The organism is Erythrobacter sp. JB2-19 (assembly GCF_057365005.1).
Genome location: NZ_CP200290.1, coordinates 3,012,420 through 3,212,388 on the forward strand (window position 1 = coordinate 3,012,420; position 199,969 = coordinate 3,212,388).

The 199,969-nt window shown below is 59.0% G+C and carries 196 protein-coding genes, 2 tRNA genes and 4 pseudogenes (1 of these 202 running past the window's edge); 102 read left to right on the forward strand and 100 right to left on the reverse strand.

Annotated elements, in window-relative coordinates:
* Both ribA and AC0V6O_RS14410 read left to right on the forward strand, forming a co-directional pair.
* A protein-coding gene (ribA, locus tag AC0V6O_RS14405; protein ID WP_486145083.1) for a GTP cyclohydrolase II crosses the window boundary here: on the forward strand, window positions 1-381 show its final stretch. 618 nt of this gene lie to the left of the window's left edge; 381 of the gene's 999 nt are visible here — the last part of the coding sequence; its start codon lies beyond the left edge, outside the window; the stop codon is at window positions 379-381.
* Window positions 378-878, forward strand: a complete 501-nt coding sequence (locus AC0V6O_RS14410; protein ID WP_486145085.1) for a GNAT family N-acetyltransferase — start codon at window positions 378-380, stop codon at window positions 876-878. The genes ribA and AC0V6O_RS14410 overlap by 4 nt, the downstream gene beginning before the upstream one ends.
* Before the next feature lie 3 nt (window positions 879-881).
* On the opposite strand, the gene AC0V6O_RS14415 is transcribed toward AC0V6O_RS14410, so the two are convergent.
* Window positions 882-1,823, reverse strand: coding sequence for a right-handed parallel beta-helix repeat-containing protein (locus AC0V6O_RS14415; RefSeq protein WP_472639980.1), 942 nt, complete (start codon window positions 1,821-1,823; stop codon window positions 882-884).
* 191 nt (window positions 1,824-2,014) lie between these two features.
* Between AC0V6O_RS14415 and AC0V6O_RS14420 the strand changes: the two genes are divergently transcribed.
* The 6 genes from AC0V6O_RS14420 to AC0V6O_RS14445 all read left to right on the forward strand — a co-directional run bounded on the left by AC0V6O_RS14420 (window position 2,015) and on the right by AC0V6O_RS14445 (window position 7,434).
* On the forward strand, window positions 2,015-2,368 hold the full coding sequence (locus tag AC0V6O_RS14420) for a hypothetical protein (protein ID WP_486145088.1): 354 nt from the start codon (window positions 2,015-2,017) through the stop codon (window positions 2,366-2,368).
* Between the two features lie 28 nt (window positions 2,369-2,396).
* Window positions 2,397-2,687: a hypothetical protein gene (locus AC0V6O_RS14425; protein ID WP_486145090.1), complete on the forward strand. Its 291-nt coding sequence runs from the start codon at window positions 2,397-2,399 to the stop codon at window positions 2,685-2,687.
* Between the two features lie 35 nt (window positions 2,688-2,722).
* Window positions 2,723-3,913 (forward strand): acyl-CoA dehydrogenase family protein, encoded by a 1,191-nt coding sequence (locus AC0V6O_RS14430; protein WP_486145092.1) that lies wholly within the window; start codon window positions 2,723-2,725, stop codon window positions 3,911-3,913.
* 126 nt (window positions 3,914-4,039) lie between these two features.
* Window positions 4,040-5,284 (forward strand): CoA transferase, encoded by a 1,245-nt coding sequence (locus AC0V6O_RS14435; RefSeq protein ID WP_486145094.1) that lies wholly within the window; start codon window positions 4,040-4,042, stop codon window positions 5,282-5,284.
* Window positions 5,285-6,511, forward strand: coding sequence for an acetyl-CoA C-acetyltransferase (locus AC0V6O_RS14440; RefSeq protein WP_486145096.1), 1,227 nt, complete (start codon window positions 5,285-5,287; stop codon window positions 6,509-6,511).
* The gene (locus AC0V6O_RS14445; protein ID WP_486145098.1) at window positions 6,511-7,434 is read left to right on the forward strand and encodes an HTD2 family dehydratase; all 924 of its coding nucleotides are present in this window, start codon (window positions 6,511-6,513) and stop codon (window positions 7,432-7,434) included. The genes AC0V6O_RS14440 and AC0V6O_RS14445 overlap by 1 nt, the downstream gene beginning before the upstream one ends.
* A gap of 7 nt (window positions 7,435-7,441) precedes the next feature.
* On the opposite strand, the gene AC0V6O_RS14450 is transcribed toward AC0V6O_RS14445, so the two are convergent.
* The 3 genes from AC0V6O_RS14450 to ppk2 all read right to left on the reverse strand — a co-directional run bounded on the left by AC0V6O_RS14450 (window position 7,442) and on the right by ppk2 (window position 9,412).
* Window positions 7,442-7,642 (reverse strand): type II toxin-antitoxin system antitoxin, encoded by a 201-nt coding sequence (locus tag AC0V6O_RS14450; protein WP_472639985.1) that lies wholly within the window; start codon window positions 7,640-7,642, stop codon window positions 7,442-7,444.
* A gap of 22 nt (window positions 7,643-7,664) precedes the next feature.
* Window positions 7,665-8,582: an SPFH domain-containing protein gene (locus AC0V6O_RS14455; protein WP_486145100.1), complete on the reverse strand. Its 918-nt coding sequence runs from the start codon at window positions 8,580-8,582 to the stop codon at window positions 7,665-7,667.
* Window positions 8,583-8,644: 62 nt separating this feature from the next.
* Window positions 8,645-9,412, reverse strand: a complete 768-nt coding sequence (gene ppk2 / locus AC0V6O_RS14460) for a polyphosphate kinase 2 (RefSeq protein WP_486145102.1) — start codon at window positions 9,410-9,412, stop codon at window positions 8,645-8,647.
* 64 nt (window positions 9,413-9,476) lie between these two features.
* Between ppk2 and phhA the strand changes: the two genes are divergently transcribed.
* A complete protein-coding gene (gene phhA, locus AC0V6O_RS14465; protein ID WP_486145104.1) occupies window positions 9,477-10,415 on the forward strand; it encodes a phenylalanine 4-monooxygenase in 939 nt (312 codons plus the stop codon).
* Window positions 10,416-10,546: 131 nt separating this feature from the next.
* Here phhA and AC0V6O_RS14470 read toward each other — a convergent pair whose 3' ends face one another.
* The 4 genes and pseudogenes from AC0V6O_RS14470 to AC0V6O_RS14485 all read right to left on the reverse strand — a co-directional run bounded on the left by AC0V6O_RS14470 (window position 10,547) and on the right by AC0V6O_RS14485 (window position 15,960).
* Window positions 10,547-10,798: a hypothetical protein gene (locus tag AC0V6O_RS14470; RefSeq protein ID WP_486145106.1), complete on the reverse strand. Its 252-nt coding sequence runs from the start codon at window positions 10,796-10,798 to the stop codon at window positions 10,547-10,549.
* A gap of 19 nt (window positions 10,799-10,817) precedes the next feature.
* Window positions 10,818-11,663 (reverse strand): undecaprenyl-diphosphate phosphatase, encoded by an 846-nt coding sequence (locus AC0V6O_RS14475; RefSeq protein WP_472639990.1) that lies wholly within the window; start codon window positions 11,661-11,663, stop codon window positions 10,818-10,820.
* A 136-nt stretch (window positions 11,664-11,799) separates the two neighbouring features.
* The gene (locus AC0V6O_RS14480; RefSeq protein WP_486145108.1) at window positions 11,800-13,998 is read right to left on the reverse strand and encodes a M13 family metallopeptidase; all 2,199 of its coding nucleotides are present in this window, start codon (window positions 13,996-13,998) and stop codon (window positions 11,800-11,802) included.
* A 232-nt stretch (window positions 13,999-14,230) separates the two neighbouring features.
* Window positions 14,231-15,960 (reverse strand): annotated as a pseudogene (locus tag AC0V6O_RS14485) (ABC transporter transmembrane domain-containing protein).
* 395 nt (window positions 15,961-16,355) lie between these two features.
* Here AC0V6O_RS14485 and AC0V6O_RS14490 point away from each other — a divergent pair.
* Both AC0V6O_RS14490 and AC0V6O_RS14495 read left to right on the forward strand, forming a co-directional pair.
* The gene (locus AC0V6O_RS14490) at window positions 16,356-17,615 is read left to right on the forward strand and encodes a polyhydroxyalkanoate depolymerase (RefSeq protein ID WP_486145110.1); all 1,260 of its coding nucleotides are present in this window, start codon (window positions 16,356-16,358) and stop codon (window positions 17,613-17,615) included.
* Between the two features lie 285 nt (window positions 17,616-17,900).
* A complete protein-coding gene (locus AC0V6O_RS14495; RefSeq protein ID WP_486145112.1) occupies window positions 17,901-18,407 on the forward strand; it encodes a hypothetical protein in 507 nt (168 codons plus the stop codon).
* A 17-nt stretch (window positions 18,408-18,424) separates the two neighbouring features.
* On the opposite strand, the gene AC0V6O_RS14500 is transcribed toward AC0V6O_RS14495, so the two are convergent.
* The 5 genes from AC0V6O_RS14500 to AC0V6O_RS14520 all read right to left on the reverse strand — a co-directional run bounded on the left by AC0V6O_RS14500 (window position 18,425) and on the right by AC0V6O_RS14520 (window position 22,714).
* Window positions 18,425-19,024: a DUF4126 domain-containing protein gene (locus tag AC0V6O_RS14500; RefSeq protein ID WP_486145114.1), complete on the reverse strand. Its 600-nt coding sequence runs from the start codon at window positions 19,022-19,024 to the stop codon at window positions 18,425-18,427.
* 208 nt (window positions 19,025-19,232) lie between these two features.
* Window positions 19,233-20,411: an acetyl-CoA C-acyltransferase gene (locus tag AC0V6O_RS14505; RefSeq protein WP_486145116.1), complete on the reverse strand. Its 1,179-nt coding sequence runs from the start codon at window positions 20,409-20,411 to the stop codon at window positions 19,233-19,235.
* A gap of 104 nt (window positions 20,412-20,515) precedes the next feature.
* Window positions 20,516-20,965: a MaoC family dehydratase gene (locus AC0V6O_RS14510; RefSeq protein WP_472639996.1), complete on the reverse strand. Its 450-nt coding sequence runs from the start codon at window positions 20,963-20,965 to the stop codon at window positions 20,516-20,518.
* Between the two features lie 109 nt (window positions 20,966-21,074).
* Window positions 21,075-22,496, reverse strand: a complete 1,422-nt coding sequence (locus AC0V6O_RS14515) for a putative O-glycosylation ligase, exosortase A system-associated (protein ID WP_486145118.1) — start codon at window positions 22,494-22,496, stop codon at window positions 21,075-21,077.
* Entirely contained in the window at window positions 22,496-22,714 is a 219-nt protein-coding gene (locus tag AC0V6O_RS14520) for a hypothetical protein (protein WP_486145120.1), read from the reverse strand. The genes AC0V6O_RS14515 and AC0V6O_RS14520 overlap by 1 nt, the downstream gene beginning before the upstream one ends.
* Before the next feature lie 113 nt (window positions 22,715-22,827).
* Here AC0V6O_RS14520 and AC0V6O_RS14525 point away from each other — a divergent pair, with 113 nt between their 5' ends.
* From AC0V6O_RS14525 to AC0V6O_RS14555, 7 genes are all read left to right on the forward strand, one after another.
* Complete coding sequence (locus AC0V6O_RS14525; RefSeq protein WP_486145122.1) at window positions 22,828-24,093, forward strand: TIGR04063 family PEP-CTERM/XrtA system glycosyltransferase; 1,266 nt, start codon at window positions 22,828-22,830, stop codon at window positions 24,091-24,093.
* Window positions 24,086-25,276 (forward strand): hypothetical protein, encoded by a 1,191-nt coding sequence (locus tag AC0V6O_RS14530; RefSeq protein ID WP_486145124.1) that lies wholly within the window; start codon window positions 24,086-24,088, stop codon window positions 25,274-25,276. The genes AC0V6O_RS14525 and AC0V6O_RS14530 overlap by 8 nt, the downstream gene beginning before the upstream one ends.
* 525 nt (window positions 25,277-25,801) lie before the next feature.
* The gene (gltB, locus tag AC0V6O_RS14535; protein WP_486145126.1) at window positions 25,802-30,454 is read left to right on the forward strand and encodes a glutamate synthase large subunit; all 4,653 of its coding nucleotides are present in this window, start codon (window positions 25,802-25,804) and stop codon (window positions 30,452-30,454) included.
* Window positions 30,455-30,470: 16 nt separating this feature from the next.
* Window positions 30,471-31,907 carry a glutamate synthase subunit beta gene (locus AC0V6O_RS14540; RefSeq protein ID WP_486145128.1) on the forward strand — a complete coding sequence of 479 codons (1,437 nt, stop codon included), beginning with the start codon at window positions 30,471-30,473 and terminating at the stop codon, window positions 31,905-31,907.
* 17 nt (window positions 31,908-31,924) lie between these two features.
* The gene (locus AC0V6O_RS14545) at window positions 31,925-32,491 is read left to right on the forward strand and encodes an AAA family ATPase (RefSeq protein ID WP_486145130.1); all 567 of its coding nucleotides are present in this window, start codon (window positions 31,925-31,927) and stop codon (window positions 32,489-32,491) included.
* Between the two features lie 322 nt (window positions 32,492-32,813).
* A complete protein-coding gene (locus AC0V6O_RS14550) occupies window positions 32,814-34,115 on the forward strand; it encodes a carbohydrate porin (protein WP_486145132.1) in 1,302 nt (433 codons plus the stop codon).
* 144 nt (window positions 34,116-34,259) lie between these two features.
* Window positions 34,260-34,913 carry a hypothetical protein gene (locus AC0V6O_RS14555; protein ID WP_486145134.1) on the forward strand — a complete coding sequence of 218 codons (654 nt, stop codon included), beginning with the start codon at window positions 34,260-34,262 and terminating at the stop codon, window positions 34,911-34,913.
* Here the strand turns inward: AC0V6O_RS14555 and AC0V6O_RS14560 are convergent.
* Entirely contained in the window at window positions 34,910-35,245 is a 336-nt protein-coding gene (locus tag AC0V6O_RS14560) for a TraR/DksA family transcriptional regulator (RefSeq protein WP_486145136.1), read from the reverse strand. The two genes, AC0V6O_RS14555 and AC0V6O_RS14560, sit on opposite strands and share 4 nt — an antisense overlap.
* A gap of 188 nt (window positions 35,246-35,433) precedes the next feature.
* A complete protein-coding gene (ung, locus tag AC0V6O_RS14565) occupies window positions 35,434-36,120 on the reverse strand; it encodes a uracil-DNA glycosylase (protein WP_486145138.1) in 687 nt (228 codons plus the stop codon).
* An 82-nt stretch (window positions 36,121-36,202) separates the two neighbouring features.
* Here ung and AC0V6O_RS14570 point away from each other — a divergent pair, with 82 nt between their 5' ends.
* The 3 genes from AC0V6O_RS14570 to AC0V6O_RS14580 are packed head-to-tail and all read left to right on the forward strand — an operon-like array spanning window position 36,203 to window position 38,073.
* Window positions 36,203-36,820: a ribonuclease D gene (locus AC0V6O_RS14570; protein ID WP_486145140.1), complete on the forward strand. Its 618-nt coding sequence runs from the start codon at window positions 36,203-36,205 to the stop codon at window positions 36,818-36,820.
* A 24-nt stretch (window positions 36,821-36,844) separates the two neighbouring features.
* Window positions 36,845-37,510, forward strand: coding sequence for an LPS export ABC transporter periplasmic protein LptC (gene lptC, locus AC0V6O_RS14575; protein ID WP_472640008.1), 666 nt, complete (start codon window positions 36,845-36,847; stop codon window positions 37,508-37,510).
* On the forward strand, window positions 37,507-38,073 hold the full coding sequence (locus AC0V6O_RS14580) for an LptA/OstA family protein (protein ID WP_486145142.1): 567 nt from the start codon (window positions 37,507-37,509) through the stop codon (window positions 38,071-38,073). The genes lptC and AC0V6O_RS14580 overlap by 4 nt, the downstream gene beginning before the upstream one ends.
* Window positions 38,074-38,098: 25 nt before the next feature.
* Here AC0V6O_RS14580 and AC0V6O_RS14585 read toward each other — a convergent pair whose 3' ends face one another.
* The 5 genes from AC0V6O_RS14585 to AC0V6O_RS14605 form a co-directional block, all read right to left on the reverse strand.
* A complete protein-coding gene (locus tag AC0V6O_RS14585) occupies window positions 38,099-39,502 on the reverse strand; it encodes a sugar transferase (protein WP_486145144.1) in 1,404 nt (467 codons plus the stop codon).
* 108 nt (window positions 39,503-39,610) lie between these two features.
* Entirely contained in the window at window positions 39,611-40,651 is a 1,041-nt protein-coding gene (holA, locus tag AC0V6O_RS14590) for a DNA polymerase III subunit delta (protein WP_486145146.1), read from the reverse strand.
* Window positions 40,648-41,181 carry an LPS assembly lipoprotein LptE gene (lptE, locus tag AC0V6O_RS14595; protein ID WP_486145652.1) on the reverse strand — a complete coding sequence of 178 codons (534 nt, stop codon included), beginning with the start codon at window positions 41,179-41,181 and terminating at the stop codon, window positions 40,648-40,650. The genes holA and lptE overlap by 4 nt, the downstream gene beginning before the upstream one ends.
* On the reverse strand, window positions 41,181-43,691 hold the full coding sequence (gene leuS / locus AC0V6O_RS14600; protein WP_486145148.1) for a leucine--tRNA ligase: 2,511 nt from the start codon (window positions 43,689-43,691) through the stop codon (window positions 41,181-41,183). The genes lptE and leuS overlap by 1 nt, the downstream gene beginning before the upstream one ends.
* A gap of 24 nt (window positions 43,692-43,715) precedes the next feature.
* Window positions 43,716-44,189, reverse strand: coding sequence for a DUF3576 domain-containing protein (locus AC0V6O_RS14605; RefSeq protein ID WP_472640013.1), 474 nt, complete (start codon window positions 44,187-44,189; stop codon window positions 43,716-43,718).
* A 365-nt stretch (window positions 44,190-44,554) separates the two neighbouring features.
* On the opposite strand from AC0V6O_RS14605, the gene AC0V6O_RS14610 reads away from it, so the two are divergent.
* Window positions 44,555-45,313 carry a hypothetical protein gene (locus tag AC0V6O_RS14610; RefSeq protein WP_486145654.1) on the forward strand — a complete coding sequence of 253 codons (759 nt, stop codon included), beginning with the start codon at window positions 44,555-44,557 and terminating at the stop codon, window positions 45,311-45,313.
* Between the two features lie 130 nt (window positions 45,314-45,443).
* Window positions 45,444-46,166 (forward strand): acetoacetyl-CoA reductase, encoded by a 723-nt coding sequence (gene phbB / locus AC0V6O_RS14615; RefSeq protein WP_486145151.1) that lies wholly within the window; start codon window positions 45,444-45,446, stop codon window positions 46,164-46,166.
* 7 nt (window positions 46,167-46,173) lie between these two features.
* Here phbB and AC0V6O_RS14620 read toward each other — a convergent pair whose 3' ends face one another.
* From AC0V6O_RS14620 to AC0V6O_RS14630, 3 genes are all read right to left on the reverse strand, one after another.
* Window positions 46,174-46,926, reverse strand: a complete 753-nt coding sequence (locus AC0V6O_RS14620) for a helix-turn-helix domain-containing protein (protein WP_486145153.1) — start codon at window positions 46,924-46,926, stop codon at window positions 46,174-46,176.
* A 93-nt stretch (window positions 46,927-47,019) separates the two neighbouring features.
* Entirely contained in the window at window positions 47,020-47,457 is a 438-nt protein-coding gene (locus AC0V6O_RS14625; RefSeq protein WP_486145155.1) for a hypothetical protein, read from the reverse strand.
* 97 nt (window positions 47,458-47,554) lie between these two features.
* The gene (locus AC0V6O_RS14630) at window positions 47,555-48,190 is read right to left on the reverse strand and encodes a DNA-3-methyladenine glycosylase I (RefSeq protein WP_486145157.1); all 636 of its coding nucleotides are present in this window, start codon (window positions 48,188-48,190) and stop codon (window positions 47,555-47,557) included.
* A gap of 68 nt (window positions 48,191-48,258) precedes the next feature.
* Between AC0V6O_RS14630 and AC0V6O_RS14635 the strand changes: the two genes are divergently transcribed.
* A complete protein-coding gene (locus tag AC0V6O_RS14635; RefSeq protein ID WP_486145159.1) occupies window positions 48,259-48,516 on the forward strand; it encodes a ribbon-helix-helix domain-containing protein in 258 nt (85 codons plus the stop codon).
* Here AC0V6O_RS14635 and AC0V6O_RS14640 read toward each other — a convergent pair.
* Window positions 48,461-49,663: a hypothetical protein gene (locus AC0V6O_RS14640; protein WP_486145161.1), complete on the reverse strand. Its 1,203-nt coding sequence runs from the start codon at window positions 49,661-49,663 to the stop codon at window positions 48,461-48,463. The genes AC0V6O_RS14635 and AC0V6O_RS14640 overlap by 56 nt on opposite strands.
* Window positions 49,664-49,694: 31 nt before the next feature.
* Complete coding sequence (gene murA / locus AC0V6O_RS14645; protein ID WP_486145163.1) at window positions 49,695-50,978, reverse strand: UDP-N-acetylglucosamine 1-carboxyvinyltransferase; 1,284 nt, start codon at window positions 50,976-50,978, stop codon at window positions 49,695-49,697.
* A gap of 101 nt (window positions 50,979-51,079) precedes the next feature.
* On the opposite strand from murA, the gene galU reads away from it, so the two are divergent.
* Window positions 51,080-51,976, forward strand: coding sequence for a UTP--glucose-1-phosphate uridylyltransferase GalU (gene galU / locus AC0V6O_RS14650; protein WP_486145165.1), 897 nt, complete (start codon window positions 51,080-51,082; stop codon window positions 51,974-51,976).
* A 133-nt stretch (window positions 51,977-52,109) separates the two neighbouring features.
* Here galU and AC0V6O_RS14655 read toward each other — a convergent pair whose 3' ends face one another.
* The 8 genes and pseudogenes from AC0V6O_RS14655 to glnE all read right to left on the reverse strand — a co-directional run bounded on the left by AC0V6O_RS14655 (window position 52,110) and on the right by glnE (window position 62,594).
* Window positions 52,110-53,888 (reverse strand): flotillin family protein, encoded by a 1,779-nt coding sequence (locus AC0V6O_RS14655; RefSeq protein WP_486145167.1) that lies wholly within the window; start codon window positions 53,886-53,888, stop codon window positions 52,110-52,112.
* A gap of 36 nt (window positions 53,889-53,924) precedes the next feature.
* Window positions 53,925-54,623: an OB-fold-containig protein gene (locus tag AC0V6O_RS14660; RefSeq protein ID WP_486145169.1), complete on the reverse strand. Its 699-nt coding sequence runs from the start codon at window positions 54,621-54,623 to the stop codon at window positions 53,925-53,927.
* A gap of 141 nt (window positions 54,624-54,764) precedes the next feature.
* Window positions 54,765-56,057 (reverse strand): cytochrome P450, encoded by a 1,293-nt coding sequence (locus AC0V6O_RS14665; protein ID WP_486145171.1) that lies wholly within the window; start codon window positions 56,055-56,057, stop codon window positions 54,765-54,767.
* Window positions 56,057-57,604, reverse strand: a complete 1,548-nt coding sequence (locus AC0V6O_RS14670) for an acyl-CoA synthetase (RefSeq protein WP_486145173.1) — start codon at window positions 57,602-57,604, stop codon at window positions 56,057-56,059. Before AC0V6O_RS14670 ends, AC0V6O_RS14665 begins: the two co-directional genes overlap by 1 nt.
* A 233-nt stretch (window positions 57,605-57,837) precedes the next feature.
* The gene (locus AC0V6O_RS14675; RefSeq protein WP_486145175.1) at window positions 57,838-58,536 is read right to left on the reverse strand and encodes a M23 family metallopeptidase; all 699 of its coding nucleotides are present in this window, start codon (window positions 58,534-58,536) and stop codon (window positions 57,838-57,840) included.
* Window positions 58,537-58,619: 83 nt separating this feature from the next.
* Window positions 58,620-59,400, reverse strand: a pseudogene (locus tag AC0V6O_RS14680) (ferritin-like domain-containing protein).
* A 6-nt stretch (window positions 59,401-59,406) separates the two neighbouring features.
* Window positions 59,407-59,880, reverse strand: coding sequence for a peroxiredoxin (locus AC0V6O_RS14685; protein ID WP_486145177.1), 474 nt, complete (start codon window positions 59,878-59,880; stop codon window positions 59,407-59,409).
* Window positions 59,877-62,594, reverse strand: a complete 2,718-nt coding sequence (gene glnE, locus AC0V6O_RS14690) for a bifunctional [glutamate--ammonia ligase]-adenylyl-L-tyrosine phosphorylase/[glutamate--ammonia-ligase] adenylyltransferase (protein WP_486145179.1) — start codon at window positions 62,592-62,594, stop codon at window positions 59,877-59,879. The genes AC0V6O_RS14685 and glnE overlap by 4 nt, the downstream gene beginning before the upstream one ends.
* 136 nt (window positions 62,595-62,730) lie before the next feature.
* Here glnE and AC0V6O_RS14695 point away from each other — a divergent pair, with 136 nt between their 5' ends.
* From AC0V6O_RS14695 to AC0V6O_RS14710, 4 genes are all read left to right on the forward strand, one after another.
* The gene (locus tag AC0V6O_RS14695; RefSeq protein WP_486145181.1) at window positions 62,731-64,440 is read left to right on the forward strand and encodes a M28 family metallopeptidase; all 1,710 of its coding nucleotides are present in this window, start codon (window positions 62,731-62,733) and stop codon (window positions 64,438-64,440) included.
* 38 nt (window positions 64,441-64,478) lie between these two features.
* Window positions 64,479-65,462, forward strand: a complete 984-nt coding sequence (locus tag AC0V6O_RS14700; protein ID WP_486145183.1) for an agmatine deiminase family protein — start codon at window positions 64,479-64,481, stop codon at window positions 65,460-65,462.
* Between the two features lie 55 nt (window positions 65,463-65,517).
* Window positions 65,518-65,652: a hypothetical protein gene (locus tag AC0V6O_RS14705; RefSeq protein ID WP_486145185.1), complete on the forward strand. Its 135-nt coding sequence runs from the start codon at window positions 65,518-65,520 to the stop codon at window positions 65,650-65,652.
* Window positions 65,653-65,728: 76 nt separating this feature from the next.
* Window positions 65,729-66,487 (forward strand): DUF1223 domain-containing protein, encoded by a 759-nt coding sequence (locus AC0V6O_RS14710; protein ID WP_486145187.1) that lies wholly within the window; start codon window positions 65,729-65,731, stop codon window positions 66,485-66,487.
* Here AC0V6O_RS14710 and AC0V6O_RS14715 read toward each other — a convergent pair.
* The gene (locus tag AC0V6O_RS14715; protein WP_486145189.1) at window positions 66,484-67,227 is read right to left on the reverse strand and encodes a sulfite exporter TauE/SafE family protein; all 744 of its coding nucleotides are present in this window, start codon (window positions 67,225-67,227) and stop codon (window positions 66,484-66,486) included. The two genes, AC0V6O_RS14710 and AC0V6O_RS14715, sit on opposite strands and share 4 nt — an antisense overlap.
* A gap of 21 nt (window positions 67,228-67,248) precedes the next feature.
* Entirely contained in the window at window positions 67,249-69,279 is a 2,031-nt protein-coding gene (gene thrS, locus AC0V6O_RS14720; RefSeq protein ID WP_486145191.1) for a threonine--tRNA ligase, read from the reverse strand.
* 366 nt (window positions 69,280-69,645) lie between these two features.
* Between thrS and AC0V6O_RS14725 the strand changes: the two genes are divergently transcribed.
* The 10 genes and pseudogenes from AC0V6O_RS14725 (at window position 69,646) to AC0V6O_RS14770 (ending at window position 81,184) form a co-directional block, all read left to right on the forward strand.
* On the forward strand, window positions 69,646-69,822 hold the full coding sequence (locus AC0V6O_RS14725; RefSeq protein WP_472643925.1) for a hypothetical protein: 177 nt from the start codon (window positions 69,646-69,648) through the stop codon (window positions 69,820-69,822).
* Window positions 69,819-70,445 carry a hypothetical protein gene (locus AC0V6O_RS14730; RefSeq protein WP_486145194.1) on the forward strand — a complete coding sequence of 209 codons (627 nt, stop codon included), beginning with the start codon at window positions 69,819-69,821 and terminating at the stop codon, window positions 70,443-70,445. Before AC0V6O_RS14725 ends, AC0V6O_RS14730 begins: the two co-directional genes overlap by 4 nt.
* A gap of 34 nt (window positions 70,446-70,479) precedes the next feature.
* Window positions 70,480-70,878, forward strand: coding sequence for a hypothetical protein (locus AC0V6O_RS14735; protein ID WP_486145196.1), 399 nt, complete (start codon window positions 70,480-70,482; stop codon window positions 70,876-70,878).
* Window positions 70,875-71,066: a helix-turn-helix transcriptional regulator gene (locus AC0V6O_RS14740; protein ID WP_486145198.1), complete on the forward strand. Its 192-nt coding sequence runs from the start codon at window positions 70,875-70,877 to the stop codon at window positions 71,064-71,066. Before AC0V6O_RS14735 ends, AC0V6O_RS14740 begins: the two co-directional genes overlap by 4 nt.
* A gap of 141 nt (window positions 71,067-71,207) precedes the next feature.
* Window positions 71,208-71,939 carry an alpha/beta fold hydrolase gene (locus tag AC0V6O_RS14745; protein ID WP_486145200.1) on the forward strand — a complete coding sequence of 244 codons (732 nt, stop codon included), beginning with the start codon at window positions 71,208-71,210 and terminating at the stop codon, window positions 71,937-71,939.
* Between the two features lie 12 nt (window positions 71,940-71,951).
* Complete coding sequence (locus AC0V6O_RS14750) at window positions 71,952-72,698, forward strand: tetratricopeptide repeat protein (RefSeq protein ID WP_486145202.1); 747 nt, start codon at window positions 71,952-71,954, stop codon at window positions 72,696-72,698.
* A 125-nt stretch (window positions 72,699-72,823) separates the two neighbouring features.
* Entirely contained in the window at window positions 72,824-73,834 is a 1,011-nt protein-coding gene (locus AC0V6O_RS14755) for an LLM class flavin-dependent oxidoreductase (protein ID WP_486145204.1), read from the forward strand.
* 118 nt (window positions 73,835-73,952) lie between these two features.
* A pseudogene (locus AC0V6O_RS14760) lies at window positions 73,953-78,684 on the forward strand (NAD-glutamate dehydrogenase).
* A 70-nt stretch (window positions 78,685-78,754) separates the two neighbouring features.
* Window positions 78,755-79,984, forward strand: a complete 1,230-nt coding sequence (locus AC0V6O_RS14765) for an NAD(P)/FAD-dependent oxidoreductase (RefSeq protein ID WP_486145206.1) — start codon at window positions 78,755-78,757, stop codon at window positions 79,982-79,984.
* Between the two features lie 45 nt (window positions 79,985-80,029).
* Window positions 80,030-81,184 carry a CaiB/BaiF CoA transferase family protein gene (locus AC0V6O_RS14770; RefSeq protein ID WP_486145208.1) on the forward strand — a complete coding sequence of 385 codons (1,155 nt, stop codon included), beginning with the start codon at window positions 80,030-80,032 and terminating at the stop codon, window positions 81,182-81,184.
* 10 nt (window positions 81,185-81,194) lie between these two features.
* Here AC0V6O_RS14770 and queG read toward each other — a convergent pair whose 3' ends face one another.
* A complete protein-coding gene (queG, locus tag AC0V6O_RS14775; protein ID WP_486145210.1) occupies window positions 81,195-82,253 on the reverse strand; it encodes a tRNA epoxyqueuosine(34) reductase QueG in 1,059 nt (352 codons plus the stop codon).
* 46 nt (window positions 82,254-82,299) lie between these two features.
* On the opposite strand from queG, the gene AC0V6O_RS14780 reads away from it, so the two are divergent.
* The 4 genes from AC0V6O_RS14780 to msrB all read left to right on the forward strand — a co-directional run bounded on the left by AC0V6O_RS14780 (window position 82,300) and on the right by msrB (window position 86,619).
* Complete coding sequence (locus AC0V6O_RS14780) at window positions 82,300-83,283, forward strand: ABC transporter ATP-binding protein (RefSeq protein WP_486145212.1); 984 nt, start codon at window positions 82,300-82,302, stop codon at window positions 83,281-83,283.
* Window positions 83,283-84,572 (forward strand): ABC transporter permease, encoded by a 1,290-nt coding sequence (locus tag AC0V6O_RS14785; RefSeq protein ID WP_486145214.1) that lies wholly within the window; start codon window positions 83,283-83,285, stop codon window positions 84,570-84,572. Before AC0V6O_RS14780 ends, AC0V6O_RS14785 begins: the two co-directional genes overlap by 1 nt.
* 92 nt (window positions 84,573-84,664) lie before the next feature.
* The gene (locus AC0V6O_RS14790) at window positions 84,665-86,014 is read left to right on the forward strand and encodes a cytochrome P450 (protein ID WP_486145216.1); all 1,350 of its coding nucleotides are present in this window, start codon (window positions 84,665-84,667) and stop codon (window positions 86,012-86,014) included.
* Between the two features lie 98 nt (window positions 86,015-86,112).
* Complete coding sequence (msrB, locus tag AC0V6O_RS14795; RefSeq protein WP_486145218.1) at window positions 86,113-86,619, forward strand: peptide-methionine (R)-S-oxide reductase MsrB; 507 nt, start codon at window positions 86,113-86,115, stop codon at window positions 86,617-86,619.
* 24 nt (window positions 86,620-86,643) lie between these two features.
* On the opposite strand, the gene AC0V6O_RS14800 is transcribed toward msrB, so the two are convergent.
* The 5 genes from AC0V6O_RS14800 to AC0V6O_RS14820 form a co-directional block, all read right to left on the reverse strand.
* Window positions 86,644-88,434: a hypothetical protein gene (locus tag AC0V6O_RS14800; protein ID WP_486145220.1), complete on the reverse strand. Its 1,791-nt coding sequence runs from the start codon at window positions 88,432-88,434 to the stop codon at window positions 86,644-86,646.
* 4 nt (window positions 88,435-88,438) lie between these two features.
* Complete coding sequence (locus AC0V6O_RS14805) at window positions 88,439-88,855, reverse strand: GtrA family protein (RefSeq protein ID WP_486145222.1); 417 nt, start codon at window positions 88,853-88,855, stop codon at window positions 88,439-88,441.
* Window positions 88,856-88,965: 110 nt separating this feature from the next.
* Window positions 88,966-90,579, reverse strand: a complete 1,614-nt coding sequence (locus AC0V6O_RS14810; protein WP_486145224.1) for an NAD(P)/FAD-dependent oxidoreductase — start codon at window positions 90,577-90,579, stop codon at window positions 88,966-88,968.
* 104 nt (window positions 90,580-90,683) lie between these two features.
* Window positions 90,684-91,316 carry a PilZ domain-containing protein gene (locus AC0V6O_RS14815; protein WP_486145226.1) on the reverse strand — a complete coding sequence of 211 codons (633 nt, stop codon included), beginning with the start codon at window positions 91,314-91,316 and terminating at the stop codon, window positions 90,684-90,686.
* A gap of 174 nt (window positions 91,317-91,490) precedes the next feature.
* Window positions 91,491-91,576: transfer RNA gene (locus AC0V6O_RS14820), tRNA-Leu, on the reverse strand.
* A 121-nt stretch (window positions 91,577-91,697) separates the two neighbouring features.
* Between AC0V6O_RS14820 and AC0V6O_RS14825 the strand changes: the two genes are divergently transcribed.
* Window positions 91,698-93,371: a cation:proton antiporter domain-containing protein gene (locus tag AC0V6O_RS14825; protein ID WP_486145228.1), complete on the forward strand. Its 1,674-nt coding sequence runs from the start codon at window positions 91,698-91,700 to the stop codon at window positions 93,369-93,371.
* Window positions 93,372-93,419: 48 nt separating this feature from the next.
* On the opposite strand, the gene AC0V6O_RS14830 is transcribed toward AC0V6O_RS14825, so the two are convergent.
* Window positions 93,420-93,701: an integration host factor subunit beta gene (locus AC0V6O_RS14830; protein ID WP_472640050.1), complete on the reverse strand. Its 282-nt coding sequence runs from the start codon at window positions 93,699-93,701 to the stop codon at window positions 93,420-93,422.
* A gap of 235 nt (window positions 93,702-93,936) precedes the next feature.
* Window positions 93,937-94,284 (reverse strand): GntR family transcriptional regulator, encoded by a 348-nt coding sequence (locus AC0V6O_RS14835; RefSeq protein WP_472640051.1) that lies wholly within the window; start codon window positions 94,282-94,284, stop codon window positions 93,937-93,939.
* 201 nt (window positions 94,285-94,485) lie between these two features.
* Here AC0V6O_RS14835 and AC0V6O_RS14840 point away from each other — a divergent pair, with 201 nt between their 5' ends.
* Genes AC0V6O_RS14840 through AC0V6O_RS14855 form a run of 4 tightly spaced genes read left to right on the forward strand, consistent with a single transcriptional unit; the run spans window position 94,486 to window position 99,288 of the window.
* Window positions 94,486-96,060, forward strand: coding sequence for a peptide MFS transporter (locus tag AC0V6O_RS14840; protein WP_486145231.1), 1,575 nt, complete (start codon window positions 94,486-94,488; stop codon window positions 96,058-96,060).
* Window positions 96,061-96,101: 41 nt separating this feature from the next.
* Window positions 96,102-97,496 carry an amidohydrolase gene (locus AC0V6O_RS14845; protein ID WP_486145233.1) on the forward strand — a complete coding sequence of 465 codons (1,395 nt, stop codon included), beginning with the start codon at window positions 96,102-96,104 and terminating at the stop codon, window positions 97,494-97,496.
* Entirely contained in the window at window positions 97,496-98,791 is a 1,296-nt protein-coding gene (locus AC0V6O_RS14850) for an amidohydrolase family protein (protein WP_486145656.1), read from the forward strand. The genes AC0V6O_RS14845 and AC0V6O_RS14850 overlap by 1 nt, the downstream gene beginning before the upstream one ends.
* Window positions 98,788-99,288, forward strand: a complete 501-nt coding sequence (locus AC0V6O_RS14855) for an FKBP-type peptidyl-prolyl cis-trans isomerase (RefSeq protein ID WP_486145235.1) — start codon at window positions 98,788-98,790, stop codon at window positions 99,286-99,288. Before AC0V6O_RS14850 ends, AC0V6O_RS14855 begins: the two co-directional genes overlap by 4 nt.
* 19 nt (window positions 99,289-99,307) lie before the next feature.
* On the opposite strand, the gene AC0V6O_RS14860 is transcribed toward AC0V6O_RS14855, so the two are convergent.
* Window positions 99,308-99,661 carry a winged helix-turn-helix transcriptional regulator gene (locus AC0V6O_RS14860; protein ID WP_486145237.1) on the reverse strand — a complete coding sequence of 118 codons (354 nt, stop codon included), beginning with the start codon at window positions 99,659-99,661 and terminating at the stop codon, window positions 99,308-99,310.
* A 112-nt stretch (window positions 99,662-99,773) separates the two neighbouring features.
* On the opposite strand from AC0V6O_RS14860, the gene AC0V6O_RS14865 reads away from it, so the two are divergent.
* Both AC0V6O_RS14865 and AC0V6O_RS14870 read left to right on the forward strand, forming a co-directional pair.
* Window positions 99,774-100,226, forward strand: a complete 453-nt coding sequence (locus tag AC0V6O_RS14865) for a PaaI family thioesterase (RefSeq protein WP_486145239.1) — start codon at window positions 99,774-99,776, stop codon at window positions 100,224-100,226.
* Window positions 100,227-100,287: 61 nt separating this feature from the next.
* Complete coding sequence (locus AC0V6O_RS14870) at window positions 100,288-100,962, forward strand: NnrU family protein (RefSeq protein ID WP_486145241.1); 675 nt, start codon at window positions 100,288-100,290, stop codon at window positions 100,960-100,962.
* On the opposite strand, the gene AC0V6O_RS14875 is transcribed toward AC0V6O_RS14870, so the two are convergent.
* Both AC0V6O_RS14875 and AC0V6O_RS14880 read right to left on the reverse strand, forming a co-directional pair.
* Window positions 100,959-101,789: an alpha/beta hydrolase gene (locus AC0V6O_RS14875; protein WP_486145243.1), complete on the reverse strand. Its 831-nt coding sequence runs from the start codon at window positions 101,787-101,789 to the stop codon at window positions 100,959-100,961. The genes AC0V6O_RS14870 and AC0V6O_RS14875 overlap by 4 nt on opposite strands.
* 6 nt (window positions 101,790-101,795) lie before the next feature.
* Window positions 101,796-102,593: a crotonase/enoyl-CoA hydratase family protein gene (locus AC0V6O_RS14880; protein WP_486145245.1), complete on the reverse strand. Its 798-nt coding sequence runs from the start codon at window positions 102,591-102,593 to the stop codon at window positions 101,796-101,798.
* Between the two features lie 14 nt (window positions 102,594-102,607).
* Between AC0V6O_RS14880 and AC0V6O_RS14885 the strand changes: the two genes are divergently transcribed.
* On the forward strand, window positions 102,608-103,252 hold the full coding sequence (locus AC0V6O_RS14885) for an MOSC domain-containing protein (RefSeq protein ID WP_486145247.1): 645 nt from the start codon (window positions 102,608-102,610) through the stop codon (window positions 103,250-103,252).
* An 85-nt stretch (window positions 103,253-103,337) separates the two neighbouring features.
* Here AC0V6O_RS14885 and dxs read toward each other — a convergent pair whose 3' ends face one another.
* From dxs to rpe, 6 genes are all read right to left on the reverse strand, one after another.
* Entirely contained in the window at window positions 103,338-105,272 is a 1,935-nt protein-coding gene (gene dxs, locus AC0V6O_RS14890; protein WP_486145249.1) for a 1-deoxy-D-xylulose-5-phosphate synthase, read from the reverse strand.
* A gap of 115 nt (window positions 105,273-105,387) precedes the next feature.
* Window positions 105,388-105,858, reverse strand: a complete 471-nt coding sequence (locus tag AC0V6O_RS14895) for a Fur family transcriptional regulator (protein ID WP_486145251.1) — start codon at window positions 105,856-105,858, stop codon at window positions 105,388-105,390.
* A gap of 71 nt (window positions 105,859-105,929) precedes the next feature.
* A complete protein-coding gene (locus AC0V6O_RS14900) occupies window positions 105,930-106,115 on the reverse strand; it encodes a hypothetical protein (RefSeq protein WP_486145253.1) in 186 nt (61 codons plus the stop codon).
* Between the two features lie 642 nt (window positions 106,116-106,757).
* Window positions 106,758-108,167, reverse strand: a complete 1,410-nt coding sequence (gene purH, locus AC0V6O_RS14905; RefSeq protein ID WP_486145255.1) for a bifunctional phosphoribosylaminoimidazolecarboxamide formyltransferase/IMP cyclohydrolase — start codon at window positions 108,165-108,167, stop codon at window positions 106,758-106,760.
* 19 nt (window positions 108,168-108,186) lie between these two features.
* The gene (locus AC0V6O_RS14910; protein ID WP_486145257.1) at window positions 108,187-110,133 is read right to left on the reverse strand and encodes a heparinase II/III family protein; all 1,947 of its coding nucleotides are present in this window, start codon (window positions 110,131-110,133) and stop codon (window positions 108,187-108,189) included.
* Complete coding sequence (gene rpe / locus AC0V6O_RS14915; RefSeq protein ID WP_486145259.1) at window positions 110,133-110,795, reverse strand: ribulose-phosphate 3-epimerase; 663 nt, start codon at window positions 110,793-110,795, stop codon at window positions 110,133-110,135. The genes AC0V6O_RS14910 and rpe overlap by 1 nt, the downstream gene beginning before the upstream one ends.
* A gap of 286 nt (window positions 110,796-111,081) precedes the next feature.
* Between rpe and AC0V6O_RS14920 the strand changes: the two genes are divergently transcribed.
* Complete coding sequence (locus AC0V6O_RS14920) at window positions 111,082-111,588, forward strand: DUF2141 domain-containing protein (protein ID WP_486145261.1); 507 nt, start codon at window positions 111,082-111,084, stop codon at window positions 111,586-111,588.
* A 3-nt stretch (window positions 111,589-111,591) separates the two neighbouring features.
* Here AC0V6O_RS14920 and AC0V6O_RS14925 read toward each other — a convergent pair whose 3' ends face one another.
* Both AC0V6O_RS14925 and AC0V6O_RS14930 read right to left on the reverse strand, forming a co-directional pair.
* Window positions 111,592-112,506 (reverse strand): hypothetical protein, encoded by a 915-nt coding sequence (locus AC0V6O_RS14925; protein ID WP_486145263.1) that lies wholly within the window; start codon window positions 112,504-112,506, stop codon window positions 111,592-111,594.
* Window positions 112,503-113,552, reverse strand: a complete 1,050-nt coding sequence (locus tag AC0V6O_RS14930) for a diacylglycerol/lipid kinase family protein (RefSeq protein WP_486145265.1) — start codon at window positions 113,550-113,552, stop codon at window positions 112,503-112,505. The genes AC0V6O_RS14925 and AC0V6O_RS14930 overlap by 4 nt, the downstream gene beginning before the upstream one ends.
* Before the next feature lie 214 nt (window positions 113,553-113,766).
* Here AC0V6O_RS14930 and AC0V6O_RS14935 point away from each other — a divergent pair, with 214 nt between their 5' ends.
* Window positions 113,767-115,017 carry a M20 metallopeptidase family protein gene (locus AC0V6O_RS14935; protein ID WP_486145267.1) on the forward strand — a complete coding sequence of 417 codons (1,251 nt, stop codon included), beginning with the start codon at window positions 113,767-113,769 and terminating at the stop codon, window positions 115,015-115,017.
* A gap of 123 nt (window positions 115,018-115,140) precedes the next feature.
* Here the strand turns inward: AC0V6O_RS14935 and AC0V6O_RS14940 are convergent, their stop codons facing one another.
* The 7 genes from AC0V6O_RS14940 to AC0V6O_RS14970 all read right to left on the reverse strand — a co-directional run bounded on the left by AC0V6O_RS14940 (window position 115,141) and on the right by AC0V6O_RS14970 (window position 120,941).
* Window positions 115,141-116,277, reverse strand: coding sequence for a transporter (locus AC0V6O_RS14940; RefSeq protein WP_486145269.1), 1,137 nt, complete (start codon window positions 116,275-116,277; stop codon window positions 115,141-115,143).
* Window positions 116,278-116,642: 365 nt separating this feature from the next.
* Window positions 116,643-117,152 carry a hypothetical protein gene (locus AC0V6O_RS14945; RefSeq protein ID WP_486145271.1) on the reverse strand — a complete coding sequence of 170 codons (510 nt, stop codon included), beginning with the start codon at window positions 117,150-117,152 and terminating at the stop codon, window positions 116,643-116,645.
* A 2-nt stretch (window positions 117,153-117,154) separates the two neighbouring features.
* A complete protein-coding gene (locus AC0V6O_RS14950; RefSeq protein ID WP_486145273.1) occupies window positions 117,155-117,874 on the reverse strand; it encodes a C39 family peptidase in 720 nt (239 codons plus the stop codon).
* A gap of 14 nt (window positions 117,875-117,888) precedes the next feature.
* Window positions 117,889-118,266 (reverse strand): hypothetical protein, encoded by a 378-nt coding sequence (locus tag AC0V6O_RS14955; RefSeq protein ID WP_486145275.1) that lies wholly within the window; start codon window positions 118,264-118,266, stop codon window positions 117,889-117,891.
* A gap of 79 nt (window positions 118,267-118,345) precedes the next feature.
* The gene (locus AC0V6O_RS14960) at window positions 118,346-118,969 is read right to left on the reverse strand and encodes a hypothetical protein (protein WP_486145277.1); all 624 of its coding nucleotides are present in this window, start codon (window positions 118,967-118,969) and stop codon (window positions 118,346-118,348) included.
* 230 nt (window positions 118,970-119,199) lie between these two features.
* Entirely contained in the window at window positions 119,200-120,177 is a 978-nt protein-coding gene (locus AC0V6O_RS14965; RefSeq protein ID WP_486145279.1) for a hypothetical protein, read from the reverse strand.
* On the reverse strand, window positions 120,174-120,941 hold the full coding sequence (locus tag AC0V6O_RS14970; RefSeq protein ID WP_486145281.1) for a response regulator: 768 nt from the start codon (window positions 120,939-120,941) through the stop codon (window positions 120,174-120,176). Before AC0V6O_RS14970 ends, AC0V6O_RS14965 begins: the two co-directional genes overlap by 4 nt.
* A 433-nt stretch (window positions 120,942-121,374) precedes the next feature.
* On the opposite strand from AC0V6O_RS14970, the gene AC0V6O_RS14975 reads away from it, so the two are divergent.
* The 8 genes from AC0V6O_RS14975 to AC0V6O_RS15010 are packed head-to-tail and all read left to right on the forward strand — an operon-like array spanning window position 121,375 to window position 132,818.
* Window positions 121,375-124,014, forward strand: coding sequence for a hypothetical protein (locus AC0V6O_RS14975; RefSeq protein WP_486145283.1), 2,640 nt, complete (start codon window positions 121,375-121,377; stop codon window positions 124,012-124,014).
* Window positions 124,014-124,421, forward strand: a complete 408-nt coding sequence (locus tag AC0V6O_RS14980; protein WP_486145285.1) for a response regulator transcription factor — start codon at window positions 124,014-124,016, stop codon at window positions 124,419-124,421. The genes AC0V6O_RS14975 and AC0V6O_RS14980 overlap by 1 nt, the downstream gene beginning before the upstream one ends.
* 12 nt (window positions 124,422-124,433) lie before the next feature.
* Complete coding sequence (locus AC0V6O_RS14985) at window positions 124,434-126,995, forward strand: poly-gamma-glutamate biosynthesis protein PgsC/CapC (RefSeq protein ID WP_486145287.1); 2,562 nt, start codon at window positions 124,434-124,436, stop codon at window positions 126,993-126,995.
* Window positions 126,992-127,777, forward strand: coding sequence for a hypothetical protein (locus AC0V6O_RS14990; RefSeq protein WP_486145289.1), 786 nt, complete (start codon window positions 126,992-126,994; stop codon window positions 127,775-127,777). Before AC0V6O_RS14985 ends, AC0V6O_RS14990 begins: the two co-directional genes overlap by 4 nt.
* Window positions 127,774-128,280: a hypothetical protein gene (locus AC0V6O_RS14995; protein WP_486145291.1), complete on the forward strand. Its 507-nt coding sequence runs from the start codon at window positions 127,774-127,776 to the stop codon at window positions 128,278-128,280. The genes AC0V6O_RS14990 and AC0V6O_RS14995 overlap by 4 nt, the downstream gene beginning before the upstream one ends.
* The gene (locus tag AC0V6O_RS15000) at window positions 128,249-128,638 is read left to right on the forward strand and encodes a hypothetical protein (RefSeq protein ID WP_486145293.1); all 390 of its coding nucleotides are present in this window, start codon (window positions 128,249-128,251) and stop codon (window positions 128,636-128,638) included. Before AC0V6O_RS14995 ends, AC0V6O_RS15000 begins: the two co-directional genes overlap by 32 nt.
* A complete protein-coding gene (locus tag AC0V6O_RS15005) occupies window positions 128,635-130,653 on the forward strand; it encodes a hypothetical protein (RefSeq protein WP_486145295.1) in 2,019 nt (672 codons plus the stop codon). The genes AC0V6O_RS15000 and AC0V6O_RS15005 overlap by 4 nt, the downstream gene beginning before the upstream one ends.
* A complete protein-coding gene (locus AC0V6O_RS15010; protein ID WP_486145297.1) occupies window positions 130,650-132,818 on the forward strand; it encodes a hypothetical protein in 2,169 nt (722 codons plus the stop codon). Before AC0V6O_RS15005 ends, AC0V6O_RS15010 begins: the two co-directional genes overlap by 4 nt.
* Window positions 132,819-132,921: 103 nt before the next feature.
* Here the strand turns inward: AC0V6O_RS15010 and AC0V6O_RS15015 are convergent.
* Window positions 132,922-132,998 (reverse strand) — tRNA-Arg (locus AC0V6O_RS15015).
* A 138-nt stretch (window positions 132,999-133,136) separates the two neighbouring features.
* Here AC0V6O_RS15015 and AC0V6O_RS15020 point away from each other — a divergent pair.
* From AC0V6O_RS15020 to AC0V6O_RS15100, 17 genes are all read left to right on the forward strand, one after another.
* Window positions 133,137-133,544: a hypothetical protein gene (locus AC0V6O_RS15020; protein ID WP_472640145.1), complete on the forward strand. Its 408-nt coding sequence runs from the start codon at window positions 133,137-133,139 to the stop codon at window positions 133,542-133,544.
* 62 nt (window positions 133,545-133,606) lie between these two features.
* Entirely contained in the window at window positions 133,607-134,128 is a 522-nt protein-coding gene (locus AC0V6O_RS15025) for an MmcB family DNA repair protein (RefSeq protein WP_486145299.1), read from the forward strand.
* 100 nt (window positions 134,129-134,228) lie between these two features.
* Window positions 134,229-134,990 (forward strand): sterol desaturase family protein, encoded by a 762-nt coding sequence (locus tag AC0V6O_RS15030; RefSeq protein ID WP_486145301.1) that lies wholly within the window; start codon window positions 134,229-134,231, stop codon window positions 134,988-134,990.
* Window positions 134,987-135,430, forward strand: a complete 444-nt coding sequence (locus tag AC0V6O_RS15035; protein WP_486145303.1) for a DUF2141 domain-containing protein — start codon at window positions 134,987-134,989, stop codon at window positions 135,428-135,430. The genes AC0V6O_RS15030 and AC0V6O_RS15035 overlap by 4 nt, the downstream gene beginning before the upstream one ends.
* 244 nt (window positions 135,431-135,674) lie before the next feature.
* Window positions 135,675-136,391: a PAS domain-containing protein gene (locus AC0V6O_RS15040; RefSeq protein ID WP_486145305.1), complete on the forward strand. Its 717-nt coding sequence runs from the start codon at window positions 135,675-135,677 to the stop codon at window positions 136,389-136,391.
* On the forward strand, window positions 136,360-137,673 hold the full coding sequence (locus AC0V6O_RS15045) for a hypothetical protein (RefSeq protein WP_486145307.1): 1,314 nt from the start codon (window positions 136,360-136,362) through the stop codon (window positions 137,671-137,673). Before AC0V6O_RS15040 ends, AC0V6O_RS15045 begins: the two co-directional genes overlap by 32 nt.
* A gap of 168 nt (window positions 137,674-137,841) precedes the next feature.
* On the forward strand, window positions 137,842-138,855 hold the full coding sequence (locus AC0V6O_RS15050) for an alpha/beta hydrolase (RefSeq protein WP_486145309.1): 1,014 nt from the start codon (window positions 137,842-137,844) through the stop codon (window positions 138,853-138,855).
* Window positions 138,810-140,201 carry a M48 family metalloprotease gene (locus tag AC0V6O_RS15055; RefSeq protein ID WP_486145311.1) on the forward strand — a complete coding sequence of 464 codons (1,392 nt, stop codon included), beginning with the start codon at window positions 138,810-138,812 and terminating at the stop codon, window positions 140,199-140,201. The genes AC0V6O_RS15050 and AC0V6O_RS15055 overlap by 46 nt, the downstream gene beginning before the upstream one ends.
* Window positions 140,202-140,258: 57 nt before the next feature.
* The gene (locus AC0V6O_RS15060) at window positions 140,259-140,972 is read left to right on the forward strand and encodes a DsbA family protein (RefSeq protein ID WP_472640152.1); all 714 of its coding nucleotides are present in this window, start codon (window positions 140,259-140,261) and stop codon (window positions 140,970-140,972) included.
* Window positions 140,972-142,003 (forward strand): M48 family metalloprotease, encoded by a 1,032-nt coding sequence (locus AC0V6O_RS15065; RefSeq protein ID WP_486145313.1) that lies wholly within the window; start codon window positions 140,972-140,974, stop codon window positions 142,001-142,003. The genes AC0V6O_RS15060 and AC0V6O_RS15065 overlap by 1 nt, the downstream gene beginning before the upstream one ends.
* 176 nt (window positions 142,004-142,179) lie before the next feature.
* The gene (locus tag AC0V6O_RS15070; protein ID WP_486145315.1) at window positions 142,180-143,439 is read left to right on the forward strand and encodes a sensor histidine kinase; all 1,260 of its coding nucleotides are present in this window, start codon (window positions 142,180-142,182) and stop codon (window positions 143,437-143,439) included.
* The gene (locus AC0V6O_RS15075; RefSeq protein WP_472640155.1) at window positions 143,436-144,233 is read left to right on the forward strand and encodes a LytR/AlgR family response regulator transcription factor; all 798 of its coding nucleotides are present in this window, start codon (window positions 143,436-143,438) and stop codon (window positions 144,231-144,233) included. Before AC0V6O_RS15070 ends, AC0V6O_RS15075 begins: the two co-directional genes overlap by 4 nt.
* 32 nt (window positions 144,234-144,265) lie before the next feature.
* Complete coding sequence (locus tag AC0V6O_RS15080; RefSeq protein WP_486145318.1) at window positions 144,266-144,532, forward strand: hypothetical protein; 267 nt, start codon at window positions 144,266-144,268, stop codon at window positions 144,530-144,532.
* Between the two features lie 4 nt (window positions 144,533-144,536).
* Window positions 144,537-145,400 carry a carboxylating nicotinate-nucleotide diphosphorylase gene (gene nadC, locus AC0V6O_RS15085; protein ID WP_486145320.1) on the forward strand — a complete coding sequence of 288 codons (864 nt, stop codon included), beginning with the start codon at window positions 144,537-144,539 and terminating at the stop codon, window positions 145,398-145,400.
* Entirely contained in the window at window positions 145,397-145,873 is a 477-nt protein-coding gene (locus AC0V6O_RS15090) for a hypothetical protein (RefSeq protein ID WP_486145322.1), read from the forward strand. The genes nadC and AC0V6O_RS15090 overlap by 4 nt, the downstream gene beginning before the upstream one ends.
* A 64-nt stretch (window positions 145,874-145,937) precedes the next feature.
* A complete protein-coding gene (locus AC0V6O_RS15095; protein ID WP_486145324.1) occupies window positions 145,938-146,561 on the forward strand; it encodes a ribonuclease T2 family protein in 624 nt (207 codons plus the stop codon).
* Between the two features lie 144 nt (window positions 146,562-146,705).
* Entirely contained in the window at window positions 146,706-148,499 is a 1,794-nt protein-coding gene (locus AC0V6O_RS15100; RefSeq protein ID WP_486145326.1) for a methyl-accepting chemotaxis protein, read from the forward strand.
* Window positions 148,500-148,609: 110 nt separating this feature from the next.
* On the opposite strand, the gene AC0V6O_RS15105 is transcribed toward AC0V6O_RS15100, so the two are convergent.
* Both AC0V6O_RS15105 and AC0V6O_RS15110 read right to left on the reverse strand, forming a co-directional pair.
* Window positions 148,610-149,080 carry a VIT1/CCC1 transporter family protein gene (locus AC0V6O_RS15105; protein WP_486145328.1) on the reverse strand — a complete coding sequence of 157 codons (471 nt, stop codon included), beginning with the start codon at window positions 149,078-149,080 and terminating at the stop codon, window positions 148,610-148,612.
* Between the two features lie 174 nt (window positions 149,081-149,254).
* Entirely contained in the window at window positions 149,255-149,710 is a 456-nt protein-coding gene (locus AC0V6O_RS15110) for a nucleoside deaminase (protein WP_486145330.1), read from the reverse strand.
* 151 nt (window positions 149,711-149,861) lie between these two features.
* On the opposite strand from AC0V6O_RS15110, the gene rpmB reads away from it, so the two are divergent.
* Window positions 149,862-150,152, forward strand: coding sequence for a 50S ribosomal protein L28 (gene rpmB / locus AC0V6O_RS15115; RefSeq protein ID WP_472640163.1), 291 nt, complete (start codon window positions 149,862-149,864; stop codon window positions 150,150-150,152).
* 85 nt (window positions 150,153-150,237) lie between these two features.
* Here the strand turns inward: rpmB and AC0V6O_RS15120 are convergent, their stop codons facing one another.
* From AC0V6O_RS15120 to xseA, 4 genes are read right to left on the reverse strand one after another with little or no spacing between them, the layout of a single operon-like run.
* Window positions 150,238-151,311, reverse strand: coding sequence for an esterase-like activity of phytase family protein (locus AC0V6O_RS15120; protein ID WP_486145332.1), 1,074 nt, complete (start codon window positions 151,309-151,311; stop codon window positions 150,238-150,240).
* Between the two features lie 32 nt (window positions 151,312-151,343).
* A complete protein-coding gene (locus tag AC0V6O_RS15125) occupies window positions 151,344-152,318 on the reverse strand; it encodes a M23 family metallopeptidase (RefSeq protein ID WP_486145334.1) in 975 nt (324 codons plus the stop codon).
* The gene (locus AC0V6O_RS15130; RefSeq protein ID WP_472640166.1) at window positions 152,315-152,518 is read right to left on the reverse strand and encodes a DUF2093 domain-containing protein; all 204 of its coding nucleotides are present in this window, start codon (window positions 152,516-152,518) and stop codon (window positions 152,315-152,317) included. The genes AC0V6O_RS15125 and AC0V6O_RS15130 overlap by 4 nt, the downstream gene beginning before the upstream one ends.
* A 23-nt stretch (window positions 152,519-152,541) precedes the next feature.
* Window positions 152,542-154,068 carry an exodeoxyribonuclease VII large subunit gene (gene xseA, locus AC0V6O_RS15135; protein WP_486145337.1) on the reverse strand — a complete coding sequence of 509 codons (1,527 nt, stop codon included), beginning with the start codon at window positions 154,066-154,068 and terminating at the stop codon, window positions 152,542-152,544.
* Between xseA and purD the strand changes: the two genes are divergently transcribed.
* The gene (gene purD, locus AC0V6O_RS15140; protein WP_486145339.1) at window positions 154,067-155,362 is read left to right on the forward strand and encodes a phosphoribosylamine--glycine ligase; all 1,296 of its coding nucleotides are present in this window, start codon (window positions 154,067-154,069) and stop codon (window positions 155,360-155,362) included. The genes xseA and purD overlap by 2 nt on opposite strands.
* Window positions 155,363-155,678: 316 nt before the next feature.
* On the opposite strand, the gene AC0V6O_RS15145 is transcribed toward purD, so the two are convergent.
* Window positions 155,679-156,683, reverse strand: a complete 1,005-nt coding sequence (locus AC0V6O_RS15145) for an adenosine kinase (protein ID WP_486145341.1) — start codon at window positions 156,681-156,683, stop codon at window positions 155,679-155,681.
* Window positions 156,684-156,822: 139 nt separating this feature from the next.
* Between AC0V6O_RS15145 and AC0V6O_RS15150 the strand changes: the two genes are divergently transcribed.
* The 3 genes from AC0V6O_RS15150 to AC0V6O_RS15160 all read left to right on the forward strand — a co-directional run bounded on the left by AC0V6O_RS15150 (window position 156,823) and on the right by AC0V6O_RS15160 (window position 159,046).
* Window positions 156,823-157,551 carry an EI24 domain-containing protein gene (locus tag AC0V6O_RS15150; RefSeq protein WP_486145343.1) on the forward strand — a complete coding sequence of 243 codons (729 nt, stop codon included), beginning with the start codon at window positions 156,823-156,825 and terminating at the stop codon, window positions 157,549-157,551.
* A complete protein-coding gene (locus AC0V6O_RS15155) occupies window positions 157,544-157,972 on the forward strand; it encodes a hypothetical protein (protein ID WP_486145345.1) in 429 nt (142 codons plus the stop codon). Before AC0V6O_RS15150 ends, AC0V6O_RS15155 begins: the two co-directional genes overlap by 8 nt.
* A 96-nt stretch (window positions 157,973-158,068) precedes the next feature.
* Window positions 158,069-159,046 carry a hypothetical protein gene (locus tag AC0V6O_RS15160; RefSeq protein WP_486145347.1) on the forward strand — a complete coding sequence of 326 codons (978 nt, stop codon included), beginning with the start codon at window positions 158,069-158,071 and terminating at the stop codon, window positions 159,044-159,046.
* A gap of 58 nt (window positions 159,047-159,104) precedes the next feature.
* On the opposite strand, the gene AC0V6O_RS15165 is transcribed toward AC0V6O_RS15160, so the two are convergent.
* From AC0V6O_RS15165 to AC0V6O_RS15220, 12 genes are all read right to left on the reverse strand, one after another.
* On the reverse strand, window positions 159,105-159,467 hold the full coding sequence (locus AC0V6O_RS15165; protein ID WP_486145349.1) for a HesB/IscA family protein: 363 nt from the start codon (window positions 159,465-159,467) through the stop codon (window positions 159,105-159,107).
* Window positions 159,464-159,808, reverse strand: a complete 345-nt coding sequence (locus AC0V6O_RS15170; RefSeq protein WP_486145658.1) for a GNAT family N-acetyltransferase — start codon at window positions 159,806-159,808, stop codon at window positions 159,464-159,466. Before AC0V6O_RS15170 ends, AC0V6O_RS15165 begins: the two co-directional genes overlap by 4 nt.
* A 145-nt stretch (window positions 159,809-159,953) precedes the next feature.
* A complete protein-coding gene (locus AC0V6O_RS15175; protein WP_472640174.1) occupies window positions 159,954-160,466 on the reverse strand; it encodes an SUF system Fe-S cluster assembly protein in 513 nt (170 codons plus the stop codon).
* On the reverse strand, window positions 160,463-161,707 hold the full coding sequence (locus AC0V6O_RS15180) for an aminotransferase class V-fold PLP-dependent enzyme (protein ID WP_486145351.1): 1,245 nt from the start codon (window positions 161,705-161,707) through the stop codon (window positions 160,463-160,465). The genes AC0V6O_RS15175 and AC0V6O_RS15180 overlap by 4 nt, the downstream gene beginning before the upstream one ends.
* A complete protein-coding gene (locus AC0V6O_RS15185) occupies window positions 161,704-162,462 on the reverse strand; it encodes a SufD family Fe-S cluster assembly protein (protein ID WP_486145353.1) in 759 nt (252 codons plus the stop codon). The genes AC0V6O_RS15180 and AC0V6O_RS15185 overlap by 4 nt, the downstream gene beginning before the upstream one ends.
* The gene (gene sufC / locus AC0V6O_RS15190; RefSeq protein WP_486145355.1) at window positions 162,459-163,280 is read right to left on the reverse strand and encodes a Fe-S cluster assembly ATPase SufC; all 822 of its coding nucleotides are present in this window, start codon (window positions 163,278-163,280) and stop codon (window positions 162,459-162,461) included. Before sufC ends, AC0V6O_RS15185 begins: the two co-directional genes overlap by 4 nt.
* Entirely contained in the window at window positions 163,277-163,786 is a 510-nt protein-coding gene (locus AC0V6O_RS15195) for a DUF559 domain-containing protein (RefSeq protein WP_472643811.1), read from the reverse strand. Before AC0V6O_RS15195 ends, sufC begins: the two co-directional genes overlap by 4 nt.
* The gene (locus tag AC0V6O_RS15200; RefSeq protein WP_486145357.1) at window positions 163,783-164,364 is read right to left on the reverse strand and encodes a hypothetical protein; all 582 of its coding nucleotides are present in this window, start codon (window positions 164,362-164,364) and stop codon (window positions 163,783-163,785) included. The genes AC0V6O_RS15195 and AC0V6O_RS15200 overlap by 4 nt, the downstream gene beginning before the upstream one ends.
* Entirely contained in the window at window positions 164,364-165,875 is a 1,512-nt protein-coding gene (gene sufB, locus AC0V6O_RS15205; RefSeq protein ID WP_486145359.1) for a Fe-S cluster assembly protein SufB, read from the reverse strand. The genes AC0V6O_RS15200 and sufB overlap by 1 nt, the downstream gene beginning before the upstream one ends.
* Entirely contained in the window at window positions 165,872-166,282 is a 411-nt protein-coding gene (locus AC0V6O_RS15210) for an SUF system Fe-S cluster assembly regulator (RefSeq protein WP_486145361.1), read from the reverse strand. The genes sufB and AC0V6O_RS15210 overlap by 4 nt, the downstream gene beginning before the upstream one ends.
* A gap of 156 nt (window positions 166,283-166,438) precedes the next feature.
* Window positions 166,439-168,265, reverse strand: a complete 1,827-nt coding sequence (locus AC0V6O_RS15215) for a DUF885 domain-containing protein (protein WP_486145363.1) — start codon at window positions 168,263-168,265, stop codon at window positions 166,439-166,441.
* 54 nt (window positions 168,266-168,319) lie between these two features.
* Complete coding sequence (locus AC0V6O_RS15220; protein ID WP_486145365.1) at window positions 168,320-169,243, reverse strand: helix-turn-helix domain-containing protein; 924 nt, start codon at window positions 169,241-169,243, stop codon at window positions 168,320-168,322.
* Window positions 169,244-169,512: 269 nt separating this feature from the next.
* Here AC0V6O_RS15220 and AC0V6O_RS15225 point away from each other — a divergent pair, with 269 nt between their 5' ends.
* From AC0V6O_RS15225 to AC0V6O_RS15240, 4 genes are all read left to right on the forward strand, one after another.
* A complete protein-coding gene (locus AC0V6O_RS15225) occupies window positions 169,513-170,559 on the forward strand; it encodes a quinone-dependent dihydroorotate dehydrogenase (RefSeq protein WP_486145367.1) in 1,047 nt (348 codons plus the stop codon).
* An 11-nt stretch (window positions 170,560-170,570) separates the two neighbouring features.
* Complete coding sequence (gene ggt, locus AC0V6O_RS15230; protein WP_486145369.1) at window positions 170,571-172,304, forward strand: gamma-glutamyltransferase; 1,734 nt, start codon at window positions 170,571-170,573, stop codon at window positions 172,302-172,304.
* Window positions 172,305-172,444: 140 nt separating this feature from the next.
* Window positions 172,445-174,286, forward strand: coding sequence for an AMP-dependent synthetase/ligase (locus AC0V6O_RS15235; protein ID WP_486145371.1), 1,842 nt, complete (start codon window positions 172,445-172,447; stop codon window positions 174,284-174,286).
* A 23-nt stretch (window positions 174,287-174,309) separates the two neighbouring features.
* Window positions 174,310-174,813, forward strand: coding sequence for a chloramphenicol phosphotransferase CPT family protein (locus tag AC0V6O_RS15240; protein WP_486145660.1), 504 nt, complete (start codon window positions 174,310-174,312; stop codon window positions 174,811-174,813).
* 33 nt (window positions 174,814-174,846) lie between these two features.
* Here AC0V6O_RS15240 and AC0V6O_RS15245 read toward each other — a convergent pair whose 3' ends face one another.
* The 3 genes from AC0V6O_RS15245 to AC0V6O_RS15255 all read right to left on the reverse strand — a co-directional run bounded on the left by AC0V6O_RS15245 (window position 174,847) and on the right by AC0V6O_RS15255 (window position 177,079).
* Window positions 174,847-175,377 (reverse strand): hypothetical protein, encoded by a 531-nt coding sequence (locus tag AC0V6O_RS15245; RefSeq protein WP_472645780.1) that lies wholly within the window; start codon window positions 175,375-175,377, stop codon window positions 174,847-174,849.
* 216 nt (window positions 175,378-175,593) lie between these two features.
* Window positions 175,594-176,586: a sulfur carrier protein ThiS gene (thiS, locus tag AC0V6O_RS15250; RefSeq protein ID WP_486145373.1), complete on the reverse strand. Its 993-nt coding sequence runs from the start codon at window positions 176,584-176,586 to the stop codon at window positions 175,594-175,596.
* Between the two features lie 121 nt (window positions 176,587-176,707).
* Entirely contained in the window at window positions 176,708-177,079 is a 372-nt protein-coding gene (locus AC0V6O_RS15255; protein WP_472640186.1) for a MerC domain-containing protein, read from the reverse strand.
* A gap of 156 nt (window positions 177,080-177,235) precedes the next feature.
* Here AC0V6O_RS15255 and AC0V6O_RS15260 point away from each other — a divergent pair, with 156 nt between their 5' ends.
* The 5 genes from AC0V6O_RS15260 to rpsI all read left to right on the forward strand — a co-directional run bounded on the left by AC0V6O_RS15260 (window position 177,236) and on the right by rpsI (window position 180,736).
* The gene (locus AC0V6O_RS15260; RefSeq protein WP_486145375.1) at window positions 177,236-178,315 is read left to right on the forward strand and encodes a COX15/CtaA family protein; all 1,080 of its coding nucleotides are present in this window, start codon (window positions 177,236-177,238) and stop codon (window positions 178,313-178,315) included.
* Window positions 178,316-178,342: 27 nt separating this feature from the next.
* A complete protein-coding gene (cutA, locus tag AC0V6O_RS15265; protein WP_486145377.1) occupies window positions 178,343-178,693 on the forward strand; it encodes a divalent-cation tolerance protein CutA in 351 nt (116 codons plus the stop codon).
* A gap of 21 nt (window positions 178,694-178,714) precedes the next feature.
* Window positions 178,715-179,437: a hypothetical protein gene (locus AC0V6O_RS15270; RefSeq protein WP_486145379.1), complete on the forward strand. Its 723-nt coding sequence runs from the start codon at window positions 178,715-178,717 to the stop codon at window positions 179,435-179,437.
* A gap of 238 nt (window positions 179,438-179,675) precedes the next feature.
* Complete coding sequence (gene rplM / locus AC0V6O_RS15275) at window positions 179,676-180,155, forward strand: 50S ribosomal protein L13 (protein ID WP_472640191.1); 480 nt, start codon at window positions 179,676-179,678, stop codon at window positions 180,153-180,155.
* Entirely contained in the window at window positions 180,155-180,736 is a 582-nt protein-coding gene (gene rpsI / locus AC0V6O_RS15280) for a 30S ribosomal protein S9 (protein ID WP_472640192.1), read from the forward strand. The genes rplM and rpsI overlap by 1 nt, the downstream gene beginning before the upstream one ends.
* Window positions 180,737-180,862: 126 nt before the next feature.
* Here rpsI and AC0V6O_RS15285 read toward each other — a convergent pair whose 3' ends face one another.
* The 3 genes from AC0V6O_RS15285 to AC0V6O_RS15295 form a co-directional block, all read right to left on the reverse strand.
* The gene (locus tag AC0V6O_RS15285; protein WP_472640193.1) at window positions 180,863-181,063 is read right to left on the reverse strand and encodes a hypothetical protein; all 201 of its coding nucleotides are present in this window, start codon (window positions 181,061-181,063) and stop codon (window positions 180,863-180,865) included.
* Between the two features lie 131 nt (window positions 181,064-181,194).
* Window positions 181,195-181,950, reverse strand: a complete 756-nt coding sequence (locus AC0V6O_RS15290) for a metallophosphoesterase family protein (RefSeq protein WP_486145382.1) — start codon at window positions 181,948-181,950, stop codon at window positions 181,195-181,197.
* A gap of 64 nt (window positions 181,951-182,014) precedes the next feature.
* On the reverse strand, window positions 182,015-182,272 hold the full coding sequence (locus AC0V6O_RS15295; RefSeq protein ID WP_472640195.1) for a hypothetical protein: 258 nt from the start codon (window positions 182,270-182,272) through the stop codon (window positions 182,015-182,017).
* A gap of 237 nt (window positions 182,273-182,509) precedes the next feature.
* Between AC0V6O_RS15295 and AC0V6O_RS15300 the strand changes: the two genes are divergently transcribed.
* Window positions 182,510-182,818 carry a UrcA family protein gene (locus tag AC0V6O_RS15300; RefSeq protein WP_486145384.1) on the forward strand — a complete coding sequence of 103 codons (309 nt, stop codon included), beginning with the start codon at window positions 182,510-182,512 and terminating at the stop codon, window positions 182,816-182,818.
* A 150-nt stretch (window positions 182,819-182,968) separates the two neighbouring features.
* On the opposite strand, the gene AC0V6O_RS15305 is transcribed toward AC0V6O_RS15300, so the two are convergent.
* The 3 genes from AC0V6O_RS15305 to fumC form a co-directional block, all read right to left on the reverse strand.
* Entirely contained in the window at window positions 182,969-183,724 is a 756-nt protein-coding gene (locus tag AC0V6O_RS15305) for a LytR/AlgR family response regulator transcription factor (RefSeq protein ID WP_486145386.1), read from the reverse strand.
* The gene (locus AC0V6O_RS15310; RefSeq protein WP_486145388.1) at window positions 183,717-184,946 is read right to left on the reverse strand and encodes a sensor histidine kinase; all 1,230 of its coding nucleotides are present in this window, start codon (window positions 184,944-184,946) and stop codon (window positions 183,717-183,719) included. The genes AC0V6O_RS15305 and AC0V6O_RS15310 overlap by 8 nt, the downstream gene beginning before the upstream one ends.
* Before the next feature lie 150 nt (window positions 184,947-185,096).
* Entirely contained in the window at window positions 185,097-186,524 is a 1,428-nt protein-coding gene (fumC, locus tag AC0V6O_RS15315; RefSeq protein ID WP_486145390.1) for a class II fumarate hydratase, read from the reverse strand.
* 145 nt (window positions 186,525-186,669) lie between these two features.
* Between fumC and AC0V6O_RS15320 the strand changes: the two genes are divergently transcribed.
* The 6 genes and pseudogenes from AC0V6O_RS15320 (at window position 186,670) to AC0V6O_RS15345 (ending at window position 191,996) form a co-directional block, all read left to right on the forward strand.
* Complete coding sequence (locus AC0V6O_RS15320) at window positions 186,670-187,254, forward strand: protein-L-isoaspartate O-methyltransferase family protein (protein WP_486145392.1); 585 nt, start codon at window positions 186,670-186,672, stop codon at window positions 187,252-187,254.
* 36 nt (window positions 187,255-187,290) lie between these two features.
* Window positions 187,291-188,755: pseudogene (locus AC0V6O_RS15325) on the forward strand (TolC family outer membrane protein).
* A gap of 68 nt (window positions 188,756-188,823) precedes the next feature.
* Window positions 188,824-189,330 (forward strand): DUF2497 domain-containing protein, encoded by a 507-nt coding sequence (locus AC0V6O_RS15330; RefSeq protein ID WP_486145394.1) that lies wholly within the window; start codon window positions 188,824-188,826, stop codon window positions 189,328-189,330.
* A gap of 74 nt (window positions 189,331-189,404) precedes the next feature.
* Window positions 189,405-190,823: a TolB family protein gene (locus tag AC0V6O_RS15335; RefSeq protein WP_486145396.1), complete on the forward strand. Its 1,419-nt coding sequence runs from the start codon at window positions 189,405-189,407 to the stop codon at window positions 190,821-190,823.
* Window positions 190,786-191,580, forward strand: a complete 795-nt coding sequence (locus tag AC0V6O_RS15340; protein ID WP_486145398.1) for a S9 family peptidase — start codon at window positions 190,786-190,788, stop codon at window positions 191,578-191,580. Before AC0V6O_RS15335 ends, AC0V6O_RS15340 begins: the two co-directional genes overlap by 38 nt.
* Complete coding sequence (locus AC0V6O_RS15345; protein ID WP_486145400.1) at window positions 191,577-191,996, forward strand: (2Fe-2S) ferredoxin domain-containing protein; 420 nt, start codon at window positions 191,577-191,579, stop codon at window positions 191,994-191,996. Before AC0V6O_RS15340 ends, AC0V6O_RS15345 begins: the two co-directional genes overlap by 4 nt.
* Before the next feature lie 16 nt (window positions 191,997-192,012).
* On the opposite strand, the gene AC0V6O_RS15350 is transcribed toward AC0V6O_RS15345, so the two are convergent.
* Complete coding sequence (locus AC0V6O_RS15350; protein ID WP_486145402.1) at window positions 192,013-192,327, reverse strand: hypothetical protein; 315 nt, start codon at window positions 192,325-192,327, stop codon at window positions 192,013-192,015.
* A gap of 165 nt (window positions 192,328-192,492) precedes the next feature.
* Here AC0V6O_RS15350 and AC0V6O_RS15355 point away from each other — a divergent pair, with 165 nt between their 5' ends.
* The 3 genes from AC0V6O_RS15355 (at window position 192,493) to xth (ending at window position 194,165) form a co-directional block, all read left to right on the forward strand.
* Entirely contained in the window at window positions 192,493-192,924 is a 432-nt protein-coding gene (locus tag AC0V6O_RS15355; protein WP_486145404.1) for a CBS domain-containing protein, read from the forward strand.
* A gap of 63 nt (window positions 192,925-192,987) precedes the next feature.
* Entirely contained in the window at window positions 192,988-193,317 is a 330-nt protein-coding gene (erpA, locus tag AC0V6O_RS15360) for an iron-sulfur cluster insertion protein ErpA (RefSeq protein WP_472640207.1), read from the forward strand.
* Between the two features lie 38 nt (window positions 193,318-193,355).
* Window positions 193,356-194,165: an exodeoxyribonuclease III gene (gene xth, locus AC0V6O_RS15365; RefSeq protein WP_486145406.1), complete on the forward strand. Its 810-nt coding sequence runs from the start codon at window positions 193,356-193,358 to the stop codon at window positions 194,163-194,165.
* A 155-nt stretch (window positions 194,166-194,320) separates the two neighbouring features.
* Here xth and AC0V6O_RS15370 read toward each other — a convergent pair whose 3' ends face one another.
* From AC0V6O_RS15370 to AC0V6O_RS15410, 9 genes are all read right to left on the reverse strand, one after another.
* On the reverse strand, window positions 194,321-194,983 hold the full coding sequence (locus tag AC0V6O_RS15370; RefSeq protein ID WP_486145408.1) for a cell wall hydrolase: 663 nt from the start codon (window positions 194,981-194,983) through the stop codon (window positions 194,321-194,323).
* A gap of 205 nt (window positions 194,984-195,188) precedes the next feature.
* Window positions 195,189-195,524 (reverse strand): DUF1491 family protein, encoded by a 336-nt coding sequence (locus tag AC0V6O_RS15375; RefSeq protein ID WP_486145410.1) that lies wholly within the window; start codon window positions 195,522-195,524, stop codon window positions 195,189-195,191.
* Between the two features lies 1 nt (window position 195,525).
* Window positions 195,526-196,029 (reverse strand): PaaI family thioesterase, encoded by a 504-nt coding sequence (locus tag AC0V6O_RS15380; protein ID WP_486145412.1) that lies wholly within the window; start codon window positions 196,027-196,029, stop codon window positions 195,526-195,528.
* A gap of 7 nt (window positions 196,030-196,036) precedes the next feature.
* Window positions 196,037-196,498: a PTS sugar transporter subunit IIA gene (locus AC0V6O_RS15385; RefSeq protein ID WP_472640212.1), complete on the reverse strand. Its 462-nt coding sequence runs from the start codon at window positions 196,496-196,498 to the stop codon at window positions 196,037-196,039.
* Window positions 196,499-196,629: 131 nt separating this feature from the next.
* Window positions 196,630-197,196 (reverse strand): ribosome hibernation-promoting factor, HPF/YfiA family, encoded by a 567-nt coding sequence (gene hpf / locus AC0V6O_RS15390; RefSeq protein WP_472640213.1) that lies wholly within the window; start codon window positions 197,194-197,196, stop codon window positions 196,630-196,632.
* Between the two features lie 72 nt (window positions 197,197-197,268).
* The gene (dnaQ, locus tag AC0V6O_RS15395; RefSeq protein WP_486145415.1) at window positions 197,269-197,982 is read right to left on the reverse strand and encodes a DNA polymerase III subunit epsilon; all 714 of its coding nucleotides are present in this window, start codon (window positions 197,980-197,982) and stop codon (window positions 197,269-197,271) included.
* A 106-nt stretch (window positions 197,983-198,088) separates the two neighbouring features.
* Window positions 198,089-198,688, reverse strand: a complete 600-nt coding sequence (coaE, locus tag AC0V6O_RS15400) for a dephospho-CoA kinase (RefSeq protein WP_486145417.1) — start codon at window positions 198,686-198,688, stop codon at window positions 198,089-198,091.
* Window positions 198,685-199,548, reverse strand: coding sequence for a shikimate dehydrogenase (gene aroE / locus AC0V6O_RS15405; RefSeq protein ID WP_486145419.1), 864 nt, complete (start codon window positions 199,546-199,548; stop codon window positions 198,685-198,687). Before aroE ends, coaE begins: the two co-directional genes overlap by 4 nt.
* On the reverse strand, window positions 199,545-199,969 hold a 425-nt coding region (locus tag AC0V6O_RS15410; RefSeq protein ID WP_486145421.1), incomplete at its 5' end, for a Maf family protein. The genes AC0V6O_RS15410 and aroE, both read right to left, overlap by 4 nt.

The following is a 199,969-nucleotide window of genomic DNA, read 5'->3' on the forward strand; positions in this document are numbered from 1 at the left end:
GCCCTGGCCGCCATGGCCGAAGAAGCCGCATCCGGCGGCTGGGGCGTGCTGCTGTATCTGAGGCAAGAGGGCCGCGGGATTGGCCTCATCAACAAGCTGCGCGCCTACAGCCTGCAAGACGCCGGATTTGACACGGTTGAGGCCAATGAGCGCCTGGGACTGCCCGACGAAGCGCGCGATTTCCCGATCGCTGCGCGAATGCTGGAATTGCTTGGCGCGCGCACCATTCGGCTGATGACCAACAATCCGCGCAAGGTTGAGGCGCTGACAGCAGCAGGTGTCACAATCAGCGAGCGTGTGCAGCACCAACTGCCCGATAACCCGTTCAACGCCCGCTATCTGGCGACCAAGCGCGACAAATCAGGGCATTTGCTGAAATGACCGCAATCACAATCCGCCCCGAGGCACCCGGCGATCAAGGCGCGATCCATGAGGTCACAGAGCAAGCCTTTCGCCCGATGCCTTTCAGCGATGGCAGCGAGCCACGCATTATCGATCAATTGCGCGATGACGGCGATCTGACACTGTCACTGGTCGCCGAGGATACCATGCAGATCGTCGGCCATATTGCCTTTTCACCGGTGACCATCACCGACGCGGCCACCGGTTGGTATGGCCTAGGCCCGGTCGCCGTGCGGCCTGAACTGCAGCGGCAGGATATTGGTGGGCGGCTGATCCGGCGCGGTATTGCCGACATGCGAGAGCGCGGCGCGAGCGGTATCATTCTGATCGGCAGTACGGACTATTATCCGCGTTTTGGCTTCAAGCATGAGCCACAGCTGACCTATGCTGGCGGACCAGCCGAATTTTTCCAGTGTCTGCTGCTGGCAGGTGACCTACCCAAAGGCGAGGTCAAATACGCGCCCGCATTTGGGTAAGCCCTAGCGCTGTTGATATTGCGTCACGCCGTCCATCAAGCGGTTGCCAGACATAACCACCTTTGATCCGGTCCAATCGGCCAAAAACGTGCTGGATCGGCTGAGGCCGGGCACAAAGCGCGCCTCATTGTTCTGGACCCGCAAGCCATCGGACGGATGCAGGACTGTCTCCGCACCGAGCGCGATGAAGGCTGAATAATTCTCTTTATCGCGGCCCTGCACAAACCAATTGCCGGTGATCGTGCCGCGCGCGCCGGCTGGCAGGTCGATCATATAATTGGTGCCGCGCCCACTCGCATCGTCAAACGAATTGCCTCGAATCGTTACCTTCCCAGAGCGTGCTTTCACATAATGCCCGCCAGTTCCGCGTTCGAATCGGCTGTCGACCACCGACAGCTCGCCATAATTGCCGACATAGATCGAATGCGCACAGCCTGCCGAATGTTCGCATGTGCCCAGCCCGCTAAAGGTCGAGCGGGCGATATAGATGAAGCCCCGAGCGTCATCAGCGGTGAGAATTCCTTGCTGGCTGTCTTCGAAACTCGAATAGGCGATGTTGAGGCTGCCACGTTCCAGCCGGATCCCTGCACCATTGCCATCGGCGACTGAAATGCCCCGAAAGGTCAGCCCGCGAATCTCTGCACCATTGCCGCGCAGCACCAGCGCCGCTTTACCTTCGCAAGCCCTGCGCTCAAAGACGGCACTGCCTGCCTTTTCCGCTGTGTAAGTGATCACGCCTGCTTCCTGAACTGCGCATTGGCGGTAGTTGCCGGGAGCAACTGAAATGGTCGCCTTGCCCGATCCGACGGCACTCACGGCGCTTTGCAGCGAATTGTAGGAGCGCCCGGTCTCGACAATGGTGAAGTCCCCGCCAGCCTGCTGAGCGACGGCGGAAGGAGCGCATAATGCGAGGGCGAGGGCGGATGCAGCAAGTTTGTAGTTCATGGACACGGGGATAGCAGCGCCTTCGCCAAGCGCCGCCGGGCAATCACTTGGCGTCCCTAGGCGGTACAACTATCGGTCAGAATGTTGAATTCGCGCTTGGCGAGCAGGGGCACAGGCGGCTACACCAGCGCCGGGCAAAGGTGGGGACGCGCCCTACCAAAACAAATCAGGGTCACTCAGGAGGAAAACCCATGAAGAAATTGACAAGCATGATCGCGGTGGCTGGTGCCACTCTCGCACTCGCCGCCTGCGGCAGCGCGGACGACGCATCGGTGGATGCAACCGCCGATACGGTCGAAATGCCAGCGGATGAAGCGCTTGAGCCAATCGTAGAAGAGCCGGTTGAAGATGCCGCAGCGGTCGCAGAAGAAGTCGATCCAGCCGATACCGCCGTTGACGAGGCAACCGCCACCGAAGCAGCAGACGCAGCCGCAGTGGTAGCCGACGAAGCAGCAGCCGCTGCTGAAGCCGCCGAAGCAGCCGGTGCGAGCCTGGATCAAGTGGTGGATGCGGCCGAGAATGCCGCTGAAGCTGTTACTGAGTAATCCGCTCAAAATGATTGGGAAGTGGGCCTTGGCCAGAAGCAGCGAAAGCAGCCGCGCCGCCGCCCGCTTCCCATTTTCTCGCGCCGCGATATGCGCACCGTTCACGCTGGCTCTGGCCGCTTGTGGCGGTGAGAGCGGTGATACGGGGCCCGGCGCGGTAAGCGAAGGCGAGGCCCAGGCGCTCGATGAAGCCGCAGAAATGCTGGATGAGCGCCGCCTGCCGCCAGAGGTGCTGCCAACCGCCGCGCCCGACATTCCAGACCCATCCCAAGCAAATGGCGAAAGCGCGGACGAAAGCACAGGCGATAACCCGCAATAGCCCCATCGCATAAACGCCAAAGGACGATTTCGATAATGAGTGCAGGCCAAGCCAATGCTGGAATGGATCACGATACGTTTGAGCAATTTGCCGAGCAGCTCGACCGCTATGTCAAGGAGCGCCTGATCCCGGCCGAGAACGATGTGATCGAAAACGACGCAATCCCGCCAGAGATCGTAGATGAGATGCGTGAGATGGGCCTGTTCGGGATTTCCGTGCCTGAAGAATATGGCGGTGCTGGCCTGAACACCCGGCAATATGCCCGCGTTGTAAACGCCATGAGTTATGCGGCGCCCGCCTATCGCTCAATCTTCTCAATCAATGTCGGCATGTTTGCGAGCGCGCTTAAGAACGGCGCGACCGAGGCGCAGCGGGCCGAATGGTATCCGCAGCTGGTCGAAGGCAAGATCGCTTGCTTTGGCCTGACCGAACCTGGTTCGGGCAGCGACAGCGCCGGTCTGCAAACCACCGCAACCCCTGACCCCGATGGCAATGGCTGGGTGCTCAATGGCACCAAGCGCTACATCACCAACGCACCGCATGCCGATGTCGCATTGATCATGGCGCGGACCGAAAAAGACAACCTGCCCAAAAACGCCCATGTCAGTGCATTTCTGGTGCCGATGAACAGCCCAGGTATTTCAACCGGTTCGCCGGATAAAAAAATGGGCCAGTCCGGATCACACATTTCCGACATCATGCTAGATGATGTGAAAGTGCCCGGCGACGCTTTGCTGGGCGGGGAAACCGGCAAGGGCTTTCGCTTTGCGATGCAGAGCCTCGACAATGGCCGCATTTCCGTTGGCGCGGCGGCAACCGGCTATGCCCGGCGCGCGCTCAATTCTGCGCTACGTTATGCCAATGAACGCCAGGCCTTTGGCGAGCCAATCGCGCGCTTTCAATTGATCCAGGCGATGCTCGCCGACAGCGAGACCGACATCTACGCCGCTGAATGCATGATGCGCGATGTGACCGAGCGCGCGGATCGCGGCGAGAATATCATCATCAAGGCGGCCGCGTTCAAAGTCTTCGCATCGGAGATGTGTGGCCGTGTAGTGGACAGAGTCGTGCAGATTTATGGCGGCGCGGGTTACCTCGCTGAATATGACGCAGAGCGATTTTACCGCGATGCCCGGATTTACCGGATTTACGAAGGCACCACGCAAATTCTCCAGCTCCAGATCGCCAAGCATATGCTGCGCGAATGGGAAAGTTTGAATGGTTGAGGCTCGCTAACGCTCACGGCCAAGCCACCCGCTCCCTCCGCCCTTCCACCCGGATTATCACACCGGGTTACGATCCGGGTGGAAGGGCGGAGGGAGCGGGTGGCTTGGCATTCCGATAGGACAAAAATGTACCAACTCCTCAATAACCTCTCGATCATCGAAGTCTCCAGCTTCGTCGCATCGCCAACCGCGGGCCTGTATTGCGCGCAAATGGGCGCCGAGGTCATCCGTATAGACCACAAGGCAGGCGGGCTCGATTACGACCGCTATATGTTGACCGAAGAAGGCCGCAGCCTCTCTTGGGAAAACCTTAACCGCGCTAAAAAGTCGGTCGCCCTTGATCTGCGCTCTGGCGAAGGGCGCGAGCTGTGCGTCGAGCTGGCCGCGAAGACCGGGCAATGCATCACCAACCTACCGGAAAAGAGCTTCCTCAGCCACGCGGCCATGCAGGCCAAACGCGATGACATGGTCAGCGTACGCATCATGGGTTGGCACGATGGCAGGCAGGCAATGGACTTTACGGTCAACGCCGCTGCTGGATATCCGCTGATGACGGGCCCGGAGGAATGGGATGCGAAGACCGCGCCGCCGGTCAGCCAACCTCTTCCAGCGTGGGATTTTATCACTGGGGCCTATTCGGCATTTGCGCTGATGACAGCGCTTCATAATCGCACCGCAACAGGGCAAGGGGCGGAGATGCGCGTGCCATTGGGCGATGTCGCAATCGGGACGATGGCAAATTCGGGGACCATGGCGGAAATGCTCTATCGCGGATCGGATCGCGAACGGTTGGGCAATGCGATCTGGGGTGCGTTTGGACGCGATTTTCAAACCAAATGCGGCACCCGCTTCATGGTTGCCGCGCTCACTCCCAAGCAGTGGGCCGGCCTGGTCAAGGCATTCGATGTGGCGACGCCAATCGCCGCGCTCGAGCAGGAATTGGGCGCCGATTTCAATGCTGGCGACCAGCCCCGATTTGAAAATCGCCACCGCCTGTTTGACCTGTTCCAGAGCGCCGCAGAAACCCAGGATTATGCGGCGCTTTCCGCCCGCATGGCTGCCGAAGGCTGCACCTTTGAGAAATACCGCTCGCATCATGAGGCCTCAACCGACCCAGTGCTCGTGGACAACAATCCACTGTTCGGCCCCTCGCCTGCGAACCCGTCTGGCTTCGAGTATCCGGCGACCCGTAGCTTTGCAAATATGCCGGCGCATCAAGCCGGAGACCCCGCGCCCGCGCCATTCCTTGGCCAGCACTCCGAAGAAGTGCTCGCCGAGCGGCTCGGCCTGTCATCAGGCACTATAGCCAAGCTGGTGGATGCGGGGACCGTCGCTCTGTCTGACAAAAACGCAAATTACGAGGACCGCTAAATGACCAGAAGAGCCGCCATCGTATCGCCACTGCGCACCCCGGTGGGCAAATTCCTTGGAGGGTTATCCAGCCTGAATGCGGGCGAGCTGGGCGCGATCATTCTGAAAGCTCTGGTCGAACGCAGCGGAGTTGATCCCGAGCGCGTCGATGATGTGGTGTTCTCGCAAGGATACGGAAACGCTGAAGCGCCTGCCATCGGGCACTGGTCCTGGCTCGCCGCCGGATTGCCATTGGAAGTGCCAGGATATCAGCTGGACCGGCGCTGCGGCTCTGGTCTGCAAGCGGTCGCCAATGCGGCGATGATGGTCGAAACCGGCATGGCAGATGTGGTGGTCGCGGGCGGATGCGAGAGCATGTCCAATGTCGAGCATTACACGCTCCAAGGGCGCGGCGGCGCACGCATGGGCGATATCACTTTGTATGATCGCCTTTCGCGAGGTCGATTGATGAGTCAGCCGATCGAACGCTTTGGCGTGATCACCGGCATGATCGAAACGGCGGAGAACCTTGCCAAAAACTATAACATCAGCCGTAAGGACGCCGATTCCTATGCCGTCCGCTCTCACCAGAACGCGGCAGCAGCATGGGAAGCGGGCAAATTCGATGCGCAGCTCGTGCCGGTTGAAGTACCGCAGCGCCGCAAAGACCCGATCACGTTCGATCACGACGAAGGCTACCGCGCCGATGCCACCGAAGAGAGTTTGGCCAAATTGCGCGCGCTCGATCTGAAACGCGATCCAGACGCCATCGTCACCGCCGGCAATGCGAGCCAGCAAAACGACGCAGCGGCGGCCTGTCTGGTCGTGGCCGAGGATAAGCTTGAAGAATTGGGCCTAGAGCCAAGCTTGTGGTTTGGCGGTTGGGCCGCGGCGGGCTGTGACCCGAGCCGCATGGGCATTGGCCCCGTGCCAGCGACGCAGCGCCTGTTCGAACGGGGCGGCTATAGCTGGGACGACATCGACCTCGTGGAACTCAACGAAGCCTTCGCGCCGCAAGTGCTCGCGGTGCTCAAAGGCTGGGGCTGGTCAGAGGATGATAGCCGCCGCGAGATCCTCAACGTCAATGGTTCAGGCATTTCGCTCGGCCATCCGATTGGCGCGACCGGCGGGCGAATTCTTGCCGATATGGCCGCTGAAATGCACCGGCGCGGCGCACGATATGGCCTCGAGACGATGTGCATCGGCGGCGGGCAAGGCATCGCTGCTGTCTTTGAGCGCGCCGCCTAATGAGCGGATATGAGGCATGGGTCGGGCGCGAGCAGCGCAGCTCTGATCGGCTGGATGAGGGATTGGCTGCACGCTGGTTGGCGACTTTTATGTTGGACGACCCGAGCCGCCCGTGCCCTCCACCCTTCCACCCGGTAGGTTCCGGGTGGAAGGGTGGAGGGCACGGGCGGCTCGGGATTCCAAAACTTCTTCCTCAAGGCATCCATCTCGCGCTTTGCACTCCGGACGCGCCAACCGCGACTCTGGGAGAGGACGGCCATCCGGCCCGCGATGACAGCATGGACAGCTTCCTGCCGCCGGTTCCAATGCCGCGCCGAATGTGGGCCTCCAGCGCGATCAAATTCATCTCGCCAATTCCCCTTGGTGCCAGCATTGCGCGCACCAGCCGCATTCTATCCGTGGATGTAAAATCAGGCGGGTCGGGAGAGCTGGTGTTCGTCAATGTCGGGCATGAGACGAGCGCGAATGGTACGCTCGCCGTCAGCGAAACTCAGACCTTGGTTTACCGTGGGGCTGCACCGGCAGACGCACCGCTATCGCCGCCGCCGCTCGGCAAGGGCACGTTCGATCCCGCCGAGTGGGACGCCCACCGGGAGCTTACTCCCGATCCGCGCCTGCTGTTTCGCTACTCAGCGCTGACCTTCAACTCACACCGCATTCACTATGATGCGCCCTACGCTGAAGCTCAGGAGCGCTATCGCGGCTTGGTCGTGCATGGGCCGCTAACCGCCTCCTTGCTGCTGCAATTGGCGGCGCGCGAGCTGGGCGAAAACATTCTGCGCAGTTTCAGTTTTCGCGGCACTTCGCCAGCTATTGCAGATGAACCGCTGCACTTGGTGATGCGGCGATCCGATGATGGCTATGAGATGGGTGCCTTTGCTGCGGATGGTCGCCAAGTCACCAAGGTCAAGGCGGGCACATAATCGCGCCTTAGCTTTGCTTTGGCGGCCGCCCCCGGCGGGGCGGCTCGCTGCGCTCCAGCTTGATCCCGCGCGCCGACAAAGCTTCACGCAGGAGCATTTCAATCTCAGCATTGGCTGAGCGTAATTCGGCGGCAGCGAGGCGTTCTATCGCAGCATGCACCGCCGGATCGAGTCTCAGCGCAAAAGCCTTTTTCTTCGGTGCAGCCATGGCTGCCTCCCGTTGTCACGGTTTATTGGTAAAGCGTGCCTGCGTTGACCACTGGCTGTGCTTCGCGGTCGCCGCACAGAACGATCATCAGGTTGGAAACCATGGCCGCGCGCCGCTCATCATCAAGCTCGACGATGCCGTCGCTAGACAATTTGCCGAGCGCATCCTCGACCATACCAACCGCGCCAATCACCACCTTCTTGCGCGCGGCGATCACCGCATCGGCTTGCTGACGGCGCAGCATGGCGCCCGCGATTTCTGGGGCATAAGCGAGGTGAGTAAGGCCCGCTTCATCGACGATAATCCCGGCAACGATCAGCCGCTCATTCAGCTCTTCGCGCAGCTCAGCGTTCACGACATCGGCGCTGCCGCGCAGAGTTGTTTCATCCTCGTCCGACATATCGTCATAGGGGTGGCGCGCGCCCACAGTGCGCAGCCCCGCCTCGATCTGGATGTTCACAAACTCCTTATAATCGTCGACATCAAACACTGCCTGCGCACTGTCCGACACGCGCCACACGACATTACAGGCGACCTCTATCGGATTGCCGCGCAGATCGTTGATCTTAACCTTTTCAGAGTGAATGTTGTGGGCGCGCACACTGACTTTCTTCTTGATCATCCATGGCCAGACCCATTGCAGGCCCTCATCGCGCACCGTGCCGCGATATTCGCCGAACAAGGTGATGACCGCCGCCTGATTGGGCTGAATCATGAAAAAACCGATCGAACCGATCAAAACAACGATGATGCCCAGCACGATTGTGCCGACAAATGCCAGCTTTTCTGGTTTGGTTGCGCCGCTTTCTGGCACCACGCTAAAGATAACGAAGAGCACTGCGGCTGTGACCACCGCCAGCACCGCGAGCATGACGTAGCCATTATAGGCAGATCCCGCTCGCTCGCTGCTGCGGGTCATAATGTTGGTTGTGTCGGACATATCATGCCTCCTCTGATATAATTATGATATCATATTTATATCATGAGGCAGTTTTGTCAATCCTAATCAGGAAAGTCGGCAATCGGCTCGATCACGGCGTAGCTCTCCGCCTTGGGCGCGCTGCTTAGTTTCGGAAAATCGATCTCTGGCGGCTCAACATGGGTGTCCGGCAAGCGGTCGAGCAGATCGCGAATCAGTGTGAGCCGCCCGCGTTTCTGATCGTTGAAATCAACCAAGGTCCACGGTGCGTTGTCGGTATGGGTCGCGCGCAGCATGGCTTCGCGAGCGCGGGTGTAATCGTCGTATTTCTCACGCGCGGCCAGATCGACCGGAGACAATTTCCAGCGTTTGAGCGGATCTTCCAGCCGCTCGGCCAGGCGTTCCTCCTGCCGTTCCTGATCGGTTGTCAGCCAGTATTTGAACAGAAGAATGCCATCATCGATCAGCATTTTTTCAAACACTGGCGTCTGCTCCAGGAAGGCGGCGACCTGCGCCATGTTCGCATAGCCCATCACATCTTCAACGCCCGCCCGGTTGTACCAACTGCGATCGAACAGTACGATTTCACCGGCGCAGGGCAGATGCGCAATATAGCGCTGGAAATACCACTGTGTCTGCTCATCCTCGGTCGGCTTGCTCAGCGCGACTGTGCGGCATTGGCGCGGGTTGAGCTTGTCCCGCACCGCGCGGATCGCGCCGCCTTTACCAGCGGTATCGCGCCCCTCAAACAACACAACGATCCGCGCGCCTGTCGTGCGCGCCCAGCGCGCCATTCCAACCAGCTCTTCCGTCAGCGGCTCCAGCGCCTCGCGAAATTCCTTACCCTTCATGCGCCTGCCTCTCTTTAGCGATTTACCCTTGCACTATCGCGGTGGTAGTCCAAATCTGAAGGCTATGGCTACACTAAGCGAACCTGAAACCGATTTTGCGCGCCTCCCCGATCTGCCGGAGGACGTTTTTACCGCGCCGCTCCAGAAACCTGACCATTTGGGTGAGGATTGGATCGAGCCGGTGCAGGCGCATTACCGATCAGAAGATCACGCGATCTGGAACGATCTGTTTGCGCGGCAGATGAAGGTTCTGCCCGGGCGCGCGGCAAGTGCCTTTATGGCGGGCCTTGAGAAGCTCGATCTGGGGCGCGGCGGCGTGCCGGAATTTGGTAAATTGTCTGAGGAACTCAACGCGCTGACGGGCTGGACAGTCGTGCCCGTACCAATGCTGATCCCTGATCACGTGTTCTTCTGGCATCTCGCCAATCGCCGCTTCCCAGCGGGCAATTTCATCCGCACGCGAGAGACATTTGACTACATTCAGGAACCCGACGTGTTCCACGATGTATTCGGCCATGTGCCGATGCTGACCGATCCGGTGTTCGCCGATTACATGCAGGAATATGGCCGTGCCGGGTGGAAGGCGATGCGTTACAACCGTCTAAAGGCGCTGGGCGCGCTCTATTGGTACACGGTCGAGTTCGGCCTGCTCGAAGAGACAGACGGCATTAAGGCTTACGGTGCCGGCATTTTGTCCGGCCCCACAGAGGTGGTGTTTGCGACCGAAGCGAAGAGCCCCAACCGCATCATGCTCAATGTCGATCGGGCAATGCGCACCGACTATGTGATCAGCGATCTGCAACCTACCTATTTCGTGATTGAGAGCTTTGAGGATCTTTACCGTCAAACGGTGGAGCGCGATTTTGACCGGCTTTATCGGAGCCTCGCGGCAAGCTTCACTTATGCCAACAGCGCGGTGATCGATGTCGACAATGTGGTGAACCGCGGATCACAGGAATATCATCTGCGCGGTGGGCGCGGGAGTAATGCGGATCCTATCTGATTCTTAGTGTTCCGCAAACGCATCCGCGTTCGCGATATCCTCGGGGCTAGTCGGTCCTGCGAGCAGCCAGTCGGCCTTGCGGTCCGCTGATCACGAACCGTGCTCCGCGACCAAGCCACAACTACTATTCTCTAAAACTTCACCACAAAGACAAGATTATAGGCAGCCAGCACGACCAGCGCCGCGAGCGCAGCCACGCCCAGCGCCATCCAGCCAAGCGCCCCAAACAGCGCGCCGCCGTTCATAAACAGCCCGCCAATTGCGCTCGCCAGCAGGCCCAACCCGATATTGCGAAAGATGCCGCCCGCCTCCTCTGTGCGAACCAGGATTGACGCGAACCAGCCCAGCAGCGCGCCCATCACAATCAGTATCAAAATCGCCATTGATCGCTCCTCACGCGGTTTAGAAAATAATCAGCAAGGCGGCGCCCATCGCCACGCGGTAAAGCACGAAAACCAGCATCGATGCTTTCTTGAGGAAGTTCATCAGGAACGCCATCGTCAGGAACGCCGCGACAAACGTCAGCACTCCCGCGATCAGCGCTTCAAATGCAAGTTCGCCGCCTGCCTCAAAAATCTCTGGCACGATCAGCACACCTGCACCGGCCACCGCCGGGATCGACAAGAGAAACGAAAAACGCGCCGACTCAACCCGGCTATATCCCAGCGCGCGGGCCGCCGTCATCGTGACGCCAGAACGGCTTGTACCGGGAATAATCGCCAGCGCCTGAGCCAGGCCGACGATCAAGCCGTCACGCCAGGTCATATCCTCAAAGCTCTTATGATCGCGCCCGAAATAATCCGCGATGCCCAGCAGGATGCCATAGAAAATCAGATTGACCGCGATCAAATCGGTGAAGCGGATCGACGACATCAGATCATCATCAATGATGGTGATGCCAAACACGCTTTCCGCAAAGCCATTGAACAGGCCCATCTTGATCGACAGGCCAAACACCACCGCCGGAATCGTGCCGAGCACAATCCACCAGAACAATTTGCGCTCTGACGGTGCTTGCCCAATGCCAACCGATGCAAATCCGCCGCGGGCAAGCACGACCACATCCTTGAAGAAATAGACGATAATCGCGAGCAGAGACCCAACGTGCACCGCCACGTCGATCAGCGGGCCCTGGTCAGAAAAATCGGTCAAATAGGGGATCAGGATCAAATGGCCTGACGAGGAAATCGGCAGGAATTCCGTGATCCCTTGGACGACCGCGATAAGAAGCAATTGCAGGAATGTCATGACGTCACTGCCTTGGCATGCGGCGGTGCCAAGTCAATTTTTTTGTTGAATTTCGGGTCTAGAACTAAGCCAGCCTTGCGGGCTGCCCGAAGGCAGCCCGTTTCAGCTCAAACTACACGTTTTAGCGTGCGCTCAATTACCAGATTTTCACGCGTTCTTCTGGCGGGATGTACATCGCGTCGTCTTCGGTCACGCCAAAGGCTTCGTACCAGGCATCCAGATTGCGCACGACGCCGTTCACCCGATATTCCTCTGGGCTGTGCGCGCCGGTGCGCAGACGCAGGCGATAATTTTCCTCACGCTGAGCCGAGCGCCAGACCTGCGCCCAAGCCAGGAAGAACCGCTGATCGCCGGTGAAGCCATCGATCACAGGCACGTCTTTGCCTGCGGTGGCAATCTTATAGGCGCGGTAAGCAAGCGAAAGCCCGCCAACATCGCCGATGTTCTCACCCAGGGTCAGGCGGCCGTTCACACAGGTTTCGCCTTCGTCAAACGGGCAGAACGAACTGTATTGCGCGACGAGCGCATCACCGCGCTCATCAAAGGCCGCGCGGTCTTCATCGGTCCACCAATTGCGCAGTTTGCCGGTACCGTCGGACTTGGATCCCTGATCGTCGAAACCATGGCCAATCTCATGTCCGATCACCCCGCCGATCGCGCCGTAATTGACCGCAATATCAGCGCTCACGCCAAAGAATGGCTGTTGCAGGATGGCGGCGGGAAAAACGATCTCATTCTTGGTCGGATTGTAATAGGCATTGACCGTTTGCGGGGTCATAAACCACTCGGTCCGGTCAATCGGCCCGCCCAGTTTGGAGATATTGTCGGCCAGATTCCAAGCCCCGGCGGCAATCGCATTTTCCAGCGGATTGTCGGCGGTAATCTCAAGACCGGGATAGGTCTCCAGATTGTCACGGTAGCCGATCTTGGGATCGAAACTGTCGAGTTTCGCCTTGGCCTCGACCTTGGTTTCCGCACCCATCCAATCGATCTCTTCGATTGATTGTGCCATGGCGAGGCGCAGATTGGCGACCAGTTCGTCCATCGCGGCTTTGTTTTCAGCCGGGAAATAACGCTCAACATAGCTCTTGCCGACGAGCTCTCCCAAGGCGCCCTCGGTGGCGTCAATCGCGCGCTTCCACCGCGGGCGCTGCTCTGGCGTGCCGCGTAGTTTCTTGCCGAAGAATTCAAAGCTCGCCGTGTCGAAACGGGTCGGCAGGACGGCGGAATTGTTTGAGAGAAACTCCTTGATCGTCCACGCCTGCAGCGTCGCCAAATCGGTTTCGGACAGCACTTCAAACATGCCGGGCAGGCCTTTGCCGATCTTGGCAACGGTTGCCTCATCCAGGCCCAATTCCTTGATCCGCTCTTCGCTGGGTGGGATAGTGCCCACGACATAAATCGGCGATTTCGACAGGCCGATTGTATCCATGATCGCGCCCACTGGAATGTCACCCGCCATCGCGGCCATTTCTTCCTTGGTCACGGCGTTATAGGTGAGGTCGCGGTTACGGCTGACGGTGCGGTCCCACAGCACTTCTTTCGCGAGCCGTTCTTCAAACGCATAGACGGCAGCGGTAGCGCCCGCAGGATCAGCATAGCCCGCCTCGCCAAACAGGAAGGTGAGATAATCCTTGTAGAGCTTGATCGTCTCAAGCCCTTTCTCACTGGTGTCGGTGTAATAATCACGGTCTGGCAGGCCAATTCCGCCCATGCCGATATAGGCGACATAGCGGTCTGGCTGTTTCGCATCGACGTTTACAAACCCGCCGATGGGCGATGAATACCCTGGCGTCGCCCACAGCATCACGAGATCATCCAGCGTGCTCGCAGCGATGATCTTGTTGAAATAGGGCTGCGCTGGGGCAAGGCCAGCCGCATCAATCGCTGCGGTGTTCAGGAACGCGTTGTGCGCATTTACAATCCGCTGCTCGTCATTGCTGAGCGTGGCCGGGTCTTTCGCGACCAGCTCGTCGATCAAAGCCTTCACATCACTGGTGCTTTTCTCGCGCAGCAGGTTGAACGCACCAAAGCGGCTGAATTCAGCTGGCAGAGGGTTGGCATCAAGCCATTTCTGATTGACGTATTTGAAGAAGTCATCGCCAGGATCAACGTCGGCGGAGATCAGCTGCGGATCAACGCCCCATGAGCCAAAGCTCATGGTTGGGGTGCCGGGTTCTTTGACCGCATCGGCCGCGCCTTCTGCGGCTGTGTCATCCAGAAGAGTTTCAATACCTGCATCCGCATTCGCATCATGCGTGGCGCCAGCGAGTGCCGGATTGGCGCATATCAGGGCGGCGAGCCCTGCGCTGAGAAGAGCTGTCTGTTTGATCATATTACCAGTCCCATGGTTATCGTTATTCTAAATTCCACCCCAGCCTCTTTAACCCGCGCAGCTCAGTAGAGTCGACGTTTGTCCGATTGCAGTCGCAATTGGTCGATTATTTGGTGGTGAGAGAGGTTGTTTTTGAACCACGCCACTCGCCTCCCCAACCGGCCACCAATGGTAACCACCAGAATTGGTGGCCGGTTGGGGAGGCGGGTGGCTACGGTCGGGGCCCCAAAAGCTACGCGGCCTGATCGCTGGCAAATTGCAGCTTCGCGAGCCGGGCATAGAGCCCGCCTGCCTTTACCAGGGCGTCATGCGTGCCTTGTTCGGCAATCTTGCCTTCGTTGAGCACAATAATCCGGTCCGCCTTGCGCACAGTCGCCAGCCGGTGAGCAATGACCAATGTCGTGCGGTCCGTCATTAGCTGATCAAGCGCCTGCTGCACCAATTGTTCGCTTTCCGCATCAAGCGCGCTGGTCGCCTCGTCAAGGAGCAGGATCGGCGCATCTCTCAGAAGAGCACGCGCAATCGCCAAACGCTGTTGCTGACCGCCGGATAGCTGCGTTCCGCCTTCACCCAGGTCCGTGTCGAGCCCTTTCGGTAGGTCGCGCAGGAACCCCACAGCATTGGCAGCGCTCGCCGCCTCCCAGATCGCCTCGTCATCGGCATCCCAGCGTCCATAGCGCAGATTGTCACGGGCATTGCCGCTGAACAGCACGCCGTCCTGCGGCACGAGTGCGAGGCGTTCGCGCAGGTCCGCCGGGTCCGCTTTCGTCAGAGGAATGCCGTCCAGGCGGATTGTGCCGGATTGCGGATCGTAAAACCGCTCAACGAGTTGGAAAATGGTCGACTTGCCCGCGCCTGATGGACCAACAATCGCGACTGTCTCGCCCGGCTCAACCTCCAACGTGAAGTCGTGCAGCGCGGCGACTTCCGGGCGGCTGGGATAGCGGAATGTCACATTGCGAAACGACAGATTGCCGCGCGGCGGGGTGGGCAGCGCCTGCGCGCGTTCTGGGCTGGAAATGGTGGGTTTTGCATCAAGCAATTCAGCGAGCCGGCTTGCCGCCCCGCTCCGCGCAATAGATCGCCATACACCTCTGTCAGGGCGCCAAATGCGCCCGCTACCAGGCCGCCAGTGATCACAAAAGCAAAGATCGTGCCGCCCGATATGGTGCCATCGCCAACCGCAATCGCCCCGCGCCACATCAACAAAGTGATCGCGCCGAAAATCAACATGATGATGACTGATGTCATCGCTGCGCGGATCATAATCCGGCGCTTGGCGGTGTTGAACGTCGCCTCCACCGCCTCGCCAAAACGGTCTGCCTCTCGCGCTTCCTGATTGAAGCTTTGCACGATTTTCATGCCCGCCAGCACTTCAGTCACCATCGCGCCAACATCTGCCACGCGGTCCTGGCTGGTGCGTGACACATTGCGTAGCCGCCGACCGAACACCGTGATCGGGATGATCACCGCCGGAATGACCAGCATCAGGCCCAATGTCATTTGCGGCTGCAGGTAAAACAACAGCGCCGTACCGCCAATCGCCATCAGCGTGTTGCGCAAAGCGATCGACACAGTCGTGCCGACCACCTGCTCAATCACCGCTGTATCCGACGTCATTCGGCTGGAGATTTCCTTGGGGCTGTTCGCTTCGTAAAAACTGGGCGCCTGACGCAGCAGATTGCGCTGCACCGCGCGGCGAATATCGGCCACCACGCGCTCACCGATCCAGCTAACGAAGTAGAACCTGAGCGCCGTGCCAATGCCCAGCACGACGACAATCATCAGCAGATATTGAAACGCAGAATTGATCTGCGCGCTGGTGGCCCCGCCGCTAAATGCCTCATCAATGATTACTTTGAAGCGCCATGGAATCGCCAACGTCGCCGCCGCTGTGATCAGTAATGCGATCAGCGCCAGCGCAACCTGAGTGGGGTATTGCGCAGCCGCGGAATAGATCATCCGCAGCGGGCGCAGCGATTTTGCGGGTTTTTCGGCAGTCTCACCGGCACCCTCCACCTCGGCCCCGCGCGCCTTGCGCCCGCGACCAAACAGTCCGCGCCTTTGCGGCGGCGTATCGTCTGCTTGTGTGAGATGCCCGTCCATCGAACCGCCCATCTAGGGACAAACCAGCGGGTTTTCACGTGTAAAATCGCATATTCCCACCGAAACAGCCCAAAACTGGTGGAATCGTAAAATATTGTGCATTGCACAATTGTTCATAAAGGCCCACCTATACCCGCCAAGCGCCCGGCGAAGAGGCGCCTTCTTGATACGGGCTTTGGCTCGATACGGGTTCCGGACGGCCCGGCGATCTCAGCAACGGAACTCGCGCAGAGCCACAACAGGGGAACGACTTGCTTTACCACGCCTATGAATTGCAGCGCAGCTGGATGAATTCGGTCAGCTCGCTGGCATCGATCAGCGCATCTATCCTGAACAATCCAGCCAACCCGCTGGGCAAGTTTGGCATGAGTTCAATGGCGGCCAATGCGTTGGATGTGTTCGCCCACGCCACTGCGCCTTACGGAAAGCCTGCCTTTGGCATCACCGAGATCGACATCGATGGCAAAATCTATCCGGTGATCGAGGCAACGGTTGTCAACCGCCCGTTTGGTGATCTCAAGCGCTTCCGTTTGGACGGCGTTGATGATGCCAAGACGAAAAAGCGCCCCAAAATGCTGATCGTTGCCCCGATGAGCGGGCATTATGCAACTCTGCTGCGCGGCACATTGGAGCGGATGCTGCAAAAATTTGAGGTCTACATCACCGATTGGGCCGATGCCGCGACAGTGCCCATGCACGAGGGGAATTTCGACCTCGACGATTATATCGACTATTTGATGGAATTCCTCGAATATATCGAGGGCCAGCAGCCAGGCCAGCGCCCTCATATGCTGGCGGTGTGTCAGCCATCGGTACCAGCCTTTGCCGCCACTGCGCTGCTTAACCAGCACAAATCGCCCGCCGCGCCCGCAACGCTCACCATGATGGGCGGACCGATCGATACCCGCGAAAGCCCGACTACGGTCAACGATCACGCGATGAACCGCCCAATTGAGTGGTTCCGCCAATCCGTCATCACCACCGTACCGATGAATTATCGCGGCGCCGGACGTAAGGTCTATCCCGGCTTTATGCAGCTGTCCGCCTTCATGAGCATGAACCTGCAAAGCCACATGATGAGCCATTACGAGATGTTCAAACATCTGACCGCCGGCGACGATGCGAGCGCGCAGGCGACCAAGGATTTCTACGACGAATATCGCGCCGTGTGCGATATGACGGCGGAGTTTTACCTCCAGACGGTCGAGGAAGTGTTCCAGAAGCACTCGATCCCCAACGGCACGTTTGAGCATAAGGGCGAGGTGGTCGACCTAACCCAGATTACGGGCACCGCCCTGCTAGCCATCGAAGGCGAACGCGATGACATTTCAGGGATCGGCCAGACCAAGGCCGCGCTGAAACTCGCGACCGGCCTATCCGAGAAGAAGAAGCGCTACTACATGGCCGAGGGCGCCGGACATTACGGCATCTTCAACGGCAGCCGCTGGCGGACCAAGGTGGCGCCGGTGGTGGAAGAGTTTGTGGCTGCGCATAGTTTACAATCATCGTAGTCCAAAAGCTGACATTAAGTCGCTTGGTCATTATTGAAGGTCCATGGAAAGGACTGACTGCTTTTACGATTCTGGACGAAGGCCAGAGACATACACTCCTGACGACCTAGGCATCAATGACCTTCCAGCGCTTGGTGGAGGTAATGGCCCACTAGGACTATCAGTGCTTCAACGCTATCGTTATTGCACTAGACTCTTTGGTGATTTGATCGCGGCAGATACTGACTTTCGCAACCCGGCATTCCAGTCTTGGGGGCTGAATCGCTCTGCAGACCTGAACTGTCTATGTCAAAGCCGAACAAGTTCTATGAATATAGCTTCCTAACAGAGAGCTTCGTTTTTCAGCTACGCCGTACCATTGATACCCTAGTTCAATTAGCCAACTGGATGGAGCTATCAAGCAAGTCCGTCGGGCCTTTGAACCCCCTTGTCCTTGAAACTTCTAGCATTGCAGATTTACTCAAGCCGGGCGGACAAGCGAAACCTATCTTTCCTGTCATTATGGGTGATAATGAAAAACTTGAGAGCGACCCTACGAAATTCGCAGAAACGGTGAACGATCTCTTTAATGCCATGAAGCATCATGCGGCGCATGAAGAGGCGCACACGCTACAGACTTTGGAGCCAACGCCCATCATCACCTCATTCTATGTGAAGAACAACGACCTCAATAACGGAATGGTCTTCCACAACCACTACGCCATCCAACTAATGATGGGGTATCAGGATTGGGTAAAGCGCGTTCTAAGAAATTTGCGGGTGTGGCACCCCCAAACGCTAAAATCAGTCTAGCTGGTCGCTGACGCGGGTCACCCCTCAACCTTCGGCGTTCGGAAAAACAGTCGTTTGATAACTCGCCGCGCCCACAGCAGCAGCAGGACGACCAGCACCAGCAGGACCAGCGCAATTCCGCCCGCCACCAGTGGATATTCGTAGGCGACATAGAGCAGGCCTACGGTCGCGACGTCCTCTGCGCTGGAGGCCATCACATTGCTGACCGGTTCTGGCGAAGTGTTGACCACGGCGCGCGCGCTCGCTTTGCCACCATGCGCCAGAAAACTCGCTCCGCCGCCAAGCAAAAACGCAACCACCTGCATCGCCGGGTCCGAGGGATCAACGATCGCCAGCGCCAGCAAGGCCCCGCCAACCGGGCGCACCAAAGTGTGGACCGTATCCCATATGCTATCGAGCCACATCACCTTGTCGGCGAAGAACTCCGCCAGCGCGCCGAGCGCGGCAATGCCCATCACCCATGGGTTTTCGAGTACGCCCAGGCTGGCGAGATGCTCTGGGATTGGAATCGCATCGAGCCGCATCGCAAGACCCGTTGCAAACACACACAAATACAACCGCCAGCCGCTGAGCAGACTGACACTTCCCGCAATCCCGATGATTTCCATTATGCCCATGGGACGAGTGTAGCCCTAAATGCCCAGAAAGAAAAAGGCGGTGCAGGATCGCTCCCACACCGCCTCACAATCTTGCCTTTGGGCCTAGCCACCCGCGCCCTCCACCCTTCCACCCGGATTATCACACCGGGTTAGTATCCGGGTGGGAGGGTGGAGGGCGAGGATGGCTAGGAAACGGGGAAGCCGGATGGCCTCCCCGCTTCACAAATCAAAACACCTCGAACATACCAGCTGCGCCCATGCCGCCGCCGACGCACATGGTCACGACGACATACTTTGCGCCACGGCGCTTGCCTTCGATCAGGGCGTGTCCGGTGCAGCGTGCGCCGGTCATGCCGTATGGGTGACCGATCGAGATTGAGCCGCCGTTGACGTTCAAGATGTCGTTATCAATGCCGAGCTTGTCGCGGCAGTAGAGAACCTGGACGGCGAAGGCTTCGTTAAGCTCCCACAGACCAACGTCTTCCATCTTTATGCCGGTTTGCTTGAGCAGCTTCGGAATGGCGTAGACCGGGCCAATGCCCATTTCGTCTGGTTCTGTGCCCGCAACCGCCATACCGACATAGCGACCAAGCGGCTGGAGACCCTTTTGCTCCGCGAGCTTGGCTTCCATCAGGACGCTGGCCGACGATCCATCGGACAGCTGTGAAGCGTTACCAGCGGTGATAACCTTGTCCGGACCCATCACCGGGTTGAGGCCCGCCAGGCCCTCCAGCGTCGTCGAAGGGCGGTTGCCTTCATCCTTGGTGATCGTCACTTCCTGCTGCGAAACTTCACCGGTTTCCTTGTTCTTGACCATCATAGTGGTGGTCACCGGGACAATCTCGTCGTCGAACTTGCCCGCTTCCTGACCGGCGGCAGTGCGCATCTGCGATTGCAGCGCATATTCATCCTGCACTTCACGGCTGATGCCATAGCGTGCAGCAACCGTTTCCGCCGTTTGCAGCATCGGCATGTAGACATCTTTATGCATGGCAAGCAGCGATGGATCCATCTGCACGCGCATTTCCGGGGTCTGGACCATTGAGATCGATTCCTGACCGCCGCCGACAACGATATCCATATTATCGACCACGATCTGCTTCGCTGCGGTGCTGATCGCCATCAGGCCCGAAGAGCACTGGCGATCGATGGTCTGCGCCGCAACGGAAACCGGAGCGCCGCCGCGAAGTGCAACCTGGCGGCCGATATTACCCGCCTGCGTGCCCTGGGTGAGGACTGCACCCCAGACAACATCGTCGATTTCAGCGGCATCGATGCCGGCACGCTCTACTGCCGGGGCGAATGAAGCGGCACCAAGGGTGGCACCAGGGGTGGCGTTAAAACCGCCCTTATAAGCCCGGCCAATTGGGGTGCGGGCGGTGGAGACGATGACTGCGTCACGCATGGGAGATTCCTTTTTTATGTATGAGTCCCCGCGACGGCAGGAACCTCTTTGAGTTAGTGCTTCACGGAGGGAGAACCCTGCCTTCGCGGGGACTCACGGCTTCCTTAGACGAAGAACTGGGTGATCCACTCGCAGATCAGGGCAGGCTTTTCTTCGCCTTCGATCTCGATCGTAATCTCGCAGGTCTGTTGCCATTGGCCCGGGCGCTTTTCGATCATTTCGGTCAGTTTCCAATGGCCGCGAATGCGCTTGCCAGAGCGGACCGGAGCGATGAAGCGGGTTTTGTTGCCGCCATAGTTCACGCCCATCTTCACGCCTTCAATCTTGGGCATGTCAGAATTGGCGGACAGGTACGGGATCATCGACAAGGTTAGAAAGCCATGCGCGATGGTGCCGCCAAACGGCGTCATCTTGGCGGCTTCTTCGTTAATGTGAATGAATTGGTGGTCGCCGGTCGCGTCAGCAAACTGGTTGATGCGTTCCTGGCTCATTTCGGCCCATTCGCTGGTGCCGAGAGTTTCGCCGACCTTTGCGGCCAGATCTTGGGGGGTCATGATCGTGTCTCCTGCCAAAATTACGCGCTTCTGGCCCGAATCTGGGCGCGGCGCTTAGGCGGAGTAATGGCGCATCATAGGCTCAAGCGCAATGAGGTTTCCGTAAACGTCAACTTGCCGTTACGGCATTGGCGCTAGCCGCCGCGGCTTGCCCACTTCCGCGCGCTTTGCGACGCGCGTTGGCACCGACATGACCCGACTTTTCCGGGCCATTCTTGAAACGTTTCGAATCAAGCCTGCGGCAATAGGAATAGAGGGCAATCTGCAGGCCAATCAGCTTATAGAACATCGGCTGGTAAGCGATCCCCTGGAACAGCGCGCCAGTTAGGTAGATCAGGCTGGCCAGTTGCAGAGCGACGGCCAGGGGCGCAATCCATCCCTCTCGCTCGCTCGTCTGGTCTTTCCAGCGGCTGCGAATGCGCTCCATCTGCCAGACGCCCAACCCTTGCAGCCACAGCCAGATCGCAAGGCCTGGCCAACCTTGTTCACCCAGCAGCTCAAAGATTGAGGAGTGGAACGCGCGCGCCTCGTCTGTCACATCGCGGTATTCGACCGAAGTCGTATTGCCGACCTCTTCGCGCACGGGCAGTTCGTAAGTGAAGGAATTGCCGAGGTAGGAATCAAACCCCCCACCAAACGGCTTTTTCGAGGCGTATTCATAAGTCCAGGTCCACACCGCCACACGGGTAGAGGCGCTTTCATCCCCGCCCGGTTGAGCGATAGTGGCCATGCGCTCGTAATAGCTTTGCGGCAGAAACGGCAGTGCGATAATGCCCAGCACCCCGCCAGCAGCCATAAACAGCACGCGCCGTTTGACATAGCGCAGCAGCAGCAAGCCCAGCACAGCGATACAGACCAGGCCGGTGCGCGCTTCTGTACCGATCGGCACCAGCAATGAGGCAAAGGTGAGCGCCACGGCAAATACATTGGCCGACCAATGTTTGGGCAGGATCGTGCCAAACCGCACAAGCCACCAGATCAGCGGGATCAGGCCGATCGCAACCGTCGCCAAGGTCGAGCTTTCGTAGAGGCCGCTGTTGTCATCGACGAAGAAATTGAGGTTCTCATAACCCCCGCCGCCCAGCACAGTTTTCATCCCCGTGCCGATCACAATGGTCGCAACCGACAGGACGATCACCAGAGCTAGCGCCTCCAACCGCAATCGCGTGGTGATGGTCAGCGGCATAAAGATCGCAAACAGTAACGCCTTCCACACCCATTCCCATTTGGTCTGCGCAGCCTCAGGGAAATCGGCGTTTTGCGTCGTCCACCAGCAATAGATAAGCAGCGCCAGCATCAACGCCTGACGCAGGGAAAAGCGCGCGCCCTCCTTACGATCGAGCAGCAACCAGCCGCCAAATGCCGCGCCAAAGGCGATGAAGGACACCGGAATTGAGGTGATGATCGAATAGCCGATCCGCTGCGGCGCAAGAATGTCGATATAGACATAGAGCAGCACCCACAAATAGGGGCGCCTGAGGCCAAGCAGCAGGACAAAGCCGATAAAGGCGATGAAGATGAGATCGAGCATTAGGTCGCCGTCTCATCTGGTGCAGACGGGATAGAATTGAGCGTTTCACCGCGCGCGGCCTGTTTGCGGGCCGCCAGCGCGTCTTTGCGCCGCTGTTCCTCAGCCGCCTGATTGTCCGCAATCGCCGGATCCACGTCCAGATCATCGCGCCACACCAAGCGCAGCAGCACAATGGCTAGCAAGCCATGGCCGAGTGCAAGGGCGAAATAATCGATCATTCTACGCGTGGTTCCCGCATGATTTATGGCAGGCACAATCACCCGCATATCAGGCGCTCTAACCAAACGCAGTTGACGTCCCGTTAAGGACAATCAGGCATAGCATCCTTATTATGCGCGTCCTTCACGTTCTCGACCATTCACTGCCGCTGCATTCCGGCTACACCTTTCGCACCCGCGCCATCCTAAAGGCGCAGGTCGCGATGGGAATCGAAGTGCGCGGGATCACGGGCCTGCGCCACAGTGATGAGGGCGCTCTCAGCGATCCAGAAGTGGTCGATGGCCTGGCCTTTCACCGCAGCACTGGGATGGCTGGCGGCCCTCCGGTGATCAATGAAATCCGCGAGATGACGCATTTGTCGCTCTCGATTCAGGAACTCGCCAAGGACTGGCGACCCGACATCATCCATGCCCATTCCCCGGCGCTTTGCGGGGGTGCGGCGTGGCGTGCGTCTCGCGCGCTTGACGTCCCGTTCGTCTATGAAATCCGCGCCTTTTGGGAAGACGCAGCGGTTGGCAATGGCACGGGACGCGAGGGATCGACCAAATACCGCATGACCCGCGCGCTAGAAACACAAATCGTCCGCCGCGCCGATGCGGTCTTCACCATTTGTGATGGTCTGCGCAGCGATCTGGTGCGGCGCGGGATCAATCCGGGCAAGCTTGGGATTATGCGCAATGGCGTGGATATGGCCATGTTTGGCGATCCGCCGCCGCGCGATGAGCGACTTGCGAGCAAGCTCAATATCGAGGCTGATACGCCGGTAATCGGCTTTATCGGCAGCTTCTATGCCTATGAGGGGCTGGACGATCTGATCGCCGCCATGCCCCGCCTGCGAGAGCAGCACCAGGGCACCAGGCTGCTGCTGGTGGGCGGAGGCGAAATGGAGGCTGAGTGGCGCGAGCAGGCCGCAAACCTGCCCGATCCCGATGCCGTAATCTTCACCGGGCGGGTGCCGCATTCTGAGGTTGAGCGTTACTATTCGTTGATCGATGTGCTGGCCTATCCGCGCAAGCACAGCCGCCTCACTGATCTTGTCACCCCGCTGAAACCGCTGGAGGCCATGGCGCAGCAGCGCATTGTCGCCGGGTCCGATGTTGGCGGCCACCGCGAGCTGATCACACACAATGAAACGGGTTTTCTCTTCCCGCCAGACGATCCCGCCGCCTGCGCCGATGCGCTCGCCAATATGCTGAGCGCGCGCGAACGCTGGGACGGGGTGCGTATGCGCGGATTGGAGCATGTTCGCCGCAGCCACGACTGGGCGCAAAACGCCAAACGTTATCGGGACGTTTACCAAAGCTTGCTAGCCACCTGGGAAGCAATGCCAAACGCCATAGACGGCGTGGGCGCGAATAAACTTGGGGCGAATGGGTAAAATGGGCTTTCGCGAAGAATTGCACAGCAAGAGAGAAGCCGCGCGTGAGCGCGCCGAGCTAGCGGCTGAGGATGCTCACCGCGAGGGGCAATCCCTGTTTGAGCGGTTGAAATCCAAAGGTCGCACAAAGGTTGGACCTGCGAAAAAGCGGCGGGCCTCGAAGGTTTCGATCGCTGCGCATAAGGCGTTTGTACCGCTGCTCGCGGGATGGGGCGCAGCCTTGGCAGGTTTGACAGTCGCCATTCTACCCGCACCGACCATCACCGCCATCATGCACACCGCTCAACTGACCGTTTTGGGCGGCGCGGGCCGGATCGTGCTCGCACTGCTTGCGGCTCTCTTTGGCGGATTGATCGCCTTTGCGATTGCCCGTGTCTGGAGCAATTCGGCATCGTCACACCGCTTTAGCAACACAGCCGGGCTAGACAGCGAATACAACCAGCTACGCCCGATTGATCCGAGCGCAGAGCTGGGCAGTGAAAGCCTCGATTCGCCGATTGATCCAGAACTCACAGCTGATTTTGCCGCCGAACTCGCTGACGAGAATGCAGAATTGGTCGAGGCAGAAGAGTTTGAGCACGAGCTTACCGAGCCAGAATTTGAGAAAGAGTCATTCGAAGCAGAAGTTGAAGCCCTAGCTGAAGAATTCGCAGACGAACCAACCGACGCCGCCCTCGACGAGCCGCTTGATTTAGGTATGATCGCCGAGGTTCTGCCAGAGGATGAATTGGTGCTCGACACCGAGGCTCCCGAGCCAGAAGTGCACGTCGAAGAACCCGAGCAAGCGTTGGAATCTGCGCCGCCCCTGCCCGAGGACGCACCAGATTTCCTACGCGGTGCCGCGCTCGATAGCCTGCGCCAGATCCCCAAGGACGAACTCAGCCTGATGCAGATGGTTGAGCGCTTTGCCGCTGCGCTGCATGCGCACCAGGCGATCCACGGCGAAGGCGCTCAGCCGCGCCGCGATGCTGCTCTTGCCGAGGCCTTGCGCGCATTGTCTCTCTTCACCGAAGGCGAGGCCAAGATGGCGCAAATCCCAGCAGCCGCTGCGGTGGCCGATGGATCAAGCCTCGAAGGCACGGCCGCACTTGGCGCGAGTGGCTTTTCTGAGCGTGCTCAGCAGACCGAGCGCGAATTGCGCGATGCTCTGGCGAAATTGCAGAAGCTCAGCGGAGCTGCTTAATTTTCTGGCGCCTCAAGCGCCGGCGTTCACTTCCGTTCACTTGGCTATCCTCGCTCACGCGACCTAACGGTCGCATCGCTGCGGGCGGGCATGCGCCCCCTTCGGCTGGCTGGACACGCCAGCCGCTCAGGACAAGCTTGCGACGCCTGCGGCGTCGAACCAGCACAATCTAGATGGCTTGGCGGCGGAGCTCGGTCGGCGATTAGCTGACCGCAAGGCCCTTGCGGCCGCCCGCAGGACCGGTAGGTCCGAGGATATCGCGAGCGCGGATGCGCTTGCGGAACATGAGAATGCCGCAACAAACCCCCCACTTACTTGAGCGGTGCGCAATCGCGCTAAAGCTCAGGCATAGCTATGCGAAAGAATGCTACGTTCTTCGCGGTTGCAAAATCTCGATTCTGTCGGCAAAAGGCTCCCAAGCGATGCGGATCGCGCCCCTTGAGGGTCATTCCGCGTGCATTTCTGCCGGCCACAAGCCCACCGGGCCTGTCGCCAGTGCCGGCATCTGACAGAATGGATATTTCGATGGGACAGCCCGCGGCCCAAGGCCTTTATGACGCTCGAAACGAACACGATGCCTGCGGTGTCGGCATGGTCGCGCATATTAAAGGCGAAAAGAGCCACTCCATCATTGAGCAATCGCTCGAAATTCTGAACCGCATCGACCACCGCGGCGCCGTGGGCGCAGACCCTCTGCTGGGCGATGGCGCTGGTATTTTGCTTCAGATTCCAGACCCTTTGTTCCGCAATTGGGCAGCAGAAGCCGGCCATGATCTGCCCGCAGCGGGCGATTATGCGGTGGCGATGTGCTTCATGCCTCAGGACGCCGCGGCCCGCGCATTCGTAACCGAGCAATTTGAGAAATTCACTGCCAAGGAAAGCCAGCGTTTTGTTGGCTGGCGCGATGTCCCAACCACGCTCGATGGCCTGGGCAAAGCGGTGATCGATTCGATGCCTGTGATCCAGCAGGCGGTGATCGCGCGCGGCGAAAACTGCGCCGATCAAGACGCGTTTGAGCGTAAGCTGCTGGTGATTCGCAAGCAGGTGCAAAATCCACTCGCCAAACTGGCCGAAAAGCATGACCTGCCCGGCCTGACCCAGCTTTATCTGCCCAGCTTTTCCAGCCGCACCATCGTCTATAAGGGCCTGCTGCTGTGCGATCAGGTTGGCAGCTTCTTCAACGATCTGCGCGATCCGGCCTGTGTTTCCGCGCTCGGCCTGGTGCACCAGCGCTTCTCGACCAACACGTTCCCCAGCTGGCGTCTGGCCCACCCGTTCCGTCTGATCGCGCATAATGGTGAGATCAACACGGTGCGCGGCAATGTGAACTGGATGAACGCCCGCCGTCGCACGATGGAAAGTGATCTGCTGGGCGTTGACCTCGATAAGATGTGGCCGATCATCCCGCACGGTCAATCTGACACGGCCTGCCTCGACAATGCGCTCGAGCTGCTGCTCGCCGGCGGATACAGCCTCGCCCACGCGATGATGATGCTGATCCCAGAGGCATGGTCCAAGAATGAGCTGATGGATCCAGACCAGCGCGCGTTCTACGAATATCACGCCGCACTGATGGAGCCATGGGATGGCCCCGCAGCGGTGGCCTTCACCGATGGCCGCCAAATCGGCGCGACGCTGGATCGCAACGGCCTGCGCCCAGCGCGTTTCTGCGTCACCAAAGACGACATCGTCTGCCTCGCCTCAGAAAGCGGCGTTTTGCCCTTCGCAGAGGAAGACATCACTCGCAAATGGCGCCTGCAACCGGGCAAGATGTTGCTGATCGACCTGGAGCAGGGCCGCATCATCGAAGATGACGAGCTGAAGGCTGATCTGGCGGGCGCAGAGCCCTATGCCGATTGGCTCAAAAAGGCTCAGTTCAAGCTGGAAGATATCGCCGATATCGAACCGGAACTGTCCGAAGTGGTTGAGCGCGATGAAGCCGATGGCAATTCGCTGCTGATACGCCAGCAGGCATTCGGCTACACTCAGGAGGACATCTCCCGCTTCCTCGAGCCTATGGCGGTGAACGGCGATGATCCGCTGGGATCGATGGGCACCGACACCCCGATTGCCGTGCTGTCGAACAAGTCGCGCCTGCTCTACGACTATTTCAAACAGAACTTTGCGCAGGTCACCAACCCGCCGATTGACCCAATCCGTGAAGAGCTGGTGATGAGCCTGCTGTCGATGATCGGCCCGCGCCCGAACCTGCTTGGCCGGGAGGCTGGCACGCATAAGCGGCTGGAGGTGGAACAGCCGATCCTCACCAATGATGATCTGGCCAAGATCCGCACGGTTGAAAATGCGCTGGACGGCGCGTTCCGCTGCGCCACGATCGATATGACCTGGGATGCTGAGGCAGGTGTCGAAGGCATTGAGCTGGCGATTAAGGAAATGTGCTGGGCAGCGACCGAGGCGGTGCTGCAAGACCACAACATCCTTGTACTGTCAGACCGTGCGCAAAATGCGGACCGCATTCCCATGCCTGCCCTGCTCGCGACCGCTGCGGTGCATCACCATCTGGTTCGCCAGGGCCTGCGGATGCAGACCGGCCTGGTCGTGGAAACCGGCGAAGCGCGCGAAGTGCACCATTTCTGCGTGCTCGCAGGATACGGCGCAGAGGCGATTAACCCCTACATGGCGTTTGAAACGCTGGAGGATATTCGCCGCAAGAAGCACCTGGAGCTGGACCCGCGCGAGGTTGAGCAAAACTACATCAAGGCAATCGGCAAAGGCATCCGCAAGGTCATGTCCAAAATGGGCATCTCGACCTATCAATCCTATTGCGGAGCCCAAATCTTTGACGCCGTTGGCCTGTCGACCAGCTTTGTCGAGAAATACTTCACCGGCACAGCGACCACCATCGAAGGCGTCGATCTGGCGCAGGTTGCCGAGGAAAGCGTGCGCCGCCACGCGCAGGCTTACGGTGACAATCCGATCTATGAGAGCATGCTCGATGTTGGCGGCATTTATCAATACCGCCTGCGCGGGGAAGAGCACGCCTGGACGCCAGAGAACGTTGCTGATCTTCAGCACGCCGTGCGCGGCAACAATCCTTCAAACTACGAAGAATTTGCCAAGAGCGTGAACAAGCAATCCGAACGCCTGCTGACCATTCGCGGGTTGATGGAATTCAAGAAAGCCGATGAGGCGATCCCGCTGGATGAGGTTGAGCCAGCATCGGAAATCGTCAAACGCTTCAGCACCGGCGCGATGAGCTTTGGCTCGATCAGCCACGAAGCGCATTCAACCCTGGCGGTCGCGATGAACCGCATTGGCGGGCGCTCCAACACCGGCGAAGGCGGCGAAGAACCGTTCCGTTTCAAGCCGCTGGATAATGGCGATTCCATGCGCAGCCGGATCAAGCAGGTGGCCTCGGGACGGTTTGGCGTCACGACGGAATATCTCGCCAACTCCGACGATATCCAGATCAAGATGGCGCAAGGCGCAAAGCCCGGCGAAGGCGGTCAGCTGCCCGGGCACAAGGTCGACAAGCGGATCGGCGCGGTGCGCCACTCGACACCGGGCGTTGGCCTGATCTCACCGCCGCCGCACCACGATATTTACTCGATCGAAGACCTCGCGCAGCTGATCCACGATTTGAAGAACGTGCAGCCATCGGCGCGCATCTCGGTAAAGCTCGTGTCCGAAGTGGGCGTGGGCACGGTCGCCGCTGGCGTGTCAAAAGCGCGCGCAGACCATGTCACCATCTCCGGCTATGACGGTGGGACTGGCGCATCTCCGCTGACCAGCTTGACCCACGCCGGCAGCCCATGGGAGATCGGCCTCGCCGAGACTCAGCAGACCCTGCTGCTCAACGATCTGCGCAGCCGCATTGCCGTGCAAGTCGACGGCGGCCTGCGCACCGGACGCGACGTCGCGATTGGGGCCTTGCTCGGCGCAGACGAGTTTGGCTTTGCCACCGCCCCGTTGATCGCGGCAGGCTGTATCATGATGCGCAAGTGCCACCTCAACACCTGCCCGGTTGGCGTCGCCACGCAGGATCCAGAGCTGCGCAAGCGCTTCACCGGCCAGCCAGAGCATGTCGTCAATTACATGTTCTTCGTCGCTGAAGAGCTGCGCCAAATCATGGCCGAAATGGGCTTCCGCACGGTCGATGAAATGGTTGGCCGCGCCGACCGTCTCGATATGAGCCGGATGCACCGCCATTGGAAGGCAAGCGGGATTGATCTGTCGCGCCTGCTGCACATGCCGGAGTTGCCGGAAGGCGCGCCGTTGCAGCACACCGAGGGCCAGGATCATGGCCTGAGCGGCGCGCTCGACAATGCGCTGATCGCGGATTGTACTGAGGCGATTCAGGCGAAGAAGCCGGTCCAACTGACGTACGAGATCGCCAATAAGAACCGCACCGCTGGCGCGATGCTAGCCGGCAAAATCGCGGCAACACATGGCCATGAAGGCCTGCCGCCAGAGACGATCCGCATCAATTTGAGCGGCGTCGCAGGCCAAAGCTTTGGCGCATGGCTGGCCCATGGCGTCACGCTTGATCTGTCGGGCGATGCCAATGATTATGTCGGCAAGGGTCTGTCTGGCGGGCGCATCATCGTACGTCAGCCTGATGCGGCAAGCCGCGACCCAAGCGAGAACATCATCGTCGGTAACACCGTGCTGTACGGCGCGATTGCGGGCGAGGCCTACTTTGGCGGTGTCGGTGGCGAGCGCTTTGCCGTACGCAATTCCGGCGCGATTGCCGTGGTCGAAGGCGCAGGGGACCACGCCTGCGAATATATGACCGGCGGCGTTGTTGTGGTGCTGGGCAAGACTGGCCGTAACTTTGCCGCTGGGATGAGCGGCGGCGTGGCCTACGTCTATGACCCGGATGGCACGTTCGAAAGCCTGGTGAACAAGGCGCAGGTCGACCTGCTGCCAATCTCTGCAGAGCCTGACGCCGAAGACGGCACCGGACGCCCGGCGCAGCGCGCCAGCTCTGTGCATGATTTCGGTATGGGCGACATGCTGCGCCACGATGCAGAGCGGCTCAAGATCCTGATCGAGCGCCATCAATTGCACACGGGCAGCACCAAGGCTGGCGAACTGCTTGGCAATTGGGAGCAATCACTGAGCCAGTTCGTCAAGGTAATGCCGAGGGATTATGCACGCGCACTAAAGGCTCTCGAAGCTGAGCGCGAAGAAGCCGCCTCGGTCGCAGCAGAATAGAAACAGAGTAGACACCATGGGCAAAGACACCGGATTCCTCGAAATCGAGCGGCGCGAGCGCGACTATCTCGACCCCAAGGAACGACTGAGCAATTACCGCGAATTCGTGGTTCAGCCCGATGATGCGACGCTGTCTAATCAGGCGGCGCGATGCATGGATTGCGGCATTCCCTATTGTCACAATGGCTGCCCAGTAAACAACATGATCCCGGACTGGAATCATCTCGTTTATGAGAACGACTGGAAGAACGCGCTTTCCGTTCTGCACTCGACCAACAATTTCCCGGAATTCACCGGCCGCATCTGCCCCGCCCCGTGCGAGGCGAGCTGCACGCTCAACATCGTCGACCAACCTGTGACGATCAAATCGATCGAATGCGCGATTGTCGATCGTGGGTGGAAAGAAGGCTGGATCGAGCCGCAAATGCCCACCCAAAAGACCGGCAAGACCGTCGCTGTAGTGGGATCCGGCCCTGCTGGCATGGCCTGCGCCCAGCAATTGGCGCGCGCTGGCCACACTGTCACCGTGTTTGAGAAAAGCGACCGGGTCGGCGGGCTGCTGCGCTATGGCATTCCTGACTTCAAAATGGAAAAACAGCTGATCAACCGCCGCTGCGTCCAGATGGAGGCCGAAGGGGTTGAGTTTAAAACCTCAAAAGAGGTCGGCGTTGACGTGTCGTTCCAGAGCCTCAATGAAAATTACGATGCGATTGTCCTGTCCGGCGGCAGCGAAGACGCCCGCGCGCTCTCCATTCCCGGTGCGGAAATGGACGGGGTGCGCCTGGCGATGGAATTCCTGACCCAGCAGAACAAGCGCAATGCCGGCGACGAAGAATTGCGCGCCGCCCCGCGCGGCAGCCTGCTCGCAACCGGCAAAGATGTGGTCGTAATCGGCGGCGGGGACACCGGCTCCGACTGCGTTGGCACCTCCAACCGGCAAGGCGCGAAAAGCGTGACCCAACTGGAAATCATGCCCAAGCCGCCTGAGAAGGAAGACAAGGCGCTGACCTGGCCCGATTGGCCGCTCAAGCTGCGCACCTCCTCCAGCCATGAAGAAGGCGCGAACCGCGATTGGGCAGTCCTGACCAAGCGTGTGGTTGGCGACGGCGAGAAAGTTACCGGCATTGAATGCGCGCGGGTCGAATGGGTTGACGGTCAGATGCGCGAAATCGTCGGCAGCGAGTTTACAATCCCGGCTGATTTGATCCTGCTCGCCATGGGCTTTGTCGGGCCGAAGAAAACCGGCCTGCTCGACCAGGCGGCGGTTGAATTGACGACGCGCGGCAATGTTGCAGCGAACGAAGATGACTACGCCACCAGCGTGGAGAAGGTCTATGCCTGCGGCGATATGCGGCGCGGACAGAGCCTGGTCGTCTGGGCCATCCGCGAAGGGCGGCAATGCGCGCGCAGCGTCGATGAAGCTCTGATGGGCGCAAGCTCTCTGCCACGCTAAGAGAAACGACAGTTTCTGTGACGCGCAAATTTCTCATCACCGGTTGCTCCGGTGGTGGGAAATCCACACTGCTCGCCATCTTGTCTGACCTCGGTTTTCCGGTCGTCGAGGAGGCCGGGAGGCGCGTTGTCGCTGAGCAAGAAGCTGCGGGCGGCTCCGCCTTTCCCTGGAGCGATATGGCCGCGTTTCTGCGCGAGGTCGAAACTATGGCAGCCGCTGATATCGCCAAAGCGGTGGACGCCCCCGGTCCGGTTTTCTTTGATCGCGGCCTACTCGACACCGTTGCCGCATACGAATTTCATCTGGGCGATCATGACGCCGCTCGGCGCACTCCATTTCGTGACCTGACGACCTACTATGCCAAGCAGGTTTTCATCGCCCCGCCATGGCCAGAGATTTACGTTAACGATGCTGTTCGTCAGCATGATTTTGAGCTGGCCGTGCGCGAATATGAATACACGCTCTCAATTCTGCCGCGCCTCGGATTCGAACCGGTGTTCCTGCCACTTTCAGAGCCACAGGAACGCGCACGATTTGTCCTAAGCCATATTGGCGAAGAATGGCCCCACCCTAACCTTGGTTGAAGTGCTGATCGATAGAACACTTTTTTCCGCAGTTCTGAGTGTCTAATCACGCTCGCAGTACCGGGCATTATTGCTAGTGTGTTCTATCAATTTCTTGACCGCCCAATCAATTGCGCCAATCAGCGGTTCTATTATTACACGACACCAAGTTTGAGCTAAGTGCTTGACCAGCCAGTTCTTGTAAGGCACCAAAGCATAATACGGTGGGAGAGAAGCGATTGCCTGCGCAATGGCGCGGTGCATTGCACAAGACACTATGCGGGTCGTACCGATAAGTTCGCACAAATTTCGATGCACGCGCCTCACCTTCATTGCTGCAGCAATGAGCGCAGGACTGTTTGCTGCCGCCCAGCCTGCGGTTGCTAAAACCACGCTTGAGGATGAATTTGACGCGGTGTTTGCTACGGCTGCAGCTCATTCGGAGCAGGCCGATCCAGTTCCCGAAACCATAGCCGCATCGCAGGATGCCGCAGCACCCAGGCCTCTGCCGGTGCTTGCCCCCGTCGCCGCGCCGCAGGCTCCACCGCCGTCCAAGCCGATCGAAACCAAGCTCGCCATCTCTCAATTCGTTGATGTCCCCGTCGCTGGCGATGCGCCCGGCACGGTGCGCTACAGTGGCCGGGCCGATGCCTATATCGACATCCAAGGCAGCGCCCTGGGCCTTGATGACAGCTGGACATTCACGCTGCGGCCCGAGTTCACTTGGGGTAAGGATTCCAACGGTGTGATCGGTCTGATCCCGAACAACACCGCCCTGTTTCGCGGCGAGGGTGCAGGCGATTTCGACATCTCGGCCAGCGTTTCCAAACGCTGGAAATCCGGCACCAAGCTGACCGTTGGCAAGGTCAATGTGCTGGACCTCGGCGGGAAGCTACCCGTGGTTGGCAGCAATGGGCACTATGGATTCCAGAACCTCAGTGTTGCCCTGCCGCCATCCGCAATCATCGCGAACACACTCACCGGCGCACTGCTGGAGGTGCCGACCGACAATGCGCTTTACCGTTTGTGGGTGTATGATCCGGATTCGCAGTTTGAACGGACCGGGTTTGAAACCGCCTTTGGCAGCGGAGTCGGATTTCTCGGCTCTGTCACAGTGCCGGTAAAGATTGGCGGCAAGCCGGGCTATTATGCGCTCAAACTGTCGGGCTCGACCCGTAATGATATAAATGCAGGGTCACTGCCAGCGGCATTGATCCCCGCGCCAGGATCCAGCTTTGGCAATACGCGCGGCGAGTTTGCCGCCGTGTTTGCCGGTTATCAATTCCTCGATGTCTATCCAGAGGCACCAGGCAAAGGCTGGGGCATTTTTGGCCAGGTGTATGGCTCGCTCGGCGATCCGACCTTCCTTGATTACAGCGGTTTTGTCGGCGTTTCCGGAAATCCGCGCGGCCGCCTGCAAGACCGATTTGGCGCGGCAGTGTTCCAATATTCCCTGACAGACGAGCTGGTGAGCGTGCTCGCCACGCGGCTCGGTCTGGAAGACGAGCGAGGCGTCGAACTGTTCTACACAGTGGGCGTCGCCAACAAATTCGAGGTTACCGCCAACGCCCAGCTTATAGACAGCGCAGTCGCAGCGCGCGATACAGGCGTGCTGTTGGGGATGAGGCTGAATGCGACCTTCTAAATTTGGTGGAATGGCAGTGCTGTCGATGTTGGCGCTGTCAGGCTGTGTGCAGGGAAGCCACGTCAAATCGGCAGACCGCAGCGCCAAGCCAGAACAGCTGATACCAGCGGTTGCTCCCCCAGCACGGCTCCCAAGATTGATTTCGTGGGACGTTATGACGGTGGATCTTTTGAGACTGCGATGGGCATGCTGATCAATGACGATGGCACATTCCATTGGGGCCTATCCGTCGGATCGCTAGACATGCGCGCGCGCGGGACGTGGGATCAGGAAGGCGAGGTGATCATCCTCACCTCCGCTCCCAAACCTGTTCCACCCGAGTTCAACTGGCTTGGTTCCGAAACATATCCCGGCGCGCCGATGGTGAAAGTGGTCTGGGCGAGCAATGCAGAACCCTTCCAATACGCCACCGTCCTGGTCGATTGCGCGGATGGCGCGCGCTTGATCGATCAGGTTCCCTCAGAAGGATGGTCGCCACCCGAAGGCGAATGCCCAAAACCCGTCTCGCTGAGGCTGGAAGAGGGCATCTATGATGTCCAATCACAGATCTATGATCTGAGTGAATTCGGCTGGACGCCGGGCAGCACCATCACCTTTACATTCAAGCGCAATGACCTGGGCGTAGCGGATTTCACAGGGATGATCGGCATCTTGGACGACAATGTCCTGAAATTCGCACCAAGCGCCGGATCGGATCCGCGGCTGGGACAGTTGGAATTGCTTAAGATACCGCCGCACCTTTACGACCCTGTGGTTCCTGCGGAACCTAAAGCGTCGCAAGAGGCTGAAACGCCCTAACCCTCACCACCCGCGCATTTCACGCAGGTTGGGACGCTCGGATCGTGGCGCAGGCGCGCCTCTGCAACATCCTCACCGCAGGTCGCGCAATACCCCCACTCATCCTCATCCAAGCGCTCTAGTGCCGAGGCAATGCGCATGCGTTCGCCCGCGCGGCGGCGCTCCTGTGCCTGAGCCATGGCCTGCTGCTGCATCGCATCCATCCGGCTTAGGCGTCCGACGCTGTCCTGTTGCAACGTCACGGGCGCGCGACCTTCAGCGCTGATCCGATCTTCTTCGGTAAGCTGTTCCTGCCGCGCGAGCAGAGCTTTACGCGCTTCATCGTGGGTCATGATCGGACTTTCCTACAGCGCGCGGTTTGAGGCAAGTTCGCGCGATGATTTACCCCGCTGTACCCTGCCGCAATTCCAACATTTCAAAAGTCACACTTTGTCACGCACAGATCGTAGCAAGCTGCTATAATTACTATTCTTTTCACCAAAAGTCACAGATTCGAAATTCGCATCTGTGTTCCAAGCCGCTACAGCGCCCAATCAATCGGTGTGAGGTCGTGGCTTTCAAGGAAGGTGTTGATTTGGCTGAAAGGTTTGGAGCCGAAGAACCCGCGATAGGCCGACAAGGGGCTGGGGTGCGGGCTGGTGAGCACCAGGTGATGCGCGCCGCCGCCAAGGGCCTTCACCCGGCCCGCCTTCTTCGCCGCATGGCTGCCCCACAGCACAAACACGCATGGGCTTCCGCGCTCCGCCACCGCCGCAACGCAGGCATCCGTAATCGCGTCCCACCCGCGCCCGGCATGGCTGCCCGCCTGCGCGGCCTCAACCGTCAGCGTGTTGTTGAGCAGCAGCACGCCTTGCCTGGCCCAGGGTGTGAGATTGCCGGTGGTGGGCGGCGGAATGCCCAGGTCGCTCTCCAGCTCCTTGAAGATGTTGGCGAGCGAGGGCGGAGCCTTCACTCCGTCTTGAACCGAGAACGACAGGCCATGCGCCTGGCCCGGCCCGTGATAGGGATCCTGACCCAGCACCACCACGCGCACATCCTCCAGCGGGGTTATCGCAAGCGCGGCGAGGCGCTGCCCACGCGGGGGATAGATGACCTTGCCCGCATCCTCCTGCGCACGCAGCCAACCACCAAGCCGCCGCGCCTCAGCGCTGGCCAGCACTGGCTCCAACGCGGCGCGCCAGCTTTCAGGGATCGGATCTCTGCTCATACATCAAAAGCTACACTGCCCGTGCACCCTCGCGCTATGTCCTCTTCCCCTCTTTCCCCAATGCTTCTAGGAGAATGAGCTTATGACAGTCCATTTCCATGAAGAAGACCTGCCCGCAGGCGTACTCGCCGATGGCCCAGTGGCCGTTGATACTGAAACCATGGGCCTGATCACCCACCGTGATCGGTTGTGCGTGGTGCAGATCAGCGATGGCCAAGGGGACGAGCATCTGGTGCGCTTTGGCCCGGATAGCGACTATGCCGCGCCCAATCTGAAGGCAGTGCTGGCGGACCCTGCGCGGATAAAGCTCTACCATTATGCCCGCTTCGATCTGGCCGCGATCCATTACTATCTGGGCGTGATGGCCGCACCGGTGTTCTGCACCAAGATCGCCAGCAAGCTGGTGCGGACCTACACCGACCGCCATGGTCTGAAGAACCTGGCCAATGAGCTGCTGGGTGCAGAGATATCCAAACAGCAACAATCGAGCGATTGGGGCGGACCGGAGCTGAGCGAGGCGCAGCGGGAATATGCGGCCTCTGATGTGCGTTACCTGCACGCCATGCGAGAGGAGCTGATCAAGCGGTTAGAACGCGAAGGGCGCACAGAGATAGCGCAGGCCTGTTTCGACTTCCTGCCAACGCGCGCATTGCTCGACATGGCGGGTTGGCCAGAGCACGACATCTTCAACCACATGTAAGGCAAGGCTGGGCAAAGCACTCTCATGGTCATCAAACGGCGCATAGAAACAAGCAAGGCAAAGGCGCTTCGCGGCAAGCGCCAGCACTTTGCCGCGCCTGGCGGCTCGCATGACAAGCTCGTCGGCTTCTTGGCCCGCGCTTTGCCGATGGGCGTTGGGGTCATGGCGGCGTTGATGATCATCACCCCGCTGTCACCGCGCGGCGAAATCTCATTCCTGCTCGACCGCAACAAAGTGGCGATGATCAGCGAACGGCTCAGCGTGGATAACGCCATGTACCGCGGGCGCGATGAACGCGGACGACCGTTCTCGATCCAGGCTGGCGAAGCGGTGCAGCGATCCAGCGCCGAAGGCATCGTGCGCATGGACGATCTGATCGCGCAATTGCTCTTGCCAGAAGGACCTGCGCGGATCAGCGCTCCTGGCGGGGCCTATGACATTGATGAAGAGGTCGTTGATGTTGACGGCGCCGTTAGGTTACGGGCCGCCGATGGCTACACCATGACCGCGCGCGGCGTGTCCGTTGACCTTGAAGAGCGCGCGATGCGCGGCGACGACGGGGTCGAGGGTGCTGTGCCTGCTGGCACTTTCAGCGCCAACGCACTGAGAGCGGACCTGTCTGCACGCACGATTACGCTGGAAGGCAATGCAAAACTGTCCATGATACCGGGCGAATTGAGGATACCATGACGCACACCGCACCCCCTTCACTGACCCGCACTGCCGCCCGCTGGGCGCTAGGCGGATTGGTCGGCACCGCTGCCTTTATGGGCGCGATCCAGGTCGGCGCCCAGGGTATTGCCGCGCACAACAGCCGCGCCCCGGTGGACTTTGACGCGGGCCGGATTGAGCTGCAAGATCGGGAAAACCGCGTGGCTTTGTCGGGCAATGTGATCGTGCGTCAGGCTGGCCTCACCGTGCAATCGAACCGGATGCTGGTGAATTACAGCGACAGCGGATCACTCGATATTCAGCGTATTACCGCAACCGGCGGCGTCACCGTGTCGCGCGGTGATGAGCGGGCGAGCGGCGATGTCGCGATCTATGACTTTGGCAGGCGGATCATCACAATGTCGGGCAATGTTCGCCTCGCGCGCGGCGGCGATAGGCTGAACGGCGGGCGCTTGGTGATCGACCTTAGAACCGGGCTGTCCAGCGTTGATGGCCGCGCATCGGGCGGTCCAGCTGGGGCTACACAGGGTTCAGATGGCCGGGTGACGGGCAGCTTCTCCGTCCCGCAAGACGGCGAATAGACGGTGGAGGCACGCTACGCAGTGCTCAAAAAGCACGGTCGTGGCGCAGCACCGACAAGGTGCGCAAAGTGATCTCCACATCGCGGCGCAGGGTCCAGCCAGCGATATACTCAAGGTCGGATTGAAGGCGATCGGTTAGATCGGATTCCCGCTCTGTCGCGCCCCGATGCCCGCGCACCTGAGCCAGCCCGGTTAGACCAGGTTTGAGCGAATGGCGCCGCCAATATTGGCCATCGACCTCCCAAAACAGCTTGTCGCCCGCCTGGCTGCCGAGCGCGTGAGGACGCGGCCCAACAATCGACATCTCACCGCGCAACACGTTCCAGAGCTGCGGCAGCTCATCAATGCTGCTAGAGCGGATGAACCGGCCAATGCGGGTTATACGATCATCGCCGCGCACGGTTGATCGCTCGCCGCTCTCATCCCCGCTTTCCGCCCGCATGCTGCGAAATTTGAGCATGTTGAAAAACTCATTGCCACGCCCAACGCGCCGCTGAGCGAAGAGCACAGGCCCGCCGTCCTCCAGCTTAATCAGCAGCGCAAACACAGCCAGCACAGGTGACAAAACGATCAGGCCGATCGACGCAAGAACGATGTCGTAACACCGCTTCGTCGCGCGGGCCCGCATGCGGAGCGGCCCGGTCGACACGACCAGTGAGGTTACATCCTGCACATCGTATCGCTGCACGCCCATCGCTCCCAAGCGCTGCGCAGGCTCACTCAGGATCTCGCCAAACACCCCAACAGATTTGAGCAGGATCGCCCATTGCTGACGCCGCAGGGAGGAGCTGGAAATGACCACATTGTCTTGATTGCGCAGCAATTGCCCAATCTTGTCGCGCATATGCGGATCTTGGCTGCCCGGATCGAGGCCCAGATCACGCGCGTCAATCACGGTCGCGTCGCGCAGTGCAAAAGCGGGGCCGCCATCATCAATGACGAGATAATTGCGGATCTTCCCGCCCCAAAACCGAGCGATAAACGCAACCAATCCACGCCGCGCCAGCGCCATCAAGGTAAAGGACAAAATGAGCCCCAGCGACATTGAGACCCGCGAGAACTCCGCATTGGCTTTGGCGAAAAACGCGAGAAAGTTGAGCAGGCCAACCGAGATCACCAAGGCAACTGCCAGTTTTCTGACCGCATAGCCCCAGTCGGTGAGCGACCGGGCGCAATAGCTCGTGTTGTAAAGCGCTATCGTAAAATAGATCGGCAATAATATCGCCGTCGCCAGCACGGCGCGCGGTTCCCACCAAATATTCTCATAGGCGAAAGCCGCAAATACAAATCCGAAATGCAATAAAATCAGATCGATGAGCAGCATCGCGATATAGGCGCGAAGTCGCCGACGCTCCAACGAGGGCGCCGATTGTAGCTCTGTCTTTTGCGACCGCGCACTAGCAACAATCGGTCCCGACAGCTTATTCATGATCCTATCAGCATCATTTCTACGACCCCGGTATTTTTACCTAAGGGAGAGTCTAATGCAATTGGATCAGCAACGCGAATTTTATGCGGAACGCCATGCCGCAAGAATTCACCGCCTGGCAGCAAACCTAGCGATTTCCGCAAGACCTTGGGCAAGCAGCATCTCCGCCGCCTGACTGTTCGACAGCAAAGTCCTGTGCATTTCGACCAGGCGCGGGATCAGCCGATCCAGCTTGCGTGCATGCCATTTCGTCAATTGCTGACGGATGTCGCGCTCCTCACGCCAAAATATGCCAAGCTGCGCCTTTTCGCCCTTACCCAGATTGTCGAGTGAACCGCGCGGGCCAAGCTTCGCGGTGATCTGAGCCAATTGCGCCGCACGCCGCTCTATCGCGAGCAGTAAGCCCACAGGGTTCAGGCCCAGCTCCCGCATGCGGCGGATTTCGCGATCAATCCGGGGCAGTTCTCCGCCCATCACCGCATTGACGAGCGGTTGAAACCCTTCTTCCTCGGTAGCGGCACCAATCTCTCCATAATCTTCGATGGAGGCGGTCTTCGGCTCAAGCGGATCAGCGCCGCAATAAAGCGCGAGCTTGGTCACTTCTGATTGGGCCAACCGCACGTCAAGGCCGGCCGCGCGCGCAATACGCTCCGCCAAATCACCGCCCAGTCGCAGACCGGCAGCATCCGCCATTGCCCGCACTGACACCGCGACAGAGGAAAGGTCCGGCGGCCAGAACATAGCAACCATACCGTCTTTGCGTTTCTCAATCAGCTTGGCCGTGCGTGCTTTATCGGTGGCGGAGGTGGCAACGATCAGGACCGGAGCCGCCTCGCCCGCACCTGCTTCGCCCGTCTCGATCAAGGCTTTGACCGCATCATGCGCTTCATCGCCATTGGCGCGGACAAACAAATGACGCTTATCGCCAAACAAGGAGCCAGAGCGGGCCTCATCCCCCAACATCGCCGGGTCTCGTTTGAGGTCACCGCCAGAGATCTCGATCCGCTCGCCCGCGTCGGGCAGGCCTTCGATAATCTTGGCGGCTGCAGCAGATGCCCCTGCCTCATCGGGTCCGCAGAAAAAGAAGATGGAGCAATTGGCAGCGCCGCTGGGTAGGCCGCGTGCAAAATCGCGCTGGGTCGCCTTCATTGGCCCGCTGGCGCGCTACCGGCCGTCTTGGCTTGTGCGCGCAAGGTCAGGGCGATCTGGGTCACCATTCGGCCTGCCACCTCCTTGGAGAGGTTTTCAAGCGCAGTCTGCTCCGCCGCAATTGTCGCAAATTCTGAGGAAACCACATCAATGCCCGCATCGGCACCAGCAGTCGCATCGAGCAGAATTTCGCCGCTGGCAATATCGATCAATTGATAGCGCGCGCGCAGAATGCGGCGCTCTCGGCTGATCGTGTCATCATTGAGCACACCCAGCGCCTCAAGCGCATCATCGAGCCGCACCTCTAACCGGTAGCGGGGAGCGACAGCGCCCGACACTTGCAAACGGTCCTCCAACGCCCCGCGCAGCAGCCACCCGCCGCGCCCGGGAATGGTCGGGATCTGTACCGCGGCCAGTCCATTGGTCACCCCCGCATTGGTGCCGTCGCTCGAGTAGAGCGGTTGCAGGACGCAGGACGCCAGAACCGGCGACAGCGCAACACACGCGAGCAAGGCAAGCGCGCGGCGCATCATGTAACGATGTTCACCAGTCTATCAGGCACCACGATCACTTTGCGTATCTCCGCTCCATCGAGTGAACGCTGGACCTTCTCACTCGCCAGCGCAAGCGCTTCGAGGTCTTCTTTCGCAGCCCCTTTGGGCGCGGTCAGTGTGTCGCGCAGCTTGCCCTTGTGCTGGACTGCGATGGTGACTTCATCCTCAACCAGCATGGCTGGATCATGCACGGGCCAGGCGGCGTCCGCGATCAGGCCGCTTTCATTCTGCCTCGACCAGATCTCTTCGGTCAGGTGCGGCATCATCGGGCTGACGAGATGCAGGATGGTGCGGATCGCGAAATTGCGGCTTTCGCTTGGCGCTGCCTTTTCCGCCGCTCCGGTAAGCTCGTAAATGCGCGCGACCGCTTTGTTAAAGCTCAGCGCTTCGATGTCTTCAGCGACCGCAACCATGGCCTGATGAGCCTTGCGAGCGAGCGCTTTGTCTTCGCCTGAGGCGGCAGGATCAAGGCTTTCGAACAGACGCCAGAGCCGCTGTACAAACCGTCCGCAGCCTTCAATCCCGGCCTCTGACCATGGCAGATCGCGCTCTGGCGGGCTATCGGACAGCATGAACCAGCGCACCGCGTCCGCGCCATATTCGTCGATAATTCCGTCCGGATCGACGACGTTCTTTTTCGACTTGGACATTTTAACGACGCGGCCTGCGGTGACCGGCGCGCCATCCTCAATCCGGATCCAATCGGCCCCATCCTTGCGCACTTCGGCGGGTGAAAGCCAGCTACCATCGCCCAGGCTATACGTCTCATGGGTCACCATGCCCTGAGTGAAGAGCGCGGCGAACGGCTCGGCCACATCGATCTTGCCGATATGCTTGAGCGCGCGGGTCCAGAACCTGGCATAGAGCAAGTGCAGGATCGCATGCTCGATGCCGCCAATATAATGCTCCACCGGCATCCATTTGGCGACTTCTTCCGCGTCGAATGGCGCATCCACAGGCTGGCTGGTGAAGCGCAGGAAATACCATGAGGAATTGGTAAAGGTGTCGAGTGTATCGGTCTCGCGTCGCGCATCGCCTCCGCATTTGGGGCAGGTCGTCTTGCTCCAAGTCGGATGGCGTTCGAGAGGATTACCGGGCGTCTCAAAATCAACATCGTCGGGCAGCGTGACTGGCAGCTGATCTTTCGGCACGGGCACAACGCCGCAAGTATCGCAGTGGATGAAGGGGATCGGTGTGCCCCAATATCTCTGGCGCGAGACGCCCCAATCGCGCAGCCGCCAAACGGTGGTGCCATTGCCCCATCCGCCCGCTTCTGCGCGTGCATTCACCTCGGCCTTAGCAGCCTCAACACTCATGCCATTGAGGAAGTCAGAGTTGACGATCACCCCGTCTCCGGTGGCCGCTTCGCCCTCAAATGGGGCGTCCGCTTCGCTCACGTCGCTGGCGACAACGCGCGCAATCGGCAGGTCATATTTGGTTGCGAATTCAAAGTCGCGCTGGTCATGGCCTGGCACGCCCATCACCGCGCCTGTGCCGTAATCCATCAGCACAAAATTGGCGATAAACACCGGCAGAGGCTCACCAGTGAAGGGATGCTTCGCCGTGACGCCCGTATCAAAGCCGAGCTTTTCAGCGGTCTCCAGCTCAGCTGCGGTCGTCCCGCCGCGCTTGCATTCTTCGATAAAGCTCGCTGCCGCCGGATCGCTCGCGCCGACTTGCTGCGCCAATGGATGATCGGCCGCTACCGCACAGAAACTTGCGCCGAAAATCGTATCCGGACGCGTCGAATAAACCGGCAGCTTGTCGCCATTTGAAATCTCAAATGAAAACTCAAGACCGGTGGATTTCCCGATCCAGTTTTCCTGCATCAGCCGGACTTTCTCAGGCCAATCTTTCAGCTCATCCAGGCCATCGAGCAGTTCGCCTGCAAAATCAGTGATCTTTAAGAACCACTGATCCAGCTTGCGCTTTTCAACCTCAGCGCCGCTGCGCCAGCCCTTGCCATCGATCACCTGCTCATTGGCGAGAACGGTCATGTCGACCGGGTCCCAGTTCACCTCGCTGCTGCGGCGATAGACCAGCCCGGCTTCATACATGTCGATGAACAGCGATTGTTCATGGCCATAATATTCTGGATCGCAGGTCGCGAACTCGCGCGTCCAATCAAGCGCAAAGCCGATGCGCTGCAATTGCGCTTTCATCGCCTCGATATTGGCCCGGGTCCAGCTGCCGGGATGGACCTTCTTTTCCATCGCCGCGTTTTCAGCCGGCATGCCGAACGCGTCCCACCCCATCGGATGGAGCACTTCGTGTCCGCGCATCTTCTTATACCGCGCCAGCACGTCGCCCATGGTGTAATTGCGCACGTGCCCCATATGGATGCGGCCCGAGGGATAGGGGAACATCTCAAGGATGAAGCTCTTGGGCTTGGACGAAGAGCTGTCAGCGGTAAAAGTGCCCGCCTCGCTCCACGCACGTTGCCAGCGCCCGTCGGCTCTGGACGGATCAAAACGCGTATCAGTCATGAAACCCCGCTAGGGAAATTTGGCTTAGCTGGCTACAGCTTTGCGGCGCAGATCGCGCGCTTTCGTCAGGATAATGTCTTCCAGCTTCTGAACGGTCGCGGCCTGTACCGGCGCATCGACCCATCCACCACCCTGAGCAACCTGACGACTGGCGGCAACGCGCAAGGCATCGGCGCGCAAATCCTGATCAAGGATGGTCACGGTCACTTTCACGCGCTCGTTCGGATTGCTGGGGTTGGCATACCAATCGGTAACGATCACGCCGCCCGCACTGTCGGCTTGAAGCAGCGGAGCAAAGCTGACGGTTTCGAGAGATGCGCGCCACAGAAAGGAATTGACGCCAATCGTATTGACCTGAGAGGCAACCATATCCGCCTGCGGACGTTCGCCGCCGCCACATGCAGCCAGGGAAGCTGCTCCCAATCCGGCAAGAAAGACGCGGAACGAATAAGAAAGCGTATTTTGAGCGCGGGTCACAGCGGTAAATTCCTTTTGCATCACGAACAGCCTCTATAACCTCGCGGGCCAGCGCGGCAAGCGGTCACGAGACCAATCGGGGCCAATTATCCGCGTATTCTAGCGCGGCATGCGCCTTTATAGCGGCTGAACTGCGGCATTGGACGGCAAAACATTCTGCAAATCCAATTGTGTGCACAATGCAACAGATTCGTTTGAGTCCTGCCAAAAACGCTAGGTCAAGGCGGGATCTCGACCTCCGGAGGATTGCCTAGAGGCCGCTCATAGTTCTATTATTCCTATTACTGCATAAAAGTAGCGAGTCGTTTCGGGGCAAACTCAGCCAATGTTCAGGCAGGGAATGCTTTGATCAGGACGATAATGATCGAAGGATTTGAGTGAACGCCATGGCAGGCAAGGGTAACCAGATTGGAAGTAAGGCGCAGCGCAAGCTGCCGCTGATGCTTGCCGCTGGTGCGCTGGCGCTGGGTGTGCCCTCAACCGGCCTTGCCCTGGTTAGCCTCACGGAGAGCGTGCCCGGGCTGGAAACATCCGCACTCGACATTTTCACACCCGCATCGGTCGATCCAGAGCTTGCCGCGATATTCGCAAGCAAGGATGGCGGCGACGGCATGCGCTTTACCCCTGCTGGCGCCGCGAGCGCGGGCAATGGTGATCGCACGGTGACCGTCGCTGTTCGAGTGGACAGTGATATCGCTGAGGCAATCTCCGTGCGCTCTGCAATTGACGCGGCGCCCGGCGTAGGCAGCGGTATCGCAGCCGTGCAACCCACACGTTATAACCTTGGCATTGCGCGCGGTTATGACAGTTTTGCCCGGCCAGTCGCGCTGCCCGACACGGTTCGAAACCTGTCTATGCCTGACCTTGCAACGTTTGAGCCTGCTGGCCCAACCGCCAAGGACAAGCCAAGTCGTCTTCAGCCGCGGATCGAGCTGGAAAGTGGCAATGTTGCAGGTACCTCGCCCAATACGCTGGGATCGCTTGAGCGGCAAACCCTTGATGTGGGCGGCGCTTACCGGATTTCGCGCAACCTCAATGTGACCGCCGGTGTGCGCCTGTCGCAAGAGCGCGATCGTTTGGACCCGCTGACCAATGCCGAACAAGACAATCAGGCTGTTTACGTCGGAACTCAGTTCAAGTTCTGATCGGCCTCTCGCTCGTTCGGGCTACAGAAATTCGTATGCAAGACCTCGCTTTCGCGGGGTTTTTTGTTGCCTGACGTTACGGCAAGGGTATCCCTGAGATGGATAAACGATTCACAGGGATCACAGGCATATGAGCAAAGTAGCAATCGTCACCGGAGGCACACGCGGCATCGGAGAGGCCATATGCCAGCGCCTTAAGCGGCAAGGTCACACTGTCATCGCCAATTACGGCGGCAATGATGAAAGCGCGCGGGCCTTTACCGAGGCAACCGGCATCCCCTCAATGAAATGGGACGTGGGTGATCACGAAGCCTGCCTCGAAGGCTGCGCCAAAGTAGCCGAAGAGCATGGTCCGGTCGATATCGTCGTCAACAATGCCGGCATCACGCGCGATGGCACTTTGCACAAGATGAGCTTTGACGACTGGAATGATGTTATGCGCGTCAATCTGGGTGGGTGCTTCAACATGGCGAAGGCAACATTTCCCGGTATGCGCGAGAGAAACTGGGGCAGGATAGTCAATATTGGCTCAATCAACGGACAAGCTGGCCAATATGGCCAGGTCAACTACGCCGCCGCCAAATCCGGCATCCATGGGTTCACCAAAGCTCTCGCACAGGAAGGCGCCAAGTTCGGCGTGACCGTTAACGCCATTGCTCCCGGCTATATCGACACCGATATGGTCGCGGCTGTTCCAGAACCCGTGCTGGAGAAAATCGTCGCCAAGATACCCGTAGGACGTTTGGGCCAGGCGGAAGAAATTGCGCGCGGCGTTGCCTTTTTCACCTCTGACAATGGTGCATTCATGACCGGCTCCACCATGAGCATCAACGGCGGCCAGCATATGTATTAAGGTCGGCCTATTCGATAACGTAGCCCACCACTTTGAATACCCCATTTTCGCGCTCAATAGTGACGTCCTCGATCGCCGCTTCACGGTTTTCGAACGCTGTGAGAAAGCGTACCCGTATATAGCCTCGCGGAGGCGCGTTCAGGTGATCGATTGCGATGGCTTCCCTTTTGATCACAGCGCCGAGTGGAACCCTCGCCTGCTCGGATGCCCTTTGCCATCCCTCCACCGTATTGAACTCTTTAAAACTCATCCCTGCAGCCTCAAAGCTGCCTTCCCACTCGCCCTTATCAACCAATGCGAGCCAATCACTCGCTATCTGCACCCGGGATGCGTCCCGGCTCGCGAGTTCGGCCGTTAGGCCTCTGTCAGCAGCACCTTCCTGGAAGGCGTCACCAGAAACTGACACCGAAAGAATGGCGACAAGTGCAATAGAAAACATCAGAATTCCTCCAATCCAAATGGCCCGCCCCAAGGTCGGTTGCGGGATAGGAGGATCCTTGTGAGGAACGTGCGGATGGGCATCCCCAATTGCCTTGTATGCAAGATTTTCGTGGGGTCCCTCCTCGCACTCGTAGAGCAATCGCGCCGCCTCACGGCTACTCGTCACCCCAAGTTTACGCCGCGCGGCGCGAAGGCGCTCGTTGATCGTATGCACCGAAAGGTCGAGCGCGCGAGCAGCGGATTTCGCATCATGACCGCGAAAGATCAGTCGTAAGGTGTCCTTTTCCTTGCCGGTCAGGGTGTGAAGTGCGGTCTTCATGACGGTAATTTAGCCGCACCACCAAAGGCGGCCACCCCGAATTTCTTGTATGGTGTCTAGGGCGGCCAGCATATGTATTAGGATCAGGCTGGGTCAGGCATCTGATCCCGGCGCAGGTTCAGGATCGGGGTCTCGCGGGGCAAACTCCCCCAGCAGCGCGGCCGCTGACCAAACTCCAAGAGTGATCACGAGTTTCTCGTCGACACCCTCAATCGCTTTTTCGACTAGCCCCAGCCACGCATACGCGGCCATAAAGACCGTCAGTTGCACGGCCAGCCAGATCCGCCGTGTGGTCTTGGAGACCATCAGGATGAAGCCGATCAAGGTGGCGGTGATAAACAATAGGATCGCATAGTCGGACGAACTCAGATCGGTCAGTCCAGCAAAGTTGACGCCAACAATCGCACCGAAAAACAGATTGAGCGCATCGACCGAGGCTCGATATTCGGATTCACGCAGACGGCCGGTGTCGCCCAGGCTTTTTGCGATCTCTTTCACACTCTGCGTAATCATCCCCTTGCGATCAGCCATCAGCAATCCCCTTATCCGACTTCTGCACTGCAAGACTTAGCGTTCTGGCGCGAGATGGGAAGCCCACCGGGGACCACGAGCGGATTTGAAGGGCAGACTACTTCAGGCGAAACTTTCCGCGTGCGTCCTCCACTTTATCGCGCGCCGCGCAGCCCGGAGCATGGTCATTCACCAGACCCATCGCCTGCATAAAGGCGTAGGCCGTCGTCGGGCCGACAAACTTCCAGCCGCGCTTTTTCAGATCTTTGGAAAGAGCCGTGGATGCATCGGTTGAGCCTGGCATGTGCTTGCCATCCCAAAGGCGCTCACGCGGCTCAAACTGCCAGAAATATGTCGCCAGAGAGCCCTCATCTTCAACCATTTCGATCGCACGCCGGGCATTGTTGATCGTCGCCTCGATCTTGCCGCGGTGGCGAATGATCCCCGCGTCTTGAAGCAAGCGTTCAACGTCCGTTTCGTCGAACTCCGCCACTTTGTGAAAGTCGAAATCATGAAAGACGGCGCGAAAGTTCTCACGCTTTTCCAGGATCGTTCGCCAGCTCAAACCCGATTGAAAGCCTTCCAGGCAAATCTTCTCAAACAGGCGGCGATCATCGCCAACCGGATAGCCCCATTCGCTGTCGTGGTACTGCTCATATTGCGGTGTCGCGCTCGACCATCCGCAGCGCGCAACTCCATCCTCGCTCGTCACTATCTCGACCATTTCACCCTCCGCATTTCTAGTAGAGAGCACCAGATCGCCGGGCGCACGTCAATCGCCAATGGGCAAGGCACAACCGGTGCGCTATCGCTGACGGCGCTATGGCGGACACACCCTATCACCCTCCGGTCAAACGCTCGGTTGAGATCGCCGGGCATAAGACCTCGATTAGCCTAGAGCCGGTGTTCTGGGACATGCTGCGCCGCGCAGCAGAGGCAGAAGACGTCCCGATCAATGCTCTGGTCGGGCGGATCGACGAAGAGCGGATCAAGGCTGAGACCCCGCCCGGATTGGCAAGCGCTATCAGGGTGTGGTTGGTATCTCGTATGTCGGAGCCGGCGCCGGGCGCACCGCCCTGACAGTGTATCGTCCGGGTTTAAGAGCGAGCTTTATATCCTCGCCCGGTTCCACCCAGACCCTGTCAACAGGCACCGCTTCAAACGGTTCTCCTTCGGCAAAGGCTTCGATAATCAGCGTTTCTTCGGCGCTGGAGTAGGCTTCGGGTATATCCACCGGATGTGCTCCATCGTCGAAGCGCCAGGCAGCCCGGCCGTGGCGAAATCCATGCACGGGGTGGTCGACGTGTAGATCAAACCAGCCATCCACACGCTCAGGCGCTTTGGATAACTGCACTGTATCGGAGCTGCCACGGCAATAGGTTTGCGCAATCGTAAGCGGGTCCACACCAGTGTAACGTTTCAGGCGACCGGCCATCCAGGTAAGATCGAAACCGTCCACTCGGGTCTGCTCAACCTCGCGTGCATGCGAATAGCCGACGTGGATGATGAGTTTCTCATCCGGTGCAAGACCTTCGAAAAGCGCGGCGAGATTGCGCGCCTGCGCCTCTTCGCGCTGAGCGATACTCTCATCCATAGTGCTTGGGGGTACGCGTTTGGGATCGTACGGCTGTTCATAAGCTGCCAAGCGGAAACCCAGACGTTTGGCTGTGCGCACCAATTCACCAAAGATCGGCTCGCGCAGATAATATCCGTCGCTGGATCTTGGATAGGGCAGGTCAGCGCTTTCCTCGATCGGATCCGCCTCATCCTGTCTGTTCAGAAACGTTTCGGCGGCGAACACAGTGTAGCCCAACGGACGCAAACGCTCGATTGCCCGCCGCGAGAAGTCGCGATGCAGTGTGACTTCATGGCTTTCGTTGACGATGACAATCCGGGTTTTGGTTGCACGCTCGGCTATGGTATCGAGAATGGCAGATCGGCCTTGCTCTGACCCCCTTAGAATTGGGCAAGGAGATGAGCGGTATTCGCTCGATCCTGCGGCTGCGCCCCGATCTTCGCGTCCGAGCCGACTCCAATCCTGCGCGACTATGCCCGATACATCAAAATTGCCGGGAAGCCCTTTGGGCACGTAGGGTGCGGCATAGACATCCTCTTGCCCGGTTTCCCCAGCGTTAATAGGAGGGTGGATAGCAACCAGTTCAACCTCAGCGTTGTCAGCCTTGATGTCTCGAATATCCTCAGCCAGCGCCCATCCCGAAGCACTCAAAGCCAGGGCAGCAAAACAACACGAGCGCGCATCAATCATCGTCAACCCGCTCAATATCCGCGCCGACCACCTGAAGCTTCTCCTCCAGCCGCTCATAGCCGCGATCAAGATGATAGATCCGGCGCACCGTCGTCTCACCTTCTGCCGCGAGCGCCGCGATGATCAGGCTCATTGAGGCGCGCAGATCGGTTGCCATCACCTCTGCGCCAGTCAACTCAGAGGGGCCTTTCACAATCGCCGTACGGCCCTCGGTCGCAATATCCGCGCTCATCCGCGACAGCTCCGGCACGTGCATAAAGCGGTTTTCAAAGATCGTCTCTTTCAGCACGCTGGTGCCATGCGCCTTGCAAAGCAGGCTCATCAATTGCGCCTGCATATCTGTGGCGAGGCCGGGGTAGGGCGCGGTGGTGAGGTCAGTGGCCTTTAGCGGTCCGTCGGCGCGCACCGTCATGCCGCGCGCGTCCACTTCAATCTCCACCCCGATATTGCGCAGCGCATTATTGGTCGCAGTCATCTCGCTGGCATTGGCGCCTTCGAGCCGCACTTCGCCGCCTGTGATCGCCGCCGCGCAGGCATAGGAGCCCGCTTCGATCCGATCGGCCATCACCTTATAAGTCGCGCCATTGAGGCGTTTGACCCCGTGAATGGTCAGATCAGATGTGCCGATCCCTTCGATCTCTGCACCCATCGCGGTTAGCAGATTGCACAGATCGACAATCTCTGGCTCGCGCGCGGCATTGAACAGCCGGCTTGTGCCATTGGCGAGCACAGCCGCCATCAATGCGTTTTCGGTCGCTCCGACAGACACCACTGGAAAATCAAAGTCCCCGCCCGGCAGCCCGCCATCGGGTGCAATCGCTTTTACATATCCTTGCGCCAACTCAATCTCTGCGCCGAACGCTTCAAGGGCCTTGAGGTGGAGGTCAATCGGGCGATTGCCGATTGCACAGCCGCCCGGCATCGAAACCGTCGCTTCGCCTGCACGCGCCAGCATCGGTCCAAGCACCAGGATTGAGGCGCGCATTTTGCGGACCAAATCATAAGGCGCGACATTCGAAGTCAGGCGCTGAGCCTCAAAGGTGACGACCCGGCCAAAGTCCTCTGGACGCTTGCCCTGAATGCTCACCGAGACACCAAATTGACCCATCAAATGCTGGAACCCGTCAATATCCGCTAGCCGCGGCAAATTGCGCAAGGTCATGGGTTCTTCGGTCAGCAAAGCACACGGTATCAACGTAAGCGCCGCGTTCTTCGCACCAGAGATCGGCAGAGTTCCTGAAAGGCGATTGCCGCCCCGAATAAGCAATTTGTCCATCGTCATGCCTTAGCCAAAAACGCGTGCCGCGCAAACGGCATCTCCGCCCGCCATGCACGCGCCAGTTGACGCGCCTCTGCTTGCGTCCGTATCCCCGGGCCATGACCAATCACAACGCCACCACACCAAAGCCGATCAAGAAGGCGGTTTTCCCCGTTGCCGGCCTTGGCACACGCTTCCTGCCCGCGACCAAAGCGATCCCGAAGGAACTGCTGCCCATCGTTGATCGTCCGCTGATCCAATATGCGGTGGACGAAGCGCGCGAGGCCGGAATCGAGCAGATGATCTTCGTCACCGGCCGCGGCAAAACCGCAATCGTTGAGCATTTCGATGTCGCTTATGAGCTGGAAAGCACGATGAGCGAGCGCGGCAAAAAAATGGCTGTGCTCGAGCCGACCCGTGCCACCCCCGGCGATATCATCACCGTTCGCCAGCAAGTGCCGATGGGTCTTGGCCACGCGATCTGGTGCGCACGGGCGATTGTCGGTGATGAGCCATTTTCGATCTTCCTTCCCGATGAGCTGATGATTGGAAAGAAAGGTGGAACCGGGTGTATGAAACAAATGGTCGATGCCTATCAGCAGACCGGCGGCAATCTGATCAGCGTGCTGGAGGTGCCGCGCGACGAGGTCTCAAGTTACGGCGTGATTGATCCGGGCGCAGAGAATGGAGCGCTGACTGAGGTGCGCGGGCTGGTTGAGAAACCCACCGTGGATGAAGCGCCATCCAACAAAATTATCTCAGGACGCTACATCCTACAGCCAGAGGTGATGCGCACGCTAGAAACACAGGGCAAAGGTGCAGGCGGCGAAATTCAACTGACCGATGCAATGGCGCGGATGATTGGCTCGCAGCCATTTCACGCAGTGACTTTCGATGGCAATCGCTATGATTGCGGAAGTAAAGTCGGCTTTGTCGAGGCGACTCTGGCTCTCGCATTGGAGCGCGAAGATATGGGTGCGGAAGTGCGCGCCATGGCGACGAGATTGTTGGGTTAGCTTCCCTCGAACCCAAAAGTCGTCATGCTGAACTTGTTTCAGCATAACCATAAGCAAAAGGGCGCTGCCCCAGATAGCACAGCGCCTTGATTTGCGATGGACCCTGAAACGAGTTCAGGGTGACGATGTATGTTTACTCAGCCGCTTCGTGACCTCCGCCGCTGCCGTCCGCCAAAGAGGCGCCTGGCTTTGACGCGTGGTCCGCTTCCGCTTCGATAACCTGCTTCTCAACATCGCTGAGAACTTCGGTCAGCGTTGGCGTTTCGCCATCATTGCTCTCTTGCGCCGCCGCTTCCACGAGTGATCCGAGCGAAGAGCCATTGAGGCCCAGCTCTTTCATCAATCCATCAAGCACCGGGGCCTGAGCGCGGTAAGCAAGAGCTGCTGAAACCGCATCGGTGGCAAGGTTGCCGGAACCGCCGCCTGCGCCGCCGCCATCATTGGCCGCGCCATTGCCAGAGCCGCCATTGGTGAGCCCGTCGACCTGAACGATCTTGATCGAGTCGATCGCTTCCATCGGTTTCGCGCTTTCACGGATAACCTCTGGCAGCACTTTGAGCAGAGCCAGCTTGGTCTGCAGGCTGATTTGATCCATCGAGAGGATGTTGGCCGCCTCGTTTATCGCCTCCTGACCAGCTGCTTCGACTTCGAAGCGAACTCGGTCGGCTTCGGCGCGCAAGATCTCAGCATCCGCGTCGCCCTTTGCCTCAAGTCGGGCTGCCTCAGCACGGTTGGTTGCCGCGTCTTTCTCAGCTTCAGCCTCGACCTTGATGCCAATCGCTTCGCGCTCCGCAACTTTCGCCGCTTCGATCAGTTCAATCTTCTTCTGACGTTCGGCAATCTCGCTCTCACGAGAGGTCGCAACCTGCTCTTCAGCAGCAACCGCTTTGGCACGAGCCGCATCGGCCTCTGCCTTGGCCTGGCTTTCCTCGCGTGACTTGTTCTGAACCGCGATCTGCTGCTCTTGGCGGGCAATCTCGAGCGCTCGAGTCTGATCGATCCGGGCTTCCTCAACCAAACGATCCGCTTCGATCTGCTGAGCATCGACCTGCTTTTTCGCCTCGATCTTCGCCGCATCTGCTTCGCGCTGGCGCTCTGCTTGCTCCCGGGCAATTTCCGCCATCTGAGCCGCACGGCGCACTTCAACCTCACGTTCCTGAGCAAGCCGTGCGTATTCCTGATCACGGCCGATTTCGAACGATTTGGCATCCGCCTCTAGGTTCTTTGTTTCCATCTGAACCCGCGTGTCTTGCTCAATATCGTTGCGCAGTTTCTTGCGCGCTTCAATTTGCTCGGTCAGCTTGGTCAGACCCTCGGCGTCAAACGCATTGTTGGCGTTGAAGTGCTCAATGCTCGTCTGGTCGAGACCAGTCAGCGAGACCGATTCCAATTCCAAACCATTCATGGCCAGATCGTTGGAGGAGACTTGCTGCACTTTCTGGACGAAATCCGCGCGCTGTTCGTGCAGTTCATTCATGCTCATGCCTGCTGCGACCGAGCGCAGCGCATCGACGAATTTACCTTCGACGAGGTCTTTGAGCATTTCTGGCTGCATCGTGCGCTGACCCAGGGTCTGCGCGGCCATCGCGATCGCTTCGGAGTCCGGGCGGACACGGACATAGAATTCCGCCTTCACATCGATCCGCAAGCGGTCGAGCGTGATCAGTGCCTCTCCATCGCGGCGAACCACCGCCAGCACCAAAGTGTTCATATTTACCGGCATGGTTTCGTGAAAAATGGGTAGCACCAGCGCGCCGCCATTCATCACGACCTTCTCGCCGCCAACACCGGTCCGCACAAAGGCGATTTCCTTCGATGCCCTGCGGTAAAGCCGCATCAGGAAACCGATAACGATGATGAAGAACAACAGGCCTGCGCCTATGAGTATAGCTAAGTCAAAAAATTCTGGCATTTTCTCTCCTATGAGGTTTCGATTTTTGGGCTGAACCTAGTTTAATTCAAGCAAGCGATTTTCGTAGCGAATGGCGAAGAACGTTCCTTCTTCGCGGCGCACCAGCAGAACTGTTTCGCCTGCGCGCAATTCCGCGCTCGGATCATGGGGTTCAACCATGACAAAATGAGGTTGTTTGAAACGATCGAGCACTTTGGCCCGCGCTGGTGACCCGGCGCGCGCGGTACCCGTCTGGATGATCGCATCGCGCCTGATTAAGCTGCTCAACCCAACCGCGCTCGTCTCATCCTTGGGCAGCAGCGCACCAACCGGCCTGACGAAAGCAGCATTGGCGGGCACGGCGGCAAATCCAGCAAGCGGCGCGGCCAGCCATGCGGGCAGCGGTGCGCCGAGCAAGCCTGCGATCACGGACTGACCGATCACACCAATTGACGCAAAGACCAGCAGCAGACCGGCGAGCCAGATCAGGAAGGGCACTCGGCCAAACCCAAGCAGGCTGAGCAATCCATCCATAAACCCGCCGGATGTGATGGCTTCGATACCATCAGTATCGACATCAACATCGAGATCTAAATCAACGTCGACATCTGTCCCATCAAACATATCCGCCACGCCCACCACTTGCGCGATGGCTATGATCGCGAGCAGCATTAATGCGATCGCAAATGGCAGATTGTGTATCTCAAACAGGCTCAACGGCCCGTCGCTGCACCAATAGCAACGCCTCTGTTCCAAGTTTTTCCCATGAACGCAGTGTTAACACATGTTGCAAGCAAATAACAGGAAAATCGTGATGGCAGATTGAATAATGCGCAAACGCCATCAATATTGTTATCCAGACCTTGTTTTATTGCAACCACTCCCCATATTGGGGGATTAGGAGGCTGCAATTCGCAGCGGTAAAGCCTTTAAACCACCAACAAATGTCGACTTGGCGCGTTTGGCTTCTCCGGCCAGTTCAACACTTTCAATCCGGTCGAGCAATTCTTCAAACAGAATACGCATTTCAAGGCGCGCGAGATGCAATCCCAGGCACTGATGCGCGCCCGCGCCAAAAGCGAGATGCCGATTGGGTGAGCGCCCAGCGTCAAAGCGTCGTGGGTCAGGAAATTGCGCCGGATCATGATTGGCCGCGACGTAATTGATCATCAGCCAATCGCCCTTGCGAATTTTCTGCCCGCAAAGCTCCACATCCTCAGCCGCAGTGCGCATGAAGTGTTGTACCGGAGAGGTCCAGCGAATCGCCTCTTCAACGATACCGGGCAACAGGCTGCGATCGGCCCTTACCCGCGCAAATTGCTCTGGATCTTGGGCTAGTGCCATCATCGCACCTGCGGTCGAAGCGCTGGTCGTATCATGCCCAGCCGCCGCAAGAATAATGTAATAGCCCATCATATCGCGGTCGTTGAGCGGCGCGCCATCGACGGTCGCATTGGCAATCACGCTCGCCACATCGCCCGTAGGCTTGGCGCGCTTCTGCGCTGTAATCCTGGCAAAATAGGCCTCAAAATCTTTCACGGCCCCGGCAACTAACTGCGTGATCTGCTCCGGCGTCATATTCGCCATGCCCGACTGATTTAGCTCGTCGTCCTGTCCGCCAAACATCTGCTGGGTCAGCATCAGCATGCGCGGCTCATCCTCCTCGGGCACGCCAAGAATCTGCATCACCACATGCAAGGGATAGGGCGCAGATACGAGCTTCACGAAGTCAGCATCCGGTCCTGCCGCTAGCAAGCGGTCGACCGTCCGCTTTGCCAGGCTGCGGATCTCCGCCTCAACCGTGCGCAGGTTCTTGGGCATGAACCATTCCTGCGTCAGCTTGCGATATTTCATGTGGATCGGCGCATCAAAGGTGACGAGGCTGGCTACCATATGCTCGCTGCCGCCGGTCATGGCCTTGGCGAATTCAATTCCCTCATCGAGCGAGAACACCACCGTTTGCGGATTGTTGAGAAAGGTCTGATTGTCTTTCGACACCTGCATCACCGCGTCATAGCCCGTGACCAGCCAGAACGACCGGTGGAGCCCTTCTTCTCCCTCAATCCTGACAACCGGCGTTTCAGCTCGGATCGCATCGAACCGGTCGAGCAGGCTGTCCCACTCCGCATAGCTCGCCGGGTCAATCACCGCGCGGGCCAGCTCCGCATCCAGCACTGGACCGTTTGTCATCAGGCCCCTCCCGCTCTTGTTTTGGCTTCATATTCATCTCTCAGCTCGCGCTTATAGAGTTTACCATTGGCCTCACGCGGCAGATCGGGGCGGAAATCAAACAGTTTAGGCATTTTGATGCGCGCGAGATTGGGGGCGAGAAATTCGCGCAGCTCCGCCTCCAACCCCTCTCCAGCATCGCCCATATCCACCGGCTGCACCACGGCGACAACCTTCTCGCCAAGATCGGGGCAGGGTGCACCAATCACGGCCGCATCCATAACCTTGGCGTGGGTTTGCAGCAGGTTTTCGACCTCCTGCGGATAGATATTGACCCCGCCAGAAATGATCATGTGGCTCTTTCGATCGGTCAGATAGAGAAAACCGTCCTCATCGACATGGCCGATATCGCCCAATGTCATCCACCCTTTGGGATGCATCGCCTCGGCGGTCTTGACCGGATCGTTGTGATAGGTCGGCAGGATATCGTTTTCGAAATAGATCAGACCATCCTCGCCGGCGCCAACCTCCTCACCATCGGGGCCGCAGATATGCAGCTTGCCATGGATTGCGCGGCCAACACTGCCCGGATGAGTCAGCCAGTCCGGCGCCTTCACTAGGGTCATGCCAATGCCCTCGCTACCGGCGTAATATTCATTCACGATCGGACCCCACCACTCGATCATCTCTCGCTTGATTGGCACGGGGCAAGGGGCGGCGGCATGGAGCGCGCGCTGATGGCTGGAAAGATCATATTTGGAGCGCGTCTGCTCATCCAATTTCAGGAAACGCACGAAATGGGTCGGCACCCATTGGCTGTCGGTGACCTTGTACGTCTCGATCGCGGCCAGCGCATTTTCCGGATCGAACTTCTCCATCAAGACAACCGTTCCGCCGAGCCGGTGGACTGTCGAGCACCAGCCGATGGGCGCGGCATGATAGAGCGGCGCTGGCGAGAGATAGATCATCGAGCCATCCGCTGGCATGCCAGCGCCCATCATACCCAGCGCCATGAGAGGATTGGGAGCCTGCGGATCGGGATCTTCTGGCGGAGCGGGGCGCACGCCCTTGGGCCGCCCGGTAGTGCCGCTGGAATACAGCATCACAAGACCAGCGGTTTGATCGGCCAATGGCTCGGGACTCTCCGCGCTCAATGCCGCGGCGAAATCCTGCGCATCTCCGCTGTCCATTATGAGCATATCGAGATCCGGACATTCCGCACGCACCGTCCCCAGCACATCGGCGAACGCCCCCGATGTGATCAGCAGCTTGGTCTCGCTGTCTCGAAGGATATAGGCGATTTCTGGCCCGGTCAGCCGGGTGGAAATCGGCACCAGCATCGTTCCTGCTCGCTGAGAGCCCCAGATGATAGTGAAATACTCCATCCGGTTTTCCAGCAGAACCGCGAAGGCTTGATCCGGCTTCACACCGCGCGCGCGCAGCAGGTGCGCGAACTGATTGGCCTGGTTTTCCAGCTCACCAAAAGTCAGCGCCTCCCCGCTGCTCGCCATGATTACAGCGGCTTGGTCTGGGCGGTTTTGCGCATGCGCAATTGGATGCAGGCTCATCGATATCTCTCCCATGCGGCGCATTGAGGCCGTCAGTTGCGAGACGAAACCTAGCTTGCGCAGCGCAGCTCGCAAGTCAATTCGCAGAAATATTGGGTGCCGTTGAACGAGCGGGAACGCGCCCAGAAAAAAGGCGGCGGGATAACCCGCCGCCTATGTTCGAACACCCTCTCCAATGTTCGATCCCGCGTTCAGCGGGTAAACTCTTAAAAGCGCGCTGAGCCCCTAAGGGCTTATTCGCCGCCGCGTCCTTCAAGGACGGCCTGACGGTCAAATTGCTGCTGCGCTTGTGTCTCTACCATATAGGGAATAGGATTGACCGCAACCCCATCAATCCGCACTTCATAATGCAGGTGCGGGCCAGTGGAGCGGCCGGTTGAACCGACATAGCCGATGATGTCGCCCTTTTTCACACGCTCACCAGCAGCAACCGCCAGTTTCGACATGTGGGCATAGCGCGTTTCAAGGTCAGCGCCGTGATCGATGCGAATGTAAAGGCCGTAGCTAGAGAACCATTGCGCCTTGCCAACAATACCGTCAGCGGTTGCAAAAATTGGAGTGCCCGTTGGCGCGGCAAGATCAACACCTTTGTGAGCCCGGCGTTGGCGCAGAACGGGGTGATTGCGCATGCCGTATCCGCTGGTTAGTTTGAAACCGTCCAATGGCATGCGTGATGGGATAGCAATGCTGGGTTGTTCAGTTGGAGCGTTTGGCCCCGCGTTATCGAGCGCCTGCCAGTTGGCGAACAGCTGCCTGAACTGCACGTCGCCGCTCGTCAGATTATCATCCTGGGCCGCGCGGATCGGCTCGCTAATATCAACAGCAGCGTTAGCTGAACTGTTAGCTGAAGCTGGCGCTGCGGCGGCGATTGCCGCCATGCCAAATGCGCTCAAAGCAGCTCTAGCAATGTGACGCTTCGTAAGCGTTGTCATCAAATGATGCCCTAAATTTCGGCGCAATTGCGCCCGATTCCGTTTCGAAAGGACTTATTCGGGTTCAAATCTTAAAGAGCAACTTAACTGTAGAACTCCCGCGATAAACCGGCTGCAAGACGCGCTGAGTCGTTAAATGGCGGTTTAACGGCGCCCCGAAAGTAAGTTTTTACTAACCTTTTCCACGTGGATTCGGGCGATTCCTGCGCCTTATCGGCCAATGCGATAAAGTGTTTGGTGCCAAACGCGACATGGCGAATTTCGTCGTCAAGGATCTCGCGCCAAAATTTTTGCGCCGCTCTCATCACCTGCTGCCCGGACCCGCTCTAGGGTTGCTGGCGTGACGTCCAATCCCCGCGCCTCCAACACCATCGGGACAATAGCGAGACGCGCTAGGACATCGTGCTTGGTCTCGTCTGCCGCCTGCCACAATCCGCCATGAGCTGGCAGCGCGCCGTAATAGCTGCCAAGCGTCTTGAGCTTACGGTCGAGCAGAGCGAAATGCATCGCCTCATCAGCAGCAACACTCAGGAAATCAGAGACAAATTCCTCACCCATCTGCTCGCCGAAACGGCCCGCCATATCGAGCGCGAGATCAATCGCGACAAATTCAATGTGCGCGAGACTGTGCCACAAGGCGATCCGGCCGCGCTCTGATCCGCCTTTGCCGCGCTTGGGCATGTGACTGGGCGGCAAGAGCTCCGGCTCGCTGGGCCGCGCGGGCTCATCTGGCATCGTGACGTCAAACTGCCATTCTAGCGCACCCTTGTTCCAACGGCGCACGACATCACGCGTTGCAAAGCATTTTGCGCGCGGATCAGCGGTGAGCAGTGCGCCGCGAATGGCAGAGGCCAAGGATTGCATTGGAGCTTAGAGCGCCTTTGCGGCGGCGAGCACTTCTTCGGCGTGGCCTTTGACCTTCACCTTGTTCCAGACCTGCGCAATCTTGCCGTCTGCGCCGACCAGATAGGTAGTACGCACCATGCCCATATAGGTCTTGCCATACATCTGTTTCTCGGCCCAAACGCCGAGCGTATCAGACAATCCGCCTTCTTCCGCATCGGTCGCCAGAGGGGTTGTGAGATCGTGCTTGGCGATAAAGTTCTGGTGCTTCTTCGCGCTGTCCTTGCTGACGCCAAGCAGCTCCGTTCCCGCCGCATCGAATTCGCCTTTAAGCGCAGTGAAGTCCTTAGCCTCGGTCGTGCAGCCCGGCGTGTTGTCCTTGGGATAGAAGAACAGCACCAGCTTCTTGCCGTGGAAATCCGACGGCTTCACCGTACCGCCATCGGGCGTGCCCATTTCAATATCGGGCAGGGCGTCACCAACGCTCGCAAAATCGCTCATTCGTCAATCTCCAATTGGTACTCGAGAATCGCCTCCCAAGCTTTGGCGACCTCATGCCGCGCCTCGGTTAGGCTGTGCAAGAGGCCTTTGTAATTCTGCGCCTTGCAGGCCCGCGCCAGCGCATCGGCAGCAGCGGGCGGAGGCTCCTTGCCATCGGGCGCAAGCAAGCGCCCCGCTACCAGAATACGGGTCATCAAATCATAGGCAGCAATCATTGGCTGCGGTAAAGCGCCATCCCGCACCAGCATGGGAATGGCCGCACCAAGATCAGGATCGAGCCCCTCACCATCGCGCAGTTGCAGGAAGTGGATGAGGAACTCAAAATCAACCAACCCGCCGCGTAGCAACTTCACATCCAGCGGCCCGCGAGCAGGCTTATGCTGCGCCATTTCACTCCGCATGGTCAGCACATTTATGCGCAGTTCCGCCGGATCGCGCGGCTTACAAAGCACCCCGGTGATGATTTCGTTGAGCTGGCCGCGCGCCGCAGCTGGCCCGATCAAAACCCTCGCTCTCGCCAGTGCCATATGTTCCCAGGTCCAGGCCGCCTCGCGCTGATATTTGGCGAAGGCTTCGAGCGATACCGCCAGCGGGCCTTGGTTCCCCTGCGGGCGCAGTCGTGTGTCCACTTCATAGAGCGCACCTTGCGCCGTAGGGACAGATAGAGCTGCGCTAATGCGGCTGGCCAAGCGGTTGTAATAAAGCGTTGCGCCAAGCGACCGTTCACCGTCGGACTGCGCATCGAAATCGCCTGAGAACAGATAGATAATGTCCAAGTCAGATGCGTGAGTCAGCGCCCCACCACCAAATCTGCCCAGCCCTAAGACGCAGACCTCGCTGCCGTTGATCTGTCCGTGCACACGCTCGAATTCGCGCGCGGCTGCATCCGCTGCCACTTTCAGCCCCGCCTCGGCCACGCGCGACAGACCGCTCGCAATGTCAATCGGATCGCTCAGCGCCTCGATCAGCTGCACGCCGAGCGCAAAGCGTTGCTCGCCTGTAACCACGCGAATAGCGTCCAATTGCGCCTCGTAATCATCGCGGGCCGCGATCCGCCGCATATCTTCGGCGATTTCAGCAACAGCACCTGGCAGCTCCAACGCGCTCTCATCAATCAGAATATCGAGCAGTTCCGGGCGGCGGCCGAGCTCATCGGCCAGCATGGGCGACAAAGTGAGCGCGCCGACCAATTGCGCTAGCAGCGCCGGGCGCGCGGAGAGCAGGTGAAACAGGTTGATCGCAGAAGGCGCATTGGCGAGCACACTCTCCCACCGGGTCAGCGCGCGGTCCGGGTCATCCGCCCCCGCAAAAGCAGCCACCAGTTCAGGTAAAAGAGCATCGAACGCCGCAAGTGCTTGCGGGGTACGCAAACACTGATAGCGCCCCTCACGCCATCCCCTGATCCGCGCCGCCAGCCTGTCCGGCTCAGCAAAGCCCAGATTGTTCAATTGCTCCGTCAAGGCTTCGGCTTGTGGCGGCTCTGGCACGGGCGGAGAGGCGCTGACATCATCGCCGATGAGCTTGTCATAGACCGCGCCTGCCGCCTGCGTCAGCGCGTCCAGCTCTGCAATCAGCACCGCGCCATCTGCCAAACCGTCAAGCCGAGCGACCGCATCCAGGGCCGCGCCTTCGGGTAAGATATGCGTCTGGCGATCGTTCATCATTTGCAATCGATGCTCAATCACGCGCAGACGGTCATAAGTCGACCCCAGCAAAGCCGCTTCATCGCCATCAACTCGGCCAGCCACCACCAGAGCATCGAGCGCCGCGCACGTGCCCTTCACCCGCAGACTGGGATCGCGCCCACCATGAATAAGCTGATGGGTTTGCGCGAAGAACTCTATCTCACGAATGCCGCCGCGCCCGCGCTTCACATCAAAGCCAGGACCGGGGCGGAGCGGGCCGTCATGGTTTGCACGGATCTGTGCGGTAAGCTGACGGATTTCGTCGATCGCGCCGAAATCCAGACTGGATCGCCAAACGAAGGGCTGAATTCGCTGTAAAAACGCTTCACCTGCGGCGATGTCGCCGGCGCAAGCGCGCGACCGGATAAAGGCCGCACGCTCCCACGCCAAAGCAGCGCTCTCATAATGGGAAAGCGCCGCGCCTTCTGAAACGGCCAGTGGGCTTACCTCACTGGCTGGGCGCAGCCGCAGATCGACCCGAAAAGCAAAACCATCAGCAGTGTTTTCGGACAGCAATTGCACGATCTGGCGGGCATAACGCGCGGCTGCCTCGCCCGGCTCATCCTTGGTGCGGCGCGGCAGTGTCTCTGGATCGTAAAGCAGGATCGGATCAATGTCAGAAGAGTAATTGAGCTCTCGCGCACCCTGTTTGCCCAGCGCCAAGGCATAAAGCCCCTGCGCGGCCTCCCCATCGGTACGCTCTGCAATGACATGGGCAATCGCCCGGTCGAGCGCGCGGTCGGCGCAATCGGACAGCTCCTGCATCACGCGCGTGAGCGAGAAGGCCCCGGCCAGATCGCCTATGCCCAGCGCGACTGACAGAGCAATCCGCTCTCGCCGCAAGGCAACGCCGAGATCATCCGCGCCGTCACCAGCGCACTTCGCCCATGACAAAGCGCCCTCGGCATCTCCGCCACCCAGCAATTCGGCAAGCTGCGGCATCCGCTCTAGCCCGCGCGCCAGAAACGGCGCCTCGGCACGCGCCCGCGCCAATGCCCCATCCCAATCGTGCAAATTTGCCTGCGCCATCTCCGTCTCAATGACGCGCGAACGCTGGTCTCGCAAGCGCTCCGGTGATCGATCAGGCGCGCATCGCGCCTTGCGGGCCGCGCTCCGCTCTGCAAAAGGTGCGCGCAATGATTTTGGATGAGAGGAATCACCGACAATGATCAAACAAGCATTAAAGCTTGGCGGATTGGCCGCTTGCGCGTTCGCGCTGACGGCATGCGATGCGACGAGCTCGCTCGGCGGCGACACTGGCATGGACGGGATGGACATTCCTGAAGTGGCGGCAGGCGAGCTGTCTGAAGAGACAATGGTCGACATCACGCGGACGCTTTCCAGCGACGAGTTTGAGGGTCGTATGCCCGGCACCAAAGGCGAAGAACTGACCGTTGCCCTGCTGACCGAACGTTTCGAAGCCGCTGGCCTTCAGCCCGGCAATGGCGAGAGCTGGGTACAGGAAGTGCCGCTGGTAGAAATCACCGGCAAAAACTTTGCGCCGCTCACCATCACCAATGGCGATACCGATCTGGTCTATGATTTCGGTAGCGAATGGGTCGGCGTGACCTACCGCGAAGATGCGCAAACGCAGCTTACGAACAGCGAAATGGTATTCGTGGGGTACGGCATCAACGCACCAGAGCGCGATTGGAACGATTACGAAGGCGTCGATGTCAAAGGCAAAACCGTGGTCGTGCTGGTCAATGATCCTGACTATGAAACCACCGGCCTTGAAGGCAAATTCAACGGCCGCGCGATGACATTTTATGGCCGTTGGACCTACAAATATGAAGAGGCCGCCCGCCAGGGCGCAGCAGGCGTTCTGATTGTCCATGACACCGAACCTGCAAGCTATGGTTGGAACGTGGTTGAAAGCAGCTGGTCCGGCCCCCAAGCTTATCCCGCTCGCGGTGACAATCCTCCGCCGCTCACCACGATGAATGGCTGGATCCAGAAAGAGGCTGCGCGCGAATTGCTGGCCGCAGCAGGGCAAGATCTCGACGCGCTGACAGCGGCGGCGAAGACTGAAGGATTTGAAGCGGTTGAGCTGGGCATGTCAGCCTCCACCAGTTTTGAAAACGACATTCGCACGTTCAAATCGCAAAATGTCATCGGCGTTCTGCCGGGCAGCGAAGCGCCTGACGAATACATCATCCACACCGCGCACTGGGATCACCTTGGCCGCTGTAAACCAGCTCCCGATGGCGATGACATTTGCAACGGCGCAGTCGACAATGCGACCGGTACTGCGGCCTTGGTCGCTTTGGCCGAGGCGCATGCGAAAGCTGGCGCGCCTAAACGTAGTCTCGTGTTCCTGGCCGTGACGGCTGAGGAATCCGGCCTGCTCGGCGCATATTACTATGCCTCAAACCCAGTGTTCCCGCTGGATCAGACGGTTGGCGGGATCAACATGGATGCCTTCCAGGTTGCTGGCCCAGCCAAGGATGTGACCGTGGTTGGCCCGGGCAAGTCTCAACTCGACGCCTTTATGATGGCGGCGCTGGAGGCCGATGGCCGCACCATGACACCCAATCCGAAGCCAGAGGCGGGCTATTACTACCGCTCTGACCACTTCGCCTTTGCCAAGCAGGGCGTGCCAATGCTCTATATTGATGGCGGTGAAGACCTGGTCGAAGGCGGCATTGATGCGGGCGCCGCGGTGGCCAAAGATTACACCGAAAACCGCTATCACGGGCCAAAGGACGAGTTCAACGAAGAGTGGGACTGGTCCGGCGTGATGGGCGATTTGCAATTGTTCTACCGGATCGGGCGGATGATGGCGGAAAGCAGCAGCTGGCCGAATTGGAACGAAGGTGATGAGTTCAAAGCCACTCGCGATGAAAGCTGCGCCAGCGCCAAGACGGGCTGCTGATTCAGCACCCGTTTAGCTGACGAATCGAAAGCCGGTTCATGACCGTCCTGATGCCTCCTGAATGGGCACCGCAGGAATGGTTGTGGATCGGCTTTCCACATCTGGCCGAAGAATGGCCGGGTTTTCTTGCGGCTGCGCAGGAACAGATCGCGGCCTTTGCCAACGCTGTGGCTGACAGCGGTCAGGCAGTGCGTCTGCTCGTGCGCGATGAAGCGCACAAAGCCCGCGCCCGCGCTCTGGTGAGCAAGGCGGTGACGCTGGAACAGCGGATTTACGGCGATATTTGGCTGCGCGACACGGGGCCGCTGATCGTGTCTGATAATGGCGAGCGCGCCGCGCGCCGTTTCGGCTTTAATGGCTGGGGCGGCAAATATGAGATGGCGGGCGATGAGAGCATTGGCGCAGAATTGGCGCGTGATGCCGATCTGCCCCTCAAAACCTCGCCGATGATATTGGAAGGCGGCGCGGTGGAAGGCGACGGCACCGGGCTGTGCGCGGTGACTGAGCAATGCCTTTTGAACCCAAACCGCAATCCCGGCATGTCGCGCGCTGCAATCGAAGCGGAGCTTGAGCGCACGCTCGGGTTCGAACGGGTGCTGTGGCTCGGCGATGGCCTGATCAATGATCACACTGATGGCCATGTCGACAATCTGGCGCGCTTTGTTGGTCCCGACCTACTCGTTATTCCTCATGCCAAGGGCGATGATGATCCCAACGCAGCAATCTATGCGGATGCAAAGCGCCGCGCCGAAGCGTTTGGAGTGGAGGTGGTGACCATCCCATCGCCTGGACTGATCCTGCGCGATGGCGAGATTGAACCGGCAAGCTATGTAAATTTTGCCATCACCACGAACCTCGTCGTGGTGCCGACCTTTGGCTCAGTGCATGATACGGAGGGCGTCGCGGCGATCGCCGCGCTCTTCCCAGATCGGCAGACCATCGGCCTGCCAGCGGATGCCGTGCTCGCCGGCGGCGGCGGATTTCACTGCGCCAGCCAGCAAATGCCCTCTGCATTCATTTAGCCAATTGTGGTTAATCTTAACGACCTGTTAGCATTTGCCCGCGAACGTGGGCCTCATGGTCAAAGCAATCGCCATTACTCGCAAGCCTTTGCAGCTTGCAACGGCCCATCCGGTCGATATCGCCCGCTCGGTCATTGTGCTGGCATGCGGCGCGGCGCTGATCTTTGCCGGGCAACCGCTCCCACTGTAAGCTGCACTCGCTGTAACCAAACAGCAGATCCCAACGAATATCCCCGCATTGCTCAGCGGATATTTGAGGGACGCGCATGACAAAAACTCTACTCGGTCTGGCCATCGGCTCCGCCGCGTTGGCAATCGCTTCTGTCGCTGCTCCAGGTTTCAGCCAAGAGCAAAACCCGCCTGAGCAGACCGGAACTTTAGGCGAGCCTGTCCTGTTGGAATTGTTCACTAGTCAGGGCTGTTCATCCTGCCCTCCAGCGGACCGGCTGTCGGCCAAGCTAGCGAGAGAAAAGGACCTCGTCGTGATCGCTCGTCCGGTCACCTATTGGGACCGTTTAGGCTGGAAAGACACCCTTGCGCGCGAAGATAACACCAACCTGCAGCGCGACTATGCGCGACGCGGGCTCGCTGGGTATAACGGCGTCTACACCCCGCAATTGGTGATCGATGGAGAGCTCGGCCAGGTCGGCTCCAACGAGCGCATCAATCGCCGCCATATTGCGCTGGCGCGAGGATCACAAAGCGCCGCCATTCGCATCAAGCCAGCAGGCGGATTGGGCTATGGCATTGGCCTCAGCGGAACAGCCGAGAGACCCGCCGAGCTGGTGCTGATGGCGGTATCGAGCGAGGAAAGCGTCGCGATTGGCCGCGGAGAGAACGGCGGACGCCGCATCTCCTACACCAATGTTTTGCTGGATGAAAAAGTGCTGGCCCGCTGGGATGGTGGCACGGCAAGTGTTGAGCTGCGCCAAGACAGGCTAACCACACCGGGAGCAGATGCGCATGCTTTGGTCCTGCGCGAACCGAACGGCGGGCGAGTGCTCGCCGCGCGCTGGGTCCGCTAAAACAGACGGGTGAGAGCCGCAAAGGCAGCGGCGAACAGCACCAAGCCGACAAAACTCCGCCAGACCGTATCGCTGATCCGGCCATAGGCGAGGCCGCCTAGCCAATTGCCAAATATCACAGCGGGAAACAGCCCGGCCGACAAAAGCACCACTCGCTGATCAATCACGCCAGTCAAGGACCCTGAAATAATCGCTGCGATCGAAGCAATCGTGAAGATCAGCAGCATCGAAGCCTTGGCCGTGTCGCGCGGGATCGCCCGGCCGACGTAATAAGGCACAACCGGCGGCCCCGGCATACCAGCAAAGCCAGTGAGGATGCCGCTGGTCAGTCCGGTTACCCCTGTCTGGAGCGATCCGGGAACGCTGGCTGAACGCTGAGGCAAGAGCACCAGCGCAAAGGCTGACAAGGCCACCATTGCGATGAGCAGCCGCGCGAGATCAGGCGGCGTCACAGACAACAGCAGCAATCCCGGCGCGGTCGTGAGCGCGACAAGACCGCTGATCATCCATGCGGATTTTTCAGCGCCCAGCACCAAGCGCCTGATCTCCAAAAGACCGATAAACAGCATCAGGAAATTGGCGATCATCACCGCCTCAACCGGGGTCAAGGCTAGCGCCAAAACCGGCACCAGCAAGATCGCCATGCCGAACCCGGCCAGCCCGCGCACAAAGGACGCACCGATGGTCGCTGCGAACGCCGCCGCAATCTGCGCTGCATCAAGCCCGGCCAGCCATTCCATGATCTATGCGATCAAATGCGCTCAGGCGCAAAGATCAGGCGGGGTGGCCGCCTTTGTGATCAGCGCCAGGGCGTCATCCAAAGACAGCACTTGCTGGTCTTTCTCACCCAAGGTCCGCAGGGCAATCGTGCCCTCTTCTTCCTCGCGCTTGCCGACCACAAACAGATACGGAACCTTCGCCAGCGAGTGTTCGCGCACCTTATAGTTGATCTTCTCATTGCGAAGATCGCCTTCCACCCGGATTCCCGCCGCCTCCAGCTTCGCCATAACCTTTGTGGCATAGCCATCAACGTCCGACACAATCGGCGCAACCACGGCCTGAACCGGGGCAAGCCATGCTGGCAAACGGCCAGCATAATGCTCGATCAGAATGCCGATGAAGCGCTCATAAGAACCGAAAATCGCGCGGTGCAGCATAACCGGGCGGTGCTTGCCGCCATCCTCACCAACATAAGTCGCATCGAGACGGTCGGGCAGGACGCGGTCACCCTGGATCGTGCCAACTTGCCATGTCCGGCCAATCGCATCAGTCAGGTGCCATTCCAGCTTTGGCGCATAGAACGCGCCTTCGCCGGGCAGCTCTTTCCAGCCATATTCTTCATTGTCCATGCCCGCCTCGGCCACAGCATCGCGCAATTCCTGCTCCGCCTTGTCCCAATCGGCATCGGAGCCAAAGCGCTTTTCCGGACGCGTGGCGAGCTTAACATGATAGGTGAAGCCGAAATCCTTGTAGACACCGTTTGCAAGCTCACAGAATTTGCGCACCTCCTCGACCACTTGGTCTTCGGTGCAGAAAATATGCGCATCATCCTGAGTGAATTGACGCACCCGCATCAGGCCATGCAGCGCCCCGTGCGGCTCATTACGGTGACAGCAGCCCATTTCACCCAGCCGTATCGGAAGGTCGCGATAGGACGTGATGCCTTGCTTAAACACCAGCACGTGGGCGGGGCAATTCATCGGTTTGATCGCCATCCAATCGGCGTCTTTTTCAACCGCAGGTTTAGCCGGGCCATCGCCGTCTTCGTCCACTTCCGGGACCATATCAGGCACAGCAAACATATTTTCAGCATATTTGCCCCAGTGGCCGGATTGCTCCCACTGGCGGATATCCATCAGCTGCGGCGTCTTGATCTCGCGGTAGCCCCCGCCGTCCATCTTGCGGCGCATATAGGCCTCTAGCTCGCGCCAGATCCGGTAGCCTTTAGGGTGCCAGAACACGCTGCCATGGGCTTCTTCCTGAAGGTGGAACAGATCCATCTCGCGGCCCAATTTGCGGTGGTCGCGTTTGGCGGCTTCTTCCAACCGGTGAAGATGCTGTTTGAGCTGTTTCTTGTTGAGCCAACCAGTGCCGTAAATCCGCGTGAGCTGCGCATTGCGCTGATCACCGCGCCAATACGCGCCCGCCACCCGCATCAGCTTAAACGCCGCCGGATCCAGTTTGCCCGTGGAGGCCAAATGCGGCCCGCGGCACATATCGAGCCACGCCCCTTCGCTGCGTGGTTCGCCTGACCAATAAACGGTCAGCTCTTCGTTTTCAGGTAGTTCCTTGGCCCATTCAGCCTTAAACGCCTCACCGTCCGCTTCCCATTTCGCGATCAGATCAGCGCGCGCCCAAACCTCGCGCACCAATGGCTTATCGGCGGCGATGATCTCGCGCATTTTCTCTTCAATAGCGGGCAGATCATCCATGCTAAACGGCTCGCGGTCGGCCGGAGCCATCACGTCATAGTAAAAGCCATCATCGGTCGCGGGGCCAAAGGTGATCTGTGTGCCGGGATAGAGCGCCTGCACCGCCTCGGCCAGCACGTGCGCAAAGTCATGCCGCGCCAGTTCCAGCGCATCGGCTTCATCACGGCTAGTGATCAGCTCAAGCTCAGCGTCACCCTCGAACGGGCGACCAATATCGCGCACCTCTCCGTTGACGCGCGCGGCTAGCGCCGCCTTGGCAAGGCCTGGGCCAATCGCGGCGGCCACATCGGCCGGCGTGCTGCCTTCCGGCATTTCGCGCGTTGTGCCATCGGGCAGGCTGATTTTGAGCAATTCGGTCATCGTTCTTCCGTCTTGTTTGCGTTCACGCCCATGACACACTCACGCGCGCGCTTGAAGAGCGGTGTCTTGGTAATTTCAGCTTTTTCAGGAGGCTGACACCGCGCCGCCCGAAACCGAAAGTTCGGGGCGCGGGTGTGGCTGGATCAGACCAACAGCAACCGGCCCCGGAAATCCGGGGTGGTGGTAGTGGTGGTGGTAGTCACACGGTTAGCCATGAGCGCAGATATAGGCGCGGCGAATGGCGATGTCATTACCCGTGTTTTGGACTTCAACCGGAAAGCAACCGCTCCATTATGGAAAGTGTGCTTGACAAACATACGAATCAATGACAAGTATGCTTTCCACAGTTGAAAGGGAGCTTTACCAATGACAATTCGAAACAAAGCTATACTATGGGCCGTGATCATCATCACTGCCGCAATATTCCTGGCCGCAAGTGAGCTAAGCAATGGCGCGTCCTTTGGGATCATAGGCGGCCTGAGCGGCGCAGCGATGGGCATGCTCAACGGTGGGTGCAAGAGCAATTCAAAGTGCCTGCTATGAGCGGGGCAACAACAGAAAGCCGGGGCGTTTTGGGCCGCGGACCAGTGTTCTGGGGTGTGTTGATGCTCATCGCCTTTGGCATCAGCGCTGCGCTGAGCATTTCGGGCGCAGTCGAGGGAGCGGCTGAGATCATCCTGATGATCGTTCCAGCAGCACTGATTGTTCCACTGTTCACCTCCGCCAGCAGACGGATCGATTCAGGCGGTGCGGGGTGCCTCAAGGGCGAGGCGAAAAGGCGCTATCTCAAACGCATCGCAATTTCGACCAGCTGCTACATGGTGGCGATGGGCCTGCTCGTCTATGTCGACAAGGCAGAGAATGTGGATGTCGCGATCAGGATACTGGTCGCATTGCTACCCGGGTTTGGCGTGATTGGCGTGTTTTGGGCCATCGGACGCTTGATCGTCGAGGAGCAAGACGAATTCATCCGTATGCTCGTCGTGCGCCAATCGCTTATCGCCACTGGATTCACCCTCAGCCTCGCCGCGGTCTGGGGCTTTCTGGAAACCGCCGATCTGGTTCCGCATGCCGACGCCTTTTGGTGGCCGGTGATGTGGTTCCTCGGCCTTGCCATCGGAGCGGTTTCCAACCGTATCCAATACGGTACATGGGGCGCTGTGTGAGCGCTATGACCATCATAAACTTAGGAATTCTGCCATGAAAATGGGAATAAGCAGGCTCGATTGGTTTCTCGTTCTACCTCTGTTTGCCTCAGCCGTAATGATCGCGGAGATCGACCCACCGCGTGTGAGCGCAATAAATCTCACCCAGTGGGAGCAAGCGGGCATTCTTGTCCCGATAACGCTGATAGTCAGCCTTCTGGTTGCGATCGGCGCAGCAATTGATCGGCGGTGCAGCGAAGAATATCTTTTTCAGATCATGGCCAATGCCGCATTGGTAGGCGTCGCCGCTTCTATGTTCGTGCACATGTTCTGGATCATCGGGACCAAAGTCTTTGACCTGCCTGATATGTCTGCAGAGAACGTGGTCGGGGTTACCATGCTGGCCCTGATACTTAGCTATTACTGGTTCCGCTTCAAAGGCATCAGCCAGTGAACAATCGCCTCAAAGTGCTGCGCGCAGAGCGCGATTGGAGCCAGCAAGACCTCGGAGACAAACTCGGCGTCTCGCGCCAATCCGTCAATGCGATTGAGAAGGGGCGCTATGACCCGTCCCTGCCGCTCGCGTTCAAAATCGCCGATGTGTTCGGCCTTGCGATCGAGGATATTTTCAGCCGCGACTAAACCCTGCTCGCCGCCAAAGCACTCCGATCGCATGCATCCCGCTTCACCCGGTTGCGTATCACCCCAGTGCGCCGAGTGGAGCGGGTTTTGCCGCGTCAGCGCCCTTGCGCGCGCACGCTGCCTGCGGGCATGAGGGCGCACATGAGCGATATTCGATTTCACGAGTTTGACGATGGGCAGAAAATTGCCTTTCGCCACATTGCAGGCACCGGCCCGACTGTGGTCTTTCTGCCCGGCTATATGTCGGACATGGACGGAGGCAAGGCGAGCGCAATATTCGCCCGCGCGGCGGAATTGGGGCGGGCCTGCCTGCTGCTCGATTATTCCGGATGCGGGCGGAGCAATGGCGACTTCGCCGATGGTACGCTGTCCCGCTGGCGCGATGAAGTGCTTGCTTTGATCGAGGCCTATGTCGATGGCGGCGTGCTGCTGATCGGCTCATCCATGGGCGGCTGGCTGATGCTGATGGTGGGCGAGGCTTTGGGTGCGCGGCTGACTGGAATGATTGGCATCGCGGCTGCTCCCGACTTTACGACATGGGGCTTCACCGACGAGCAGCGCGGACAGATGGCGGCGGGCGAAGTGCTCTACGAAGATAACCCTTACGGGCCAGAACCAACGCCCACCCATCCGGGCTTTTTCGCGGATGGCGAGGCCAATCTAAAACTGGACAGCGAGGTCGCGATTGATTGCCCGGTTCGCCTGCTGCACGGCCAAAAGGACGAGGATGTGCCCTGGGAAATCAGCCTGCGGCTCTCCAAGGCGATGCGTTCGGACAATGTACAGGTGACCTTTGTCAAAGACGGCGATCACCGCTTGTCGCGCAAGAATGATATCGCGCTGCTGCAAGCGACGGTCGATCAATTTTACTAGGCGAATATCACAGTGTCTTTTTCCAGCGCGCTCATCCTCATGCTGCTTCAGGTTGGCCCCAACCCCAGCGCTGGCGCGATCCAGGGTGCACCCGATGAGCTGCTCAATCGCCCGCCACGCACCACCAATGAAATTGCCCCGCCGCAACCCGCCGATCCGCTGAGCATTTGGCTGACCGATTGCCTTGATCTGGTCGAAAGCGACCCGGCCCGCGCCCACACCAAAGCGCAGATCGAGCGCAACCAAACATCCGGCGCGGCCAGGGTCATTGCCAATCACTGCCTGGGGCTCGCAGCGACAAAGCTGAACCTGTGGGACGATGCGACTGCCGCTTTCATCGCGGCCCGCGATGAAACGCCTGCGGAAGAGCCGAGAGCGCGGGCACGTTTTGGCGTCATGGCCGGCAATGCCGCCCTGGCAAACACGCTTTGGGCAGACGCCTACAATATTTTGAGAGAGGCACGCATTGACGCCAAAACTGCTGCGTCTGGTGCACTCCAAGCAGCAGCAGCACTTGATATGGCTCGCGCCCTGGTTGAGATTGATCAGCCGGAAGAAGCACTCATCGAATTGGACAATGCAACACGCCTCATGCCTGGCGACGCGGAGGCATGGCTGCTCAAAGCAACGCTGCTACGGCGCGAAAACAAACTGCCCGAGGCGCAAACGGCGATTGAGAAGGCGGCTGGCCTTGCCCCGCTTGATCCGCAAATCGGGCTGGAGGCGGGTGTAATCGCGGTGCTGGATCTCGCGCGATGACGCCGCCCGCGCCAGCTGGCAATCGGTGATCGACACTGCGCCCAGCAGTCCGCAGGCAAAGACCGCTAGCGGCTATCTGAAACAGCTGGGCCCTGTTACACCAGCCCCATAGCAAGAGGGCTGATATGACCGAATTTTCTGTGCTTGATCTGATCCCGGTTCGCGAAGGCGGGAATGTGGCAGAGGCTTTGGCCGATGCGACTGATCTGGCGCGCGCGGCAGAGCGCATGGGCTGCAAACGCTTTTGGGTGGCGGAACATCACGCGATGGATGGGATCGCGGGCGGCGCCACCTCTGTGGTGCTCGCTCATATCGGCAATGCGACCCGCCGGATCCGGATCGGCTCTGGCGGGATTATGCTGCCCAATCACACACCGTTCCAGATTGCTGAGCAATTCGGCACATTGGACGCCTTGTTCCCCGGCCGAATTGATCTGGGGTTGGGAAGGGCACCTGGGGCCGGGCCAGAATTGCAGCGTGCCTTGCGCAAAAACCTGCATCAGGCGGCTGAATATTTCCCGCAGGATGTGGCGGAACTGCGCGCGCTTCTGACCGGCGATCCCGACCTGCCAATCACGGCCACTCCGGGCCTGGGCGCTCGGCCGGAGATGTGGATGCTGGGCTCCAGCCTGTTTGGCGCTCAACTCGCGGCAAAGCTCGGTCTACCCTATGCGTTTGCCGCGCATTTCGCACCTGATCATTTGGATGCTGCGCTGGAGCTGTACCGGAGGGACTTCGAACCGTCAGACGCGCTGAATCGCCCGCATGTCATGGTGGCGATGAACGTCTTTGCCGCGCCAAGCGAAGCGGAAGCCCGTCTGCTTGCCTCAAGTCAGCAGCAAAGTTTTGTCCGGCTGCGCAGCGGCAATCCCGGCAAACTGCCACCACCGATTGCACAATACACCTCGACCCTGCCCGCGCCAGCGCGCGCCATGCTCAACCATATCGGCCAAGCCGCAGCCATCGGCACCGCCGATATGGTGGCGAGCCAAGTGAACGATTTCATCAAACGTACCGGCGCGGATGAGATTATGCTGTGCGGCGCGACCTATGATCCAGCGGCCCGAATTCGCTCGCTGGAAATCACAATGCAAGCGCTTCGAACTAGAGAGAAGGCCGCTTCAACCGCGACGTAAGTCTAAACAAAAAATTTTGCGCGGGCAGGTGTTCGACACGGTTGCGCGACCAAGCCAATCTCGACTATCGTTGATGGAATAATGCGCTCACGCATAATATAATATCAAAGGGGCGAAGATGGTTTCGAAACCCGCTAAAAAGCTCGCAGGAAAAGCTTCAGCCAAATTAAAATCGGTGCGTAATCCGCGCCGCAGCAAGCATCATTCCGCGCTGTCAGACCGGCTGAGCAATGCGATTCTGCCCGGTGATACGCCCTTTGCCAAGCAAGCTCTGGAAGAGGCGACTGCGTTTCTGCTGGCCGCAGCCGAGCAGCGCGAGATAGATCACGCATCGCTCGTCATGGAAACCGAAACTGATGAGCGGCGCATTATGCGCATCGCTCTGGTCAATGACGATATGCCGTTTCTCGTCGATTCGGTCGCCTCTGCGCTCGCTGCCCAAGGAGTGACGATTGACCGGCTGGTGCATCCGATCATTTCAGTGAAACGCGACAAGTCGGGCAAACTTACCGAACTCGGCTCTGGCGATGCGCGCGAATCGATGATCTATATCGAAACGCCTCGGATCGACGCGCGCCAACGCCGCGAATTGCTCAAAGAACTGCGGCTGACCCTGGGTGATGTCCGGGCCGCCGTAAATGATTGGCCCAAAGTGCAATCCGCCATGGAGGCGGATATCGGGCGCATGAAAGAGCCGGAATTCAAAGATCTGCTGACATGGCTCAACAGCGGAATGTTGACTCAATTGGGCCATGTAACCCGCCGCCGCGATGGCAGCCAATCCGGCCTGCTGGGGATTTGCCGCAAGAGCGCACGCGCTTTGCTGGCCGATGCGTCATACGATAAAGCATTCAAGTGGTTTGGGCAGAAACGACCCAATGGCCGCACGCGAGAGCTGCTGATCATCAAATCGAACCACGCGGCCAAAGTTCACCGGCGTGTGCCACTCGATCTGTTTATCGTCCCAATCCGCAAGCAAGGCAAAGTCGTTGCCTTGTCGATTCATACCGGCGTGTGGACCAGCGCCGCGCTTGCCTCCGCGCCTGCCGCCGTGCCGCATCTGCGCGAAAATCTTGATGCGCTGACTAAAGAGCTTGGCTTCAACCCTTCCGGGCATACCGGTAAAGCGCTGGTCCATGCCTTTACTGCTCTGCCGCATGATTTGCTGATTGCGTTCAACCGCGCGGACATTGGCCGCCTGGCAACTACTATGATGAGCCTGGTTGATCGGCCAAGGCCGCGCTTGTCGCTCGCAAGTTCGCAGTTGGGCCGCCATGTGTTTGCCTTTGTGTGGCTGCCGCGAGACTTGCTCTCCACTCAAGTGCGCTTGCAAATTCAGGAGCTGCTGACCGCCGAGGCGAATGCGAAAGTCCTGGATTGGAGCCTGGAGGTCGAAGGTGGCAATCTGGCGATGTTGCAATTCGTGCTCGATATTCGCGAAGCCAAAGCAATGCCAGAAGAGGATGAGCTGGAAGGCCGCCTGGAAGACATGCTGCGCGGATGGGGTGAGGGCGTTGAGCGCCATCTTGCCAAGAGCGAAGACCCTGCTCGCGCAATGGCGATTGCGGCGCGTTATGCCGGTGCGTTTCCGGCCAATTACCGCTTGCTTTATGGCACCGCCGAGGCAGCAACTGATATTCGCCGGATCCGCGCCCTCAGTGCCCGCACCAGCGGTGATGATGCCATCCAGCGCGATGTGCGATTGTACCATCTGGACGGTGATGCAGCCGACAATCTGCGCCTCAAAGTCTATCAAAGCAGCGGCGCCTTACCCTTGTCTGATGCGGTGCCGGCGTTGGAGAACTTCGGCTTTCGCGTGATCACAGAAATCCCAACCGCGCTTGACGATGGCACGCTCGGCTCGATCCATGATTTCACTCTCGCTTTGCCAGAAGGAGATGAGGCTGCTCCGCTACTGGAGCGTGCGGATATTATCGAGCAAGCAATCGCCGCCGTGCTGAATGGCAATGCGGAGGATGACCCGTTCAACCGGCTGGTGATCGGAGCGGGCCTAAGCGCGCAGGAGGCCAATTGGCTACGTGCCTTCTACCGCTATCTGCGGCAGACCGGCATGGGATTTACAATCTACACCGTGGTCGACGCGCTGGCCGCCGCTGTGCCGGTAACCAAGGCGATGATCGCGCTATTTGCCGCGCGTCATGACCCCAAATTTAAGGGCAACCGCGAAGAGGCAGAAAAGAAAGCGCAGTCCGACTTTTCACGCGGGCTGGCCAAGGTGTCCGCGATCAATGATGACCGGCTGCTGCGGCTCTACAATGCAGTTATTAGTGCGATCCTGCGCACCAATGCGTTTGCCGATGCCGCGGCGGAAGCGCTGGCATTTAAGTTCGATTCTGCGCAGGTGCCCGGTCTGCCAAAACCCGTGCCATGGCGCGAGATTTTCGTCTATTCCCGGCGGGTGGAGGGCATCCACCTGCGGGCTGGCGTGATCGCACGCGGCGGCCTCAGATGGTCGGACAGGCGCGATGACTTCCGCACCGAGATCTTGGGCCTCATGAAAGCGCAGCGGGTTAAAAATGCAGTGATCGTTCCGACCGGAGCGAAGGGCGGCTTTTATCCAAAGCAATTGCCATCACCAGCGAAGGATCGCGATGCCTGGGCCGCAGAGGGCCAGACAAGCTATGAGATTTTCATCCGCACCCTGTTGTCGATTACGGACAACATTGTGAAGGACAAGGTCGTCCACCCAGAAGGCGTGGTGGTGCATGACGGCGAAGACCCTTATTTCGTGGTCGCCGCGGACAAAGGCACCGCGCGTTTCTCCGACGTTGCCAATGGCATCGCAGAAAGCCGCGATTTCTGGCTTGATGACGCCTTCGCCAGCGGCGGCTCAAACGGTTATGATCACAAGGCCATGGGCATCACCGCGCGCGGCGCGTGGGTCTCTGTTCAGCGGCACTTCCTCGAAATGGGGATCGATGTGCAAAGCGACAGCGTGCGCGTGGCGGGCTGCGGCGATATGTCGGGCGATGTGTTCGGCAATGGCATGCTGCTGTCGAAGGCGATTAAGTTGGTTGCGGCCTTTGACCACCGGCACATCTTTATCGATCCCGATCCCGACCCGGCGCAAAGCTGGAAAGAACGCAATCGTCTGTTCAATCTGCCGCGCTCCAGCTGGGAGGATTACAATTCGAAATTGATCTCCAGCGGCGGCGGTGTGTTCTCGCGCGATCAAAAGAGCATCAAGCTGCCCAAGAAAGCACGCGAAATGCTTGGGCTTGAAGAGGTTGAGATTGCGCCCGATGATCTGGTGACGGCGATCCTCAAGGCGGAGCTTGATCTGATCTGGTTCGGCGGAATTGGGACGTACATCAAAGCCGAAAGTGAAGGCGATGCAGCGGTTGGCGATCCCGCCAATGATGCGTTGCGCGTAACCGCCGCCGAAGTGCGCGCGAAAGTCATCGGTGAGGGCGCAAACCTTGGCGTGACGCAGGCAGGCCGGATCGCATTCTCACTAAATGGCGGGCGGGTGAACACCGATTTCATCGACAATTCTGCCGGTGTTGATTGCTCCGATAACGAGGTGAATATCAAGATCGCGCTCGCTGCTGCCAAACGCGATGGCAAGCTGACCGAGAAGAAGCGCGTCTCCGTGCTGGAATCAATGACAGACGAAGTCGCGGCAATTGTACTGGAGGATAACCGCCTGCAAGCGCTCGCGCTGTCGATTGCGGAGGCTGGCGGCTGCGAAGCGACCGCGTCTTACACGCGTCTTATCGAAACACTCGAAGACATAGCCGATCTTGATCGCCGGACAGAGGGACTCGCATCTAGCGAGGCGCTGATCCGGCGCGCGGGCGAGGGCCACGGAATGACCCGGCCAGAGCTTGCGGTGCTGCTGTCCTCGGCCAAACTCGCATTGCAGGATGCGATCGAAGAAAGCCCGCTATCCGCCGATAAGGCGATGGAGGATGCGCTGATCGCGCTGTTCCCAGAGCCGATGCAAAAGGGTTATGCGAAGCAAATCAGGCAGCACCGCTTGCGGCGCGAGCTGGTAGCAACAGAACTCGCCAACCGCATCATCAACCGCATGGGCATATTGCCCGCATTCGAACTGGCCGAAGAGGAGGGCGCCTCGCTAGCCGCGGTGACCAATGCTTTTGTCGCTGCCGACCAATTGTTTGGGACGCGGGCGATCTGGGAAGAGCTCGACAAGGCCAAGATGAGCGAAACCACGCGAGATCATGCTGTTCGAGCGGGTCGGCATCGCCTTAAGGGGCCATATGGCGGACTTGTTGCGCGCTGGCGCGGCCAAGCGACCGCCCGCTGAATTGGTCGAGGAATTGCGCGGCGGGATCGAAGAATTGCACGATGCCACGGACGCTATGCTGGCCGGCGAATCGCGCCAACAAGCGAACAAAATGCGCAGCGAGCTGATCGACGCGGGAACGTCTGAGGCACTCGCCAAGAAGGTCGTGCATCTGTTCGAAATGGACGGCGCAATTGGTCTGGCGAAGCTGGCGCGCGACGCCGATGTCGCGGCGCTGCAGCTCGCCGATGCCTTCACCGACATGGGCGTGCGTCTGGGCCTGGACTGGGCCCAGGCAACCGCTGCGCTGATGGAACCATCGGATGTTTGGGAACGCTTGTTGGTCGCTGGGCTAGCGCGCGACTATCAGCAGATGCGGTTCGATTTCCTGCGCCAACTGGTTCGGCGCAAGAAAGGCAAGGCTGATCCGGCCCATGCGGTGGAGCAATGGGCGAGCGATAATGCGCCCGCAATCCGCCAGTTCAAGGCAATGGTTGGCCGGGCAAAAGCGCACACGCCGGTGGCCCCTGCTGTGCTTGCACAAATCGCCAGCCAGGCGCGCAATCTGCTAGACCCTTAGGTCATCATCGCCCGGTCCAATGCGCGCAATACGCTTGACCTAAGCCAATTTTGGGGCAAGCGTTCGCGCCATGGATAGCGCCGATATCGTAATCGTGGGCACCGGGCATGGCGGCGCGCAAGCGGCCATTGCCTTGCGCCAACAGGGGCATGAAGGTTCGATTGTGCTGGTTGGGCGTGACGCCGCGCCGCCATACGAACGCCCGCCTTTGTCGAAGGAATACCTCGCCGGGGACAAGCCGTTTGAGCGGATTCTGATCCGGCCCGAGAAGTTCTGGGCAGACAAGGATATCACCCTGCGTCTGGGCCAAGGGGTCATCGAAATTGACTGGATGGCGCATGAAATCGCACTGATGGATGGCAACCGGATTGGCTATCGCAAGCTGATCTGGGCAGGCGGCGGCGATCCGCGCAGGCTCCCTTGCCCGGGCGCCAATTTGAACGGCGTCTTCTACGTCCGTGACAAGCGCGATGCCGATGCGATGATGGCTGCGATCAGTGGCGGCGCGAAGCGCGCAGTTGTGATCGGCGGCGGCTATATCGGGCTGGAGGCAGCCGCTGTGCTGCGCAAGCTGGGCGTCGAGGTTACCTTGGTAGAAGCTCAGGCGCGCCTGCTGGCCCGCGTTGCTGGTGAGGAATTGTCAGACTTCTACGCGGCGGAGCACCGCAATCATGGCGTCGACATTCGGCTTGGCACAAACGTTCAGGAAATATCCGAAACAGACGGCCAGGCCAGCGGCGTATTGCTGGAAAGCGGCGAAATGCTCGAATGCGACATGGTTGTCGCAGGGATTGGCATTATCCCCTCCGTAGCGCCTCTGATCGCGGCGGGTGCTGCTGGATCGAGCGGCGTTGACGTCGATATCTATTGCCGCACAACTCTGGACGACATTTATGCGATCGGCGATTGCGCTGCTCATGCCAATGATTTTGCCGACAGCGCAGTGATCCGTCTGGAATCGGTGCAAAACGCGCATGATATGGCGAACACAGCAGCGCGCGCGATTATGGGCGATAAGCAACCCTATCACGCCCTGCCATGGTTCTGGTCGAACCAATATGACCTTAAGCTGCAAACCGCAGGCCTCAGCCTGGGTTACGACGAGACGATCCTGCGCGGCGATCCAGCTACACGCAAATTCTCGATCGTCTACTTGAAAGAGGGGCGGCCGATAGCCTTCGACTGCGTCAACGCAATGAAAGACTATGTTCAAGGGCGAAAATTGCTCGAAAGCGAGGTCAAGGAAGTCGATAAGGCCCTGCTCGCTGATCCCGAAGTGCAGCTAAAAGAGCTCCGCTAAACCGTTAGTGACGGTTCTACACGACAATCCGAAAGAGACATTTTCATGCAAAAAGAGGATGGCGGCTCCATGCTTCAGGGGCTGAAGGTACTGGACCTGACCACGGTTGTGTTTGGCCCCTATTGTACGCAGATCCTTGCTGACCTTGGTGCTGATGTCATCAAGGTCGAGGCACCGGGCGGCGATGCGTTGAGACATTCCGCTAGGCCCGCAAAGACGGCCGGGATGGCGCCTAGCTTTCTCGCTCTCAATCGCGGCAAGAAATCGCTGCCGCTCGACCTGAAGGACGACGAGGCGAAAGCGCAATTGCGCGAGCTGGTGGCAGAAGCAGATATGCTGATCCACAATATCCGCGCAGAGGCGATCGAACGGCTGGGGTTCGGATATGAGGCGGTCAAGACGCTGAACCCCGATATCATCTACGTTCATTGTGTCGGCTTTGGCTCCGATGGCCCATATGGCGGATTGCATGCCTATGACGATGTGATTCAGGCGGCGAGCGGCGCGGCCACCCTGCTGCCCCGCGTCGATGGCAATGAAAAGCCGCGCTATCTGCCTTCGCTGATTGCAGACAAAGTCGCCGGATTACACGCCGCCTATGCTTCAATGGCGGCGATGATCCACAAGCTGCGCACGGGGAAGGGACAATTCCTCGAGGTGCCGATGTTTGAGGCGTTTTCGAACTTTATGTTGAAAGAGCATTTGGGCGGACTGACATTCGATCCGCCAGTCGGCCCAGCCTGCTACAGCCGCCAGATCGATCCGGACCGCCAGCCTTTCCCGACCAGAGACGGCTATATCTCCATCGTCCCCTATCAAATCGACCATTTTCTGAAGGTCGTGGCACTGCTAGGCGATGAGGAATTTGCGAAGGAGGCGCGGTTCCAAAGCATCAAAGGGATCGTCGAAGGCAGCAGTGATCTTTATCGCCGCATTGGCGAGCTGAGCGCGCAAAAAACCACCAACGAAGTGCTAGCGATAATGCGCGCGGCGCAAATGCCCGCCATGCCGGTGCGCGATATGCAGGATATGACTGCAGACCCACATTTGGACGCTGTTGGCTTTTTCGAACGCAGCGAGCATCCGACCGAGGGCACGGTGCTGAACCTGCGCGAACCGACCCGATTCTCCGAATGGAGCCCCACAGAGCCGCGACCAGCGCCCAATCTGGGCGACATTTCGGACGGCTTCGATAGTTAGGGTCTTGGCCCTAGCCAGTGGGAAGCTGCTTCAAAGCCCAGCGCGCGGCGTCCGCAACTACGGGATCGGCATCGCCTAGTAAGGCCTCCACGGGTGCGATCAGTTCGGCGTCACCGCTATTTCCTGCGGCATAAAGGCAATTGCGCACAAACCGATTGCGGCCAATCCGCTTAATCGGGGAACCGGAAAATACGCTGCGAAAGCCAGCGTCATCTAGCGCTAGCAATTCAGCCAGACGCGGTGCGGCGAGTTCAGCGCGCGGCAGAAATTCACGTGCAGCGTGAGCGGACTGCGCAAATTTGTTCCACGGACACACCGCCAGGCAATCGTCGCAGCCATAGATCCTGTTGCCCAGCGCGCCGCGAAACTCCTCCGCAATGGGGCCCTTGTGCTCAATCGTTAGGTAGGAAATGCAGCGCCGCGCATCGAGCCGATAGGGACTGGGAAAGGCGTCGGTTGGGCAGGCATTGAGGCACGCTCGGCACGATCCACATTGGTCCCGCTGAGGCTCGGTTAAGGGCAAGCCCAGCGTGGTGTAGATCGCCCCAAGGAACAGCCAGCTACCATGCTGCGGACTGACCAGATTGCTGTGCTTGCCTTGCCACCCGATCCCGGCCGCTTCGCCCAGCGGCTTTTCCATTACCGGCGCTGTGTCGACGAAGACTTTGACTTCGGCCTCCGGCGCCTCCGCCACCAGCCAGCGCGCCAACGCTTTGAGGCGTTTTTTGACCAGATCGTGATAATCCTTGCCCTGCGCATAGACAGAGATACGCGCCCGCTCTCCATGCGCCTCCAGCGCTAAGGGATCATGGGCCGGCGCATAGCTCATGCCAAGCGCAATCACCCGCTGCGCCTCTGGCCATAGCCCCTGCGGCGAGCGGCGGTGATGCTGGCGAGTATCCATCCACTCCATAGAGCCGTGATGCCCCTCGCCCAGCCATTGCTCCAGCCGCTCTGCGCGCACCGGATCTTCTGCCGCACTCGTCACTCCAAAGGCGGCAAAGCCAAGCTCGCGCGCTTTGTTTTCAAGGCGTTTGCCAAGATCAAGTGTTGCGCCTGCGTTAACCACGCTTAGGGTTACTCCCGTTTAGGCCCGCCCACTAACGGTGCTGGCCATGGATATGGCGGTAAGCGATCAATCAATCTTGAGCAATGAGCAGAAACCTCTCGCGATCGAAGCGCGCGGGCTCGTCAAACGCTTTGACGGCACATTGGCCGTGGGCGGGGTCGACCTCGAAGTGCCTGAAGGCGCGATCTATGGTGTGCTCGGCCCCAATGGCGCGGGCAAGACCACGACGCTGCGCATGTTGCTAGGCATTATTGATCCAGACGAAGGCGTCCGCCGCGTATTCGGATATGACCAACCGCACGATATTGGCCGCCTGATCGGCTATTTGCCGGAAGAGCGCGGCCTGTACCCGGCGATGAAATCCATCGAAGCGATTGCATTCATGGGCGCCTTGCGCGGCCTGCCACTGGCCGAAGGGCGCGTGCGCGGGCTGGAACTGCTCGAACGCCACGGGCTGGGCCACGCCGCCGAACGCCAAATTCGCCAGCTGTCGAAAGGGATGGCGCAGACGGTGCAATTGCTCGGCACGCTGGTGCATCAGCCGCGCCTGGTCGTGCTGGACGAGCCATTTTCGGGACTTGATGCGATCAATCAGGGCAAGCTGGAGGGGATGATCCGCGCACTGGCCGATGACGGCGTGACGGTGATCTTCTCGACCCATGTGATCCACCATGCGGAGCGCCTGTGCGAAGGCGTGGCGATCATTGCTGGGGGCGAAGTTCCCTATGCCGGCAGTGTTGAGGCCGCCCGTGACCGGATCCCGGCGCAGGTCCGGCTGGAAACGCGCGCCCGCGAGGGCGGCTGGACCGCTGCCTTGCCAGAAGACACCCGGCGCACGGGCGATTTCTTCACCTTCTCTCTGCCTGACAGCGGGATTGAGCCTTTGTTGAGGACCTTGATCGAAGGCGATGCAGGCATTCTTTCACTCTCGATTGAGCGGGCCGGTTTGCACGATGCCTTCGTCCATATCGCGGGCGAGGCGGCTGCGCGGCAGCTCGAAGTGGATGCCGCCGGCGGGGAGCAAAGCTGATGAGCAATCTTGATCAAGCAGCAATCGCGGCCAAACCTCGGTTGAGCTATTTTCAGGCGGCATGGGTTGTGGCTCGGCGTGACTTCGTCGCTGTGCTGTTCAGCCGCGCATTCCTGTTCTTTCTGATCGGGCCACTGTTCCCGGTTCTGATCGGCGGGCTGGCAGGCAGCATCGGCAAGACCACATCACAGCAAGCCGTCAGCGTCGAAATCGGCTTGGCAATGAGCGCGGCAGATAACGCCGCGATGGAGGCTGCCGCCGAAACGCTCCGCCCGCAATTGGGCAGCGCCTCACCGGTGCTCAAACGCGTACCTGAAGCTGAAAGCACCGCTGATTTTGACGCCCGCGCATTCCTCGACACCGGCGGGCGCAGCTATGTCGCGATCCTGACCGGCACCTTAGCAGAACCCAAGCTGGTCGGCACGCAAAGCCAGGTCGACCGCTGGAAAGGCCGGATTGAACTGCTCGCGGCCACCGCCAGCGCCTCGGCGCCCAGCCGCTATCCCGATGCGGCCAGCGAGATTGTCATCTCCAGCGGGGCATCCGACCGGTATAGCCGCGTGCGCACGGCGCAGGCGGCGCAAATGGTGCTATTTCTGCTGACGATTTTGCTGGGTGGTATGGTGCTATCCAACCTTGCCGAAGAAAAAGGCAATAAGATCATCGAAATCCTAGCCGCCGCCCTGCCGATGGATGCGGTCTTCATGGGCAAATTGTTTGCCATGCTGGGCGTTTCCTTCGTCGGAATTGCGGTATGGGGCACAACCGGATGGGCATTCTGGGCGGTCGCCGAAGACGCCATTGTCACCGTCACACAGACCAATTTCCGCGATCTACCCGGCCCAGCGATAGGCTGGCCGATGTTCATCACGCTCGGCATCATTTATTTCTCGATGGCCTATCTGCTGCTCGGCTCGCTGTTCCTCACCATTGGCGCCATGGCCAGCAGCGTGCGCGAGGTCCAGACCATGTCGATGCCAGTCACCATGCTTCAAATCATGGTGTTCTTCCTATCGGCCGCGAATATCGGGCAGACCGGCACACCGTTGGAACTGACATCCGTGGTTTTCCCGCTGTCATCGCCCTTCGCGATGATGGCCAGAGCCGCGTTGGAAGAAACGCTATGGACGCATGCGGTCGCGCTGGTTTGGCAGGCATTTGCCGTGTTCATCCTGATCAAGGGCGGCTCCACCCTGTTCCGCAAGCGAGTGATGAAATCGGGGTCAGGCGGCGCGAAAAGGCGCCGGTTTTGGCAGCGCGAACCGCAAGCGGCTGAACCTGCTGAATAGGTTCCTTATCGCAACTGACTATTGACACTGCTGTCAGTTAAGGCACCATGCGACTCACCAGAGCGGCCAAAGCCGCCGGATAGGAGAGAGACATGGCAACGATTGCGCCGCCTGCGAGCGATCAGAATTCCGCACCTGAATGGCGCACGTCGCCCACGGCGCATGAAGCGTTGATGGAACATTTTGCCAAGCATCCCGAAGAACGTCCGCAGCATTCGCACAAATGGGACGTCAGCCGATCAGACATCTATTACGAGGATCGCTGGCAGCCGATCTTCAAGGAAATGCAGGATGCAGGCCCGCTGCATTACATCCCGGAAAGCCCTTACGGCCCCTATTGGGCGGTCGTCGGACACAAGGCAATTCAGCACATTGAGGCTCTGCCAGAGGCGTTTTCCTCCAGCTGGGAATATGGCGGCATCACCATTCTGGAACGGCCAGAAGATGAAGAATTGAAGCCAGAAGAAGAGCGCTTCGAATTGCCGATGTTCATCGCTATGGACCGGCCCAAACACACCGGACAGCGCCGCACAGTTGCGCCCAAATTCACGCCCAGCGCGATGACCGTGATGGAAACCGACATCCGCGCGCGGACCGGCGAATTGCTGGATTCGCTGCCGCGGGGCGAAGTGTTTGATTGGGTCGACAAGGTTTCAATCGAGCTGACCACTGGCATGCTCGCCCTATTGTTCGATTTCCCATGGGAAGACCGTCGGTTGCTGACATTCTGGTCGGACTGGTCAGGCGATACAGAATTGGGTTCAATCCGCGAGTTGGACGAATATAGACGCGGCATCCTGCACGAAATGGCGGCCTATTTTCAGCAGCTCTGGGTCAGAAAAACGAAGGAAGAACCCGGCAATGATCTGATCTCAATGATGATCCATTCCGATGCGATGAACCAAATGAGCCCGCAGGAATTTATGGGCAATCTGGTGCTGCTGATCGTGGGCGGAAATGACACCACTCGCAACACGATGAGCGGGATTGTCCATTCCCTCGACAAATTTCCTGATCAGCGCAAATTGTTCGAAGAGCAGCCGGAACTGATCCCCAATGCGGTGCAAGAATGCATCCGTTTCCAAACGCCGCTGGCACATATGCGCCGCACCTGCACCGAGGACACCGAGGTATTTGGCCAGACCATCAAACAGGGCGACAAGGTCGTCTTGTGGTATCTTGGCGCGAACCGTGAAGAGACCGTGTTTGAGAACCCGCACAAGCTCGACATTACGCGCGATAATGCAAGGCGGCACATCGCCTTTGGCTACGGTATTCACCGCTGCGTCGGGGCGCGGCTGGCCGAATTGCAATTGAAGGTCTTGCTCGAAGAGATGCACAAACGGCGCATGCGCGTGCATGTCGCCGGCGATGTTGAGCGGGTGCGCGCAAACTTTGTCCATGGCTTCCGCACATTGGAAGTCGAAATCACCGAATTCTAGGTATATTTAGGGTGGGATTTTTCGCAAAAATTGTAACCTTTTAACCTGCGTGTGCGTATTTACGGATGATAGAATTCCTGAATCTAAAGAGTTACGCCATGACAGACACCAGACAAGACTTTGTCTCACACCGCCGCACGTTCCTAGGCCTACTCGGCCTAGGCGCGGCTATGCCAACGCTCGCCGCTTGTGGCTTCTCGCCGGCGCAGGCCAAGAGTTTTCCCATCGCGCGCAGCGACACAGAGTGGCGCAAAAGGTTGACCCGCGAAGAATACCGCATTCTTCGCGAGGCAGGAACGGAGCGCGCGTTCACCTCTCCGCTCGACAATGAAAAGCGCAAGGGCACGTTCGTCTGTGCTGGCTGCGGCAACAAACTCTATTCGTCTGCCACTAAATACGACAGCAAGAGCGGTTGGCCGAGCTTTTGGAAGGCTTTGCCTGGCGCGGTCGGGACGGCCACCGATTATAAGATTGGTTATCCCCGAACCGAAGTGCACTGCGCCGATTGCGGCGGGCATTTGGGCCATATCTTTGGTGACGGGCCAGAGCCGACCGGCAAGCGTCATTGCATCAATGGTCTAGCGATGGATTTTGTCCCGGCCTGATGGAGCGTCCAGATGGGCGCGAGCTTAGTCGCGCTTAATCCGCCAGACTTGCAGGCTGCCTTTTGTCTCTAGCTTAACCGGCTCCAGCCATTGCGGCGCGGCGCCATCACGCACGCGGGCGATAAGTCCATCTGGCGCATTGTCGGCGTAGAACATCGGCTCTCTGCGATCGGCACAGACGGCCACATAGGCGCTGCCGCGACTGATCAATTTTTCGCGCGCCTCATCGGGACTGGCCATCCAGGTCTCAATCACAAAGCGAATGCCGGCATCGCCGCGATGATGGCCCGAGCCAACAATCGTGTGCTCTGTTTCCAGAAGCAGGCGCGGGGCAATGTCGAGCGAGGAGAATACTTCACCGGCGGGTAAGGCGCGCAATTGCTCTGCCGCTGCGGCGATTTCGCATTTGGAGGCGGGCGGCGGTGAAGGCGGCAATGAACCGCCCAGTAAAGTGGCGCGCGCCGGGATCGCGAGGCCGAGCAGCATGATGGGGATCGTTGGCAACAGAGCCATCATCACACCAACCAAAGCCATCACCCGCTTGGGCACTTGCTGCATCACTCGGATGGCGCGCAGCCATTGGCCCGCCTGCCATGCCAAAGGCACAGCGGCGAGCGTAATCGCGGCGGCCCCAGCGCGGGAAACCAGCAAAGCAGTCGCCGTGGCCGCAATCAGCACCAACGTATATTCGGCCCAGAACCGGCGCAGCCATTCATGCGAACGCGACACCAGATTCAGGGCCGCAAAAAAGCCAATGATTGGTGTGACAATCAGATGCAGGGCCGGACTGAAGGACAGGCTCCAAAGCGGCTGCCCTTCGCGAATACGGTCATGCCACAGCTTATCCACGACAGGATCGAGAGTGGCAAACCCGCCGCCTGCGCATTGCGGCGCAGTGCCAAACAAAATCGCAATTGCCCCGCCGCCAACAACGCCAAATCCAAGTAGCAGAGCAGGCAGAGGCATGGGTTCAGCGCGCGCCAAAACCGTGAGAGCAAGCGCGCCCCAACCGAACATGCCAAGATGCACCAAGCCAATCGCATCGCAATAGACCGCTAGATCACCGACCCCTCGTGTGGAGAGAAACAAAGCGAAGCTCAACAGCGCCAGGGATTGCATGGTCGCGAGCAGCCAGATGCGATCATTGCGATTGCGCAGCCAGCGCAGTGCCATGACGCCGCAAATCACCGCCGCCAACGGCAAACCTTCAATCGAGATGGAGAGCCAGATCGCAAGCGCCCCGCCCGTGGCCCAGCCGCCCATGCAGGCATTGCGCGCCATCATGCCGTTTATCGCCGCCAAAGCGCATACAATTTGCCAACCGTGATGATCGATCCGCATTGGTGAAAGCTGAAACAGTAGCGGCATCGAAACCGCCAAGACCAGACAGGTGGTAAATGTCTCGCCTTCGCCCAAAAGTCGCCAGGCGATGCGTGCTGCGAACAACATCACAAACGCCAGGGTCACAAGCGGCACTATGATCAAGGCCGCAGTTTCCGCATGGGCGCCGCCGATCAAAGGGGTGAGAGCAAAGATGATCGCCGCCAAGGGCAGATCGACCAAGCGCGACCAATGCATGGGCACACCGCCATTTATCGCATCAGCGCGGTATTGCGTCAGATCAAACCAGCTTTGCCCGGCCAGCAAATCGCGCACTTGAACAAGGCGCAGGGCATCGTCAGGTCCCGAAAACTGCATTCCTGTAATGGCGCCCCATTTCACCGCGATCAGGAACGCGGACAGCGCAAGCCACACAATCCCAACCCGCAGCAGCAGGCCAGGTGCAAACAAAGATCGGCGGCGCTCGGTAAGCATCGCTTTACCCTTGCGCCTCGGAACGGAAAACAACTTTGCTGCGCAGCAGCCACGTCGCAGTGAAAGCGACGACAATCGCAATGCCCTTGGCGATACGCGGATCCAATCCGGCCCAATCACCCAAGCCCACAATCGTGATCGTCAGGCCAAGGCCAACCAGAGCCGAGGCGACAAACAGCGCCTTTTGCCGGGTGCGAGCGCTGCCGCGCTCAGCCACATTGTCCTGAAAGACTGCGCGGCTCGACATCAACCAATGCGCGAGGATCCCCAGGCTATAGCCAATCGCCGAAGCGATAGCGGCGATCATGCCCAAAGATAGCAGCGCAAGAAAGCTGCCAACATCGACGGCCAAAGCGCCAACGCTGGCAAAAATGTAACGCAGAAAACGCAGGTCACGCAGTTTGACAAAAATCTCGGTCATCCGGCCCTCCATCTTCTGTCTTTTGCTTCAAGTTCACCGATTGCAAAGTCTTAGAAACTAAGGGCGGGGAGGCAATTCGGGCAGACCGCCTTGCCTCGCCCGCTTCCTCTTCACGCCGATTTCTTGATCCGCTCTGGCACGTCGCGCATCGAATTGAGCGCGGCAGCCTGATCTTCGGTCACTGGCTTCTTGGCGGCAATATCAGGCGCCATTTCCGGCGCGGCTTCGCGCGCTGGCAGAGCCACTTCTTCGCCTTCATCGCCCGCCTCGTGATACTCCGCGTCTTCGTTGACACACCAGGTGTCGTAAACGCGCTCACCAGCCAGAATGTTCTCAACCGTCAGCATCGCGGTCATCATCGCGTGATCCTGATTGTTGTAGCGGTGCATACCGTTGCGGCCAACGAGGTGGAGTGACGGATGCTTCTCTTCCAGCTCCATTCGCATGGCATCAACATTGGTCTCGTATTCGTCGTCGTAAACCGGATAGGCTTTTTCTTGGCGGACAACCGCGCCGCTGACGACCATCTTTGGATCGCACAGGCCGAGGATTTCCATTTCCTTGGTCGCTTGCGCGATCAGATCTTCATCAGAGGATGACCATAGGCCGTCCCCTTCAAAGCAGAAATATTCGAGGCCAACGCAGGCCATTTCATCGTCAGGGATCATTTCCGGTGACCAGCTGCGGAAGTTCTGCACGCGGCCAACCTGCACGCGGTCATCATGGATATAGATCCAATTGTCCGGAAACAGATCCTCTGACTTCACCATCAGAGCCACGGTCAGGAAGTCGCGATATTTGAGCTCGTTCGCCTGCAGGCTTGATTGCGGCAGCGGATGAAGCCGCTTGGACAGTTCACGCATTGGCGCAGAGCTGACCGCGTCCCTGGCACGGATTTGAACTTTGCCGTTCGACCCCTGAGCCGTCATTGACCAGCCGCCATTGCCGTCGCTGGCGAGTTGATCGAGCGCATGGCCCATTAGCACCTGGCCATTGCCGGTCGCCAGAATCTTATCGCGCGCCGCATCCCACATCATGCCCGGGCCAAGCCGCGGATAACGGAAGGTTTCGAGTAGCGTCTTGGTTTCCATGCCATCGTTCGGCTTCTTGTTAAGACCGAGCGAACGCTTGAGGCCATCAGTAACAGCGCTCCATAGTGAAAGGCCCTTGATCCGCTGAGCCGCCCAATCGGCACTCATTTCATCACACGGCATGCCCCACACCTTCTCAGTGTAGGTTTTGAAGAAGATCGAATAGAGCTTCTTGCCAAACTGGTTGGTGGTCCAGTCTTCAAAGCTCTTCACATCTTTGATCGGGAACAGCTTGTAACGCAGATAGCTCAGCATGCACGCGGTCGAGCGCAGGATGCCAAGATTGCCGAGCGCTTCGAACGCACGCAGCGGGTAGCTGTAGAACTTGCCCTCGTAATAGATGCGGCTCATGCGCGGGCGCTGGATGAAATCATCCGGCAGGATCTCATTCCACAGATCAACGACCTGCTGGCTTTTTGAAAAGAAGCGGTGCCCGCCAATGTCAAAGCGATAGCCCTGATGCTCCACCGTCCGGCTGATGCCACCAACATAGGTTTCGTCTTTTTCGATAATTGCGACTGTTTTTCCCTGCTTTGTCAGCAGATAAGCAGCCGTCAGTCCAGCCGGACCTGCACCGATGATCGCTACATCGACGTCAAGAATTCCGTTCTGTGTCGTAACACCCTGTTGCATTCGGGCCCCCATTTAGATTTGCATCCCGGGGAGTGAAGGAAAATGGTTAGCAGGCCGTAAACGTACCGTCGGCGCAGCACAGAATTTACGAATATGCTGTGGGCTTAGTCATGGCTGAGCAAAACGGGCGCTTGCAATTCCGCGGCCAGCCGCGCGAACTCACCTAAAGTGTAGGTGTCATCAAACACCACGCCATAATGGTTGTCACGGCGCCAACGCACTTTTGCGCGTACCTCTTTGAGGCCTTCACCTGAGATTGTGACGGTCTGATCGATCGCAAACAAGCCATCACATTCAAGCCGTGCGCCTTGCTGGGATAAGTTCTCAACAAACGCCTCATACTTTCCGGCAATGGTCGCCACATCGACCGGGAAGTACATGCCCAGCCGCATCCCGCGCTTGGGATATTCACCGGCCTCCTCGACCAGCTTTGCGACATCCACTGGCTGAGCGAACTCAAACCCGGCTTCATTGCCGCGCTCCCACACGCTGCGGATCTCATAGATCGCGCCGCTGGGCATATGCAGCTCCATCGTCTCGCACGAAGGCAGGTTGTGAAACATGCGAACGCTGATGCCGGTTTCAGAGACGTCGCGAATGACGCAGACAAATTCGCCTTGGCCGGAGATTAACTTCGCCGCACGAATAAGAATAGTCACCCGCTGCGCCCGGCGTGCGTCATCGACCGCATTTGGTGCGGTGTCGTCAAACTCAGGCGTTTTTGCCGCGTGATCCATGCTGCATTACCGACCTTAAATGCCAGATGATCTGGCGCGCCTGCCCATTCCACGGGCCGACTCTAGGGATAGGATTAAAGCAAATCGGGTTAAGAGCAGGATAACGTCGTCATAGGGGCCTGATAGATCGCGATATTCTGTGAGTTTAGAGCGCAGCAATGCCCGGATGAGAGATGGTGCGGGTGGCGGGACTCGAACCCGCACGATCAAAAGATCAGGGGATTTTAAGTCCCCGGCGTCTACCATTCCGCCACACCCGCTTTGCCGCTGCCCTAGCGAGAGATTTGACGCGCTGCAATGCGCGAGCAGCCATGGACAACCGCGCCGTCATGCGCCAGCAGAGCCTCAAGCAAACCGGCAGCGAAAAGGCGAGGGCGCACAGTGGCAGATGCCAGCGAAATCATTGAAACGATCCAGCCTGCGGTCACCCTGCTAGGGTTGGGAATTGGTGCGGCGCTGGTATCGCGCGCCTGCCGCCTTAACCCCATCGTTGGCTACCTTGGGCTTGGCCTCGCCATTGCCGCATTGGGATACAAGGACGCGTTCAGCGGGCCAGTTGTGGTAACCTTGGCAGAGGCCGGGGTGATGTTTCTGCTTTTTAACCTAGGCCTGCACTTCTCGCTTGGCCGGATCCGGGCAGAGGCACGCAATATCTTCGGGTTTGGCAGTCTTCAGATGCTGGTGGCCGGTGGGGGCTTTGCGCTGATCTTCCTCGCTATTGGTCTGCCGGCAGCCTTCGCGATCATCGGCGGGTTCGCCATGGGCCTGTCCTCCACCGCTGTGGTTATTGGACTCGTGCGGGAGCGCGATCAGGAAGATTGCCCGGTGGGGCGCGCTTCACAATCGATCCTGATCTTCCAGGATATCGCCGCGATCCTGTTACTCGTTGCCGCTGGCGCATTGGGCACGGGCGGCGCGCTGGCCCCGCAATTGGGCTTAGCTGGCGCAAAAGCACTCGCTGCCTTTGCCATCGCCGTGCTCTTCGCCCGTTACCTGACGGGGCCATTGTTCCGCCTGATCGCGCGGGCAGGCAGCTCTGAGGTTTACACCGCAACCGCACTATTCATTGCACTCGCCGCTGGATATGCGACCGGGATCGCTGGACTATCGCTCACACTCGGGGCGTTTCTAGGCGGAATGGCGGTCGCAGATTCGCGCTATCGGATCATGGTCCAGACAGAGATCGACGCCTTTCGCGGATTGTTCCTGAGCTTTTTCTTCATCTCGGTGGGCTTGAGCATTGATCCGGTGCTGCTCGTGGAAAACTGGATGCTGGTCCTTACAGCAGCAGCGGGCCTAATCACGCTCAAATGCCTGTTCAACGTGCTGGCAGGCCTTGCCAATCGCTGGTCTGTTCCAGGCTCAATCCAGCTCGGTTTTTTGTTGGGGCAAGGTAGCGAGTTTGCGCTGGTACTGTTTGCCCTACCGGCCATCGCCGGACTAATTGAGCCACGCATGCTGGCGATATTGGTAACAGCCATTGCGATCAGTCTAGCAGTCACACCGTTCATTTCAAACCTCGGGCGAACCTTTGCTGGTAAGCTGCGCACCGGGCCAGCGGACAAGAAACTCGCCGGTGACAACGCTCCAGTGGTTATTGTGGGTCTAGGCCCTTCGGGACGGGCGGTGGCCGATGCGCTGACGCTGAATGGAATTGGCTATCTCGCAGTGGAATCGGAAACTGCGCGCTTCGAAATCGCGCTCGCCGATGGCTATCACGTGCATCATGCGATTGCCGCGGACCCTCGCAGTTGGGATGCGCTGGGCATGGCCAAACGCGAGGTTGTACTCGTGTCGACGGGCAATGTTCAGATCACTCGCGAACTGACACCGCTGGTCGAAGAACGGCTGCCGGATGTGCGCCGAGTCGTCTCAGCGCGCGGACCAGCCGAAGTTTCCGCGCTTGGCGACAGCCGTGCGAGCATCATCGACGTAACAGCGCAGGGCGGAATTGAGCAGGTCGTTGAGGCTGTATTTTCAGCACTGGGGATTGAGCGCAAACGCCAAGCCGGACCTGGCGAACTCCAAGCAGAAATGATGCAGGACGCAGCATAAAGGCCGCGCAAAAGCGCAGACAATCACAACAACGATTTTGGTGGGCGCTTACTCGCCGTTGAGGCGGCGGCGCATTTCCTTGCCCGCCTTAAAGTAAGGCACGCGTTTCGCGGGAACACTCACTGCTTCGCCAGTACGCGGGTTGCGGCCCTGGCGTGCTTCACGTTCACGGGTCGAAAACGCCCCGAAGCCACGCAGCTCGACGCGGCCGCCTTCGGCCAATCGCTGCGAAATCTCGTCAAAGAAAATGTCGACGACTTGCTCAATCTCTTCAGCGCGCAGCTCAGGATTGTCCTTGTGCAGCGCTTGGAGCAATTCGGATCTGATCATGTCAAACTCCTGGCATACGTCAATTCTACGACGCCGCCCGCGGGGTCACCCCCAATTATTGCCTAACCCCGACCCGCTGGGTTGCGAACTATGCAACGCACACTGGCAGAGCCGAGCCATTCCTGCAAGTCAGCACCGAAATATTACCGCGCCAAATAGTTCATTCTTAGCAATCAGGCGAGTCCAAAGCGCTCAATATATTGTATTTGCTTACAAACACTCGCGCCGCATTTGCTTAATTTGCCTCTAAAGTATCGACCAATTCCGCCAGATCAATGCCCAACCGTTCCATCCGGCTGCGGATTTCTGGCCATTCTTCGCGCAAAAACTGCTCACGCTCGCTCGAACACAGCCTGCCCGCCGCACCAGAAACGACATACATGCCAACCCCGCGCTGAACCTCGACAAGGCCGTCATTTTGAAATTGCTGGTATGCTTTGGCGACTGTCAGCGGATTGGCCCCCTGCTCCGCCGCGAGCGCTCTTACCGATGGCAACATCTCCCCTTCCGGGTATTTGCCTTCGATGATGGCGGCGGCGATTTGATCGCGCAGCTTAAGATAAACGGGTCGACTCTGGCTCATATGTCCTCGCTAGGTGCATCAGTGACATAATACACTCATGCGCGTCAAGTTCCCGGACAATTCGCTATTGCCGCGATTTTGCGGCCAGCCGCAACGCATTTGCGTGCAACTAAGGCTTCACAGGCGAGAAACAGCCGCTAGGGTGCGCTCCATTCTGGTCCCCTGGGGAGGGCGACCACACGAGAGGGATTACACACTCAAATGGCAACTCAACAACTTGCTCATGGGGACAGCGCGGGGACTATCCTCGGCCACCCTAGGGGCCTCTTCGTCCTATTCTTTGCCGAAATGTGGGAGCGTTTCTCCTATTACGGCATGCGCGCCCTGCTCATTTTCTATCTGACCAAGCATTGGCTGTTTTCAGATAGCGATGCAGGCATCATCTACGGCGCCTACACCGCGCTGGTCTACATCACGCCGGTTGTTGGCGGGTATATGGCCGACAAGGTGCTGGGACAGCGAAAAGCGGTGGCCTTTGGCGCTGTTCTGCTGACGCTGGGCCACTTCTTTATGGCCTTTGAAGGCGAAGCCGCCGCAGGCAATACCGACAATCCGGTGATCTATGTCTTCTGGTTGGCTCTAGCGCTGATTATTGTCGGCTCAGGCTTCCTGAAAGCGAACATCTCTGTGATCGTTGGACAGCTTTATCCGCGCACGGACGTGCGGCGTGATGGCGCTTACACGATTTTCTACATGGGCATTAATTTGGGTGCTGCGCTTGGCTCTTTGCTGTGCGGCTACATCGGTGAGACCTATGGCTGGGCTTATGGCTTTGGTTTGGCGGGGATCGGCATGCTGTTTGGCCTGTTGGTGTTTACCTGGGGCAAACCAATGCTGCTGGGCCGAGGCGAACCGCCTAAACCTCTCAGCAAAGCGACCGAGTGGAAGATGTACGGCATTGGCGCGGCGCTCGTCGCGATTTGCTGGGCACTCATCCAATATCAACAAGTCGTCGGCTGGCTGCTCGGTATATTTGGGCTTCTGCTGGTTTCCTATGTGATCTTCACTTCGGTTACCAAGCTTGACCCAGAAGACCGCGACCGGATTTTCGCAGCGATGTTCTTGATCATCACATCGATCATTTTTTGGGCTTTGTTTGAACAAGCGGGCTCGTCGCTCAACCTGTTCACCGATCGTCACGTTGATCGCGGCGGTGTGCCGGCTTCGACATTCCAATCGATCAATGCGATCTATATCATCCTGCTCGCGCCATTGTTTGCGACAGCTTGGACATGGATGGGACGCAAAGGTGTGGAACCGTCCTCGCCATTTAAGTTTGGCCTCGGCGTCATTCAGGTCGGATTGGGTTTCTTGGTGCTGGTTTGGGGCGCAAGCTCGGTCGGCATCAATGTGCCAACGCCGGTGATCTTTATCTTCCTGATCTACCTGCTGCACACCACGGGTGAGCTTTGTCTTTCACCTGTTGGCCTGTCAGCGATGAACCGCCTGGCGCCTGCGCACATGGCTTCACTCATCATGGGCATGTGGTTCTTTGCTTCGGCAACGGGCAACTTCGCCGCTGGCCTAATCGCAGCAGCCACAGGCGCGGAAGGCGTTGGCGAAGAAGCGGGCAAGCAAGTCGTTCTCGATGTCTACTCGACCGTGGGTTGGGTGGCCGTTGCAGTTGGCATCGGTGTGCTGGTCATCAGCCCGCTGATCAAAAAGCTGATGCATCTCGACACGCTCACAGACGACGAAGGTCTGGCTGGCGCAGCAGAAGCCGGTTTGGAAGCGCAAGAGGCAGGCATTCGTCCGGCCACGCGTCCGGCAGAATAATAGGAAAACGGGGTAATATGATGCGAGCAAAAGCGCTTCTCATGTGTGTGGGGGGCGCTTTTGCGCTCAGCGCCTGCACTGCGGCCGGATCGTCCGGCGAGAGTTCGGTCCAATCGGCCTCCGCCGCCGATACTGGCGATACGCGTACGGAGTTTCTGGGTGAAGACGGCAACGTGCCCTTCCCTTCAACCTATCGCGCCTATCCCGGTGCCGACACCTTGATCATCCCGACCACCGTCTTTGACGGTACAGGCGGGAAGATTGACAATGGCTGGGTGCATTTTCGCGATGGCAAGATCGTTGCTGTTGGCGGGCCAACCACGGCGCCGCCAGAGGTCGCCAATGTCGTGGATGGCTCGGATAAGTTCGTAACGCCTGGCATCATCGATATTCACTCGCACCTGGGCGATTATCCCACCCCGTCGGTCCCCGCGCATGGCGATGGCAATGAAGCCACCTCGCCCACCACGCCGGACGTTTGGACCGAGCATTCGGTCTGGCCGCAAGATCCCGGCTTCAGCCGTGCGATGGCCAATGGCGGGATCACGTCACTGCAGATCCTGCCCGGCTCTGCCAATTTGATGGGGGGGCGTTCTGTAACGCTCAAAAATGTGCCCAGCCGCACGGTACAAGGCATGAAGTTCCCTGGCGCACCATACGGCTTTAAAATGGCCTGCGGCGAGAATCCAAAGCGCGTCTATGGCGGGCGCGGGCGCAAGCCTTCGACGCGGATGGGCAATTTCGCAGTCAATCGCCAGACCTGGCTTGATGCGATCGCCTACGCTGAGAACGATGATCCCAAGCGTGATCTTGGCAAGGAAACATTGGTCGGCGTGCTAGACGGTGATATCCTGGTTCACAACCATTGCTACCGCGCGGATGAGATGGCGCTGGTGATGGATATGGCCAAGGAAATGGGCTATAAAGTCAGCGCGTTTCACCATGCGGTTGAAGCCTATAAGATCGGCGATCTGCTGCGCGAAAACGGCGTGTGCAGCGCGATCTGGGCCGATTGGTACGGCTTTAAGATGGAAAGCTATGACGGCATTCCGCAAAACGCCGCCTATCTTCAACGCGAAGGCGCCTGTGTGGTCATCCACTCAGATGATGAAAACTCAATCCAGCGTTTGAACCAAGAAGCTGCGAAAGCGCAGGCCGCTGGCGCTCGCATGGGGGTCAACATCAGCGATGCCGATGTGATCAGCTGGATCACTTTGAACGCAGCCAAGGCGATGGGCATTGACGATATGACCGGCAGCCTTGAGTCCGGCAAAATGGCCGACGTCGTACTGTGGAATGGCGATCCGCTGAGTGTGTATTCACGCCCAGAGAAAGTCTGGGTCGATGGCGCGCTGCTCTACGACGCGAATGATCCAAAACGCAGGCCGGTGAGCGATTTTGAGCTTGGCCAACCCGGTGCAGGAGATGTGAAATGATGAAGCGTCTTTTGACCAGCGCGGCCTGTGCCGCCATCGCACTTGCCGCTCCTGCCGCTGCGCAAGATGTCGCCATCGTCAATGCCACGGTCGCCAACGGTGATGGCAGCGAGCCTGTCGCCGGTAGCCGGGTCATCGTCCGCAATGGAACGGTATCGGTCGTTGGCCCCAACGCTCCAGTGCCCGCCAATATTCCAACAATCGATGCAGGCGGTGCGTTCGTCACGCCTGGTATTGTAGCGGCGGTGACTGACCTCGGCCTGTATGATGTGGGCGCAGTTGGCGCGAGCAATGACAAGTCAGCAGGCGATGCTCGTTTCAACGCGGCGCTTGATGTGGCACCGGCGATCAATCCCAGCTCTCAGCATGTGAAGGTCAGCCGCGCTGGCGGCGTCACCCGAGCGCTGGTTACTCCGTCGCACGGCAATTCGCTGTTCGCGGGACAGGGCGCAGTGATTGACCTTGGGGCTGATGCCAATGCCGTGATGCAAGCCAGGGCTTTCCAACTGGTCGATCTTGGCGAGACGGGTGCGCGCCTATCCGGAGGCAGCCGCACGGCCGCCTACGTTGAGCTGGAAAACGCGTTGCGCGAAGCCCGTGCCTTTGCCTCTGGATCGTGGGAGGGCGAGGAAGCGCTGCTTACCCGCGCAGACGCCGCCGCTCTGGTGCCGGTGATCAATGGCTCGCAGCAGCTCTATGTCGAGATTGAGCGCGCCGCCGATATTCGCAATGTGCTGGGCCTGAAGCGGACCTATCCAAAGCTTGATCTGGTGCTGGTTGGCGCAAGCGAGGGCTGGCTGGTTGCGAGCGAAATTGCCGCTGCCCGCGTGCCGGTGATCGCCGATGCGCTCGATGATCTGCCTGCCAGCTTTGAGCAGTTGGGCGCGACCCAGTCCAATGTTGGCCGCATGGCGGCGGCGGGCGTGAAGGTTGCGATTGGGCGAATGTCCGGGGGCACAGATGGCCATCCACGTAGCGCCGCACAATTTGCTGGCAACCTTGTGGCCTTGGGCAAGGTTCCCGGCGCGAGCGGACTTTCCTGGGGTCAGGCCTTCGCCACGATCAGCTCCATTCCGGCGGAGATTGCTGGACATGGCGGCAAGTTCGGCGTTCTGAAAGCGGGCGCAATCGGCGACGTCGTGATCTGGGACGGCGACCCCTTGGAGGTCGATTCTGTGCCAAGCCGAGTGTTCATTGCCGGTATCGAACAACCGCTGGACAATCATCAGAGCGAGCTGGCCAAACGCTATCTCGATCTGGATGAGAGCCAGTTGCCAAAGGCGTATGACTGGTGAGCCGGGTTCTCGCTAGCGCCGCTTTGTGCGCCTCACTCCTCGCCACCACGCCCGTCTTCGCGCAAGGCGAAGCGCCGGAAAGCACCGCTGACAATGCGCAGAGCCTGTCATGGCACACCGCTCAGCAAACCTATCTGCTGGGCCTGAAACCCGCCGATGGTTGGCGCTATATCGATGGCGGCATTCGTTGGCGCTGGCTGGAGTACAATGGCGGCGAAAACCGCCCCAGCGTCTCGGACACTGTCACAGTTCATTACGAAGGCGCGCTGATCGATGGGACTGTATTTGACAGCTCCTATCGGCGCGGACAGCCAGCCACATTCCCACTGGCGCGGCTGATCCCGGCGTGGCAGCTTACCATCCCGCAAATGGCAGTGGGTGAGACCATTGAAATCGCTGTTCCGGCAGATCTTGCCTATGGAGCACAAGGCAGCAGGTCTATTCCGGGCAATGCAACGCTGATCTTCAAAGTGGAGCTGATCGGGATCGCTGAATAGGAGCGGCTGCGCAGGCAAGTCAGGCCGACGCGGCGGACCAGTGCCCCGGCGCTTCGCCGTCATCGAATAGGTGCTCTGCACCCCATTTGGCCATCTCGGCATAGAGCGGGACCAAGGCGCAAGCGCTTTCGGTAAGTAGATAGCGTGCGCGCTTTCCTGTCGCGGGTTCGCGTATGATCAGCCCCGCTTCTTGCAGGATCGCAAGGCGCGATGTGAGAGCAGCCCGGTTGACGTCGAGCCGAGCAATGAATTCTTCAAATCGCTCAGCGCCCAAGAACGCCTCTCGCAAGATCAGCAAGATCCAGCGGTCTCCCAGAAGCCGCGCTGCACGGCCAATTGGGCATGGGGCGCGGGAGGCACGATACGTCTTCATACAGGCATTCCTGAAAGCCAGTGTCTTTGATGTGTCTGTATATCAGACTTGCGTGAAATCATAGCAAGTGACACATAACATCTGTTTTACAGACTTTATGTGGAGAAACCTTATGAGCCGGAGCCGATTTGACAGCCCAGATGCCGCCATCGCTTATATGAAAGCGGTCGCGGTCAAGAAATCAGGCTTCAGCAACTGGCTGGACGTGGAGCCGATCAAAGTGTGGCAGGGCGAAAGCGAGCTAACCCTAGAACTGCGGCCTGAAATGCAGCAGCATCACGGCTTTGCGCATGGGGCAATCGTCGGTTTGATGGCCGACAATGCCTGCGCCTGGGCCGGCGCTTCTGTTGTGGGCGACGTTGTCACCGGAAGTTATACGATCAATTTCCTGCGCCCTGCCAAGGGCGCAAGGCTGCGCGCGAAAGGTATAGTGATCAAACCGGGCAAACGCCAAGTCGTTGTCCGAGCCGACGTTTGGAGCGAAGGCGGAGATGAGGCCCAGCACGTGGCCACAGCGCAGGCGACCATCATTCCAACCGGCATACCCTCACAAACAGTGCCGTGACACTCGCCGCATAGCCGAGGCGATTTGCCGCACGAGCCTCTTCAATGTTAGACTGTCCTTCATGAATAGCGCTTTGGTTGAACTCGCCGTCGCCAACGCCGCCTTTGTCGGCACGCATTTTGCCATGTCGCACCCGCTGCGCGCGGGCCTCGTCCGCATAACAGGCAAAATCGGTTTCCAGATCCTCTACTCGCTCGTAGGCGCGGCGACGCTCGCTTGGGTCTATTTCGCCTTTGTGGAGGCGCCGGGCGGCGACTTGCCCGGATCAGGTGAGATCGGATGGATCATCGCGACTTTGCTGATCTTGCCAGCGCTGGTCTTGTTCGCCGGGTCCTACATCAGCAATCCGGCCTTGCCCACTCCCATGGCAGAGGAGCAAGCCCGTGCCGAGCCCAAGGGTATTTTCGCCGTCACCCGGCACCCGATGATGTGGAGCTTTGCTCTGTGGGCGGCATCGCACATCATCCTTCTGTGGTCCTGGCGCACCATAATCGTTGCGCTGTCGATGGGGTTTCTGGCGCTCGTGGGCGCGAAAATGCAGGATCGCAAGAAGCAAGTCCTAATGGGTGATGCTTGGGTGCAATGGGAAAGCAAGACAAGCTATTGGCCGCGTTGGAGCAAGCTGTTCGGTGCGGGCGCTTTGCCATGGACCGCCGGGCTGATCCTGTTCGTGTTCCTGAGCTGGCTGCACACGCCGCTCGGTGGAATTTCCGCAGGCATCTGGCGTTGGTTTTAGGGCAACACTCGCTCCGCCACATCGTTTGCGGCCGTCAGTTCCAGAGCGAAAATCCAATCGGCCCGCGCCTCGCCAGAGCTACGCACAAACGACAGCTCGTGGCCCAGCCCATCGAAGGATTGAAACTGAGCATTGGACGCCGCTTCAGCCAAAGCGCGGCCCTGTCTTTGCGGGATTAGGCCATCTCTTGTTCCGTGCTGCACCAGCACCGGAATGCTGAGCTGCGTAATCTTATCCAGATTGCGATATTGATCACGGACCAGTGGCTTTGCCGGGAGCCACCAAAGATTCGCCGCTGCTGCCTCTGGCAGAGACGTGAACGGCGACACCAGGATCAGCGCCGCTGGATCATGGCGCAGAGCCATTTCCGTCGCCACCCCGCCGCCAATGGAATTGCCAACAATCACGGTTTGCGCAGCCGGTATGCCGAGCGCGCTCATCCAAGCAATGGCCGCATCGCCATCTTTATAGAGACCTTCCTCGGACGGTTCACCCGGATTGCCGCCATAGCCGCGGTACTCGACCATCAGCACGCCAAATCCGTGTTCTGCCAGCGCAGCATTGGCCACGCCCGCTCCGGTCAGTGATCCCCCATTGCCGTGGAAGTACACCAGCGTTGGTAAGCCGTCGCTCGCCGCACGATAGAACGCTCGCAATGCCAAGCCATCCTCGGTTGTCAGCGATACCTCTTCATAACCGGGGATCAGCGGTGCGGCCTCCTGCGGGGCAGGATAGATCATCTTCGCTTGCATCGTCCAAAGCAGAATAATCAACGCCAGATACAGCGCCGCGCCCACCACCAGCAAGCGGATCAGGATCGCAGTCATGCTGAACTATTCGCCTTTGAACTCAGGCACGCGCTTCTCAATCAAGGCCGCGACACCTTCGGCATGATCGTCGGTCGTGTGCATCAGCGCTTGGGTGTTGGCCGCCATTTCGAGAGCACTGTCGTAGCTGACTTGTTGACCCTGGCGCAGCAGCATCTTGGCATGGCGTAGGGCATGCGGCGGCATGGCCGCGACTTTGGTCGCCAAGGCGCGGGCCTCATCCATCAAAATGTCGTGTTCGACCACGCGGCTGACCAAGCCCCATTCTTCCGCCTTAGCTGCGCCGATCACATCGCCGGTGTAAAACAGCTCGGACGCACGGCTTTGCCCGATGACGCGCGGCAGGATCCAAGTGCCGCCATCGCCGGGAATAATGCCGAGCTTTAGGAAGGTGACACCGAATTTCGCTTTGTCGGAGGCGATGCGAATATCGGCAAGGCAGGCGACATCACAGCCAAGCCCGATTGCCGGGCCATTGACCGCCGCGATCACGGGCACACGCAGGCCGTAAAGTGCCCGCAACATCAGATGGATATTGTCGCGATAACCGTCCGATATGGAGGGCGCCGACCCACCGAACGTACCGGTCTTGCTCTGCATCGCTTTAACATCGCCACCCGCCGAAAAGGCACGACCAGCCCCAGTCAGTATGACGCAGCGCACGTCCATATCGCGGTTGATCGCATCACAAGCGGCGCGAAATTCATCGCCATCGCCGGGCGCACCCAGCGGATTCATGGTGTCCGCGCGGTCGATGGTCAGTGTGGTGACGGGACCGTCACGGGTTATCTTTAGGAGGGTCATTTGGCGTCTCTGCCATGTCTTATCCGCTTCGTCACCCCGGCAGAGTTGGCAGCCCATCGCCTTTCTTGCTGCGGTTAGGTAAAGCTAGATGCCAAGAAGTTGCGAGGTCCAAAGAAGTGCTCGGGAAAATAGTCGCAGTTGCCAAAGATGCAGGCCACAATTTTTCCAAGCAAATTGTGCCGGAAATCGCGATCATTGCTGGCCTGGGCGTTGAAGATGACGCGCATAACGGGAAGACGGTGAAGCACCGATCGCGAGTCAAAGTTGATCCAACTCAAGCAAATCTCCGCCAAGTGCATTTGATCCACTCAGAGCTTTTCGATGAAGTTGCCGAAAAGGGATTCACAATTATGCCAGCCGACTTGGGTGAGAACATTACCACTAGAGGAATTGACCTGCTCGGGCTGCCGCGCGGCACTATCCTGAAGATCGGGAAAGAGGTTCAATTGGAAGTGACTGGGCTGCGCAACCCCTGCGCTCAAATTGACAGATTTCAGAAAGGTCTTCTCGCAGCCGTGCTCGATAAAGGAGCAAACGGTGAGTTGATACGCAAGTCTGGAATTATGGCCATTGTGCTGCAAGGCGGAACGGTCCGTCCCGGGAACAACATTGAAGTCGAGTTGCCAAACCCGCCTTTCTTGCCGCTTGAGCGTGTCTAAACACAGCGACCGAGCTCAAGAGCTTCTAAAGCGGCTATGCTATTCTGCAATTGGACGGTCGGCCGCCAGCGCTACCCAACCAATTCTAAGCCCGCGCACCTTCCACCGCTGCTGAATTGTGCTTCAGCGCTTTTAGCACGCAATCGACGATTTGCGGCGCGTTGAGGCCTGCTTCGTCATATTGCTTATCCGGCGAATCCTGATCGATGAACGTATCGGGCAGGCGCAAAGTGCGGACCTTCAAAGCGGTGCCGCTATCGCCATCGGTTAGGCCTTCATCGCTGGCATAGGTCAGCACATGCGCGCCCAGCCCGCCAATCGCGCCCTCTTCGACCGTCACCACAACCTCATGCGTGCGCATCAGTCTGGCGATCAAATCCTCATCCAACGGCTTGGCAAAGCGCATGTCGGCGATGGTCGTCGACAGGCCCTTCGCCTCTAGCTGATCGGCGGCCTTCTTGGCCTCTTCCAAGCGTGCGCCGAGCGAGAGGATTGCAACCTTGCTGCCCTCACGCACGATCCGGCCTTTGCCGATTTCCAGCTTCTGCAGTGTCTCTGGCATAGGTACACCAACGCCACTACCACGCGGATAGCGGAAGGCGATTGGCCCCTCGTCATATTCCGCCGCAGTGTAGGTCATATGCGCCAGCTCTGCTTCGTCAGCCGCCGCCATCACCACCATATTCGGCAGAGTGGCGAGATAGGTGATGTCGAAACTGCCCGCATGGGTCGCGCCATCGGCTCCGACCAGGCCTGCGCGGTCAATCGCGAAGCGCACTGGCAGGTTCTGGATCGCGACATCATGCACCACCTGGTCATAGGCGCGCTGAAGGAAGGTTGAGTAAATCGCTGCGAAGGGCCGCATGCCCTGCGCCGCCAACCCAGCGGCAAAGGTGACGCCGTGCTGTTCAGCAATGCCGACGTCAAAGCTGCGCTCCGGATGCGCGGTGGCAAAGCGGTCCACCCCGGTACCGGATGGCATGGCAGCGGTAATCGCACAGATCCGATCATCCGTCTCGGCCAGCTTCGCCAGAGTGTCCCCAAACACGTTTTGGTACGCGGGCGGTCCAGCAGCACCCTTCTTCTTCTCACCTGTGACCACGTCAAACTTCGGTACGCCGTGATATTTGTCGGCGCTTTCCTCAGCGAATTTGTATCCCTTACCCTTGGTGGTAACGACATGGATCAAAACCGGGCCTTCGGATGTGTCGCGCACATTTTCCAGCACTGGGATGAGATGATCGAGATTGTGGCCATCGATCGGGCCGACATAATAAAAGCCTAGCTCTTCAAACAAAGTGCCGCCGGTCACCATGCCGCGCGTGTATTCCTCTGCCTTGCCGATCGCTTCATGCATCCGGCGGCTCATTTTCTTGACCGCCCGGCTCGCAAGACTGCGCAGGCCGAGATACTCGCTAGAGGAGACCATCCGCGCAAGATAGGCCGACAGTCCGCCAACTGGCGGCGCAATCGACATGTCATTGTCATTGAGGATCACGACCAAGCGGTTGCCGGCCTGAGCCGCATTGTTCATCGCCTCATAGGCCATGCCGGCGCTCATCGCGCCATCGCCGATTACCGCGATCCCGCGCCCCGGCTCACCCTTCAACTTGTTCGCCACCGCAAAGCCGAGCGCAGCCGAGATCGAGGTGGAGCTGTGCGCGGCGCCAAACGGATCATATTCGCTTTCCGTCCGCTTCGTGAAACCAGACAGGCCGCCGCCGCTACGCAAGGTGCGAATGCGGTCACGACGCTCGGTCAGGATTTTGTGCGGGTAGCATTGGTGGCCCACGTCCCACACCAGCTTATCGTCGGGCGTATTGAACACATAATGGATCGCCACGGTCAGTTCGACCACGCCAAGACCAGAGCCGAGATGCCCGCCAGAGACGCTGACCGCATCAATCATCTCTTCGCGCAATTCATCGGAAAGTTGGCGGAGTTGCTCGGCCTTAAGCTCCCGAAGTTGCGCAGGATTATCGACGGTATCGAGCAGCGGAGTGTCAGGCTTGGATGTCATTTGAAGAGCCTTACACCTTCAAAACAAAACTGTCGATGAACGCTTTGTCGCTAGTGAGGCACGGTTTATCGCTATCGCATGCGGCAAATGCAACGCTGTGTCGCCCACCTGTCGTTTAGGTGCATGCGCGGCACAGACCGCGAATCTCCAACACCGGGCGGCGCGTTTGAAAATCCCGCGCGCTGGCAAGGCTGCGCACTGTGCGGCTGACTTCATCATCGTCAATATGCGCGGTATCGCCGCATTCGTCGCAGACGAGGAAGATGCAATCATGGGCGCAGCCAGGATGCGTGTTCGCAAGATAGGCATTTGCGCTTTCTACCCTTAGCGCGAGATTGTTGCTCACGAACAGATCAAGGATACGATAGACGCTGTTGGGCGCAACACGCTTTCCACGCGATGCAGAAAGGTTGTCGGCTATATCGTAAGCGGAGGCAGGCCGTTCATGCTTGGCGAGCTCGGTGAACACCGCCTCGCGCATGCCGGTCCATTGCTCGCCCGCCGCGATTAATGCGGTTCGGGCGGCCTCAATCAGGTTCTCGCCAGAATGCTCTTCGTGTGAATGGTGGTCGTGCGCTGTTGCCATGGCTCATGGATATAGCCATGCTTGGCAGATTACGCCAGATGTATGGGGAACAGATCTAAGTCGTCACGGACTTACTCAGCCGCGATGATAAACTCGCTTGAAGCTGGAACCGGATCAAATTTCTGCATTTCGGCCGCCTGAGCCGGGCTAGCGAATTCGCCGCTCAACCCATCGGTTGCACTCAAACCCACCAGAACAGCGCCAACGGCAAAGCCGACGGCGAAGCTACGATAAAGGTCAGATTTGAACAGTCCCATGGGGCGTCTCTTGCGGTTTGGTTGTTGTCAGCGGAGGGCTTTAGCACCCAGCGCTTTCCAACTCGTGAACGATGGCTTCAGACTGTGTTTCGCTAAATCACTCGCAAAGGTTACGGGTGAACGCGCAAAAAGTTGCCTTCTCGTTTTCCGCAGCACCTGCGTGCTGCGATTTCCTCGGGTTTTTTGTTTCGCCTCAAGCGCCGGCGTTCGCATCCGCTCACTTGGCTATCCTCCGCGCAAAGCGCTCCGGGCGGGCAGTCGCCCTTGCGACGCCTACGGCGTCGATTCAGTCCAATTCTACTGCTTTGGTCGCGAAACTCGGTCGGCGACTAGCCGACCGCAAGTCCGACCGGGCGCCCGCAGGCGATCCCTAGCGAAGCGGAGGAATATCGCCGAGGACGAGGGCGCGGATGCGCCCTCGCAACAAACTAATGCCTAAAGTGCCGCATCCCGGTTAATACCATCGCCAGGCCTGCCTCATCTGCTGCTGCGATCACTTCCTCATCGCGGATCGATCCGCCCGGTTGAATGACGGCGGTCGCCCCCGCTTCAGCGGCTGAGATCAGCCCATCAGCAAACGGGAAGAAAGCGTCTGAAGCAACTGCACTGCCCTGAGTGCGCGGCGCATCCCATTCATAGGTCTCAGCCGCTTCTGCCGCTTTGATCGCGGCGATTCGGGCCGAGATCGCGCCGGTTCATTTGGCCAGCGCCAATACCAGCGGTCGCCCCGTCCTTAGCATAGACAATTGCGTTGGACTTCACATGCCGAGCAACTGTCCAGGCGAACAGGCAATCCTTCAACTCTTGCTCCGTCGGCGCGCGCTTGGTCACCACTTTCAGATCGTCCGGCCGGACAGCACCATTGTCACGCATCTGCAACAGCATACCGCCCGCAATGGTCTTCATCATAAAGCCGCCGCGGCGCGGATCCGGCAAAGTGCCACATTCGAGCACGCGCAAATTCTTCTTCCTGGAGAAAATTTCACGCGCCTCAGCGCTCACCTTTGGCGCGATGATGACTTCAGTGAAGATACTGGCGATCTGCTCTGCGGTCGCGCCGTCCAGCTCTGTATTGACCGCCACAATCCCGCCAAAGGCAGAGACACTGTCGCATTTGAGCGCCGCATCCCATGCCTCGACAAGGCTGGAACCTTGGGCGACGCCGCAAGGGTTGGCGTGCTTGACGATCACAACCGCTGGGTCGCTGCCCGCAAATTCTGCGGCCAATTCCAGTGCCGCATCGGCATCGTTCAAATTGTTATAGCTGAGCGCCTTACCCTGCAATTGCTCCGCCTGCGGAACGCCCGCTGCACCGGCGGATTGCGGAACATAGACCGCCGCCTGCTGATGCGGGTTCTCGCCGTAACGCAAAGTGTCTGAACGTTTGAACGCCAGTGGCATGGTGTCGACAAAGGGCGTCGCTTTCAGCGCCTCTGCGCCCAGCGGATTGGTAAAGGCGTCGCCAAAGGCAAACCAATTGGCGATCGCTGCGTCATAGGCGGCCGTGCGGGCATAGGCTTTGCCCGCCATACGGATGCGAAACGCATCTGACGTCGCGCCGTCATTGGTGTCTAGCTCTTCCAGCAGCTCTGCGTAATCAGCGGCATCGGTCATGATCGTCACAAAGCCGTGGTTCTTCGCCGCAGAGCGAACCATGCTAGGCCCGCCAATGTCTATATTCTCGATGATCTCGGCCCGATCCGCTCCCTTCGCAACGGTAGCTTCAAACGGGTAGAGATTGACGACAACCAGATCGATCGCGCCAATGCTGTGCTGATTCATCGCGGCAACGTGTTCGTCATTGTCGCGTAGCGCGAGCAATCCGCCATGCACCGTCGGATGCAGGGTCTTCACCCGGCCATCCATCATCTCTGGAAAGCCAGTGAGTTCAGAAACATCCCGCACTTCCAGCCCTGCCTCACGCAGCGCCTTTGCCGTGCCGCCAGTGCTGACCAGCTCAACGCCTCGCTCTGCCAGGGCCTTGCCCAGCTCTGCCAATCCGCTTTTGTCGGACACCGAAAGCAGTGCCCGTTTGATCGTTTTATCAGCCATAGATGTCGGCCCTTGGGCCTTACCCCATTTTCTTAAGCAGCCAGGAGAATTCCCCTCCACTGCGCGATGTCATACCTTCGATAACCAATTGCTCGGTCGCATGCGGCGCGCCCGCGCCGTCGACCCAGAGACTGTCTTCGCAATTCAAAGTCGCCATCTCATCATCGCCGCGCATGCGGAATTGCCACAGGCCGCCATCTGGCAGCAGCAGGCTCGCCCCGCGCTTATCATCGGACAGATGCACCTCAACCCCGCGCCCCAGGTGGAAACGGATGGCAAAGCTGATCTTGCCCCGCTTGGTCTTGCGCGAAGCAGGCAGCAATACGTCCTGACCGGACAGCTCCGTGCCGTCGCTGCGCAGCGCCAATGTGCGACGATGCGTCAAGCCAAAGCGGGCGGCATAGCCATCGTGACTGGCTTCGATCAAAACCGCCGCATGGCTGCCTTTGCCAGAGCTGCCCTCGCCAATCAGGCGCCGCTCAACCTCGACCAGTTCGGCACCTTTGCCCAGCTTACCATGCAGTTTGACCGCAGTGGAATTGGCATCGTTTAGCACCAGAGTGGAATGCGCCGCCGTCGCGCGCAGGCCCTGGCGAATGCGTGCAGGAATTTGGCCGCCAGCCAGCGCCGAACCACCGCAATTGACGACCAGACGCTGAGGCCCGTCGGACATTTCAAACGCCAATGTGGATGCGCAGCCGCAGCGGGTATGGCGCGCACGGGGCGGCGGGGCTGCGTCAAATTGCACCACCGTTTGGCCGCCGCGCAGCCGCTGATACCCCCAATGTTCGACATCTTTTAGCGGACGAGCACGAATGCCGCTGGCCGCAATCAAGGCCGAAACCCGGTCCGCGCTGATCGCACCATTGCCCTGCCAATTGCCCAGAGCTCCATCGCCGTGGCGCAAGGTTAAAAGCGGCGGCACGAGCAATTCGCGCATCACACCAAAGGCTTGCGGAGGCTCAATATTCGCCGCTTCATAGCAAGCGTCGAGATCGATCAGCAGCGCGAGGCTGAGCATTTGGGCATCGGGACAGCGCGACAACACGCCGCCATCTTCCGCCACCAGATCGCCCAGTGCACGGATCAGGCCAGCCTCGCCAAAAAGCCGGCGAGGGCGCCCCTCTGGCAGCAGCAATCCCGCAGCAGTGATCGCGGACCAGCCCGCAAGCTGACCCAGGCCGCTGACCCCGCTGTTCGAGACATTACGATCAAGCCAGCGCGCAGTATCCTCGATCACGCTGAGCAGCCGCGCCTTGAGCTTTGGATCGCCGCCCGCCAGCACCAGCGGCGCATGAACCAGCCAGGCGAGCAGTCTTTGCCCGGTCAGCTCCACATCCCATGCCCGGCCTTTGCCGGTCGATGGGCAGGCATTGAGCCAGGCACGTGTGATCCGCTCAGCCACAGGCACGCAGTCTTCGCGCGGTGCGCTGCACGCGAGATCGCGCAGCCAGCCAAATCCGTGAACCAGCTGATCAAACACGGGGCCAAGGCGATTGGAGGAATCAAATTCAACCCGGGCGATGGGCAATTTCGCACCATTGATCAGGAAATGCCCCGCCCTCAGCGCAATACCAGAAGACCGGTCCCCTTTGAGCGGGCTGTCGACCGTTGCCAAAACGCGCGTCTTGCGCGGGCGACGAAACGGAGCCGACAGAGCATGACCCGGCACTCCAAGACGGTAAGCAAAGCGGAGCATAGCCTCACCCGGGCTGGCCCGCGGGGCAATGACATCGGTTAGCGCGAGCGCGCGGTCGGCGGCCAATGGAGCAGGGGTCTCGCCATATTTGTGTGCGCCGTCAGGACCATCACCAGTCGGTGCAATCAACCGCTCATCACCATCGGGCAGCGGGATCGCAAGACTGGGCTGGCGCTCATCCGTTTCTGTTTCGCTGGACTGAACGGGTGCATTTACGCCTGCTTCGTCGCGGGCCTCCCCCTCAGTGTCGCGAAACAGCGAATCCATCACCCCTCGCCCTTAAGTGCTGAAATGTTGGAGGCGTAATAATCTGGCCCACCTTTAAACGTGGCAGACCCAGCGACCAGCACATCAGCCCCAGCGTCAACGCACAGCCGCGCGGTTTCCGGGTTTACCCCGCCGTCCACTTCTAGGTGGATGTCGCGGCCCGTGGCATCAATCATCGCGCGAATGCGCTCAACCTTGGCCAATTGCGAATGAATGAAGCTCTGCCCACCAAAGCCGGGATTGACGCTCATGACCAGGATCAGGTCGGCAAGGTCAATGAGATTATCGAGCACATCCACCGGCGTACCGGGGTTCAAAACCACGCCCGCCTTTTTGCCCAGCGCCCGGATCGCCTGCAGCGTCCGGTGGCAATGCGGCCCAGCCTCTGGGTGAACGGTGATGATATCCGCACCCGCCTCAGCGAATGCCTCTAGATAGGGATCAACCGGCGAAATCATCAAATGTACATCGAATGTCTTGGCCGTGTGCGGGCGCAGCGCCTTCACCACATCAGGACCGATAGTGATATTGGGCACGTAATGGCCGTCCATCACATCAATGTGGATCCAATCGGCACCAGCCTCATCGATCGCGCGCACTTCCGTGCCAAGCTGCGAAAAATCAGCCGATAGAATAGAGGGAGAAATCAGCGGTGCTGCCATGACGGGTCCATTGCCGTGTGTCCTAGCGACACGAAATTTGCACTATGCCAGGTTAATGCCGAAGTAAGGGTGCGCAGAATCGGCTAACAACAGCCGTTTTGCCCTTTTCCACGGGAGTTAAGCCGAGCTGCGCCTCTACCAAGCCTGAACGCATCAAATCAGACAAATTCAGCCGCAATTCAGCGCGGCACGGCCATAAGCATTGTCATACGGGCCCGGCAATGGGCCAGAAACGCTGCGTCTCAAAACGGCGCAGCGGGGGCAAAAGACAGAATTGAAGGTTAGTATGAAGACTATTTTCGCAGGATTGAGCGCGCTTGGACTGGCGCTGGCAGGCGCTGCTGCGCTGTCCACTCCGGCGGCCGCGCAGGGAGAATATCGCCAGAAGATCTCCAACGACATGCGCCAATGCGCGCCCGGCAAAGGGCCCGCGGTGCGCGTGACCGTGTCCGGCATCAAAAGCGCAACCGGCAAAGTCCGGGTGCAGCTCTATCGCGGCACCAAGGCCGAATGGCTCGCGAAAGGACGCTGGCTCAACCGGATTGAGGTGCCTGCGCGCAAAGGCAATATGACGTTCTGCGTCCCCGTGCCCGCTAGCGGCAGCTATGCAATTGCCGCGCGCCACGATGCCAATGGTAATGGCGAGACCGATATTCGCCAGGATGGCGGCGCGATGTCGCGCAACCCGTCGATCAATATCTTCAATCTGGGTAAGCCGAGTGTCAGCAAGACACGCTTTAACGCAGGCACAGGCGTCAGTTCGATTGCCATTCAGATGAAGTATTTCGGCTAGATCTCAACCCTGACGGCGGTGCCGCCACAGCGCAAACAGCACGCTGGGCGCCGCCAATAGCGGGTATTTCTCACGGAACGGCGTCACTTCAACCGGCATACCGGTGTGGCGCTCCACCTTCCACGCGGCATAGCGCGCCGCGCCGTCGAAGGTCGTGCTGGCCTTGATCAGGCGCAGGAAATTGAGCGGTTTGCCAAGCCGCCTGCGCTTGCTCCACCAGGCCAATGTTCGCGCGCGCTCTGCTTCCGGGAGGTGAGGCGTCAAACGTTCACCATCCCGCTCAAATGCGATGCCTTGCGCGGCAAGGGCAAGCGGCAGCAGGCCAGAAAAATGCTCCGCATTAACCGAGAGAATATCGTTCTCACGCCCCGCTTTTTCGACCCGGAATTCCGCTTCGTACGTCGCCTGGAACAGTGCGCGCCAGTAATCCTCCGCATTGCCAGTTTCGGGTCCTAGTGCCGCCGCCAATCGTGCCGCAGTCATTGCCGCCTGCGCAGCAGCAGCCATGACGTCAGCCCGCGCGGCGTCATCGCTGGTCCAGATCAGCGCGCTGGGCTGAACGAAGCGCGCCCAAATCGTGGTGTCGGTCAGCTCACCTGCCGCCGCTTTCGCAAAGGCCGCCAAGGACATGGTCGCGACTTTGGCCCTTAGAGTGATCGCGCCGGCAATCTCTCGCTCATGATAGCTGACGCGCGGCCAAATCCGCTCGATCTGATCACCGGGAAGCAGCACGTAAAAATCGAGCACACCGTCAAGCGATCCTGTGCGCAAATTGGATCCATAGAACAGCACCGCCCGCGCACCCGCTGCCTCGCCCAGAGTGGCCGCAAAGGCGTGCACTTCATCGCCAATTGGCGCGGCCAATTGTTTGGCGATGCGCGCCTCAAGCGCCGCTGGCGCCTGCTCCTGCGCGTTCACGGGGTTACGAATTCCAGCTCTTGGCTTTGCTCGATCCGATATTTCCCGGCCGGGAATGCCTCGCCGTCCAAAATCACCTGGCCATCAATATCGAGTGTAAAGCTGGGCGCGCTGACCTGGTGAATGCCGCGTTCCCGCAGGTTTTTCGGCGTCCAACCGCGCGTTAAAATCGGCAGCAAAGCCGCGGTCCGGCGAGAGATCTGATCAAGCGCGACGAGCCGCAATCCCTTGGTCAGCTTGCCAAATGGCTTAAGCCCCGCTGGCAAACGCTCCAAAGTGGAGGCAAACAGCAGCTGCCGCCGTTTGGGATCACCGTGGCCGCTATGCTCCATCAAGGCGCTGTTCGGCCCAAGCCTAAGTTCCATTTCAGCGCCGCGGCGCCAGACATTGCCTCGCGAGCCGAGCAGCGATTGCAGGATCACCCAAGCGGTCGCCACGGCAACGACAACGGAATCGAAAGCGCCCAGTCGGTGCGCGCTTTGGCCAGTTTGCGTGGTTGCCCGCGCAAAAGCGCCCGCACCCATGATAAAACCCAAGACGCGCGCCTTTGGTCCAGTCAGCGCGGTGAGCGCCATCGGGCGACGCATAATCCGCCCGCCATTGTCCAACGCGTCAATCGCGCCTTGCAGCGTCCAATCGAGCGGCACGTCGAGATCAACGGTCAGCGCATTGGTCTTACCCTTAGGCAACACAGCAATTGGCGGCCAATCGTCGCCAAAAATGCTCTGTCCGCAGGTCAGCACATCACGCACTGTGCCGTCCCCACCATTGATGACGAGCAGATCAATCCCGCGTTTCGCCAGGCTAGACAGGGCCTGGGGCAGTTGATTGCGATCACCAGGTTGAACGATGAAGACATCCGGGCTGATCCCGCAGTCAAAATCCTGGCCCTTATTGCGGTGGCTGCGCGGATTGTAGATCACGCCAACGGTTGGCACTTCACCCGGCGCGCGCGCGCGGCGCGGCTTTGATCCCGGTGCAGACACGGCTCCGCGCGCAGCATCTGGCTGCGAACTCTGCGGAAATTCGTATATCGACGTGCCCATAATTGCGGCTCCTAGCGGCAAACAGGGTTAGTCTGCCAGAAATTTCTCACCCGGCTGACGTTACGGTTGGCGGGCGCGGCTGGTTACATCGGGGCTAAATTGCCGATGACAAGCCCGTATTTGCGATCGGCGGAGGCACATGTGCACCAGATACGGCGCGGCGCGCGCAATTCGGGCTGGCCCGCAGGGGGTGAGCGGGGTTAGACTGCGGCCCATGCTTACATCCGCGCTCATTTCGCCCGACCTTGCCACCTCTGCCGAGGAGCTTGCGCCTGACCTTGTTGCGCTGCGCCGCGCGATCCATGCCGAACCGGAATTGGGACTCGAAACGCCCAAAACACTGGCCAAAGTGCGCGAGGCACTGGCTGATATTGACCTTGAATGGCGAATTGGCACCTCTTGCACCGGTGCGGTCGCAACCTTGAGGGGCGCCAAGCCGGGTGCACCGGGGCGCGAGCGGGTTGTCCTACGCGGGGATATGGACGCCTTGCCGATGGCAGAGAAAACCGATCTCGAGTTTGCCTCCACTATCCCTGGGCGAATGCATGCCTGCGGGCATGATACTCACACCGCCATGTTGGTGACAGCAGCCAAGCTGCTTGATGCGCGCCGCGCCGATATCGCGGGCGAGGTCGATTTCATGTTTCAACCGGGCGAGGAGGGGTATCACGGCGCGCGCTTCATGCTCGAAGACGGATTGCTTGGCGGGGACGACGAGAGTGAACGCCCATTGCCGGACGCAGCCTTTGCGCTGCACATCATGCCAAACGCGGCATACGGCGTGCTCGCGGGCAGGCCGGGTCCGCTGATGGCGGCGGCCGATCAATTCACAATCACGGTGACGGGCAAGGGCGGCCACGCCTCTATGCCGCATGATTGCGAAGATCCCGTACCAGCCGCCGCGGCGATCGTTGGCGCGCTGCAAGCCATGGTGACGCGGCGCTTCAATGCCGCCAGCGCAGTCGTGGTAACTGTGACGCAAATCCACACTGGCACGGCGCATAATGTCATCCCCGATGACGCCGCTGTGTCAGGGACGATCCGCACTCTAACCGCAGAAAACCGCACAAAAGTGCACCAATTGATAGCTGACGTCGCTTCGAGTACAGCAGCGGCCTATGGCGTCACGGCAACCTGTGAGATCGAACCTGGCTTTCCAGTGACGTTATGCGATGGGCGCGCGGTGGAGCTGGGCCGGAAGGTGGCTGGCGCTTTGAGTGACAGCGGAGCAGATGCCTGGCGCGACCTCGCCGACCCGATTATGGGCGCAGAGGATTTCTCTTATGTGCTTGAGAAAGTGCCGGGCGCGATGTTCTTCCTCGGCGTGGCCCCAGATGGCGAGGATTGGAGCAGCTGCTGCGCCATTCACTCGCCCCGCATGCATGTCGATGAAAGCGCACTGCCCAAGGGCGCAGCGATGCTGGCTGGCTGCGCGCTGGAGTTTCTCGAAAACGGATGGGCGTGAGCCGGGTCCACAGAACCTAGCCACCCACACCCTCCGCCCTTCCACCAGGATTGTATCTCGGTGGGTTCCGGGTGGAAGGGCGGAGGGTGCGGGTGTGGCTATGGCCAAAAAAAGCAATACGCTTTAGAATACGAATGGGAAGCGAACGACCGCGCGCATATCGGTCGCGTCATCGGTAAGGCCCGCTTCGATCCCGAAATTCACACTCGTCTTTGGATTGATCTTATAGGTCGTCCCAAACAGAAAGCGTCCAATCTGGAGATCACGCGACCTCTGAGTAACCGATTCCGCACCCTCGGTCAGCGCCCGTGTTGTGGTCTCGGTTCCAAAGCCCCAGCTGTGCGCATAGCCAAAGTTAAGTGACAGTCGCGGATTGAGCGCAAGGCCGACGCCGGCGCTGAAGGAAAGGACGTCACCGGGATCCACTCGTTCGATCTGCACTGGCGGCAATACCGCATTGACGTCACGTGCGAAGTTCTTGGTATAGCTCAAGCTACCGAACAAAACGCCCGGATCGCTTGGGATAATGGCGGTGATACCCGGGGTCACGCCCCAGAAACCTGAGCCGGTCGCCGCTTCACTCGCTTCGCCAAATTGGTTACGGTTGAGTTCGAATGGGCCTCTTCCGGTTGGAATGTCGACCTGTAGATTGCCAATCAAATAGGCGCCAAAGCCCTTGGGGGCGTGCAATTGCTTGCGTAGCAGCACTTCGACATCGCCGATGCCATAGCCGTTGGCGCTGTTATCAATCTCGCGCGTGTCGCCATTCGCATCAGGCCCAGCCACAGGCGTCAGGACTGAGGTGTCCCAGCGGGCGATAAACGGCACATCGACGCCAATTTCCAGATCATCGGTCAGGCCATATTGCAGGCCGACCTTTTGGGTAAACACGTCCTGGCGGCTTTCGTTGATATCAAACACGCCGACGAGGACGGATTCGACCACTTCGACACCGCGGAAGAGTGCACGGTTACGGTCAGCGCGGGCATAGCTCCACTCGACCTCACCGCTTAACTTACCCTTTTTGGTGATAGCGCTGCCCTGACGGCCCAGCGCGGCAATTTCTGGTTGGCGATCGGCATCTTCCGGCGCAACGCCCACGGCGCCTTGCGGACGGCCCTGGGAATCGCCTGTTTGCGCGTTCTGAGCACCTTGTGGGGCCGCAGTGGCAACACGGCGCGGCGCGGCACCAGACTGAGCCTGAGAAGGTGTAGCGGCCGCACGGCGAACCACGGGTTCTTCACCCAGAGCAAGCGCCAAGCGTCGCTCCATTGCGTCCAATTGGTTTTGCTGCGCTTGAAGCGCGCTGATCTGCTGCGCAATCGAGATCCCGTTGAGCTGACACTTCAGCGCGCAATTGCGCCAGTTCAGCAGTGTTTGTCGGGGTTTTAGACTGTATGTCCGGATTTGACGCTACTTGAGCCGCAGGCGTGGCCGAGCGCGTGCCAACAGGCTGCACGACGGGCCGCGAAACCATCTCGATTTCGCGCGTCGGCGTACCAGCGCCTTGCCCTGTGTTCTGGGCAGCGGCTGGCCCTGCGAGCAAAGCGGCGCCCATAAGAGCGAGGCTCAGAAATGCGTTGCGCATTGTGTATTACCATCCGTCCGGACAGTCGCGACTAAGGTCAGTCGAAACTGAAGTTTGCTGCATCCTCAGCAAGTGCGCCCAGAGACGGTATGAGCGAACCAATTTGACCAACCGCCGTTCTCGACAAATCGAGATCAATGGACGTGACGGTCGAAATGGTGCGGTCATCGGCGGAATTGGTGATAATACTGCCGGTCGTCCGGCCTGCCAGGTGAACAACCTGGGTTTGAGGAACCGAAATGGTTATACGGCTACCTGTATCGTCGCCCTCGGCTTCCACCGAAACGTTCTGAGACACTTGCTCAATCGATACAACGGGTCCGCCCTGAGCCAGCACATAGGACGAGCGCAATACGAGCTCTCCATCAATGCTGGTTTCCTGGGTGATGGCCAAGTCCAGATCGATGCCACCGGGAAGAATAAAGCCGCCGCGTTCACCAGCCAAAGCAGCGTCATCCATCGCCGCAACCGCGCCAAATGGCGATTGCGCAGCGACAGGTGCAGCCACAAAGGCAAGTATCACAGCAAGAAAGCGAATAAATCGCATCGTTAAAATTCCCCGTAGCCCGGCGCGGTAAGGTTCAGAACTTGCTGACTCACCGGCTGGAACATGCCCTGGTCCGCCCCAAATGCTGCGACGCGGCCCCATTGCGCGTCTGCATTAAAGGCAAGATGGTTAATATTTGCTCCACCTGTCACGACAAAATAGACGCCGTTCCAGGTTTCTTCGAATTCTTCGCGGTCCATCCGGCGCAGCCCCAGCGACGGATCTCCAACCAAGACGAAACCGTCTTCAATGCCCTTGACCACCACGAAATGGCGGTATCCACCCGGCGCGATCAACGCGATCCCAGGGGTTTCAGCCTGGCGAACTTGGTCAAGCGAAACCTTATAGCCATTTGCGTCAATTCCCTGAGCGCCAAGGTAACGTTTCATGTCGAGCAGCGAGAAACCCTGTTTCTGGATTGCTTCCTGATCGCCATCGCGCCACATGCCGCGAAACACCAGACCTTCACCTTGATCGCGGCCATAATGGTACGTCAGCAGCGTCGCGAGCGCGGCAGAACCGCAACTGAAATCAAATTGCTGGCGGATAACCGTGTCATAGCGGGTTTCGACCATGCTGCGCGGCGCAGTTTCCAGCGCCAGCGAGCCGGCATGCGTTGTGAGCTGAAACCCGCCGTCATCGACAGGCACAGCTGCACAAGCAGGCAGGAGCATTGCCCCTGCCATTGCCGTGATCATTCGTGAAACGCCGCCAAATGCCATATTACAATCCCAGCTTACTGAGCCGGAAGCGCGATGTTCACTTGAACAGCGGCGTTGATTGCCACGTTATTGCCGGTGTTGGCATTGAGAATGGTTATTCCATTCAGATTGCTAAAGGCACTATCGCTGATTGAGATCGTACCCGTGTTCGAATTGTCGCCGACGCTATTGCCGCCAACGCTGTTCGTCTGATCCGAATTGGTCAGCTGGGTCAGGTCTTCACGGCCAGCGATTTTCGCCAGCTTGCCCTCATCCACCGGAGTGGCGTCAGCAAACACTGACTTTGCCACGGGCGCAGTCTGCTCTGCAGGTGCTGGTTTGGCGTCTTCGGCAAGTGCCGGAGAGGCTACAGCAGCGCAAGCCATTGCAAATGCCATGCTAATCTTAGTCATAGCTTTAACTCCTTGTTTTCAGGTGCCTACGCCAGCCTACCTCTGTGGGCAGGCGGCGCAAAGCAAACCTGAAAGCGACTTAGTTTACGTCGAAGTTTTCGCTCGACACGGCAATCGTAACGCTTGCATTTTGTGAAGCGCCAACGCCGGTGTTTTGGTTGAGAGCGTTCAGGCCTGAATAGTTGCGGAAGGCATTGCCTGAGTTGCTAAGACGGTTCACGAAACGAGCCGAATCTTCGACGTCGCCAAAGTCCACATCAACGCCGGTTACAACGTTAGACAGGGTCGCTTCTGCAACGATCGCATTGTCATTGAAGACATTGTTGCTGTTGAAGTTGGTGTTCGCAGTGAAGGTGTCCGAGTTGTCATCGAAGCTGTCATTGAACGTGCGCTCTGAGTTGTCGCTGCTGTTGACCGAATTGTCATTGTTGCTGTCAACGAAATCGCGGTTGTCATCAAAGCTATCGTTGAACTCACGGTTTGAGTTATCGTTGAAGCTGTTGTTGTCCGAATTGTCATCGAAGCTGTCGTTGAAGTTGTCGGTGTTGTTGTCGAAGCTGTCTTCAACAACCGTCACATCTGTGTCCACGACTACAACATCGTTGTCGACGTCGACGTCAGTGGTCGAGCCGGCAGCGTCCTGAGCGAAAGCTGAGGTGCTGGTCGCCAGTACAGCAACAGCGGCAAAGATTGCAGTTTTCATTACTTGGTCTCCTAAACGAATCGTGGACACCGATGTGCCCGTCGCTCAGCAACAATACGGAGGAACCCTGTTACAAAAGGGAAACCTATGTACCTAAAAGGAAGTTAATTTTGGGGTCCTCACGCCCGGTAGAGCGGGTTTTAGGCCCCTTAATTTTGGTCTGTTGGATCGCGCCAAACCGAAACGCAACCACTCCCCGTTTGAGCGGTGATCACGTGCTCTTTGCCCCCTTAGAAGCGATAGCCAATCCGCACGCCGACACGGATTGCATCATCATCAAAGCGTTCATCATTGGAGGATTTGATGCGGTATTCCGCACTGGCATTGGCATAGAGCCCGCGCGATGCGCGGCCCCAGGCAAGCTCCACCGCGGGCGCAACATAGCTGTCTTCGCGCAATGCGCCGCTTGGGTCACCTTGAGCGATACGAGCGTCATAATCCCACTGGCGATATTCGAGTGACGGGCGCAGCCGCAGGCGCTTGGCAATCGGTAGGCTGTATTTCACCCGCGCGCTTTGACGTTCAAAGCTGCGGCGCGGCTCGTTATCGCTTTGCATGTCTTCTTGGCGAACATCCAAACGGATCCAATGATAGCGGCCAAGGCGGCGGTTGTATTGCGCAGTCACCTGATAGCCATCACCATCACCGCCCACGCTCGTATCATACTCACGCTCACGGTATTCGGCGGTTACGCGCACCCGATCGTTGCCACTTTGCCATTGAACGCGCGCGCCTATGCTCGTTTGATCTGCGCTAAATGCCTCCAAAACAGCGATATTTTCAAAGCGGCGCAGATGGCCGCGCAGCTGAACTTCCTCAGAGATTTGATGTGTCACGTGCAAACGGCCAACCGCGGTTTCCAATCCATCGCGGGCCTCGTCGCGAAACTCAAAGATACGTCCTTCGGCCTCCGCCCGAACACTTGTCGTCTCGCTGAGGTCAAATGTCACGCCAAGCCTGGCGCGCACGCCCACGCCAGAGCTGTCGATTGCATCACCCTGATCAAAATCCACGTCGGATTCGACCCCGCGAATTTCGACCAACCCATCAAATTGGACGCGATCCACTGAAGCAGCTTCTTCAACGGCCACTTCTTCTTGTGGTTCGGCGACCTGTGCGCCCGCAGGCGAACCCAGTACAGCCAGGGCAAACGCTGGCGCCAGCCATGTCATGCGCTGCGGCATCGACATCCAGAACGGAAACTTCACGGTTTGATCCTTTCTTTGAGGCTTTTTGCAGCCTTCCGGAGATGCTCTTGGAGCTCCTCCTCATTCATTCCAGCTTCGATCAGCGAATGCTCATGCGTGCGCGCCATCTCGCTCAGTTTGGGATCGCCAAAAGTGCTCGCGGTCCCCGCTATCTGATGAAGCAAGTGCCTAATTTCATTGACGGTTGCGTCGCTAAAGTCAGAGTTCTTAAGCGCAGCTTCGACCAGTTTGAGCGTGCGCGTATTACGATCTCGAAATTGCTGCTCCAGCGCCTCGAGTAATGCTGGCTCAATGGTGGTGGTTGATTTTGCCGACTGCTTGTCAGCCTTGTGGCCCCAAGCCTCCAGCGTCGCACCCAGATCCTTGAGCGCGACCGGCTTGGCCAGGAAAGCCTGCATTCCGCAGGCGCGGTAAGAGCGGATTTCGTCAAAACTGGTGGCGGCGGTGACTGCGATAATAGGCAATGCCTCAGCATCGAACCCGCGGGCGCGCAGGCGCCTGGTCGTCTCAACACCGTCCAAAATCGGCATCATTACATCGACCAGCATGAGCGAATACGGCCGTCCGTCGGCTTTTGCGGTCTCGACCATGTCAATCGCCTCCAGCCCATTGGCGGCAATATCCATATCGACTGAGAAATGCTCAGCCATCGCCCGCATCGCCTCGGCGCTGATCGGCGTATCTTCGGCCAGCAGCACGCGCAGCGCTTTTGCGCTGGCACCGGCTTTTGCGGTCGTCCACTGGGTGTTTGATGCTTCTTTCACCCGGCGCTTATGTAAGAATATGATTAAGACCGAGCTAACGATGTTTGCCTAAGCCAGAACCCTAAAAGCGTTCACTCCTTCGTGACGTCATTTTAGGTGCCGCGCGCCATACAGCCACCGGTGGTACATGGGCCGTGTAGCCCCCTTAATAAACAAGCCCGTGATGATTAACGTATAATTAGTGATAATTCCTTAGCGCCAGACCCTGAATAGTAACCATGAAAGGCAGCTTTGCTGGCTGCTTGGCCGGATTGTTTCGGCCGCGCCCACCAAGACATGGCCGATTGAACGGCCAGTTTGACTGGGAAAACTAAGGGGGTCTGGGGCATATTGGCAGTTGGGTAAGCATCGCCATCATTCTCGCATCCGTCCGCATAGCGGCAAGAGCGAATGAGGCTGCGTCATCCCATTATCTGCTGATCCCACACATATCGTGACCGCGCTTTCGCCCACACCTGCTCTGGAAGACAGCAAGCCGTCAGGCAGTGCGCATGCGCGCACGAATTCGCGCAGCTCGCGGCGCATGCGCGCTGTCCGGCGCGAGCTGCTGGGCCAATGGCTCGGCCCGCTGCTGGTCGCGATTGCGCTGGCCGTCCTCCATCAGCTTGGTGCCTTTGCGCAAGTGGATGGGCGGTTCTTCGATGCCGTCACCGTCAACCAAGCGGGCAGCCAGCCCAGCGTCGTGGTGATTGAGCGCGATCCCGCCTTCGCCGCGCAAGACCCAGCCAAGTTCACCGCATTGGAACGCTCGCTTGCCAATCTTGGCGTTGCGCGGATCGGCTATCTTAGCGCTGACCGTGGCCGCGTCGCCTCAAGCGCTGTTCCCGTCATCATTGGCCTGCCAGCGCAGCAATTGCCCGAAAATGAAAGCTGGAAGCTGGAAGTCACAGGCACTGTCGGATCGGCCATACCCACGGCGCGGACCTTGGCTCCGGCGCAATATGGCATCAACCGCGTGCAATCGGCGGCCCTTCCTGGGCGCAGCGAGACCATACCGGTGTTTGACGCAGCACTCGCTGGCAAAAAACCGGCACGCGGCGAATTTCTGGTGCCGATGCCAAACCGTCAAAGCATCCCGATCCTGAAGGCCAGCCAACTAACCAGCGGCGAGATCCAGCCGGGCGAGTTAGCCGGTCTGGTCGCCATGGTGGTTCAGCCAGAGGCGCTGCGCGGATCGCTCAGCACGCCGCTTAGTCCGAATGATCATTCCACCAGCGAGGCGATTTTCCGCGCCCACACGGTGAACGCACTCAGGACAGATCAAATCAGCTATTACGCCCACGATTGGCAGGTATGGGTAATGCTGCTCGCGCTCGGCGCGCTGCTATCGCTGGTCTACCGCGAGACCGATCCCAAGCGGCTGGCGGTGCTCATACCTATCAGTTTCAGCCTGCTGATCGCCGCGGCCTGCTGGGCCGTTTTGCTGTTTACGGGCACTTTGCTGCCCGTGGCCGCACTGATGCTGGCCCCATGGATCATCACCTTCCAGCGCGTGATCGAGCGTGAAACTTCGCAAGATCGCCGCTTGGAACGCACCGCCTCGCGCGCGGTGCAAAGCTCATTCAATCGCTCGGCCCTGCGTGAAGGCGCACGCCTGCCGCAGCTGCTGGGTTCCGCCGCACAATATGCAGGGGTTGAGCGCAGCCTGTTGGTCGAATTGCTACCCAATGGCCAGCTACAGCCGGTCGCGGCCAACAACGCCTCGATCGAAGATATTGCCATTGCGCCCAAACAGCTCGCCGCGATCTTGAAGGACCTGCGCGCGACCTTTGCCGTGCGCGATGCCGCCGATATCGTGCCTAGCTGGGCAAGCGAAGCACGGATCGGCTGGGTCGGCGCGGGCGATCAGCAATTGTTCTGGCTCCACACCCGACCAGACACCGCCACACCGGGTAAATCGGCGCATCTGGTGCGCGCAATTGTCACAAGTTTCCGCGAACTGTTCCGCTGGCGCGCTGATCTCAACGCGCGGGCCAGCCAGGAAAGCCGCTATCTGCCGCTCGATGATAAGGTCGCAAGCGCCATCGCACTGGTCGCCAACGAATCTGAGCAAGTGCGCCGCGGGTTCGACACGATCGACACCGCGGTTATCATCTTCCACCTGATCGGCTCTCCGCTGCACGCCAATGAAGCGATGCAGGAGCTGTACCGTGAGGCAGGACTCAACCTGTTCGACACCTCGCTCTCCGAGGCTTTGCTGGCGCTCACAGAACTCGACGCAGAGCGTGTCGAGGCGCTGATCGAAGACCTGATGCTGAACGGCTCTGAAATGCGCATGCCGATGCGTGATCTGGGCGACGGCAATCGCCAGAGCGAGCGGATGCTGCGCCTCGCCGCACCTGTCAGCCATGCGCACGGCGCGGATCGTATTCTGGTGCTGGAAGCGATTGATATGCGCGATGTGAACCGCGCCGCTGACCTGCGCAAAGCGGTGGCGAAGTTCATCGATCTGCAATTGCGCAATGATTTTGAGGCGATCCTGCTCGGCTCTCAGCTCGCCAGTGACGAGCGGCTGGCCAGCGAGCAAGTGCGCAGCGTGGTTGAACGCATTAGCGAAACCGCCCGCCGCGCCACCAGCCGCCTCGACGAAGTTGCCGGCTTGATCCGCTCTGAAACGCGTGACCTGACCGAAGCCTGCTATCCAGTGGACGCCGCCGCTGTTGCCAAAGATGCGATTGCCCGCGCCTCCACTCTGGCAGACGAGCTGGGCGTTATTATCGAAGCGGAGCACCCAAGCGTCAGCGGTTTCACTCTGGCAGAGCCCAATGCGCTGGCTGATATGCTGGTCGCGATGCTGCGCGTGGTGATCGCCGATACGCCGCAGCACGGCGTGGTCAAACTGAAGCTCGAGGAGCTGCAAGGGCGCACACACATCCGGATTTCTGGTGGCTTTGGGATCGGCTTTGACCGGCTCCTGTGGCTGATCGCCAATTACGAAGAAGGCGCGGTCGGCGAATACCGCGTGATTGGCGAGGGTATGGCCAAGGTCACACGCTGGTCGGCCAGCGTTTCCTATTGGGGCAGCCAGTCCAATGGCTTTGGTTTTAACGTAGATTTGCGAGGGGTCGGCTGATGGGCGCGCGTATTCTGGTGATCGATGACGATCCCATTCTAGCGGGGCTGTTGCAGCTGACGTTGCAGCTCGAAGGCTATGAAGTTGACGTGGCGAGCGACGGGGATGCAGGCCTGAAACAAGTGAAGGCTACACGCTTTGACCTGATCCTGCTCGACCTTGTCATGCCAAAGATTGACGGGATCAAATTCCTTCGCCTGCTAGCGGAGAGCGACGCGCATCGCCCGCCGGTAATGATCGTGTCCTCTGCAACCGAAGAGAAGCTGACCGAGCAGCACCTCGCCCTGGGCGTGGTCGATATTGCCCGAAAGCCGGTGGAGCCTGCTGAGCTGGTCAAGCGCGCCGCGCGCGCGCTGGCTGGCGGAACCGCGCCTGTCTCGGCTGGCACAGCGGCGGAGCAGGGCTGAGACGAGCGCACCGTGGACCTTTTTCCCCTCACCATATTTCCTGAAGGCGGATTGGCCGGATCGATCATCACGACCGTGTGGGTCGGTGTGTTCGTCATGTGCTTTTTCAACCTGCGTTATGGCTGGGTGCTCTCTGGTTTAGTCGTGCCGGGCTATCTCGTGCCGCTGATGATCGTGAAGCCGTTTGCGGCGCTCGTGATCAGCGTCGAGGCAGTGGTCGCTTACCTCATTGTCTGGGTGTTTTCTCAAAAGCTCGCGCCGGGCCGATTCCCGAGCCTGTTTGGCCGCGACCGCTTTATGGGCCTCATACTCGCCAGCATAGCGGTACGACTGTCGTTTGATGGCCTGCTGCTACCGGAATTTTCCGGCTGGCTAGAGGAAAACTTTGACCGGCGGATCGATTGGGAAAACAATCTGCAAAGCTTCGGCCTCGTCATCATCTCGCTGATGGCGAACCAGTTTTGGAAGCCGGGGCTGAAGCGCGGCTTGCCGATGGCCTGCGTTACGATTGGCCTCACCTATCTGATCGTGCGTTACGGCCTGATGGAGATTACCAATTTCCGCATCAGCGGCGTGTTCTACCTCTATGAAGGGCTGGCAAGCTCGATCCTCGCCGGTCCCAAAGCCTATATCATCCTGACACTGACTGCGCTGATCGCGAGCCATTACAACGTCAAATATGGCTGGGATTTCTCCGGTATTCTGATCCCGGCGCTAATCGCGCTGCAATGGTACCAGCCAACCAAAATCCTGACCTCATTCGGCGAAGCGATCCTGATCTATTGCATCGCGCGAATGATCCTGCAGCTGCCGTTTATGGCTAATGTCACGCTGGAGGGCGGGCGCAAATTGCTGCTGTTCTTCAACATCAGCTTCGCTTGGAAAATGGCGCTGGGCTGGTTCATCGTGTGGCAGGGTATAGACGTAAAGACGACCGATTTTTTCGGTTTCGGCTATCTGCTCTCCACGCTGATCGCGATCAAAGCGCACGATAAAGACATCTTCCCGCGCCTTGCCCGCTCAACCTTGCAGGTCAGCCTGGCCGGCGCAGTGATCGGCAATTTCGTAGGGTTCACGCTGACCGCTGCGACCGCGCGCGCACCGTGGAACGATGGACCTATCCAAGCCGACGGTCTGCGATCTGGCCATTCGCCCCAACTCAACGCACTGATCGTTAACGCGGTTGGCGATGCGCACACCCGCATGATGCGCGGCGCGGCCCAGCCCCTGTCGAATGAGGGGCGCAGAACCCTCTCGCGATTGGTCGAATTGATCGAAGAAGGCGTGCCTGAAATCGCGCCGGAATTCCACCAACGCGCCAGCGGTTGGCGTCTGCTCAGGATCGAGGACGGACGCCTGGCGATCATCCGCGATGATGACAAGGGCGCAGAATTGCTGGTGTTTGACCCCAATGCTGCACGCGACGAGGCGATCATTCTGCCCGACCCGACAGCCATGCCGGGGCTCGCCAATGCCGCCCTCGCCTTGCAGCGCAATCAGGATGCACGATGGCTGGTGCTCGCCGCGCCTGCGCCAGCCGGTCGAACCAGCGACAGCAATGTCGCGCAGATATTCATCGATGCGACTGAGACCGCACATATTGTGATCAGCGCAGCGGGTCCGGGCTCTGCCTCACGCTTTGCCTTTGCCGATGGCGCAGCCGCCGCCGCCAATGTTGCGGCGCTGCGCCAAGTTGCGCCTGACCTAAAAGTCAGCCTGGCTGGCGAAGGGCGCGGACTGCGCGGTGATTACGCGACATTAGAGCTGAGCGAGGCGTCCTTGCGCCATATCGCCAGCCTGACCGCGCCCGCTCAACGAGCGGAGCGGCCCAAAGTGTGCACTCTGTCCCGCAGTGCGGCCGAAGACAGCCATTGGAACGACCTGCCTCAGCTGGCCTTTGCCCGGTTTGAAATTGCCGCGCCCATGATTGAGCGCGTGCGCGCTGGTGAAGCACCTAAGATCGCCAGTGCGGCGGCGCAAATGGCCGGAATGGACATCACCCGCTGCCGCTTCGGCTCCAAAATACACTGGAGCCTGTCTGCCGCTGGCCGCGACGAAGGCAATATCTTCCTCGCCGAGGGGCAAGAGCCACAAAAGGCAGTTTTGACCTTCGAAAACTCGCGCGGTGTCCTGCCCGCCAGAATTGGCGTAGCGGTGCACCGCGAATGGGATTCCAGCGCATTATTTGTCGCCACTCGAAGCGACAGTTTCCTGCGCGATCCGAACACAATCTTTGATGTAACATGGCAGGAATGGGTCCGCAGCCAAGAGGGCGTGGCTGACCCCATGATCTTCCAACTGCGCGCCCGCCCACGCGAGGCGGTCGGTTATCAGGGCGGTGTTGATGTGCTCGTTGCGAAAGATCGGATCGGGCCAGAACAGCCCGCGTTTGGCGAGGTTATCTCGGCCCTGCGCAGTGCCGGCTTGCGCGCTGAAACGGTTACCAATGCCCACCATCAGGCGGGCATGGAGGCCCGCCCCAGCATGTCGCTGCGCTATATCGAAAGCACCAGCGAACGGCGCTATGCCTTTGGGTGGTTGATGTTCTCTGGCATCGGGGAGCGTGCGGAATGACCTTATCCCAGCTTGCCAAAACTTTGGTGTTTTCTTTGCTGGCGCTGGCATCTGGCTGGGCCGGTCGCGAATACGCACTTCCGCTCGCCAGCTATCTTACCGATGTGCGCGATATCACCGCGCGCGATGCCCGCATTTCAAAGCGCTCCATTGTCTACCGCATCCCAGAGAATGAACCGCTCGCCTTCAGCTTTTCCCAGCTGGCGACCAAGGCCAAAATCCTGCTCGCCCCTTCAGTAACAGAAGACGTCCGCGGCCTGGAGAACGGCTTTGTTTACGGCTTGCGGATGCGCTGGATCGGCGCAAATGGCGAAGAAATTTCCGTCCATGATGCCTATCTTCAGGCGGATTCCCCCGACGTCGTGTTTGCCTCGGGCAACACTTGGCGGTTCTTCCGCACACAGCCAGAATTGGTTGCCGAGCAAGACCAATTGCTGGTCGAAAGCCCAACGCCCGCTGCGCGGCTAGAGCTGGAAATGTTCGACATTGACCGCGGCATTCTGGGTGTCGATGTGCAGGTTTTTGAACAGCACACCTATCTCGGGTCTCAGTCTCTGGCGGCTTACCAACGGCTGAACGATGAAACGCGCGAACGGATGGCTGAGCCTAATGCGTTTCCAACCGATATGCTGACACGCGATGAGCGCCTGCATCTTGGCCGCAATCAATGGCGCGCGGTTGGTCCATTGGGCATTAGCGGGCGCGATTACACGATGCTGGTGCTATATGAGGCATCACGCGACGATATTTCCGACAGCTTTGGCGAGGGAAGCACGCCATGAGCCGCGCAAAGCCAATACTGGCAGGCGGCGCAGCGGCAGCGATTGTCGCGGGTGCAGCCTATCTGTTCCCCCCATTTGGCGGGGTACAAGGCATAGCCTTCGCAGATAATGCTGAACTCGCCCGCGCGCAAAGCACCTTTGCCGCACTGCTTGGCGGGGACGCTGATCGTTTGTCAGATCTGGCAGAGCTGGGTCTCGAGGCTTCGGCCGTGCCCAGCACGCCGGACGCTGTGCTGCTGAGCGAAGGCGCTGGCGATTGTCAGGCACGCGGAATCTACTGGGTCCGCGAAGGAGCCGCTCGACCGCTGGCGATCGCCGCGCCGCACCGCGGATCAGACCGCCACACCGGTAGCCTCGCTTCCGCTTTGTTTCTGGAAACAGGCGCGCAGGCCGCCGCACTGGAATTCTGCGCCGCGTCGCAAGACCAGCGGGTGCGAGCACGCGCTCGATCTGGCCCGCACCAAGGATCATTTGTTCAGCGCCTTCGCACTTGGCTTTGCTGAAGCCGCGCCAAACGGCCTGAACGTGCAGTTGCACGGGTTCGACGGGGAACGCCGAGACAGCATAGCTGCGCAGAGCGCCGGCATGATCCTCAGCAATGGCACCGAAGAACCGAGCGAGCGGCTGCTGGATCTGGCGGACTGCCTAAGCATCGCCTTCGCGCCCGTTCCTGTGCTCGTCTATCCCGGCGACACTGGGGAGCTGGGCGCGCTCTCGAATGCTCAGGGGCAATTGCTGCGTGAGGCCGGGTTTGACGGTTTTGTCCATATCGAAATCTCCGCTGGCCTGCGCGCCGCAATGGTCGAAGACGGCGCCTTGCGCGCCAAGCTGGCCTCATGCCTGGTGGAGGCCGCGGCATGAGCGTCCACACCAAAATTGAAGCTGGGCTCGCCGCGCCTCAGGAGCGCATGCTTGCGGACCGCTTGGCAGCCGGTCTCGCGCCTAAAATGCGCCCCGTTTTCGAGGATGTGCACGCTGAAATCTTGGCGACGGCGTCCAAGCAAAGTGAATTTGCCGATCCACGTACACACGCCGAATTGCTCGCGCGATATTGCACCAAACAAAGCGACTCCATCACCGCTCTGACCAATGCCGAACGCGAGTTTCAGACCCGCCACGCCAACGCCATTGACCAGGCCGAACAGCGCGCCGCGATCCTTGATTTCGCCCGTGCATTGGGCGCAGACCGCAAGCAATTGAACAGCGACCGCAAGGCGTTCGATACCTATTTCGATGCCGATGCGGCGGTTGAGCGGTTCCATAAACGGGTTGGTGAGCGCGAGCGCGCCCTGGCCCATGCGGTTGAGCGGCTCGGCCTGATCGCCGCCGATGCGGTCGCGGCTGACCCGATGATGGTCCACACCGCATTCTTCGTCGATCTGTTCGACGATCTGCTGGACGCGATGCGCAGCTGGCGCGGGGATGCGCGCATCCGCTACGCCGCACACACCTGCCTCGCGACCATCGCCAAGCAAATCGACCATTGGCCCTTTGGCGCCTGGCTGGAGGCTGTGCTGAGCGCGACGCGCCGGGTGTGCCTGGATGAAAGCGAAGATGTATGGGTGCAATGCGCCGCCTTTGACGCACTGCTCGCGCTTTCGCCCAAGTCCATAGCGACCGCAGTGAACGCTCGGCTGAAGCAGCCGCTCTCGGCCAAGCCGGCGCGTGCGGCGGACAATGAGCTGTTCCTGCGTCGCCATCTGGTGCGCCTGCTGAGCGCAAACTTTGCGCTCGATGAAGCGTTTGCGAGGTTGCTGAAGAAACTGGGCGAAGACGAAAGCGGCGCCGTGCGTCAATCGCTCGCCGATACACTGCACCTGCTGCCAAAGCCTGTCGCGGCTGAGACGATTGTCGCCCTGCGCGATGATAGCGACACGCAAGTTCGCGCCGCAATCTTCGCCGATGTCCCGCGCATGCTGCGGGCGATGACGCGGGACATTTACGCCGCACATATCGGCCATATTCTGGCTCATGACAGCGATGAATTCGTGCTGCGTATCACACTCGATGCAGCATCAACGCTTGCCGCCTTCTGCCGCCAGTCGGACGATCTGGGATGTGACCAGACCATCGCTCAAATCCGCCAGCATATTGCCATGTTTCAGGCGCGCCGCCTTTCGCCCAAGCTGCTGCGCTGGGCTGATGACGCGGCTGAACGGGCATGGCTGATGTCAGACCTTGATGCGCTCGAGATTGCCGAAGCCATCCGAGAGGTCACCCGCGACCAGTTGGAGGCGGAAATCCGCCCGATCAAAGCACTCAAACCTTGGCTCGACAAAGACAGTGAGCAGGTCGGTAGGGTGATGGCCGTGCTCGCTCAGAACGATTTTGGCCTCTCGCTTAAGACCGGTCGCCGTCCGCGCATTCAGCGTGGCGAATGGATCAAACGGCGGCTGTGGCGCGTCCTGTTCGAAGGGCGCAATTCCGCCACCGATAAACGCCAGGCGCATATTCACACCACCGGACGCCATTATTTCGGCGCGATACTGGCCCCAAGCGCACGCATGGCCGAACTCGCCCCCACTAAAGTTCCGGGCGAACCCCTGTTTGAAAGCAGCGAGGGCGGCTGGCGCAATTACCTGCCACTGATCGATATGGTGCTGGCTGCATTGGACCAAGGCGAGCCGATTGAGATATTCACCAGTGCCGGGATCACAACCCTGACCCCGCTCGCTGGCCTGTACAGCCGCGCGCGCGCATTCTGGCGCATCTCGCGCGGGTCTGCGCCGCTCGCCAATCAGCGCAACCGAGAGCCTGCGGAATTCCTTGAGGCCCTGCGCGACCATGGGGTCGAGACCACGTTTCGCGGCTATGACGCGGACAGCCCAGCCAATCCCGAAATCGCCAAGTTTTTCGGGGCGGAGGAGCCAGCATGATCGATACGCTCGCCCCTCTCGCGGACAAGGCTCTGGTCTATGCCTCCACGGTCTATGAGAACAATCTCATCGAGCTGGCGATCTTCCTTATCGCCGCCAGCCTGTGGTTCTTCACCCGGCATATCGCGCTTGGCTGGTACGCTCGGCGTCTGCGCAAATCGCTGAGCCTGGTGCTGGGCGGTTGGGGCACGCGCGGCAAATCCGGCACGGAGCGGCTGAAGGCAGGCCTGATGAATGCGGTTGGCCCCTCTATCGTATCCAAAACCACTGGCTGCGAGGCAATGTTCCTGATCGGCACGCCGTTTGGCGGCCTCACCGAAATGTTCCTGTTCCGCCCCTATGACAAGGCGACCATCTGGGAGCAATTCAACCTGATGAAGACCTCCAAGGGTCTGAAAACCCGCGTGTTCCTATGGGAATGCATGGGCCTCAATCCCGATTATGTTCGCGTGCTGCAGCAGGATTGGATGCGCGACGATATTGGCACCATCACCAACACCTATCCCGATCATGAGGACGTCCAAGGCCCGGCTGGACGCAATATCCCAGAGGTCATGTGCGAGTTCATTCCGAACGGATCGCAGCTGCTCACGACCGAAGAGGAAATGCTGCCTATCCTGAAAGAGGGCGCGGCCAAAGGCCAGACAGACATGCGCACTGTAGGCTGGAAAGAAGCCGGACTGGTGCATCAGGATCTGCTCGACCGTTTCCCCTATGAAGAGCACCCTTATAACATAGCCTTGGTAACCGCGATGGGCGATGAGCTGGGTCTGGAACACGATTACTGCGTGCGCGAAATGTCGGACCGGGTGGTGGCCGATTTGGGCGTGCTCAAGACCTATCCGCGTTCCACGATCAATGGCCGCACGCTGGAATTTATTATGGGCATGTCGGCCAATGAACGCTTTGGCGCGATGGGCAATTGGGACCGGATGGGCATGGCCGAACATGACCTTGCGAAAGACCCAGAGATCTTCATTAGCACCGTCGTCAACAATCGCGCCGACCGCGTTCCGCGCAGCCGCGTGTTCGCGCGCATGCTGGTGCATGATGTCGCGGCTGATCGCCATGTGCTGATCGGATCGAATGTCGAGGGGCTGATTGGCTTCATCAACGAGGAATGGGAGGCCTATGCCGCCAACCTCACCCTGTTTGAAGATGACACCGAGCCACTGGCGAAATTGGAAGCCCTGACCAAGCATCAGCGCATCGCTAAGGACCAGGCGAGCCTCGACGGACTGCTGACAGCTATGCTTGCACCGCAGGCAGATGTGCTGAGCGCGGCAGACGCGATTGCAGCGGCCAAATCTGGCCAACTCGCCGAGACACTGAGCGGTGCCGGTGTCCAAAACCACGAGGCCATTCTCGCGCATTACGAGGCCATGGCAGAGAACACGCGCGCTCTCGCCGAGCTCCAGCAAGCGGTCGCCAAAGGCGGCGATCCGGCTACTCTTGATGCACAAATGCACGCGCTGCTGGGCAAAGCCTTCAAGGCCAAGCTGCTGCCGGTACGCGACACCTATACCAAGGGTGAGGCGATTGTGCGCCTGGTCGCCGACAGCACCCCACCGGGCCTAACCAATCGCATCATAGGCATGCAGAACATCAAGGGTACCGGCCTTGATTGGGTTTACCGCTGGCAGGCGTGGGAAACGGTCGCCAAGGCGTGCGAGCAGCTCGCCTCTGACGAGCCGACCGAGATTGAGCGCGGATACCGCGCGCTCGCCAGCTTCCAGGAGTTTGGCATTCTGAGCGAACGGGCGGTTCTGGAAAGTATCGCCTCTGCCCGCACGCACCTCAATTCCCTGGCGAGCATTTCGCCAGCGCAATTGGACGCTCTGACCGCGCGGCTCGACAAACAAGTGCGCGCGCAGGATCCGATCGACGCGAATGACGACGGCAGCGATGATGAAACGCGTAGCGCCTTTAAAGAAGCCGCTGATCGCCTGATCAATATGGCGGAGGGCTTTATCGACCCGAGCGATGCCGTGCGCCGCCGCCGTACCTCTGACAAAATCTACAAGGCACTGATCGCGGAGCAGGTATCCCTGCAACGCGCCGCAGCAGAGCTGAAAGAAATCACCTCACGACAAAAAGGCGGCTGGCTGTCCAAATCGATCAAACAGCGCGGCGGTCGGCTGCTCTCATTTAGGAAAGCGGCGTAATTGCGGGACTTGTGAGGGTGCGTGCGAGTGAAGGCTGCTCTGTGAGAGGCGTGTGGAATGTGGCACGCACCGAGATCTGAGATCTCAAAGCACCACACCCAAATGGCGCACCCGAGAGGATTCGAACCTCTGGCCTCTGCCTTCGGAGGGCAGCGCTCTATCCAGCTGAGCTACGGGTGCCACGACGCCTCACGGCATCTGCGGCGCGCCTCTAGCAAGCTGATCACTGCCGCACCACCCAAAAACGCGTTTCGCGGCGCATTTGCCTACGCGCGGTTAACCGATCGGCAATACGCCTAAGGTAGTCCCAATGGCCTTATGTCAGCATTTTATCCCGACCAAGCTCGCGCTATGCGCCGCGCCGCAGCAGCACCCAAGCCGCAAGCCCAATTTGCACAAAATTGGCGGCACCTGCACGATCAAGCGGGCGAAGTGGCTGAGCTTGCCGAGCTATCGGGCGAAAAGTTTGAAGGCGAGATCGCTGCGTTTCCCGGCAATCTCTCGGACGCTGGAAAAACCGCTCAGGAACTGGCCTGGCAAGGGATCGAAGACATTGATGCGATGTTGCAGCCGGGGTTGACCGCTCTACGCACGATCACCGCGCGCGGCCAGGATGCGTCGGTGCCGGCGCTGGCGCTGTGGCGTGAGTTTCACTGCGCGCGCGGCGCGATGTTGCGCCTGATCGGCGTGGATCACAGCGCGGCACTTGGGCGGAATGCCGCCTGAAATTAAGCGGAACACAGCGCAAGAGACTTGACCAAGTTCTTGCTATGTTCCAGTTTCATTAAATGACCAGTGAGACCTCTACCACCATCGATTCGCAGCGCCCTGGCGGTTCAGCGGCCAGCCCGCCCCCTGTGACAGCCAAAGAAGCGGCGCGCGGGATCATGCGGCTGTTTGCGCGCAATGATATTTGGTGCCTGCCGGAAATGCCGCTCAAAAATGGACGACGGGCCGATCTGATGGGGGTCGATGCCAAGGGGCAGATCGTGATCGTAGAGATCAAGGTCGCGCGCAGCGACTTGCTCGGCGATAGCAAGTGGCCGGATTACCTGGATTTCTGCGATCGCTTTTTCTGGGGGCTTGCGCCCGGATTGGATCGCAGCCCGCTGGAAAGTGAGGCCTATCAGCCTGATGTCTGCGGCGTAATCGTCGCCGATGGTTATGACGCGGAGATCCTACGTCATGCGCCGCTAAAGCCGCTTGCCCCCGCGCGCCGCAAGGCGCAGGTGGAGCGCCTGGCCAGAGCGGCGATGCGGCGGCACACCGCAATACTCGATCCTGACTGCAGCGATCTGGCACTCGGTTAGGCTCGCGGGCAGTCGCCTGGTCGGCCAGCAAACGACCACCGCACAAGCTCATAGGCAAAGCGCCTGTTCTGCGTCATAGTCCGCGCGATGGGCATGGTTTATGATTGAAGGCTATAGCATCCCGGTCACCATTGCGCTGGCCAGTGCGGCGGTGACGGTGATTATCGCCCTGCGGTATCTGCTTACCAGCGGATTGTTCGACCTGCTGACCCGTAAGGCCCGGCCCGGCCTGTATGATGGGCAAGGCAAACAGATCGCGCGCGAAATTCGCTGGTCGCTGCTATCCGCTGGGATATTCGGCGTACCCGCCGCCGCCGCGATCTGGAGCTGGCAGCATCACGATCTTACTTTCCTCTACAGTGATATAGGCGACTATCCGCTGTGGTATCTGCCGGTGTCGCTGATGCTCTATCTGCTGGCGCATGATACTTGGTTTTACTGGACCCACCGGCTGATGCACCGCCCGCCCTGGTTTAAGCTGGCGCACCGGGTCCACCATGACAGCCGCCCGCCAACCGCCTGGACGGCGATGAGCTTTCACCCGATTGAGGCGGTGAGCGGCGCGATCATCATCCCGCTGCTGATGTTTGTGATCCCCATTCACCTCGTGACTTTGGGCATTGTCCTGACCGTGATGACGGTGATGGGCGTGACCAATCATATGGGGTGGGAGATATTTCCGCGCTGGATTGTTCATTCCGCGTTGGGGAATTGGGTGATAACAGCCAGCCATCACGAGCGACATCACGAGGATTATCAATGCAATTTCGGACTTTATTTCAGGATATGGGACAGGATTTGCAAAACCGATTCCGGATTGTCGCGCCGTATAGTCGAACAGGCCGGACACGCGCCGGGATGAGCCGGATCATCGCCGCCAGCCTGATCACAGGCACAGCTGCGACGGGCATGGCCGCCCCAGCTCAGGCGAGCGAGGTGGAGATTTCGATCACCAATATTCGCTCGACGAAGGGCGTGGTCCGGGCCTGCCTGACCAAGCATAAAGAGAGCTTCCCCAATTGCCGCAAAGACCCGAACGCCCTGCGCGTGGTCGTACCGGCCACCAAGAATGCGAAGATCCGCTTCACCGGCGTTGCACCGGGCACCTATGCGATTGCGCTGCTGCATGATGAAAACGACAATGGCAAAGCGGACCGCGCCCTTGGCATGATGCCCAAGGAAGGGTTCGGCTTCTCTCGCGACGCAAAGGTTCGCCTGGGTCCGCCCAAATACAAGGACGCCGTGTTTGAGCATGGCACCGCCAATCAGGCGATGACCATCAAAATGCGCTACTTGCTCTAACCCCCATGGCGCAAAACTATGGCAGGCTGACGCCAGCCCGCCGGAAAGCCTTCTGAGCAGAGCGGGATCTGAACCCCTAGGCTAAGCAAAACACCACGACGTCAATCCAGCAAACCGGCTGGATGCGCACCTAAAGATGCCTTTTTTGATGACGGCACAACTTTCCCGCGCAACTTAACGACATGTTTACCATGCACCTTCAAAACGCTCTCAAGAACCGTTTAAAAAGGGGCAATTACGGGCCATGGACAATCTTCGGGGCGCTTTCGATTCTACGGAACCAGCCGACGACAATCAGGATTGGGATACCGGTGAAGAGCAGGACGCACGCGACCTGCCGCCGGATTCGATCGGCCAGGATGAGCGCCGCATGCAGGTGCGCGCTTACAATCACTGGGCCAGCCTGCTGGGTGAGCGCAATTTCCCCGCGATTGATTCGCTAGAACCGGAAAGCCTGCCTGATTTCGGGCCCTATTCGGTTGTGCTCGATTTCTCATCAGGTATCGATGATCCCGCTGTGCGCTTTCTGGGCGGCCTGCTGGCCGAGGAATGCGGTACAGACGGCCATATCTCGCAGCTTTCCGATGTTCCGCCGCGCTCTTTGCTGAGCCGGATTACCGATCACTACATGCAAATTCTCGCCAATCAGGCCCCGATTGGTTTTGAAGCGGAGTTTGTGAACCAGCGCGGCGTTGCGATCCTGTATCGCGGCATCTTGCTGCCGTTTTCCAGCAATGATGACACCATCGATTTCATCTATGGCGTGATCAATTGGAAAGAAATGGCCGATCAGGTGACAGCCGATGAGCTGCTGCTTGAAATTGATCAGGCGCTGGAAAGCGAAGAAGAAATCGAAGCCGAAGCGGATGAGCCGCAGAAGCATGCCGCCGACGCGCTTGCTGAATGGGCCGATCTCGCCGGCGACCGAAATGAGCGAAGCCGCAAGCCACGAGCCCGCTGAGTCAGAAGTGCTGGACCTGGATGTGGTGGCTGAAGAAGAAGAAAAATCACCCCTCGACCTAGGCGAGTTTGCCAGCATCGCATCAATTGGCGGCGCAGCAGGTTCCGCTGAAAAGGACGAGGAATACGGCGAGGAGGACAGTGCCGATCTGCCGATGCCGAGCTTTGGCGATTACGGCCTCGACGAACCGGAAGACGAAGACGAGGAAGAAGACAGTTCAGCCGATTATGGCTTTGCCTCGTTGACCGATTACATCGAAGCACCGACCAAAAAGGCCAAAGCGCTGGAAATGGATCCGGACGAGCTTGAAAGCGAAAACGCTGAGATGGGTTCGGGCGAATACAATCCAGCCGATTACAATGCTGGCAATGACGATGCGGCGGATTACACCCAGGATAACGCAGAACCAGAGCATGTCGCAGACCTGCGCCCGCTCAATCCTGTCCCCGCTGCACCTGTTGCTAGCGAGCATGAGCCGGAAGCAATCGAGCCGGTGGCTGAAGAAGCCCCGATTGAAGAGGCTCTTGCTGAAGAACCAGAAGCCATCGAGCCAGAGCCTGTGGCCGAAACCCCAGCCCCAGTGGCCGAGGAAGCACCCACCGCGCCAGCCGTCCCGCAGCGCACGTCGCTTGAGGAAGTGGCTGATGCGATCAGCCTCGCCGATGAATTGCCAGAGGACGCAGGTCTGTATGATTGCCTTGCCTCTGCACGCGAGCTGGCTGAGACCGCCAACGCAACTGAAGATCGCAGCCGCCAAGCGCTTTATGCCGCTGTTGGCCGCGCCTATGACTTCTCGCTCGCTGCCAAGGATGCGCCAGAGGATTATGCTGAACTGATCGCGGAAAGCGGCCTAACCGTTCAAGAACGCGCGCCGATGACCCCGGTTGTGAAGCTGGTGTTTGGCAGCGATTACGACAAAACGCGCCTTACCGAATATGCGACCGTCCTGACCCATGCACACCGCGTTGGTCTGGAACGGGGCAGCCTCGCTGGCTTCCTGCGCGAAGCAGAAGGCGGTCTCAAAGGTGTCGTCAGTTCCGAGCGCCGCTTGCGCCGTGAAGAAGCCGGCAAGCCGGTTGAAGAGGCCGGCAAGGTCCGCGCTGAACTCGCCAATAAGCTGCGCGAGCTGGAAGCTCTCACCTTAGAAGCGCTGGGTCATGAAGGGCCAGAATTTGGCCTGGTCATGGTTCGCCGCAATGAGCTGGGCGAAGTCGAGCTACTTGGTGAGATCGAGCAAGACATTCCGATGATCGAGCGCGCCGCTCGCAAGCTGGTTGGCTAACACAACACCGCCAGAGCGAACTACATCGCTGCGAATTTTTGACGCCTTCGGCCCTATACGCATGGGACCGGAGGCGTTATCGCGCGCGCTCTATTCAATCGAAATCCTCTGGCGGAAACAGACACAATTGGGCGTGCTGCGCTGCGCAGGAGGCCTTTGGGGCAAGCAATGAAAAGCAAGAAGGTACGCGTTATGCTGTGGGTGCTTGGCACGATCGTGGCGCTGGTTCTGGTGGGCGGATTGACGCTGCAATTTGCGATTTCGCGCAATGGCCCCGCCGTGCTGACCGCGGTCGATCGGTTAACTGGCGGCACAGACAATGTGGCCCTGCTGACCGAGGCTTCCATCGGCGAGAGTGAGGCGCAAAACCTGTTCGTCTGGGGGCCTGAGAACGCTGGTGAGGACGCAGCGAGGCGCCCAGTCCTATTGTTCGTTCACGGAGGCAGCTGGCGCTCTGGCGATCCGGAAGATTATGGCTTTATCGGCCGCGCTTTCGTGCCCAAAGGTTTTGTCGTGGTGCTCGCCGGATACCGCTTGCACCCAGAGGCGGTCTATCCCGCGATGCTCGAAGACGCTGCTGGCGCTATCGCCTGGACCAAGGCGGAAATCGCGCAATTTGGCGGCGATCCAGAACAGATTGTGGTCGCCGGGCATTCTGCCGGGGCGTATAATGTGGTTATGGCTGCGCTGGAGGAGCAATGGCTCGGCGCGCGCGGTCTCAGCACCAGCGATATCGCTGGCGTAGTCGGCCTGTCCGGCCCCTATGACTTCTATCCATTCGACAGCGATTCGACGATCAACACATTCGGTCCCGCTGATGATCCGGAGGCGACCCAGCCGGTCAATCACGTGCGCGGCGATGCCCCACCAATGCTGCTCATCCACGGGGAGAAAGACACGTTGGTCTATCCGCGCAACACGCGCGAGCTGGAGAAACGCATTACAGCGGCTGGTGGCAGTGTACGGACCAAATTCTACGCCGAAATGGAGCACAACGATCCGCTGATTTCCATGGCTGCGCCGTGGCGAAATTCGCGTGATGTCGACGAAACAATTGCACTATTCGCCAAAGAAGTTGGCGCGCAGGCAAAGACTTCAGTTCCGGTTCAGGACAGAATCACGCTAGTCCTGCGGGCATGCGCGCGCTTTTGCATCCTTTCGCCCGGCCTTCGTCTCGTTTAGCGGCGGCGGCATTCGCACTGCTTGCCAGTTTCGCACTGGCGATAGAGACCGCCTCTGCGCAATCGATTCTGCGCGATGCAGAAACCGAGGCCCTGCTGGCCGATATGGCCGCACCCTTGATCGAGGCGTCCGAATTGGAGCCGGGCAATGTCGATATTGTCCTGATCAATGACCCCTCAATCAATGCCTTCGTCGCGGGCGGCCAAGTGGTCTACATCCACTCTGGCCTGATCGATGCCGCTGATACCGCCAATGAAGTGCAAGGCGTGATCGCTCACGAGCTTGGCCACATCACTGGCGGGCATATCGTGCGCTTTGGCGAAGGCGCGAGCGCGGCTAGCAATATCTCAATCCTCTCGCTGCTGATCGGCGTTGGCGCAGCTCTGGCCGGGGCCGGTGATGCTGCACTCGGCGCAATTCTGGCGGGCCAAAGAGCGGCGCTCGGCCGTTTCCTGGCGTTCAGCCGGGTGCAGGAAAGCGCCGCCGATGCGGCGGGCGCACGTTACCTTTCAGAAGCCGGAATTTCAGGCCGCGGTTCGATCAAGTTCTTCGAAAAGCTGCAAGGTCAGGCACGCCGTTATGGCTATGCTCGCGACGACGAGGCGGAATTCACCCGCACTCACCCGCTTTCAAGCAATCGCATCGCCCGCCTGCGCGAGGCCTACACCGTTGATCCTGCCTGGGACGCCCCCGATGATCCTGCGCTTCAGGCCCGGTTCGAGCGCGTAAAGGCCAAGCTTTATGGCTTTTTGAAAGACCCGAAACGCACGCTCAACCGCTTTCCAGAAAGCGACACCAGCATCGCTGCGCGCTATGCTCGCGCTTATGCATTCCACAAGGACGCCCAGATCGAGCGCGCTCTGGCAGAGGCGGATGGCCTGCTCGCGACCGATGCGAACAACCCCTATTTCCTCGAAGTGAAGGGACAGATCCTGCTCGAATCCGGCCAGCCTGAAGAGGCGCTGATCCCGCTGCGCCGCGCAACCGACATCACGCTCAACCAGCCGCTGATCGCATCAATGTTTGGCCATGCCCTGATCGCGACCGAGGATGAGGCAAATTTTGCCGAAGCAGAGCGCGTGTTACGCGCCGCTGTCACGCGCGACCGACTCAATCCCTTCGCCTGGTATCAGCTCGGCGTGGTCTATGCCGCACGCGGAGACATGCCGCGTGCACGCCTCGCCAGCGCCGAACAGCAGGTGATGACGCGGCGCTATCCTGAGGCCTTGCGCAGCGCGCAGGCAGCCGAGGCAGGATTGCCGGTGGGCACGCCAGACTGGATCCGGGCGCAGGACATTTCGCTGCAAGCGCGCAGCGAACTGGAACGGCTGCGCGATAGCCGCTAAAGCGCGGCCAAGAGCAGCCACGCCTTTGCTGGCCGCGCAAGAATTGGGAACAGCATTTTGATCAAGACACTCGCAACCGCGTTTCTGGCGCTCGTCTTTGGCTTTTTGGGTGCAGCGACCTGGTCCTATACGGGCCTGGCCGACAATCGCACCCGTGCCTTCATGATGGAAAATCCTGAAATGCTGCCCGAAATGGTCGAGGCGCTGCGCGACAAGGAATCCGCCGAGCAGCTGGCCGATGTCCGCAGCGAAGTCGTCACCCCCTTCCCCGGCGCGGTGATCGGCAATCCCAATGGCACCAAGCTCCTCGTCGAATTTACCGATTACAATTGCCCCTATTGCGAGGCGAGCCTTGAGGATGTAAATCGCCTGGTCGCGGAAGACCCCGAATTGATGGTGGTCGTGCGCGAATGGTCGATCTTTGACGGCAGCGAAGGCGCCGCACGCATGGCCTTGGCGGCCGCGATACAGGGCAAATACGCGGCTTTCCACGAGGCAATGTTCCGCCTTGGCCCGGCGACACCTGAAACGGTTGAAGCGGCCGCTCGCGAAGTGGGCCTCGATTGGGAAAAGGCGCAGGCAGATGCGGTTTCCGACACAGTGAGCGTGGAACTGGCCCGTAACCTCTCGCTCGCTCAACAGCTTGGCTTTTCCGGCACGCCCGCATGGGTCACCGGCAATAAGGTTATCGGCGGCGCGGTCGGCTATGACGCGCTGAAAGAAACGCTGGGTGAGGTCGGCGCAGAAGCGCAATATTCCTCTGGCGCCTAATGCTTGAGCAGGGTCAATTTCGGCTTTGGACGCTAACGGGCACGATTGCCTGTTTGATGATAGGCACGCCCGGATTGGCGCAAGATGAAGCCAAGCCCGCGACGCCGTCAGAGCCAAATTACTCCGCAAAGCTGACCGCACTTAAAGAATATCATGCGCTCGACCAAAGGTTGCAGGATATCGGCTGGCGTCTGGTGCGCGGAAACGCCGATTTTTGTTCAAAGACTGTGCAATCGATCGGTCTGCAATTGCAGGATATGGTTGCCTTTAAAGAGCCGACCTCGCCGCGCGCCACCCTTGGGCTAAACGGCGATTTCGCGGTTCAGACAGTCGCTCGCGGATCGCCCGCTTGGAACGCAGGCGGACTAGGTTTTGGCAGAGAAATTACGCGGCTAAACGGCCAAGAGATCAACAGTTGGCCCGCAGAGGAGCGCTCCCATTGGCAGCGCCTCACTCGCGCGCATGACTTTATCGACACAGCGCTCAGGCAGGATGGCCGGATCATGATCGGGCTGGCGAGCGGCGGCGACCTGCTGATCCCATCGGTGAAAGCCTGCGCCACACGCTTTGAGTTGGCCGGAAGCAGCAAGCGTGCACTTGCTGAGGGCACCCGCGTCGTGATCGGGGCGAAATTTGTCGGTTTCGGCTATGCAGAGGACGAATTCGCCGCCGCGATTGCGCATGAGCTGGCGCACAATCTGCTGGGCCACAGGGTGTGGCTCGATGCCAATGGTCGAAAGCGCAAAAATGTGCGCCTGACAGAGCGTGAGGCCGACCGGCTGATGCCATGGCTGCTCGCCAATGCAGGCTATGAGCCGAGCGCGGCACACCGGTTCATGACCAGATGGGGCCCAAAACACGATGGCGGCCTGTTTCGCGGGCGCACGCATGATGGCTGGGACGAGCGAGCCGAGTTCATTCAGGCAGAGGTCGAGTTGATCGAGGCCCTACAAAAATCGCCCGCGTTTGAAGGGGTCGATTGGCGCGCAGACTTCCGCCGCGAGATCGATCCCGAAAGCCCGCGAAAGTAGGGGGTGCGCCCTCGCGACACGCTCAAGGCAACTAACTGACTAACCTTTGGGCAGCCCAAACCGCTCAATTCTTTGTGCAATCGGCAGTTTTCCGAGGCAGAAAGTGCGGTCCGCGCGATCACCCGCAGGCAAAACTAGCTGCCATCCATCGCACAATTCGTCTACAAGGGTCGGCCATGGCAATGCTACCTATTCAGCCTGCGCCGTTCTTTGCCAGCAAGAACAGAGCGTTCTGGACCCTCCAGCTCTCCGGCTGGGGCGGCTATTTCCTGCTGAGGACCGTTGTCGCGGTGGCAAATGATCAGCCACTCGATCTGGTAGTCCTGCTGCTGCTCACAACCATAACCGGCTTTTCCATCACGCTCGTTTTGTCGGTGATCTATCGCCAGCTAATTGGCCGCCAACCTATCGTAACCTGGGGAACGACGGCGGTCGCCGTGCTGGTTGCCGTCATCATTCACGCCTCAATCGATGCCTGGGTGCAGAGCCTCTATATCGGCGGCGCGAGCGAGACGAGCTTCGCACAGCGCCTGATTGGCAGCTCCTTCATCCCGCTAACCCTGCTGGGCGGGTGGAGCGCACTCTATTACGCGATCAGCTACTTTCTGACCGTCGAAGAGCAAGCCGACCGGCTTGAGCGGCTGGAGGCGCAAGCAACCAGCGCTCAGCTGGCAATGCTGCGCTATCAACTGAACCCACATTTCCTGTTCAACACGCTAAACTCGATCAGCACTTTGGTGCTGCTGAAACAGACCGAGCCCGCCAATGCGATGCTCACTCGCCTCTCCAGCTTCCTGCGCCACACTCTGGTCAGCGAACCGGGCAGCCAGGTGACCCTGGCGCAAGAGGTCGAAACACTGCAGCTTTATCTCGATATTGAGCGGATGCGGTTTGAAGAGCGGCTGCGCACCAAATTTGCGATTGAAGATGACGCGATGGACGCGCGCCTACCCTCTATGCTGCTGCAACCCTTGGTCGAAAACGCAGTGAAATACGCCGTTTCCCCCCAGGAAGAAGGCGCGCAGATCACCCTGTCCGCCAGGACCATGGCTGGGCGCCTGCGCATCACAGTCGAAGACACCGGCCCCGGCGCGAATGCCCCCGTCCGGCACGAGCTGCTCGATTATGAGCAGGACAAAGCCAACCAGCCGGTCTCCACCGGCGTCGGCCTGGCCAATATTCGTAACCGCCTGATGCAGGCTTACGGTCCCGATCATAAGTTTGAGACCCGCTCCGACCCGGGCGGTGGCTTTGCCGTCACAATTGAAATCCCCTTCCAGATGGAAGATGAATTTGCACTTGGCCCTGATGCTCAAGCTGCAACTGCAACCGGCTCCGACCCCGCGGATGCCAATTCTGCCGCCCCCGGCACCAACCCCCAGCCAGCGTCGGTGATTACGCTTAATCCCAGACGCGCCATTGGACCTGCTGCATGACCATACGCACAATCCTAGTCGACGATGAAAAACTGGCCATTCAAGGCCTGCAATTAAGGCTTGAGCCTTTTGACGATGTCGAAATTATCGACACCTGCTCAAACGGGCGCGAAGCCATTCGCAAAATCAAAACGCAAAAGCCCGATCTGGTATTTCTCGACATCCAGATGCCCGGCTTCGATGGATTTTCTGTCGTCAAAGGCGTGATGGAAATCGAACCGCCCCTGTTCGTGTTTGTTACCGCCTTTGAAGAGCACGCGATCCGCGCGTTTGAGACCAATGCGGTGAATTACCTGATGAAGCCGGTCGACGAAGATAAGCTCGCCGATACGCTGGAGCGGGTGCGCCAACGCATCACGGAAAAGAAATCGGCTGAAGAGGCCGAAAAGCTCAAAGACGTGCTGGCCGAAGTCGCACCGGACAAAGCCGATGAGTTCTGCGAAGCCGCAGCGGAAACGTCCGAACGATTTGAGAAGCTGATCAATGTGAAGGATCGCGGACAGATCTTCCGTGTCGAGGTCGAGTCGATTGAACATATCGAGGCGGCCGGCGATTACATGTGCATCTATACTGGCGACAATTCGCTGATCCTGCGCGAGACGATGAAGGATCTGGAGCGCCGCCTTGACCCGCGCAAGTTCCAGCGGGTGCACCGCTCCACCATCGTGAACCTTGATCAGGTCCGCCAAGTAAAACCACACACCAATGGTGAGTGCTTCCTGGTGCTGGATTCAGGCGCAGAGGTGAAGGTGAGCCGCAGCTACCGTGATGTGGTCGCCCGCTTTGTGCATTGATATCGCGTGACAACTTCAGCTAGCGTTGCTGGATGAAGAAAGGTCATGGCCACAAGCGAGCTCTTCCAGTGATGGAAAGGGCTGAGTTGGAGCAGATGCCAACTGGCGCCCTGTTGGCCCGGCTGAAGCGCTTGCGCTGGTGCGAAGACGATCCAGAATATTCAGACATTTCGCCCCATGAACTGGCAAAGGTGGAAGGTCAGATCCTTTATAAGTGCGACACACTTTGGAAAACGGCCTATTCAGATCTGAAGGAAATCCTTGCAACACGCGAACACCACTCGCGTAAGACTGGTTGAGCGTATGACCCAATTCACCATCCCCGGCTTTGACCTCGACCAATTCGTCCGCAGCACTTTGGCGGAGGACTTGGGCGAAGGGCTGATCGGCGGTGGGCGCGATGTCACCTCGGAAAGCGTGATCCCCGCCGATGCCCGTTTCGCTGGTGTAATGGACAGCCGCGATGCGATCATCGTAGCCGGCCTGCCCATTGCCGAGGCATTTTTCCGCGCGCTGGAGCCAGAGATCGAGATTGAGTCGCTCGCGCAAGATGGCGATGCGGTGGAGCCGGGCACCGACCTTATGCGGCTATCGGGCAATGCGCGCGGCCTCCTCACCGCAGAACGCAGCGCGCTCAATACGGTCCAGCACCTCTCCGGCATTGCCACCATGGCCCGCGAATATGTGACCGCGATGGATAATCCCGATTGCACCTTGCTCGACACGCGCAAGACCATTCCCGGCCTGCGCCATCTGGAGAAATACGCCACCCGCATGGGCGGGGCGAGCAACCACCGCATGGGCCTGTGGGATGCCGCGATGATCAAGGACAACCATGTCGCCGTCGCAGGCTCTGTCGGCGAAGCCGTGCGCCGCGCGTGGGAGGCCGGGGTGGAGCACATCATCTGCGAGGTTGACCGGCTCGACCAGATCGGCCCGGCCCTGCAAGCGGGCGCGCATCACCTGCTGCTCGACAATATGTCGCCAGAGACCCTGCGCGAGGCGGTGGCGATGATCGATGGCCGCGTGCCGTGCGAGGCATCGGGCGGGATCAACCTCGACACGATCAAGGCAAAGGCCGCCACCGGGGTGCAATTCGTCTCGGTCGGGCGCCTGACACAAAGCGCACCCGCGGCTGACATTGGCCTCGATTTCAAACCGGTATGAAAATTGCGAGAGGGACAAGGCCGTGGCCGATTTGGTTATTTACGCTGGTCACAACAGCGCTCCTCATCCGCACCCTGATTGGAGATCTTAGCGATCTTGTTGTGGCGGAAGTGCGGTATGGGTGGGTCGCCCCAACCTTTGCTTGGGATGACAACGCGCTGATCGTACTCGCTTCAGCGGGGTTCACGATCAAGATGATCCCTGTGGTCTTGATCTGGGCCTTTGCCACAAGACTTGCCCGATGGCTTGTCTTGGCAATGGCGATCATCCCAATACCGTTCGATATTCTGAAAATCGTCGACCGCATCTCGTGGCTTCGGTCTGAGGGGTATGACGAGCAAGTGACGAACCTCCTAGCTGCTGTCGGGATTGGATATGCGGTGCAAGTTGGCTTGATAGTCTTACTGTTCTTGCCGCCCTCAAACCGATGGTTCGCACGCAAAGGAGAGGTCGAGGCGCATGCATTTGAGTAGGCTGCTTGTTATCGCGGCGCTTCTTGTGCCCACAGTTGCACACTCCCAGGCCTATCAATGTCAGATGCCCCGGATCAGCAACGTGCCGCAGGCCTCACCCAATGGGCAGACGCGCAAATTGCCGATCACTGGCTATACTATGGCGCTGAGCTGGTCGCCGGCCTTTTGCCGCACGCGGCAGGACAGTCGCTCGCACTCAACCCAATGCAGCGGCGACAACGGCAGTTTTGGCCTGATCGTCCATGGCCTGTGGCCTGAAAGCGGGCGGACATGGCCGCAATGGTGCCCCACGCAGGGGCGCCTGACGCCCACCGAAACGCGCCGCAATATGTGCATGATGCCCAGCGCCCGGCTGGTCGCGCGGCAATGGGCCAAACACGGCAGCTGCATGACCAAGCGGCCCGACACCTATTTCAAGGTAACCCGGATTTTGTGGGAGAGCCTGCGCATTCCCGACTATGATCGGATCAGCCGCGAGGACGGCCTCACCGCCGGGCGCATTCGCCAGGCGTTCGCCGATGCCAATGGCGGGTGGAGCGCCAGCCAAGTAGGCGTGAAGCTAAACCGGCAAGGCTGGCTGGAAGAAATCCGGTTGTGTTACAATAAACGCTTTCGCCCCGCCCGCTGCACATCCAGCCGTTACGGCGCAAAGGACGGCGTTCGGGCGAAGATCTGGCGCGGGCTTTAGGAATTCTCTCTGCGGAGACGGCGAACAAGGCGTTCTTAATGATTTCCACGTAAGACGCGATGGAACGCTGCCCGGCGGATCGCGCATTGCGACCTGTTGGCGCAGGAATTTCCGAGCCGCATTGGGCAAATTTTGGGCGATCTTATGAGTGTCGGTGAAGTCTTAAGAAAATGGGGTCTGGTGCTGCGCGGCAAACGCTCAGCGACACGTCCTCGGCTAACTTCGCGCTTGCTGATTACAGATTTGGCGATTGCTGTCGTGCTTGTGGCTGGCGCCTCATTCGTGGCTCAATACGGCTTTAACAATCGCGAACTGGTGGCCACGCAAACCTCTCTGGCCGAAGTCGAAGATATCATCAAAGACCAGCGAGCGGCGGCTTTTGAAACTCATGTAGCCGCTTCTGCACTGCGAGAAAGCTGGGACATGTCATCGCGCGAAGGGCAAATTGAGCTGCGCGGTGACCTCAAAGCGGCCAGTGCAGATTTCTCCAAAATGGCAAGTAAGTTGACCGGCGATCCGCGCATCAACTCTGACCCGGACTTTGAAAGCGGGCCAATCGCCATGGAGCAGCTTTCGGTATTGTCTGCAGAAATGCTAGAAGCCAGCCAGGCAGGCGAAAACAGTCAAATCCGGCGCAATATCGCCATTGAGCTGGCCGGCAACTATCGCTTCCTGCTTGGGATCCTGGACAGTGTTGAAGCCAATGCTGGCAAACGGCTCGATGAAAACCAAGTTGAAATCAGAAACCAAACCGAAACTCTCGTCCTCGTTATTTCGATTGGCGTCGGTATTTTGATCATCGCGCTGCTTTTGCGCGTTGCCTTAACTCGGCGTTGGATTGTTAAGCCCGCGAACAATCTCGCGGAGATTACGACCGAATTTGCGAACGGCGATGTGTCTCGTGAAGTGCCTGAAATGCACATTGATGAGCTTCAGAAAATTGGCGATGCACTCGCGGTATTTCGCCGTATGAGCATGGAAGCAGAGGACCTGCGTAAGCAGTCTCACGAAGCCCGATTGCGCGAGCATGAGGCCCATATGGAGCTGGAGCGTAAAGAGCTGGAAACGCAAAAGCGCATTGATGCAGAGCGCCAAACGGCGATCATGGATATGGCGAAGAGGTTCGAAACGTCCGTTTCAAGCGTGGCGCGCGCTGCCAGCAAAGCCACATTAGAGCTCACCGAGACGGCCGAACAGCTTGCCAATGCAGCGACTGATGCTGGCCGCCAAGCGAGCCAAATCTCCGCGACCTCTGGCGAGGCCACACAAAACGTTCGGTTCGTCGCCTCAGCGATTGAAGACCTCTCTTCATTCGTTCGGGAGATCTCTGACCAGGTGAGTAAGCAGACCAGTCTGTCACAGGCGGCCCAGCAGGATTCTGTGTCCAGCGTTTCCTCGGCTCAGACGCTGGAACGGGAGGCGGCAAGTATTGATAACATCGCCAATGTGATCGTTGATCTGGCCGGGCGCACCAATCTGCTGGCGCTCAATGCCTCCATTGAGGCGGCCCGGGCCGGCGAAGCGGGTGCTGGCTTTTCCGTCGTGGCGTCGGAGGTCAAAAGTCTGGCGCAACAATCAAGCCGCTCCGCTTCTGATATTGGCGGCGTACTAAGCTCTGTGAATGGCGAGGTCGAGCACGCTGTGCACTCCATAACCGGCGTTGCAGAATCGCTCGAGCAAATCAGCAAGATTGCCCTGCAAGTGACCAGTGCGATGGGCCAGCATGAGAGCGTCGCGACCAACATATCGAAGCATGCTGCTGAAGCGGCGACCGGGACCGAGCGGGTCAATGCAAAGATTGTCGACCTTGCGGCGAATGCTGAACAGGCTGGCCAGCTCTCTCAAAAGGTAAAGGGCGCAGCCCACGAGCTGGGGCAGCAGGCGCAGGAACTGGACAAGGCCGCCCAGGAATTCGCGCAACTTTTACGAGTGGCATAGCGGACCGTCGATCACGGCTGAAACGCGACGCAGGCTAGCCTCAAGCTGGGCCGTAATGGCTGGCTGGGGGCGGCTGAAGGGGTTTTAGAAACCCTCCCGTCATGACGCACTTAGCTACATGCAGAAGGCTGTGCGTCAGGTTCACCCTTGGCAGCATAAAACTTAGAATACAGTTCGCAAGGAACATCGCCCGTCGGTCGGACCATCTCTAACATCTGGCCGCCACTATCGACAAAGAAGGTCGCTGCTTTCGCGGATCGACCATTAAAATCAGCATTCAAGATAAGTATTCCGTAGGCGCCGCTCCTCGCTGCTTCATGCACATCTAAATCGCTCGCAGCCTCCGCCATCAGCGCTCTAAATTCCGCATCACCCATCTGAGCTTGCGCATCGGTCATTTGCTGTTCGAAGGTCGCAGGATCGTCTGTCAGCTGGGCGGCTTCCGCGATTTTCCCTTGGGCCGCATTCTCTCGCACGCTTACATAGACCGCCTGCATATCATCAGAGGTGGCAAGGGCTTCGGAACCGCAACCTGCTAGCAAGCCTGCGAGACCAGTTATAAGGAGGATGGAATGGCGCATATTGGCAAGTCCCTTCGTTGGAATCGGGCGTATGCTAGAGCCACTGCGTTTGAGCTTTATTAACGGGAAAGCCAATTTTCCGGATCGCAAAGGGCCAGCGATCACTGTGACGCGCTTCAGATCGGGCCGTTACAGCACGAGGGACGAGGCGCGGCAAAATCTAACGGGAAGAGGTCACCGCCGCTCCTGGAAAAACGCGCGCAGCAAGTCCGCCGCCTCTGCCTCGCCCATGCCGGAATAGACCTCTGGCCTATGCAGGCATTGGTCCTGCTCAAACACGCGCGCGCCGTGCTCAACCGCGCCGCCCTTGGGATCGCTCGCGCCGTAATAGACCCGCGCAATCCGGGCATGGCTGATCGCGCCTGCACACATCGCGCAAGGCTCCAGCGTCACATACAAATCGCATGTTCCTAGCCGATCTTGGCCGAGCTTCGTCGCGGCCTCGCGCAAGGCGCGGATCTCTGCATGCCCGGTGGGATCGGGGGGCTCGCGCGTGGCATTGGCCGCGACCGCGATCACTTTGTCACCCTGCATCACAACCGCACCGACCGGCACCTCGCCCGCCTGTGCGGCTTCGTGCGCCGCCTCAAGGGCGCGCATCATCGGTTGCGGAATGGGCCAGCGGGTCATAAGCGGTCGCTATACGGCGCAGCGAATAGGCGCAACTTTGCTTGACGATTCGCATTGTGGAGGCTATCCGCGCGCCTTTCCGGGAACACCCGAACTTTTTAGGCGGCCGAATCACTTGGCCACCTGTCACTGTGAACAGACGAGAGATATCATGTCGCGCATTTGCGAACTGACCGGCAAAGGTCGTTTGACTGGCAACAATGTTAGCCACGCCAATAACAAGACAAAGCGCGTGTTCTTGCCGAACCTGCAGCACGTCACTCTGCTCAGCGAAACGCTGGAGCGGGGCTTTAAATTCCGCGTATCGACCCATGGTCTGCGCTCGGTTGAGCACAATGGCGGGCTCGACAATTGGTTGCTGAAGACCAAGGACGACAAGCTGTCTGCCAATGCACGCAAAGTGAAGCGTGAATTGGTCAAGGCGCAAAAAGCCGCAGCATAAGGCTGGCGAACGGGCCGGATTTACCGGCTGCGTCTTCCCGACGGATTTTAGAAAGGGCGTGCGGGCGAAGGCCTTGCGCGCCTTTTCATTTGTCTGCGGCAGATTCGCTTTCGCCAGACTGCGGGCGGCCCGCGTCGCCTTGCGGTTCATCGGGGGGCCAGGCCAACCTCAGCAGCAAGGTGCGCTGAAACGCGGATACATTGTCATCGGCGATGAGATAGAGCGAGCCTGCCAGCGGGGCGTCTTCATCCTCTGCGTCCTCTACAGAACCGTCGACCTGCGCAGGAGCCGGGTCCGGTACGAACTCTATCCCCTCAAAATTCTCGCCCCAATAGGCGTTGCCAAGTGTCGCCAACACGCCGCCGCCCCACACCTCGCTCTCGGCAATCTCACCGGGGTCAGCGCGCACGAGGCGGGCATAGAACTTTGCTGGGAATGCATATTCTACCCGGCGTTCCAGAATGATCACATCGCCATCCGGCAGCAGAGCAGCATCGACCGGCGAATAGCCAGGGGTGGTGAAGAAGCGGAACTCTATCGCCTCTGCGCCCTCCACCGGATCGCCTAAAAACAGCAGACCGGGGCGATTGGTGCGGCCGTCGCCTTCCGGAGCCTCGCCCAATACAAGAAAGCGGCCATCGCGGAGGCGGACAATGGTCTCAGGCCCGCTGTTGCGTGACCAATTGGCCATTTGCAGCGGCTTTGCGCGCTTGATTGTGCCATCGGGCGCGATCCGCTCGATCACATTACCATGCTCATAGGCGGCCCAGATCGTGCCGGTCTCGGGATCGCGGGTGAAAGCCTCAAGGTCGGCAATGCCGCGCCTCACCGCGCCATAACCAGGTGGGAAATCGAGCACGGTGCCATCAGACACTGGCACGCCACCGACCATCCGCAAATGCATGACGCGGCCGCGGTCACTGCCCGCATAGAGATCGCCATTGCCGAGCAGAATGAGCGCGGAATAGCCGCCGAAATGCGCGTTTTGGGAATCAAGCTGCCACGCACCGGTGATCCTTAGCGGCCCGGTCACACCGGAGCGCTGATCAATGTCGATCACCTCAATCGGTGTGTAGAACGAGGTCGACAGGTCGGTACGCAGCCATGTGCCCGGCGCAAGGCCAAGCACGACCGCTAGAATCAGGATTTTGCGCCCCATTGTGGCTGGATGTCCTTGCCGTTTAAGCCGCTCTATTGCGGGCCGGTAAACAGCAGCGGGTCCAGGCGGGTGTCATGCCATTTCAGGCCCCAGTGCAAATGCGGTCCCGTCGCACGCCCGGTGGCGCCAACATTGCCGATATATTCGCCTTGCTTGACCGTCTGCCCCTCCCGCACGGCGATTTTCGAAGCATGCAGAAACGCGCTGTTGAGCCCTGCGCCGTGGTCTATGATGATCAGGCCGCCCTCGAGGCTAAAGCCAGTGCGCGCCAGAACCACAACGCCATCGGCGGGGGAGACGAACGGCACACCATTACCGGGCGCAATATCGATCCCGGAGTGATAGCTGCCCGGCTCACCGCGATAGATCCGCTGACGCCCGAACAGGCCCGAAATCCGCCCTTTCACCGGCCAGATAAAGTCCTGCTTCCACCCTTCAGCGCCGGTTACCTTCTCCCGCGCCGCCTTGATCGCCAGCCATTCCGGCTCACGCTTTTTCCACCATGCCTCGCTCGATCGGCCAGTGCCGCGCGCCACATTGACGCGCTGGATGTTCCATTCGCGCGGGGAAATGGCCAGCGTTTCGGTGACAATCTCGCCGTTCTCCAACGTCACGGACAAAGTCAGACTGCCGGGGCTGTCGCGGTCAAAGGCGGCGAAGAAATTACCGCTGCCTGCGCCAATGCTGAGCGTTTGATCACCCAAACTCGCCGACACCGTCCCGCGCGGCACACGCCCGCGAATATATCCGCCTTGGGTAAGCTCACCCGAAAAACTCAGTTGCGGCTTGGTCTTCGCCAGAACCGAAGCGGGCGCAGTGCCGATCCGCTCTGTCGCCGGTTTCGGCTGCGGCCGTGCGTCTTCGATGGTCGCGGTGTAGGCTGGCTGCGTTTGAGCAGGGTCAGCCGTAGCCGATTCCGGCGTGCTCGCCTCCCCCGAGGCGCAGCCGAGCAGGCCAAGCACCACAGCAAGGCCAGCGCCGCGCAGACTGCCCAGCAACGCGATCATATCTCGCCTAGCAAACGCTTGGTTGAAATCTCGCAGGTTGCATAGGCCTCTTGCCGATCCGCGCTCCAATAGCGCAGCTCTTCCAGCGGGATAACCTCGCCGCTGACCGCGCACAGCACGTGCTGGCCCGGTCTCAGAACCCGAAAGGTGGAGGGGCCATAATGGAGTTTTGCGGCTTTATCGCCCGATGACATCAACATGGTTTTTTCTCTAGCATGGCGAGTTAATCAAACAAATCCGTTTGCGCCGCGTTGCCGGGTTTAGGCGGTTTCGCGCGCCGTTTCGCTGGCCTAGGCGCAGGCGTGGACGGTGCAGGCGGCTGCTCAGGTGGCGGTGCAGACTGCGCAGAGGTGCCAGCTTCACCGCCTGCTATCACCTCTAGCTCGCCGTCCTTGAATTGAAGCTTAAGCGCAGATTCCTGCTGCGCCTGCGCCTTACCGGTCAGCGCGCGGCCTGCGCCATCGCGCACAATGGCATAGCCGCGCTCCAGCGGTTTTTCCGGGTGAAACTGGCTTGCGAGCCGCGCCAGCGCATCCAGCGTCTCGCGCTTTCGCACCAATGGCTGCTCCACCAAGGCCGGCACCAGCCGCACTTGATCGAGCCTCCGCCGCGCATCCTGCGCTCCGCGCCGCAATATCGCAGGCGATAGCCGCGCCGAGACCCCGGCCAGCGCCTCGCGCCCCTGCCCCGCGCTCATCGTCAGGCCGCGCCGCAGACGTTCGGCCAAATCATCGAGCCGCTGGGTCTGCGGCTGAAGCAGGTTTTCCGGCAGAGGCAGGCGCTGAACGCGCGCCTCCAGCCGTTCGCGCCCTAGCTCCACCGGGCGGTGCACCGCGCGGCGTTGACGAGTGGCAAAGTCAGACAATGTCGCGGCGAGGTCCGCCCGCACCGGCACGGCCATTTCCGCCGCTGCCGTGGGCGTGGGCGCGCGGCGATCCGCCGCATAATCCACCAATGTCGTATCGGTCTCGTGCCCGACCGCCGAAATCACCGGGATCGTCGAGTCCGCAACCGCACGCACCACCTCTTCCTCGTTAAAGCCCCATAGGTCTTCGATCGAGCCGCCACCGCGCGCGACAATCAGCAGGTCCGGGCGCGGTGTCGGTCCGCCGGGACCCATTTCGGAAAAGCCCCGGATGGCATTTGCCACTTGCGATGCAGACCCCTGCCCCTGAACCAGCACCGGCCAGACCAGCACGTGGCTGGGGAAACGATCCGCCAGGCGGTGCAGAATATCGCGGATCACAGAGCCGGTGGGCGACGTCACCACGCCAATCACGCGCGGCAGATAGGGCAAAGCCCGCTTGCGCTCGCTGGCAAACAGGCCCTCTGCCGCCAGTTTCGCACGCGTCTTTTCTAGCAGAGCCAGCAGTGCGCCCTCGCCCGCCAGCTCCAGATTGTCGATCACGATCTGATATTTTGAGCGGCCCGGATAGGTCGTCAACTTGCCGCTCGCGATCACATCCAGCCCGTCTTCCGGGTTAAACGCCAGCTTCGACGTGTTGCCGCGCCACATCACCCCGTCGATCACGGCCTTTTCGTCTTTCAGCGCACAGTACATATGGCCCGAGGCGGCGCGCTTTACGCCCGACATTTCGCCGCGCAGCCGGACATAGCCAAAGCGATCCTCGACCGTGCGCTTCAGCAGACCAGAAATCTCGGTGATCGACAGCGGCTGAGCGTTGTCGCCCTCCCGCTCTCGCGCTACGAGATTGGCCTGTTTGTCACTATCAATCGGCGGGGAAGCCATGAATATCCTTTTACTTGGGTCGGGCGGGCGCGAACATGCGTTAGCGTGGAAGCTGGCGCAATCCCCGTCATGCACAAAGCTATACGCTGCCCCCGGCAATCCCGGCATTGGCGAGGAAGCAGAGCTGGTCACTTTGGATGCCAGTGACCATCTGGCGGTCGCGGCGTTCTGCGCGGAAAAGGCGATTGATCTGGTGGTGATCGGGCCAGAGGCCCCGCTGGTGGATGGCCTGGCCGATAGCCTGCGCGAAGGCGGTACCGCCGTATTCGGCCCCTCTGCCGCCGCGGCTCAGCTGGAAGGCAGCAAGGGCTTTACCAAGGAGCTGTGCGACCGCGCGAATATCCCCACCGCTGGCTATGTCCGCACGACCTCGCTCGACGAAGCCGAAGCTGCGCTGGCCAAATTTGACGCACCTTACGTGCTGAAGGCCGACGGGCTGGCGGCGGGCAAGGGCGTGGTGATCGCCGAAACCCGTGAAGAGGCAGAGGCGGCGCTGGCAGATATGTTCGGCGGACGCTTTGGCGCGGCGGGCGCAGAGGTGGTGATCGAGGAGTTTATGCGCGGGGAGGAGGCAAGCTTCTTCGCAATCACCGATGGCACCGCGATCCTGCCATTTGGCACCGCACAAGATCACAAGCGCGTGGGCGAAGGTGACACCGGGCCAAACACTGGCGGCATGGGCGCTTATTCGCCGGCCCCCGTGCTGACGTCAGAGCTTCAATCCCGCGTGATGGACGAGATCATCACACCGACGGTTGAGACCATGCGCGCGGAAGGCATGCCCTATTCCGGCGTGCTTTATGCCGGCCTGATGCTGACCGAGGCAGGGCCAAAGTTGATCGAATACAATTGCCGCTTTGGCGATCCGGAATGCCAGGTGCTGATGACGCGGCTGATCAGCGATTTGGCCGAGATCATGCTGGCCTGCGCCAAGGGAGAACTCGCCGGATGCGAGGCAAATTTCTCGCCCGCCACGGCGATGACCGTAGTGATGGCAGCCAAGGGCTATCCCGGCACCCCGGAAAAGGGCGGGCGGATCGATCTGGGCCTGGCAGAGGCACTGCGCGATGGCGGCGCGGCCAAGGTGTTCCACGCTGGCACCGCGATGGTCGATGGGCAATTGGCGGCAAATGGCGGCCGCGTGCTCAACGTTACCGCCAAGGGCATGAGCGCCACCGAGGCCCAGAAAACCGCCTATGGCGCAGTTGATGCACTGGATTTCAAGAGCGGTTTTTGCCGGAGGGATATTGGCCATAGGGAAGTGGCGCGCGAGGTTGAGCGAGAGGCGGGCTGAGGCACCGGTTCTCCTACTTAGAGAGCGCTTGCTAGGAAGCGGGCGCTCTTTCACATCGTCAGACCCCAGCAGCTCTTGATCGATAAATCCGATTATACGCGCCTGCATTAATCGAATGCACTTTCGGCCCTAGACTGTGTTCCAACCGTTCCAAGCGTGCTTCAGCAGCGGTGAATGGAGTGAGGCTTACCAATTGTGCTAGCATGAACCAGCTCGAACCCGTCAGGGTTCGCAAGGGCGACTGCCCGCCCGCAGCGACGCGGCCGTTAGGCCGCATGAGCGAGGAAACCGCAGGTCCGGATGGACCTGCGCAACATCAAAGCCTCTCTGCCATCATCGCCTTCATGTCTGCTTCGAGACGCGGGCCATAGTGAGAGATCACCTCAGCCGCGGTGATCGCACCGCGCCTCAGACAGCGCGTCAGCGGCTCTCCCTTTGCGTAACCAGAGAGGAAGCCCGCCGCGAATTGATCGCCTGCCCCAGTGGTATCAACGACCTTGTCGACCGGCTCAGCGGCAACCTCGGCCCGCTCACCGTGGGCAACGGCAATTGCGCCGTGCTCACCCCGGGTGGCGACCAGCACAGGCACCTTGCCAGCCACCGCCGCCACACCTGCTTCAAAGTCATCCTCACCCGTCAGCGTTGCAAGCTCGCTTTCGTTGACGAACAGTATGTCGATCAGGCCAGCATCAATCATCTCGCGGAAATCGTCGCCATGGCGATCAATTACAAAGCTCTCACTTGCCGTAAAGGCGATCGTGCGGCCCGCTGCGCGCGCGACCTCGATGGCGCGACGCATGGCGCGGCGCGGCTCCTCTGGATCCCACAGATAACCTTCAAGATAGAGGATCGCACCGCTGGTAATCAGCTCTTCGTCAAGGGCGGCGGCAGGCAGGAATTGGCCCGCACCAAGGAAGGTATTCATCGTGCGTTCGCCGTCTGGCGTCACGAAGATAAGGCAGCGCCCGGTTGCAGGCTCACTGCTGCGCGCAGGGGTATCAAAATCGATGCCAGTCGCGCGCATATCATGGCGAAACACCTTACCCAGCTGATCATCCGCCACCTGGCCAATAAACGCACATTGCATGCCGAGCGTTGAGAGACCTGCGAGCGTATTCGCAGCCGAACCACCAGACATCTCTCGCGCTGGTGGCATCGCCCTATAAAGCTCCTCTGCGCGTGGTTCGTCGAGCAGCATCATGCCGCCGCGATTAAGATCAAGCTCTTCAATCAGTTCGTCTTCGCAGGCAGCGATCACGTCCACCAAAGCGTTCCCAATGGCGATAACATCATAGCGCGGCTCGTTTACGGGTTCTGACACAGCAAAGTCCTGTTTGGCTAAAAGTCTGAATTGCGCCGCAGCGCCTAGCCCGCCTGAGGGCGCAGGCCAAGTGTTACCGGACGACCTTTGCTGAGTGCCGAGTTTGACTTGCGCGCATGGTTCTCGCAACGGTGACACTATGGAAGCGGTCATCACGGCATTGGCGAAGGCATTTGCACAGCTGACTGACCGGGCTGTGCTGAAGGTACTGGCCAAATCGCTGCTGATCACTTTGGCGATCTTCGCCGTGCTTGGCACGGGCATGTGGTTCGTGATTGCGACCATGGTGGAGCGCTGGATCGCGCCCTACAACAGCGCGGATTATACTAGTACAATCACGGCAGGGGTGACGGTGGTGATTACGCTGCTGATGGGTTGGTTGCTGTTTCGCGTGGTGGCCCTCGCCGTGCTGCAGTTCTTCGCCGATGAAATCGTGCGCGCGGTTGAGCAGCGCTACTATCCGGAGGCCGCCAGCACCGCGCGCGACCTGCCGTTTCGCGAAGACCTCAGCAACAGCCTGCGCGGTATCGGCCGGGCCGTGGGCTTCAACCTGCTGGCTCTGCCCGTCGCGATCATCCTGTTGTTCACAGCCATTGGCCCCGCCTTGGTTTTCCTAATCGTCAACGCAGTGCTATTGGGGCGCGAACTCACTGATATGGCGTGGCTTCGGCATCGCCGGCCGGATGATACCGGCACCCCAGTGAGTGCGCTTCAGCGATTGGCGCTGGGCGGGGTGATTGCGGGATTGATGCTGGTGCCTTTTGCAAATCTGCTTGCCCCGATCTTGGGCGCCGCTGCGGGCACGCATTTGACCCACCATGCACGCGGCCGCTTGGCCCGCGATCAAAGGGGCCGCGGCGATGCGTAAAGAGATTGGCCTGGCGGCAACGTTGCTGCTTGGCGCCTGCGCCAGCACCTCAGGCGGCGGCTCCACTCAAAGCCCTGGCGTGCCCCGCACTGGCCCGCTGACCACCACCGTGCGCGGTGAAGACCTACCCGCGGGCGGCGGGTTCAGACCTCCGACAGTGCAAAATGCCGGGGGTCTGGGCGGCGTAATTGGGGCGCGCGCAGAGCAGCTCACCGCCAGCTTTGGCGATGCCCGTATTGACTTGGTCGAGGGGGACGCGCGCAAGCTGCAATTCGCAGGCGAGGGCTGCGTACTCGATGTCTTCCTCTATCCGCTGGAGCCGGGCCAAACACCGACCGCGACCTATGTCGAGGCGCGCAATCCACAGGGCGGCACCAGCGTGGATGAGGCAAGCTGCGTGCGCGATTTGGCCCGCCGCTAAAGCGCACTCAACTGCGGCCTCGCAAGCAATGGTAACCCGGCTTTAAGCACTTTTGCGCTAAACCTGCGGGCAATTGCGAAGGGACTTTGACACGCCATGACAACCCAATTTGCCGATCTCGCCCGCCGTGCCAGCGAAGACGGGCACATCTCCGCTGAAGAATTGCTCTCTTTGCGCCAACTCGGCTGGGGCGATGGGATTATCCACCGCGCAGAAGCAGAAGCGATTTTCGCGATCAACAATGCGCTCGAGAACTCTGGCCCGGAATGGACAGACTTCTTTGTCGAGGCGATTGGCGAATTTGTCCTCAATGGCACCGATCCGCGCCTGATGTGCGATGAAGACGAAGCCAAATGGCTGATCGCTCAGATCGATCACGACGGCAAAGTGGACAGCATGGCCGAACTCGAAGCGATCGTTCGCATCATAGAGCGTGCGCAAAACGTGCCAGACACTCTCAAGCATTACGCGCTGAAACAGGTTGAAAACGAAGTGCTGACCGGCACCGGCCCTACCCGCGATGGCGGCGAATTGTCGGATACCCATATCAGCGCGGCGGAATGCAAGATCCTGCGCCGCCTGATCTTTGCCAGCGGCGGGCACGGCACAGCAGCCGTCACCCGGTTCGACGCAGAAATGCTGTTCCGCCTGAAAGACGCGACCAAAGACGATGCGAATGCGCCGGAATGGGCCGATCTGTTCGTCGATGGCATCGCAAACTACCTTAAGGGCTTTCACCTCGCCCATGCTCAGATCAGCCATGAGCGCGCCAAAGAGTTGGGAGCATACATCGCCGACACGCAAACCGATGTGAAAGGCCACATGTCTGGCTTGGCTTTGCGAAAGGACGATGCAGCAACTGGCCTCAACGCTCTTGCTGGTGTGATGCTAGGCTTACGCACTAATGGAGGGGAAGTATCCGAGTACGCAGGCGCGAAAATAAACGCACGCCTCGAAGAAGGCAAAGAGTTTACCTCAAAAGAAAAGGCTTGGCTTGAGGCAATGGTCGATGCAGACGGCGAATTGGATGCACTTGAACAAGCTCTGATCAAACGCCTCAGCGAAGAGGGCTGAACGCCCAGCTCTGCGGGAAGCTCAGGCAAGCTACTTTTGCAGCCGATCCTGGCGCGGCCTAGACCATAAAGCTTTCGCCGCAGCCGCAAGCGCCCTTGGCATTGGGGTTCTCGAAAGTGAACCCAGCTGTGAAGTCGTCTTCGACCCAATCCATGATTGAGCCGACCAGATAGAGCACGCTCGCTCCGTCGATGTAGAAGATGCCGCCTGGCGTTTCGATCTTCTCATCCATCGCGACCTCTTCGGTGATATAATCAACCGAATAAGCGAGGCCGGAACAGCCGCGGCGCGGGGTCGACAGCTTCACGCCAATCGCATCGTCCGGTGCTTTGCTCATCAGCTCGGCCACGCGCGCCTCTGCGCCCTTAGTCAGCGTGACAGCCGCAGGGATCTTGCGCGTCTTGGTTTTGAAATCAGTCATGCCGCCAACTCCTTCTGCCAAAACAAAGCATGGCCTTTGTTTGGGTCCAGTTGATAGTCGCCGTAACCCAACGAGCTGTATAGCGCCTTGGCAGGCTCATTCCCGCTCAGAACTTCCAACGTAACTTTGCACGCTCCGTTTTCAGCTGCGATAGCCTCAATCTCCGCAAACAAGGCCTTGCCCAACCCCCTACCGCGATAGGCCGTTTTGATCACAATATCGTGAATGTTGACGAGCGGCTTCGCAGAAAACGTCGAGAATCCAAAAAAACAATTTGCCAGTGCGGCTGGCTCCCCATCGCAATATGCTATCAGGGAGAAAGCGTTCTGTTGCTCCTGCAGACGCGCAGCAAGGTTGGCGCGAACTTCTGGATCGAGGGGGGCTCCTCCCCCATTGGATCGAGCGCATAATAGCCCAGCAAATCAACTAGGTCTGCAGCATCCTGTCGATCAGCGTAGTCGGTCTTTTTGATTGTCACGGCACTCATCACAGCATTCCTAACTCAAGCCGCGCCTCATCGGTCATCTTATCCGGACCCCAAGGCGGATCCCATACCAAATCAACTTCGGCATCGCGAACGCCCGGCACGCTTGCCGCGCGCAATTCCACCTCGCCCGGCATGGTTTCCGCAACCGGGCAATGCGGCGTTGTCAGCGTCATGGTGACGGTCACATCGGCCTCGTCATCCACCTCCACGCCATAGATCAAGCCCAGATCATAGATGTTGACGGGTATCTCAGGATCGTAAATTTCCTTGAGCGCATCGACGACCGCCTGTTGCAGATCGCCGCCCGCGCCGCCGACCTCGCCAGTCGCCGGGGCCTGAGCCAGAAAGCCCTCAAGATAGTCGCGCTTGCGCGGCTCATCAGACACGGCTTCAACCTCTGCATCAGGGTCAATCGCATCATCCACCCGCGCGCGCTTTGGCTTATTGGCCACCACGTCCTCGTTCGGCGCAGGGGCCGCCACAAATTTGGTGTCATCTTCTGGCTTGTTCATTGCGAAGTTCCCAAAAACAAACGACGCGTGCGCGCAATCCCTTCGAGCAGCGCATCAACATCATCATCATTTGAATAGAGCGCGAAACTGGCCCGCGCTGTTGCTGGCACGCCCAGATGCTCCATCAGTGGCTGTGCGCAGTGGTGTCCCGCCCGGATCGCGACATTTGCCTCGTCCAGGATAGTGCCCAGATCATGCGGGTGAATATCATCGATCGCAAAGCTGACGATGCCTGCGCTATCCGCAGGGCCGAACAGGCGCACATCATTCATCGCGCCCAGTTCCTGGCGCAGGCGAGTGACCAAAGCGCTTTCCCGCGCATGGATCTGGTCTAGGCCCACGTCGCTGACATAATCAGCCGCCGCTGCAAAGGCGATTGCCTCAGTGATGGCCGGCGTGCCTGCCTCGAACCGGTGCGGCGCAGGGGCGTAGGTTGTCTTTTCAAAAGACACGCGGTCGATCATCGCACCGCCGCCTTCCCAAGGGGGCATGGCGTCCAGAATGTCCGCCCTCGCCCAAAGCGCGCCGATCCCGGTCGGGCCATAAAGCTTGTGCGCGGAGAATACGTAGAAGTCACAAGTCAGCGCCGCCACATCGACCGGCATGTGCGGGGCCGACTGACAGCCATCGAGCAGCAGCTTTGCGCCAACCTTATGCGCCAGACCAGCGGCACGCTTCGCGTCCAGAACAGAGCCGAGAACGTTAGAGACATGGCCAAAGGCAACCAGCCCATGCCGCTCAGTTAGCATGGCTTCGGCTGCGTCCAGATCAACCTGGTGATCATCGGTCAGCGGGCAGACATCGATATGCGCGCCGACACGCTCGGCGAGCATTTGCCACGGCACAATATTGGAGTGATGCTCCAACTGAGAGAGCAGGATCCGGTCGCCAGCGCCAATGTTGGCCTGGCCCCAAGTGTTCGCGACAAGGTTGATCGCCTCGGTCGCACCGCGTGTAAACACCAGCTCGTTTTCCTGACCGCCAATGAAGCGCGCAACCGTGCACCGGGCACCTTCATAGGCCGCAGTCATCTCCGCTGAGCGCGCATAAACGCCGCGGTGAACGGTCGCATAATCCTCGCCCATCGCGCGGGCCATCGCATCAATCACCGCCTGCGGCTTTTGCGAGGTCGCAGCGGTGTCGAGGTAATGCCACGGCGCACCGTCCCGGCCAACCAGGCCAGGAAAGTCAGCGCGGCGCAGATCGCCAGTGTCGCGGGTCAAAGAAGCGGGCGCGTTCACAGCGCGCTCCTCTCAAGCGCGGCCAGCGCCACATCCAGCAGCTGCGCTTGCGCATCGGTGTCGCCCATCGCCACCAGAGCATCGCCGATAAAGGCCTGAACGAGCAAACGCTGCGCCACATCAGGAGCAATCCCGCGTGCGGCCATGTAATACCGTGCATTCTCATCGAGCTGACCCATGGTAGCGCCGTGTGCGCATTTCACATCGTCGGCGAAGATCTCGAGCTGAGGGACGGCGTTTGCGCTCGCGCCTTTTTCCAGAAGTAGCGCCTTGAAGTCCTGCGCAGCATCGGTCTTTTGCGCATGGCGTGCGACATTAATCTCACCCAGGAAATTGCCCGAGGCGGTGCCCCAATGGACGCTGCGCACGGTTTGGTTGCTGGTCCCGTCTGGCTCTGCATGAATGGTCTTGGTCACGAATTCGCGGGTGGCGTCGCCGCCGCCAATCGTCACGCCGCCAAACTCGAAATGCGCCGCGCGTGCCAGCGTCACCTCGATCTCCAGCCGGGCTGAGCCGCTGGCTGCGTTGACCGCGAAGAACTCTGCCCGCGCGCCTTCGCCCAGCGCCACGCGCAGCCGCGTAACCGCAGGCGCATCGCCGTCCAGCACAAAGGTCTCTCGGTGCGTCTCGCCCGCTGGCACCGCAATTTCGCGCCAAGTGTTCAGCACGTCGGCGCCAATCGCCTCTGCCGCTGAAATGTCGGCATAGCGCCAGGCCTCATCGTGCCGGGTTGGGAGAGTGGCCAATTCGCTCACGCCGCCGCCCCAAGGTTTTCCGCCATAACCGCGTCATAGCCTTCGTTCTCAAGCCGCAGGGCAAGCTCTGGACCGCCGGTTTCGATAATACGGCCATCAGCCAGAACGCTGACGAGGTCAGGCTTCACGACGTCAAGCAGACGTTGGTAGTGGGTGATCAGCAGCACGCCCTTATCCGCCGCGCCGCCATCCGGGCGCATGATGGCATTGATGCCCTCACCCACCACGCGGAGAGCATCGATATCGAGGCCGCTATCGGTCTCGTCCAGCACCGCCAGCGACGGGGCAAGAATGCCCATTTGCACCATTTCGGCGCGCTTCTTCTCACCGCCGGAAAAGCCGACATTCACGTGCCGTTTTAGCATGTCCATATCCATGCCAAGCAGGCCTGCCTTTTCCTTAGCGAGCTTCAGAAACTCGCCCCCGGACAAAGGCTCTTCACCGCGCACTTTACGCTGAGCATTGAGCGCCTCGCGCAGGAATTGCACGTTGGAAACGCCGGGGATCTCAACCGGATATTGAAAGCCGAGGAACAGGCCAGCGGCTGCGCGCTCATGCGGGTCCAAATCCAGCAAATCTTGGCCCATGAACTCGACACTGCCGCCGGTCACTTCGTAACCCGGCTTTCCGCCCAGAACATTGGCGAGCGTCGATTTGCCCGCGCCATTGGGACCCATAATCGCATGCACCTGGCCGGGACGGATTTCGAGGCTCAATCCTTTGAGGATCGCGTTCCCGGCGGTTTCGGCGTGGAGGTTTTCAATCTTCAGCATTGCAAATCTTCTCTTAAATAAATGTCTGTCGCCAGCTCGGCTCAATCGCGGCGGCGGGGGTAATCTTGGTTGGGGTTCTCTTCGCGGTGAGCCCGCGCGGCGTCTTTCCGATCGCCAATGCGCATCCGCATGCCGATCGTGATGCGTTCCAGCACCTTGTCCATGTTTTCCAGGATGTGCTCGGCCTTGATCCGCATTACGCGAATGCCGACCGCCTCCAGGCTTTTGTCGCGCCGCTTGGAGATCGCCAGATCGTCATCTTCTTCCTCGATGATGATCGCCATGCCAAGGTTGTGGCAGTTGAAGTCGACAATCGCGCTGCCGACAACGGCGAAGCGTTTAAAGGTGTATTTGCCCATGTCGGCCTCGGCAAATCGCTTAGCGAGCGCCTTGTTGGCAGGCGAGGCGAAGCGCCGCATTTCGCGCGCACGGTCATGCAACGCATCGAGACGCTTGTCCGAGATTTTCCACCCGCGACCCTTTTTGTTGAGGGTCTCGGGATCAATCGCTTCGTCGGAAGGCTTGAGGGCGAGTTTTTTGCGTTCAGTCATTTATGCGAACCGAAAAGCTTAGACCAGAATCCTTTGCGCTTAGACGAAAGAGCCGGGCTGGGTCCTGCTACAGCTTCAGCCTCTGGTGCTGCTTGTTGCGCCAGCTCTCGAGCTCTTTGGCGTTCCAATCGTTCGGCGACCTTCTCCTCCTCCCTTGCCAATTCAGATATGCAGCTATCAATCTCTGACCGCAGGTATTCTGACACATCATTTGCGCTTTTCATGATGTTAAAGGACAGTCCCAAATATCTGCCATCCGTAATCTCAGATACGGCTCTCATAAACATGAGAGCAACGACCATCTCTCGCATATCGCTCCCTGTGACCGACATTACACCTTGCGACTCAGCAAAGAATGGATCGAGTGTAGTTAGATCAGGACTTCCCTGAGGAAGAAAATGGAATTCGAATCCCGTTTCGTGCCCGCCGTGTTTCGCAGGCAAAAAACCAGAGTGCTCAGCAAGATCGATTGAGCGATCGAATTCGACAGAATGCCCAAACGCAAGGCATTTTGCGTTTACTTCAGCAATGCTTGGGATTCGATCACCCTGCCAAACAATAAGGTTTTCAATCGACATCACCCCACACTCCCTTCAAGCGAGATCGCCAGCAGCTTCTGCGCCTCAATCGCAAATTCCATTGGCAGCTCTTTCAGCACATCCTTGGCAAAGCCATTGACGATCAAGGCCACAGCCTCTTCCTCGTCCAGCCCGCGTTGCTGCGCATAGAACATCTGCTCTTCGCTGATCTTGCTGGTGGTCGCCTCGTGCTCGATCTGAGCGCCGGGGTTCTTAACCTCGATATAAGGCACCGTGTGCGCGCCGCATTCATCGCCGAGCAGCAGGCTGTCGCATTGCGTAAAATTGCGCACGCCGTCGGCATTGGGACCAACCCGCACCAGCCCGCGATAGGTGTTGTTCGACTTGCCAGCCGAAATACCTTTGGAGATGATGGTCGAGCGCGAACCCTTGCCATTGTGGATCATCTTAGTGCCGGTATCGGCCTGCTGGAAATTGTTGGTGACCGCGACCGAGTAGAACTCGCCCACGCTGTCTTCGCCATTGAGAACACAGGATGGATATTTCCACGTCACAGCAGAGCCGGTTTCGACCTGCGTCCAGCTGATCTTGGAGCGATCGCCCTGGCACAGCCCGCGCTTGGTCACGAAATTGTAGATCCCGCCGACGCCTTCGCTGTTGCCGGGATACCAATTTTGCACGGTCGAATATTTGATCTCGGCATCTTCCATCGCGACCAATTCAACCACTGCGGCGTGCAACTGGTTCTCATCACGCATCGGCGCGGTGCAACCTTCGAGATAGGAGACGTAAGCGCCTTTCTCGGCGATGATCAGGGTCCGCTCAAATTGGCCGGTGTTCTCCGCATTGATACGGAAATAGGTGCTGAGCTCCATCGGGCAGCGCACGCCCTCTGGCACATAGACAAATGTGCCATCGGAAAAGACCGCGCAGTTAAGCGTCGCAAAGTAATTGTCGCGCTGAGGCACGACCTTGCCGAGCCATTTTTTGACCAGCTCTGGGTATTCCTTGATCGCCTCAGAAATCGACAGGAAGATAACGCCTGCCTTTTTCAGCTCTTCGCGGAAGGTTGTCGCGACGCTGACGCTGTCAAACACGGCGTCCACTGCGACTTTCTTCGCGCCTTTGACCCCGGCCAGCACTTCTTGCTCGCCCAAGGGAATGCCAAGCTTGTCATAAACCGCCTTGATATCCGGATCGAGATCATCGAGCGAATCCAGCTCAACCTTCTTCGTCGGCGCGGCGTAATAATAGGCATCTTGATAGTCGATTTTCGGATAACCAACCTTGGCCCAATCCGGCTCTTCCATCTGCTCCCACAGGCGGAATGCCTTCAGACGCCAATCGAGCATCCATTCCGGCTCGCCTTTTTTGCCCGAGATAAACCGCACCGTGTCTTCGGTGAGGCCTTTTTCGGCAAATTCGGTGTCGATTTCCGCCGACCAGCCATGCTCATATTCCGCTGCATTGGCGGCAGCCTCTTTGGCCTCGGTGTCCATTTCAGGCGCATCGGAAAGCGGGCTTTCCTGAATATCGAGATTATCGCTCATACCAGTTCCTCTGCATGCACCAGCTGCGTCAGCGGAATATCCGCCAAGGCGCCGCGCAATGCGGTGTTAATGATCGGCCAATGCGGTTTCATTTCGCAAGTGGCCTCAAAGTCGCAATCGTGGGAATCGACGCAGGCGGTGAGAGCGATCGGCCCCTCTACCGCTTCTATGATATCAGCCACGCTGATCGCCGCCGCCGGACGCGCCAATTGCAATCCGCCATGCGCGCCGCGAACGGAGCGCAATAGGTTTGCGGCGCTGAGCTTTGACACGAGCCGCTGAACCGTCGGCACAGGCAGGCCCGTTTCCTTGGCCAGTTCAGCCGCGCTCACCCGCCCATCGCCGCAATGGCTGGCAGCCTGGCGCATGATAATCACGGCATAATCGGCAAGGTTTGAAAGGCGCATGGCTCGCTACGTTTCCAGAGTGATGACACGGCCAAAACTCTTAATCGGATAGATTCGTTCCGAATTGCAATTAAGAGCGAATTCGTCCGAATTCAACGCAAATGCGCCTGTTGCGAGTCGTTAGCGCCTAGCGCGGTTTTGCCTTAGGCCGTAAACTCACGACCCGTCTGTCATGACCGCCAAGCGCTTATTGATGTAGCGCTCCACATTCTCTTCCAGAATATTGAGCGGAACCGGCCCAGTTTTCAGAACCACATCGTGAAATTCGCGGATGTCGAACTGACCGCCCAGCCGGGTCTTGGCCTGCTCACGCAGCTCCATAATCTTCAGCTTACCGATGGTGTAGGCCGTCGCTTGGCCCGGATAGACGATGTAACGTTCAATCGCCTTGCGAATATCACCGTCGGGATTGGGCGTGTTATCCGTGAGATATTGGATCGCCTCCTCCCGGCTCCAGCGTTTGTCATGGATACCGGTGTCCACAACGAGGCGGCAGGCCCGCCAAAGCTCCATGCCCAGCCGGCCAAAATCGGAATAGGGATCAGTGTAGAAACCCATGTCCTTGCCCAGCTCTTCAGAATAGAGCCCCCACCCTTCGGTGTAGGCGGTGACCCCGCCGAACCGGCGGAACGGTGGCACATCGCCAAGCTCCGTCTGAAGCGTACGCTGCAGATGATGGCCGGGTGAACCTTCGTGATAGGCCAGCGCCTCCAGCTCGTTCTTGGACATATCGCGTAGATTGTAGAGGTTCACGTAATAGGTGCCGGGGCGCGATCCATCCGGCGCCGGGCTTTGGTAGAACGCCTTGCCTGCGCTCTTTTCACGGAATGCCTCAACCGGCTTGATCACCATCGGCGCCTTAGGCAACACCGCGAAGTAATCCGGCAGCTTCGCCTCTAGCTTGCGCAGCACCGCATTAGCATCGGCGAGATAGTCTTCGCGGCTGGTGTAAAAGAAGCGGTCGTCGTTTCGGGTGAACTTGAAGAAGTCCTGCAGGCTGCCCTCAAACCCAACCTTGGCCATGATTGCACGCATCTCACCGTGGATGCGTTCAACCTCGCTGAGGCCGATATTGTGGATCTCATCAGCGGAGAGATCGGTGGTGGTGTAGTTTTTGAGCAAGGCTTCGTAGTAGGCCTTGCCCTCGGGCAGCCGCCAAACCCCGTCGTCAGTCGGCGCAACGGCTTCCTGCCGCTTCATCTCAGCTAACAGCGCTCGCAAGGCCGGAGTGGCTGTCATCACCCAAGCTTTGGTCGCATCCATCTTAAGCGCCATTTTAGTATCATCACCCAATGAGAGCGCATCGACCTTCTCACCAAAGTCGTTCAGCACAGCGTTATCGTCGCCGGCATTGAGCAAGTTCTCGATGTCGGAGATCACATAGGGATAGACCCATTTGGGCGGCATCACGCCATTCTCCGCACGCTCGCGCGCTTCGACCATGAGCGTATCAATCACCGCGCCCAAGCCCTCTATCCGACTAATGTAGGCCTCGGCATGCTCGGCGGTGTCGACCCGGTGAATGTTGATCAAAAAAGCAGGAAGTTGGCTCTGCGCTCCGCGCATCTGATTGAAAAGATAGACGTTCTTGCGATATTTATGCGTGCGTGCGCTGCGCTCCGCCATCGCTTCGAACAGCCGAAACGACAGCGCATCGTCACCTGACAACCCGCCGAGGTTGTAGCTATCACGCAGTTCGCTGGCGGTGTTTTGCAGCAATTGCGCTTGGGCAACCGCACCCGCATCGCTGTAATCATCCCACTCGCCATAGGCTGCATCACGAATGCCGCGATACGCCTTACCTTGAGGCGATAGAACCAATTGCGCTTCGTCATATTGCTTGAAAAATGCGCCTATTGCCGGAGCAGCATCGGCGGTCGGCGCGGGCTTGTCTGCGCTGGCGAGCTGCTGCTGCGCGGCGGGCGCGCAAGCGGAGGCAGCCAGGGCAAGAGTGGAGCTAAAGACAATAGCGAAGCGTCGCATAGATATCCTCATAACTGGTAATGGCAGCGTTGGCGGGGCAAATTTCCGCAGGTCCTAGCCCAGTTCGCGAAAATTCTTCAGGTCGATCATTTCATTCAAGAATGGGCTATCATCATCGCTCAACCGCGCTGGGGTGCGCCCGGCAAAGCGCTGAATCTCGCGGATCATATGCGATTGATCGAAAAATGCATCGGCCAATTCTGCCTCATATTCAGGCGTGAGCTGCGGGAAGGACAGCCATGCCGCAGCTCTCAAGGCGCGGTATTTGCGCGCGAGCGCTTGCGGTGGGAGGCCAAAATACCGCTCGACCAGGCGCTGAACCTGCCGTTCGGAATAGGACGCCGCCGCCATCAAGTCCGCCAGATCCGGATTGAGCGACGCACCCAGCCACCGATTCACTGTTCGAATCAACTCATTGTGGCGTGCCTTGAGTGGCCGTACCCGGCCTTCTATAAATGCACCGATTTCAAGTGCGCATTCGCGCCCGCTGAATTTACCTGCACGATATCCGGCATTGAGGCGTTCACCCATGGCCACAACTTCGCCGCCAAGTACGGTGCGCGCCTCGATCATCCGATCTCGATGCTCGCCTGCATGCAAGCCAGTGAGTGCACCCCAGCCTTGCGGGGTGAGGGCCGCACCAATCACATGAAATGGTCCTTCAACAACAATCGGCGTTGCAGTTGAAAGCGGCGTGAGCATTGCAATTTCTGGGTTGGAATCTCGGCGCCCATTCGGGAACAGCATTTCGCCCCTCCCAAGCGGGAAAAGTGAGAGATGGCCGATTGAGGCCGGCTGAATGTCTCGGATTTCCGCTTCTTCACAGCGAAAGTGATACAGGGTTGTCACATAATCACTGATCGCGGATGGCGGCGCGATGTACTCAATAGAGATGAGGGATGCAGGGGTAAGCTCAAACCCCGCTTCAGAAAAATCAGACTCGCTCTGAATCGTTGTTGTGGAGTGATAGTCAACCATTACGAGCGCCTCATCGGGCGAGGCCTAGCCGCTTCCCCTATGATTTAACACAAAAAAAGGACGGCTCTCAAACGAGAACCGTCCTATTGAAGTTGAGGAACTCTTCGCATTGCTGCTCCGAGCCCTTCGGGTCGCACGCATCATGTAGGACAGAAATACGGCGAATAATTGTATGCAAACGACAAATTGCAGTCCCCCCCACAATTTTTCTGAATTCTGTTGCGCAAACACCCTCGACAAGCATGCAAATATTGCGATAGCGCGCAGTTATGTTGTTTCGCTTTTTACGCCCGGCAATTTTCTCGCTTGATTCGGAGAAGGCTCACCGACTCGGAGTGGCCGCGCTCAAAGCGTCGCCGCTGCGCGCCACCTCACAAACGGGGCCGGGCGCAATCGAGATTGCTGGGCTGCATTTTCCCAACCCAGTCGGGGTGGCAGCCGGCTTCGACAAAGATGCAGAAGTTCCGGATCAGCTACTCGGCCTAGGCTTTGGTTTCACCGAAGTCGGCTCGATCACCCCGCGCCCGCAAGCTGGCAATCCAAAGCCGCGCCTGTTCCGCCTGGTAGAGGATAGGGCCGTCATCAATCGCATGGGCTTTAACAATGGCGGCGGTGCAGCGGCACTTGCCCGGTTGGAGCGGCGCAGAGACAACCCTGGTATTGTCGGCATTAATATCGGCGCGAATAAGGATCTCGGAGGATCGCATCGCCGATTATGCAGCGATGGCGCGAATGATGACCCCGCTCGCCAGCTATCTGGCGGTGAATGTTTCCAGCCCCAACACCCTGGGCTTCGCGCGCTGCAAGACGAAGGCGCGCTCAGCGAATTGATCGACGCCGTGATCGAGGCGCGTAAAGAGGCCGGAACAGGCCTCACAAAACTACCGCCGATCTTCCTCAAGGTCGCCCCAGACCTAATGCAGGATGATATTGATGCAATCGCCCGGATCGCTCTCGACAAGCAGCTCGGCGCGCTGATCGTCTCTAACACGACCATTTCGCGGCCAGCACTGCGTTCACACCATGCGGGTGAGGCCGGCGGGCTTTCCGGTGCGCCATTACGCGAACTGGCGCTCAAACGCGTGCGGGATTTCCGCGCAGCGACCGGCGGCGGCATCCCGCTGGTCGGCGTCGGCGGAATTGCCAGCGCCGAGCACGCGTGGGAGCGCATTCGTGCGGGCGCCAGCCTGGTCCAACTTTATTCTGCCATGGTCTATGAAGGCCCCGGCCTTGGCGCTCAGATCGCGCGCGGTTTAGAGCGGTTGATGAAACGCGATGGGTTCACCAGTATTGCAGAGGCAGTCGGAACCGAATAGCGCTGCGAAGCATGATCAAACGCCTTTCTGCAAGTCTCGCCGTCGTTGCTCTTCTCACAGGCTGCTCAGCCTACAGCTCTCAAAGCTCTGCCAGCAGCACCGCCGCACCAGCTGAGCCTGTCTTCACCGGTGCGGTGAGCAGCGCCGATCCGCGCGCCACCGCCGCCGGCGAAGCAATCCTGGCCAAAGGCGGCTCTGCCACCGATGCCGCGATTGCAGTGATGCTGGCGCTGACCGTGGTGGAACCGCAAAGCTCGGGCATTGGCGGCGGCGGCTTTCTGGTCCGGGCCGATGGCAAGGGCGGCGAATTACTGACCTATGATGGCCGTGAAACTGCACCTGCAGCGGCAACCGGCACACGCTTTCTCGATGAAAATGGCGAACGCTTGCCGCGCGAATTGCGCACCCTTTCCGGCCTCAGTGTCGGTGTGCCGGGCAATCTTGCCCTCGCAGCAAAAGCGCACGCAACGCACGGCAAATTGCCTTGGGCCGACCTGTTTCAGCCCGCCATCGCTCTGGCAGAGGACGGATTCCGCATGAATGTGCGGCTCAACGAATCGCTGTCTGGCCGCAATAAAGGACGCGCCGGGCTGACCGCAGAAGCGCGCGCCGTTTTCTTTGGTGCGGATGGCGAACCGCTGCCGGTTGGCTCCATCATCCGTAATGGCGAGCTGGCCGAGGCGCTCACCGATCTGGCCGAGACCGGGGCAGAGGCGCTGTATGATCGCAATGCTGCGGATTTGGCGGAATATATTGCTGAAAAGACGCCGCAAGATGGCAAGATGACCACGGCGGACATCACCAGCTATCGGTCCAAACTGCGCGATCCGGTCTGCGCGCCCTACCGAGAATATCAGGTCTGCGGCATGGGTCCGCCATCATCGGGTGGCGTCGCGGTTGCGCAAATGCTGGGACAGCTAGAGCGTTTTGACCTAGGCGCACTTGGGCCAGAAAGCCCCAGATTCTGGCACCTGTTTCTGGAATCTCAGCGAGTCGCCTATGCCGACCGCGAGCTGTACATTGGCGACAGTGATTTCGTGAGCGTGCCGGTGAAGGGTCTGGTGGATCCCGCCTATGTCGCGAGCCGCAGCGCGCTGATCAGCCCATCGTCCACTATCACCGATCTGAAACCGGGCACGCCTCCTGGCGCCCCGCTCGCCCGCGCAGACGGTGACGAGCCACTGGAGCAAGGCACGACCCATTTCTCCGTGGTCGATGGCAATGGCAATGCGGTGAGTTATACCTCAACCGTGGAGGGTGCGTTTGGATCAGGCCTATTTTTTGGCGGGTTCTACCTCAACAATGAGCTTACCGATTTCAGCTCCACTCCGATGGTCGATGGCAAGCCGGTCGCCAATGCTGTTGCGGGTGGAAAGCGGCCCCGCAGCTCTATGGCACCAACAATCGTACTTGACCAAAAGGGTGACGTTATCCTGGTGATTGGCGCGGCCGGTGGACCGACCATTCCGGTGCAGGTCGCTCGCTCCATCATTGGCGTGATCGATTTCGGACTAAGCGCACAGGACGCACTGGCTTTGCCGCTGATTATGTCGTTTGGCGAAACCGCCGTGATTGAACAAGGCTCCATGCTGGAGGATATGCAGGAAGAGCTGACAGCGCTGGGCCACACACAGATCCGTGCTTTTGGCCCGCCACTAAAGGCCAACGCATTGCGCCGCACGGCGGATGGTTGGGAAGTGGCCACCGATCCGCGTATCGCACCAAAGCTGGTTTATACCCGCTAGCGGCCTTGCTCGGCCGGGGAACTCGGCTCACCGCCGGTGCATTACCTCTTCAGACCGGCAAGCACCATTGACGCTTGCGCTAATTCTGGGCGCGCCTAATCTGCGCAAAACTAGAAAACTGGTGGGGGAGCCAAATTTCAGTGCCGCAAGACACGCATCTCAACGACATCGATAATGCGAACAATCTCGTCGAATTGTTCCTGAAACGCGCGGATGAAAAAGGCGATGCGCCGTTTCTGGGGCGCAAAGCCAATGGCGAATGGACCACGCAAAGCTGGCGTGAGGTGGCAGAGCAGGTCTGCTTGCTCGCAGAGGGGCTGCGCCGGATTGGCTTGAAAGACAGGGACCGCGTGGCGCTGGTCTCAGAAAACCGCCCCGAATGGTGCATTTCCGATCTCGCTGTGATGGCCGCGGGCTGCATCACTGTGCCAACCTACATTACCAATACCGAGCGCGATCATTGCCATATCCTGGACAATTCTGGCGCACGCGCGGTTATCGTCTCTACCGAAAAGCTGCTGGCCCCCGTGCATGGCGCGATCCAATCGACCGGCATTGCCGACCATGTGATCGGCATCGAAGATCTGCACCGCAAGCAATCAAGCGGCTTTGAGTATCACAACTGGGACAGCATGGTCGCGGGCGATCCGGCCCAGGCCCGCGTAGCCGTGGAAGAGCGCCTTAAGGGCATTACGCGCGACACCACCGCTTGTCTGATATACACCAGCGGCACCGGCGGCGCCCCGCGCGGGGTGAAGCAGCATCATGGCGCGATCCTGTGCAATGCAGGCGGCGCAGCTGAAATCCTGATCAATGATTTTGGCATTTCCAACGAACGTTTCCTGTCGTTCCTGCCTCTCAGCCACGCTTATGAACATACGGGCGGGCAATATCTGCCAATCTCCGTCGGGGCAGAGATCTATTACTCAGAAGGCCTGGAGAAACTCGCCAGCAATATCGAGGAAGTGCGCCCGACCATTATGGTCGTGGTCCCGCGCCTGTTCGAAGTGCTGCGCAGCCAGATCCTCAAGCAGGTCCAAAAGCAAGGCAAGCTCGCCAATTATCTGATGGACCGCGCACTGACGATTAGTGAGAAAGCCGCCGAGCGCGGGAACAAGCGCAAACGCGATAAGCCGATGGACTTCATCGTCGAGCGCACTTTGCGTCCGAAAATCCGCGACAGATTTGGCGGCCGGATCAAAGCTATGGTTTCTGGCGGAGCGCCGCTCAACCCGGATGTTGGCACGTTCTTTGAGGCAATGGGCCTCACCATGCTGCAAGGTTATGGCCAGACCGAAAGCGGTCCGGTGATCAGTTGCAATCGCCCGGCTACCGGCCTGAAGATGGACACCGTTGGCCCGCCAATGCGCGGGGTGGAGATCAAGATCGCCGATGATGGCGAGATCCTGTGCCGGGGCGAGCTGGTGATGCATGGATATTGGCAGAATGACGCCGAAACCGCGCGCACGCTTATGAGAGATCCCAATGATCCCGATGGTGCGCCCTGGCTGCACACAGGCGACATCGGGCATCTGGATGAAGCAGGCCGGATCGTGATCACCGACCGTAAGAAAGACATGATCGTCAACGACAAGGGCGACAATGTTGCCCCGCAAAAGATTGAAGGCATGCTGACCCTGCAACCGGAAATCGCGCAGGCGATGGTGAGCGGTGACAAGCGGCCCTATGTGGTCGGCCTGGTTGTGCCGGACGCAGAATGGGCGGTCGAATGGGCGCGCGCCAATGACGAGAAGTTCGATATGACCGCTCTGCAAGACCTGCCGGCCTTCAAGACCGCTGTTCGCGCAGCCGTTGACCGGGTGAACAAGGATTTGTCGGTGATCGAGAAGGTACGCCAGTTTACCTTTGCCGATGAAGCGTTCTCAATCGAGAACGAGGAAATGACGCCGAGCATGAAAATTCGCCGGCACAAGATCCGTGACCGCTACCAAGACAAGATTAGCGGGCTGTATCGGAGCTAAGAGGCGTGTTGGCTACAAACGCGATGTGGGGAAAAGTGATCGTCCTAAACGGGGTGTCCAGCGCGGGAAAAACCACGCTCGCTCGATGCCTCCAAAACAGATTTAGCGATCCTTACTTGCACGTTCAGTTAGATGCTTTTTGGAGCATGACGCCAGAGAACATCCCAGCGAATTCTGTGAATTTTCCCAATATGAAGTTAGCGATGGCGAGATCAGTCAGAGCAATGGCGGAGACTGGTCATAACGTTATTGTAGATATCGTCCAGAATGGCGCCAGCTCCCACGGCCATTTCGTCCGATCTCTCGCGGCGATTGATACGCTCTTTGTTAAAGTCGAATGCAATCTAGAAGAGTTGGAACGGCGCGAAAAAGGACGCGGCAATCGAAAACTAGGCCTAGCGAGATCGCAAATCGCTACTGTGCATGACGGTATCCACCATGATCTTGAACTCGACACATGGGCAATACCTCTAGAGGATTGTGCTGATCTTATCGAAGCTCACCAAAGGCGCGGGCACAAGTCTTAGTCTGGATTGTGAGATCGCGCTCAGCAACCAATTTCAAACCAGCTCAGCTTCCTCGACATATTCCGGATAGAAGCTGGGCGTTTCATCTGACCATGCAGGAGCCGTTGCCGCCGCTTCACTAAGCGATTGCAGCAGGACCTTGCGGCGTTCCGGCTGAATCTGCGGCAAAGCGCTGGCTGCGCAGAAGGCTGCGGGAAGAAACGGGCGCGCTTCTGCGCCGAGCAAGCGCTCGTAGAGGAAGCGAAACGCGGAAAAGCTGGTGATCGCATCGGCTTGCAGGTCGAAGGTCGCCATGCGGATTAGCTTGCCGATAAAGACTTCGGTATCGGCCATGCCGTGCTGGGCAGGGATCAGAGCGCGCAAAGATTTGAGATCCTGATAAGCGACATATTGGCGGCGGATCGCGGCGTTTTCACGCGCATCGCGGGCCCACAGCTTAAAGGCGTCCTTACGGCTCAGACCAATGTCGAGGCTGCACTTGATATAGCGCTGCTCAGCGGCGCTAAAGCCTGCGAACTCGCGCATTTCGCCGATTGCCATTGATGTACTGCCCACGGTCGCCATGAAAGTCTCCTCTGCGTTGAAGACGGTCATCGCGGAACTTGGTTAATAGGTAGTAACCCGTAGGTAAAATTTGTTGAATTGGGTGCTTTGTTTTGCACGCCCATACGCGCGCGCGATATCCTCGCGGATCACTAGCGTGAACCGTGCTCCGCCGCCAAGCCTGTCAGGTACTATATTAGGAGCCAAGCCACCCGCGCCGGTCCATGGGAAAAATCCCTAGATCAATCCAGCCAAAGGCGAGCTGGGATCGGCATATTTGCGACGCCCCATACGGCCCGCCAGATAGGCCTCGCGCCCGGCCTCTACCGCCAGTTTCATCGCGCGCGCCATGCGGATGGGATCTTTCGCCTCAGCAATGGCAGTGTTCATCAGCACCCCATCACAGCCGAGCTCCATCGCAACCGCCGCATCAGACGCCGTGCCAACACCTGCATCGACCAGCACCGGCACGCTTGCGCCTTCGACGATCAGGCGGATCGTCACCTGGTTTTGAATGCCTAAGCCTGAGCCGATCGGCGCGCCAAGCGGCATAATCGCCACCGCGCCCGCATCCTCCAATTGTTTGGCAGCGATCGGATCATCGACGCAGTAAACCATCGGGTGAAAGCCCTCTTTGGCCAGCACTTCTGTGGCTTTCAGAGTTTCGCGCATATCCGGGTAAAGCGTGCGCGCCTCGCCCAGCACCTCCAGCTTGACCAGATCCCAGCCACCTGCTTCGCGCGCTAGGCGCAGCGTCCGGATCGCATCATCTGCCGTGAAACAGCCAGCGGTGTTGGGCAGATAGGTGGTAACCTTCGGATCAATGAAGTCGGTCAGCATTGGTGCTTTGGGATCGCTCACATTGACCCGGCGCACAGCAACGGTGACGATTTCCGCGCCGCTCGCCTGCAATGCATCGGCATTCTGCTGAAAGTCCTTGTACTTACCCGTGCCGACAATCAGCCGCGAGTGGAAGGTCCGGCCCGCCACGCTCCAGCTGTCATCGCCCGAGGTGCTTTGCTCGCCGCCGCCCACGAAATGCACGATTTCCAGAGCATCCCCGTCTGCCAAGGGCGCCTGTTCAAGGGTTGAACGCGGCACGATCTCACCATTGCGCTCGACGGCCACTTTTTCAGGCAATAGCTCCAATTCGCGCACGAGGGTGGCGATTGTGTCGGCGCTGGTCTTGCGGATGTCACCATTGAGGGTGATGCTTTTTTCTGCAGTCATGTGCGCCGAGATAATGGCATCGCCGCGCGGCGCAAGCATAAGCGCATATCGGATGGCAATGGGCGCGAATAGCGGGCGCGAATTAGCAGCGAAATCAGCGCACTAACGCGTTGCGGCTTGATTAGTGGGCGTGCCGCAAATTGAGCACATGCCCGCAAGTGACGAGGGAAACGCCGATAATCGTAAGGACGGCTTCCTGTACGCCATGCGGCACAGCCAAAGCGCCGCCCATGAAAGTCAGGCCCGTCATAGCGATCACAAAGGGCGCCGCCTGGCGGTGCTTAAGCGCACCCCAACCAATCGCCACCGCTGCCACAATCAAGGCAATCACAAGGCCAAAACGATGGAGGTCCGGCGAAAGCAGGAACTGTCCGCCGACACCCAATCCCGACACAATAAAGATCGTCGCGACGCAATGAAGCGCGCACAGGCCCGAGAGCCAAATGCCGGCCCGGTCGAACCGGCCGCGAATCGAGGTATTGGTGTCGGTCATGATGACTGAAGGACCATGTATGTAATATTATACCATTCTGCAAGCAGAACTAAATCAAACGCTGTAAGCAGGGGTGCCTGGTTGCAGGATGCGCAAGGCCATTTGCGATCTACATACTTGCACTTCGCCACTGCGCAGGACACTTAGACGCCCGAAATGGCATCTTCGCTTCATCCTGCTTCATCCACTGTGGCACCCGACGCCGGGCTGGGCCGCCCGCTGGTGCTTGTGCGCTGGCTGATGATCGTGGCCGCAATGGTTGTAGTCATCGTGATGGTTGGCGGGATCACGCGTCTTACAGAAAGCGGCCTGTCGATCACCCAGTGGGATTTGGTTTCCGGCGTGCTCCCACCGCTGAGCGAGGAGGCATGGCGGACAGAATTCGATCTGTACCGCCAAACGGGCGAATACCGGTTTGAGAGCGGCCCTGCCGGAATGGATTTGGAAGCCTTCAAATTCATCTATTTCTGGGAATGGTTCCACCGCAATCTGGGGAGATTGATTGGTTTGGCATTTGCAGTCCCGATGGTGTGGTTTTGGGTGAAGGGGGCGATCCCCAATGGCTATAAGATTCGTCTGTTCGCGCTGCTTGCCTTGATTGGATTTCAAGGGGCGCTGGGGTGGTACATGGTGTCCTCCGGCGTGGGCACAGACCTCACTGATGTTAGCCATTTCCGCCTCTCGGCACATTTGCTCACCGCCTTTTTCTTGCTGGGCGGACTGGTCTGGACAGCGCTCGATCTGAGAGCTTTGTCGCGCGATCCGCAGGTCAAACCCGCTCCGCTCACTGCTCCAGCATTGATAGTGGCTGGTATTTTATTTGTGCAATTGCTGCTCGGCGCATGGGTCGCCGGCCTTAATGCCGGGCACGCCGCCTATGATTGGCCGCTCATGAATGGGAGGCTCATTCCCGAGGTCAATTTCACTCAAGGCGTATTGTGGACACTGACCCATGATCCGTTTTTGCTGCATTGGTTGCACCGCTGGTGGGCCTGGATCGCAGTCGCTGCTCTGGTGTGGATCGCGCGGCGCGTGCGCAAAACCCATCGCATGGCGTCCATCGCCGTGCACAGCGCCTTTGGCGTCATGGTGCTGCTCGGCATTGCGACCGTGCTGAGCGAGGTTTCTTTGTGGATCGCCGTTGCGCACCAACTGGCCGGGGCGTTGCTGGTCGCCAGTCTAGCATGGGCAATGCACAGTGACGGGCAAAACGCACTGGCAACTGTGCGGGTATAAGGCTTCAAATTGCGCTACACCGGGCGAATGACTGACCCAGCGACCGATACCAACTCCGCCTGTTCATCCGCGCTAATATGGTGCCCGTTCCCCGATCGCTGCAGCGCGAGTGACGTGGCAGGTGTACTGCTGGAAGAGGGCTTGATTGGCTGCGCCAATATGATTGGCGGGCTCGAATCGATCTTTAAATGGCAAGATACAATCGAGACGAGCAGTGAAGTGGCAGTGCTGTTAAAAACACGCGGCAATCTGCTCAATCGCACTATTGAACGCCTTGGTGTATTGCATCCCTACGATAGTCCAGCAATACTTGGCTGGCACTGTGACGCGGCCCACCATAAAACAGAAACATGGTTGGCCGCGCTTCAGCCGCGTTAGAATACGTTAAGGTGGGTAACGATGACTGAATTCACTCGCCGGGCCGCCATAGGCTCGGCACTTGGAGCGCTTGTGGCGGGGGCAACCACGTCTAGCATACCGGCAATGGCGGCGGGCCGCCTGACAATCCCGGCAAATTCTATGCGACTTATGCGGCGGATTGAGCGAGAGCTGCGCGATGGAAAGATTCTGGCGGTGACCCGCCAATGGCAGGTCAACTTCTCCGCTCAGGGGCGCGGCATTGCGATCAATGGCCAGCAAATCTTCGCAAAAGTCGACGCGCCAGAGCAACTTGCCCAACTCGCCGCGATTGAAGAAGCCCGCTCAACCGACAGCATGTTTCCGATTCTGCTCGGCGAGGCAGGGGAGATCCTTGCGGCCGGCACATCGACCAGTCAGGAAGACGTCGATGCCGCAATCAAAGAAGCGGAAAGCATGATCAAGCGGCACAGCGGCTCAGCGACCCAGCAGGCGCAGCGCATGGCTTACTTGGCGCAATTGCAGCAGACTGGCGGCACGTTGCTTGAGCAGATGCCCCGCGATCTGTTCTATCCCAGCGAAGAGACAGTTCATTCCATAAAGCCGGTCAATTTGCCCGATGGCTCGCACGGAGAGTTTGAATTTAGCTTTTCGGCCCGCTGCGCGCCGGGCGAGCGATGGCTTGCCCACGCCAAGCGGCAGATTATCACGCGTATTGGCGATGATGAGCGCCATTCGAGCGAAACCTGGGCGCTGAACGCATAAACAGCGCCTCACCCCTCAATTGCTGGTGAGAATTTACCAAGGTATTATTTTACCTCTCTTGAAACGCCCGGTTTTACTTGACTTTGAGCCGTCTTAGCGACAAATCGCGCCTCATATCGGTAAGGATTTGCTGAAAGGCGTATCTTCCGATTCGCAGCCGCGGCCCAAACGCCCGGCTGTTTTGATTTTTCAGGCCTCTTTTCTCCCGAATGGCGGCCTTAGGTTTAAGGAAAAGCCCATGAAGGCGCTCAGCAAGCAGACCCGGTCGATCAAACCGGCCGAGGTCGATAAGAAATGGCATATTATTGATGGCGAAGGATTGGTCGTTGGCCGCGTCGCATCGCTCATCGCCAATATCCTGCGCGGCAAGCACAAGCCGAGCTACACCCCGCACGTTGACTGCGGTGATCACGTGATCGTCATCAATGCCGACAAGGTGAAATTCACCGGCAACAAGATGGCCAACAAGATCTATTACAAGCACACCGGCCACCCTGGCGGCATCAAAGAGACGACCCCGAACAAGATTCTGGAAGGTCGTTTTCCTGAGCGCGTGCTTGAAAAAGCCGTCGAGCGCATGATCCCGCGTGGCCCATTGGGCCGTGCGCAGATGCGTGCGCTGCACCTCTACAACGGCACCGAGCATCCACATGATGGGCAGAACCCAGCCGTGCTCGACGTTGCATCCATGAACCGCAAGAATAAGGTTTCTGCATAATGGCCGACGAAAAGAACACCGAAACCGAAACCGCGCCAGAAGCTGCGACTGAAACGCCAGCAACTGAAACCGCGACGGAAACCGTGTCTGATCTCGCAGATCTTAAGGACATTGCTGGCGATGCGCCTGCGGCCGATGCCGCGGAAATCGCTCAAAATCCTGCTGCGCCCCTGCGTGAGCAAGAGCTCGACCAATATGGCCGCGCTTATGCCACTGGTCGCCGTAAGGATGCGGTCGCCCGCGTTTGGTTGAAGCCAGGTACAGGCAAGGTCACCATCAACGGCCGCGAGCAAGAAGTGTACTTCGCTCGTCCGACCTTGCGTCTGATTATCAACCAGCCATTCTCGATCACCGAGCGTGAAGGCCAGTACGACATTGTCGCAACCGTTCGCGGCGGCGGCCTGTCCGGCCAAGCTGGCGCGGTAAAGCACGGCATCAGCCAAGCTTTGACCAAATATGAGCCTGCACTGCGCTCTACGGTGAAGGCCGCTGGCTTCCTCACCCGTGACAGCCGTGTGGTTGAACGTAAGAAATATGGCCGCGCAAAAGCCCGCCGGAGCTTCCAGTTCTCGAAACGCTAATCGCGTTCACTGCGAACAAGATACGAAAAGGGCGGCTCTCCGATGGAAGGGCCGCCCTTTTTCTTTGTGTGGTATAAAGTCTGGTCAGATCGTGATCTGGTCCAACCGACCTCAAGCAGCAATCATTTATTCTGGTTGCAGCAGCGTCATCGCCCAGGCCAGGCCAGTGCCAGCCAGGAACAGCGGCCAAGACCATAGGACAGCATATTCGCCCATGCGCATATTGTGGATCGCCAGAAAACCCCCACTGGACCCTTGTGAGCCAATTACCAGCGCCACAACATATGTCAGCACGCCGCCCAAAATCATTGCTTTGATAGCATTCATGACCAACACTCCTCTGCCAAATCACATACGATCCATACTGCCGCACATTCGCGGTATGACGAGCGATTAGCGAAATATGCCTAACATCTGGTTTCCATCCTGATCAGCGGCAAAATGAGGCGGGGCGCTTACTAACCTGTCGGCGGATCACCAACCACGCGCAATTCGGCAGTGATTGATCCGCCAGGCTCGCAATTGAGCACCTGATAACAAGGGGGTGCCCCATGCCGCAGGCGGGTCGAAAGGGTGCCAATTCCGATCATCCGCATAGAATGCCCACCACGAGATCGCACCTCATCGAACGGTGTATGCACGTGGCCCGATATCACGGCATCTGCGCCAGCCGATGCAATGGCTGCAAAGGCTTCATCACCGCCGATAGTGGGATTGCCACCGGCGTTCTCTGGACCGAGCAGCGGATGGTGACACATCACAATCTTTGTACGCGGATCGCCTTCGAGCTCTTTTAGCTGCGTCACGGTGCGGGCCAAGGGCCGCCTACGGACAAACCCATCTGACCACGGAAAGCGCGGCTGCACACGCACCGTGGAGACGAGCGGAATAAGCACAACATCATCTGAATGGAGCTGAGCACCAACCTGGTTAGTCAGCGCGCGGTAGCGCCGATAGGGATCGGTAAAACGCTCCCACAAGTTGTAATAGGGCATGTCGTGATTGCCAGCCTGCAGCACAGTCGGCACGCCTAGCGAACGAAACCACTGCGCCGCATCAGCATATTCGCTGTGCTTGGCCCGTTGAGTCAAATCACCAGTGCACACAACCGCATCCGGGCGCTCTTGCTGGATCGCGGCGGCCACAGCGCCCAGCGCAGCGCGATCCTCAACACCAAAGTGCACATCGCTGATATGAAAGAGCCGAGTTGCCATAGTTTGTAGTGACAAGCGGGATTGCCGCAAAAGCGCAAGCGCAATCTACTCCTTGGCCGGTCCCTTAGATCTGATCTGACAAGATCAGCCAAGCTGCCAGTGCATTGAGCCCGCTGTATCCCAGATAAACCCAAACCAGCATGGGCCAACCATTGGCGGCCAGCATCATGGCGGCCAGCAAGACCATGAATTCGGTCGCAAGCGTCAGCTTCCCGCCTAGCATATGCACAAACCATGGCATTTGCCCAAGCATTGGGTGGCCGCTTTGCAGCACCGCCTGATGCAAAGCGAAATTCCCCACGCCGAGGGCAAAAATGATCATCACCGGCAGCATGGCTGCACTATGGCGCAAACGCTGGTCTGCTGGAAAGGGTCATTCGTCGGGCAGTTTATCGCATCTGTCCGAAACGCGCCGCACCAGTCGAGCGACATTCTGCCGCGAACGAGCACCGAATGACCGCTCGTCTGCATTCCCTAATTCTGATTGTGCAAGGGCGGTTACGGCAACCCCATTCGAACCCCGCTCGAACCGGGCCGTTTCTTGCAAATGGAGGAATTTATGTTGAAGACAGTTTTGACCACTGCGGCCCTTGGCCTTGCGGTCGTGTCTACCCCCGCCCTTGCTGGTCCAAGCGACAATCCAAGCGTTGAGATCGCAATTGCCGATATCAATCTCGCCACACCGGAAGGTCAAGAACGACTTGATCGCCGAGTGAAAAAGGCAGCACAAGCCCTTTGCGGAGTAGGTACACGCCGTTCCGGCTCGCGAATCCCGTCAATGGACAGCAAGCGTTGCTACGCCAAGGCGATGAAAAGCGCCGAACAACAAGTGGCCACCCTGATTGAAGCCCAACAACGCGGCGGTTGATCCCAACATTCTAACAAGACCCCTATGAGCCTGAATTCAGGTCCATAGATGACGGCTCGAGCCCTAACCAGTCCCAGGGTTCGAGTCGTCTTTTTAATGTAAGGGGCGAGTGCAGTTCGGCGTCCACACACTCAACAATCATTAGGCGCCCTAACGCCCCGCCATTCCCTTCACCTTTGAGAGATAGGTCCGGCCAATCCGCAGCGCTTCACCATTCTGCAACTCGGCAGACCACACCCCCAAACCATCATGACGCAGACCACGAATGTTGTCGCGCCGCAAAATGGTGGAGCGGTGAATGCGGATGAATTCCTCGGGATCCAGCCGTTTTTCCAGACCGGCAATGGTTTGGAGCAATAGATAAGACTGCGGCGCTTCATCAGTACCAATGTGCAGCCGAACGTAATCACGCTCGGCATCGATCTGATGCACCTCGCTGACCGCGACACGCAGCAATTCGGAGCGATGCGGAACCCACAGCTCATCCAGCCATTTGCTGGTCTTCTTGCCCGTCTCGCCGTGGCGGGCAACGGCTCGCTCAATTGCGCGGCCTAGACGGTCAGCAGAAACGGGCTTCAGGACATAATCAATCGCCTCTAGATCAAAGGCCTCTACCGCAAAGTCATCATGCGCCGTCACAAAGATGACTGCTGGCGGGTTTTTCATTTTGCCCAGCTTCTTGGCGACCCCGAGGCCATCGAGTTCTGGCATGGTCATATCGAGCAAAATCAAATCTGGGGTCAGCGCCTCGACCAACCGCAAGGCCGCGGCCCCATCGCTGGCGGTACCAACCACATTGATCGAGCCGAGTTCGGCGCAAATCACTTGAATGCGCTCAACCGCCAGGGGTTCATCATCGACAATAAGCGTGCGCAATGCGCCGCCGGTTTCTTCGCTATCAGCCATTTTTGGTCAAAGGTATCCGCAGTTCTGTCTTATAACCGCCACCGATCGGGCTCGAACTCAGAACAATATCTGAACCGAAGCGTGCCTCCAACCGATCGCGCACATTGGCAAGGCCAATTCCGAAGCCATGGCTGGCATTTGCCGGGACGCCGGGCCCATCGTCGCTGACTGTTATTACCAGCCGATCAAACTCCTCGCGTGCCTTAACCGTGATAGTCACCGGGCGATTCACAGCAGACACCGCATATTTGACCGAGTTTTCGACCAAGGGCTGGAGAATCATGCCTGGCACGCGTGCATCCACAAGATCATCAGGCAGATCAAAATCGCAAATCAATCGCTCTGGAAAGCGTACCGCTTCAATGTCGAGATAGAGCTGCTGCAAGTCAAACTCGTCCTTCAGCCGAACGTCAGAGGTTGGCTCATCCGCAAGGCTGTGGCGATAAAATCGCGACATGGTCTGGATCATACGCTCTGCCCGCTCTGCCTTGCCGGTCATCACCAAAGCGGACAGCGAGTTCAGCGTGTTGAACAGGAAATGTGGATTCACCTGATAGCGCAAAGACCGCAGCTCAGCCGCCTCCGCAGCGGACCTGAATTCCTGCCCGCGCCGCTCCGCCGCCCGAGCCTGATAACCTGCAAGAATTGCAAAATAGAGCGATGCCCAGGCGAGCAGCAGGAAGTAGCGCCCAAGCGCGATATCGAACACTGCCTTCCACACATCCGCGCTGGTTTGCGCAGGAACGAGGATAACGCTTTCAGAATCGAGGATCGTATCGGCGCCATTCGCACCATCCGGCGCCGCGCGCGTAACGGGCACATCCACCAGCAGGTTGCCCGCCTCGTCACGGCGCAGATTGATGCCATTCTTTTCAGCGTATTTTCGCTCTTCCACCTCCTGCATGTCTTGAAAGACCAAGTGATTGGTCTTTCCGATAGCGATCGCAACAGGAACCGATAGAATGATCGCGGCCATCACCTTGATCCACACCGCTTTATGATCAAACAGCCGCAGCATACCCCACAGGGCAATCGTCAGGGCAATGCCAACCATGGACACGATGCCGCGCCGCCAAGCCATATCGATCTGCAGTTCGTACTCCATGACGAAGCTGCGCATGGTGATGAGGAAGAAATAGGTCGCCCACATCACGATCATCGACAGCAGCACCATGCGGAAAGGCACGGTCGGTCGGGTTTCAGTGGTTTTTGAGATACGCATTAGATCACCGCAAATAGCGCGCTCGGGAAAACATAGCCAATTTCTCGTCGGACACGGTCATGCTTTGGTCGAATGCCGGTCATAGGAGGATCATCCCTCCAAACTGGCATTCGAGCCGAATTTCACGCCTTACCTTGCCCAAACCCGCCTCTAAGCCCTTGGTTTGATCATTTCCGCAGGGACGATCCACTGGGAAAATTGCTCTTCCGTGAGCAAAGCAAGCTCCATGCCCGCCTCTTTTAAAGTCGTGCCATCAGCATGGGCCTTCTTCGCGATCTTGGCCGCATTATCATAGCCAATATGCGGATTCAGTGCGGTGACAAGCATCAGGCTCTCATTCATCAGCTTGTCGATTCGGTCGGTGTTTGCGGTGATCCCGGTCACGCAATTGTTGGTGAAACTGCGCGCCGAATCGGCCAGCAGGCGGACCGACTGCAGCACGTTGTAGATCATCACCGGCTTGAACACGTTAAGCTCTAAGTGGCCGTTCGATCCCGCCACGCTAACCGTCGTGTGATTGCCCATCACCTGAGCGCAAACCATGGTCAGCGCCTCGCATTGAGTGGGGTTAACCTTGCCCGGCATGATGGAAGAGCCCGGTTCGTTCGCTGGTAAGGCAATTTCGCCAAGGCCGCTGCGAGGACCAGAGCCAAGCAGGCGAATATCATTTGCGATCTTCATCAAACTGACGCCAATCGAATTAAGCGCCCCAGAGAGCTCAACCAGCGCATCATGCGCCGCCAAAGCTTCGAATTTGTTCGCTGCTGTTACAAAGTCATGCCCGGTCAGTTTCGCTGCATGAGCCGCGAATTTCTCTGCGAAGCCAGCCTTGGAATTGATTCCAGTGCCGACCGCAGTCCCGCCTTGAGCAAGCTCCAGCACCCGAGGCAAAGCGTTTTCGAGTCGGGCGATGCCATATTCGACCTGCTTCGCGTAACCGGAGAACTCCTGACCCAAGGTGAGCGGAGTTGCATCTTGCAAGTGCGTGCGGCCAATCTTGACGATATCCGCGAACGCTTGGGCCTTCGCGTCAAGCGCGGTGTGAAGCCCGCCAAGTGCCGGGATCAACTGCTCCACTGTCTCGCTCGCCGCGGCGATATGCATCGCCGTAGGGAAGGTGTCATTCGAGGATTGACCCATATTGCAATGGTCATTGGGATGCACGGGGTCTTTGCCGCCGTGCTGACCGGTAAGAATCTGGTTCGCGCGGCTGGCGATCACCTCATTGGCGTTCATATTGCTCTGTGTGCCAGAACCGGTCTGCCACACGGACAGCGGGAATTGGTCGGCCAAAGTGCCGTCGATCACTTCATCGGCCGCCGCGACGATCGCCTCGCCCAGTTTCGTATCAAGCACGCCCAGCTCCATATTGGCGAGCGCCGAGGATTTCTTCTGAATACCCAGCGCCTTTACGAGCGGCGCAGGCATAGTCTCATCACCAATTGCGAAGTTTGCCAGGCTGCGCTGAGTTTGCGCCCCCCAATGGCTAGCCGCCGGAACAGAGACTTCGCCGAGCGAATCGGTTTCAATACGCACCGCGCCTTCGCCCGCTGCACCCATATTTTTAACGTCGCTCATCGAAGACATACTCCATTCGGTCTATTTTAGGCTCCCATAAGCACTGCTAATCGTGAACGTCAAAGCCCTTGGCGCTGGCGGTGCGAACAGCTAAACGTCTTGACGCGCTGTATTGCTGGAGTAATACAGCTCTCGTGGAGTGAACATGACTGAGTTAAATGCACCTGTCGCCCGCAAGGCTATGATTGACAGCCAGCTGCGGACCAGCGGCGTGAATGAAGAATATGTGCTGGCGCGCATGAATGCCGTGCCGCGTGAGAATTTCGTGCCTGCCGAGGCGCGTCCCGTTGCTTACATGGACCGCGCCGTGCCGCTGGGCGATGGTCACTATCTCTCATCGCCCGTTGTGCATGGGATGATGCTGACCGAGGCCGCGCCGACCAAGGACGACAGCGTTCTGGTGGTCGAAGGCGGAACGCAATATTTTGCAGAGTTGATTGGCCCACTGGTCACCGATGTTCAGCAGATCAGCGCCGAAGGCGCTTTAGCGAAGAATTCACGCAAGACATTCTCTCTGATCGTGGTCGATGGCGCGATTGAGCATCTGCCAGACAGCCTCGCTAAACGGCTCGCGGAAAACGGCCGGATCGTCACTGGTATTGTTGAGAACGGCGTCACCCGGATCGCATCGGGCTGCAAAGTGGCCGGTTCAGTCACCCTGCAAGCAGTGCACGATATCGGGATCCCGGTTCTGCACGAATTTGACCAAGCGAAAAGCTGGAGCTTTTAACGCATGAAACGCGCGCCTCTGCCAAACATCCGCCGGATGAGTTCTCTGGCCAGCATTGCTGCGGCGCTCGCCGCCGGGGCGATAGCTGCGCCTGCACAAGCGGATACGCTGCGCGATGCCTTGGTCGAGGCCTATAACACCAATCCGACGCTACAAGGCGCGCGGGCAGACCAGCGGGCGACCGATGAAGGCGTGCCAATCAACCGCGCCAACGGATTGCCAACCGCGACCGTAACAGCGACCCATATCGAGTTTGTGCGCCGCTCGGCCAACTCATTTACCGCGCCGGAACGCAACCTTGGCGTCAATGCGGCATTGCTGGTTCCAGTCTATTCTGGCGGAGCCGTACGCAATGCTGTGCGGGCCGCCAAAGAGCGGGTCGCGGCTGGCCAGGCCACTTTGCGCAACACCGAAAGCACCGTGTTCAGCCAAGTGGTCGCCGCCTATATGGATGTGCTGCGGACAGAGGCCCTGGTTGCGCTAAGCGCCAATCAGGTGGAGGTACTCCGCATCAATCTGGAGGCGACCAGTGACCGGTTTGAGATCGGCGATCTGACCCGCACAGATGTGGCGCAATCGCAATCACGGCTCGCACTGGCCGAGGGCGATTTGAGATTGGCTGAGGCCAACGTCATCTCAGCGCGCGAGGTCTATTTGCAATTGGTTGGCAAAGCGCCCGGCACGCTGATGGCGCCGCCGCCGCTGCCCGGCCTACCGGAAAATGTTGGTGAGGCCATCGTAACCTCGCTTGAAAACAACCCCAATTTAATCGCTGCCAAAGAACGTGCTGAGGCCGCAGGATATGACACTGAGGCAGCTGGCGCCGGGCGTCTCCCAACAGTCGGCCTGTTCGCCAATGGCGACTACAGCGATTTCTTCGGAACACTCGGCGGTCCGGTTTCGTCGGACTTCTCACAAAGTGAGAAGACAGCGAATGTCGGCGTCCGCGTGACGATCCCGATTTTTCAAGGCGGGCTGACCGCCGCGCGGCAACGCCAGGCGGGCGCACGCAGAATCCTCTGCTTTGGAGGCTGTGATCGCCTCTGAACGCAGCGTCATTCAGGAAACTCGCTCAACCTATTCCAATTGGCGGGCCGCCAATGCGGTGATCGAAAGTTCACAAGTGGCCGTGGAGGCTGCTGAGCTCAGCCTGGAAGGCGTGAAAGCGGAAAACTCGATCGGCAATCGCTCGATCCTCGATGTGCTCAATGCAGAGCAGGAATTGCTCTCTGCTCGGGCGCAATTGGTGACCGCGCGGCGCAATGCCTATGTCGCTGGATTCTCCTTGCTCGCCTTGATGGGGCAGGCTGAAGCGCGCGATCTTAACCTCGATACTGGCGGCGTGTTATACGACCCGCAAGTTAACTATGAGCGGGTGCGCGGCAAAATTTGGGACTTTGATCGTGACCCAGAACCTTCGCCAAATTCGACCAGAACCGTTGACATTCCGGCGGCTGACGCGAAGATCGGCCCCACATTGGATTCAGACGAAGGCAATTGACACGCGGCTAACTATCCGTAACTGCGTCTGAAACTTAGTTAACATTATCAGCGAGCTAAGAGCACAAAATGGCGCAAGATAACGAAGCTTCGGTCGAAGAAATCCTCGAATCAATCAAGAAGGTGATCGCCCGCGATAACCGCGAAGGCGCGTTGGAAGCTCGCCGTCGGCGCGAGGAAGAGGCTGAGCGTGCGGATACAACCAATGTTGCTAAAGCCGACGACGAAGTGCTTGATCTGGCAGAGATGGAATTCGCCGAAGACGTGGATGCCGATGATCAGATAGGCGACGATGGCGAGTTTCTGCTGAGCGAAAATCAAAGCGAAGATCACGACCCGCAGCTCACCAATGAGGCGGTGCGCGGCGCAATGCGCGAGAACCTGGAGGCTTTGGCGATGCTGGCGGAGCCTGGCGCGCAACCGCAGATCGTTCGCTCTGGCGAGACATCGCTTGAAGGACTCACCCGCGATCTGATGCGTCCAATGCTGGCCGAATGGCTCGAAAAGAACCTGCCCGGTATTGTTGAGAAGCTCGTCCAGGCGGAAATCGCCCGGATCGCTGGCAAACGCGGCTAGTTTTTGCGTCTTTGCACGCTTCGCCGCATGTGAAACTCTAGCCACAGACGAACCCAGCGGTTAGGCCTGCTGACATGATAAAGCTCATGTCGCATGTTGCCGTATTTTCGGCGCTCACCGCCGCCTCGATTTTCGCATCGCCGCTCGCCGCCGAAGGCCACCCGAGGGACATCCCCGGGGTGGAAACCACCCCAATGTCAGCGGAGGATTTGATCACAACGCCGCGTCTCGGCGGTCCTATCGTTACGAATGATGGGCGTTTTGCGATTTACCGAGTAACGCGGACCGATCCGGCAAGCTTTAAACGCACGCCGAGCCTTTACCTGCTGGACCTGCAAGAGCCGGGCAAAGCTCCGATGTCTCTCGACTTGGGGCTCTCGGCCAATTCGCTCGCTTTCGGCTCCGACAATTACCTCTATTTTCTCTCTTCAGAGCACACAGACAAGAGCCAGGAAGAACGCAGCCGCGTTTGGCGGGTCGCGTTAGAGGCCGATGGCAATGTGACTGGCCCGATATTGGTCGCTGACATGCCGCTTGCCGATATTCACGGCTTCAAACTATCACCGAATAGTGACCGGATTGCGCTATGGGCGCCAATCGTCCGTGATTGCCCGACCTTTGGCTGCAATGCGGACGGCAAAGCCCATCTGCCTGGGCCGGGAACGGGACGACTCTATGAGGGCGATGGCGGGTTCTTCCGCCATTGGGATACATGGTCGACGCCGGGCACCTACAATCGGGTATTTGCCTTTGATCTAGCGGATGGCGTTACCACAGGCGAGGGTGTGCCGATCGACGGCACCGATCCGAAAACCGGCCTCACGGGCAACACGCCCACTATGCCATTTGGCGGGGGCGAGGATATTGTCTGGGCACCGGACGGATCGGGCATCTATTTCGTCGCCCGCGAAACCGGAGCGAAAGAACCCACCTCAACCGATCTCGATATCTATTTCTCCGACCTGTCCGGCGGATCGCCAATCGAGCTGACTGCCGCGAACCAAGCGGTCGACACCGGCCCTGTGCCTTCGCCCGATGGCAAATATCTCGCCTATGTCGCGATGGCACAACCGGGATATGAATCCGACCGCACGGTCGTGCATCTTCGCAATCTCAAGACCGGTAAAACCCGCGCGCTAACCCAGGACTATGACCGCAGCTTTGGCGGACTTTCTTGGACGCCAGACAGCAAGGCAATTCTGGCCACGGCCGCTGATGTACTCGATACACCCGTGCTCAAAATCGACCCAAAGACCGGCGCAGTCGAAAAGCTCGACCTGATGGCTGGCAATGAAGCGCATATCGGCAATGTCACCCCATTGCCCGATGACCGTTTGCTGTTCACACGCGATCTCGATTGGCGCGCCTGCAGAACTGTTCCTCTCAGACGGATATGGACAGGCCCGGCCGCTGACCGATGTCGCGACCACCCGCACAGGCAAGATGGCATCAACGGTGACCACCCGTTTCAGCTTCCCTGGTGCAGGCGGTGACACGGTCTGGGGCCAGATCACCCGCCTAGAGCAGCAAACCGGCCCGATCCCCGCTATCCTCTACATCCACGGCGGCCCGCAAGGCACCTTCCGTGATGGGTGGTCCAGCCGCTGGAACCCTCGCGTTCTCGCAAGCCAGGGCTATGCAGTGATCTCGGTCGATTTTCATGGCTCCGCTGGATACGGCCAGGATTTCATGGACGCGATCAACCGTGATTGGGGCGGCAAACCACTCGAAGACCTGCAACTGGGCCTGGACGCGGCACTTAAGCTCGACCGCCAGATCGATGGCGGCAACGTCTGCGCGATGGGCGCGAGCTATGGCGGCTATATGGTCAACTGGATCGCAGGAAACTGGCCAGATCGCTTCAGCTGTCTAGTCCAGCATGACGGCCTATTCGACATGCGCAGCTTCTATTACTCGACCGAGGAATTGTGGTTCCCTCGTTGGGATTTCGGTGGATCATACAGCGAAGCACGCGAAACTTACGAGCGCTGGAACCCGGTCAATCACGTCGACAAATGGCAAACGCCAATGCTCGTGATCACTGGTGAGAAGGACTACCGCGTCCCTTACAGCCAAGGCCTGCAAAGCTTCACCGCACTGCAGGAACGCGGCATCCCCTCGCAATTGCTGGTGTTCCCGGATGAAAACCACTGGGTTCTGGGAGCGGAAAACTCGCTGCAATGGCACGAAACCGTCTTCAATTGGCTTGACCAATGGCTGGTGCAGAACGTCGAGACGATCAAAGAATGACGGATGCGGCGAACGAACTGAGCCTGCTCGCGGCGCAAACCGCATTATCCAAGAAATATGGCGCAGAGACCGAGCGTCATATCTTTTTGTGCGCGCTCAGCGAGAAGCAAAAGTGCTGCTCGCCAGAGGTAGGGGAAGAAGCCTGGACCTTCCTCAAGACGCGGATGAAAGAACTCAGCCTGATCGGGCCCAAGCGCACGTCAGAGCATCCACGCGGGCCCGGCGGCGGCGTCCAGCGCAGCAAAGCTGATTGTTTGCAGATTTGCTCTCACGGACCAATTGCCGTCATTTGGCCGGATGAGGTCTGGTACCACTCCTGCTCACCCGCCGTATTGGAGCGGATCATCACCGAGCATCTGATTGGCGGCCAACCAGTCGAAGAATTCCGCCTGCAACCGGCACTACGCGCGGGTTAGCCAGCCGGCGTAGCGTTCAATCTTCGTCGCGCTTGCTCCATAGCTCATCGGGATCCGGCAGCTTGTTGTCGACCGATTCGTCATGGCCCGTTCCATTGGACAGGAACACCAACCCCATCAACCCGCCGCCAAGCAGCATCGTAAAGCTGATGCCGAGCGCCACCGCGATGTAGAAATGAACTGAAATCGCGCCATTGAATTTATACAAGAGAGCCAGCGCGATCACCACGACGCCAATCGTCACCCCCATCAGCAAGCGCATGATACGGCGATAGCGCGCCCAAGCGTAAGCGGCGTTTTCCGGATCGTCGAGCGGGGATTTTTTGACCATGCCCCCCCATGCGCCGGGGCTGGTGAGGATTCAATAGGCTTGCGATGGACCTAAAGGCGCTTTGAGGCTGCTAACGCGCGGCTGACGCCCTAAGTTAATCTGCGGATTCGCTTTTTTGCGATTCAAGTGGCATGTTTTGCAAGTCGTCATAGGAGGCCGCGCATCATGACAATCGCCAAAATCATCGCCAAACGATCTGCTTCGGATATCATCGCCTGCAACGTTGATACGCCGGTCTCGCAAGCGGTGACGATGCTGGCGGGTAAAAGGATCGGTGCCTTGCCAGTATTGGACAATGGCACGGTCGCCGGAATTCTGTCTGAAAGGGACGTGATTTACCGGATGGCGGAGGAAGGCGCGAGCTGTCTTAACAAGACGGTTGGCCAGATCATGACATCGCCGGCGGTGACGGTTGAGCCTTCGACGACAATCGATGATGCCCTGGCGCTAATGACCCGGCGGCGGTTCCGCCATTTCCCTGTGATCGACAACGGCGCGCTGTGCGCCTTCATCTCCATAGGCGATCTGGTGAAGAACAAAATTGACGAGGTTGAGCACGAAGCCGAGGCTCTGCGGACCTATATTCAAACTGGCTAATGCGGTGCCATTGGCTCGGTAGTGCTTGAGGATTGGGGCAAGGTCGCCTAAATTGGACCTATCATGGCCGAAACACTCACACTCACTCCCTCTGCGGCGAAGCGCGTTGCGCTGATCGCGCAGAAGCAGAAAGCACCCGCAATTCTGCGCCTATCCGTGGAGGGTGGGGGATGCTCGGGTTTTCAGTACAAGTTTGATCTGGCCAAAGCGCCTGATAATGATGACAGCGTTAGCGAAACTGACGGCGTGAAACTGGTGGTTGATCCGGTCAGCCTTGATCTTGTCGGCGGCAGCGTAGTCGATTTCGTCGAATCGCTAGGCGGTGCGGCGTTTAAAGTCGAAAACCCCAATGCGGCGGCCGGATGCGGCTGCGGCTCCAGCTTCGGGATTTAAGTTAGACCCGCAAGGCTGTTTGGGCCATTACGGCTTTCATGAAAATTGCGACCTACAATATCAACGGGATCAAAGCCCGTCTGCCGCGCCTCAAGGAATGGCTCGCCGAAACGCGTCCCTCAGTGGCTTGCCTGCAAGAGATCAAAAGCCAGGATGAGGGCTTCCCGGCAAGCGATTTTGAAGAGCTCGGCTATCACGCGGTCTGGCATGGCCAAAAGAGCTTCAATGGCGTCGCAATCCTGACCGATAGCAAAGCGGGTTATCATCCGCCCAAAGAGGTGCAACGCGGCCTGGGCATTAACGGCCCGAAGGAAGGCGAGGGCGAGCAATCGCGCTATCTCGAGGCCGACATCACGGATAAGGACGGGAACACGACCCGGATCGTGTGCATCTATCTGCCGAATGGCAATCCACTGCCGGGGCCGAAGTTCGATCATAAGCTGGCCTGGATGGAAAAACTGCGCGCGCGCATGAGCGCAATCTGGACCGAAGAAGTGCCTGCTGCAGTGCTCGGCGACTACAACGTGATCCCGGAAGATGATGACGTGTTCGCGGTCAAAGCCATGGCGAGCGATGCTCTGATGCAACCAGAATCGCGCGCCGCCTACGCCAGACTGCTAGGCGATGGCTGGACCGACGCGGTGCGCACGCTCAACCCGCGCGGCGGCGTGTGGACCTATTGGGACTATCAAGCGGGCGCATGGCAGCGCGACCATGGCTTCCGGATCGACCATATCTTGCTCTCGCCAGAGATGGCGGATCGCCTAACAGCCGTTGGCGTGGATAAAGAACATCGCGGGCGCGAGAAGGCCAGCGATCACGCGCCTGTCTGGGCCACCTTTAGTTAGCCTCGCCCTAGCCACCCGCGCCCTCTACCCTTCCGCCCGGATCAGTGTCCGGTAGGCTCCGGGTGGAAGGGTAGAGGGCGCGGGTGGCGGTGGTTCTCCAAAACAAAAGCCCCCGCTGTTTCCAGCGAGGGCTTGCTAAACTCTTGAAGATCAAATTACCGGTAGAAGATATGGGTATTGATTGAGGCCCGCTGCGTCTTGTTGCGGCTCCATGAAGGACGCACATATTTCGCATGGAAATAAAGTGAATCGTCCGCCTCGGATTCCCACATCGCATCATGCGCGATTTGAGCAATCGCCTTGGCGCGCTTCCACGCAGCCGTACCGGTTCGAATGTTTGGCATCCGGCCGCCCTTTACGAAGGAGAATTGCGAGCGTTGATAGACAACACCGCAATAGCTTCCCGGGAAGCGGCGATCATCGGCGCGGTTCATAACAACCTGTGCGACGGCCAGCTGGCCTGCAAGCGGCTCACCGCGCGCTTCGAAATAGACTGCTCCTGCAAGACAGCGTAGCTCTTTGGACAATGTGCCAGAGGTATCGATTTGACCGACAAGCTCACGCAGCGAGTCCGCTGTTGGCGCGGCCTGAGGGATCAAAGAAGCTTTATCGTCGTCTTCCAGTGTCTCCGCAGCCAGTGGCTGAACCACTTCCTGCGAAATGAAGACGGTGTCGCTGCTGTCAGCGACCTCAGAAACGGACACCACTTCGGCGTCGCTTTCCTGAGCGACAGCGCCGGACATGTCGGCACTGGAAAAACTGATGGTGCCAATCGCGACAATCGCGGCTGCACTCAAAGAATAAGTCTTACGACTCATGAACAATCACATTCTGTGCGGTGAGCAAGCTCCGACGCAGGCTAAGACCTGTTGCGAGTGTATTCGCGAATTAAGAGAGGGGTCTAAATATGCCTACCGGCTGCCCCCCGTCTGCGTGCTAGTTTGCCGACCTTATCGCCGTGTCAAACCGCCTACGCTCTTGGAAGCTGTGCAGCCAGTTAGTCGCAACCGAAACTATGTCAAGTTAATGGAGGTTGGATGCGACGAAGCGTTCCGGGTCCGCGACGTCCACCTCCAGTATCCAATTATCGGGGTCTTGCGAGCCTCTACGATCCAAATATTCTGTAAATTCGTGTGGTTTTTTAATATCTTGAAGTTTTGTGGCAACAAAGGAGCGTGAGCCATCAAGCTGCGGCATCCGCTCGTAAAGTGTTGCGTTTTCACCGCGATACATGGTTACCACGAGGATCGTTCCAGCGTCTCTCTCACCCTTAGAAAGCACCGTCGCCATGCCGCCCTGCGCTTCTGCAGCGCGTATTAAACCGGTGATTTCGATATGGGCAGGCAGCCGCGCGTCCATTTTACTCGCCTGAGGTGCCGGGGGCAGAGGTGTATCCAGAGAGGCTGGAAAGCGCTATCCGTGAACGCATGAATGTGCCAGTACCGCGGCCAATTTCATCGCCCTCTGCGTCAACCAGCCGCGATTCGGCGACAAACACGCGGCGTTTTCCGCTCACCCAGCGCCCTTCGGCCACAACCTTTCCCGCCCTAACAGGCTTAGTGAAGTGCAGGTTGAAACTGGTCGTGAGCAAAAAACGATCGGTTGCCAGGGTGTTGGCCGCATAAAAGGCCGCATCATCGAGCATTTTGAAATAGATCGTGCCGTGGGCCGCGCCAGCGGCGTGAAACACATCTTCGGTGATGGTGAAAATCAGGCGCGAGCGCCCTTCCTCCACAATCGCCAGCTCAGAAGCGAACTTCCCATTGATCGGGGCCGAGTTATACAATTGTTCAAGCGCGCGGTAATGCCGCTCAGCGCCTCCAGAAGAGGCCTCTGCGCCAGAACCGGTCGCAGGCTCGCTCATATGATCCTCAGGCGGCATCACGCAGGAATTGATTGGTCAAAACCGAATAAAGCGCGTCTGCATCCGGCGCCTCTAGCACCGCATCCAGGATCGCATCATCGCGCATTAGTCGCGAAATGGTCGCCAAAGCATGCAGGTGAGTCGCGCCCGCATCTTCTGGCGATACCAGGCCGAAAATCAGACTGACAGGCATGGCATCAGCCGCAGCGAAATCGACCGGTTGCTCCAGACGCAGAAGCACCACAGTAGGGCGCTTTACTTCGCGAGAGCGGCAGTGCGGAATCGCGACAGCCCGGCCAAAGCCGGTGCTACCAAGCGCCTCACGCTCTTCCAAACGTTCAAGGATATCCACGCGGTCAAGACCATGAACTTCCGAAAGCATTTCAGCAATTCGGCTCAGGACTTCCTGGCGCGTTTCCAAACGAGCCGAGGCGACCGCCTCGGGCAGCAATCTCAGATTTACATCCATCGCAAAAAACGTGATCCTAATTCAGTCACTCGCATTTCATAACCACATCACCGGGTGTTGCCGCTGTCCTGCGCGGCGCTTCTCCTGCGGTCATGAAGGGGCAATTCTGTCAGCAGGGGTGCTGCGCTGCCCTATCGCGGCTCAACCCAACCGATTGAGCCATCTGAGCGGCGGTAAACCATATTATGCCTCTCAGTGCCAGCATTTTTGAAGAACAATGCATTCGTATCGCGCAAATCCAGCATCATGACAGCATCCGCAACGCTGTATGATGGGATGTCTGTACTGGTCTCTGCGACCACTAGCGGCGCATCAGCCACGACCTCTTCTTCGGGTTCGTCAGCGGCTGCAAAGATGGTGTAGGCCGCCTCTTCTTCACGCTTTGCATGGTCGGCTTGCTCATGCCGGTCGTTAAGGCGGCGTTTGTAGCGGCGCAACTGCTTGTCGATCTTGGCCGCGGCATTGTCCAGCGCTTGATGCGCGTCATGCGCATCAGCTCGAGCTTTCAAGATCAGCCCCTGCATCACATGCGTCACAATGTCGCATGAGAACGCGCCTGCAGGCGCTTTGCCAAAGGTAACGTGAGAGGAGATCGCTCGATCGAAATATTTATCGACGATGCCGCCCAAACGGTCTTCGACATGCTCCTGCAATGCCGCGCCAGTTTCCACTTGATGCCCTGAAACCCGGATATCCATTGTGGCTGTCTCCTTTGTTGTGTTCGACCCAAATGCCCCAAATCCAATGCGCGCGTTATGATGCGAGAGAACTCAACGCGCCCAGATTGCCTTTTCAATTCCGTCCACGAACGCTTTATGCCGCGCCAATTCATCCGGCGTTGCGGCATGCGGGCGCGGTTCGCGGCGATCACGCCGCTTTGCTGCTGCGGCTAAAGCCGCTGCTGGCACACTGACATCTTCCCGGCCGCTCGTCGCGTCAGATCCAGCGTCCGACGCCAGTCCTAAGCCAATCTGGCGACCGCCCGTCAGCTCGACATAGACCTGCGCCAGCAATTCCGCATCGAGCAACGCCCCGTGCTTCACCCGGTGGCTGCGATCAATGCCGTAACGCGTACAAAGCGCATCCAATGACAGTTTGGAGCCAGGATGTTTCTTGCGCGCCAGGGCGACTGTATCAACCATCCGGTCCAGCGAGATCGGCTCCATCCCGATCAGCACCAGCTCATTGTTGAGAAAGCCAAAGTCAAAGCTGGCGTTGTGCGCAACCAGCGGCGCATCGCCCAGAAACTCCAGCAATTCAGCTGCTGTGTCCTTGAACAAAGGTTTGGTCTCAAGGAATGAGATCGACAGGCCGTGAACTGCCTCTGCGGCCTGCGGCATATCGCGCTGAGGATTGTAATAGGCGTGATAGCTGGCGCCTGTTGGCACCCGTCCCACCATCTCAACACAACCAATTTCAACCATCCGGTCGCCTGTCTTAGGATCGAGGCCGGTGGTTTCTGTATCAAAGACGATTTCACGCATTGGTGGTACTATCGGACCAAGATTGCGAAGGCGCAAGAGGTCAATTGAAGCAGCTTAACCCAAATTGGTGCCATTAGCAGGCGGTTAGTCCAAACCGCTTAGTGCGTCAGGCAGCGTTAGTGGTTAGCTGCGCAATCAATTCGCTGACCGCGGCCTCGGTTTCCTCAAGCGAGGTGCCTGTATCAATCACATAATCAGCACGTTTGCGCTTTTCGGTGTCGGGCACTTGCAGGCCGAGAATATGCTCAAATTTCTCCGCCGTCATGCCGGGGCGGGCAAGCACGCGCTCGCGCTGCGTCTTTGCAGGGGCGGATACAACCACGACCGCATCGACCGCTTCATTGCCGCCGCCTTCAAACAAGAGTGGTATATCAAACACGAGTAGCGGGGCAGCGGCATTATCTTGCAGGAACTCGGCACGTTTCTGACCGACCGCTGGGTGCACAATACCCTCTAGCTGTCGCAGCTTTTCTGGCTCTGCGAAAACCAGTTTCCCCAGCGCCTCCCGCTCGACCCCATTTGGTCCTGTCGAACCAGGAAACGCGGCTTCAATCGCGGGCAGCAATGATCCGCCAGGACCCTGCATCGCGCGCACCTGCGCATCGGCATCAAACACGGGCACGCCTTGCGCCTCAAACATCGCGGCAACGGTCGACTTACCCATGCCGATTGAACCGGTGAGGCCGAGGATGAAGGGTTTGCTCACTGAGATATGGTCTCGCGTAGCTTTGCATCGTGATCGCGGGGCGGAGCTTGCCCGAAAAACTTCTCGAACGCCGCCGCCGCCTGTCCGATTAACATCGACAGCCCATCAATTGTGGGAAAACCTGCTTTGGCGGCATTCTGCAAAAACGGAGTCTCAACCGGGTCGGTGACGATATCATAGGCAATGCTCCCGGGCGGCGCATGGCTCCAGTCAAACACCAGCTCTGGACTGCCCCGCATACCCAAGGGCGAAGCATTCACCACCAGATCGAGGCATCTGTCGCGGTCATCAAAGGCAAAGTCGGTGGGGCGTGCGAAATGATCGAGCGGGGCGGTGTAATGCTCCCCCTCAGGGTGCAGTTCTTTCAGCAATTGCTTTGCCTTGACTTGATTGCGCGCGGCGATCACGAGGGTGAAGCCATGCGCTGTGAGTGCGGTGATAATAGCCCGGGCCGCTCCGCCGGTCCCAATGATGCGCGCCATACGGAACAGATGCTCGCCAGCCAGAATATCCTGCAAGGGCTCTGTAAAGCCAGCCGCATCAGTGTTTGCCCCAATCAGCTCCCCGTCCTCGCCGCGATAGACCGTGTTGACCGCACCGATTGTCTTAGCGTCGCCCTCAACCTGATCGAGAAGCGGGATCACCTCTTGTTTTAGAGGCATGGTGATGTTGCAGCCGCGCCAGGCCGGATCCTCACGGCGCTCAGCGATATAGCTGGTCAGATCAGCGCTGGTTACCCGTTGAGAGCGATAATCTGCGTCAATCCCGAGCTGTTTGAGCCAAAACCCATGGATCAAGGGCGATTTGGATTGCGCAATCGGATCGCCAATCACCTCGGCATAGGGTTCTGTCGCGCTCATGAGGGGAGTACGTCCAATTCGCGCAGCGCCCCGAGCACAGGCAGCAGCGGCATGCCCAGCACGGTGAATTGGTCGCCTTCAATCGCCTCGAACAATTGCACGCCCATGGCCTCAATCCGAAAACACCCCACCGTGAAGCCGATCTCTGGCCATTCCTGGGTCAGATAATACTCAATGAAATCCTCGGACAGCTCGCGAACATGCAATTTCGCAAGCGACGTCCCGCTCCATTCGCATGTGTTTGCCCGCACCAGCGCCGCCGCGCTGTGCAGCTCAATCGCTTTGCCGGAGAAAAACCGCAAATGCTCCGCCGCATTCGCGCGGTCGGCTGGCTTGTCGAAGCGCTGACCGCCGGCCACCACCAGAGAATCACTGCCCAAAACCAACGCGCCAGGCTCATCCGCCGAAATCGCCGCAGCTT

Coding starts and splice junctions, on each gene's coding strand:
- AC0V6O_RS14910 (WP_486145257.1), bottom strand. CDS start 110,133: ATGGATTCGCTGTTTCGCGACACTGAGGGGGAGGCCCGCGACGAAGCA.
- AC0V6O_RS14865 (WP_486145239.1), top strand. CDS start 99,774: ATGAGCCGGAGCCGATTTGACAGCCCAGATGCCGCCATCGCTTATATG.
- AC0V6O_RS14580 (WP_486145142.1), top strand. CDS start 37,507: ATGACGCACACCGCACCCCCTTCACTGACCCGCACTGCCGCCCGCTGG.
- AC0V6O_RS14995 (WP_486145291.1), top strand. CDS start 127,774: ATGAGCCGCGCAAAGCCAATACTGGCAGGCGGCGCAGCGGCAGCGATT.
- AC0V6O_RS14845 (WP_486145233.1), top strand. CDS start 96,102: ATGTGTGTGGGGGGCGCTTTTGCGCTCAGCGCCTGCACTGCGGCCGGA.
- AC0V6O_RS14700 (WP_486145183.1), top strand. CDS start 64,479: ATGACCGTCCTGATGCCTCCTGAATGGGCACCGCAGGAATGGTTGTGG.
- AC0V6O_RS15300 (WP_486145384.1), top strand. CDS start 182,510: ATGTTGAAGACAGTTTTGACCACTGCGGCCCTTGGCCTTGCGGTCGTG.
- AC0V6O_RS15150 (WP_486145343.1), top strand. CDS start 156,823: ATGGAAGCGGTCATCACGGCATTGGCGAAGGCATTTGCACAGCTGACT.
- phhA (WP_486145104.1), top strand. CDS start 9,477: ATGGCTACACTAAGCGAACCTGAAACCGATTTTGCGCGCCTCCCCGAT.
- msrB (WP_486145218.1), top strand. CDS start 86,113: ATGACAGACACCAGACAAGACTTTGTCTCACACCGCCGCACGTTCCTA.
- AC0V6O_RS15210 (WP_486145361.1), bottom strand. CDS start 166,282: ATGCGCCTTTCAAACCTTGCCGATTATGCCGTGATTATCATGCGCCAG.
- AC0V6O_RS14880 (WP_486145245.1), bottom strand. CDS start 102,593: ATGACCCTCCTAAAGATAACCCGTGACGGTCCCGTCACCACACTGACC.
- purH (WP_486145255.1), bottom strand. CDS start 108,167: ATGGCTGATAAAACGATCAAACGGGCACTGCTTTCGGTGTCCGACAAA.
- AC0V6O_RS14755 (WP_486145204.1), top strand. CDS start 72,824: ATGACCGAATTTTCTGTGCTTGATCTGATCCCGGTTCGCGAAGGCGGG.
- AC0V6O_RS15090 (WP_486145322.1), top strand. CDS start 145,397: ATGAAAATTGCGAGAGGGACAAGGCCGTGGCCGATTTGGTTATTTACG.
- AC0V6O_RS15270 (WP_486145379.1), top strand. CDS start 178,715: ATGACTGAATTCACTCGCCGGGCCGCCATAGGCTCGGCACTTGGAGCG.
- AC0V6O_RS15005 (WP_486145295.1), top strand. CDS start 128,635: ATGAGCGTCCACACCAAAATTGAAGCTGGGCTCGCCGCGCCTCAGGAG.
- AC0V6O_RS15020 (WP_472640145.1), top strand. CDS start 133,137: ATGTCAGCATTTTATCCCGACCAAGCTCGCGCTATGCGCCGCGCCGCA.
- AC0V6O_RS14625 (WP_486145155.1), bottom strand. CDS start 47,457: ATGGCTGATCGCAAGGGGATGATTACGCAGAGTGTGAAAGAGATCGCA.
- AC0V6O_RS15320 (WP_486145392.1), top strand. CDS start 186,670: ATGACTGAGTTAAATGCACCTGTCGCCCGCAAGGCTATGATTGACAGC.
- rpe (WP_486145259.1), bottom strand. CDS start 110,795: ATGGCAGCACCGCTGATTTCTCCCTCTATTCTATCGGCTGATTTTTCG.
- AC0V6O_RS15290 (WP_486145382.1), bottom strand. CDS start 181,950: ATGGCAACTCGGCTCTTTCATATCAGCGATGTGCACTTTGGTGTTGAG.
- holA (WP_486145146.1), bottom strand. CDS start 40,651: ATGAAGGCGACCCAGCGCGATTTTGCACGCGGCCTACCCAGCGGCGCT.
- hpf (WP_472640213.1), bottom strand. CDS start 197,196: ATGGATATCCGGGTTTCAGGGCATCAAGTGGAAACTGGCGCGGCATTG.
- AC0V6O_RS14675 (WP_486145175.1), bottom strand. CDS start 58,536: ATGACAACGCTTACGAAGCGTCACATTGCTAGAGCTGCTTTGAGCGCA.
- AC0V6O_RS14475 (WP_472639990.1), bottom strand. CDS start 11,663: ATGACATTCCTGCAATTGCTTCTTATCGCGGTCGTCCAAGGGATCACG.
- AC0V6O_RS14585 (WP_486145144.1), bottom strand. CDS start 39,502: ATGAATAAGCTGTCGGGACCGATTGTTGCTAGTGCGCGGTCGCAAAAG.
- AC0V6O_RS14515 (WP_486145118.1), bottom strand. CDS start 22,496: ATGCTCGATCTCATCTTCATCGCCTTTATCGGCTTTGTCCTGCTGCTT.
- AC0V6O_RS15040 (WP_486145305.1), top strand. CDS start 135,675: ATGGACAATCTTCGGGGCGCTTTCGATTCTACGGAACCAGCCGACGAC.
- AC0V6O_RS14510 (WP_472639996.1), bottom strand. CDS start 20,965: ATGACCCCCCAAGATCTGGCCGCAAAGGTCGGCGAAACTCTCGGCACC.
- erpA (WP_472640207.1), top strand. CDS start 192,988: ATGGCCGAAACACTCACACTCACTCCCTCTGCGGCGAAGCGCGTTGCG.
- AC0V6O_RS15095 (WP_486145324.1), top strand. CDS start 145,938: ATGCCCCGGATCAGCAACGTGCCGCAGGCCTCACCCAATGGGCAGACG.
- AC0V6O_RS15310 (WP_486145388.1), bottom strand. CDS start 184,946: ATGCGTATCTCAAAAACCACTGAAACCCGACCGACCGTGCCTTTCCGC.
- AC0V6O_RS14480 (WP_486145108.1), bottom strand. CDS start 13,998: ATGATCAAACAGACAGCTCTTCTCAGCGCAGGGCTCGCCGCCCTGATA.
- AC0V6O_RS15355 (WP_486145404.1), top strand. CDS start 192,493: ATGACAATCGCCAAAATCATCGCCAAACGATCTGCTTCGGATATCATC.
- AC0V6O_RS15160 (WP_486145347.1), top strand. CDS start 158,069: ATGACAACCCAATTTGCCGATCTCGCCCGCCGTGCCAGCGAAGACGGG.
- AC0V6O_RS14885 (WP_486145247.1), top strand. CDS start 102,608: ATGTCTTATCCGCTTCGTCACCCCGGCAGAGTTGGCAGCCCATCGCCT.
- glnE (WP_486145179.1), bottom strand. CDS start 62,594: ATGGCGCAGGCAAATTTGCACGATTGGGATGGGGCATTGGCGCGGGCG.
- AC0V6O_RS14670 (WP_486145173.1), bottom strand. CDS start 57,604: ATGAGCCTGCATCCAATTGCGCATGCGCAAAACCGCCCAGACCAAGCC.
- AC0V6O_RS15375 (WP_486145410.1), bottom strand. CDS start 195,524: ATGGACGCGCGGCTGCCTGCCCATATCGAAATCACCGGTTTAATACGC.
- AC0V6O_RS14540 (WP_486145128.1), top strand. CDS start 30,471: ATGGGCAAAGACACCGGATTCCTCGAAATCGAGCGGCGCGAGCGCGAC.
- AC0V6O_RS14685 (WP_486145177.1), bottom strand. CDS start 59,880: ATGAGCGATTTTGCGAGCGTTGGTGACGCCCTGCCCGATATTGAAATG.
- AC0V6O_RS14550 (WP_486145132.1), top strand. CDS start 32,814: ATGAGCGCAGGACTGTTTGCTGCCGCCCAGCCTGCGGTTGCTAAAACC.
- AC0V6O_RS14450 (WP_472639985.1), bottom strand. CDS start 7,642: ATGGCTGCACCGAAGAAAAAGGCTTTTGCGCTGAGACTCGATCCGGCG.
- AC0V6O_RS14530 (WP_486145124.1), top strand. CDS start 24,086: ATGGGTAAAATGGGCTTTCGCGAAGAATTGCACAGCAAGAGAGAAGCC.
- AC0V6O_RS14920 (WP_486145261.1), top strand. CDS start 111,082: ATGAAGACTATTTTCGCAGGATTGAGCGCGCTTGGACTGGCGCTGGCA.
- thiS (WP_486145373.1), bottom strand. CDS start 176,586: ATGACTGCAGAAAAAAGCATCACCCTCAATGGTGACATCCGCAAGACC.
- AC0V6O_RS14960 (WP_486145277.1), bottom strand. CDS start 118,969: ATGAAAACTGCAATCTTTGCCGCTGTTGCTGTACTGGCGACCAGCACC.
- AC0V6O_RS15075 (WP_472640155.1), top strand. CDS start 143,436: ATGACCATACGCACAATCCTAGTCGACGATGAAAAACTGGCCATTCAA.
- ung (WP_486145138.1), bottom strand. CDS start 36,120: ATGAGCAGAGATCCGATCCCTGAAAGCTGGCGCGCCGCGTTGGAGCCA.
- AC0V6O_RS15380 (WP_486145412.1), bottom strand. CDS start 196,029: ATGAGCGAGCCTGCGACCGGTTCTGGCGCAGAGGCCTCTTCTGGAGGC.
- AC0V6O_RS15165 (WP_486145349.1), bottom strand. CDS start 159,467: ATGACTGATTTCAAAACCAAGACGCGCAAGATCCCTGCGGCTGTCACG.
- AC0V6O_RS15045 (WP_486145307.1), top strand. CDS start 136,360: ATGAGCGAAGCCGCAAGCCACGAGCCCGCTGAGTCAGAAGTGCTGGAC.
- AC0V6O_RS15245 (WP_472645780.1), bottom strand. CDS start 175,377: ATGGCGACCGTGGGCAGTACATCAATGGCAATCGGCGAAATGCGCGAG.
- AC0V6O_RS15080 (WP_486145318.1), top strand. CDS start 144,266: ATGAAGAAAGGTCATGGCCACAAGCGAGCTCTTCCAGTGATGGAAAGG.
- lptC (WP_472640008.1), top strand. CDS start 36,845: ATGGTCATCAAACGGCGCATAGAAACAAGCAAGGCAAAGGCGCTTCGC.
- AC0V6O_RS15335 (WP_486145396.1), top strand. CDS start 189,405: ATGATAAAGCTCATGTCGCATGTTGCCGTATTTTCGGCGCTCACCGCC.
- AC0V6O_RS14875 (WP_486145243.1), bottom strand. CDS start 101,789: ATGACTGCGATCCTGATCCGCTTGCTGGTGGTGGGCGCGGCGCTGTAT.
- AC0V6O_RS14770 (WP_486145208.1), top strand. CDS start 80,030: ATGCAAAAAGAGGATGGCGGCTCCATGCTTCAGGGGCTGAAGGTACTG.
- ggt (WP_486145369.1), top strand. CDS start 170,571: ATGATCAAACGCCTTTCTGCAAGTCTCGCCGTCGTTGCTCTTCTCACA.
- AC0V6O_RS14870 (WP_486145241.1), top strand. CDS start 100,288: ATGAATAGCGCTTTGGTTGAACTCGCCGTCGCCAACGCCGCCTTTGTC.
- AC0V6O_RS15240 (WP_486145660.1), top strand. CDS start 174,310: ATGTGGGGAAAAGTGATCGTCCTAAACGGGGTGTCCAGCGCGGGAAAA.
- AC0V6O_RS14665 (WP_486145171.1), bottom strand. CDS start 56,057: ATGACAAACGGTCCAGTGCTGGATGCGGAGCTGGCCCGCGCGGTGATT.
- AC0V6O_RS14635 (WP_486145159.1), top strand. CDS start 48,259: ATGGCGGACACACCCTATCACCCTCCGGTCAAACGCTCGGTTGAGATC.
- AC0V6O_RS14805 (WP_486145222.1), bottom strand. CDS start 88,855: ATGACCGAGATTTTTGTCAAACTGCGTGACCTGCGTTTTCTGCGTTAC.
- AC0V6O_RS15305 (WP_486145386.1), bottom strand. CDS start 183,724: ATGGCTGATAGCGAAGAAACCGGCGGCGCATTGCGCACGCTTATTGTC.
- AC0V6O_RS14435 (WP_486145094.1), top strand. CDS start 4,040: ATGTACCAACTCCTCAATAACCTCTCGATCATCGAAGTCTCCAGCTTC.
- sufB (WP_486145359.1), bottom strand. CDS start 165,875: ATGAGCGATAATCTCGATATTCAGGAAAGCCCGCTTTCCGATGCGCCT.
- AC0V6O_RS15330 (WP_486145394.1), top strand. CDS start 188,824: ATGGCGCAAGATAACGAAGCTTCGGTCGAAGAAATCCTCGAATCAATC.
- AC0V6O_RS15175 (WP_472640174.1), bottom strand. CDS start 160,466: ATGAACAAGCCAGAAGATGACACCAAATTTGTGGCGGCCCCTGCGCCG.
- fumC (WP_486145390.1), bottom strand. CDS start 186,524: ATGAGCGACGTTAAAAATATGGGTGCAGCGGGCGAAGGCGCGGTGCGT.
- thrS (WP_486145191.1), bottom strand. CDS start 69,279: ATGACCGAATTGCTCAAAATCAGCCTGCCCGATGGCACAACGCGCGAA.
- AC0V6O_RS15295 (WP_472640195.1), bottom strand. CDS start 182,272: ATGATCATTTTTGCCCTCGGCGTGGGGAATTTCGCTTTGCATCAGGCG.
- AC0V6O_RS15110 (WP_486145330.1), bottom strand. CDS start 149,710: ATGACCCGCTGGCCCATTCCGCAACCGATGATGCGCGCCCTTGAGGCG.
- AC0V6O_RS15215 (WP_486145363.1), bottom strand. CDS start 168,265: ATGCGACGCTTCGCTATTGTCTTTAGCTCCACTCTTGCCCTGGCTGCC.
- AC0V6O_RS14715 (WP_486145189.1), bottom strand. CDS start 67,227: ATGGAATGGCTGGCCGGGCTTGATGCAGCGCAGATTGCGGCGGCGTTC.
- AC0V6O_RS15370 (WP_486145408.1), bottom strand. CDS start 194,983: ATGAGTCGTAAGACTTATTCTTTGAGTGCAGCCGCGATTGTCGCGATT.
- AC0V6O_RS15125 (WP_486145334.1), bottom strand. CDS start 152,318: ATGATCGCGTTGCTGGGCAGTCTGCGCGGCGCTGGCCTTGCTGTGGTG.
- AC0V6O_RS15220 (WP_486145365.1), bottom strand. CDS start 169,243: ATGGTTGACTATCACTCCACAACAACGATTCAGAGCGAGTCTGATTTT.
- AC0V6O_RS14610 (WP_486145654.1), top strand. CDS start 44,555: ATGGCAGGCAAGGGTAACCAGATTGGAAGTAAGGCGCAGCGCAAGCTG.
- AC0V6O_RS14725 (WP_472643925.1), top strand. CDS start 69,646: ATGACAATTCGAAACAAAGCTATACTATGGGCCGTGATCATCATCACT.
- AC0V6O_RS14980 (WP_486145285.1), top strand. CDS start 124,014: ATGGGCGCGCGTATTCTGGTGATCGATGACGATCCCATTCTAGCGGGG.
- AC0V6O_RS15255 (WP_472640186.1), bottom strand. CDS start 177,079: ATGACCGACACCAATACCTCGATTCGCGGCCGGTTCGACCGGGCCGGC.
- AC0V6O_RS14835 (WP_472640051.1), bottom strand. CDS start 94,284: ATGAGCCAGAGTCGACCCGTTTATCTTAAGCTGCGCGATCAAATCGCC.
- AC0V6O_RS15155 (WP_486145345.1), top strand. CDS start 157,544: ATGCGTAAAGAGATTGGCCTGGCGGCAACGTTGCTGCTTGGCGCCTGC.
- ppk2 (WP_486145102.1), bottom strand. CDS start 9,412: ATGAAGGGTAAGGAATTTCGCGAGGCGCTGGAGCCGCTGACGGAAGAG.
- AC0V6O_RS14810 (WP_486145224.1), bottom strand. CDS start 90,579: ATGCAACAGGGTGTTACGACACAGAACGGAATTCTTGACGTCGATGTA.
- purD (WP_486145339.1), top strand. CDS start 154,067: ATGAATATCCTTTTACTTGGGTCGGGCGGGCGCGAACATGCGTTAGCG.
- AC0V6O_RS15345 (WP_486145400.1), top strand. CDS start 191,577: ATGACGGATGCGGCGAACGAACTGAGCCTGCTCGCGGCGCAAACCGCA.
- aroE (WP_486145419.1), bottom strand. CDS start 199,548: ATGAGCGCGACAGAACCCTATGCCGAGGTGATTGGCGATCCGATTGCG.
- AC0V6O_RS15055 (WP_486145311.1), top strand. CDS start 138,810: ATGCGCGCGCTTTTGCATCCTTTCGCCCGGCCTTCGTCTCGTTTAGCG.
- AC0V6O_RS14470 (WP_486145106.1), bottom strand. CDS start 10,798: ATGGCGATTTTGATACTGATTGTGATGGGCGCGCTGCTGGGCTGGTTC.
- galU (WP_486145165.1), top strand. CDS start 51,080: ATGACCAATCACAACGCCACCACACCAAAGCCGATCAAGAAGGCGGTT.
- AC0V6O_RS14840 (WP_486145231.1), top strand. CDS start 94,486: ATGGCAACTCAACAACTTGCTCATGGGGACAGCGCGGGGACTATCCTC.
- AC0V6O_RS15200 (WP_486145357.1), bottom strand. CDS start 164,364: ATGTCGATTGAAAACCTTATTGTTTGGCAGGGTGATCGAATCCCAAGC.
- AC0V6O_RS15100 (WP_486145326.1), top strand. CDS start 146,706: ATGAGTGTCGGTGAAGTCTTAAGAAAATGGGGTCTGGTGCTGCGCGGC.
- AC0V6O_RS14495 (WP_486145112.1), top strand. CDS start 17,901: ATGTCAAAGCCGAACAAGTTCTATGAATATAGCTTCCTAACAGAGAGC.
- AC0V6O_RS15010 (WP_486145297.1), top strand. CDS start 130,650: ATGATCGATACGCTCGCCCCTCTCGCGGACAAGGCTCTGGTCTATGCC.
- dnaQ (WP_486145415.1), bottom strand. CDS start 197,982: ATGCGTGAAATCGTCTTTGATACAGAAACCACCGGCCTCGATCCTAAG.
- rpsI (WP_472640192.1), top strand. CDS start 180,155: ATGGCCGACGAAAAGAACACCGAAACCGAAACCGCGCCAGAAGCTGCG.
- AC0V6O_RS15225 (WP_486145367.1), top strand. CDS start 169,513: ATGTTGTTTCGCTTTTTACGCCCGGCAATTTTCTCGCTTGATTCGGAG.
- AC0V6O_RS15050 (WP_486145309.1), top strand. CDS start 137,842: ATGAAAAGCAAGAAGGTACGCGTTATGCTGTGGGTGCTTGGCACGATC.
- AC0V6O_RS14440 (WP_486145096.1), top strand. CDS start 5,285: ATGACCAGAAGAGCCGCCATCGTATCGCCACTGCGCACCCCGGTGGGC.
- nadC (WP_486145320.1), top strand. CDS start 144,537: ATGACCCAATTCACCATCCCCGGCTTTGACCTCGACCAATTCGTCCGC.
- AC0V6O_RS14445 (WP_486145098.1), top strand. CDS start 6,511: ATGAGCGGATATGAGGCATGGGTCGGGCGCGAGCAGCGCAGCTCTGAT.
- AC0V6O_RS14455 (WP_486145100.1), bottom strand. CDS start 8,582: ATGTCCGACACAACCAACATTATGACCCGCAGCAGCGAGCGAGCGGGA.
- AC0V6O_RS14815 (WP_486145226.1), bottom strand. CDS start 91,316: ATGGATCACGCGGCAAAAACGCCTGAGTTTGACGACACCGCACCAAAT.
- AC0V6O_RS14745 (WP_486145200.1), top strand. CDS start 71,208: ATGAGCGATATTCGATTTCACGAGTTTGACGATGGGCAGAAAATTGCC.
- AC0V6O_RS14780 (WP_486145212.1), top strand. CDS start 82,300: ATGGATATGGCGGTAAGCGATCAATCAATCTTGAGCAATGAGCAGAAA.
- AC0V6O_RS15025 (WP_486145299.1), top strand. CDS start 133,607: ATGACCAGTGAGACCTCTACCACCATCGATTCGCAGCGCCCTGGCGGT.
- cutA (WP_486145377.1), top strand. CDS start 178,343: ATGACTGACCCAGCGACCGATACCAACTCCGCCTGTTCATCCGCGCTA.
- AC0V6O_RS14955 (WP_486145275.1), bottom strand. CDS start 118,266: ATGACTAAGATTAGCATGGCATTTGCAATGGCTTGCGCTGCTGTAGCC.
- AC0V6O_RS14430 (WP_486145092.1), top strand. CDS start 2,723: ATGAGTGCAGGCCAAGCCAATGCTGGAATGGATCACGATACGTTTGAG.
- AC0V6O_RS14420 (WP_486145088.1), top strand. CDS start 2,015: ATGAAGAAATTGACAAGCATGATCGCGGTGGCTGGTGCCACTCTCGCA.
- AC0V6O_RS14570 (WP_486145140.1), top strand. CDS start 36,203: ATGACAGTCCATTTCCATGAAGAAGACCTGCCCGCAGGCGTACTCGCC.
- AC0V6O_RS14735 (WP_486145196.1), top strand. CDS start 70,480: ATGAAAATGGGAATAAGCAGGCTCGATTGGTTTCTCGTTCTACCTCTG.
- AC0V6O_RS14830 (WP_472640050.1), bottom strand. CDS start 93,701: ATGATCAGATCCGAATTGCTCCAAGCGCTGCACAAGGACAATCCTGAG.
- AC0V6O_RS14800 (WP_486145220.1), bottom strand. CDS start 88,434: ATGCTTACCGAGCGCCGCCGATCTTTGTTTGCACCTGGCCTGCTGCTG.
- AC0V6O_RS14730 (WP_486145194.1), top strand. CDS start 69,819: ATGAGCGGGGCAACAACAGAAAGCCGGGGCGTTTTGGGCCGCGGACCA.
- AC0V6O_RS14500 (WP_486145114.1), bottom strand. CDS start 19,024: ATGGGCATAATGGAAATCATCGGGATTGCGGGAAGTGTCAGTCTGCTC.
- AC0V6O_RS15130 (WP_472640166.1), bottom strand. CDS start 152,518: ATGTTGATGTCATCGGGCGATAAAGCCGCAAAACTCCATTATGGCCCC.
- AC0V6O_RS14950 (WP_486145273.1), bottom strand. CDS start 117,874: ATGGCATTTGGCGGCGTTTCACGAATGATCACGGCAATGGCAGGGGCA.
- AC0V6O_RS14705 (WP_486145185.1), top strand. CDS start 65,518: ATGGTCAAAGCAATCGCCATTACTCGCAAGCCTTTGCAGCTTGCAACG.
- AC0V6O_RS14520 (WP_486145120.1), bottom strand. CDS start 22,714: ATGATCGATTATTTCGCCCTTGCACTCGGCCATGGCTTGCTAGCCATT.
- AC0V6O_RS15285 (WP_472640193.1), bottom strand. CDS start 181,063: ATGAATGCTATCAAAGCAATGATTTTGGGCGGCGTGCTGACATATGTT.
- murA (WP_486145163.1), bottom strand. CDS start 50,978: ATGGACAAATTGCTTATTCGGGGCGGCAATCGCCTTTCAGGAACTCTG.
- AC0V6O_RS14850 (WP_486145656.1), top strand. CDS start 97,496: ATGAAGCGTCTTTTGACCAGCGCGGCCTGTGCCGCCATCGCACTTGCC.
- leuS (WP_486145148.1), bottom strand. CDS start 43,691: ATGACTGATACGCGTTTTGATCCGTCCAGAGCCGACGGGCGCTGGCAA.
- AC0V6O_RS14895 (WP_486145251.1), bottom strand. CDS start 105,858: ATGGCAACAGCGCACGACCACCATTCACACGAAGAGCATTCTGGCGAG.
- rpmB (WP_472640163.1), top strand. CDS start 149,862: ATGTCGCGCATTTGCGAACTGACCGGCAAAGGTCGTTTGACTGGCAAC.
- AC0V6O_RS15105 (WP_486145328.1), bottom strand. CDS start 149,080: ATGCGCCATTCCATCCTCCTTATAACTGGTCTCGCAGGCTTGCTAGCA.
- AC0V6O_RS14790 (WP_486145216.1), top strand. CDS start 84,665: ATGGCAACGATTGCGCCGCCTGCGAGCGATCAGAATTCCGCACCTGAA.
- AC0V6O_RS15035 (WP_486145303.1), top strand. CDS start 134,987: ATGAGCCGGATCATCGCCGCCAGCCTGATCACAGGCACAGCTGCGACG.
- AC0V6O_RS14505 (WP_486145116.1), bottom strand. CDS start 20,411: ATGCGTGACGCAGTCATCGTCTCCACCGCCCGCACCCCAATTGGCCGG.
- AC0V6O_RS14785 (WP_486145214.1), top strand. CDS start 83,283: ATGAGCAATCTTGATCAAGCAGCAATCGCGGCCAAACCTCGGTTGAGC.
- AC0V6O_RS14620 (WP_486145153.1), bottom strand. CDS start 46,926: ATGAAGACCGCACTTCACACCCTGACCGGCAAGGAAAAGGACACCTTA.
- AC0V6O_RS15065 (WP_486145313.1), top strand. CDS start 140,972: ATGCTTGAGCAGGGTCAATTTCGGCTTTGGACGCTAACGGGCACGATT.
- AC0V6O_RS14945 (WP_486145271.1), bottom strand. CDS start 117,152: ATGCGATTTATTCGCTTTCTTGCTGTGATACTTGCCTTTGTGGCTGCA.
- AC0V6O_RS15260 (WP_486145375.1), top strand. CDS start 177,236: ATGGCATCTTCGCTTCATCCTGCTTCATCCACTGTGGCACCCGACGCC.
- AC0V6O_RS15195 (WP_472643811.1), bottom strand. CDS start 163,786: ATGACTGAACGCAAAAAACTCGCCCTCAAGCCTTCCGACGAAGCGATT.
- AC0V6O_RS14930 (WP_486145265.1), bottom strand. CDS start 113,552: ATGGGCACGTCGATATACGAATTTCCGCAGAGTTCGCAGCCAGATGCT.
- rplM (WP_472640191.1), top strand. CDS start 179,676: ATGAAGGCGCTCAGCAAGCAGACCCGGTCGATCAAACCGGCCGAGGTC.
- AC0V6O_RS14695 (WP_486145181.1), top strand. CDS start 62,731: ATGATCAAACAAGCATTAAAGCTTGGCGGATTGGCCGCTTGCGCGTTC.
- AC0V6O_RS14655 (WP_486145167.1), bottom strand. CDS start 53,888: ATGCCAGAATTTTTTGACTTAGCTATACTCATAGGCGCAGGCCTGTTG.
- AC0V6O_RS14990 (WP_486145289.1), top strand. CDS start 126,992: ATGACCTTATCCCAGCTTGCCAAAACTTTGGTGTTTTCTTTGCTGGCG.
- AC0V6O_RS15030 (WP_486145301.1), top strand. CDS start 134,229: ATGATTGAAGGCTATAGCATCCCGGTCACCATTGCGCTGGCCAGTGCG.
- AC0V6O_RS14415 (WP_472639980.1), bottom strand. CDS start 1,823: ATGAACTACAAACTTGCTGCATCCGCCCTCGCCCTCGCATTATGCGCT.
- AC0V6O_RS15120 (WP_486145332.1), bottom strand. CDS start 151,311: ATGGGGCGCAAAATCCTGATTCTAGCGGTCGTGCTTGGCCTTGCGCCG.
- xseA (WP_486145337.1), bottom strand. CDS start 154,068: ATGGCTTCCCCGCCGATTGATAGTGACAAACAGGCCAATCTCGTAGCG.
- AC0V6O_RS14410 (WP_486145085.1), top strand. CDS start 378: ATGACCGCAATCACAATCCGCCCCGAGGCACCCGGCGATCAAGGCGCG.
- AC0V6O_RS15385 (WP_472640212.1), bottom strand. CDS start 196,498: ATGGATGTAAATCTGAGATTGCTGCCCGAGGCGGTCGCCTCGGCTCGT.
- dxs (WP_486145249.1), bottom strand. CDS start 105,272: ATGACATCCAAGCCTGACACTCCGCTGCTCGATACCGTCGATAATCCT.
- lptE (WP_486145652.1), bottom strand. CDS start 41,181: ATGCGCCGCGCGCTTGCCTTGCTCGCGTGTGTTGCGCTGTCGCCGGTT.
- AC0V6O_RS15350 (WP_486145402.1), bottom strand. CDS start 192,327: ATGGTCAAAAAATCCCCGCTCGACGATCCGGAAAACGCCGCTTACGCT.
- AC0V6O_RS14900 (WP_486145253.1), bottom strand. CDS start 106,115: ATGGGACTGTTCAAATCTGACCTTTATCGTAGCTTCGCCGTCGGCTTT.
- gltB (WP_486145126.1), top strand. CDS start 25,802: ATGGGACAGCCCGCGGCCCAAGGCCTTTATGACGCTCGAAACGAACAC.
- AC0V6O_RS14560 (WP_486145136.1), bottom strand. CDS start 35,245: ATGACCCACGATGAAGCGCGTAAAGCTCTGCTCGCGCGGCAGGAACAG.
- AC0V6O_RS14935 (WP_486145267.1), top strand. CDS start 113,767: ATGCTTACATCCGCGCTCATTTCGCCCGACCTTGCCACCTCTGCCGAG.
- AC0V6O_RS14765 (WP_486145206.1), top strand. CDS start 78,755: ATGGATAGCGCCGATATCGTAATCGTGGGCACCGGGCATGGCGGCGCG.
- AC0V6O_RS14860 (WP_486145237.1), bottom strand. CDS start 99,661: ATGAAGACGTATCGTGCCTCCCGCGCCCCATGCCCAATTGGCCGTGCA.
- AC0V6O_RS15070 (WP_486145315.1), top strand. CDS start 142,180: ATGGCAATGCTACCTATTCAGCCTGCGCCGTTCTTTGCCAGCAAGAAC.
- AC0V6O_RS14605 (WP_472640013.1), bottom strand. CDS start 44,189: ATGCAAAAGGAATTTACCGCTGTGACCCGCGCTCAAAATACGCTTTCT.
- phbB (WP_486145151.1), top strand. CDS start 45,444: ATGAGCAAAGTAGCAATCGTCACCGGAGGCACACGCGGCATCGGAGAG.
- AC0V6O_RS14710 (WP_486145187.1), top strand. CDS start 65,729: ATGACAAAAACTCTACTCGGTCTGGCCATCGGCTCCGCCGCGTTGGCA.
- xth (WP_486145406.1), top strand. CDS start 193,356: ATGAAAATTGCGACCTACAATATCAACGGGATCAAAGCCCGTCTGCCG.
- AC0V6O_RS14525 (WP_486145122.1), top strand. CDS start 22,828: ATGCGCGTCCTTCACGTTCTCGACCATTCACTGCCGCTGCATTCCGGC.